This window comes from Amycolatopsis sp. lyj-108 (assembly GCF_046549005.1).
GTDB lineage: Bacteria > Actinomycetota > Actinomycetes > Mycobacteriales > Pseudonocardiaceae > Amycolatopsis.
The window spans coordinates 54,944-281,527 of sequence record NZ_JAJPWQ010000006.1 but is presented as its reverse complement, the minus strand read 5'-3'; the positions used below and the strand labels follow the sequence as shown (position 1 = coordinate 281,527).

General features: G+C 68.8%; 210 protein-coding genes, 1 tRNA gene and 2 pseudogenes (2 of these 213 only partly in view). 130 read left to right on the top strand and 83 right to left on the bottom strand.

Annotated elements, in window-relative coordinates; translation table 11 throughout:
* The 11 genes from eno to ACLJO0_RS23295 form a co-directional block, all read left to right on the top strand.
* Positions 1-1,087, top strand: partial view of a phosphopyruvate hydratase gene (eno, locus tag ACLJO0_RS23345; RefSeq protein ID WP_016337276.1) — the 3' portion only. The gene continues 200 nt to the left of window position 1, outside the view; the window shows 1,087 of its 1,287 coding nt (coding positions 201-1,287); its start codon lies off the left edge, out of view; it ends in the stop codon at positions 1,085-1,087.
* A gap of 192 nt (positions 1,088-1,279) precedes the next feature.
* Positions 1,280-1,642 carry an FtsB family cell division protein gene (locus tag ACLJO0_RS23340; RefSeq protein ID WP_125792864.1) on the top strand — a complete coding sequence of 121 codons (363 nt, stop codon included), beginning with the start codon at positions 1,280-1,282 and terminating at the stop codon, positions 1,640-1,642.
* An 89-nt stretch (positions 1,643-1,731) separates the two neighbouring features.
* Positions 1,732-2,247, top strand: coding sequence for a DUF501 domain-containing protein (locus ACLJO0_RS23335; protein ID WP_410580519.1), 516 nt, complete (start codon positions 1,732-1,734; stop codon positions 2,245-2,247).
* Positions 2,248-2,430: 183 nt separating this feature from the next.
* Positions 2,431-3,627, top strand: coding sequence for a lytic transglycosylase domain-containing protein (locus tag ACLJO0_RS23330; protein WP_410580518.1), 1,197 nt, complete (start codon positions 2,431-2,433; stop codon positions 3,625-3,627).
* Between the two features lie 22 nt (positions 3,628-3,649).
* Complete coding sequence (locus ACLJO0_RS23325; protein ID WP_410580517.1) at positions 3,650-4,603, top strand: exopolyphosphatase; 954 nt, start codon at positions 3,650-3,652, stop codon at positions 4,601-4,603.
* Positions 4,604-4,859: 256 nt separating this feature from the next.
* The gene (locus ACLJO0_RS23320) at positions 4,860-6,479 is read left to right on the top strand and encodes an ABC transporter substrate-binding protein (RefSeq protein ID WP_410580516.1); all 1,620 of its coding nucleotides are present in this window, start codon (positions 4,860-4,862) and stop codon (positions 6,477-6,479) included.
* 109 nt (positions 6,480-6,588) lie between these two features.
* Positions 6,589-7,515, top strand: a complete 927-nt coding sequence (locus ACLJO0_RS23315) for an ABC transporter permease (protein ID WP_125791805.1) — start codon at positions 6,589-6,591, stop codon at positions 7,513-7,515.
* Positions 7,508-8,461, top strand: coding sequence for an ABC transporter permease (locus tag ACLJO0_RS23310; protein ID WP_410580515.1), 954 nt, complete (start codon positions 7,508-7,510; stop codon positions 8,459-8,461). The genes ACLJO0_RS23315 and ACLJO0_RS23310 overlap by 8 nt, the downstream gene beginning before the upstream one ends.
* Before the next feature lie 6 nt (positions 8,462-8,467).
* Positions 8,468-9,460 (top strand): ABC transporter ATP-binding protein, encoded by a 993-nt coding sequence (locus ACLJO0_RS23305; protein ID WP_125791807.1) that lies wholly within the window; start codon positions 8,468-8,470, stop codon positions 9,458-9,460.
* Positions 9,453-10,451 carry an ABC transporter ATP-binding protein gene (locus ACLJO0_RS23300; protein ID WP_125782568.1) on the top strand — a complete coding sequence of 333 codons (999 nt, stop codon included), beginning with the start codon at positions 9,453-9,455 and terminating at the stop codon, positions 10,449-10,451. The genes ACLJO0_RS23305 and ACLJO0_RS23300 overlap by 8 nt, the downstream gene beginning before the upstream one ends.
* Positions 10,452-10,595: 144 nt before the next feature.
* Positions 10,596-12,254, top strand: coding sequence for a S8 family serine peptidase (locus ACLJO0_RS23295; RefSeq protein ID WP_410580719.1), 1,659 nt, complete (start codon positions 10,596-10,598; stop codon positions 12,252-12,254).
* 87 nt (positions 12,255-12,341) lie between these two features.
* On the opposite strand, the gene ACLJO0_RS23290 is transcribed toward ACLJO0_RS23295, so the two are convergent.
* Together ACLJO0_RS23290 and ACLJO0_RS23285 are read right to left on the bottom strand one after the other, a co-directional pair.
* A complete protein-coding gene (locus ACLJO0_RS23290) occupies positions 12,342-13,094 on the bottom strand; it encodes a hypothetical protein (RefSeq protein WP_410580514.1) in 753 nt (250 codons plus the stop codon).
* A gap of 343 nt (positions 13,095-13,437) precedes the next feature.
* Positions 13,438-14,934 carry a S10 family peptidase gene (locus ACLJO0_RS23285; protein WP_410580513.1) on the bottom strand — a complete coding sequence of 499 codons (1,497 nt, stop codon included), beginning with the start codon at positions 14,932-14,934 and terminating at the stop codon, positions 13,438-13,440.
* Positions 14,935-14,962: 28 nt separating this feature from the next.
* On the opposite strand from ACLJO0_RS23285, the gene nfi reads away from it, so the two are divergent.
* The 5 genes from nfi (at position 14,963) to ACLJO0_RS23260 (ending at position 18,602) form a co-directional block, all read left to right on the top strand.
* Positions 14,963-15,643: a deoxyribonuclease V gene (gene nfi, locus ACLJO0_RS23280; protein WP_410580512.1), complete on the top strand. Its 681-nt coding sequence runs from the start codon at positions 14,963-14,965 to the stop codon at positions 15,641-15,643.
* Complete coding sequence (locus ACLJO0_RS23275; protein ID WP_410580511.1) at positions 15,640-16,332, top strand: uracil-DNA glycosylase; 693 nt, start codon at positions 15,640-15,642, stop codon at positions 16,330-16,332. The genes nfi and ACLJO0_RS23275 overlap by 4 nt, the downstream gene beginning before the upstream one ends.
* An 84-nt stretch (positions 16,333-16,416) precedes the next feature.
* Complete coding sequence (locus ACLJO0_RS23270) at positions 16,417-17,745, top strand: NAD(P)/FAD-dependent oxidoreductase (protein ID WP_007028829.1); 1,329 nt, start codon at positions 16,417-16,419, stop codon at positions 17,743-17,745.
* A gap of 124 nt (positions 17,746-17,869) precedes the next feature.
* Positions 17,870-17,943 (top strand) — tRNA-Leu (locus tag ACLJO0_RS23265).
* A 251-nt stretch (positions 17,944-18,194) separates the two neighbouring features.
* Entirely contained in the window at positions 18,195-18,602 is a 408-nt protein-coding gene (locus tag ACLJO0_RS23260) for a RidA family protein (RefSeq protein ID WP_410580510.1), read from the top strand.
* Here the strand turns inward: ACLJO0_RS23260 and ACLJO0_RS23255 are convergent.
* Complete coding sequence (locus tag ACLJO0_RS23255) at positions 18,550-19,518, bottom strand: LysR family transcriptional regulator (protein WP_410580509.1); 969 nt, start codon at positions 19,516-19,518, stop codon at positions 18,550-18,552. The genes ACLJO0_RS23260 and ACLJO0_RS23255 overlap by 53 nt on opposite strands.
* A 268-nt stretch (positions 19,519-19,786) precedes the next feature.
* Here ACLJO0_RS23255 and ACLJO0_RS23250 point away from each other — a divergent pair, with 268 nt between their 5' ends.
* Entirely contained in the window at positions 19,787-20,743 is a 957-nt protein-coding gene (locus ACLJO0_RS23250) for a ParB N-terminal domain-containing protein (protein WP_410580508.1), read from the top strand.
* Positions 20,744-20,778: 35 nt separating this feature from the next.
* Here the strand turns inward: ACLJO0_RS23250 and ACLJO0_RS23245 are convergent, their stop codons facing one another.
* Positions 20,779-21,348 carry a GNAT family N-acetyltransferase gene (locus ACLJO0_RS23245; RefSeq protein WP_410580507.1) on the bottom strand — a complete coding sequence of 190 codons (570 nt, stop codon included), beginning with the start codon at positions 21,346-21,348 and terminating at the stop codon, positions 20,779-20,781.
* Positions 21,349-21,477: 129 nt separating this feature from the next.
* The gene (locus ACLJO0_RS23240; RefSeq protein ID WP_125791817.1) at positions 21,478-21,933 is read right to left on the bottom strand and encodes a cupin domain-containing protein; all 456 of its coding nucleotides are present in this window, start codon (positions 21,931-21,933) and stop codon (positions 21,478-21,480) included.
* Between the two features lie 292 nt (positions 21,934-22,225).
* Here ACLJO0_RS23240 and ACLJO0_RS23235 point away from each other — a divergent pair, with 292 nt between their 5' ends.
* From ACLJO0_RS23235 to ACLJO0_RS23150, 18 genes are all read left to right on the top strand, one after another.
* Entirely contained in the window at positions 22,226-23,977 is a 1,752-nt protein-coding gene (locus ACLJO0_RS23235) for a non-ribosomal peptide synthetase (RefSeq protein ID WP_410580506.1), read from the top strand.
* Positions 23,978-24,024: 47 nt separating this feature from the next.
* Positions 24,025-27,063 carry a condensation domain-containing protein gene (locus tag ACLJO0_RS23230; protein WP_410580505.1) on the top strand — a complete coding sequence of 1,013 codons (3,039 nt, stop codon included), beginning with the start codon at positions 24,025-24,027 and terminating at the stop codon, positions 27,061-27,063.
* A gap of 1 nt (position 27,064) precedes the next feature.
* The gene (locus ACLJO0_RS23225) at positions 27,065-27,403 is read left to right on the top strand and encodes an acyl carrier protein (protein ID WP_410580504.1); all 339 of its coding nucleotides are present in this window, start codon (positions 27,065-27,067) and stop codon (positions 27,401-27,403) included.
* Between the two features lie 3 nt (positions 27,404-27,406).
* Complete coding sequence (locus ACLJO0_RS23220; protein WP_410580503.1) at positions 27,407-30,859, top strand: thioester reductase domain-containing protein; 3,453 nt, start codon at positions 27,407-27,409, stop codon at positions 30,857-30,859.
* A complete protein-coding gene (locus ACLJO0_RS23215; protein ID WP_410580502.1) occupies positions 30,856-31,839 on the top strand; it encodes a 3-oxoacyl-[acyl-carrier-protein] synthase III C-terminal domain-containing protein in 984 nt (327 codons plus the stop codon). Before ACLJO0_RS23220 ends, ACLJO0_RS23215 begins: the two co-directional genes overlap by 4 nt.
* A complete protein-coding gene (locus tag ACLJO0_RS23210; protein WP_410580501.1) occupies positions 31,827-33,398 on the top strand; it encodes an amino acid adenylation domain-containing protein in 1,572 nt (523 codons plus the stop codon). Before ACLJO0_RS23215 ends, ACLJO0_RS23210 begins: the two co-directional genes overlap by 13 nt.
* 43 nt (positions 33,399-33,441) lie before the next feature.
* Entirely contained in the window at positions 33,442-34,683 is a 1,242-nt protein-coding gene (locus ACLJO0_RS23205; protein ID WP_410580500.1) for an MFS transporter, read from the top strand.
* A gap of 1 nt (position 34,684) precedes the next feature.
* Entirely contained in the window at positions 34,685-35,746 is a 1,062-nt protein-coding gene (locus tag ACLJO0_RS23200) for an LLM class flavin-dependent oxidoreductase (protein ID WP_410580499.1), read from the top strand.
* The gene (locus ACLJO0_RS23195; RefSeq protein ID WP_410580498.1) at positions 35,743-36,279 is read left to right on the top strand and encodes a flavin reductase family protein; all 537 of its coding nucleotides are present in this window, start codon (positions 35,743-35,745) and stop codon (positions 36,277-36,279) included. Before ACLJO0_RS23200 ends, ACLJO0_RS23195 begins: the two co-directional genes overlap by 4 nt.
* Positions 36,276-37,130 (top strand): hypothetical protein, encoded by an 855-nt coding sequence (locus ACLJO0_RS23190; RefSeq protein ID WP_410580497.1) that lies wholly within the window; start codon positions 36,276-36,278, stop codon positions 37,128-37,130. Before ACLJO0_RS23195 ends, ACLJO0_RS23190 begins: the two co-directional genes overlap by 4 nt.
* A gap of 78 nt (positions 37,131-37,208) precedes the next feature.
* Positions 37,209-38,366, top strand: a complete 1,158-nt coding sequence (locus tag ACLJO0_RS23185) for an acyl-CoA dehydrogenase family protein (RefSeq protein WP_410580496.1) — start codon at positions 37,209-37,211, stop codon at positions 38,364-38,366.
* 9 nt (positions 38,367-38,375) lie between these two features.
* The gene (locus ACLJO0_RS23180) at positions 38,376-39,593 is read left to right on the top strand and encodes a hypothetical protein (protein ID WP_410580495.1); all 1,218 of its coding nucleotides are present in this window, start codon (positions 38,376-38,378) and stop codon (positions 39,591-39,593) included.
* Entirely contained in the window at positions 39,590-40,489 is a 900-nt protein-coding gene (locus ACLJO0_RS23175) for a 3-hydroxyacyl-CoA dehydrogenase family protein (protein ID WP_125791830.1), read from the top strand. The genes ACLJO0_RS23180 and ACLJO0_RS23175 overlap by 4 nt, the downstream gene beginning before the upstream one ends.
* Positions 40,486-40,758: an acyl carrier protein gene (locus ACLJO0_RS23170; protein ID WP_125791831.1), complete on the top strand. Its 273-nt coding sequence runs from the start codon at positions 40,486-40,488 to the stop codon at positions 40,756-40,758. Before ACLJO0_RS23175 ends, ACLJO0_RS23170 begins: the two co-directional genes overlap by 4 nt.
* Entirely contained in the window at positions 40,755-41,585 is an 831-nt protein-coding gene (locus ACLJO0_RS23165) for a 4'-phosphopantetheinyl transferase family protein (protein ID WP_410580494.1), read from the top strand. Before ACLJO0_RS23170 ends, ACLJO0_RS23165 begins: the two co-directional genes overlap by 4 nt.
* Before the next feature lie 5 nt (positions 41,586-41,590).
* Positions 41,591-42,850 carry a sulfite oxidase gene (locus ACLJO0_RS23160; protein ID WP_410580493.1) on the top strand — a complete coding sequence of 420 codons (1,260 nt, stop codon included), beginning with the start codon at positions 41,591-41,593 and terminating at the stop codon, positions 42,848-42,850.
* Position 42,851: 1 nt separating this feature from the next.
* Positions 42,852-43,367 (top strand): winged helix-turn-helix domain-containing protein, encoded by a 516-nt coding sequence (locus tag ACLJO0_RS23155; RefSeq protein ID WP_410580492.1) that lies wholly within the window; start codon positions 42,852-42,854, stop codon positions 43,365-43,367.
* A 39-nt stretch (positions 43,368-43,406) separates the two neighbouring features.
* Positions 43,407-44,243, top strand: a complete 837-nt coding sequence (locus tag ACLJO0_RS23150; RefSeq protein ID WP_410580491.1) for an alpha/beta fold hydrolase — start codon at positions 43,407-43,409, stop codon at positions 44,241-44,243.
* 141 nt (positions 44,244-44,384) lie between these two features.
* Here ACLJO0_RS23150 and ACLJO0_RS23145 read toward each other — a convergent pair whose 3' ends face one another.
* Positions 44,385-45,032 carry a response regulator transcription factor gene (locus ACLJO0_RS23145; RefSeq protein ID WP_410580718.1) on the bottom strand — a complete coding sequence of 216 codons (648 nt, stop codon included), beginning with the start codon at positions 45,030-45,032 and terminating at the stop codon, positions 44,385-44,387.
* 30 nt (positions 45,033-45,062) lie between these two features.
* Positions 45,063-46,262, bottom strand: a complete 1,200-nt coding sequence (locus ACLJO0_RS23140) for a sensor histidine kinase (protein ID WP_410580490.1) — start codon at positions 46,260-46,262, stop codon at positions 45,063-45,065.
* Between the two features lie 223 nt (positions 46,263-46,485).
* On the opposite strand from ACLJO0_RS23140, the gene ACLJO0_RS23135 reads away from it, so the two are divergent.
* Together ACLJO0_RS23135 and ACLJO0_RS23130 are read left to right on the top strand one after the other, a co-directional pair.
* Positions 46,486-47,037 carry a DUF4190 domain-containing protein gene (locus ACLJO0_RS23135; RefSeq protein ID WP_125792868.1) on the top strand — a complete coding sequence of 184 codons (552 nt, stop codon included), beginning with the start codon at positions 46,486-46,488 and terminating at the stop codon, positions 47,035-47,037.
* A 77-nt stretch (positions 47,038-47,114) separates the two neighbouring features.
* Entirely contained in the window at positions 47,115-48,233 is a 1,119-nt protein-coding gene (locus ACLJO0_RS23130; protein WP_410580489.1) for an acyl-CoA dehydrogenase family protein, read from the top strand.
* Between the two features lie 109 nt (positions 48,234-48,342).
* On the opposite strand, the gene ACLJO0_RS23125 is transcribed toward ACLJO0_RS23130, so the two are convergent.
* Complete coding sequence (locus tag ACLJO0_RS23125; protein WP_410580488.1) at positions 48,343-48,789, bottom strand: MerR family transcriptional regulator; 447 nt, start codon at positions 48,787-48,789, stop codon at positions 48,343-48,345.
* A 129-nt stretch (positions 48,790-48,918) separates the two neighbouring features.
* Here ACLJO0_RS23125 and ACLJO0_RS23120 point away from each other — a divergent pair, with 129 nt between their 5' ends.
* Both ACLJO0_RS23120 and ACLJO0_RS23115 read left to right on the top strand, forming a co-directional pair.
* The gene (locus ACLJO0_RS23120; protein WP_410580487.1) at positions 48,919-49,716 is read left to right on the top strand and encodes a TIGR03084 family metal-binding protein; all 798 of its coding nucleotides are present in this window, start codon (positions 48,919-48,921) and stop codon (positions 49,714-49,716) included.
* Positions 49,717-49,813: 97 nt separating this feature from the next.
* Complete coding sequence (locus ACLJO0_RS23115) at positions 49,814-50,455, top strand: histidine phosphatase family protein (RefSeq protein WP_410580486.1); 642 nt, start codon at positions 49,814-49,816, stop codon at positions 50,453-50,455.
* Here the strand turns inward: ACLJO0_RS23115 and ACLJO0_RS23110 are convergent.
* The 4 genes from ACLJO0_RS23110 to ACLJO0_RS23095 form a co-directional block, all read right to left on the bottom strand.
* On the bottom strand, positions 50,452-51,657 hold the full coding sequence (locus ACLJO0_RS23110; RefSeq protein ID WP_410580485.1) for a cytochrome P450: 1,206 nt from the start codon (positions 51,655-51,657) through the stop codon (positions 50,452-50,454). The two genes, ACLJO0_RS23115 and ACLJO0_RS23110, sit on opposite strands and share 4 nt — an antisense overlap.
* 37 nt (positions 51,658-51,694) lie before the next feature.
* Positions 51,695-52,399: a TetR/AcrR family transcriptional regulator gene (locus tag ACLJO0_RS23105; RefSeq protein WP_410580484.1), complete on the bottom strand. Its 705-nt coding sequence runs from the start codon at positions 52,397-52,399 to the stop codon at positions 51,695-51,697.
* 108 nt (positions 52,400-52,507) lie between these two features.
* The gene (locus ACLJO0_RS23100; RefSeq protein ID WP_410580483.1) at positions 52,508-53,464 is read right to left on the bottom strand and encodes an alpha/beta hydrolase family esterase; all 957 of its coding nucleotides are present in this window, start codon (positions 53,462-53,464) and stop codon (positions 52,508-52,510) included.
* A gap of 138 nt (positions 53,465-53,602) precedes the next feature.
* Positions 53,603-54,844: a glycoside hydrolase family 3 N-terminal domain-containing protein gene (locus ACLJO0_RS23095; protein WP_410580482.1), complete on the bottom strand. Its 1,242-nt coding sequence runs from the start codon at positions 54,842-54,844 to the stop codon at positions 53,603-53,605.
* Between the two features lie 268 nt (positions 54,845-55,112).
* Here ACLJO0_RS23095 and ACLJO0_RS23090 point away from each other — a divergent pair, with 268 nt between their 5' ends.
* The 3 genes from ACLJO0_RS23090 to ACLJO0_RS23080 are packed head-to-tail and all read left to right on the top strand — an operon-like array spanning position 55,113 to position 56,559.
* Positions 55,113-55,463, top strand: a complete 351-nt coding sequence (locus ACLJO0_RS23090; RefSeq protein WP_125791844.1) for an ArsR/SmtB family transcription factor — start codon at positions 55,113-55,115, stop codon at positions 55,461-55,463.
* A 29-nt stretch (positions 55,464-55,492) separates the two neighbouring features.
* The gene (locus ACLJO0_RS23085; RefSeq protein ID WP_410580481.1) at positions 55,493-55,987 is read left to right on the top strand and encodes an SRPBCC family protein; all 495 of its coding nucleotides are present in this window, start codon (positions 55,493-55,495) and stop codon (positions 55,985-55,987) included.
* A complete protein-coding gene (locus ACLJO0_RS23080) occupies positions 55,984-56,559 on the top strand; it encodes a TIGR03086 family metal-binding protein (RefSeq protein ID WP_410580480.1) in 576 nt (191 codons plus the stop codon). The genes ACLJO0_RS23085 and ACLJO0_RS23080 overlap by 4 nt, the downstream gene beginning before the upstream one ends.
* Before the next feature lie 6 nt (positions 56,560-56,565).
* Here the strand turns inward: ACLJO0_RS23080 and ACLJO0_RS23075 are convergent, their stop codons facing one another.
* On the bottom strand, positions 56,566-57,048 hold the full coding sequence (locus ACLJO0_RS23075; protein WP_410580479.1) for a MerR family transcriptional regulator: 483 nt from the start codon (positions 57,046-57,048) through the stop codon (positions 56,566-56,568).
* Here ACLJO0_RS23075 and ACLJO0_RS23070 point away from each other — a divergent pair.
* Positions 57,047-58,141, top strand: a complete 1,095-nt coding sequence (locus tag ACLJO0_RS23070; RefSeq protein ID WP_410580478.1) for an alkene reductase — start codon at positions 57,047-57,049, stop codon at positions 58,139-58,141. The two genes, ACLJO0_RS23075 and ACLJO0_RS23070, sit on opposite strands and share 2 nt — an antisense overlap.
* A gap of 28 nt (positions 58,142-58,169) precedes the next feature.
* Entirely contained in the window at positions 58,170-59,495 is a 1,326-nt protein-coding gene (locus tag ACLJO0_RS23065; protein ID WP_410580477.1) for an amidase family protein, read from the top strand.
* Between the two features lie 85 nt (positions 59,496-59,580).
* Here the strand turns inward: ACLJO0_RS23065 and ACLJO0_RS23060 are convergent, their stop codons facing one another.
* From ACLJO0_RS23060 to ACLJO0_RS23045, 4 genes are all read right to left on the bottom strand, one after another.
* Positions 59,581-60,696 (bottom strand): cell division protein DivIVA, encoded by a 1,116-nt coding sequence (locus ACLJO0_RS23060; RefSeq protein ID WP_410580476.1) that lies wholly within the window; start codon positions 60,694-60,696, stop codon positions 59,581-59,583.
* A 118-nt stretch (positions 60,697-60,814) separates the two neighbouring features.
* Positions 60,815-62,806 carry an SDR family oxidoreductase gene (locus ACLJO0_RS23055; RefSeq protein ID WP_410580475.1) on the bottom strand — a complete coding sequence of 664 codons (1,992 nt, stop codon included), beginning with the start codon at positions 62,804-62,806 and terminating at the stop codon, positions 60,815-60,817.
* Positions 62,807-62,905: 99 nt separating this feature from the next.
* On the bottom strand, positions 62,906-63,598 hold the full coding sequence (locus ACLJO0_RS23050; RefSeq protein WP_410580474.1) for a class F sortase: 693 nt from the start codon (positions 63,596-63,598) through the stop codon (positions 62,906-62,908).
* Between the two features lie 10 nt (positions 63,599-63,608).
* A complete protein-coding gene (locus tag ACLJO0_RS23045; RefSeq protein ID WP_410580473.1) occupies positions 63,609-65,078 on the bottom strand; it encodes a SpaA isopeptide-forming pilin-related protein in 1,470 nt (489 codons plus the stop codon).
* Between the two features lie 315 nt (positions 65,079-65,393).
* Here ACLJO0_RS23045 and ACLJO0_RS23040 point away from each other — a divergent pair, with 315 nt between their 5' ends.
* The 5 genes from ACLJO0_RS23040 (at position 65,394) to ACLJO0_RS23020 (ending at position 70,752) form a co-directional block, all read left to right on the top strand.
* On the top strand, positions 65,394-66,233 hold the full coding sequence (locus tag ACLJO0_RS23040; RefSeq protein WP_410580472.1) for a Bax inhibitor-1/YccA family protein: 840 nt from the start codon (positions 65,394-65,396) through the stop codon (positions 66,231-66,233).
* A gap of 73 nt (positions 66,234-66,306) precedes the next feature.
* Entirely contained in the window at positions 66,307-66,819 is a 513-nt protein-coding gene (locus ACLJO0_RS23035) for a hypothetical protein (protein ID WP_410580471.1), read from the top strand.
* Positions 66,820-66,930: 111 nt separating this feature from the next.
* Positions 66,931-67,512, top strand: coding sequence for a hypothetical protein (locus ACLJO0_RS23030; protein ID WP_410580470.1), 582 nt, complete (start codon positions 66,931-66,933; stop codon positions 67,510-67,512).
* A gap of 212 nt (positions 67,513-67,724) precedes the next feature.
* Positions 67,725-68,993 carry a YeeE/YedE family protein gene (locus tag ACLJO0_RS23025; protein ID WP_410580469.1) on the top strand — a complete coding sequence of 423 codons (1,269 nt, stop codon included), beginning with the start codon at positions 67,725-67,727 and terminating at the stop codon, positions 68,991-68,993.
* 223 nt (positions 68,994-69,216) lie between these two features.
* Entirely contained in the window at positions 69,217-70,752 is a 1,536-nt protein-coding gene (locus ACLJO0_RS23020) for a DHA2 family efflux MFS transporter permease subunit (RefSeq protein WP_410580468.1), read from the top strand.
* A gap of 110 nt (positions 70,753-70,862) precedes the next feature.
* Here ACLJO0_RS23020 and ACLJO0_RS23015 read toward each other — a convergent pair whose 3' ends face one another.
* Positions 70,863-72,083: an acetyl-CoA C-acetyltransferase gene (locus tag ACLJO0_RS23015; protein ID WP_410580467.1), complete on the bottom strand. Its 1,221-nt coding sequence runs from the start codon at positions 72,081-72,083 to the stop codon at positions 70,863-70,865.
* Positions 72,084-72,262: 179 nt separating this feature from the next.
* Between ACLJO0_RS23015 and ACLJO0_RS23010 the strand changes: the two genes are divergently transcribed.
* The 5 genes from ACLJO0_RS23010 to ACLJO0_RS22990 all read left to right on the top strand — a co-directional run bounded on the left by ACLJO0_RS23010 (position 72,263) and on the right by ACLJO0_RS22990 (position 77,857).
* Complete coding sequence (locus tag ACLJO0_RS23010) at positions 72,263-73,633, top strand: cystathionine beta-synthase (protein ID WP_125782635.1); 1,371 nt, start codon at positions 72,263-72,265, stop codon at positions 73,631-73,633.
* 233 nt (positions 73,634-73,866) lie between these two features.
* Positions 73,867-75,288: a hypothetical protein gene (locus tag ACLJO0_RS23005; protein WP_410580466.1), complete on the top strand. Its 1,422-nt coding sequence runs from the start codon at positions 73,867-73,869 to the stop codon at positions 75,286-75,288.
* A gap of 143 nt (positions 75,289-75,431) precedes the next feature.
* Positions 75,432-75,992 carry a hypothetical protein gene (locus ACLJO0_RS23000; protein ID WP_410580465.1) on the top strand — a complete coding sequence of 187 codons (561 nt, stop codon included), beginning with the start codon at positions 75,432-75,434 and terminating at the stop codon, positions 75,990-75,992.
* Positions 75,993-76,039: 47 nt separating this feature from the next.
* A complete protein-coding gene (locus ACLJO0_RS22995; RefSeq protein ID WP_410580464.1) occupies positions 76,040-76,648 on the top strand; it encodes a hypothetical protein in 609 nt (202 codons plus the stop codon).
* Between the two features lie 51 nt (positions 76,649-76,699).
* Positions 76,700-77,857, top strand: a complete 1,158-nt coding sequence (locus ACLJO0_RS22990) for a cystathionine gamma-synthase (protein WP_396558141.1) — start codon at positions 76,700-76,702, stop codon at positions 77,855-77,857.
* A 484-nt stretch (positions 77,858-78,341) separates the two neighbouring features.
* Here ACLJO0_RS22990 and ACLJO0_RS22985 read toward each other — a convergent pair whose 3' ends face one another.
* The 8 genes from ACLJO0_RS22985 to hppD all read right to left on the bottom strand — a co-directional run bounded on the left by ACLJO0_RS22985 (position 78,342) and on the right by hppD (position 87,680).
* The gene (locus ACLJO0_RS22985) at positions 78,342-78,620 is read right to left on the bottom strand and encodes a hypothetical protein (RefSeq protein ID WP_125791865.1); all 279 of its coding nucleotides are present in this window, start codon (positions 78,618-78,620) and stop codon (positions 78,342-78,344) included.
* Positions 78,621-78,740: 120 nt separating this feature from the next.
* Entirely contained in the window at positions 78,741-79,607 is an 867-nt protein-coding gene (locus tag ACLJO0_RS22980) for a ferredoxin (protein ID WP_410580463.1), read from the bottom strand.
* Between the two features lie 20 nt (positions 79,608-79,627).
* Complete coding sequence (locus ACLJO0_RS22975; protein ID WP_125791867.1) at positions 79,628-80,071, bottom strand: hypothetical protein; 444 nt, start codon at positions 80,069-80,071, stop codon at positions 79,628-79,630.
* Positions 80,071-80,517, bottom strand: a complete 447-nt coding sequence (locus ACLJO0_RS22970; protein ID WP_125782651.1) for a hypothetical protein — start codon at positions 80,515-80,517, stop codon at positions 80,071-80,073. The genes ACLJO0_RS22975 and ACLJO0_RS22970 overlap by 1 nt, the downstream gene beginning before the upstream one ends.
* The gene (locus tag ACLJO0_RS22965; protein ID WP_410580462.1) at positions 80,501-85,363 is read right to left on the bottom strand and encodes a hypothetical protein; all 4,863 of its coding nucleotides are present in this window, start codon (positions 85,361-85,363) and stop codon (positions 80,501-80,503) included. Before ACLJO0_RS22965 ends, ACLJO0_RS22970 begins: the two co-directional genes overlap by 17 nt.
* A complete protein-coding gene (locus ACLJO0_RS22960) occupies positions 85,363-85,677 on the bottom strand; it encodes a type VII secretion target (RefSeq protein ID WP_125791870.1) in 315 nt (104 codons plus the stop codon). The genes ACLJO0_RS22965 and ACLJO0_RS22960 overlap by 1 nt, the downstream gene beginning before the upstream one ends.
* A 32-nt stretch (positions 85,678-85,709) precedes the next feature.
* Entirely contained in the window at positions 85,710-86,267 is a 558-nt protein-coding gene (locus ACLJO0_RS22955) for a YbaB/EbfC family nucleoid-associated protein (protein ID WP_410580461.1), read from the bottom strand.
* Positions 86,268-86,480: 213 nt separating this feature from the next.
* Positions 86,481-87,680, bottom strand: coding sequence for a 4-hydroxyphenylpyruvate dioxygenase (gene hppD, locus ACLJO0_RS22950; RefSeq protein ID WP_410580460.1), 1,200 nt, complete (start codon positions 87,678-87,680; stop codon positions 86,481-86,483).
* A 122-nt stretch (positions 87,681-87,802) separates the two neighbouring features.
* On the opposite strand from hppD, the gene ACLJO0_RS22945 reads away from it, so the two are divergent.
* On the top strand, positions 87,803-88,276 hold the full coding sequence (locus tag ACLJO0_RS22945) for an Lrp/AsnC family transcriptional regulator (protein ID WP_034305441.1): 474 nt from the start codon (positions 87,803-87,805) through the stop codon (positions 88,274-88,276).
* Here the strand turns inward: ACLJO0_RS22945 and ACLJO0_RS22940 are convergent.
* The 3 genes from ACLJO0_RS22940 to ACLJO0_RS22930 all read right to left on the bottom strand — a co-directional run bounded on the left by ACLJO0_RS22940 (position 88,273) and on the right by ACLJO0_RS22930 (position 90,427).
* The gene (locus ACLJO0_RS22940) at positions 88,273-89,076 is read right to left on the bottom strand and encodes an MBL fold metallo-hydrolase (RefSeq protein WP_410580459.1); all 804 of its coding nucleotides are present in this window, start codon (positions 89,074-89,076) and stop codon (positions 88,273-88,275) included. The genes ACLJO0_RS22945 and ACLJO0_RS22940 overlap by 4 nt on opposite strands.
* 196 nt (positions 89,077-89,272) lie before the next feature.
* Complete coding sequence (gene greA, locus ACLJO0_RS22935) at positions 89,273-89,773, bottom strand: transcription elongation factor GreA (protein ID WP_125789446.1); 501 nt, start codon at positions 89,771-89,773, stop codon at positions 89,273-89,275.
* 198 nt (positions 89,774-89,971) lie between these two features.
* Positions 89,972-90,427, bottom strand: coding sequence for a DUF4307 domain-containing protein (locus tag ACLJO0_RS22930; RefSeq protein WP_125791874.1), 456 nt, complete (start codon positions 90,425-90,427; stop codon positions 89,972-89,974).
* Between the two features lie 144 nt (positions 90,428-90,571).
* Here ACLJO0_RS22930 and mca point away from each other — a divergent pair, with 144 nt between their 5' ends.
* Positions 90,572-91,465 (top strand): mycothiol conjugate amidase Mca, encoded by an 894-nt coding sequence (mca, locus tag ACLJO0_RS22925; protein ID WP_410580458.1) that lies wholly within the window; start codon positions 90,572-90,574, stop codon positions 91,463-91,465.
* Positions 91,466-91,807: a hypothetical protein gene (locus ACLJO0_RS22920; RefSeq protein ID WP_410580457.1), complete on the top strand. Its 342-nt coding sequence runs from the start codon at positions 91,466-91,468 to the stop codon at positions 91,805-91,807.
* A 72-nt stretch (positions 91,808-91,879) separates the two neighbouring features.
* On the opposite strand, the gene ACLJO0_RS22915 is transcribed toward ACLJO0_RS22920, so the two are convergent.
* Both ACLJO0_RS22915 and ACLJO0_RS22910 read right to left on the bottom strand, forming a co-directional pair.
* Entirely contained in the window at positions 91,880-94,372 is a 2,493-nt protein-coding gene (locus ACLJO0_RS22915) for a polynucleotide kinase-phosphatase (protein WP_410580456.1), read from the bottom strand.
* A complete protein-coding gene (locus tag ACLJO0_RS22910; protein ID WP_410580455.1) occupies positions 94,369-95,736 on the bottom strand; it encodes a 3' terminal RNA ribose 2'-O-methyltransferase Hen1 in 1,368 nt (455 codons plus the stop codon). Before ACLJO0_RS22910 ends, ACLJO0_RS22915 begins: the two co-directional genes overlap by 4 nt.
* A gap of 63 nt (positions 95,737-95,799) precedes the next feature.
* On the opposite strand from ACLJO0_RS22910, the gene ACLJO0_RS22905 reads away from it, so the two are divergent.
* Positions 95,800-97,818, top strand: a complete 2,019-nt coding sequence (locus ACLJO0_RS22905; RefSeq protein ID WP_410580454.1) for a thioredoxin domain-containing protein — start codon at positions 95,800-95,802, stop codon at positions 97,816-97,818.
* Here ACLJO0_RS22905 and ACLJO0_RS22900 read toward each other — a convergent pair.
* A complete protein-coding gene (locus ACLJO0_RS22900; RefSeq protein WP_410580453.1) occupies positions 97,799-98,293 on the bottom strand; it encodes a hypothetical protein in 495 nt (164 codons plus the stop codon). The two genes, ACLJO0_RS22905 and ACLJO0_RS22900, sit on opposite strands and share 20 nt — an antisense overlap.
* A gap of 181 nt (positions 98,294-98,474) precedes the next feature.
* On the opposite strand from ACLJO0_RS22900, the gene ACLJO0_RS22895 reads away from it, so the two are divergent.
* Both ACLJO0_RS22895 and ACLJO0_RS22890 read left to right on the top strand, forming a co-directional pair.
* Positions 98,475-99,035, top strand: a complete 561-nt coding sequence (locus ACLJO0_RS22895) for a hypothetical protein (RefSeq protein ID WP_410580717.1) — start codon at positions 98,475-98,477, stop codon at positions 99,033-99,035.
* 73 nt (positions 99,036-99,108) lie between these two features.
* The gene (locus ACLJO0_RS22890; protein WP_410580452.1) at positions 99,109-101,004 is read left to right on the top strand and encodes an acyl-CoA dehydrogenase; all 1,896 of its coding nucleotides are present in this window, start codon (positions 99,109-99,111) and stop codon (positions 101,002-101,004) included.
* On the opposite strand, the gene ACLJO0_RS22885 is transcribed toward ACLJO0_RS22890, so the two are convergent.
* Positions 100,961-101,707 (bottom strand): potassium channel family protein, encoded by a 747-nt coding sequence (locus tag ACLJO0_RS22885; protein WP_410580451.1) that lies wholly within the window; start codon positions 101,705-101,707, stop codon positions 100,961-100,963. The two genes, ACLJO0_RS22890 and ACLJO0_RS22885, sit on opposite strands and share 44 nt — an antisense overlap.
* A 36-nt stretch (positions 101,708-101,743) precedes the next feature.
* Positions 101,744-102,193, bottom strand: a complete 450-nt coding sequence (locus ACLJO0_RS22880) for a pyridoxamine 5'-phosphate oxidase family protein (RefSeq protein WP_410580450.1) — start codon at positions 102,191-102,193, stop codon at positions 101,744-101,746.
* 168 nt (positions 102,194-102,361) lie between these two features.
* On the opposite strand from ACLJO0_RS22880, the gene ACLJO0_RS22875 reads away from it, so the two are divergent.
* Positions 102,362-102,778 carry a prevent-host-death protein gene (locus tag ACLJO0_RS22875; RefSeq protein ID WP_410580449.1) on the top strand — a complete coding sequence of 139 codons (417 nt, stop codon included), beginning with the start codon at positions 102,362-102,364 and terminating at the stop codon, positions 102,776-102,778.
* Positions 102,779-102,897: 119 nt separating this feature from the next.
* Entirely contained in the window at positions 102,898-103,200 is a 303-nt protein-coding gene (locus ACLJO0_RS22870; RefSeq protein WP_410580448.1) for a cytotoxic translational repressor of toxin-antitoxin stability system, read from the top strand.
* A 7-nt stretch (positions 103,201-103,207) separates the two neighbouring features.
* Here the strand turns inward: ACLJO0_RS22870 and trhA are convergent, their stop codons facing one another.
* The gene (gene trhA, locus ACLJO0_RS22865) at positions 103,208-103,849 is read right to left on the bottom strand and encodes a PAQR family membrane homeostasis protein TrhA (protein WP_410580716.1); all 642 of its coding nucleotides are present in this window, start codon (positions 103,847-103,849) and stop codon (positions 103,208-103,210) included.
* 132 nt (positions 103,850-103,981) lie between these two features.
* On the opposite strand from trhA, the gene ACLJO0_RS22860 reads away from it, so the two are divergent.
* Entirely contained in the window at positions 103,982-104,758 is a 777-nt protein-coding gene (locus tag ACLJO0_RS22860) for an isoprenyl transferase (protein ID WP_037306485.1), read from the top strand.
* A 60-nt stretch (positions 104,759-104,818) separates the two neighbouring features.
* On the opposite strand, the gene ACLJO0_RS22855 is transcribed toward ACLJO0_RS22860, so the two are convergent.
* Positions 104,819-105,067, bottom strand: a complete 249-nt coding sequence (locus tag ACLJO0_RS22855) for a hypothetical protein (protein ID WP_410580447.1) — start codon at positions 105,065-105,067, stop codon at positions 104,819-104,821.
* Between the two features lie 730 nt (positions 105,068-105,797).
* Here ACLJO0_RS22855 and ACLJO0_RS22850 point away from each other — a divergent pair.
* A complete protein-coding gene (locus tag ACLJO0_RS22850; protein WP_410580715.1) occupies positions 105,798-107,084 on the top strand; it encodes a PhoH family protein in 1,287 nt (428 codons plus the stop codon).
* A 61-nt stretch (positions 107,085-107,145) separates the two neighbouring features.
* Here the strand turns inward: ACLJO0_RS22850 and ACLJO0_RS22845 are convergent, their stop codons facing one another.
* The 3 genes from ACLJO0_RS22845 to ACLJO0_RS22835 are packed head-to-tail and all read right to left on the bottom strand — an operon-like array spanning position 107,146 to position 111,253.
* The gene (locus ACLJO0_RS22845) at positions 107,146-108,744 is read right to left on the bottom strand and encodes an alkaline phosphatase family protein (RefSeq protein WP_410580446.1); all 1,599 of its coding nucleotides are present in this window, start codon (positions 108,742-108,744) and stop codon (positions 107,146-107,148) included.
* Positions 108,741-109,781 (bottom strand): glycosyltransferase family 2 protein, encoded by a 1,041-nt coding sequence (locus ACLJO0_RS22840; RefSeq protein ID WP_410580445.1) that lies wholly within the window; start codon positions 109,779-109,781, stop codon positions 108,741-108,743. Before ACLJO0_RS22840 ends, ACLJO0_RS22845 begins: the two co-directional genes overlap by 4 nt.
* A gap of 32 nt (positions 109,782-109,813) precedes the next feature.
* Complete coding sequence (locus ACLJO0_RS22835; RefSeq protein WP_410580444.1) at positions 109,814-111,253, bottom strand: GuaB1 family IMP dehydrogenase-related protein; 1,440 nt, start codon at positions 111,251-111,253, stop codon at positions 109,814-109,816.
* Positions 111,254-111,288: 35 nt separating this feature from the next.
* Here ACLJO0_RS22835 and ACLJO0_RS22830 point away from each other — a divergent pair, with 35 nt between their 5' ends.
* On the top strand, positions 111,289-111,759 hold the full coding sequence (locus ACLJO0_RS22830; RefSeq protein WP_410580443.1) for a DUF309 domain-containing protein: 471 nt from the start codon (positions 111,289-111,291) through the stop codon (positions 111,757-111,759).
* On the opposite strand, the gene ACLJO0_RS22825 is transcribed toward ACLJO0_RS22830, so the two are convergent.
* Positions 111,745-112,149, bottom strand: a complete 405-nt coding sequence (locus ACLJO0_RS22825) for a winged helix-turn-helix transcriptional regulator (RefSeq protein ID WP_410580442.1) — start codon at positions 112,147-112,149, stop codon at positions 111,745-111,747. The two genes, ACLJO0_RS22830 and ACLJO0_RS22825, sit on opposite strands and share 15 nt — an antisense overlap.
* A 9-nt stretch (positions 112,150-112,158) precedes the next feature.
* On the opposite strand from ACLJO0_RS22825, the gene ACLJO0_RS22820 reads away from it, so the two are divergent.
* Together ACLJO0_RS22820 and ACLJO0_RS22815 are read left to right on the top strand one after the other, a co-directional pair.
* On the top strand, positions 112,159-112,515 hold the full coding sequence (locus tag ACLJO0_RS22820; protein ID WP_410580714.1) for a YybH family protein: 357 nt from the start codon (positions 112,159-112,161) through the stop codon (positions 112,513-112,515).
* Positions 112,516-112,588: 73 nt separating this feature from the next.
* Entirely contained in the window at positions 112,589-113,818 is a 1,230-nt protein-coding gene (locus ACLJO0_RS22815) for an NADH:flavin oxidoreductase/NADH oxidase family protein (protein ID WP_410580441.1), read from the top strand.
* Here the strand turns inward: ACLJO0_RS22815 and ACLJO0_RS22810 are convergent.
* A complete protein-coding gene (locus ACLJO0_RS22810) occupies positions 113,762-114,517 on the bottom strand; it encodes a Pr6Pr family membrane protein (RefSeq protein ID WP_410580440.1) in 756 nt (251 codons plus the stop codon). The genes ACLJO0_RS22815 and ACLJO0_RS22810 overlap by 57 nt on opposite strands.
* 118 nt (positions 114,518-114,635) lie before the next feature.
* On the opposite strand from ACLJO0_RS22810, the gene ACLJO0_RS22805 reads away from it, so the two are divergent.
* The 3 genes from ACLJO0_RS22805 to ACLJO0_RS22795 all read left to right on the top strand — a co-directional run bounded on the left by ACLJO0_RS22805 (position 114,636) and on the right by ACLJO0_RS22795 (position 116,347).
* On the top strand, positions 114,636-115,451 hold the full coding sequence (locus ACLJO0_RS22805; protein WP_410580439.1) for an NBR1-Ig-like domain-containing protein: 816 nt from the start codon (positions 114,636-114,638) through the stop codon (positions 115,449-115,451).
* A 180-nt stretch (positions 115,452-115,631) separates the two neighbouring features.
* The gene (locus ACLJO0_RS22800) at positions 115,632-115,973 is read left to right on the top strand and encodes a hypothetical protein (protein WP_125789456.1); all 342 of its coding nucleotides are present in this window, start codon (positions 115,632-115,634) and stop codon (positions 115,971-115,973) included.
* Complete coding sequence (locus ACLJO0_RS22795; RefSeq protein WP_125791894.1) at positions 115,970-116,347, top strand: hypothetical protein; 378 nt, start codon at positions 115,970-115,972, stop codon at positions 116,345-116,347. The genes ACLJO0_RS22800 and ACLJO0_RS22795 overlap by 4 nt, the downstream gene beginning before the upstream one ends.
* Positions 116,348-116,402: 55 nt before the next feature.
* On the opposite strand, the gene ACLJO0_RS22790 is transcribed toward ACLJO0_RS22795, so the two are convergent.
* Both ACLJO0_RS22790 and ACLJO0_RS22785 read right to left on the bottom strand, forming a co-directional pair.
* A complete protein-coding gene (locus ACLJO0_RS22790; RefSeq protein WP_410580438.1) occupies positions 116,403-117,920 on the bottom strand; it encodes an ATP-dependent DNA ligase in 1,518 nt (505 codons plus the stop codon).
* A gap of 46 nt (positions 117,921-117,966) precedes the next feature.
* The gene (locus tag ACLJO0_RS22785) at positions 117,967-118,809 is read right to left on the bottom strand and encodes a helix-turn-helix transcriptional regulator (RefSeq protein ID WP_410580437.1); all 843 of its coding nucleotides are present in this window, start codon (positions 118,807-118,809) and stop codon (positions 117,967-117,969) included.
* Between the two features lie 202 nt (positions 118,810-119,011).
* On the opposite strand from ACLJO0_RS22785, the pseudogene ACLJO0_RS22780 reads away from it, so the two are divergent.
* A pseudogene (locus tag ACLJO0_RS22780) lies at positions 119,012-119,908 on the top strand (DMT family transporter); the annotation flags it as partial.
* Here ACLJO0_RS22780 and ACLJO0_RS22775 read toward each other — a convergent pair.
* Positions 119,906-120,361: an SRPBCC family protein gene (locus ACLJO0_RS22775; protein ID WP_410580436.1), complete on the bottom strand. Its 456-nt coding sequence runs from the start codon at positions 120,359-120,361 to the stop codon at positions 119,906-119,908. The pseudogene ACLJO0_RS22780 and the gene ACLJO0_RS22775 overlap by 3 nt on opposite strands.
* A gap of 43 nt (positions 120,362-120,404) precedes the next feature.
* Between ACLJO0_RS22775 and ACLJO0_RS22770 the strand changes: the two genes are divergently transcribed.
* Positions 120,405-120,986: a TetR/AcrR family transcriptional regulator gene (locus ACLJO0_RS22770; RefSeq protein WP_360120008.1), complete on the top strand. Its 582-nt coding sequence runs from the start codon at positions 120,405-120,407 to the stop codon at positions 120,984-120,986.
* Here ACLJO0_RS22770 and ACLJO0_RS22765 read toward each other — a convergent pair.
* Positions 120,983-122,380 (bottom strand): class II fumarate hydratase, encoded by a 1,398-nt coding sequence (locus ACLJO0_RS22765; protein ID WP_410580435.1) that lies wholly within the window; start codon positions 122,378-122,380, stop codon positions 120,983-120,985. The genes ACLJO0_RS22770 and ACLJO0_RS22765 overlap by 4 nt on opposite strands.
* A 113-nt stretch (positions 122,381-122,493) precedes the next feature.
* Between ACLJO0_RS22765 and ACLJO0_RS22760 the strand changes: the two genes are divergently transcribed.
* Complete coding sequence (locus tag ACLJO0_RS22760) at positions 122,494-123,483, top strand: NAD(P)/FAD-dependent oxidoreductase (protein WP_410580434.1); 990 nt, start codon at positions 122,494-122,496, stop codon at positions 123,481-123,483.
* Between the two features lie 61 nt (positions 123,484-123,544).
* On the opposite strand, the gene ACLJO0_RS22755 is transcribed toward ACLJO0_RS22760, so the two are convergent.
* From ACLJO0_RS22755 to ACLJO0_RS22730, 6 genes are all read right to left on the bottom strand, one after another.
* Positions 123,545-124,324: a S1 family peptidase gene (locus ACLJO0_RS22755; protein ID WP_410580433.1), complete on the bottom strand. Its 780-nt coding sequence runs from the start codon at positions 124,322-124,324 to the stop codon at positions 123,545-123,547.
* Between the two features lie 9 nt (positions 124,325-124,333).
* Positions 124,334-125,404, bottom strand: coding sequence for a class II fructose-bisphosphatase (gene glpX, locus ACLJO0_RS22750; protein WP_199748822.1), 1,071 nt, complete (start codon positions 125,402-125,404; stop codon positions 124,334-124,336).
* 84 nt (positions 125,405-125,488) lie between these two features.
* The gene (locus ACLJO0_RS22745) at positions 125,489-125,710 is read right to left on the bottom strand and encodes an exodeoxyribonuclease VII small subunit (protein ID WP_125674025.1); all 222 of its coding nucleotides are present in this window, start codon (positions 125,708-125,710) and stop codon (positions 125,489-125,491) included.
* Positions 125,707-126,108, bottom strand: coding sequence for a hypothetical protein (locus ACLJO0_RS22740; protein ID WP_125791901.1), 402 nt, complete (start codon positions 126,106-126,108; stop codon positions 125,707-125,709). Before ACLJO0_RS22740 ends, ACLJO0_RS22745 begins: the two co-directional genes overlap by 4 nt.
* Positions 126,105-127,370, bottom strand: a complete 1,266-nt coding sequence (xseA, locus tag ACLJO0_RS22735) for an exodeoxyribonuclease VII large subunit (protein ID WP_125791902.1) — start codon at positions 127,368-127,370, stop codon at positions 126,105-126,107. Before xseA ends, ACLJO0_RS22740 begins: the two co-directional genes overlap by 4 nt.
* Positions 127,367-128,029, bottom strand: a complete 663-nt coding sequence (locus tag ACLJO0_RS22730) for a lipid droplet-associated protein (protein ID WP_410580432.1) — start codon at positions 128,027-128,029, stop codon at positions 127,367-127,369. The genes xseA and ACLJO0_RS22730 overlap by 4 nt, the downstream gene beginning before the upstream one ends.
* Before the next feature lie 151 nt (positions 128,030-128,180).
* Here ACLJO0_RS22730 and ACLJO0_RS22725 point away from each other — a divergent pair, with 151 nt between their 5' ends.
* Entirely contained in the window at positions 128,181-129,194 is a 1,014-nt protein-coding gene (locus ACLJO0_RS22725; protein ID WP_410580431.1) for a 4-hydroxy-3-methylbut-2-enyl diphosphate reductase, read from the top strand.
* A 90-nt stretch (positions 129,195-129,284) separates the two neighbouring features.
* On the opposite strand, the gene ACLJO0_RS22720 is transcribed toward ACLJO0_RS22725, so the two are convergent.
* Both ACLJO0_RS22720 and rmuC read right to left on the bottom strand, forming a co-directional pair.
* Positions 129,285-130,175, bottom strand: a complete 891-nt coding sequence (locus ACLJO0_RS22720; RefSeq protein WP_410580430.1) for a DUF6542 domain-containing protein — start codon at positions 130,173-130,175, stop codon at positions 129,285-129,287.
* A gap of 228 nt (positions 130,176-130,403) precedes the next feature.
* Complete coding sequence (rmuC, locus tag ACLJO0_RS22715; protein ID WP_125789413.1) at positions 130,404-131,318, bottom strand: DNA recombination protein RmuC; 915 nt, start codon at positions 131,316-131,318, stop codon at positions 130,404-130,406.
* Positions 131,319-131,496: 178 nt separating this feature from the next.
* Between rmuC and ACLJO0_RS22710 the strand changes: the two genes are divergently transcribed.
* Both ACLJO0_RS22710 and ACLJO0_RS22705 read left to right on the top strand, forming a co-directional pair.
* Positions 131,497-132,648: an exonuclease SbcCD subunit D gene (locus ACLJO0_RS22710; RefSeq protein ID WP_410580429.1), complete on the top strand. Its 1,152-nt coding sequence runs from the start codon at positions 131,497-131,499 to the stop codon at positions 132,646-132,648.
* Positions 132,645-135,596, top strand: a complete 2,952-nt coding sequence (locus ACLJO0_RS22705; RefSeq protein ID WP_410580428.1) for an AAA family ATPase — start codon at positions 132,645-132,647, stop codon at positions 135,594-135,596. The genes ACLJO0_RS22710 and ACLJO0_RS22705 overlap by 4 nt, the downstream gene beginning before the upstream one ends.
* 54 nt (positions 135,597-135,650) lie before the next feature.
* Here ACLJO0_RS22705 and ACLJO0_RS22700 read toward each other — a convergent pair whose 3' ends face one another.
* Positions 135,651-136,151, bottom strand: a complete 501-nt coding sequence (locus ACLJO0_RS22700; protein WP_410580427.1) for a methylated-DNA--[protein]-cysteine S-methyltransferase — start codon at positions 136,149-136,151, stop codon at positions 135,651-135,653.
* Positions 136,151-137,614 (bottom strand): DNA-3-methyladenine glycosylase 2 family protein, encoded by a 1,464-nt coding sequence (locus tag ACLJO0_RS22695; RefSeq protein WP_410580426.1) that lies wholly within the window; start codon positions 137,612-137,614, stop codon positions 136,151-136,153. The genes ACLJO0_RS22700 and ACLJO0_RS22695 overlap by 1 nt, the downstream gene beginning before the upstream one ends.
* A gap of 105 nt (positions 137,615-137,719) precedes the next feature.
* Here ACLJO0_RS22695 and ychF point away from each other — a divergent pair, with 105 nt between their 5' ends.
* The 3 genes from ychF to ACLJO0_RS22680 are packed head-to-tail and all read left to right on the top strand — an operon-like array spanning position 137,720 to position 139,422.
* On the top strand, positions 137,720-138,802 hold the full coding sequence (gene ychF, locus ACLJO0_RS22690) for a redox-regulated ATPase YchF (RefSeq protein ID WP_410580425.1): 1,083 nt from the start codon (positions 137,720-137,722) through the stop codon (positions 138,800-138,802).
* Between the two features lie 39 nt (positions 138,803-138,841).
* Positions 138,842-139,045, top strand: coding sequence for a ribbon-helix-helix protein, CopG family (locus ACLJO0_RS22685; protein ID WP_125791911.1), 204 nt, complete (start codon positions 138,842-138,844; stop codon positions 139,043-139,045).
* On the top strand, positions 139,042-139,422 hold the full coding sequence (locus tag ACLJO0_RS22680; RefSeq protein WP_410580424.1) for a type II toxin-antitoxin system death-on-curing family toxin: 381 nt from the start codon (positions 139,042-139,044) through the stop codon (positions 139,420-139,422). The genes ACLJO0_RS22685 and ACLJO0_RS22680 overlap by 4 nt, the downstream gene beginning before the upstream one ends.
* On the opposite strand, the gene ACLJO0_RS22675 is transcribed toward ACLJO0_RS22680, so the two are convergent.
* Entirely contained in the window at positions 139,423-139,791 is a 369-nt protein-coding gene (locus ACLJO0_RS22675; protein WP_410580423.1) for a hypothetical protein, read from the bottom strand. It abuts the gene before it with no gap.
* A 42-nt stretch (positions 139,792-139,833) separates the two neighbouring features.
* Between ACLJO0_RS22675 and ACLJO0_RS22670 the strand changes: the two genes are divergently transcribed.
* The 5 genes and pseudogenes from ACLJO0_RS22670 (at position 139,834) to ACLJO0_RS22650 (ending at position 143,606) form a co-directional block, all read left to right on the top strand.
* Positions 139,834-140,373 (top strand): hypothetical protein, encoded by a 540-nt coding sequence (locus ACLJO0_RS22670; RefSeq protein WP_410580422.1) that lies wholly within the window; start codon positions 139,834-139,836, stop codon positions 140,371-140,373.
* The gene (locus ACLJO0_RS22665; protein WP_410580421.1) at positions 140,361-140,618 is read left to right on the top strand and encodes a DUF6357 family protein; all 258 of its coding nucleotides are present in this window, start codon (positions 140,361-140,363) and stop codon (positions 140,616-140,618) included. Before ACLJO0_RS22670 ends, ACLJO0_RS22665 begins: the two co-directional genes overlap by 13 nt.
* Positions 140,615-141,953 (top strand): annotated as a pseudogene (locus ACLJO0_RS22660) (DUF6357 family protein). The gene ACLJO0_RS22665 and the pseudogene ACLJO0_RS22660 overlap by 4 nt, the downstream one beginning before the upstream one ends.
* On the top strand, positions 141,950-142,471 hold the full coding sequence (locus ACLJO0_RS22655) for a hypothetical protein (RefSeq protein WP_410580420.1): 522 nt from the start codon (positions 141,950-141,952) through the stop codon (positions 142,469-142,471). The pseudogene ACLJO0_RS22660 and the gene ACLJO0_RS22655 overlap by 4 nt, the downstream one beginning before the upstream one ends.
* A 64-nt stretch (positions 142,472-142,535) precedes the next feature.
* Positions 142,536-143,606 (top strand): ankyrin repeat domain-containing protein, encoded by a 1,071-nt coding sequence (locus ACLJO0_RS22650; protein ID WP_410580419.1) that lies wholly within the window; start codon positions 142,536-142,538, stop codon positions 143,604-143,606.
* 48 nt (positions 143,607-143,654) lie between these two features.
* On the opposite strand, the gene ACLJO0_RS22645 is transcribed toward ACLJO0_RS22650, so the two are convergent.
* Entirely contained in the window at positions 143,655-145,016 is a 1,362-nt protein-coding gene (locus ACLJO0_RS22645; protein ID WP_410580418.1) for a M20/M25/M40 family metallo-hydrolase, read from the bottom strand.
* 99 nt (positions 145,017-145,115) lie between these two features.
* On the bottom strand, positions 145,116-145,748 hold the full coding sequence (locus ACLJO0_RS22640; protein ID WP_410580417.1) for a TetR/AcrR family transcriptional regulator: 633 nt from the start codon (positions 145,746-145,748) through the stop codon (positions 145,116-145,118).
* A 122-nt stretch (positions 145,749-145,870) separates the two neighbouring features.
* Between ACLJO0_RS22640 and ACLJO0_RS22635 the strand changes: the two genes are divergently transcribed.
* Both ACLJO0_RS22635 and ACLJO0_RS22630 read left to right on the top strand, forming a co-directional pair.
* The gene (locus ACLJO0_RS22635) at positions 145,871-147,247 is read left to right on the top strand and encodes a DHA2 family efflux MFS transporter permease subunit (RefSeq protein WP_410580416.1); all 1,377 of its coding nucleotides are present in this window, start codon (positions 145,871-145,873) and stop codon (positions 147,245-147,247) included.
* Positions 147,244-148,068, top strand: coding sequence for an SDR family NAD(P)-dependent oxidoreductase (locus tag ACLJO0_RS22630; RefSeq protein WP_410580415.1), 825 nt, complete (start codon positions 147,244-147,246; stop codon positions 148,066-148,068). The genes ACLJO0_RS22635 and ACLJO0_RS22630 overlap by 4 nt, the downstream gene beginning before the upstream one ends.
* A gap of 83 nt (positions 148,069-148,151) precedes the next feature.
* Here the strand turns inward: ACLJO0_RS22630 and ACLJO0_RS22625 are convergent, their stop codons facing one another.
* A complete protein-coding gene (locus tag ACLJO0_RS22625) occupies positions 148,152-148,616 on the bottom strand; it encodes a DUF2716 domain-containing protein (protein ID WP_410580414.1) in 465 nt (154 codons plus the stop codon).
* Positions 148,617-148,685: 69 nt separating this feature from the next.
* Here ACLJO0_RS22625 and ACLJO0_RS22620 point away from each other — a divergent pair, with 69 nt between their 5' ends.
* Positions 148,686-149,027, top strand: coding sequence for a winged helix-turn-helix transcriptional regulator (locus ACLJO0_RS22620; protein WP_410580713.1), 342 nt, complete (start codon positions 148,686-148,688; stop codon positions 149,025-149,027).
* A 377-nt stretch (positions 149,028-149,404) separates the two neighbouring features.
* Here ACLJO0_RS22620 and ACLJO0_RS22615 read toward each other — a convergent pair whose 3' ends face one another.
* A complete protein-coding gene (locus tag ACLJO0_RS22615; protein ID WP_410580413.1) occupies positions 149,405-149,695 on the bottom strand; it encodes a 4a-hydroxytetrahydrobiopterin dehydratase in 291 nt (96 codons plus the stop codon).
* A 75-nt stretch (positions 149,696-149,770) separates the two neighbouring features.
* On the opposite strand from ACLJO0_RS22615, the gene ACLJO0_RS22610 reads away from it, so the two are divergent.
* From ACLJO0_RS22610 to ACLJO0_RS22600, 3 genes are read left to right on the top strand one after another with little or no spacing between them, the layout of a single operon-like run.
* The gene (locus ACLJO0_RS22610) at positions 149,771-150,823 is read left to right on the top strand and encodes a thiamine ABC transporter substrate binding subunit (protein WP_410580412.1); all 1,053 of its coding nucleotides are present in this window, start codon (positions 149,771-149,773) and stop codon (positions 150,821-150,823) included.
* Positions 150,799-152,448, top strand: a complete 1,650-nt coding sequence (locus ACLJO0_RS22605; RefSeq protein ID WP_410580411.1) for an ABC transporter permease — start codon at positions 150,799-150,801, stop codon at positions 152,446-152,448. Before ACLJO0_RS22610 ends, ACLJO0_RS22605 begins: the two co-directional genes overlap by 25 nt.
* Complete coding sequence (locus ACLJO0_RS22600; protein ID WP_410580410.1) at positions 152,448-153,464, top strand: ABC transporter ATP-binding protein; 1,017 nt, start codon at positions 152,448-152,450, stop codon at positions 153,462-153,464. Before ACLJO0_RS22605 ends, ACLJO0_RS22600 begins: the two co-directional genes overlap by 1 nt.
* 55 nt (positions 153,465-153,519) lie before the next feature.
* Here ACLJO0_RS22600 and ACLJO0_RS22595 read toward each other — a convergent pair whose 3' ends face one another.
* The 3 genes from ACLJO0_RS22595 to ACLJO0_RS22585 are packed head-to-tail and all read right to left on the bottom strand — an operon-like array spanning position 153,520 to position 156,469.
* Entirely contained in the window at positions 153,520-154,389 is an 870-nt protein-coding gene (locus ACLJO0_RS22595) for an ABC transporter permease (protein ID WP_410580409.1), read from the bottom strand.
* A complete protein-coding gene (locus tag ACLJO0_RS22590) occupies positions 154,386-155,381 on the bottom strand; it encodes an ABC transporter ATP-binding protein (protein ID WP_410580408.1) in 996 nt (331 codons plus the stop codon). The genes ACLJO0_RS22595 and ACLJO0_RS22590 overlap by 4 nt, the downstream gene beginning before the upstream one ends.
* Positions 155,378-156,469 (bottom strand): LolA family protein, encoded by a 1,092-nt coding sequence (locus ACLJO0_RS22585; RefSeq protein WP_410580407.1) that lies wholly within the window; start codon positions 156,467-156,469, stop codon positions 155,378-155,380. The genes ACLJO0_RS22590 and ACLJO0_RS22585 overlap by 4 nt, the downstream gene beginning before the upstream one ends.
* Positions 156,470-156,613: 144 nt before the next feature.
* On the opposite strand from ACLJO0_RS22585, the gene ACLJO0_RS22580 reads away from it, so the two are divergent.
* Genes ACLJO0_RS22580 through ACLJO0_RS22570 form a run of 3 tightly spaced genes read left to right on the top strand, consistent with a single transcriptional unit; the run spans position 156,614 to position 159,067 of the window.
* A complete protein-coding gene (locus tag ACLJO0_RS22580) occupies positions 156,614-157,342 on the top strand; it encodes a response regulator transcription factor (protein WP_125789390.1) in 729 nt (242 codons plus the stop codon).
* Positions 157,339-158,667 carry an ATP-binding protein gene (locus ACLJO0_RS22575; RefSeq protein WP_410580406.1) on the top strand — a complete coding sequence of 443 codons (1,329 nt, stop codon included), beginning with the start codon at positions 157,339-157,341 and terminating at the stop codon, positions 158,665-158,667. The genes ACLJO0_RS22580 and ACLJO0_RS22575 overlap by 4 nt, the downstream gene beginning before the upstream one ends.
* Before the next feature lie 10 nt (positions 158,668-158,677).
* Positions 158,678-159,067, top strand: coding sequence for a (deoxy)nucleoside triphosphate pyrophosphohydrolase (locus ACLJO0_RS22570; RefSeq protein ID WP_410580405.1), 390 nt, complete (start codon positions 158,678-158,680; stop codon positions 159,065-159,067).
* 276 nt (positions 159,068-159,343) lie between these two features.
* Here ACLJO0_RS22570 and trpS read toward each other — a convergent pair whose 3' ends face one another.
* Entirely contained in the window at positions 159,344-160,309 is a 966-nt protein-coding gene (gene trpS, locus ACLJO0_RS22565) for a tryptophan--tRNA ligase (RefSeq protein WP_410580404.1), read from the bottom strand.
* 312 nt (positions 160,310-160,621) lie between these two features.
* Here trpS and ACLJO0_RS22560 point away from each other — a divergent pair, with 312 nt between their 5' ends.
* A complete protein-coding gene (locus tag ACLJO0_RS22560) occupies positions 160,622-160,921 on the top strand; it encodes a YciI family protein (RefSeq protein ID WP_125791935.1) in 300 nt (99 codons plus the stop codon).
* A gap of 10 nt (positions 160,922-160,931) precedes the next feature.
* Here ACLJO0_RS22560 and ACLJO0_RS22555 read toward each other — a convergent pair whose 3' ends face one another.
* Positions 160,932-161,090 carry a hypothetical protein gene (locus ACLJO0_RS22555; protein WP_007028942.1) on the bottom strand — a complete coding sequence of 53 codons (159 nt, stop codon included), beginning with the start codon at positions 161,088-161,090 and terminating at the stop codon, positions 160,932-160,934.
* A gap of 233 nt (positions 161,091-161,323) precedes the next feature.
* On the opposite strand from ACLJO0_RS22555, the gene typA reads away from it, so the two are divergent.
* From typA to ACLJO0_RS22530, 5 genes are all read left to right on the top strand, one after another.
* Positions 161,324-163,246: a translational GTPase TypA gene (gene typA, locus ACLJO0_RS22550; RefSeq protein WP_125791936.1), complete on the top strand. Its 1,923-nt coding sequence runs from the start codon at positions 161,324-161,326 to the stop codon at positions 163,244-163,246.
* A gap of 665 nt (positions 163,247-163,911) precedes the next feature.
* The gene (locus tag ACLJO0_RS22545; protein ID WP_410580712.1) at positions 163,912-165,621 is read left to right on the top strand and encodes an ABC transporter family substrate-binding protein; all 1,710 of its coding nucleotides are present in this window, start codon (positions 163,912-163,914) and stop codon (positions 165,619-165,621) included.
* A 287-nt stretch (positions 165,622-165,908) separates the two neighbouring features.
* On the top strand, positions 165,909-167,714 hold the full coding sequence (locus tag ACLJO0_RS22540; RefSeq protein ID WP_410580403.1) for an ABC transporter family substrate-binding protein: 1,806 nt from the start codon (positions 165,909-165,911) through the stop codon (positions 167,712-167,714).
* A 182-nt stretch (positions 167,715-167,896) separates the two neighbouring features.
* The gene (locus ACLJO0_RS22535; protein WP_125792879.1) at positions 167,897-168,913 is read left to right on the top strand and encodes an ABC transporter permease; all 1,017 of its coding nucleotides are present in this window, start codon (positions 167,897-167,899) and stop codon (positions 168,911-168,913) included.
* Entirely contained in the window at positions 168,906-169,838 is a 933-nt protein-coding gene (locus ACLJO0_RS22530) for an ABC transporter permease (RefSeq protein WP_125791939.1), read from the top strand. Before ACLJO0_RS22535 ends, ACLJO0_RS22530 begins: the two co-directional genes overlap by 8 nt.
* 314 nt (positions 169,839-170,152) lie before the next feature.
* Here ACLJO0_RS22530 and ACLJO0_RS22525 read toward each other — a convergent pair whose 3' ends face one another.
* Positions 170,153-171,934 (bottom strand): ABC transporter ATP-binding protein, encoded by a 1,782-nt coding sequence (locus ACLJO0_RS22525; RefSeq protein WP_199748829.1) that lies wholly within the window; start codon positions 171,932-171,934, stop codon positions 170,153-170,155.
* A 158-nt stretch (positions 171,935-172,092) separates the two neighbouring features.
* Here ACLJO0_RS22525 and mshB point away from each other — a divergent pair, with 158 nt between their 5' ends.
* From mshB to ACLJO0_RS22510, 3 genes are read left to right on the top strand one after another with little or no spacing between them, the layout of a single operon-like run.
* Positions 172,093-172,926, top strand: a complete 834-nt coding sequence (gene mshB / locus ACLJO0_RS22520) for an N-acetyl-1-D-myo-inositol-2-amino-2-deoxy-alpha-D-glucopyranoside deacetylase (protein WP_410580402.1) — start codon at positions 172,093-172,095, stop codon at positions 172,924-172,926.
* A complete protein-coding gene (locus tag ACLJO0_RS22515) occupies positions 172,923-173,348 on the top strand; it encodes a hypothetical protein (RefSeq protein WP_410580401.1) in 426 nt (141 codons plus the stop codon). The genes mshB and ACLJO0_RS22515 overlap by 4 nt, the downstream gene beginning before the upstream one ends.
* Positions 173,341-174,132, top strand: coding sequence for a hypothetical protein (locus ACLJO0_RS22510; protein ID WP_410580400.1), 792 nt, complete (start codon positions 173,341-173,343; stop codon positions 174,130-174,132). The genes ACLJO0_RS22515 and ACLJO0_RS22510 overlap by 8 nt, the downstream gene beginning before the upstream one ends.
* Before the next feature lie 4 nt (positions 174,133-174,136).
* Here ACLJO0_RS22510 and ACLJO0_RS22505 read toward each other — a convergent pair whose 3' ends face one another.
* The gene (locus ACLJO0_RS22505) at positions 174,137-174,898 is read right to left on the bottom strand and encodes a site-2 protease family protein (RefSeq protein WP_410580711.1); all 762 of its coding nucleotides are present in this window, start codon (positions 174,896-174,898) and stop codon (positions 174,137-174,139) included.
* A gap of 171 nt (positions 174,899-175,069) precedes the next feature.
* Between ACLJO0_RS22505 and ACLJO0_RS22500 the strand changes: the two genes are divergently transcribed.
* Both ACLJO0_RS22500 and ACLJO0_RS22495 read left to right on the top strand, forming a co-directional pair.
* The gene (locus ACLJO0_RS22500) at positions 175,070-175,453 is read left to right on the top strand and encodes a WhiB family transcriptional regulator (protein WP_007028952.1); all 384 of its coding nucleotides are present in this window, start codon (positions 175,070-175,072) and stop codon (positions 175,451-175,453) included.
* Between the two features lie 132 nt (positions 175,454-175,585).
* A complete protein-coding gene (locus ACLJO0_RS22495; RefSeq protein WP_410580399.1) occupies positions 175,586-178,858 on the top strand; it encodes a glycosyltransferase in 3,273 nt (1,090 codons plus the stop codon).
* A gap of 322 nt (positions 178,859-179,180) precedes the next feature.
* Here the strand turns inward: ACLJO0_RS22495 and ACLJO0_RS22490 are convergent, their stop codons facing one another.
* Entirely contained in the window at positions 179,181-179,612 is a 432-nt protein-coding gene (locus ACLJO0_RS22490; RefSeq protein ID WP_125792884.1) for a metallopeptidase family protein, read from the bottom strand.
* 116 nt (positions 179,613-179,728) lie between these two features.
* On the opposite strand from ACLJO0_RS22490, the gene ACLJO0_RS22485 reads away from it, so the two are divergent.
* From ACLJO0_RS22485 to ACLJO0_RS22460, 6 genes are all read left to right on the top strand, one after another.
* Positions 179,729-180,082, top strand: coding sequence for a DUF3499 domain-containing protein (locus ACLJO0_RS22485; RefSeq protein ID WP_073848429.1), 354 nt, complete (start codon positions 179,729-179,731; stop codon positions 180,080-180,082).
* Positions 180,083-180,154: 72 nt separating this feature from the next.
* Positions 180,155-181,510: a phosphomannomutase/phosphoglucomutase gene (locus tag ACLJO0_RS22480; protein ID WP_410580398.1), complete on the top strand. Its 1,356-nt coding sequence runs from the start codon at positions 180,155-180,157 to the stop codon at positions 181,508-181,510.
* 52 nt (positions 181,511-181,562) lie between these two features.
* On the top strand, positions 181,563-181,784 hold the full coding sequence (locus tag ACLJO0_RS22475) for a Trm112 family protein (RefSeq protein ID WP_125673982.1): 222 nt from the start codon (positions 181,563-181,565) through the stop codon (positions 181,782-181,784).
* Positions 181,768-182,859, top strand: a complete 1,092-nt coding sequence (locus ACLJO0_RS22470; protein ID WP_410580397.1) for a hypothetical protein — start codon at positions 181,768-181,770, stop codon at positions 182,857-182,859. Before ACLJO0_RS22475 ends, ACLJO0_RS22470 begins: the two co-directional genes overlap by 17 nt.
* Positions 182,860-182,925: 66 nt before the next feature.
* Positions 182,926-184,170, top strand: coding sequence for a mannose-6-phosphate isomerase, class I (gene manA, locus ACLJO0_RS22465; RefSeq protein ID WP_410580710.1), 1,245 nt, complete (start codon positions 182,926-182,928; stop codon positions 184,168-184,170).
* 210 nt (positions 184,171-184,380) lie between these two features.
* Positions 184,381-184,890 carry a hypothetical protein gene (locus ACLJO0_RS22460; protein ID WP_410580396.1) on the top strand — a complete coding sequence of 170 codons (510 nt, stop codon included), beginning with the start codon at positions 184,381-184,383 and terminating at the stop codon, positions 184,888-184,890.
* A 74-nt stretch (positions 184,891-184,964) separates the two neighbouring features.
* On the opposite strand, the gene ACLJO0_RS22455 is transcribed toward ACLJO0_RS22460, so the two are convergent.
* Positions 184,965-187,964, bottom strand: a complete 3,000-nt coding sequence (locus tag ACLJO0_RS22455) for a BTAD domain-containing putative transcriptional regulator (protein ID WP_410580709.1) — start codon at positions 187,962-187,964, stop codon at positions 184,965-184,967.
* A 143-nt stretch (positions 187,965-188,107) separates the two neighbouring features.
* On the opposite strand from ACLJO0_RS22455, the gene ACLJO0_RS22450 reads away from it, so the two are divergent.
* The 3 genes from ACLJO0_RS22450 to ACLJO0_RS22440 all read left to right on the top strand — a co-directional run bounded on the left by ACLJO0_RS22450 (position 188,108) and on the right by ACLJO0_RS22440 (position 191,777).
* Positions 188,108-189,022 (top strand): cation diffusion facilitator family transporter, encoded by a 915-nt coding sequence (locus ACLJO0_RS22450; RefSeq protein ID WP_410580395.1) that lies wholly within the window; start codon positions 188,108-188,110, stop codon positions 189,020-189,022.
* A gap of 307 nt (positions 189,023-189,329) precedes the next feature.
* Positions 189,330-190,850: an amino acid permease gene (locus tag ACLJO0_RS22445; protein ID WP_410580394.1), complete on the top strand. Its 1,521-nt coding sequence runs from the start codon at positions 189,330-189,332 to the stop codon at positions 190,848-190,850.
* Positions 190,851-191,072: 222 nt separating this feature from the next.
* The gene (locus ACLJO0_RS22440; RefSeq protein ID WP_410580393.1) at positions 191,073-191,777 is read left to right on the top strand and encodes an LPXTG cell wall anchor domain-containing protein; all 705 of its coding nucleotides are present in this window, start codon (positions 191,073-191,075) and stop codon (positions 191,775-191,777) included.
* Between the two features lie 95 nt (positions 191,778-191,872).
* On the opposite strand, the gene ACLJO0_RS22435 is transcribed toward ACLJO0_RS22440, so the two are convergent.
* On the bottom strand, positions 191,873-194,167 hold the full coding sequence (locus ACLJO0_RS22435; RefSeq protein ID WP_410580392.1) for a hypothetical protein: 2,295 nt from the start codon (positions 194,165-194,167) through the stop codon (positions 191,873-191,875).
* Positions 194,168-194,258: 91 nt separating this feature from the next.
* Between ACLJO0_RS22435 and ahcY the strand changes: the two genes are divergently transcribed.
* Positions 194,259-195,740, top strand: a complete 1,482-nt coding sequence (gene ahcY, locus ACLJO0_RS22430) for an adenosylhomocysteinase (RefSeq protein WP_410580391.1) — start codon at positions 194,259-194,261, stop codon at positions 195,738-195,740.
* A gap of 172 nt (positions 195,741-195,912) precedes the next feature.
* Here ahcY and ACLJO0_RS22425 read toward each other — a convergent pair whose 3' ends face one another.
* Positions 195,913-196,950 (bottom strand): hypothetical protein, encoded by a 1,038-nt coding sequence (locus ACLJO0_RS22425; protein WP_125791949.1) that lies wholly within the window; start codon positions 196,948-196,950, stop codon positions 195,913-195,915.
* A 250-nt stretch (positions 196,951-197,200) separates the two neighbouring features.
* On the opposite strand from ACLJO0_RS22425, the gene ACLJO0_RS22420 reads away from it, so the two are divergent.
* From ACLJO0_RS22420 to ACLJO0_RS22410, 3 genes are all read left to right on the top strand, one after another.
* On the top strand, positions 197,201-197,770 hold the full coding sequence (locus tag ACLJO0_RS22420) for a papain-like cysteine protease family protein (RefSeq protein WP_410580708.1): 570 nt from the start codon (positions 197,201-197,203) through the stop codon (positions 197,768-197,770).
* Positions 197,767-198,534, top strand: coding sequence for a hypothetical protein (locus ACLJO0_RS22415; RefSeq protein WP_410580390.1), 768 nt, complete (start codon positions 197,767-197,769; stop codon positions 198,532-198,534). Before ACLJO0_RS22420 ends, ACLJO0_RS22415 begins: the two co-directional genes overlap by 4 nt.
* A gap of 84 nt (positions 198,535-198,618) precedes the next feature.
* A complete protein-coding gene (locus ACLJO0_RS22410) occupies positions 198,619-199,251 on the top strand; it encodes a dTMP kinase (protein WP_410580707.1) in 633 nt (210 codons plus the stop codon).
* 39 nt (positions 199,252-199,290) lie between these two features.
* On the opposite strand, the gene ACLJO0_RS22405 is transcribed toward ACLJO0_RS22410, so the two are convergent.
* From ACLJO0_RS22405 to ACLJO0_RS22390, 4 genes are all read right to left on the bottom strand, one after another.
* Complete coding sequence (locus ACLJO0_RS22405; protein WP_410580389.1) at positions 199,291-200,394, bottom strand: aromatic ring-hydroxylating oxygenase subunit alpha; 1,104 nt, start codon at positions 200,392-200,394, stop codon at positions 199,291-199,293.
* Complete coding sequence (gene solA, locus ACLJO0_RS22400; RefSeq protein ID WP_410580388.1) at positions 200,391-201,536, bottom strand: N-methyl-L-tryptophan oxidase; 1,146 nt, start codon at positions 201,534-201,536, stop codon at positions 200,391-200,393. Before solA ends, ACLJO0_RS22405 begins: the two co-directional genes overlap by 4 nt.
* Positions 201,533-203,971, bottom strand: a complete 2,439-nt coding sequence (locus tag ACLJO0_RS22395; RefSeq protein WP_410580387.1) for a GcvT family protein — start codon at positions 203,969-203,971, stop codon at positions 201,533-201,535. The genes solA and ACLJO0_RS22395 overlap by 4 nt, the downstream gene beginning before the upstream one ends.
* A gap of 234 nt (positions 203,972-204,205) precedes the next feature.
* Positions 204,206-204,991: an IclR family transcriptional regulator gene (locus ACLJO0_RS22390; RefSeq protein WP_125791955.1), complete on the bottom strand. Its 786-nt coding sequence runs from the start codon at positions 204,989-204,991 to the stop codon at positions 204,206-204,208.
* A gap of 152 nt (positions 204,992-205,143) precedes the next feature.
* On the opposite strand from ACLJO0_RS22390, the gene ACLJO0_RS22385 reads away from it, so the two are divergent.
* The 8 genes from ACLJO0_RS22385 to secA all read left to right on the top strand — a co-directional run bounded on the left by ACLJO0_RS22385 (position 205,144) and on the right by secA (position 216,195).
* Positions 205,144-205,461 carry a bifunctional 3-phenylpropionate/cinnamic acid dioxygenase ferredoxin subunit gene (locus ACLJO0_RS22385; protein ID WP_410580386.1) on the top strand — a complete coding sequence of 106 codons (318 nt, stop codon included), beginning with the start codon at positions 205,144-205,146 and terminating at the stop codon, positions 205,459-205,461.
* Positions 205,458-206,594: an NAD(P)/FAD-dependent oxidoreductase gene (locus tag ACLJO0_RS22380; protein WP_410580385.1), complete on the top strand. Its 1,137-nt coding sequence runs from the start codon at positions 205,458-205,460 to the stop codon at positions 206,592-206,594. The genes ACLJO0_RS22385 and ACLJO0_RS22380 overlap by 4 nt, the downstream gene beginning before the upstream one ends.
* Positions 206,595-206,705: 111 nt before the next feature.
* Complete coding sequence (mtrA, locus tag ACLJO0_RS22375) at positions 206,706-207,383, top strand: MtrAB system response regulator MtrA (protein ID WP_005150760.1); 678 nt, start codon at positions 206,706-206,708, stop codon at positions 207,381-207,383.
* A gap of 43 nt (positions 207,384-207,426) precedes the next feature.
* Positions 207,427-209,109, top strand: a complete 1,683-nt coding sequence (gene mtrB / locus ACLJO0_RS22370; RefSeq protein ID WP_410580706.1) for an MtrAB system histidine kinase MtrB — start codon at positions 207,427-207,429, stop codon at positions 209,107-209,109.
* A complete protein-coding gene (locus ACLJO0_RS22365) occupies positions 209,106-210,836 on the top strand; it encodes an LpqB family beta-propeller domain-containing protein (RefSeq protein ID WP_410580384.1) in 1,731 nt (576 codons plus the stop codon). Before mtrB ends, ACLJO0_RS22365 begins: the two co-directional genes overlap by 4 nt.
* Positions 210,837-211,256: 420 nt before the next feature.
* Complete coding sequence (locus ACLJO0_RS22360; RefSeq protein ID WP_410580383.1) at positions 211,257-211,895, top strand: ComF family protein; 639 nt, start codon at positions 211,257-211,259, stop codon at positions 211,893-211,895.
* A 543-nt stretch (positions 211,896-212,438) separates the two neighbouring features.
* Positions 212,439-213,128 carry a ribosome hibernation-promoting factor, HPF/YfiA family gene (hpf, locus tag ACLJO0_RS22355; RefSeq protein WP_125788376.1) on the top strand — a complete coding sequence of 230 codons (690 nt, stop codon included), beginning with the start codon at positions 212,439-212,441 and terminating at the stop codon, positions 213,126-213,128.
* A gap of 235 nt (positions 213,129-213,363) precedes the next feature.
* The gene (gene secA, locus ACLJO0_RS22350) at positions 213,364-216,195 is read left to right on the top strand and encodes a preprotein translocase subunit SecA (RefSeq protein WP_410580382.1); all 2,832 of its coding nucleotides are present in this window, start codon (positions 213,364-213,366) and stop codon (positions 216,193-216,195) included.
* 70 nt (positions 216,196-216,265) lie between these two features.
* On the opposite strand, the gene ACLJO0_RS22345 is transcribed toward secA, so the two are convergent.
* Positions 216,266-216,769, bottom strand: coding sequence for an Rv3235 family protein (locus ACLJO0_RS22345; protein ID WP_410580381.1), 504 nt, complete (start codon positions 216,767-216,769; stop codon positions 216,266-216,268).
* 111 nt (positions 216,770-216,880) lie between these two features.
* Here ACLJO0_RS22345 and ACLJO0_RS22340 point away from each other — a divergent pair, with 111 nt between their 5' ends.
* Positions 216,881-217,285 carry an HAD-IA family hydrolase gene (locus ACLJO0_RS22340; RefSeq protein WP_410580380.1) on the top strand — a complete coding sequence of 135 codons (405 nt, stop codon included), beginning with the start codon at positions 216,881-216,883 and terminating at the stop codon, positions 217,283-217,285.
* Here the strand turns inward: ACLJO0_RS22340 and ACLJO0_RS22335 are convergent.
* Positions 217,260-218,039: a TrmH family RNA methyltransferase gene (locus ACLJO0_RS22335; protein WP_410580379.1), complete on the bottom strand. Its 780-nt coding sequence runs from the start codon at positions 218,037-218,039 to the stop codon at positions 217,260-217,262. The two genes, ACLJO0_RS22340 and ACLJO0_RS22335, sit on opposite strands and share 26 nt — an antisense overlap.
* A gap of 34 nt (positions 218,040-218,073) precedes the next feature.
* Here ACLJO0_RS22335 and ACLJO0_RS22330 point away from each other — a divergent pair, with 34 nt between their 5' ends.
* Together ACLJO0_RS22330 and ACLJO0_RS22325 are read left to right on the top strand one after the other, a co-directional pair.
* Positions 218,074-219,480, top strand: coding sequence for a WS/DGAT/MGAT family O-acyltransferase (locus ACLJO0_RS22330; protein ID WP_125788381.1), 1,407 nt, complete (start codon positions 218,074-218,076; stop codon positions 219,478-219,480).
* Complete coding sequence (locus ACLJO0_RS22325; RefSeq protein WP_410580378.1) at positions 219,477-219,968, top strand: DUF6912 family protein; 492 nt, start codon at positions 219,477-219,479, stop codon at positions 219,966-219,968. Before ACLJO0_RS22330 ends, ACLJO0_RS22325 begins: the two co-directional genes overlap by 4 nt.
* 75 nt (positions 219,969-220,043) lie before the next feature.
* On the opposite strand, the gene ACLJO0_RS22320 is transcribed toward ACLJO0_RS22325, so the two are convergent.
* The 6 genes from ACLJO0_RS22320 to rsgA form a co-directional block, all read right to left on the bottom strand.
* Positions 220,044-220,928: an NAD-dependent epimerase/dehydratase family protein gene (locus ACLJO0_RS22320; RefSeq protein ID WP_410580377.1), complete on the bottom strand. Its 885-nt coding sequence runs from the start codon at positions 220,926-220,928 to the stop codon at positions 220,044-220,046.
* A gap of 60 nt (positions 220,929-220,988) precedes the next feature.
* Positions 220,989-221,783, bottom strand: coding sequence for a hypothetical protein (locus ACLJO0_RS22315; RefSeq protein ID WP_410580376.1), 795 nt, complete (start codon positions 221,781-221,783; stop codon positions 220,989-220,991).
* 73 nt (positions 221,784-221,856) lie between these two features.
* Complete coding sequence (locus tag ACLJO0_RS22310; protein WP_410580375.1) at positions 221,857-222,537, bottom strand: hypothetical protein; 681 nt, start codon at positions 222,535-222,537, stop codon at positions 221,857-221,859.
* Positions 222,538-222,680: 143 nt separating this feature from the next.
* Positions 222,681-223,529, bottom strand: a complete 849-nt coding sequence (locus ACLJO0_RS22305; RefSeq protein ID WP_410580374.1) for a hypothetical protein — start codon at positions 223,527-223,529, stop codon at positions 222,681-222,683.
* Positions 223,530-223,555: 26 nt separating this feature from the next.
* A complete protein-coding gene (locus tag ACLJO0_RS22300; RefSeq protein ID WP_125791971.1) occupies positions 223,556-224,452 on the bottom strand; it encodes a hypothetical protein in 897 nt (298 codons plus the stop codon).
* A gap of 60 nt (positions 224,453-224,512) precedes the next feature.
* Positions 224,513-225,523, bottom strand: a complete 1,011-nt coding sequence (rsgA, locus tag ACLJO0_RS22295; RefSeq protein ID WP_125788387.1) for a ribosome small subunit-dependent GTPase A — start codon at positions 225,521-225,523, stop codon at positions 224,513-224,515.
* Between the two features lie 101 nt (positions 225,524-225,624).
* On the opposite strand from rsgA, the gene ACLJO0_RS22290 reads away from it, so the two are divergent.
* Positions 225,625-226,383: an SOS response-associated peptidase gene (locus tag ACLJO0_RS22290; RefSeq protein WP_125791972.1), complete on the top strand. Its 759-nt coding sequence runs from the start codon at positions 225,625-225,627 to the stop codon at positions 226,381-226,383.
* Positions 226,380-226,584 carry the beginning of an alpha/beta family hydrolase gene (locus ACLJO0_RS22285; RefSeq protein WP_410580373.1) on the top strand. The gene runs 404 nt beyond the window's last position, so the window shows 205 of its 609 coding nt (coding positions 1-205); it begins with the start codon at positions 226,380-226,382; its stop codon lies beyond the right edge, outside the window. Before ACLJO0_RS22290 ends, ACLJO0_RS22285 begins: the two co-directional genes overlap by 4 nt.

Below are 226,584 nucleotides of genomic sequence, written 5' to 3'. Positions count from 1 at the left end.
GGTCGCGGCCGTCCTGGACGAGATCGGCCCGGACCTGGTCGGCACCGACGCCGTGGACCAGCGCATCGTCGACCAGAAGCTGGTCGACCTCGACGGCACGCCGGCGAAGTCCCGCCTCGGCGCGAACGCCATCCTCGGCGTTTCGCTCGCCGTCGCGAAGGCCGCCGCCGAGTCGGCCGAGCTGGAGCTGTTCCGCTACCTCGGCGGGCCGAACGCGCACGTGCTGCCGGTGCCGATGCTGAACATCCTCAACGGTGGCGCGCACGCCGACACCGATGTCGACATCCAGGAATTCATGATCGCGCCGATCGGCGCCGAGTCGTTCCGCGAGGCCCTGCGCTGGGGCACCGAGGTCTACCACTCGCTGAAGTCGGTCCTGAAGGGTCGCGGCCTGGCCACCGGCCTCGGCGACGAAGGCGGCTTCGCGCCCAGTCTGAAGAACAACCGCGAGGCGCTCGACCTGATCCTTCAGGCGATCGAGAAGGCCGGGTACGCCCCTGGCCGCGACGTCGCGCTCGCGCTCGATGTCGCCGCGACGGAGTTCTTCTCCGACGGCGCGTACACCTTCGAAGGCGCGAAGAAGAGCGCCGAGCAGATGTCCGCCTACTACGGCGAGCTCGTCCGCGACTACCCGCTCGTGTCCATCGAGGACCCGCTGAGCGAGGACGACTGGGACGGCTGGGTCCAGCTGACCACCGAGATCGGCGAGAAGGTCCAGCTGGTCGGCGACGACCTGTTCGTCACCAACCCGGACCGCCTCGAAGAAGGCATCACCCGCCGCGCCGCCAACGCGCTGCTGGTGAAGGTCAACCAGATCGGCACGCTGTCGGAGACCCTCGACGCGATCTCGCTGGCCACCTCGTACGGCTACAAGTCGATGATGAGCCACCGGTCCGGCGAGACCGAGGACACCTTCATCGCCGACCTGGCCGTCGCGACCGGTGTCGGCCAGATCAAGACCGGCGCCCCGGCGCGCGGCGAGCGGATCGCCAAGTACAACCAGCTGCTCCGCATCGAGGAGACCCTCGCCGACGCGGCCCGCTACGCCGGCGACCTCGCGTTCCCGCGGTTCAGCCCGGAGGGGTAATCAGCCATGGCGGACCGGGGGAGGGCGCGGACGACCCGTCGTAGCAGCGGGCGCGCGGGCGGCGGTGGCTCCAGCAGGGGCCGCCGTCCGGAGCGCGCCCGTCGCACGACGACGACGGAGGTCCGCGCCCGAACCCGGCTGCGCCGCAGCCTGGCGGCGAAACGGGCATCGGGTGCCGCGAAGGTGCTCGGAATGTCCACCACCCGCCGGGCCGCCGTGGTGGCGATCGTGGTGTGCGCGCTCGCGTTCACCATCGCCGTCCCGCTGCGCACGTACCTCAGCCAGAAGTCCGAGGTGAACGAGCAGCAGCAGTTGCAGTCCGAACTGCAGAGAAGCGTCACCCAGCTGGAAGGCCGCAAGGCCGAGCTGAGCGATCCCGCGCAGATCGAGGCGGAGGCGCGGAAGCGGTTCGGTTTCGTGAAGCCCGGCGAGACGCCGTACATCGTGCAGCTCCCCGAGGACAAGGCGCCCGCACCGGGACAGCCGCAAGGTCAGCAGCCGGTGCCCGCGGGCTCCTGGTACGAGAAGCTGTGGGATCAGGTCGCGGGCGGCTGAAGGGGACCTTCGCCGCATGAGATGCGGTGAAGGGAGCTTTCACCACGTCCTATGCGGGGAAAGCGTCCTTCAGCCGGGCGTTTAGCCTTATGGGCGTGAACAGCACGGAAAAGTCTTCCTTCGAGCCCGTGACCGACGCCGACCGCGAGATCATCGCGGAACAGCTCGGCCGGGCACCCCGTGCGCTGCGTGCCGTCGCCGCGCGCTGCCCGAGCGGCCACCCGTCGGTCGTGCAGACCAGCCCCCGCCTCGACGACGGCACCCCGTTCCCGACGCTCTATTACTTGACCTGCCCGAAGCTGACTTCGATGGTGGGCACGCTCGAGGCGTCCGGGCTGATGAAGGAGATGACCGACCGGCTCGCGGAGGACCCCGAGCTGGCGGCCGCCTACCAGCGGACCCACGAGAGCTACCTCGCCGAACGCGACGCCATCGACCCGCTCGGCCACGAGGTCAGCGCGGGCGGGATGCCCGGACGCGTCAAATGCCTGCACGTCCACCTGGCGCACACGCTCGCCGTCGGCCCCGGTGTGAATCCGTTCGGCGACGAAACCCTCGCGCTGCTCAAAGCCAACGGATGGCCGTCGGGCGACTGCCAGGGGTAACACCGACCCCTGGTGCACAGATAGTTCCTCCAGGTGGGTTAATTCACCCGATGTCGGCCAACTGGTCCTCCCCTATGGGGTGAAACCGGTCACCGTATGCGGCAGGCTGGGCACGGTCGGGGTTGACGGGGTTGGGCAAGTACCGGATCGCCGGATCGCGATCCGCCGGGAGGGTTCTGAGGTATGCGCGTGAGGCACGTGCCAGGCGCGGTGACCGGTGCGGTATCCATGGGCTCTCGCCTGAGACGCGTACCCCTAGCCGTCCGGAGACTCTGTCTCCGGCACCGCACGATCGCCGCGGTGACCGGAGGTGTCCTCGCCATCGTCCCGGCCTGTGCCGGGGTCATCGTCGCCGGCAGCTGGGCAGCGACGGCGAGCACGGTCCATTCCGACAACGTCGCCCTCGTCGGCGGCTATGACCCGAAGAACCCGCTCGTCCAGCAGATCGGTGTCGACGGCAGCCTGCCGAACGCCCCGACCCCGCTCCCGCTGCCCGCGGACGAACTCCCCAACGGACCGCTCGGCATCCCGGTCACCGCGCTCGCCGCGTACCGCAACGCCGCCGACATCCTCATCGCCGAACAGCCCACCTGTCACATCGACTGGGCTTTGATCGCGAGTGTCGGCCGCATCGAGTCCAACCACGCGCGCGGCGGCTACGTCGACGCGAAGGGCAACACCCTCGAACCGATCCTCGGCCCGCAGCTCAACGGTGCCGGACCGTTCGCGGCCATCCCGGACACCGACGGCGGCAAATTCGACGGTGACACGGTCTGGGACCGCGCTGTCGGCCCGACGCAGTTCATCCCGTCGACGTGGAAGGGCTACGCCTCCGACGGCAACGGAGACGGCGAGTCCAACCCGAACAACATCTTCGACGCGGCGCTGGGCACCGGGCGGTACCTGTGCTCCGGCGGGCTCGATCTGTCCAAACCGGACCAGTTGCGCGCGGCCGTCTTCCGCTACAACAACTCCGACACCTACGTGAACACCGTGTTGATCTGGGCCGAGGCCTACCGCACGGGTGTGCTGCCGACGCCGGACAGCAGGGTGCCCATCGGCGCCCCGAACGCCGGTGCCGCTCCGCCGCCCGCGTCGGTGCCGCCGCCTCCGGTGCCGTCGACGCCACCCGGTTCGGTGACGCCGCCGCCGTCGAGTTCGCTGCCGCCGACGAATTCGGGTTCTTCGCCGTCGAAATCGCCGTCAAGCTCGAAGCCACCGCAATGTCCGACGGTCACCGTGACGGAGACGGTACCGACCACGAGTACCAGCCCGACGACCACGACTCCGACTCCGCCGCAGACCTGTACTTCGCCGACGACGACCACAACGACCACGACAACGACGCCGACGGAAACCAGCGGTACCAAGTCCCCCTGATCGCATTGACTACTCTGGCGGCATGCCTCGTGTTGCCGCGATCGACTGTGGGACCAACTCCATCCGTCTGCTCGTCGCCGAGCTGACCCCCCGTCACGACGGGACGGTCGACCTGCGCGACCTGCACCGCGAGATGCGGATCGTCCGCCTCGGCCAGGGGGTGGACGCCACCGGCAGGCTGGCCCCCGAGGCGCTCGAGCGCACCCGCAAGGCGCTGGCCGACTACACGGTCGCCGCGCGCCGCAAGGGCGTCGAAAAGGTCCGCATGGTCGCGACGTCGGCGACTCGTGACGCGAGCAACCGCGACGAGTTCTTCGCGATGACGCGCGAGGTGCTCGGCACCGAGGCCGAAGTCATCAGCGGGGACGAAGAGGCGCGGCTGTCCTTCACCGGCGCCGTCGGCGAGCAGGATCCCGACGACGGCCCGTTCGTGGTGGTCGACGTGGGCGGCGGCTCGACCGAACTCGTGGTCGGGACCTGGGACGGCCGCCAGGCCGAGGTCATCGCGGCCAAGTCGGTCGACATCGGCTGTGTGCGGATCACCGAACGCGCGCTGAAGTCCGACCCGCCGACAGCGGCCGAGATCGCCGAAGCCCGCGAGCTGGCCGCCAAGGTCCTCACCGAGGCCTTCGACGTCGTGGACGTGTCCACCGCCAAGACCTGGATCGGTGTCGCCGGGACGGTCACGACCTTGACGGCCGTGGCGCAGGGCCTGTCGGAGTACGACTCCGAGCGCACCCACCTCTCGAAGCTCTCCCACGCGGACATCGACCGTGTCGCGCAGTCGCTTCTCACGGCCGACCACGCGACCCGCGCGGCGAACCCGGTGATCCACCCGGGCCGGGTCGACGTGATCGGCGGCGGTTCGGTGATCGTGCAGGTGCTGGCCGAGCAGTTCGCCACGCGCAGTGGTCCTGACGAATTGGTGATCTCCGAGCACGACATCCTCGACGGGATCGCGCTCTCGTTGGCCTGAGGGCCGGGTTTTCTCTTACGTGAAGCCATTTCTTTAGGTGATCAAGCGGTGACCTCCAGTCCGGATTAGACCATTCGGCGCAGCGCTGTTCCTACCAACGTTGTGCTCTGACCGGGTGGTCCGGAAGACCGTCACACATTTGCAACACCAACGCACTGTGATCGGCTTCACCTGTCCCATAGCGTCGTCTCACCTTCTGGGCGGTAGGGCGCGACCAGCGTCCGCCGACAATCCGACGACGAGAGTTGGAGGGGACATGCGGGCTTCACGCGGGTTCTGGGGAGCGACGGCGGTGGTGGCCACGGCGGCCCTGCTGCTGACGGCCTGTGGGGGTGGTGGGTCCGGTGAGAACAAGGGATCCAGTGCCGCTGATGCCAACGCGGCGGTTTCGGTCTACGGCACCGAGCCGGAGAACTCGCTGATTCCCGCCAACACCAACGAGCTCGGTGGGTCCAAGGCCCTCAAGCCGGTCTTCTCGGCGCTGGTCGGCTACAAATCCGACACCGCCGAGCCGTACAACCTGATGGCCGAATCGATCACCACGACCGATTCGAAGGTCTTCGACATCAAGATCAAAAAGGGCTGGAAGTTCCACGACGGGACCGAGGTCAAGGCCAAGAACTTCGTCGACGCCTGGAATTACAGCGCGAACGGCAAGAACGGCATGCAGAACGCGTCGTTCTTCGAGCAGATCCAGGGCTACGACGAGATCAGCGCCAAAGAGCCCGCCGTCAAGGAGATGTCCGGGCTCAAGGTCGTGAACGACTACGAGTTCCAGGCCACCCTCAAGGGCCCGTTCTCGGTGTTCGCCACCAAGATCGGCTACCTCGCCTTCGCGCCGTTGCCGGACAAGTTCTTCGCCGACCCGGAGGCGTTCGCGAAGGCCCCGATCGGCAACGGGCCGCTGAAGTTCGTTTCGCGCACGCCCAACCAGAACATGAAGCTCACGCGGTTCGACGAGTACCAGGGCGACGACAAGGTCAAGTTCAAGGACCTGGAAGTCCGCATCTACACCAGCCAGGAGACCGCGTACCAGGATCTGCTGAGCAACCGCCTCGACTTCATGGAGGCGCTCCCACCCGCTGCGAAGGCCGGTGGCAAGTACAAGACCGACCTCGGTGAGCGTCTGGTCGAAGGGAAGCTGCTCGGCGTCAGCGCGCTCGCGCTCCCGTACTACGTGCCCGGCTACAACAACCTCGACCTGCGCAAGGCGATCTCGCTGGCCATCGACCGCGAGCAGATCGTCAAGACCGTCATGAACGACACCTACGCGCCCGCCGACGGCTACGTGTCGCGCGGTATCGAGGGCTACCGGCCCGGTGTCTGCGGCGAGTTCTGCAAGTTCGATCCGGTGAAGGCCAAGGAGTTCTTCGCCAAATCCGGCTACACCGGCAAGCTGACCATCGCGTCGAACGCCGACGGTGGCCGTAAGGAACCGCTGGTCGCTGCGTGCAACAGCATCAAGAACGCGCTCGGCGTCGAATGCGACTTCGTGCCGGCGACCGACTTCGGGCAGTGGCGCAGCATCGTCAACAACCGCCAGCTGACCGGCATGGGCCGCTCCGACTGGTCCGCCGACTACCCGTCGATCGAGAACTACCTGAACCCGCGCTACAAGAGCACCGGTTCGTCGAACGACTCCACCTACAACAACCCGGCCGTCGACGCGCTGCTGACCCAGGCGGACCAGACCGCCGACAAGGCGGCCGCGATCAAGCTGTACCAGCAGGCCGAGGACCTGATCGCGAAGGATCTCCCGCAGATCCCCGTATGGGAAGAGAAGGGTGTCGGCGGCAAGTCGAACCGCCTCAAGACCGCGAAGCTCGACTTCGGTCGTCTCGCGGACTACGCGTCCATCGAGGTCGCGGCGAAGTAATCGCGTGGTCGTGCGGTCGTGAGCGGCGATTCGGGTTCTTACCCGAATCGCCACTCACGACCCGCCGGACCGACAGCTCCCACCACGCGATCCCCAGGACGGCACGCCCATGTCCCAGTACATCCTCCGACGCCTACTCCAACTCATCCCGGTCTTCTTCGGCACGACGTTCCTCATCTACGCCCTGGTGTGGGCGGTACCCGGCGACCCGTTCGCCGGCAAATGCGGTCAGGTCGCCTGCCCGCCCGCCTACATCGAGATGATGACCGCGAAGTTCAACCTCGACGATTCGATCTTCGTCCAGTACTTCAAATATCTCGGCAACCTGTTCACCGGCGACTGGGGCGAGACCTTCAACGGCGTCTCGGTCGGCGAACTGATCGGGAACGCCTATCCGGTGACCGTCCGGCTCGCCCTCATCGCGGTGGCCATCGAAGCGATCATCGGCCTGTCCGCCGGTATCCTGACCGGCCTGCGAGGCAAGGGTTTCCTCGACAACCTCGTGCTGATGTCCACCACGTTCCTGATCTCGATCCCGGTGTTCGTCACCGCGATCGTGCTCCAGATCGTCCTCGGTTCGGAATTGGGCATCATCGACGCGAGCGTCTCCGAGGACGCCACGATCGGCGAACTGATCGTGCCGGGAATCGCGCTCGGCAGCCTTTCCATGGCCTACATCGCCCGATTGACCAGAGCTAGCATCGCCGAAAACCGGCATGCCGACTACGTCCGCACGGCCATCGCGAAAGGACAGCCGCGCAGCCGCGTCGTCGGCGTGCACCTGCTCCGGAACTCGGTGATCCCGGTGCTGACCTTCATCGGCACCGACATCGGCGCGCTCATGGGCGGGGCCATCGTCACCGAAGGCGTGTTCAACATCAACGGCATCGGCGGGCTCATCTTCCGCGGTATCCAGAACCGGGAGGGCGCCACCGTCACCGGCGTCGTCGTCCTGCTGGTGATGGTGTACCTGCTGGTGAGTCTCACCGTCGACCTGCTCTACGCCGTTCTCGACCCGAGGATCCGTTATGACTGACCCCAATGTGGCGGGCGGCGTGTCCTCTGTGGACATCGCCGGCGCCGGAGTCGCCGACGATTCCGCGGTGGCGCACAAACCGCGCAGCCTCGGCGGCGACGCCTGGCGGATGCTGCGCAAACGGCCGTCGTTCATCATCTCCGCCGTCATCATCGTGCTCGTCGTGCTCATCGCGATCGCGCCCGACCTGTTCAGTTCCCGGCCCGCCGGCTTCAGCGATCTGCTCCACGCCAACGAAGGACCGTCGGCGGACGCCTGGTTCGGTTACGACAACCAGGGTTACGACGTCTACGCGCGGACCATCCACGGTGCGCGGGCGTCACTGCTGGTCGGCGTCTTCGCCACGGTGCTGACCATCCTGATCGGCTCGGTGGTCGGGATCGTCGCCGGGTACTACGGCCGCCTCGTCGACAGCCTGTTCTCGCGGGTGGGCGACATCTTCGCGGCACTGCCGTTCGTGCTCGGCGCGATCGTCATCCTGACCACCTTCAACACACCCGGCTCGAATCCCGGCGCGGTCACCATCATCGTGCAGGTGGTGGTCTCGATCGCCGCGCTGAGCTGGCCGGTGGCGATGCGCATCATGCGGTCGGCGACGCTGGTGGCCAAACAACTCGACTACGTCAAGGCCGCGCGGGGACTCGGCGCGAGCACGCCGCGCATCGTGTTCCGGCATCTGCTGCCGAACACGGTCGCGCCGGTGCTGGTCTACGGGACCATCGCGCTCGGCGCGTTCATCGGCGCGGAAGCGACGCTGGCGTACCTCGGTGTCGGCGTGCGACCGCCGGTCATCTCGTGGGGCGTGATGATCAGCGACGCGCGGGACTACTTCCGGGTGAACCCGCACATGCTGTTGTTCCCCGCCGGATTCGTCACCATCACCGTGCTCGCGTTCGTCATGCTCGGTGACGGGATCCGCGACGCGCTCGACCCGAAGGCCCGGTGAGCGGCTGTGACCGACGAATTGCTGCTAGAGGTGGAAGACCTTCACGTCGAGTTCCGCACGTCCGACGGTGTCGCGACCGTGCTCAACGGCGTCGACTACTCCGTGCACGCCGGAGAAACCCTTGCCGTGCTGGGAGAATCGGGTTCCGGCAAGAGCGTGACCGCGCAGACGGTGATGGGCATCCTCGACAGCCCGCCCGCCGTCGTCACCGGTGGCGCCGTCCGCTACCGCGGCGAGGACCTGCTCACGGCCACCGAAGAGCGGCGGCGTGAAGTCCGGGGCGGGGAGATCGCGATGATCTTCCAGGACGCGCTTTCGGCGCTGAACCCCGTCTTCACCGTGGGATTCCAGATCGAGGAACAGCTGCGGGTCCGGCTCGGTATGTCCAAAAAGGACGCACGCAAACGGGCGATCGAACTGCTCGACACCGTGCGCATCCCCGCCGCCGCCCGCCGGATCCGCGAGTACCCGCACCAGTTCTCGGGCGGGATGCGGCAACGCGCGATGATCGCCATGTCGCTCGCGCTCGATCCCGATCTGCTGATCGCGGACGAGCCGACGACCGCGCTCGACGTCACCGTGCAGGCCCAGATCATGGACCTGCTGGCGGAGATCCAGGCCGAGCGGCGGATGGGGCTGATCCTCATCACGCACGACCTCGCCGTGGTCGCCGAGGTCGCCGACCGGATCGCCGTGATGTACGCGGGCCGGATCGTCGAACAGGCCGACGTCGCCGAATTGTTCCGCTCGCCGGGGCATCCCTACACCGAGGCGCTGATGGCCTCGCTGCCGCGGCTCGACCTCAAAGGACAGACGCTGGAGACCATCAAGGGCCTGCCGCCGAGCCTGCTGAACGTGCCGCCCGGCTGCCCGTTCCATCCGCGGTGCCCGCGGGCGGAGAGCCGGTGCGAGACCGAACGGCCGGCTCTGCACAACCTCGGCTTCGGCCGGGTCAGCGCCTGTCACTTCGCCGACGAGGTGGTGAGCGGCCGTGTCTGAACCCATTCTGCGGGTCGAGAACCTGGTGAAGTACTTCCCGGTGCGAGCCGGGATCCTCTTCAAACGCACCATCGGGCAGGTGAAGGCCGTCGACGGGGTCTCCTTCGATCTCATGCCAGGGGAAACACTGGGCGTCGTCGGCGAATCCGGTTGCGGCAAGTCCACGCTGGCCCAGGTGCTGATGCGGCTGGAGGAACCCACGGGCGGCCTCGCGACCTTCGAGGGCCGCGACATCTTCGCGTTGCGGGGAGCCGAACTCCGGAAGTTGCGGCGTGAGATCCAGATCGTGCTGCAGGATCCGTACACGTCGTTGAATCCGAGGATGACGGTCGGCGACATCATCGGTGAACCCTTCGAGATCCACACCGAGGTGGCCCCGAAGGGCTCGCGGGCGGCGAAGGTGCGGGAGTTGCTCGACGTCGTCGGGCTGAACCCCGAGCACATCAACCGGTATCCGCACCAGTTCTCCGGTGGCCAGCGCCAGCGCATCGGGATCGCGCGGGCGCTGGCGTTGCGGCCGAAAGTGATCATCTGCGACGAGCCGGTTTCCGCGCTGGATGTTTCGATCCAGGCGCAGGTGATGAACCTGCTCGGTGAACTGCAGAAGGAATTCGGCCTTTCCTATGTGTTCATCGCACACGACCTGTCCGTTGTCCGTCACCTTTCCACGCGGGTCGCGGTGATGTATCTCGGCAAGATCGTGGAAATGGGGACCGAAGAGGAGATCTACGAGCATCCGTCGCATCCCTACACGCAGGCGTTGCTGTCCGCGGTGCCGGTCGCGGATCCGGCGTTGCGCGGGCAGCGACAGGTGATCCGCCTGGAAGGCGACGTGCCGAGCCCGCTGGATCCGCCGTCTGGCTGCCGGTTCCGCACGCGGTGCTGGAAGGCGCAGGACATTTGCGCTGATCAGGTACCCGAATTGATCACGCGGTCCGGCGGGCATTTGTCGGCCTGCCATTTCGCGGAGGAGAAAACGGTCGTCCCCTGACTTTCGTAGGGACTTCGTTGATAAGAAGAGATCACTCACGTAGCTTGCACGAATAGTTTCTTCAGGAGGCAGGAAGTGAAAAAGCCCAGATCTCTCGTCATCGCGCTGGCGGTACCGCTGTTCGGTGCAATCGTCGCCGCGCCGATGGCGTCCGCGCAACCACAGCTTTCCGGCGCCGCCACCGAATTCTCCGTTCTGGCCCGTGAAGGTCAAAGTGTGGCTTCGGTGGAGAAGGCGATCCGTGCCGCCGGGGGCACCGTCGTGGCGAGCAACGCCGCGGTCGGCCTGATCACCGCGACCGCGCCCGCCAACGGTTTCGCCGAACGCGTCTCCGCGGACCGCTCGGTCTTCGGTGCGGCCAAAGCGAAGCCGATCGGCACCGCGCCGAAGAACGGCAAGGCGAAGGTCAAGCCGAGCGTCGTCGAGAAGGAGGGCCGCGGCGCCGCGGCCCCGTCCGCCAAGAAGCCGGCGCAAGCGCAGGCCGTCGGCATGGACCCGCTCGACGATCAGCTTTGGGGACTCAAGTCGGTCCGGTCGGATCTTTCGCGGACCAAGCAGCCAGGTGACAAGCGCGTCAAGGTCGGCGTCATCGACACCGGTGTCGACGGGAACCACCCGGACATCGCGCCGAACTTCGACCGCGCGGCGTCGCGGAACTTCACGAAGGACATCGTCGCCGACGTCAACGGCGCCGTGGTCGACGGACCGTGTGAATACCGCAGCTGTGTCGACCCGGCCGACCACGACGACAACGGGCACGGCACGCACGTCGCCGGCACCATCGGCGCCGCCGCGAACGGCTTCGGTGTCTCGGGTGTCGCGCCGAACGTGACGCTGGTGAACATCCGCGCCGGGCAGGACTCGGGCTTCTTCTTCCTGCAGTCGACCGTGGACGCGATCACCTACGCGGGCGACGCCGGTGTGGACGTCGTCAACATGAGCTTCTTCACGGACCCGTGGTTGTACAACTGCGCCGCGAACCCCGCGGACACGCCCGCGCAGCAGGCGGAGCAGCGCACCATCATCGAGGCGACGACCCGTGCGCTGAACTACGCGCACCGCAAGGGCGTCACCCAGGTCGTCTCGCTGGGCAACCAGCACAGTGACCTCGCCGCCCCGCAGCCGGACGCTTCAAGCCCCGGCTACCCGTCGAACAGCACGCACCCGCGGCAGATCGACAACGCGAGCTGCCTCTCGCTGCCCATCGAAGGCCCGCACACGATCGGTGTCTCGTCCTTCGGTCCTTCGCAGGCGAAGGCGGACTACTCGAACTACGGCGTCGAGCAGATCTCGGTCTCCGCACCCGGCGGCTACTTCCGTGACGGCTTCGGCACCCCGTGGTTCCGCACGCTCGAGAACCAGATCCTCTCGACGTACCCGCGCAACGTCGGCGTCGCGGAAGGCACCATCGACGCGGCCGGGAACATCACCCCCGACGGTGTCACCGCCGGCATCAAGAAGGCGACCGCCGCCGACGGCAGCGTCGGCTACTACCAGTGGCTGCAGGGCACGTCGATGGCGTCCCCGCACGCCGCGGGTGTCGCGGCGCTCATCGTTTCGCAGTACGGCAAGGGCTCGCGCGACTTCGGCATGAACCCGGACGCCGTGCAGCGGGTGCTCGAGGGCACGGCTTCGGACGTCGCCTGCCCGGTGCCGCGCACCGTCGACTACCTGGACGAAGGCCGGGACGCGTCGTTCACCGCGACCTGCACCGGTGACGCTTCGTTCAACGGCTTCTACGGTCACGGAGCCGTGGACGCTTGGTCGGCCGTTACGCGGGGTTCGCAGTACGTGCGGGGCTGATCTCCTCGGTTCTTTAGTGCTATGAAAGGTCCTTTCCTTGCAAAATTTGCAAGGAAAGGACCTTTCATAGCGTCGCGGGGCGGTCTGTCAGGCGGCTCGATCGGTGCGGACCACGGTGATGGCCGGTCTCGGACGCTGTGTTGCTGCGTCGGCCGCACCACGGAGTTCGGCGATGACCTTGTCCGGTTCGTCGCGAATCCGGGACGGTAAGGTCTGCACGACGACGATCCCAGCGGCCGCGTACCGATTGTTGCGGTGAAGGGTTTTCCGATACGCATCCCTGCCGAAATGGTAGGCATACGAATCGATTTCCCATGCCATGGCGAGCTCATCACACCATGAGTCGGGCTTGCCGATGTAGTTGCCGAAGGCGTCGTAGATCTTGACGTTCCGCTCGGCAGGCGGCAGACCCGCCTTCTTCCAGATCGCCAGCGCCTCTGCTTCGGGGACCGACTTGATGTCGGCCGCGAGTTCTCTGAGTACGGCACGAGGAAGCGCCGTTCCTCGTCTGCTGCAGGACTCGAGTTCGGCACTCAGCTCGTCCACGGTACAAAGGCCCGCCTCGACGGCTTCGATGAGCAAGGCACGAACCGGCTCGAGTTCGCGGATGCGCCTAACGCCATCCAGGACCGCTCGCGCCGGCGCTGCCAGCGGTACCCCTTCGAGCACGCGACGTTCCGGCATGGCGATCGTTCTTTCGATGATCGCGAACTTGACGCTTCGTACTTTGCGCTCTTGGGGAATGAGCAAATGGACTGTCCCATGAGGGCCGGACTGTCGTAGGCCGTATCGTCGCGCGGCCTCGAAGCCGGTGACGATCCCCTGGGAGCCGGTGAGCATCAATGCGGCTTCGACTCGTTGCCGCGCGGTCGGTTGTTCCTTCGAAAGTAGGACGATGCCCGGCAGCAGGTGGGTCCACCTCCCGCCAGGCTGGCATCTTCGGTAGGACGTGCTTTGTGTGACTCCTAGTTTCTCCAGGGTCGCCACGCGGATGACGCCGTGCCGACTGTGTTGACGTAGGTATGAGTCCGTGAACGGAGCTCTTGATAGGTACATGCCGACATGGTGATCGGCAGGTCCGACAGGATCTGATCCCGGAGCGCCATGAAAGGTCCTTTCCTTGCAAAATTTGCAAGGAAAGGACCTTTCATGGCACCTGCAGGCAGGAGCGCGGCCGAGGGGGCTACTTGCCCGAGGCGGTCTTGATGAACTTCGCCAGGTCCTTCGCCTGCCGCACCCGCGACTCCTCGTGCACGTACATCATGTGCCCGGCCGGGTAGTACGCCGTGTCGATGTTCTCCCGCAGCTGCTCCGGGATCTGAAGGCGCGCCAGCACGTGCTCCGAAGCGAAGTAAGGCGTAGCGCCATCGTAGTGACCGAAGGCGACATGCACCCGCAGGTGCGGGTTCGCCCGCATCGCCGAAGCGAGCGAGTCCACAGAGGACACAGAGCGGCCCTCGAAGTCGGAGTACGACCAGGCCTTGAAAACGTCCGTCGACAGGACCTCGTACGGCAGGTCGTTCTCGTAGCCGAGTTCGGCGCGCACGTAGTGGTTGAGCCCGCCCGTGTAGGCGCCGATGATCCGCGAGATCGACGGGTCGTCGCTCATGTGCTCGCGGCCGCCGTCGGGTTCCCAGGTGGTGAACCGACCGTCCATCCTGCCGACGACGAGGCCCTTGTCCCGCAACAGCTCGGTGAAGTACCGGACGTGCTCGATCCGCAGGTTGACCCGGTCCACATAGGACTCGCTGAGCCCGGTCAGTGAAGCGAGCGTCGCCACGACCTCCGCACGGTCCTGTGTGGACAGACGGGCGCCGCGTGCGAGGGCCCAGGGGAGTTCCTTGGCCGCGAAGTCCTCGGCGTCGGCGAGGACGTCGTCGAGCGGGCGGTCGCCGTGGAGGCCGTGGTAGTGCGCGATCGCCGCGTACGTCGGCACGTAGAGCGAGTACGGCAGGTCGTTGCCCTCGGTGAACCGCAGGGTGCCCAGATCCAGCACGGACGAGATCAGCAGGAGCCCGTTGAGGTACATCCCGTGGCGTTCCTGCAGATGAGCCGCCAGCCCGGCCGCGCGCAGCGTGCCGTACGACTCGCCCGCCAGGAACTTCGGCGACAGCCAGCGCTGTTTACGCGAGACCCACAGCCGGATGACCTCGCCGATGGACTCGATGTCGGCGGTGTAGCCATGGTATTCCTTGGCCACCTCGCCGTCCACGGCCCGCGAGTAGCCGGTCGACACCGGGTCGATGAACACCAGGTCGCTGTGCGCCAGCAGGGTTTCCTGGTTGTCGGTCAACCCGTAGGGCGGCGTGACCGGGTCGTCGACGTCGCCAGAGAGTACGCGGCGCGGGCCGAGCAGGCCCATGTGCAGCCAGACGCTCGCCGAGCCTGGCCCGCCGTTGAACGCGAACGTGACAGGGCGCGAGCCGGGCTCCGCGTCGTCGAGCGTGTAGGAGGTCACGAACACTTCGGCCTTGGCCTTGTAGCCCTCGGACTTGCCGTCGGTGATGACCTCCTTCCGCAGCACGATCCGCCCGGTCTGGGCCGTGTAGGCGAGCTTCTTGCGCTTGAGCGTCAGCGTGTGCTTCGTGGTGACCAGGTCGTCGGTCGGCTCGACCTTGGTTTCCACCGACGGGGCGTCCTTCTCGTCGGCGGCGTTCGAATCGGGATTGGTGTCGGGCATACCCCCAACTTACTGGCAGTCTGTAGGAGTGGACATCGTCACGGCGCATGATCGCCCGAGCACCGCTGAACAGGCGATCGAGATCCAGGAAACCCTGCGTGGCCTGGTCGATCCCGAGGATCGTTGTCCACAAGAGATCGTCACGGTCACCGGACTCGACGTCGCCTACGACGAGGGCGGCGACCTCATCGCCGCCGCCGCGGTCACCCTCGAAACGCCCGGGTTCCGCGTCGTGGAAAAGCGCACCGTCGTTTCGCGGGTCTCGTTCCCGTACGAACCCGGGCTTTTCGCCTTCCGCGAGCTGCCGCCGCTGCTCGACGCCCTCCGCGCGCTCGACCACGTCCCGGACCTCCTGGTCTGCGACGGGCACGGCCTGGCACATCCGCGCCGGTTCGGGCTCGCGTGCCATGTCGGTGTCGTGACCGGCTTGCCGTCCATCGGGGTCGGCAAGACCCGGTTCGTCGGCGAACACGGCGAACCCGGCGCGGAACGCGGCTCGCGGGCACCCTTGTTGGACGACGGAGAGGTCGTCGGCGCGGTCCTGCGCACCCAGGACGGCGTGAAACCCGTTTATGTCTCCGTCGGCCACAAGATCTCGCTGGACAACGCGTGCCGCCAGGTGCTGCGGTTGTGCCCCTCGTTCCGTCAGCCCGAGACGACCCGGCACGCCGACCGTCTCGCCCGCGACGCGTTGAAGGGGGCGTTATGAGGTTCCACTCCCTCGCCGAACTCGACGCCGAGGTCATCGGCTGCCGCGCCTGCCCGCGGCTGGTCGCGTGGCGCGAGGAGATCGCCGTGGTCAAACGCGCGGCTTTCGCCGGTGAGACCTATTGGGCCCGGCCGGTGCCCGGCTTCGGCCCGCCGGACGCGTCGCTGGCGATCGTCGGCCTCGCTCCTTCGGCACACGGTGCGAACCGGACCGGCCGCCTGTTCACGGGTGACCCGTCCGGTGACGTTCTCTTCAAGGCGCTTCACCGGGTCGGGGTCGCGTCGCAGCCGACGTCGACCCATATAGGTGACGGCCTCGAGCTGCGAGGGACCCGGATGGTGTCCCCGGTGAGATGCGCGCCACCCGCAAACAAGCCCACACCTGAGGAACGGGAAACCTGCCGATCGTGGCTCGCGGCGGAGCTCGCGTTGCTGAAACCGACGCTGAAAGCCGTCGTGGTGCTCGGCGCGTTCGGCTGGCAGGCGCTGCTTCCGGTGCTCGCGGAGGCGGGCTGGCCGGTGCCCGCGCCACGCCCGAAGTTCGGCCACGGAGTCGAAGTGGACCTCGGCGACCTGCGCCTTTTCGGCTGTTATCACGTGTCGCAGCGCAATGTCCAGACCGGCCGTCTGACCCTTGACATGGTGTGCGACGTCCTGGCCTCCGCGACCTCGGTGGCCGGCCTGAACTGAATCGGTGCGGAAGCCGTGGCGACGCTGGTCACAGCCGGATGGGGTCTCCGAGCGATCTCAGCAGATGGGTGCGACTATAGGAATATGGCTGGTGTTAAGTCGGAACCGACACGGATCCTCGTCCTTGGTGGTGGATACGTCGGGCTCTACACGGCGTACGGGCTCCAGAAGATGCTCCGGGCCAACGAAGCGTCCGTGACGGTCGTTGACCCGCAGCCGCACATGACCTATGCCCCCTTCCTGCCCGAGGCGGCGGCCGGTGCGATCGAACCGCGGCACGTGGTCGTGCCGCTGAGGCGCGTGCTCAAACGCTGCCACGTGCTCACCGCGCGCGTGACGAAGATCGAGCACGAGCGCAAAGCCGTGACGGTCGAGGCCGCCGACGGGCACGTCGAGCAGCTGAACTATGACGTCCTCGTGGTCGCGCTCGGCGCCGTGGCGCGCATCCTGCCGATCCCGGGCCTGGTCGAGGAAGGTATCGCCTTCAAGACCATCGGTGAGGCGATCTACCTGCGCAACCACGTCATGACGAAGCTGGACGAGGCCGCCAGCACGCTCGATCCCGAGCAGCGCAAACGCCTGCTGACGTTCACCGTCGTCGGCGGCGGGTTCGCCGGTATCGAGGCGCTCGCCGAGCTCGAGGACATGACCCGCTTCGCGGTGGAGAACTACTACCCGAACCTCAAGGTCGAGGACATCCGCTGGGTGCTCGTCGAGGCGGCCGGGCGGATCCTCCCCGAGGTGCGCGAGACGCTCGGTGTGTACACCGTCGAGCAGCTCGAAAAGCGCGGCATCGAAGTCTATTTGTCGACGGCGGCGAAGTCGTTCGAAAACGGCCACGTCGTGCTCTCGGACGGCACCGAGTTCGACACCGACACGATCATCTGGACCGCCGGTGTGAAGGCGAACCCGGTGCTCGCCAGCTCGGACCTGCCGCTGGACAAGCGCGGCCGCGTCGAGGCCACCGCCGCGATGCAGGTCGTCGGGCACCCCGACGTCTGGACCGCCGGTGACAACGCCGCCGTGCCGGACCTGTCGCGCACCGAGCAGGACCCGACCGCGACCTGCCCGCCGAACGCGCAGCACGCCGTCCGCCAGGCGCGTCTGCTGGCGAAGAACATCATCAAGGTGATCCGCGGCGGCAAGCCGAAGGACTACTACCACAAGAACCTGGGTGCGGTGGCCAGCCTCGGCCTGCACAAGGGTGTCGCCGACGCGCTGAACCTGAAGATCAAGGGCTTCCCGGCCTGGCTCTTCCACCGCGCGTACCACCTCAAGGCGATGCCGACGTGGAACCGCAAGATCCGCATCCTGTTCGACTGGATGCTCGGTGGCCTGTTCCGGCGCGAGGTCATCTCGCTCGGCCAGATCAACAACCCGCGCGAGGAGTTCGACCGGCTGTCGAAGTCCTGAGTCCGGAGGTCCGTGAAGGCCTCCTTCCCTACGCTCAAGGTAGGGAAGGAGGCCTTCACTGCGTTCAGGATCAGGCCCCGGCCTCGGTGACCACCGGCCCGGGGCATCGCCTAGGCTGGTCTGTGCCCCGGTAGCCCAACTGGCAGAGGCAGTCGACTTAAAATCGACCCAGTGCGGGTTCGATCCCCGTCCGGGGCACAAACGGCAACTGTTGCCCGGCGTGCGTCGCCGGTCCGGTGAAGATTCACCCGAACCGATTCCCCGATGAGCCATGCCGATCTCGCATGATTGCCATGAGAAACGGTCGTTGGTCGCGTGCTGCCGACGACCATAAGGTGGTCGTGCGATGACCTGGACTCCTCGGCCGGAACGCATAGCGGCCGACGGCTTCCTGGTGGCCATGAAGGATTCCCGCCCGCGAGCCCGCGTCGATCGAAACGAGTCCGGCAATGCCTCGTATTGTGCACAGTGACCCGCCCGGCGTGCCCGCGCCGCCTCCGGGAGCCTTCTCCCACGCCGTTCGCGTGAACGGAGACTCCGGCGCCCTGCTGTACGTTTCCGGGCAGATCGCCATCGACGACCGGGGTGCGCTGGTGGGGAAGGACGACGTCGGCAAGCAATCGGAGCAGGTGTTCGACATACTCGGCAAGATCCTTGCCGCGCACGGTGCCGGTTTCGACGACGTCGTCAACATCCGGACCTTCTTGACCGACATGGACCAGTTGCCGGGCTACTTGGCCGTTCGCAAACAACATCTGACCGGGCCGCCGCCCTCCAGTACCACCGTCGAGGTGAGCAGGCTGTTCAATCCCGACGCGCTTTTGGAAGTCGACCTCGTCGTTTCGCTTCCGGCGTGAGGTCCGGGATCTTCGCCAGGTCGGCGGCCACGGAACGGAGATCCGCGAGGAACGCGGCCACCGCCGGATATCTGTGCGCGTGCGGGGGGACGGCCGCGTACACGGTCCGTCTCGGCGGATCGGGGGCGAGCGACCGCACGGCGATTTTCGCCGGGATGTGGGGAGTCATCATGCCGGGGATGAGCGCCACACCGAGGCCGCCTGCCACCAGTTCGAGTTTGACCATCCACTCGCCGGCGCGCAGGGGCGTGTTCGGGATGAAGCCGGCGGTGGCACAGGTGGCCCGCAGGGCGGACACGGCCTCGACCGTGTCCGCGACGATCCAGTGCTCGTCCGCCAGTTCGGCCATGGGGATCTCGTCCCGAGACGCCAGCCGATGTTCTTCCGACAGGGCGACGTGTATCCGGTCCTCGACGAGATGATCCAGGTGGATGCCGGTGAGATCGGGATTCTTGTGGGTGCTGACCACGGCGATGTCCAGGTCGCCCGCGCCCAGCAGGCCCAGTAGGCGCTCGGTGGTCCCTTCCCGTAGTGCCAACGAGATTCCCTCGTGCCGGGACTGGAAACGTTCCAGCGCGCCCGAAACCAGCGCCAGGTTCGCCGTGGGAAAGGCGCCGATCCGCAAGTGCCCGACGTCGAGCCGCCGGACGGCGTCCAGCGCGCGAATGGTGTCGGAGAATCGCTCGAGGAGTGCCTTCGCGTGGGGAAGCAGATGTTCTCCGGCCGGGGTGAGCCGGACCCCGCGAGCCCGCCGGGCGAACAGTTCCACCCCCCAGACATCTTCGAGCGAAGCCATCTGCCGCGAAACCGCGGACTGGGTGTATCCACCCGCGGAGGCCGCCGCGGTGAACGACCCGCGTTCGGCGACCGAAACGAACGTTCGCAGCAAAACCGGGTCCGGTAGCTCTGAAGGCACAGCGCTCGATCTTACGCCGTTCGTGCTCGCGGCGGCTCGACTTCGGCGGCCAAAGGGGCGGAGAAGGGGGCAGTCGCGCGAATTTTTCCAGCGTGGCAACCGATTCCCTTTTCCGTGCGTGAACGTTGGTCATGGGTCGGATGCCGTCTTGGGGGCGGTATCCGGATCGGACGTTTCCAACATGGGATTCGACGGGGGACAGGTCTTGGACGTGAATACCGGAGATGTTGTGGAATACGGGCATCTTGATGATCGTGGCCCGGTCGTCATGGCACCGATCGCCTCACTGCTGCCCTCCGATTCGCCGAGGATCGGTGGCGAAGACGGGGAGCATGTGCGTGAGCTGGCGGAGCTGGACGCGAGTTTGCCGCCGATCGTCGTGCATCGTGCGACGATGCGGGTGATCGACGGGATGCACCGGTTGCGGGCTGCCGTGCTCCGTGGGGAAGAGCTGATCGCGGTGCGTTATTTCGACGGTTCCGACCTGGACGCGTTCGTGCTGGCGGTAAGGCTCAATTCCACGCACGGGCTGCCGTTGTCCCCCATCGACCGCGCGTCGGCCGCGGCACGGATCATCCGCTCCCATCCGCACCTGTCGGACCGCGCGATCGCGGAAACCACGGGACTCGCGCACAAGACCGTGGCCGCCATCCGTTCTCGTTCGGCAGGCGAAGTGCCGCAACCGGACACCCGGGTCGGCCTGGACGGACGCGTCCGCCCGCTCAACGCCGCACAGGGTCGTCTCCGCGCACGCGACCTGATCGCCAGCGACCCGAAGGCTCCGTTGCGGCAGATCTCGCGGTCGGCGGGCGTCTCCGTGAGTACCGCGAGGGATGTGCGCGAACGGTTGCGGCGTGGTCAGGATCCGGTTCCGTTGCGGCAGCGTCGTGCCAAGAAGTTCCCGGCTTCGCCGCATCGCGATCCGGCGGCTCCCGAGGCGGGCGACAGGTATACGGCCGATTCACTCGCCGACGACGCCGTCGCGGCCTTGGAGACACTGCGCATGGATCCGTCGTTGCGGTTCACCGAAGCGGGGCGCACCGTGCTCCGGTTGCTCGATGTCCATGTACTCGGCGTGGAGGGCTGGGACAGGCTGGTGGACGGTATTCCCGAGCACTGCAGTGTCGCGGTGGCGGACATCGCCCGTAGCTGCGCCGAATCCTGGCGCGAGTTCGCCCGCCAGCTGGAGCTGCCTCGGACGGAGAGGCCGGCGGCCGCCGAGTGAGGGTGCGTCTGCCATGTCCAGTTGAGCGGCCTCGCTCAGCGGGACGTGGCGGGCGGGTTCGCCGCCGCCCGCCACTCGGCGGCGAGTATCGACCACACCTCGATGTCCTGGCCGACGCCGTCCATGGGGAACGCCTCGCGAAGCATGCCTTCACGCTTCATCCCGAGCCGTTGCGCCACCGCTATGCTCCGGGCGTTCGCCGGAAAGGTGCGCCATTCGACGCGGTTCATTCCTCGCTCGTGGACGGCCCAGTCGATCATCAGCCTCGCCGTTCGCTGGATCAGTCCGTGTCCTTGCGCTTCCCTCGCGAGCCAGACTCCGATCTCGCAGGTGGAAGTCCGGGGATCGAAGATCCGGAACAGCGTGCCACCGACGAGTTCGTCGTCCAGCCAGATCCCCTGGATCCGCCCGCCGTCGGCGGCCTGCTGATCGGCGTACCGCTGAAGGAACTGCCGGGCGGTCTCCTCGTCGACGATGGTCCGGGCCCACGGTAGCCACGGCGCCAAGTGCTCCCGTGCCCGGTGGACGTAGGCGGCGAACTCGGCCGCCAGCCAGGGTTCGAGCGCGCGGAGATCCGCGTTCGGGGTGAGGCGGTGACGCAGCAAGGTGATCCTCCGTTTGATCGGCCGGCTTCGTTTGGTCGGTTGGTTGGACGTTACCGCAGAAAAAGGCAGCGGAATCCGGGCTCGTTCGTGTTCGACTGGGGAGAATTCGCAGTCGAACACCGGCCGCCGCTATTCCAAGACGATCATGTCGTACTCGGCGGAGACGCGCCCGATCTCCGTCCGGTCGAGCGGCCGGTCGCCGCCGGCGAAGACCAGCGCGCGCAGGACCCGGTCCCAGCCACCCGGCGAGTTGATGTTGAGCATGCGCACCGGGGCGTCGGTGTCGTTGCGGTAGCAGTGTGCGACTCCTGGCGGAAAACACGCGTACGATCCCGCGCCCGCGGAAACGGTGTGCTCTCCGATACGGAGCGTCAATGTTCCTTCGAGCACGTAGAAGGAATCACACAGGCGCTCATGACGGTGCAAGGGCGGGCCGCCCGCGCCGGGCCGAAGACGGTGCTCGACAACGGAGAACGCTCCACCCGTCGCGTCTCCCGAAGCCAGCACCGAAGAGACATTGCCGTCACCGTAAGCGAGTACTTCACCTTCGTCCGAGGCGCGAAGAAAGATCGCGGGAAGTGTCATGCGGAAAAAGATATCCGTGATCCGCGTTGCGTGACCGCGTCGGGTGCGACGTGAACGAATCCTTGCCTCGATTGGCGTATTGATGGCATCGCCCGCATCACCTAGCTTGGCGATCGGGGCTGGGGTGCGGTCGATCCAAGCGGGCTTCTACTGCCTGGCAAGGTCTTGATCTGTTCAATCATGTTCTGGGGGATGTTGTTCCATGGGGTCTGCCGAACACGCGACAAGGACGAAACCTGCTCGGGGCAATTCTTTCTCGGCGCCTGCCTCCGGCAAGGGAATAGCGACCCTTGTGGAGGAATGGGTCGAGCGCGGGCCGGAAGCCTGCGCGGTGCGCGAACCGCTCACCGGCAGGTCGATGAATTACCGTGAGCTCTGGCTGCAAGCCGGGCGGCTCGCCGAGGTCCTCGCGGCCCAAGAGGTGCGCCCTGGCGATCTCGTCGCGGTCGATCTTCCCCGGTCCCTCGACCTGGTGGTGGCCTTCCTCGGCGTCGTCCGGGCTCGCGCCGCCTACCTGCCCTTGGACGTCCACGCTCCCGCGGAACGCATCGCCGGAATCGTCGGGGAATCTGGCTCGCGGGTGCTGATCTGCGCTCCATCGGCCGAAGCCGCGCGCCGGGCGCGGCTTCCTTCGGGCGTGCGAGTGCTTTCGGTGCCACAAGAGCGAGGCGAGCCCGATTCGACGGCGGCACCGGCTGAAGCCGCGGCCGGTGAAGACCCGATTTACGTCACCTATACCTCGGGTTCCACCGGACGGCCGAAAGGCGTCGTGATCCCGCATCGCGCGGTGAACCGGTTGGTGGTGGATCCGAATTACTGCACGATCGAGCCGGGCGACCGGGTCGCGAACACGTGCAATCCCGCTTTCGACGTGACCACTTGCGAGATCTGGAGCACGCTCACCTCCGGCGGGACCGTCGTGCCCTTTCCCTTGCTCACCGACGTGACCATGAACGCTTGGGCGGACTTGGTGCGCACCGAGGAAATCACCACGATGTTCCTCACCACGTCGCTGTTCCATACGGTGGCCTGGGAGCGTCCTGACGCTTTCGGCTCGATGAGGAACCTGGTCGTCGGCGGGGAACAGCTGGACCTCGCGGCGGTCCGGCGGGTGCTCGCCGCGCGGCCGCCGGACCGGCTGGTCAACGGCTACGGACCGACCGAGGCCACCGCTTTCGCCACCTTCTTCGAATGCACCGTCGAAAGCCTGGCCGGTGTCGAACGGATCCCCATCGGGCACGCTCTGCAGAAGACGACGGTCCACGTGCTGGACGAAGACCTGAACCCGGTACCCGCCGGAGAAACGGGAGAGCTGTGCCTCGGCGGGCCGGGGGTGGCCACCGGTTATCTGAACCGCCCCGAACTCACCGCGGAACGGTTCGTGATCGAGCCGTCGACCGGTGAGCGGGTGTACCGGACCGGGGACCTGGTGCGCGAGGTCGCCGGTGGTGCCTTGGAAATGCTCGGCAGGAAGGACCGGCAGATCAAGCTGCGCGGCTTCCGGATCGAACTGGAGGAAATCGAGCGGGTCGCGGTTTCCACCGGTCTCGTCGACGCCGCGTTCGTGGAAAAGGTGGGCGCGGGGGCGTCCGCCGAACTGGTCGCGTTCCTGTTGCCCGCCAAGGGAACGGGCGAAGACGTGGCAGGCGCGCTGGCCGCTGGGCTGGCGGGGAAACTGCCCGGCTACATGATTCCCGCCCATTGGCACGTGTTGTCCGAGCTGCCGGTCGGCGCGACCGGGAAAGCGGACCGTGCGCGGATGCTCGCGTTGTTCGCCGAAGCGGGCCGCGAAGACCCCGCCGAAACCGGATCCTTCGATGACCCGGTTCTCGCCCAGGTCAAGGGGATCTTGCGAGACGTGCTGGGCAGGTCGAACTTCTCCGCCGCCGACAACTTCCTCGACATCGGCGGGAACTCCGTCCTCGCCGTCCAGGTCGCTTCCCGGATCCAGCAACGGTACGCGGTTCCCCTGGAACCGGCCGACGTGCTGCTCGCCGAATCCTTCGACGCGCTGGCGGTGCACGTCCGCTCGGCGGTCTCGTAGCCGACGGCCACCCTCGTTCACGGAGCAACGATTCACCGGGGGAACTCTTGACCAATTCGACCTTGCCCGCGCTGACCCGATCGGGCGCTCGTGTCGCGCCGCTGTCGTTCGCACAGGAACGGCTGTGGTTCATCGACGCCACGACACCGGGTTCGGTGACCTACAACGTTCCGCTGCTCATGCGCTGGCGCGCCCCGGCGGACGCCGGGGCGCTGCGCGCCGCTTTGGCCGCCGTGGTGTCGAAACACGAGATACTGCGCACGACCTACCAGGTCCGAAATGGACAGCCGATACAGGTGATCGGTGATTCCGAGGCCGTCGAGGTCGAGGTGATCGAACTCGACGGCGCGGCGGACGCGGAGCAACGGATCCGTGCGGACGCCGGGGAAAGAGCCGCGAAACCCTTCGACTTGGCCGTGGGGCCGATCCTGCGCTGTACGTTGTGGCGCGGCGCTCCCGCCGGTGATGCGCTCCTGCTGGTGATCCACCACATCGCCGTCGACGGATGGTCGATCGCCGTGCTGCTGGAAGATCTCGGCAAGGCGTACCAGGCGGCGATCGAAGGCCGACCGGCTTCGTTGCCCGGGCTGGAGATCCAGTACGCCGATTTCGCGGCATGGGACCGGGCGGCGGGCGCCGATCCCGATCTGCGGCAACGGATCGCCGACCGCGCGACGGACTTGCTGACCTTGCCCGGCGGAGTGAACCTCACCGGGCGGCGGGCACGACCGGTCTCTCCGGAAGGTGCCCTTCCCGGGGCTCAGCACACCTTCACGGTGCCCGGACCAGTGGTCGCGAACCTGCGAGAGCTGGCGAAGGCTTTGCGCGCGACGCCGTATGTTCTGCTCTTCGCCGCGTTTCAGCTGGTGTTGCGGCAGTGGTCCGGGCGGCCGGAGTTCCTGGTGGGGACGCTCGCCGCCAATCGCCCGCATCCGGACTTGGAGAAGCTGGCCGGGTTCTTCGTCAACACCGTGCCGCTGAAATGCCGGTCGGAACCGGACTGGACGTTCGCCGAACTCTGTGCCCAGACCCGGCAAGAGGCCTTCCGTTCCCTTACCTACCAACGGATCCCTTTCAACCAGCTGACCGCCGAGGTCGCCGCGGTGAAGGGTGCCCGCGCCGGCCTGGTGGACGTGGGGTTCGCGCTTCAGAACGTGCCCGCGCCGAAGCCGCCCGCTCCGGAGCTGTGGACTTCGCCGGTCCAGCTCCCGACCGGTACGGCCAAGTTCGACCTCCTGTTGTTGCTGGAGGAGGGGCAGGACGAGATCACCGGCATGGTCGAGTTCGCGACCGATCGCCTTCCCGGCGGCATGGGCCGGTTCGTCGGCGACGATTTCCTGGCCGTCCTCGCGAAGGCGGTGGCCGACCCCGGCGTCACCGTGCGTGAACTGCTCGCCGGGATCGACGATGCCGACGACCGGACGGCAGGCTGGGAGCGAGACCCGGAGGACGCCGAGGAGGAGCCCGGGTGGCCTCCGGCCGAGGTCGGGCGGGGCGAGTTCACCGAGGAGCAACGGTGGGCCGCGGAGCTCTTCGTGGACGTGTTGCCCAAGGTGGCCAAGGCCGATCCGGTGCTCACCGTCGCGGACTTGGTTCCGGAGACGAACTTCTTCTCTCTCAGCGGGCATTCCCTGCTCGCGGTCCACATGCTTTCCGAGGCTCAGCGGCGCCACGGTATCTGGGTGCCCCCGGCCGGCTTCCTGGCCGAGCCCACGGTCGCCGGGCTGGGCCGGTTGCTCGCCGCGGGTGCCGAAGCGCCGGCCGAGAGGCCGGGCGGAACACCGGCTCCGGCGGACCGGTACCCGGCGACCTCGGTGCAGCAGCGATTCTGGTTCCTCGACCGGATCGCCGGGCTCCGGTCGGCATACGTGCTCCCCATGGTGATCGAACTGCGGGGTGCGATCGATCAGGACGCGCTCCGCCGGGCGCTTCAGCAGGTCCTCGGCCGCCATCCCGCGTTGCGCTCCCGATTCGAGCTCGACCGGAAGCTGCGAAGGCTCTTCTACCGCACGGACGCGCCGGCCCCCGAGATCATGGTGAGCGGGGGTGAACGGTGGGACGACGCCCGGCTCGAGGCCCGGCTGGCGAAGGTGAGCTGGGACGCGTTCGACCTGGCGACGGGCCCGCTCGCACGCGCCGAGGTCATCACGCGAAAGGACCGGACGCTGGTCGTGATCAGCGCGCACCACATCGTCAACGACGGATGGTCGCAGCAGATCCTGTCCGAACAGCTGGCCGAAGCCTATCGAGCCGAGCGGGAAGGCGGGCCCGCCGCCCTTCCGGCACCCGTCCATCCGTCCATAGTGGACGGATCAGACTCTCCGGCGGCCGCGTCGCGGGAAGAGCGGGCCGCCGCGAGAGTGTCCGAACTGGACGGTGCCCCGACCGATGTGCTGCTCCCGTACGACCGGCCGCGGGGGGCCACCCAGCCGACCCTCGGCGCGTCCCGCCAGGTGAATCTCGGGAAAGAACCGACGGCCCGGTTACGGGAGGTTTGCGGCGAACTCGGCTGTACCACCTTCATGGCGACCGCGGCGCTGCTCGCGAGCACCCTCGGCGACCGGAGCGGGCAGCGGGACTTCCTGTTCGCGATCCCCTGGGTCGGCCGGGACGCGCCGGAGTCCGCGAACGCGGTGGGCATGTTCGTCAACACCCTGGTGCTCCGGGTGGACGCGAGCGGCGAACCCACCTGGCGGGAGCTGCTCGGCCGGGTCCGTGAGGCGAGCGTTTCCTGCTACCGCGACGCGGATGTGCCGTTCGACGCGATCGCGTCGGGGGTGCATCCCGACCGCGGCCTCGACCGGCCGCCGGTGACGCCGGTGTACCTCGCTTCGGCCGACGGTGTGCCGTCGCCCGCCGAGCTGTCTCCCGGCGTCCAAGCCCGTTATCTCCCGCTGCGGCCGCTGCACGTCAAGTACGAGTTCGAGCTCACCGTCATCGAACACGGCGACGACCTGCTGCTGTCCGCTTCCTATTTGAGCGACCTGTTCGACGAAGACACCATCACCGATCTTCTCGCCGCGCTCGTGACGAAGGCGATGAACCTGACGGCTGATCCGGATGCGAAAACGGATAAGGGGAACTGAAGTGAACGAGACCGTGATCGCGGAGCCCGACATCGTCGGCAAGGTGCGAAGCGCTTGGGCGGACGCGCTCGACATCGCCGTCGAAACCGTGCCGATGGAGGTCAACTTCTTCGACGCCGGTGGCAACTCGCTGCTGTTGCTGCTGCTCTGGGAGCAGCTCAACGGGATGACCGAACGCGATCTCCGAGCGGCCGACCTCTTCGAGCACAGCACGGTGCGGGCACAGGCCGCGTTGCTCGGCAGCGAGGAGGCCGCCGGACCCGCGAAGCTCGGCGGCCGCGAACGCGGCCGGTTGCTCGGCATGGCACGCCGCACCCAGTCGACCGAATCGGGCGACTGACCCATGACGAACGAGACCGATATCGCGGTCGTGGGCGCCGGTTGCCGTTTCCCCGACGCCTGGACCCCGGAAAGCTTCTGGCGGAACCTCGACGCCGGCGTGGTTTCCATGCGGGAACAGGACGAGGAACGGCTCCGGGCGTCCGGTGTGTCCGAGGCGGACCTGAAGGCGCCCGACTTCGTCCGGGTGGCCGCGACCCTGCCGGGAGCGGAGGACTTCGCCGCCGAGTTCTTCGGAGTGTCGCCCACCGAGGCCGAGACGATCGACCCGCAGCACCGGCTGCTCCTGGAAAGCTGCTGGGAGGCGCTGGAGTCCGCGGGACATCCGCCGCGTGCGGACGGCCCGGTGATCGGCATCTTCGCGGGAGGCGCGCCGAGCCGGTACTCGGCCGCGTTGCTGGCGGCGAAGACCATGGAGTCCGGGCTGATCGAGGCGTTCGACGACCTCGGGCTGACGCTGGGCGGCCTCGGGGACCTGATGACGTCGAGGATCGGCTACAAGCTGGGGTTGCGCGGGCCGACCGTCGGTGTGCAAACGGCTTGTTCGTCCTCGCTGTACGCGGTGCATTACGCGACACTGAGCTTGCTTTCCGGAGAGTGCGACATCGCACTGGCCGGCGGTACGACGGTCGCCGAGCCGGTCACCGGATACCGGTACCAGCCGGGCGGCCTGACCTCCGAGGACGGCTACTGCCGCTCCTTCGACGCGACTTCGACCGGAACCGCGTTCAGCTCGGGGATCGGCGTGGTGGCCCTGCGCAGGCTTTCCGACGCGCTCGCCGACGGCGATCCCGTACTGGCGGTGGTCCGCGGCAGCGCCATCGGGAACGAGGGCTCGAACCGGCCCGGTTTCACCGCGCCGACCCCGTCCGGGGTCGCCGACGTGGTCGCGGCCGCGTTGCGGGTGGCCGACGTGCCGGCACGGCTGCTGAGGTACGTCGAGGCGCACGGGTCGGGCACCGCACTCGGCGATCACATCGAGCTGCTGGGGCTCACCGACGGCCTGCGGGCCACCACCTCCGACAGCGGATTCTGCGGACTCGGCTCGGTGAAGGCGAACATCGGGCACACCGGTGCCACCGCCGGTATCGCCGGTTTCCTGAAGGCGGTGCACATCGTCCGCACCGGAAACCTTCCCCCGCAGCCGATGTTCGACCGGCCGCGGGATCCCGGCATCCTCGCCGAAAGCCCGTTCTTCGTGCCGGCGAGCGCGAGTTCGAACCTCGACCGGGACCGGCACGTGCTGGTCAACTCGATGGGTGTCGGCGGCACGAACGCCGTCGCGGTGCTCGCCCCACCGCCCGCGCCCGTGCGGCCCCCCGCACCGGAGACGGACGTCGTCCGGCTGGTGCTGTCCGGGCGCACTCGCGCCGAACTGGACGCGTTGTCCGGGCGGCTCGCCGATGAGCTGGACGCCGGTGGGCAGGCCGTCGCGGACGTGGCGCACACACTGAGGGTCGGACGGCGGTCGTTCACCGAGCGCCGGGTGGTGACCGCCGCTCCCGGTGAGCTGGCCTCGGTGCTGCGCCTGCCCCGTCCGCCCGCCGCCCGCACGATCCGGACCACCGCCGTGCGGCGGGCGATCGTCGTCGCGCCGGAAGGCTTGGACGTGCCGGGCGCGTTGCTCGCCGCGTTGCCCGGCAAACCCGAGGTGATGCGGGACGAGCCCGCGCGACCGTCGGCGGACGAGTTCGTGCTGCTCGTGGGCGACGGCGAAGCGGGAGCGGGACGCCACGTCCTGGGGCTCGGGCAGGACACCGATCCCGAAGCGATCGCGGACCGGGTCGAGGAGGCGCTCACGGCGGCCTGGCTGCACGGCGTCGACGTCGCATGGGAGACGATCTCCGGTGGCCGGGGCCGCCGGGTCACGCTGCCGACGTATCCGTTCTCCCGGCGCCGGTATTGGGCTCTCGACAGGATGCCGCCGATCGCCGCGCCTTCGAGCTGGTCCCGCCCCGCCGCGACGACCGAATCCACTGTGGACACCGTCGGCACGGAGGAGCCAGGATCCATCGAGGCGGAGTTGCTCGAACTGTGGCGCGAACTGTTCGGCGTCTCCACGATCGGCGTGGACGACGAGTTCGGCCTGCTCGGCGGGACCTCCTTGCTGTACGTGCAGATGGCGCTGAAGGTCCAGCAGCGCCACCAGGTCCTCATCAACGTGCACCGCTCGGGTGGCAGCCGGACCACGGTGCGCAGGATCGCCCGAATCGTCCGGGGCAAACTCGGCGCGCAAGGCGACGAAGCCGTCTATCAGGTCGCGGACGGAGACGGCGAGCTGATGGACGCCGACCTGCAACTGCCGTTGGCCGATGTGTCCGAAACGGAAGCGCCGGGTACCGATGTGCTGCTGACCGGCGCGACCGGCTTCCTTGGCGCGTTCCTGCTGCACGAGTTGCTGGCCTCGACCGAGGGCAGGATCTACTGCCTGGTGCGGGCCGCGGACGAGGCCGAGGGCCGGGAGCGGCTGAGTAACGCGGCGAAGGCGTTGGGGCTGCCCGAAACGGACTCGGACCGCGTACACGTGGTGCCCGGCGACCTGCACGACATCGCCAGGGTCTGCCGCGAGTACCGGGACGGCGAACTCGCCACGCAGGTGGGCCGGGTGCTGCACTGCGCGGCCCGGGTGGTCTTCACCGAGCCGTACCGGGTCCTGCGCGAGAGCAACCTGCTGCCGATGGTCGACCTGCTGTCGTGGATGCGGGGCAACGGAATCCGGGACTTCTCCTTCGTCTCCACCGTCGCGGCGACCGGGATCGCGATGGGCACCGGCGGGAAGATCCTGGAGACCAGGGAACAGCCGCTGGATCCCGAGCAGGGTGGGTACGGCGTCAGCAAATGGGTCGGCGAACGGCTGCTGGAACGGGCCGAGCGGGACGGCATGCGGGTCAGGGTGTTCCGGCCGGGCGTCATCGTCTCCTCCCGGACGACGGGGGCCTGCAACGAAAAGGACCTCGTCTGGCATCTGCTGGCCAGCGGTCTCGCGGTGGGGGCGCATCCGCTCGACGAGCGTGCCTGGCCGGTGGCACCCGTCGACGTGGTGGCCAAGGCCATCGCGGAACTCTCGTTCGTCCCGGGTTCGGTCGGCCGCGCGTATCACCTGGTCCACGAGAAATTGATCAACCCGCGGCAGATGTTCGAGCTGCTGGCCGAAGCGGGCTTGCCGACCGAGGCCGTCGAGCCGGAGGAATGGAAGCGGCGGGTGGCCGAAAAGGCACTGGCGACGGGTGACGAGGTCCTGTCGAACATGACCCTCTACGAACTCGAGGGCGAAGAAAACCTCGGCGAGGACGACATGGAAGCCAAGGGCTGGCAGGACTGGCTGAGCCGTTCCGGACTGAGTTCGGAACCGACCGGAGAGCTGCTGCGCGGCGGGCTGGAGTACCTGGCCGAGGGCAAGGCGGCGGCGGGCGACCTGGTGGCGAATCTGGTGAGGACAAGGGGAACGCGCTCATGACCAGGGAAAACGACGCCGGCGTGATCGGTATCGGCGCGGTGCACTGCCTGCTGCCCGACGACCGGGTGGCGGTCACGGATCTGCCGGAATACGCCCAGCTCGGCCATGAAGAGCTCGCGTTCGTCGAGAAATGCGGTGTGCGGACCGTCGGGGTGTTCACCGAGACCTCGCAGGCGGCCCTCGCCGGGCAGGCCTGCCGGGAACTGCTGGCCGAGCATCCGGTCGACCCCGACATCCTGCTGATGGTCGGTCCGCGGTCACCGGACGTGCTGCTCGGCTCGGACGTGTGCCGCGTGCAGGCGGAGAACAAAATGGACTCGGCGTTCGCCTTCAGCGTGGACGGACTGGGCTGCACCGGTTCCAGCGCCGCCTGGGCGCTGGCGCGTGACCTGCTCGTCGCCGATCCCGGCCGCGAGAGCGTGCTGATCACGCACACCAGCCGTCCGACCGGAGCGGACCGGATCCGGTTCCCCGTCACCGTGGTCGGCGACGGGGCGTACGCGATGACGATGGTCCGGGGCGGCCGTCCTGTGCTGCGAGGGCATCGGCAGGAGACCGACGGCTCCTTCAACGACCTGTTCCGCGTGGACTACAAGCAGACGCCCTGGTACGAATGGCGCGAGGAATGCCTGGACCCGGCCAGGTACAGCTTCGAACTGGCGACGCACAGCCAATTCCGGCTCAGCCGCCTCGTCGACCGTGTCCTCGCCGAAGCCGGGATCGGCAAGGACGCCGTCGCCACCACCCTGATGCAGAACGTCGCGGCGAGCGCGTTCGGCTTCTACACCTCCCTGCTCGAACTGCCGATCCACGACGTGTGCCTGGCGCAGCTGACCGAGTACGGGCACCTCGGCGCGATGGACGTCGTGCTCAACCTCGACCGGTTGCTCGCCACCGGCGAGCTGGCCGAGGGCGATCTCGTGCTGGTGCTGAACAACAGTCCGGTGGCCGCCTGGGCGGTGACGTTGTGGGAAGTCTGAACGGCACACCGGAAACGCTGTACGACTGGTTCACCGCGTCGGTGGCAAGGTGGCCGGACGAGACCGCGGTCGAAGTGCGGGATGTCAGCCTGACCTACGCGCGGCTTCACGAATGCGCGCTGGCGCTCGCCTGCCGGATCGTCGCCGAGCACGGCCGTGCGCCGGAGCGGATCGCGTTGCTCGCTTCCCGCAGCGTGGTCGCGTACGCCGGCTATCTCGCGGGCCTGTACCTCGGCTCGGTCCTCACCCCGCTCAATCCGGAGTACCCCGCGGCCCGCAACCGCATGGTCTGCGAACTGGCGAAGGTGGACCTGGTGCTGGCCGACGAAGCGGGCTCCGCGCAGCTCGACGACGACGACCTCGCCGCCACCGTGCTCACTCCCGCCGACGCCGACGTGCTCGCGGCCCGGCCCACCGGCGAACCGCGGCCGCGCCGGACGAGCGGTGACGACGTCGCGTACGTCCTGTTCACGTCGGGCTCCACCGGCCGCCCCAAAGGCGTGCCGATCCGGCACCGCAATCTGTCGCCTTACCTGGCGCACAACATCGAGCGCTATCAGGTGAAGCCCGGTTGCCGGATGTCGCACGCCTTCGACCTGACCTTCGACCCGTCGGTTTTCGATCTCTTCGTCACCTGGGGTGGCGGCGCGACGCTGATCGTCCCACGGCGCACCGAACTGCTGACCCCGGTGGACTATCTGGTGGAGCACCGGATCACGCACTGGTTCTCGGTGCCGTCGGTGGTTTCGGTCAGCGCGGACCTCGGCAACCTCCCGGCGGGACGGGTGCGCGAGCTGCGCTACAGCCTGTTCATCGGCGAACAGCTCACGGTCCGGCAAGCGCGGGAGTGGCGGGCCGTCGCGCCGGACGCGGTACTGGAGAACGTCTACGGCCCGACCGAGCTGACCGTCGCCTGTACCGAATTCCGGCTGCCGGACGATCCGGAGCAGTGGCCGGCCACCACGAACGACACGGTGCCGATCGGGCCCGTGTACGACTTCCTCGACCACGTGATCCTGGACGAGGCCGGACTTCCCGCGGCGGAGGGCGAGCTCTGTGTCCGCGGCTCCCAGCGCTTCGACGGTTATTTGGATCCGCAGGACGACATCGGCCGGTTCCTCACCCACGACGACGCCGGGACGACGGTGTACGACGGAACGGGGCCGCTGACCGAGGCGCATTACTACCGCACGGGAGACCGGGTGCGGTGGGAGTCCGGCAACCTCGTCCATTTAGGACGATTGGACAACCAGGTCAAGGTCCGCGGCTATCGGATCGAACTCGGCGAGATCGAGGCGGCCATGCGACGGCACCCCGACATCCGGGACGCGGTCGTGCTCGCGATCAAGAACGAGGACGAAACCGAACTCTTCGGATGCTACACGGGCGCGCCGCAGGCGCCGTTGCGTTTCCTGCACTGGCTGTGCGACCAGGTGCCCATCCACATGGTTCCGCGGCGTTTCGAGCATTTCGATTCCTTGCCCCTCAACGCCAACGGCAAGATCGACCGGAACGGGCTGCGCGACCTGCTGCCCGGCGGCCGCGCGGTCAAGGCGTAGCGATGGACATCCGAAACCTTGCAGAGAAAGGAATCGCTCGCTGATGTCCTACCTCCGAGAGCTGATCCCCCCGCCGGGCCCGGTCCGCGTGCTGTGCCTGAGCAACCTGGCGAAGACCGTGGGCAACGGTGTGTTCATGGCGGTGAGCATCCTGTTCTTCACCCGCACCGCGGGGATCCCGGCCGGTGAGGTGGGGCTCGCGCTCACGATCGGCGGGGTCCTCGGGATGGCGGCGAGCGTGCCCGCCGGTCAGGCGGCCGACCTCCTCGGCCCGCGTAACACCACGATCGTGTTCATGTGCCTGCAAGGCGCGCTGATGTGCTGCTACGCCTTCGTCGGCGGGTTCGTCACCCTGCTGGTGGCGACCAGTCTGGTGCTGATCGCGGAATCCGCGACGGACGCGGCGCGGGGCGCGCTCATCGCCGGGATCACGCGGCCGGAAGAACGGGTGCGCGCCTGGTCCTATCTGCGTTCCATCAGCAATCTCGGGGTCTCCCTCGGCGCGGTGGCCGGCGGCGTCGGGCTGCATTTCGACACCCGCACGGCCTACATCTCGGTGCTGATCGGCGGCGGTCTGCTGGTCATCGGGGCGGGTTTGGCGTATTTCAGGCTGCCGAGCGTGCCCCCGGCACCCGCGCAGTCCGAGGGCGCGCGGCTCGTCGTGTTGCGCGACAAGCCGTACGCGACGATTTCCTTGCTCAATGCCGTGCTCACCATGAACACGGTCATCCTCACCGTCGCGCTGCCACTGTGGATCATCCAGCAGACGAAGGCACCCGCCTGGCTCTACTCGGCGTTGCTGTTGCTCAACACGGTCACCGTCGTACTTCTCCAGGTGCGGACCAGCAAAGGAAGCGACCTGCCCCCCGGCGGGGCCAAAGCCCTGCGCCGGTCGGGTTTCCTGCTGGCGGCCTGCTGCGCGCTGTTCGCGCTCGCGGCCGGGCAACCGACGTGGCTGGCGGTGCTCATCCTCGTCGCCGGCGCGCTGGCGCACGTCTTCGGCGAGATGCTGTGGAGCGCGGGTTCGTGGTCGCTGTCCTTCGGGCTCGCACCCGAACACGCGCAGGGCCAGTACCAAGGGTTCTTCGGCATGTCGACGCAGTTCGGCACGATGGTCACCCCCGTGCTGGTGACCGGATTGATCGTCGGCGTCGGCCAGCTCGGCTGGCTGATCTTCGGGGTGGCGATGATCGTCGCGGGCGTGTCCGCGCCGTCGGCGACCAGGTGGGCCCTGCGCACTCGACAGCCGTCCGCATCCACGACCGAATCCGTGACAGGGGCGTGACATGGACTTCAGCCTGTTCTACTTCGCCAACGACAGCAGCGAACGTGACCACAACCGCTATCAGCTTCTGCTGGACGGGGCGCGGTTCGCGGACGCCAACGGCTTCACGGCCGTATGGACGCCGGAGCGGCATTTCCATTCCTTCGGCGGTCTCTACCCCAATCCGGCGGTGACCGGCGCGGCGGTGGCCGCGATCACCGAGCGGGTGCAGATCCGCGCCGGCAGTGTGGTCGCGCCGCTGCACCATCCGGTCCGGATCGCCGAAGAGTGGTCGGTGGTCGACAATCTCTCCGGCGGACGTGTCGGTCTTTCCTTCGCGTCCGGCTGGCACGCCGTGGATTTCGCGCTGCGCCCGGAGAACTACCGGAACCGCAAGCAGATCCTGGTGGAGTACGTGGACCAGGTCCGCAGGCTGTGGCGTGGCGAGGCCATGTCCGTCGTCGACGGTGTCGGCACCGAGCAGCAGGTGCGCGTCTTCCCGCCGCCGGTCCAGCCGGAGCTGCCGGTCTGGGTCACCAGCGCGGGCAACGCCGAGACCTTCCGTGCCGCCGGGCGAGCAGGCGCGGGCCTGCTCACCCACCTGCTCGGTCAGGACCTCGACGAACTCGCCGAGAAGATCGCCGAGTACCGCCGCGCGGTCGCCGAACGCGAAGACGCCGACGGATGGCCGGGGAGGGTCGCGCTGATGGTGCACACCTGCCTCGGCGACGACGAGGACGAAGTGCGCGAACAGGTCCGTGAGCCACTGCACGACTACTTGCGCAGCTCGCTCGGTCTGCTGATGGGTTCCCAGCTCAACGGCGCGCGCAAGATCGATCCGGCCAAGCTGCACAAGGAGGACGTGGACTTCCTGGTGGGGCGCTCGTTCGACCGGTACTACGACGACGGCGCGCTCCTCGGCACGGTCGGCAAAGCACAGAAGATGGTGGAGCGATTCCGTGACGCCGGGGTCGACGAAGTCGCCTGTCTGATCGACTTCGGGGTACCCACCGACACCGTGCTGGCCGGTTTCGAACACCTCGACCAGGTGCGGGAGCTGTCGACCGCGCCGTCGGATTCGTGAACCCGCCGTCTCCCGGCCTGGACCGGACCGGGGAACGATTCCGCCGCACGGCGAGCCGGTTCCCGACCGGTGTCACGGTCCTGAGCACCGTGGTGGACGGGCAGCCGCACGGGATGACCGTGAACGCCTTCACCTCGGTTTCGGTCGACCCCTTGATGGTCCTGGTCTCGGTGAACCACGATTCGCGGACCTACCGGCACATCAGCTCCTCGGCGGTGTTCGCGGTGACCATGCTCAGCGCCGGCCAAGAGGGCGTCGCCCGCGCCTTCGCCGACCCGAGACGCCCGGCCGGTGCGAGCTCCTTTGTGGACATACCGTGGTGCGCGGCACCGTACACCGGATGCCCGATCCTGCCCGAAGGGGTCGGCTACTTCGACTGTGAGCTGGATCGGATCCATCCCGTCGGCGATCACGCCGTGCTGATCGGCGCGGTGCGCGCGTTCGACGTGCTGACCGGCCGCCCGCCGTTGCTGTTCCTGCACAGCGAGTTCACCGAACCCGGCCGACCCCGTCCGAAAGGGAAACAGCAATGAGTCCACAAAGGACTGACAGTGTCGAGTTCCGTGCCGCGGTCGAGCGGCTGCGGGTGCCCGGAATGGGCACGGAATCCGTCGGGCCGCTGCTGAAGTCGCTCGTTCACCTGGTCCGCCCGCGCCGGGTTCTCGAAGTGGGAATGGGCTACACCACGCCGTTCCTGGCCGGCGCGCTCGCCGAAGTCGAGGAACTGGTCCGCGCCGAGTCGGAGGCGCTGGCCGCCAAGTCCCGGCGCCACCTCGACGGAGAAGGCGAGCTGGACGAAACCTGGCTCAACGAAGAGCCTCCGCTGGCACGCCCCGACTACTACCTCGAGCCGTATCGGCCCACCCTCGTCGCGGTGGATGATCTGTCCATCGAGGAATCGTCCGCGGGCAGGGTGCGGACGGTACTGCGGGAGCTGGAGCTCGAAGACCGGGTGACGGTCGTGAACGCCGACCTGCGTGCGTGCGCGGACCTCCTGCCCGCGGAGCTCGTGCCGATCGACCTGGCGTGGGTCGACGCGTGGGAGTGCCTGTACTTCGTGGACAACTTCTGGGACCTGATCAACCCGGACGGCGGTCTGGTGCTCCTGCACTACCTGATGACCTATCCCGAGGGCGACGCGATTCTGCGCTATCTGGCGGGAATCCAGCGCTCGCGGCCCGGCGAGATGGAGATCGTGAACCTGCTCGAACCGCACAAGCTCGCGCAGAACAGCCTGACCGTACTGCGTCGCACCGGCGGCGCGGTGAAGCGGCGATACGCGCGCGCGGGCACCCAGGTCGTCGATTTCGGCGACGAACTGCGGGCGAGCGCGACCGAGCACGCGGCACAGGCCGCACAGGACAAGGCTTCACTGGCGAAGTGATGGCAACGCAAGGGATTCAGCTGGGAGGAAGCTTGTACCGACTGGGGATGGCCGGTATTCACTGGGGAGGGGAACAGGATGGACTTCGCGCCTACCGCGGAACAACAAGAACTTCGTGACCGGGTGATCCGGTTCGCCAAGACCGACATCGGTACGCGGGCGGCGGAACACGACCGGGAAGGCACGTTCGACGAGGACGGCTGGAAGCTGTGCGCGGACTTCGGCGTGCTCGGCTGGCCGATCGCGAGCGAGTACGGCGGTTCCGGCTACGATCCGCTCACCGCGATCATGGCCTACGAAGGTCTCGGCTACGGATGTGCCGACAACGGCCTGGTGTTCGCGATCAACAACCACGTGTTCGCCTGCGCGGTCTACATCGCCGATCACGGAACGGAAGAGCAGCGGCGTCGGTGGCTGCCGTCCCTGTGCGACGGCTCGATGGTCGGGGCGCACGCGTTGTCCGAACCGGAGACCGGGTCGGACATGCTTTCCCTGACCACCAAGGCCGTCCGGTCCGGGGACGGCTATGTCCTGACCGGCACCAAGAAATTCATCAGCAACGGTCCGCGCGCCGATCTGTTCATCGTGTTCGCGAGGACGAGTGAAACTGAAGCCCCGCAACGGTCGATCTCGGCCTTCGTGGTGGAGCGGGACACTCCCGGTCTCTCCACGGAACTGATCCCCAAGGCCGGGTTGCGGGGTACGCCGATGGGCGAGATCGTCTTCGACGGCTGCGTGCTGGGAGAGGATCAGCGGCTCGGCGCCGAAGGTGCCGGATATCAGCTGTTCACCTCCACCATGGAGTGGGAACGCGGGTTCATGTTCGCCAGCGGCGTCGGTGTGCTGGCGCGACTGCTCGACCGCTGTGTCGAATACGCGAGCACGCGGCAGCAGTTCGGCCGGGCGATCGGCGCTTTCCAGGCGGTGTCGCACAAGATCGCCGACATGCGGGTCCGGCTGGAGCTGGCACGGCTGTTGCTCTACAAGGTCGGCTGGCTGCGCGCGCGGGGCAGGCTCGCCCTGCACGAGGCGTCGATGTTGAAGCTGTATGTCAGCGAAAGCCTGAGCGTCAGCGCGCTGGACGCGATGCAGATCCACGGTGCCCGTGGCTACACCGAAGAACTGGGCATCGAACGGGAACTGCGGGATGTGCTGGCGGGCACGATCTACGGCGGTACCTCGGAAATCCAACGGTCCATCATCGCCGGCCTGCTCGGTGTTCCCACGTCGGTCTGAGGAGGACGAATGCACGACTATCGGCTCGATCTGGAAAAACCGCTGATCGACGCTCATCTCGACGAGTTGCGCCGCCGCGTCTATTTCGTGTCGGAGGACATCGTCGACTTCCAGCTGGTCTTCTCCGGCAACGAGGTGGTCGCCGTGGTGGTGACGACCGACGAGCCCGCGGACGCCGCTGAGCTCTCCAGGAAGCTGGAGTTCGTCGTCGAGAACGACGTGCGGACCCAGCTGCCGACACCGCCGAAGGTGGTGTGGCGTTCCGGCTCCACCCGGGTGCCGCTGTCCGACGTCTTCGAGGGGATGCTGGCCGATGGCGTGGTGCACGAGATCGGCCCGGGTCAGGTGGCGCTCGGCGAACCGGCGATCACCGCGCTGAACACGCTGGACGGATTGCTGCGCCACATCATCGACGACGAATTCGACGCGCGCGAATACCGGTATCCCACGCTGCTCCCGGTCACCGCGCTGCATCGCAGTGGCTACCTGTCGTCGTTTCCGCAGCACATGATGTTCGCCGCCCGCCTGGACGGCGACGTCGACACCTATCGCGCCTTCGCGAAGGAAGTCGGCGAGCGCGCCCAGATCGGTGAACACATCCTCGGGAAATGCGGTCCGGTGGACCGGTGCCTGCCGCCGACGATGTGCTACCACACCTTCGACCAGTTCTCCGGGTCCACATTGGACAGGGAGAACATGGTGGTGACGGCGAAGGGCGGTTCGTTCCGGCACGAGGCCCGTTACCACCGGACGCTGGAACGGCTGGCGGACTTCACCATCAGGGAGACGGTCTTCCTCGGCTCGGCCGAGTTCGTCCGGAGCGCCAGGGACCGGTTCCGGGACAGGGCGATCGAGCTGGTCGCCGAACTCGGGCTCGCCGGACGGTGCGAGGTCGCCAACGACCCGTTCTTCGCCAGTGTCGAAGGAGCGGCGCGAGCTTCTTCGCAACGGCTGCTCGAACTCAAACACGAGTTGCATCTGGATGTCGGCCCGCAGGGGCAGAGCATCGCGGTCGGCTCGTTCAACCTCCATGAACAACATTTCGGCGAAGCCTTCGGCATCAAGGGCCCGGACGGCGAGGTGGTGTATTCGGCCTGCGTCGGCTTCGGGTTGGAGCGCCTGACCTACGCGGTGCTGTGCCAATACGGATGGGACATGGCCGACTGGCCGGAACCGCTGCGGCAGCGGGCCGGAAGGCTTCTTCGAGCGACCAGGGGAGATCGATGACGGACACCACTACGGTCAGGCGCGTCGGCGTACTCGGCGCCGGCACGATGGGCATCGGCGGCGCGCACGCGTTCGCTGCGGGCGGATTGCCCGTGGTGCTGGTGGACATTTCCCGTGCCGCCCTCGACCGCGCGCGCGACGAGATCGCCAACAACGCCAGGCTTTACGGGATGCTCAACCGCGCGCTCGCGGGAAGTACGCCCGCGGAAGTGCTCTCGCGCATCACTTTCACCACCGAGGCGGACGAACTCGCCGATGTCGATTTCGTGGTGGAGAACGTCACCGAGAACTGGGAGGTGAAGCAGGCCCTGTACCGCGAGATCGACCGGATCTGCTCGCCGCGGTGCGTTTTCGGGGTGAACACCTCGGCCATTCCCATCACCAAGGTGGCGTCGGTGACCGAACGCCCCGACCGGGTCATCGGAACCCATCTGATGAACCCCGTACCGCTCAAACCGCTGGTCGAGGTCATCCGCGGTTTCCACACCTCGCCCGAGACCATCGACCTCACCCGTGAGGTCTTCCGCCGCATCGGCAAGGATTGCGTCGTGGTCGAGGATTCCTCGGGCTTCGTGACCAACCGTGTCGCGATGCTGTCGGTCAACGAGGCGATTCTCCTGCTCCAGGACAACATCGCCTCGGCAGGTGACATCGACCGGCTTTTCCGGCAGTGCCTCGGGCATCAGATGGGACCGCTGGAGACCGCGGACCTCATCGGGCTGGACACCGTTCTCTATTCCCTCGAAGTGCTGCTCGACAATTTCAACGATCCCAAGTTCCGGCCGGCTCCGCTGCTCCGCAAACTGGTCGCGGCCGGTCGGCTGGGTCGCAAGAGCGGCCATGGTTTCTACCCCTACGAGCCGGTCAACGCCGGGACTATGGCAGGTGCCGAATGACTGAGGACCGTATTTCGATCATCCGCGCTTTCATCGCGCAGAACGTCCGTGACACCGAACTCACCGACGATCACGACATCTTCGCCACCAGCAGCGTCAGCTCGATGTTCGCCGTCCAGCTGGTGATGTGGGTCGAGCGGACCTTCGGCGTCGCCGTGGTCCCCGCCGACCTCGACATCGCCAACTTCCGGACGGTCAACCACGTGGCCAAGTTCGTCGAGTCCAGGCTCGGCGCGGTCGCCGAGAAAGAAGGCGCGCCGGCGTCGTGACCGCGACATCCCCGGCCGGTGCCGCCTCCCCGGTGACAGCGCCCCTGCCCGGCGCGCTGCCACCGGGGGCCTGCCACGTGTGGTGGGCGAGTACCGAGCAGGCGTCCGATCGGCACCTGGCCCTGCTGGACCCGGTCGAACGGGCGCGCCGCGCGGGTATCGCGGGGCAGGCGGACCGGGACCGGTTCACCGTGGGCTGTGCGCTGCTTCGCCTGACGGCGGGCGGCTACACCGGCGTGGCGCCGGAACGGGTCCGGATCACCCGGTCCTGTCCGGACTGCGCCCTCCCGCATGGCAAGCCTGCCGTCCTCGACGGGGACATCGAGGTCTCGGTGTCGCATTCGGGCAGGCGGATCGCGGTCGCGGTGTCCAGTGCCGGCGCTGTCGGCGTCGACGTCGAAGAGATCCGCGCCGACGCCGACGTCCGGGGGATGGCCGCGTACGTGCTGTCCCCCGTGGAATCGGCCCGGCCCGCCACCCCCGGCGTCGACGAGTTCGCGGCTTTCTACACGTCCTGGACCAGGAAGGAAGCCATCGTGAAGGCGACGGGGGACGGGTTGCGAACGCCCTTGTCGAGCCTCACCCTTTCCCCGCCGGGAGAAGGGGTGAGGCTGCTGGCGGCGGAGGGACGGGACGGGCTGCGGGGCCAGGTCACGATCAAGGATCTCGCGGCGGGCCACGGGTACGCCGCGGCCGTCGCGGTGCTCGGGCCCCGGCTCCTCGAGGTTCGCGAACTGGACGGAAACGCGCTCTTGGCCTGTGAAGACCGCAACCGGGTCCGCACTGTGGACGTGCTGGTCGGCACGGACGGTCGTTGCCGACAATGACCCGCATGACCGGAACCGGCCTGACCGACGAAGCCACCTACGACCGCGTTCGGCTCGCCCAGTGGCGTTCGGGGGAGGCGCGGGGCGACGGGATATCGCGGCGTGGGCTGCTTCGGCTGGCGGCCGGTGGGTCACTCGCGCTGACGGCGTTCGGCACGGTGCCGGGAACGGCGTCGGCGGCCTCGCCGATCGTGAAGCCCTTGCCGCCGGAGATCTTCGAGGTCTACGGCACCAACGCGGAGACGCGCTGGGAGGCGTTGAGCGGGCAGGGCTATCTGACGCCGGTCGAGCGGTTCTTCGTGCGAAATCACACCGCCACCCCATCGATCGACGCGGGCACCTGGCGGCTGAAGCTGTTCGGAACCGGGTTGCGAGGCGCGCCGACGGCGGACAGGCCTGTCGAATTCACCTACCGTGACCTGCTCCGATCACCTTCGGAGACGATCACTTCCGCGATCGAATGCGCGGGCAACGGGCGGAGTTTCTTCACCGGCCAGCAAGGGCAGGCGGTGTCCGGCACGGCGTGGAAGCTCGGCGCGATCGGGGTCGCCCGCTGGCGCGGTGTCCGGCTTTCCACCGTGCTGGCCAAAGCGGGATTGACGCGGCACGCGGTGGACGTTCTGCCGGAAGGACTGGACGCCGACTACGTCACCGGCGGGGTCGATCTGGGGAAGGTGCGCCGCCCGCTGCCGGTCGCGAAAGCGTTGCAGGACGTTTTGCTGGCCTACGAGATGAACGGGCGTCCGCTCCCGCCGGACCACGGCCATCCGGTGCGGCTCGTCGTGCCGTCCTGGGCCGGGATCTCGTCCATCAAATGGCTGGGGCGTATCGAAGTCTCGGAAACGCCACTGGTGTCGCCGTGGAGCACGCAGTACTACCGGCTGCTCGGGCCGGACTATCCGGCCGACGGCACGGTCGTCACCCGGCAGGTGGTCAAGAGCGCGTTCGAACTGCCCTGGAACGCCGAGTTCGCGGCAGGCGGCAGGCAGGTGCTGCGCGGCCGGTCATGGTCGGGCAACGGCCGGATCCGCCGGGTGGAAGTCGACACCGGCGACGGCTGGCGGCAGGCGAAATTCGTGGGCGCGGCGGCGGATCGGGGCTGGCAACGCTGGGAATTCCCTTGGCGCCCCGCGGTTTCCGGTGCACATACCCTCCGGGCGCGGGCCACGGACATCACCGGCGTCACCCAGCCGGAAGTGACCCCGTTCAACACCCAGGGCTACCTGTTCGACGCCGTCGTCCGGCATCCGGTCCGGGTGGTGTGAGATGACACAGCCGCTCACGGTGAGCCAGGAACCGGCCGTCGAACTGACGCTGGCGTTACGGGTGAACACCGACTCCGAACACGCCGCCGCGATCGCCGCGCGCCTGCTTGAGTCCTTTGAGGACACTGTCGGCGTGACCCTGACGGCACGCACCGTCCCGGCGGATTCCGGCCAGGTCATCGAACTCGCCGGACGACGGCGACGATCCGGCGAATCCGCGCCACCACTGCGCATCGAACCCGATTCGCGGCGAGTGCTGCTGCATGGCGAGGTACTGGAGTTCACCAGACTGGAATTCGACCTCCTGCTGTTCCTGAGCCGGAACCCGGACCGCGTCTTCGACCGCCTCACGCTGATGGCGCAAGTGTGGGGGCTGTCCGGCGGCAACGGGCGGACCGTGGACGTCCACGTCCGCAAGATCCGCGGGAAACTCGAACCCGTGCTGACGCCGATCACGACGGTGCGCGGGGTCGGCTACCGGTTCGACGGGGCGGGCCAGGTGCTCATCGCGGACTGATCATCACCGGGGCGAAGCCGGGATGCCAGGATACGAGCCGTGACTCCGACCTACGTTTTCGTACACGGTTCCAGCAGCGCCTCGTTCACCTGGGGTCCGCTGCAACGCGAACTCGCCCTGCTCGGCCACCGCACGCTGGCCGTCGACCTTCCCGGACACGGGTTCGCCGCCGGTTTCCACGCCGCGTACCAGGCGCCGCAAGACCTCGAAGCGCTGGCAACGGCACCGTCGAACCAGGCGGGTGTCACGCTGGCCGATGCCGTCGAGCAGGTGGTGGACGTCGTGCGCGAGGTCGCCGAGTACGGGCCGGTCATCCTGGTCGGGCACAGCCGGGGTGGCGTCACGCTCACCGGGGTCGGCAACGCCGTCCCGGAACTGATCGACCGGATCGTCTACATCTCCGCGTGGTGCTGCGTCGACGCGACGGTGGGCGAGTACATGCAGGGGCCCGAGTACGCGAGCAGCGCGCTCAACGACGTCGGCGGTGTCGTCGTCGCCGATCCCGCCGTGCTCGGCGCGCTCCGGATGAACTGGCGCACCGCCGATCCCGCGCTGCTGGCCGCGTTGAAGACCGCGATGCTCGAAGACGGCACCGAGCAGGAATTCTTCGCCTACCTCAACACTCTTGAGCCGGACGAGAGCCTCGACGCCGGTACCGAACGCGCCGACGCGGCCACCTGGGGCCGGATCCCGCGCACCTATCTCAGGCTCACCGAGGACCGGTCGATGCCGCTCGCGCTGCAGGACCGCTTCATCAAGGAGGCGGACGCGCTCACCCCGGACAACCCGACCGACGTGCGCTCGCTCGTGAGCAGCCACGTCCGTTTCCTCATCCACCCGAAGGAGGCGGCCGCCGTCCTCGCCGGGCTCGCGTAGTCCCGCGGGTACCGTTCCGCCGGGGGAGGCGGAGACCCGAAAGCGATGACGGACAGTTCACCAAAGGTCGTCCGCCGGATCGACGCCGCTGGTCATCGTGGGTGTCGTCGTGGTGCTGGCCGCCTTGCTCGCGACGGACCGTCAGGGAGCGACAAGCCCGGCTTCGTAGGCGAAGATCGTCAGCTGGACCCGGTTGGTCGCGTCGAGTTTCGCGAAGATCCGGGTGATGTGGGTCTTCACGGTCGCTTCGCTCAGGTGCAGTTCCGCGCCGATTTCGGCGTTGGTCCCGCCCTGCGCGACGGCCGTGACGATGTCGCGCTCACGCTCGGTCAGGGTCTTCAGTCCCGCTCGCGCTCGATGGCGGCGAGGGCTCGTCCTGGTCGCGACGAAATGCCCGATGAGTTTCCGCGTCGTCCGAGGCGACAGCATCGCCTCGCCCGCCGCGACCACGCGCACCGCGTCGATGATCTCCTGCGGTGACCCCTCTTTCAGCAGGAATCCGCTGGCGCCCGCGCCGAGCGCGTCGAAGACGTACTCGTCGAGGTCGTACGTGGTCAGGACGAGGACCTTCGGCGGGTTGGGCAGCGCGGTGACGGCGGCGGTCGCGACGAGGCCGTTCATCCGCCGCATCCTGATGTCCATCAGCACGACGTCGGGAGCGTGCATCGTCACCTTCGGCACGGCCTCGTCCCCGTCGCCTGCTTCCGCGACGATCTGGATGTCTCCCGCGCTCGACAGGATCATCGACAAGCCGGTTCGCACGAGGGGGTCGTCGTCGACGAGCAGCACTCGCAGTGGGCGCTGGTTCACCCGGACAGGTTAGTGGTGTCCCCACGGTAGCCAAGCCCGGACGGCGAATGCGCGCTCTTCGGTGGGGCCGGTGCTGACGTTCCCGCCGATCAGCGTGACGCGTTCGCCGATCCCGGTCAGCCCGGAGCCCGCACCCGGCGCCTTGCCGGCGGGAGCCGTCGCGGGCAGCGGATTGACGACCTCGACGGTGAGCCCGTTCCCCGGCCCTCCGCGAACCGAAACCTCGGCCGTCGCGCCCGGAGCGTGTTTCAGGATGTTGGTCATCGACTCCTGGACGATCCGGTACGCGGTCGTGCCGAGCAACGCCGGCGCGCCGCCCGCGTCGTCCAGCAGGATCGTCACGTTGACCCCCAGCCCGGCCCGGCGGGCGTTGGCGACCAGTTCGGGGATGTCCGCCAGCGTCGGCTGCGGTGGTTCCGGATGGGTCCCGTTCTCCCCGTTTTCGCCGAATCCCTGGCCATCGCGCAGCACACCGATGACCTGCCTCAGATCTTCGAGCGACTGGCGCGCCGTCGTGCGGACTGTCTTCGCCGCTTCCGTCGTCGCGGGTCCTTTGCTGACCTCGAGCGCGCCGGCCTGCAGGGACAGCAGGGAAAGCCGGTGCCCGAGGACGTCGTGCATCTCGCGCGCGATCCGGGTGCGTTCCGCGCGGCGGGTCATTTCGGCGCGGAGTTCCTCTTCCTTGGCCTCGCGGATCGCGAGGGTGTCCTGCATCCCGCGCACGACCCCGACGGTGAGCGGCACGGCCGTCAGCACGACGGCGACCGTCAGCGTTCCCATCACCTGCACCGCGGAGAACTGCTCGCCGACGATCTGCCCCGCGACGGTCACGTCGGGATGGCGGTTGGCGTCGCCGAACAACGCCCACGCCGTGGCGAGGAAGACGAGCACGGACCCGAGCCAAAGGAAACGGTCGCGGCGGCGCGCGGCCAACGCGGCGAGGGCGACCAACGCGGCCAGCGCGTCGGAGCGGAAGCAAAGCGGCGGCACCAAGGCGATGGCGAGGACGAGTTCCGGCCATTTGTGCCGCCAGCAGAGCATGACGGCGGCGCCGATACCGGTGAAGAAGCCGAGCGCGGACCACCAAGTCGGTTCGAACTCTTTCGTCGCCGGAAGATAACCCTGGGCGCTGAAGACGAAAATGCTGCTGATCACGCACGCCGCGACCGCCACCACGGTGAGCACCACACCGAGCACACGCCTTGCCATGCGCTGAGCGTACGCAGGCGGGCCGGGCCACCCGCATCAGCGGAACCGATCCTTCGAAACGCGCGGATTACGACTTTCGTCGTAACGGGTCGGCGCGCCGAGGACGATGCGGCCGCCTCGGGATCACTGGTTGTATGCCGCCTCGTTCATCCCGTTGGAAAGGAAAACCCCCGTGACCCAGCAAACCCCCTACACGCCGGCCCCGCAAGCCCCCGCCAGCCCGATGCCGCCCCGCAACGGCATCGGCGTCACGGGCTTCGTCCTCGGCCTGGTGGGGCTGGTCTTCTCCCCGATCCCGTTCGTCGGCGTCATCGCGTGGCCGCTGGTGATCCTCGGCCTGATCTTCTCGATCATCGGGCTGATCCGCGTCAAGAACGGGAAGGCCTCCAACAAGGGGCTCTCCATCACCGGTATCGCCTTGTCCGCACTCGGCCTCGTGGTCTGCGTGGTGTGGATCTTCGTGTTCAACGCGGCGGTCAACGAAGTCAACAACGAGATCAACCGCACCGCGAAGGTGTCCTACGAGATCACCGGTGACGCCACGAACGTCGAGGTCATCTACGGCGAGGTGCTCAACCCCGTCACCGAAACGGTTCCGGCGCTGCCGTGGAACAAGGAAGTCGAGAACAAGGGCGTCTACAAGGGCGGGACGCTCACGGTGACCACCGGCGAGACCGGCGGCTCCGTCACCTGCAAGATCACCGTCGACGGCGCCGTGGTTTCGACCAAGACCGCTTCCGGCGAATTCGCGATGGCCGCCTGCACCGGAGTGTGACGGCCGGACCGTGAAAGGCCTCCTTCGCCATTCTCGGGGTGGCGGGGAGGCCTTCGCGATTCCGGCATGATGCGGTCATGAGCCATCCGTTCGCCCCGCCCGCCCACGAACGCCACTGGATCGAAACCGTCACCGAACTGGCGAGGGACTTCGCGGCGAGTGCCGCCGAGTTCGACGAAACGGCCGAGCTGCCCATCGCCAACCTCCGCGCGTTGCACGCGACCGGACTCGACAGGGCGACGTTGCCCGCGGAATTCGGCGGTGAAGACCTCAGCTACCGGACCTACGGCGAGATCGTCCGGATCCTCAGCGCCGCCTGTTCGTCGACCGCGTGCGTCTGGGTGATGCACATCGGCGCCGCGGTCGGGCTGGTCCAGCTGTCCGCTCCCGAAGTGGGCCGCTTCTACGCCGGGGAACTCATCGACGGCAAGCGGTTCGCCAACGCGCTGTCGGAACCCAGCAGCGGCAACATGTTCCTGATGCCGCAACAGATCGCCGAGCCTGTCGAGGGTGGGCACCGGCTCACCGGCGCCAAGCGGTTCGTTTCCGGTTGCGAGGTCGCCGACCACTTCCTGGTGAACGCGCTCGTCGACGGCGTGCCCACGTTCTTCGGCGTCTCGCCGGACGAAACGATGACCTTCGTGCCCATCTGGGACACGATGGGACTGCGCGCCAGCAGGAGCCAGCTCGTCTCCCTCGAAGGGACGGTCCTGCGAGAAGACCGCAGGTGTCCGCCCTCGGCCGAGCAACGCCCGAACCACATCGCGGCGGGCCTCGCCTTCTTGTCCTTGGGGATCGCCGACGCGGCGGAGGACGCTCTGATCGCGCACTCCCGAAGCCGAGTCATCCCGGTGACCGGACAGCCACTCGCCGAAATGCAATGGCTGCAGTTCGAAGTCGCGGACGTCCACACGCGCCTCGAAGCCGCGCGTATGTACTCCCGGAACATGGCGTGGCTTGCGGATCAGAACTCGCCGGAGTTCATGCCCGCGACCATGACCGCGAAGGTGCTTGCGAACGAGATCGCCCGCGACGTCGCCCAGCTGGCGCTGAAGGCGGGCGGCGGTTCGGGCTTCCTGCGCACTTCGCCGATCCAGCGACTGTTCCGGGACGCGCAGGCAGGCGGCCTGATGGCTTACTCGGCCGAAGTCTGCAAGGACCGGATAGGCAAGACGGTGCTCCTGCCGCAGGACTGACCTCGGATGGCCGGCCGGGTGACGTCAAGCCCGGCCGGTCCCGCCGAAGCGGGTCAGCAGCAGCCGGTGCCGCTGCAGTCGCAGTCGCAACAATCGTCGTTACGCATGGTCATCCACCTCCTCCCTCGGGTTCGCGGTCAGGCGGGCACCAGGCGCCGGGAAGCGGATCGGCGCATTTGGCGCCGGACATCCCGGACAGCATGGAAGTGAGTTCGGCGTGCAGTTCGCCGAGCCGCGTCATCTCCGCTTCGATCTCGGTGAGATGGCGTTCCAGCATGGTTTCGGCGGGTTCACACGGGCAGACCCCGGTGTCGCGCACGCTCAGCAGGTCACCGATCTCCGTCAGCGTCAGCCCGAGCCGCTGGGTGCCGCGGATGAACCGCAGCCTGTCGATGACGTTCTCGTCGTAGCGCCGATGCGCCCCGGTCGTCCGCGCCGGGGCGGGCAGGAGACCGATGCGCTCGTAGTAGCGCACCGTGTCCGGCCGCACCCCGGCACGGGCGGTCACCTGGGACATGGTCAACGCCGCTAGTGCCGTCGTCGCTTCGGTTCGCATGACATGAGGGTAGAACTTGGACCCGGCTCCAGAATCAAGCGCGAAATTCGACTGGGCTCACCAGAAGAAGACGACGGCCCCGCGCGTCCGCATCATTCGAAAGGGTGGAAACGGCGAGAGGACGGCACGGTGACTGACTTCCGGAACGTGATCAAGGACCTCACCACGGAGGGCGAACAGGTCGACGCCCTGGTGGCCGGCCTGGACGACGCGGGATGGGAGCTGCCGACACCCGCGGCGGGCTGGTCGGTCAAACACCAGATCGCCCATCTCTCCTTCATCTTCAAGATCGCCGGGTTGTCCGCGGGCGAGCCGCGGAAGTTCGCCGAAGTCATGAAGAGCTCGATGGTGCGCGGGTTCGACGCCGCCGTCAACGCGGCCCTCGACGACTACCTCGGCGACCCCAACGAGGTCCTGCTCGGCCGCTGGCGCGCCGAACGCGACGCCGGCATCAAGGCGCTCGCCGCGGTCCCGGCGGGCCAGGTCGTGCCGTGGCTGGTCAACCCGCTGCCGCCGGCGATCCTCGCCTGCGCCGGGATGATGGAACTGTTCGCCCACGGGCAGGACGTCGCGGACGCGCTGGGCGTGCGGCCGGAGCGGACGGACCGGCTCGCGTACCTCGTCGGCTTCGCCGTCCGGGTGCGGGACTTCGGCTACGAGGCGCGGGGCCTGACCCCGCCGGAGCAGGAGTTCCGGTTCGAGATCACCTCGCCGTCCGGCCGGTTGTGGACGTTCGGACCCGAGGACTCGCGGCAGCGGATCACCGGGAGCGCGGAGGACTTCTGTCTCCTCGTCACGCGGCGTCGTCATCGCGAGGACCTCGACATCCGTGCCGAAGGCGCGCTGGCCGACCACTGGCTGGACATCGCGCAGGCGTACCGCGGCCCCGCGGGCGAGGGACGGGCGCCGGGACAGTTCGACCGCTGAAAACCGCGCCACTTCGGTGGCGATACGGCATCCTCGAAGTCGCGATCAACTCCGCTCGGTGCGATCGTCGTTGGCACACGGGGTCTAGGAGGCGATCGTGGCAAGGGTGTGGCTGATCAGGCATGGGGAAAGCGAGTCCAACGCGGGTCTTCCCGGCGGGGAGCCAGGGGCTTCGGCGCTGACCGGACTCGGCCGACGGCAGGCCGTCGAAATCGCGGATTCGCTGGCCGAACCGCCTCGGTTGATCGTGACGTCGCCGTTCGTGCGGGCGCGGCAGACCGCCGAGCCGACGATCGAGCGGTTCCCCGGCGCGGAGCTCGAAGAGTGGCCTGTCCAGGAGTTCACCTTTCTCGGCGAACTCCATGGACAGGTCACCACCACGGCCACCCGTAAGCCGTACACCGAGGCGTACTGGGATCGGGCCGATCCCCACCACGCGGTGAACGGCGCGGAATCCTTCGCCGCCCTCTACGCCCGGACCCAGGACTTCCTGGCGCGATTGGGAGAACGGGAACCCGGCCCGATCGCCGTCTTCACGCACGGGCTCTTCATCCGAGCGGTCATGTGGTCGCTGCTGACCGGGATCACCACCCCGGACAGCGAGGCCATGCGCGGATTCCGGACGTTCGCCGACACCTATCAGGTGCCGAACGGCAACATCACCGAATTGCGGTACACCGCCGGAAAGCGGACTCCGCGAGTGGTGGTACCGCTCGCCTCACGGTTCGCCGACCGCTAGGGCTTCAGCAGCAGCTGGAGCTTGTTCACCCCGGTCATGTTCGGGCTGGGGATGAACGACGGCGGAACGGCCGGATCGGTACGCAGAGCCGGGAACCGGTCCAGCAGGATGTTGAGCGCCGTCTTGCCTTCCAGCCTGGCGAGCGGGGCGCCGATGCAGAAATGGATCCCGCGGCCGAAGGCCAGATGCGGGTTGTGCGACCTCGCCGGATCGAAGGTGCCGGGATCCTTGAACGTGCGCGGATCCCGGTTCGCCGCCGCGACCCAGATGGCGAGCATGCTGTCCGCGGGGACCGTCTTTCCGCCCAGTTCGACGTCGGTCGTCGTGGCACGGGCGACGAGGGCGAACGGGCTGAGGAAGCGCAGCGATTCCTCGATGGTGGCGGGCAGCAGTGCCCGGTCCTCGCGGACGCGGCGGTACTCGTCCGGATGGGAATCCAGGCACAGCACCGTGTTCCCGAGCAGCATCGTGGTGGTGATGTGCCCGGCGAGCAGCAGCACGTTCGCGAAGTTGACGACCTCGTTCTGCGTGAGTTTCGCGCCGTCCACCTCGGCTTCGACGAGTTTGGTCAGCAGGTCCTCGCGCGGGTTCCGCCGCCGGTCCTCGACGTGCTCGGCGAGGTAGTTCACCAGGTTCTTCAGCTGCTCCGCGGTTTCCTCGGAGGCCTTCTTGTCCTCCTCGGTCTGCTTGATCAGCGACCGCTGCTGGCTGTTCCGCAGCATCGTGTCGACCCATTCCTTGAACAGGTCGCGATCGCTCGCCGGGATGCCGAGCAGTTCGGCGATGACGATCACCGGCAACGGATAAGCCAGATGCGTCACCAGTTCCATCGAGTCCGCGCCGTCGACCTCGTCGAGGAGTTCGTTCGTCAACGCGGCGATCCGCGGTTCGAGATCCGCGACGACCTTCGGCGTGAAGGCGTGACTCACCAGCGTGCGCAGCTTCTTGTGGTCCGGCGGGTCCATCTGGAGCAGGTTGCCCTCGACGAACAGGTCCTTGTCCGGTGCGATCTCCTGGGGGATCAGCCGGGCGGTGTCGGACGAGAACACCTTGGGATCACTCAGGGTCTCCAACGCCTCGGCGTGGCCGTAGACGTTCCACATGCCCGTCTCGGCGTCGAAGTGGACCGGGTCGGCCGGGAATTCTCCTCGAAGCCAGAACTGGCCTTCGTGGACGCCCCAGGTTTCGGCGATCGTGGTCATGGCTTGCCCCCTTCTTCTCGTGGTGGAGGAGCTCGGATCAAGCGGGCTCCCCGGCACCGTCCTTCCGGTAGATCCAGGCGCGATAAGACGAGATCAGCTCACGGAACGCCTGGATCACTTCGGCCGCCGTGGCGGCCAGATCCGCCTTGGACGGTGGCTCCGGCGGCTCGAACGCCGTCCGGATGATGTGCGCGAGGGCGTCGGCCTTCTCTTCGGAGGTGAGGCCGGTGCCGTCGGTGGTGAAGCTGTCCATCAGGTAGAACCCCAGCGCCGCGGCGCGGAGGGAAAAGAGCAGGTTCGGGATGTCGTCGCGCAACAGGCCCCGGTCGGTCATCGTCTTCAGGTACCGATCGGTCACGACCGCGTCCTGATCCTGCAAGGGATGTTTCTTCAGCCTGCCCAGCATTTCGGTGTTACCGGTGATGAGTGCGCCGAGCAGCGGGTTTCGCTGGGTGTACAGGAAAATGGCCCGGTGGAACCGATGCGGGGCGACTTCCGCCGGATCCTCGTCCAGCCGATCGAGAATGGTCTCGGCTGCTCGAAGGGATTCACGCAGGAGCAACGCGTGGAACAGGGTTTCCTTGGTGGGCCAATGCAGGTAGATCGTGCCCTTCCCGATGCCCGCCTGGCTCGCGATGTCCTCGATGGTCACCTTGCGATAGCCCAGCCGCGACAGCAGGACGCCGGCCGCGTCGAGGATGCGATCGGCGCGGCCGGCGGTGCGGTCCGGACGTTCTGCCACGTGCGCTCCCAGTCTCTGACGTCGTGACCAGATTTGCTCATCTGGTCATCCGGTCAAGTTCGACGGTAGCGCCAGGCACGGGGATCCGGCAAGGAAATGGACGAGTTCTTAACGCAGCCGGTGGGCGAGCATGAAGTTCCAGATGACCGGCGTGGCGTCGATGACGGTCGGAGTGGCGGAGTCGTTGTTCGGCGCCGTGCTCGGCCAGACATGCCCGGCGCCTTCGACCCGGTAATGCTGGAGCGAGCAACCGAGCCAGCGCTGGACGGTGACGTCGGCCTGCGGCGAGTACTGGATCGGGCGCGGGAAGCAGCCGTTCCGGTCGGACCACGCGGCGAGCCAGTCCGGCAGTGTCGGCAGGCCCTTTGCGGGATTTCCGGTGTAAGGGATCGTCGCGTCGGCCGTTCCGTGGAAGTCGAGGATCGGAGCGGGACGCGACGGGTGGCATTCGCCGCCTTGCGGATAGAACGCGCCGGCGACCGGGGCGAACGCCGCGATCCGGCCCGGCATCCGGCAAGCGAGGACGCCGACGAACCCACCGCCGTTCGACTTGCCCGTCGCGTAGATCCGGCGGGAATCGACGCACAGTTCACGCTGGAGCGTGTTCAGCAGATCGCTGGTGAAGAGCACGTCGTCAGCGGCCGCGGAATACGGCGCACCGGTCCACGCCGACTCACCGTCAGTACCCGGAAGTCCTTGCGGGTAGACGGAAATCGCGTCATACGCGGAAAACCCGGACAGCTCCTCCTGATACTTCGACGTCCGTTTGTGGCCATGGAACGACAACACCAGCGGGTACGGGCGCGAAGGCCGGTATCGCGGCGGAACGTGCACCGTGTACTCGCGGACCAAGCCCCCCGACGTCACGGTCCGCAGTGTCGTCGCCCCGGCCGGCACCGGAGACGGACGGTGACAGCCGGTGGTCCGCACCGGATGATCGATCGGCGACGGCGCGGCCGACGTCACCGGTGCGGCCGACGCCACCGGCGCGGCGAGCAGGCTCAGTCCGGCAGCGGCGGCGGCCGTCAGAGCGAGACGGCGCAGGGACTTCGTGGGACCAGGCACGCGATCCTCCTTGATCGGGCGGCAGGGCGGTGATCAGGGTCACCCCTGACGCGGGCCTGGTCAGCATTGTGTTCATTGAGTTTTCGGACCGCTTTTCACGCCACCCGCCGGCTTGGTCACCTCGCGGGCTGGGGCCGGTCAGCCGCAGGCGTGTTTCGCCGCGAGCACGCGGGTCACTGCCTCGTCGACCCGGGCGGCCGGGAGGTCACCGGACGCAAGCGCTTGCTCCAGCGTGGCCAGCACCGTGCCGACGTTGCCGCCGGAAGACCACAACGCCTGATCCGCCCCGGCCTGCAAGGCCTTGAGCACAGCCGTCTGCAACGGGTACTGCGACGTGATCGCCTTCATCGCCCCGAGATCGTCCGTGATCACCGGGCCGTCGAACGCGTAGTCCTTCCGCAGCAGCCGGTACGCCGGCGCCGACAGGGTCGACGGTGTCCCGCCGGTCAGGTCGGGCACGTCCAGATGTCCGACCATGACGCCGATCTCGCCGTACTCGCCGATGTCGCGGTACGGCACCAGGTCGACCTTGCGCAGCGAGGCCAGCGGCGGCGTCCGCACCAGTCCCTTGTGGGAGTCCCCGGTGGCGTGTCCGTGCCCGGGGAAGTGCTTCAGCACCGGCTGCACCCCGGCGTCCCGCAGGCCCTGCGCGAACGCCAGGACGTACTTGCGCGCGACCTCCGGATCCGAGCCGAACGACCGGTCGCCGACGATGTCGCGGTCCGGCTGGTCGGTGATGTCGGCGTCGGGCGCGTAGTCGACGGTGACGCCACGAGCCCGCATCTGCCGTCCTCGCTCGGCGGCCTTCTTCCGCACCTGCGCCGGCGTCAGGGTCGAGGCCATCTTCCGGGCGCTGGGCATGTTGCCGTCGAGGGCGTCGATCCGTTGAACACGACCGCCTTCCTCGTCGATCGCCACCGATACCGGGATCTTCGCTGCGCGTTGGACCTCGTCCAGTGCACCGTTCTGCAACAGGGCCGTCTCGTTGCCGCCGAGGAAGATCCCGCCGACCTGCTGATCGCGCACCAGTTTCACCACTGCCTGCGGGTCGCCGGCGTTCACGCCGACCACCACCAGCTGAGCCAGTCGCTGCCGGGGGCTCATCCCGGCGACTACCGCTTCGCAGCCCGGAGCAGGCGCCTGCTCCGCCCTCGGTGACGGCGAGGGCGCGGGCTTGCCGGAGCTGGACGGGCTCGAAGCGACACTGCTGCTCGGCGGAGGTACCGTCCCCGCCGGCTGTGCCGAGCCTGCCTGGTCGTCCGCGGTGCCGCACTGCACGCTGGTGAGGAGAACGGTGGCGGCTCCCAGGATGACGGCCGTCCATCGCTTCGTCGTCTTCGGTCGCCCGGAGTTCATCGGCTCGTTTCGTTCGTCGTCCATGCCGGTATCGACGGTAACCCCAGTTGCCCTTTCGTACGCGCTCGCATGTCCTTTAGTGCGAGACCGGCTCGGTCCCACCTCCTTCCTCTTTCGTGTTCTCCCTCGTCAAGCCGGTGCTCGGCCTTGACAACTCGATCTGCTCCGCCGTAGATTACCACATGGTTATGAAACCGCAAGGTTATCCACCGTCCCGGTGCCGATGAGCACCGATCGTGAGAATGGAAGTCGTGAGAATCGCTCGAACTCAGGAAACGGAAGGCGGGCGACCGTGACGCAAGATCTGCTCGATGTCACCTTCGCGGCACTCGCCGACCCCACCCGCCGCGCGATCCTCGCGCGGCTCGCCCGCGGTGAGGCCACGGTGACGGAGCTGGCCGAGCCGTTCGCGATGAGCCAGCCCGCCATCTCCAAACATCTGAAAGTGCTGGAGCGGGCGGGGCTGGTGGCAAGGGGCCGCGATGCTCAGCGTCGCCCCTGCCGGCTGGTGGCCGATCCGCTGAAGAACGCGAACGAATGGCTCGGCGGCTACCGCCGCCACTGGGACGAGACCTTCTCTCAGCTGGACCTCGTCCTGGACGAAGAGATGAAGCACCCGGAGCGCCGGGACGAGACCGATTGACCACCGCACGAGCGGAAAGGAACAGCACGATGGGACGCGCTCTCAGCGTGACGAAATCCGGCGATCTCGAGATCGTCATGACGAGGTCCTTCGACGCGCCGAGGGCGTTGGTGTTCGACGCGTGGACCAAACCGGAACTGGTGCGCCGCTGGTTCGGCCCGCGCGACTGGGAGGTCGTCGAATGCGAGATCGACCTGCGGGTCGGCGGCGCATGGCGTTACCGGCTGCGCCAAGACGGCGGGACGGAGATGCTGCTGCAGGGTGTCTACCAGGAGATCGACCGTCCGGAAAGGCTCGTCTCCCTCGAGACGAACGAGGATTGCGATGCCTCGGAAGGTCAGGCCTTGGCGACGCTGACGCTGGTCGAACACGGCGGGGTCACCACGCTGACGCAGGTCGTGCGGTACGCCTCCAAGCGGATCCGGGACGCAGTACTCGAATCCGGGATGGAGCGGGGTGTCGGTGAGGGCTTCGACAAGCTGGCCGAGGTCGTCGCCACTCCGGAGAGGACGGGAACACGATGAACACCATCGCGGACCGTTACCGCGTCCGGGCCGACGTCTTCGAGAGCAAGGTCGCCGCCGTCGAAGCCGGGCAATGGGAGAACAGGTCGCCCTGTGAAGAGTGGACCGCCAGGGATGTCGTCGGGCACATCGTCGACATGCACGGCGCGATGCTGCGTCCCTTCGGACGTGATCTCGGGCCGGCGCCTTCGCTCTCGGATGATCCGCTCGGTGCCTTCCAGGCGGCTCGGGCCGATGTCGAGGCCATCCTCGCTGATCCCGTGCTCGCAGCCACCGAACACGAGACACCGGCGGGGAAGATGACCGCCGAACAGCACATCGACCAGGTCGTGAGCGCCGACATGGTGCTCCACGGCTGGGATCTGGCCCGTGCCACCGGTCAGGACGACACGATCGATCCGGAGGAGGTCGTCCGGATGTGGCCCGGCGCGCAGGCGATCCCCGAACAGATGAGGATCCCCGGCGCTTTCGGGCCCGGCATCGTCGTCTTCGGCCCTGAAGTGAAGGTGCCCGAAGACGCGCCCCTGCAGGACAGGCTGCTCGGGCTGCTGGGCCGCGACCCGAACGCCTGATCCGGGTCAGACATGGATTCCGCGGTGCCGCCGGACGGGCCGGGAAGGAACCGGTACCTCGGCGGTGTCGGTCCCCTTGGCCGCGGCCAGGACACGCTCCAGAACCGATAGAGAGGTGGTGAGCAAGGAGATCTGGTTCTGGATCCGAGTCTTGGCGATCTCCAGTTCGCCGGCCATTCCCGGCGAAGGCACCAAATGCGTGTGGTCCCCGGAAACACAGGGAAGGAGTTCCGCGATCTTGCCGCTGCACAACCCGGCCGAATAGAAGAGCTGGATCTGCAGCACCCTGGCGATGTCGTCTTCGGTGAAGGTCCGGTAGCCGTTGCCGCATCGATCGGGACGCAGCAGGCCTTCCGTTTCGTAGTACCGCAACGAGCGGACGCTCACCCCGGTCCGCTTCGCCAGTTCGCCGATCCGCATCAGTCCACAGTAGCCGCGGAAACCGAGGTTGACCGTGACGCCGGCGTCAGGGTTTAGCTTCGCGTTCATGAGGTTGCTCGAAGCATTCCGCGGCACGGCGATCCAGTTGCCGAATCGCATCGCGATGGCCCCGATGACCCGGGGGCGCGCCGACGATGTCACAGGCGTGCCGCATCCGCGGACGGCCGAGTACTACGCGCAGCGCGCGAGCGCCGGGTTGATCGTGAGCGAAGGCATCTGGGTCGACCGGACCGGCAAGAGTGGTCCGGGCATTCCAGGACTCGCGACGGAACGGCAGGCCGAGGCCTGGCGCGCGGTGACGGAAGCCGTGCACAGGGAAGGCGGCCGGATTTTCGGGCAGCTTTGGCACTCGGGCCGGGTCAGTCATCCCGGTGTGATGGGCCGGGCGCCGGTGGCGCCGTCGGCGGTCCGGCAGGCCGGGCGGATCTTCTCGGCCGACGGCTGGACGGACACGGTCGAACCGCGTGCGCTCGGCGAAGAAGAGATAGGCGAGGTCGTCCAGGACTTCGCCGCGGCGGCACGCCGGGCCGTCGAGGCGGGATTCGACGGCGTGGAACTCCACGGTGCCAACGGTTACCTCATCCAGGAGTTCCTCGCTCGCAACACCAATCTCCGGGAGGACCGTTACGGCGGTTCGGTCGCCGCCCGGCTCCGCTTCCCGCTCGAAGTGGTGGCGGCCGTGACCGAGCGGATCGGCGCGGCCAGGGTCGCTCTGCGGATTTCGCCGGGCAACCCGGAGAACGACATCCTGGAAGACGACTGGAAGGAGGTGTACTCACGACTGCTCGAGGAACTACGCCGGTACGAGCTCGCGTACCTGCACGTTATCGACACTCCCGACACTGAGGCGTTGTCCCACCTGCGGCCGCTGTGGCCGGGGACGCTCGTCGCGAACCTGCGGTCGGGGGAACCGACTTCCCGGGACGAGGGTGAGTCCTTGATCGAAGCCGGTCTCGCCGATGTGGTCGCCTTCGGACGGCTGTTCATCGCGAACCCGGACCTGCCCGCCCGGTTCGCTCTGGGCGCCCCGCTCGCTCAGGCCGACCACGACGTCTACTACGGCGCCCGGCTCGACGGCTACACCGACTTCCCGGCGCACGAACCGGACTCGGCCAAGTTCGCCTGTTCGGCGCGCAGCTGATCTTCTCCGGCGGCTCTACAGTGCGGGGATGGTCAAGACGGCAGTGGAAATCGCGGCGGCTGTGCGTGCCAAGGAGCTCGACCCGGTCGAGGTGACGCGAGAGGCGTTGGCCCGGATCGCGGCGGCGGACGGGGTGGTCGGCGCGTTCCGCCGGGTCAGGCATGAGGAGGCATTGGCCGAGGCAGCCGCCGTCGCCGAACGCGCGGACCTGGCCGACCTGCCGTTGGCCGGTGTGCCGATCGCGGTCAAGGACGTCGCGCCGGTCGAGGGCGAATACGCCTCGTGGGGGTCGCGTGCGGGCTCGTCCGCGCTGTCCACAGAGGACGGTGAGATAGCGCGGCGGCTGCGGGCCGCCGGTGCGGTGATCGTCGGCCTGACCCGGGTGCCGGAGCTGTGTGTCTGGCCGTCGAGCGACGGTCCGGACGGAGTGGCGCGCAATCCGCGCAACCCGGCCTACGCCGCGGGCGGTTCGTCGGGCGGGAGTGCGGCGGCCGTCGCGGCCGGGCTGGTGCCCATCGCGCACGGCACCGATGGTCTGGGCTCGATCCGGCTGCCGTCCGCCATGTGCGGGCTCGTCGGTCTCAAACCGGGTAAGGACGTGGTCCGCGTACCGGGGGAGAGTGGCTGGTTCGGTCTGTCCACGCACGGTCCGATGACGACCACCGTGGCCGACGCGGCCGTGCTGATGTCGGTCCTCGCCGAAGAGCCCGGCCTGGCGGACCTCGCCGAACCGAAGCGGTCCCGCATCGCTCTGTCGACTCAGGTCCCGTTGACGAGGGCGCCGTTGCCGCGTGCGTTCGGCCGAGCCGTCACGAGGGCCGGAGAGTTGTTTCGCGAGGCCGGGCACACCGTCGCGCCCGGCGCGCCTCGATACAGCGCCGGAGCCGTCGGTGGTCTCTTCGCGCGCTGGGTCGCGGGCCCTACCGAGCAGGCCGAGGGCTTCGATCTCGGTGCGCTCCAGCCTCGGACGCGTACACACGTCCGGCTCGGGCGGCTGCTGGCCAAGCGTGTCCAGGACAGCACCCGCGAGCGCTGGCTGGAGCGTGCCGAAGAGTTCTTCGCCGACCATGACGTCCTGGTGACGCCCATGCTGGCGACCCTTCCGCTCAAGGCTCGCAGGTGGCATGAAGCCCGGTGGATCGCCAACGTCCTGCCGTCCGTACGCGTGGCGGGCTTCGCGGGCTTCTGGAATCTCGCGGGCTACCCGGCGATGTCGGTTCCGGTCGGCGTACATCCGTCGGGCATCCCGGCCTGCGTCCAGCTCGTCGCCGCACCCGGCGGGGAAGCGCTCCTCCTCGGCCTAGCCGCCCAGCTCGAAGCGGCCAATCCGTGGCCTCGCACCACCGCTTCCTGACAGCCTCCGAAAAGAGAGCAAGGGACCTTTGCTGTCGCTCTCCAAAAGAGAGTGACAGCAAAGGTCCCTTGCTACTTCGCGCAGGTCAGGAGCCGGTTTTGGCCGGTGACGGCTTCTGGCCGTTCGCCTTCGGGCCGCCCTGCTCGTTCTGTCCGTTCTTCGGCGCGGCGGCGGCAGGCGCCGAAGAAGCGGGCTTGGCGGGAGCGGGTTTGGCGGGAGCCGGGGCCTTCGACGCGGGCGGCTCGGCGGGCTTGCCGGCAGGCTTCGTCTCCGCGGCCTTGCTGTCGCCGCCGACGAGCTTCGAAGCGTGCGGGATCACCGACTCCTCGGGCAGCGCCGCGAGCATCGCCTCGCTGCCCTTCAGGACCTCGTCGGCCTGCATCAGGCTCTTGCGGGCCTGCTCGCGGATCTCCGCCAGCCGCTCGACCTTCCGCTGGGCGGCGGTCGTGCGCTGGGCGGCTGTCGTCGTGGCTTCGTCGAGACGGCGCTTGGCCTCGGCCGTGGCCTCGTCGATGCGGCGCTTGGCCTCCGCGGTGGCCTCCGCGATCCGGCGTTCGGCCTGGTTCTTGCTGGCCGTCTGCTGGTCGGTGATGTGCTTCTCGTGCGAGGCGCGCTGAGCCGCGATGGTCTGCTCGAACTCGCGCTCGATCTTCCGGCGCTTGCGCTCGGCCTCGTTGTCCAGCAGTTCCCGGCGCTGGGCGGCCTCGACGGTCAGCCGGTGGACCTCGGCCCGCGTTTCGGCGAGCGCGGATTCGTGTTCGGAGTGCAGCGCGTCCGCCTGCTTGTCCAGCTCGGCGACGAGCCGCGTGTACCGCTCGCGGAGCTTCTTCGAAGCCTCGCTCGAGGACGCCCAGTGCTTCTCGGCCGCGACCTCGGCACGCTTCGTGATCTCGTCCGCGCGCGCCTGAGCGAGCGTGACGGTGCGCTGCATCCGCTCGTCGAGGTCTTCGAGCCGCTCCGGCGGTTTCTTCAGCTCCTCGATCCTGGCGTTCAGCTTCGCCACCTCGTGGCGGACGGTTTCGAGTTCGCGGGTGGCCGAGGTCGCCTGCGCGATCGCGGCGTCGCGGTCGGTGATCACGCGATGCAGCTGGGTTTCGAGATGATCCAGATACTGGCGCACTTCGTTCCGGTCGAAGCCGTGCCAGGCCTGGGTGTACTCGCGCCGCAGGGGCAACAGGCCGTTGTCTCGCTCGGGAACCATGGTCACGACGGTACCTGCGTACCCGGCGTCGCCGTTGTCAGGCTTCGTGATTCACCGACGTGTGTCGGCTCTCAGCTGCGATCCCTCACCTGAACGGCCGCCACCCGTGTGCGCAGTGTCACCAATGGAAGCCGCGGCTGAGCCGGGCGAGCGCCATCGCCGCACGGGACAGATGCTGCTCGCCCTTCCCGATTTTGAGACCGCCCTCGCCGCCAGCGGCCGCGGAGTCCGGGAACACGCGGAATCCTTGGTAGGCCACGGCATCCGTCAGCCCCGGCGTGAGCGTGTACGCGAGCCCGATCGCTTGCCCGGCAGGCGTGCCGATGTGCTTCGGGCGTTCCTTCAGCGCCTTCATCACCATGTCCGCGGCCTGATCCGGGGATTTGGTCGGAAACGCGTCATAGATCTTCGTCGGCCGGATCATCGGCGTGCGCACGAGTGGCATGTGGATGGTCGTGAAGGTGATTCCGTCACCGTGGGTCTCGGTCGCGGCGATCCGCGAGAAATAGTCCAAAGCGGCCTTCGAAGCCGCATATGCCGAAAAGCGCGGCGCGATTCCCTGCACGCCGATCGACGACACGTTGACGATATGCCCGAATTTCCGCTCGGACATATGCGGCAGTACCGCGAGGATCAGCCGGACCGCGCCGAAGTAGTTGATCGCCATCGCGCGTTCGTAGTCGTGGAACCGGTCGTACGAGAGTTTGATCGATCGCCGGATCGACCGGCCGGCGTTGTTCACGAGCATGTCGACCCGGCCGTGCTCGGCGAGCATCGCGTCGACGGCCTTGTGCACGGAGTCCTCGTCGGTCAGGTCGGCCGGGTACACCGACGCCGTGCCGCCCGCGGCGATGATCTCGTCCCGCACTTCTTCGAGCTCGTGACGGCGCCGCGCCACGAGCAACGGCACCCCGCCCGCGGCCGCGACCTTGATCGCGGTCGCCCGGCCGATGCCGGAGGACGCGCCGGTGATGATCACGCGGCGGCCGTCCAGTTCACCGCGCGGGCCGTGCTTGCGGGCGCGGAACGGGTCGAGGTGCTCACGCCAGTAGCGCCACAGCGTGGGCGCGTAGTTCTCGATCCGGGGCACCTCGACGCCCGAGCCGATGAGCGCCTTGCGCGTCGACGCCGACGAGAACACTGACGGGAACGCCATGGTCTCCAGCAGTACCGGCGGGATGCCGAGCCGTTCCAGCACGGCGTCGCGCGCGATCGTGAAGCCGGGGATGTGCTCGCTCAGTTTCACCAGGTTGACGATGCCCTTGGACAAACGGTCGTTGAGCTGCACGGAGATCGTCGGCGCGCCCGCCGCCTTCGCGAAGGCGTTGTAGACCGAGACGACCGGCTGGGGCTCCGGGTTGACGAGGTGGAACGCGCGCCCGTCGAGCCCCTTCGTGGTGACCAGGGCGTTCAGCGATTCGGCGACGTAGTCGACCGGGACGACGTTGGTGTCGCCGAGGTCGGGGCCGACGATCGGCACGTCAGGCAGCCCGGCGAGCCTGCTGATCGCGGGGAACAGGTAGTACGGGCCGTCGATCTTGTCCATCTCGCCGGTCTCGGAGTCCCCGACGACGACCGCGGGCCGGTACACCCGCCACGGCACGTCCTGCTGTTCGCGCACGAGGCGCTCCGCCTCGAACTTCGTGCGGTGGTACGGCGTGAGGAGCCGCTGGCCGACGTCGAACATCTCCTCGGTGAACATGCCCTCGTGGTCACCGGCGACGGCGACCGAGGACACGTGGTGCAGGCAGCCCGCGTTCAGTCCGGCGGCGAGCGCGATCACCTGCGCGGTGCCTTCGACGTTGGCCTTGATGCTGGCTTCGTCGTCGGCGGTGAGGTCGTAAAGGGCGGCGAGGTGGACGACGTGATCGACGCCGCGAAGCATCTCTCGGTCGTCTTCGCCGACGCCGAGTAGTGGCTCGCCGAGGTCACCGGTGACGAGGGTGACGCGTTCGGGATGCGGCCAGGCGTTCACGAGTTTCGCGAGTTTGTCCCGGGAGGACGCGCGGACGACGAGCGCGACCTTCTCGACGTCGTCCCTGGTGAGCAGCAGCCGGGTGAAGTGGCGCCCGATCAATCCGGTCGCCCCGGTCACCAGAAAAGTCGCCATTCGCTTCACCCTTCACCGTGCTCGCCCGCGTCCACCGGCATTGTGCTGCATGACGACGGCGAGGACCACCATGGCGCCGGTGAAGTTACTCACGGGTAACTATGCCGGGTCGGCGATGACGACCCGGTTCTCGGCGTAGCCGGTCTCCCCGCCGACCCAGCGGCCGCCGCAGGTCACGAGGACTATCCGATGTGGACCGGACTGGCCGAACAGCTCGTCCGCCCGCTGCGGCAGTTCGTTCTTCTTCAGCGTGATCAGCTGGGAAACCTTGTACCGCCAAGACTTCCCGGCCTTGTCGACCACGGTGACGGCGCCGCCGATCCGTTCGGTCCACAGCTCCGCGAACGGGCCCGTCGCGCCCTTCCAGTTCACGTGCCCGGCGAACACGCTCGCGCCGGTGGCCGCGCTCAGTTCGGCGCCCCACCAGGTCACCTCGCCGAGGTTCTCCGGCACCGGAAGCTCCGCGCCCGGTCCGAGTTCCTTGCGCACGAGTTTCGCCGCGCCACCGGCGGGCAGCTGGATCGTCCCCGGACCCTGGGGTTTCGGGGCCTCCGGTTGTTTCGAAGACGACGGCGGGGGAGGAGCGGCCGTCGGCGTGGTGGGAACGATGTCCGGTGGAGGTGGCACCTCCTGCTGCGCGGGCGCGGCCGGGGCGCCGCCCGCGACGGAGACGGAGACGGGCTGAGCCGTCCCCGCCACCACGGTCGTCGGCGGCCAGATGATCAAGGCCGCGACGAGGTCCGCGCACAGGACCGTGACGGCTCCCAGCGCGAACCCACGTCGTACTGACATTCCCGAATCCTTAGCGTCGCGAAGACCGCCGCGCGGCCGCGCCCACCATCAGTGAACCGAGCAGCGCGAGCGCGCCGACGCCGAGGATCCCGGCGGTCGACGCCGAGTTCTCGACGGTGCCCTGCATCATCGCCACCGGCCGGTCGCCGGCGGGAATGGTGCGCGGTACCTCGTTGGGCGTGTTGGCGACCTTGAGCGCCAGCGTCTCACCCGGCTTGACCTCACCGCAGGCGGACGGCGGGTTCTTCGGGTCGAACGCGTTGGTGTAGCCCGGCGGCGCGCTGACCTCGACCACGCAGATCTCCTGCGGGGTCCGCAGGTTCTCCACGGTGACCGTGCCGGTTTCGCCCTCGGTGGTGACGACGGCGGGTTTGCCGTCGGCGCCGTTGAGCGGTTTGCCGTCGTGGCCGACCGCGGCCGTCGTCTTGTCCTTCGCGGTGATCCGCAGCACAGCGCCCGCAACGCCCTTGCCGGTCTTCGCGTCGACCTTGGTCACCTGGACCTTGCCCGGCTTCGAGACGACCGCGACACCCTGGGCCTTCAGCTCCTTCTCGCCGCCGGTCGACACGACCTTCTGCACGCCGGTCTCGACGGGGAACTGCACGTACGGCCGGTCCGCGGGGGCGGACAACGAGCTCGACAGCTTCGGCTGGTCGCCGGTCGGCGTCACCTTGACCGTGACGGTGCCGTCCTCGCCCGTCTTCACCGTGGTGGCCTTCTCGGCCTTCGCCTTCGAAGTCGACGCGGGCTTCGTGCTCTCGCCGCTTTCGACGGTCGCGTTCGACGGCGTGAGCTGCACCGGCACGCCGGAGACACCCTTGCCCTTGGCGTTCTTGACGCTGATCGTCCACTCGCCCGCGGTGCCGATGTGCTGGTCTTCCTTCGGCGGCGCGATCGCGGTGGTCCACGGGCCGCGGTTCGCTTCGGCGTCCTTGGTCAGCTTCTCGACGGCCGCGGCGGCGTCGGAGTGCTGCGCCTTCAGCTTGGCGAGCTGGCCCTGGACGTCGTAGCCGATCTCCTCCGGGGGACGGGTCGGCTCGAGGTCGTCGGCGGAACGCGGCTTCGACGTCCACGAGTGCAGCAGGTGCGCGAGTGCGGCGGCCTCGGCGTTGTCCTTGGTACCGCCGTAGCGGAGCAGCAGGTAGGAGATGTTGGCGGCGGTGTCCTCGGGGAGCTTCGCGCCCCACTTGTCGAGGAGTTCGTCGCCGGGCTTGTACTTCTCGTTCGTGTCCGGCGCCTTCAGCTGGAAGGAGACGCAGAACACGTGCTTCCCGTTGACGACGTAGGAACCGAGCCAGTCGCGGTCTCTGGGCTGGCCGTTGACCGTCTGGCCGGGCGTGACCCGATAGCCGACGCCTTCGTTTTCGACGGCCGAGGCCGGTGTCGCCGCGACGGTGGCGGACAAAGCGCCGAGCAGGCACGTCGCGATCAGGCTGGTCAAGGCGCGCGAACGCACGCTCGGGCGTGTGGTCCACCCCATGGTGTGTTGACTCCTTTGGCCGTGCTCTGCCTTCGACGCCTTTACGTCGACGCAGGTCACACGATCGATAGGTTCCCCGACACGCCTTCGGTGTTTATCCGAACACGCACCGTGCAGAATCGCGTGTGATCAGCGGTTTTGGCAAGAGGTCATCAGGTGGGGTATCGGTGAACGGTCGGTGATCTCCGCCGCATACGGTGTGGGGGATGGGCGTCGCGCCGATTGTGAGTAAAGTCGTCTTTACTTCGACGGGAACCGGGCGGCCCACGCGGTCGTTGAACCCGATGCAGGTGCCAGTAGATCCAGGAGGATCAGGTGCGATCCAGTAGCAACCCGGCGTTCCGGAACCTGCCGCGTGGCGCGGCGGAGTACGGACCCAACGTAGGTTTCAACCAACCCCAGGGCGGCGTGCCCGGCTACGGTCCTCCGCAGACCTCCGCCGGCGCCGGCGACCGTCCGATGACCGTCGACGACGTCGTCATCAAGACTGCGCTGAGCCTCGGCACCGCGCTGGTGACCGGTGTGCTCACCGCGATCTGGGCGATCAGCCAGATCCCGCTGTCGGGGTCCGGCAAGATCCTGGGCATTCCCAGTTCCGTGATCGGCGTGCTCGTCGGCTCGATGATCGTCGGCCTCGTGATTTCGCTGGTGATCATCTTCAAGAAGATGCCGAGCGGCCCGCTCACGCTGGCGTACTCGGCCGTCGAGGGTGTCTTCCTCGGTGCGATCAGCGGTCTGTTCGAAGCGCTGTACCCCGGTATCGCGCTGCAGGCGATCGTCGGTACCGCCGGTGTCTTCATCGCGATGCTGGTCGTCTACAAGACGGGTGCCGTCAAGGTCACCCCGAAGTTGACGAAGTGGATCATCGGCGCCGTGGTCGGCGTGGCGATCATGATGCTGGTCAACCTCGTCACCAGCCTCTTCTTCGGTTTCAACCCGCTGCGTGACGGCGGTCCGATCGCGATCATCTTCAGCCTCGTGGTGATCGGTGTCGCGGCGTTCAGCTTCCTGCTCGACTTCGACCAGGCCGACCGGATGATCCGCGAAGGCACGCCCTCGAAGTGGTCCTGGTACGTCGCCTTCGGCCTGATGACCACGCTGGTCTGGCTGTACCTCGAGATCCTGCGGTTGCTGTCGTACTTCCAAAACGACTGACCGAGTCTCTCCGCGAAAGGGCGCCCCGAGCGATCGGGGCGCCCTTTTCCGTGGTGGCGAATACCCTGCTGGCATGACCGAACACAGGCGTTCCAAATGGTTCTGGGTTGGCATCCTGGTGCCGGTCGCGATCGTGGTGCTCAGCGCGTCTTCGTGGATCATCGGCCATCTCTCCAACACGGATGACGTCCAGGCTGGCGACTGTTACGCGGTCACCACGTTCGGCGATGTCGACGACGACCCGGCCAAGGCGGACTGCGGCTCGGCCGAGGCCAACGCGAAGGCGGCGGCGAAGACCGACGCCGGCGGCGCGTGCCCGGCGGGCGAGTACGACCAGCTGACCGTCGACAAGACGTTCGCCTCGTACAAGCTCTGCATGATGCTCAACGCGAAGCAGGGCGACTGCCTCGAGAACTTCCTCGCCGACAGCGTGGCGTATCAGAAGGTCCCCTGCTCGGACCCCGCGCGGGACGCGGAGGTCCTGAAAGTGGTCGACGGTGTCGCGACCTGTGACGACACGGAAGCGACGCATCTCAAGAGCTACTCGACCCCGCCTTCGACGGTCTGTGTGAAAAGCACCAAATAGCGGCCTCGGCCAGCGGTTTTCACTCGTTCGGGGGGCCGCTTCACGGGGTTGATCACGATAAGTGTTGGATACCGAGGTTCTCATTCCTCTTCACAACTGTGAGGTTTCTCGGTGACCACTTCCCAGCCGGCCCCTGGGGGCCAAATGCCGGTGGGACAGCCCGACGCTTTCGGCCAGCCGGAAGCGCCCAAAAAATCCAAGCTCGGCTGGCTGCGTTTCGCCATCCCGGTGCTCGTCGTCGTGATCGGCGGCGGTCTCTTCCTGGTCAACCACTTCACCGGGACGGGCAACGCCCAGGCCGGTGAATGCCTCAGCGTGACCGAGTTCTCCCAGACGGCCGACGAGCCGAAGAAGGCCGATTGCGGCGCGCAGGAGGCGAACGTCAAGATCGCCGCCCGCGTGGGCGGCGACGAGGCCTGCCCGGAGGGCGACTACGACAGCATCTCGATGTCCGGCCGGATCTCGTACAAGCTGTGCCTGATGGCCAACGCCAAGCAGGGCGACTGCCTCAAGGGCTACATGTCGAAGACGGCCGGCTATCAGAAGGTGGCCTGCACCGATCCCGCCAAGGACGCGGAATTGGTGAAGATCGCCAACGTCGCTGATCAGGCGTCCTGTGAGGGCACCGAAGCGACGCGAGTGGCGGTGTACTCGACGCCGCCGACCACGGTCTGCATCAAGACGGCGCCGTAACCACAAGCACGTGAAGGCCCCTTTCCCTCGGCTCAGCTGAGGGAAAGGGGCCTTCGTGCGTGCCGGGGGAGCAAGGGACCTTTGGTACCGCCGCCGCCATCCGGCCCCGCGCGCGCCGCCATTCGTCGCACAGTGTGGGACGGGCTGCGACCGGGCGGTCACCGGTCCTAACGTTGCTCGTCCCCCACCCCGCCGATCGACCTGGAGTCCTGGTGGCGACGACAGAAACCCAAGCCGGTGAGAAGAAGCTTCTCGACTTCCCGACCTCCTGCGCCGCCCCGGTCCCGCAGCCGGAGGAGCCGGTCAAGATCGTGCCGCTGGCGGTCGCGGGTGCCCTCGCGATCGGACTGACCTGGTACGTCTGGGCGGCGCACGGGGCGAAGTTCGGTGTCCTGCTCATCCTCGGTCTCTTGCTCGGGCTCGCGCTGTTCCACTCCCGGTTCGGTTTCACCTCGGCCTGGCGGCAGCTGATCGCGGTCGGGAACGGCCAGGGGCTGCGGGCGCACACGCTGCTGCTCGGAACGGCCGCGACGTTGATCGCGCTGATCGTGGGCACCGGTTCCGGCCTCTTCGGCAGCACGCCGAACCCGACCGCGGGCGGGCTGGGACTCGCGTTGTTCGTCGGCGCGACGATCTTCGCCATCGGCATGCAGCTGGGTGGCGCCTGCGCGTCGGGAACGTTGTTCGCGGTCGGTTCCGGCCAGTCGACGATCGTCCTGACCCTCGGCGGCTTCATCACCGGTTCCGTCCTCTACACGTGGGCGTATCCGCTGCTGTCGGGCTGGCCCGAGTTCAAGGGTGTCCTGCTCGCCGACCACGTCGGCTGGTTCGGTTCGTGGGCGATCACCGTCGCCGTCCTCGCCGCGATCGTGCTGGGGACCCGGTTCGTGCAGAAGCGCCGCAACCCACCGCCGGTCGACGTCGTCCCGACCGCGCGCGGTCTCACCCGGATCTACCGCGGTTCCTGGCCGATTCTCGTCGGCGCCGTCGTCCTCGGGGTGCTGGCGGGCGCCGTCTTCCTGGTTTCCGGCGGGATCTGGGGTGTCACGAGCGCGTTCAGCCTGTGGGGCGCCAAGATCCTGCAGGTGTTCGGCCTGCACCCGGAGACCTGGGAATTCTGGCGGCTCAAGGCGAACGCGGCTTCGCTGGCCGGGCCGATCTGGAAGGACAAGAACAGCCTCACCGACATCGGCATCATGATCGGCGCGGGGGTCGCGGCCGCGGCTGCGGGCGCGTGGAAGATCCACAGCTCGATCCCGTGGCGGACCGCCGTCGCTGCGGTGCTCGGCGGGATTCTGATGGGCGTCGGCGCGCGGATGGCGGGCGGCTGCAACATCGGCGCCTACCTCGGCGGTATCTCGGTCGGAAGCCTGCACGGCTGGCTGTGGGGTGTTTTCGCGCTCGGCGGCACCTGGATCGGGCTCAAACTGCGACCGCTGTTCGGACTCGGCAACCCGGCTCCGACGGACAGCGTCTGCTGATCACTCTTCGTGACAACCCGTATGCTGGCCTGCCCTTTCGGCCCGCATACGGGGAAAAGTTGGCAGGTAAAACCCGTGTTCGGCTACGCTCGGCTACATGTCCGAGCTTGCGCATTAAGGCACAAGCTCGGCTGGGGAAGGCTCGGCCAGGTGCCGGGCGTCGATTCCGTAGTCGCGACCACGGGGGTCGTCGCGTCCACTCAGTAACAGGGACGGACTTTTCATGTCAACGCAAAGCCCGGCCGCACCGGGCGGCGACAAACTCGACGCCGGCGTGCTCAAGGTCGCCGGCGTCGTCATCCTCGGCGCGATCATGGCGATCCTCGACACGACGGTCGTCAACGTCGCACTCCAGAAACTGACCATCGAGTTCCAGACCTCGTTCGACACCATCCAGTGGATCGCGACCGGCTACATGCTGGCGCTGGCGACGGTCATCCCGGTCACCGGCTGGGCCTCGGACCGGTTCGGCACCAAACGGCTCTACATGACCGCGATCGGGCTGTTCCTGATCGGCTCGATGCTCGCCGGCATGGCCTGGGACGTCGAATCGCTGATCATCTTCCGGGTCCTGCAGGGCTTCGGCGGCGGCATGCTGATGCCCGCCGGCATGACGATCCTGACCAGGGCCGCGGGACCGCACCGGATCGGGCGCGTGATGGGCGTGCTCGGCGTGCCGATGCTGCTCGGCCCGATCGGTGGCCCGATCCTCGGCGGCTGGCTGGTCGACGCGGTGAGCTGGCGCTGGATCTTCTACATCAACGTGCCGATCGGCCTCATCACCATGGTGCTGGCCTGGCGCGTGCTGCCGAAGGACCGGCCGGAGCCCAGCGAGCGCTTCGACTTCCTCGGCATGCTGATGGTGTCGCCGGGGCTGGCGGCGCTGATCTTCGGTGTTTCGAACATCCCGTCGGCAGGCGGGATCGGCGCGGTGGAAGTCTGGCTGCCCGCGCTGGCCGGGGTCGCGCTGCTGGTGGCCTTCGTGTTCCGGGCGAACCGGGTCACGAACCCGCTGCTCGATCTGAAGCTGTTCAAGAACCGGTCGTTCTCCGTCGCCATGGTGACGATGACCTTCTTCTGTGTCGCGTTCTTCGGCGCGATGCTGTTGCTGCCCACGTATTTCGTGCTGGCGCGCGGTGAATCGGCGATGAACGCCGGTCTGCTGCTCGCCCCGCAGGGGGTCGGCGCGATGCTGACCATGCCGATCGCGGGCAGGCTCGCGGACAAGATCGGCGCGCGGAAGATCGTGCTGCCCGGTCTCGTGCTGATGCTCGCCGGGCTGATCGCCTTCACCCAGGTCACCGCGGCGACCCCGTACTGGCTGCTGCTTTCGGCGCTGTTCGTGATGGGGCTCGGCATGGGCGCGACGATGATGCCGATCACCTCGGCCGCGTTGCAGACGCTCAAGACGCAGGACATGGCGAAGGCGTCGACGGCGACGAACATCCTGCAGCAGACCGCGGGCGCGATCGGGGCGGCGGTGCTGTCGATCATCCTGGCGGCGTTGCTCGCCGGGAAGTTCGGCGTGCCGACCGCGCAGGGACAGCTGGCCGCGACGGCCGCGGTGATGAACCCGGCGACGCACGAAGCGGCTTCGGGGCTGACCGCGGACGCGTTCTCGACGACGTTCCTGTGGTCGTTGATCCTGCTCGCGCTCTGCCTGATCCCGGCGGCGTTCCTGCCGAAGACCAAGCCCACCCTGCCGGAGGGCGCGGCCGATGGCGAGGTCCCTGCGGTGCGGGCGATCGTGACCCACTGATCACGATCCGCTAGGCCCGAAAGGGAGCAAGGGACCTTTGCTATCGCTTCTCTCGACGTCGAGACAAGCGGTAGCAAAGGTCCCTTGCTCCCTTTTCGCAGGTCAGAGGGTCAGGAGAGGCGCTCCAGGACCATCGCCATGCCCTGGCCGCCGCCGACGCACATGGTTTCGAGGCCGAACTGCTTGTCGTGGTGGCGCAGCGAGTTGATGAGCGTGGAGGTGATCCGCGCGCCGGTCATGCCGAACGGGTGGCCGACGGCGATCGCGCCGCCGTTGACGTTCAGCTTGTCGAGGTCGATCCCGAGGTCCTTGTAGGACGGGATGACCTGCGCGGCGAACGCCTCGTTGATCTCGACGAGGTCGATGTCGTCGATGGACATCCCGGCGCGGGCGAGCGCGCGCTTCGACGCCTCGACGGGGCCGTAGCCCATGATCTCCGGCGACAGCCCGGAAACACCGGTGGAGACGACGCGGGCCAGCGGGGTCAGACCCAGTTCCTTCGCCTTGGTGTCGGACATGATGATCACGGCGGCGGCGCCGTCGTTGAGCGCGCAGCAGTTGCCCGCGGTGATCCGGCCGTCGGGGCGGAAGACCGGCTTGAGGCCGGAGACGCCTTCGAGGGTGACGCCGGCGCGCGGGCCGTCGTCCTTCGAGACCACGGTGCCGTCCGGCAGGGTGACCGGGGTGATGTCGTTGGCCCAGAAGCCGTCCGCGATGGCCTTCTCGGCGAGGTTCTGCGAGCGGACGCCGAACTCGTCCATCTCTTCACGCGACACGTTCTTCAGGCGCGCCAGGTTTTCGGCGGTCTGGCCCATCGCGATGTAGACGTCGGGCAGGGTGCCGTTCTCGCGCGGGTCGGTCCAGCTGTCGGCGCCTTCGGCCGCGACCTGTGCGGTGCGGGCCTCAGCGTCGGCGAAGAGCGGGTTGTGCGTGTTCGGCCACGAGTCCGAGCTGCCGTTGGCGAAGCGCGACACGGTCTCGACGCCGGCGGAGATGAACACGTCACCTTCGCCCGCCTTGATCGCGTGCAGTGCCATGCGGGTGGTCTGGAGGCTGGAGGAGCAGTACCGGGTGATCGTGCAGCCGGGAAGGTGGTCGTAGCCGAGTTCGACGGCGACCGCGCGGCCCATGTTGAAGCCCTGCTCGCCGCCGGGGAGACCACAGCCGAGCATGAGGTCTTCGATCTGCGTCGGGTCGAGTTCGGGGACCTTGTCGAGCGCGGCGCGGACCATCTGCGCGGTGAGGTCGTCCGGGCGGATGCTCACCAGCGATCCCTTGCCGGCGCGGCCGATCGGGGATCGGGCGGTGGAGACGATGACGGCTTCGGGCATGGAACGACACTCCCTTGTTTTCGATCCAGACGCGCTAAGCGGTTGCTCACCTCGCATCCTCCACCGGAGGGAGGTGCGGGTCAAAGGCGAACGCGATCCACGCCACTCTTTTAGCCTGCGGTCCTCACCCCGCCCGGTTGAGTGGACACAGCACGACCTGCGGCGTTTAGGCTGTCGGAGTGGAATACGTCGAGCACATCGTGGACCTCGTGGGCAACACCCCTCTGGTCAAGCTGAACGCACTGGCCGAGGGGCTGCAACCGCTCATCCTGGCCAAGGTCGAGTACGTCAACCCCGGCGGCAGTGTCAAGGACCGCATCGCGCTGCGGATGATCGAAGCCGCGGAGCGTTCGGGCGCGCTGAAGCCCGGCGGCACCATCGTCGAGCCGACCTCCGGCAACACCGGCGTCGGGCTGGCCATGGTGGCGCAGCGCAAGGGGTACAAGTGCGTGTTCGTCTGCCCGGACAAGGTCAGCGAGGACAAGCGCAACGTGCTCAAGGCCTACGGCGCCCGCGTCGTCGTCTGCCCGACCGCTGTGGCGCCGGAGCACCCGGACTCCTACTACAACGTTTCCGATCGCCTCGTCCGCGAGATCGAGGGCGCCTGGAAGCCGAACCAGTACGCCAACCCGGAGAACCCCGCCAGCCACTACCACTCGACCGGCCCGGAGCTCTGGCGCCAGACCGAAGGCAAGATCACGCACTTCGTCGCGGGCGTCGGCACGGGCGGCACGATCTCGGGCACCGGCAAGTACCTCAAGGAGGTCAGCGACGGCCGCGTCCAGGTCATCGGCGCGGACCCCGAAGGCTCGGTGTACTCCGGCGGGACCGGGCGGCCGTACCTCGTCGAGGGCGTCGGTGAGGACTTCTGGCCGGACACCTACGACCGGGACATCGCCGACCGGATCATCGCGGTGTCGGACGCGAACTCCTTCGACATCACGCGCCGCCTCGCGCTCGAAGAGGGACTGCTCGTCGGCGGCTCGTGCGGGATGGCCGTCGCCGCCGCGCTCAAGCTCGCCGAGGGCCTCGGCCCGGACGACGTCGTCGTCGTGCTCCTGCCCGACGGCGGCCGCGGCTACCTCACCAAGGTGTTCAACGACGACTGGATGTCCTCCTACGGCTTCCTGCCGCCGGACTCCAGCGGCGCCACCGTCGGCGACGTCCTGATGAAGAAGAGCGGCTCGCTGCCCAGCCTCGTGCACAGTCACCCGAACGAGACCGTCGCCGAAGCGGTGGCGATCCTGTCCGAGTTCGGCGTCAGCCAGATGCCCGTGGTCAGCGCGGAACCCCCGGTCATGGCGGCCGAGGTCGTCGGCGCGGTCAACGAACGCGACCTGCTCGAAGCGCTCTTCACCGGCAAGGCCCAGCTGGCCGACCGGCTCGAGCAGCACATGTCGCCGCCGCTGCCGACCATCGGCGCCGGTGAACAGGTCAGTGTGGCGATGAACGCGCTCTCGGGCGCGGACGGCGCGCTGGTGCTGGTCGACGGCAAGCCGGCGGGGGTCGTCACCCGCCACGACCTGCTCGCTTTTCTCGCAGGACGGTAAAGAGGCATTTCATCGGATGGTCGGGCCGGGGCGTTACGAGCGGCCCACCCGGCTATCCGATAGCGTGTCGGGTGAGTTGAACTTCTATGTCCTCGTCAAGGGGGTTCAAGACCCAAATGAGTGCTCCGCAGCCACCGAATCAGCCTTGGGGTGGCGCCCAGCCACCGCAGGGACCCCCGAGTGGCCCCCAGCCGCAGCAAGACAACCCGTTCGGTTCCCCGGAACCGACTCAGGTGGTCCAGCCCGGCCAGCCGCCCCAGCCCGACTACGGGCAACAGCAGTACGGGCAGCAGCCCTCCTATGAACAGCCCCAGGGTGGCGGGTTCGGCGACACGCCGGAGCCCACACAGGTCGTGCAGCCGGTCCAGCCCGGTTCCGGCGACGCGAACGCGACCCAGGTCGTGCAGCCGGTGAGCGGCGGCGGGGAATCCCCCACCGCCGAGTCCACCCAGCTCGTGCCGCCGGGTTCGCAGCCGCCCGCCATCCCGTACGCCCCGCCGCCGAGCGCGGCCGACAACCCGGCCGCCGGTGCCTACGGCGCCCAGGGTGGCGGTTTCGGTCAGCAGCAGGGCTTCGGCGGGCCCCAGCAGGGCGGGTTCGACCCGTCGCAGGGCCAGCAGCCTGGTTACGGCCAGCCGCAGCAGGGCTTCGGTGGACCGCCGCAGGGCGGCTTCGGCCAGCAGCCCGGTTTCGGCGGACCGCCGCAGGGCTACAGCCCCGCAGCCGGTGGTGGTGCCGGCGGGAACCCGCTGTTCGGGTTCATCGCCGGTGGCCTCGTCGGCCTTCTCGGTCTTCTCGCGCTCGTCTTCAGCTTCGTCTACTTCGGTGACGCGAGCGACTTCTCCAAGGGTGTCGACGCCCAGGCCTCCAGGATGAGCGAAGAGGCCATCAACAAGGCTCTCGACCAGTTCGGCCTGGCTTCGCCCGGCACCGTCTGGCTCTACGTGATCCTGCTGCTGGTCGCTTCGATCGTCGCGACCGCGGCCGGTGCCGGCCTCGCGCTGGCAGGCAAGCTCCCGGCCTCGCTCAAGAAGATCGTGCCGATCGCGGTCACCGCGGGCGGCGCGCTGCTGCTCCTCTTCGGCATCCTGCTCCTCGGCGCCACGACCGCGTCGGGCGACGGTGTCCCGAGCGGGGTCAGCATCGGGATCGGCCTGCCGCACCTGATCTTCGGCATCCTGATCCTGATCGTGGGTGTGCTGGGTCTGATCCCGGCGACCGCGCAGTTCGTCGGTCTCGGTGGCGGCGGTTCGGTGCTCGGTGCCCCGCAGAGCGGTCAGCCCGGCGGATTCGGCGGACCGCCGCAGGGCGGCTTCGGCCAGCCGGGGCAGCCCGGCCAGTACGGCCAGCAGCAGCCGGGTCAGTACGGTCAGCAGCAGCCCGGTCAGTACGGTCAGCCCGGCCAGGCCGGTCCGCCTTCGGGTGGTTTCCCGCAGCAGGGGCAGCCTGGTGGTTTCGGGCAGCAGCCGGGCCAGCAGGGCCCGTCCAGCGGCGGGTTCGGTCAGCCGGGTCAGTCGCCGCAGGGCGGCTTCGGCCAGCCGCAGCAGCAACAGCAGCCCGGCGGTTTCGGGCAGCAGCCCGGTCAGCAGGGCCCGCCCAGCGGCGGGTTCGGACAGCCGGGCCAGCAGCCCGGTCAGCCGCCGCAGCAGTGGTGATCCACCACCGCTGAACGGTTTCGCTCAGGACGCCCCCGGCCCATCGGCCGGGGGCGTCCCGCGTTTCCGGATTCGCCTGCCGCGGCCAGGTCCGCGGGGCTAGGGTGAGCGCCGTTGACTCACCCCTTGCCGACGGGAGCGACGTGACCGGTCCGTACGGATATCCCGCACACCAGCCCGGACCGGCAGGTTTCGGCTATCCCGCGCAGCAGGCCCGGCCCTCCGGCGCGACGGCGATCATCGCCGCGGCGCTCGGGCTCCTCGGGGCCCTCGCGTCCGGTTTCATCCCGATCCGCTACTTCATCGGACTCCCGTCGGGCTTCAGCCTCTCGAACCTGCCCGCCTTCGCGCTCGTCGAACTGGTGCTCTACCTGCTCGCCGCGTTGTTCCTGCTGATCGGCGCGTTGACGACGTTCTTCCGTTCGGTGATCGGCGCCGTCCTGCTGATCCTCGGCTCACTGCTCGCCATCGTGGCCGTCGTGCTGGAGCCGATCGCGTTCCGCGTGCCGTATCGGATCCACCTCGACATCCTGCTCCGGTTCGCCACCCTCGATGGCGTTATCCGCTTGGCCATGATCGTGCTCGGCCTGCTGGCGCTGCTGCTGGCGATCCTTCCGCCGACGTGGAAGTACCTGCGCCGACGGCCTGCCCCGGCCCAGCCCTATCAGCCGCAGAATCAGTTTCCCCAGCAAGGCGGTTGGTGAGCCGTCCGGCTGGCAGGATGAGGCGAGAGTTTTCGACAGGGGGAGAAATGACTTATCAGCAGTACCCGCCGCAGGGCGGATATCCGCCACCGGGCGCCTACCCGCAGCAGGGAATGGCACGGCAGCCGAGCGGTGCCACCGGGATGATCGCCGGGATCCTCGCGATCCTCGGCGGGCTCTGGTTTCTCGCCGGGCTCGCGTTCCACGTCATCGAACTCGTCGATTTCACGGTTTCGTTCCTCGTGATCGGCGCGGTGCTCGACTTCCTCTCCGCGGCCTTGCTCTTGAGCGGCGGGATCCTGCTGCTCCTGCGCAAGAAAGCCGGGCGAGTGCTCACCGTGATCGGGGCCGGCGCCACGATCCTTCTCGTGGCGTCGATCTTCCTGATGGAGGCGATCGGCTCCCATTTCTTCTTCTCGTACAGCGGAGTGACCTCGCACTTCGGCGTCGGCTTGCTACTCATCGTGGTGCCGATCCCGGCGATCGCGACCCTCGTGCTGGCGCTGATCCCGCCGACGGCGCGCTGGCTGGCGGCCAAGAAGCAGCCCGCCCTCGCCGGGCCGCCGCCGAACTTCGGCTACCCGCCCCCGCAGCCCGGCTATCCACCCGCCCCTGGTGGGCCGCAGCAGGGTGGACCACCACCCGGGCAGTGGTGAATTCGGTCCCAGACCATGGGATCTCGAGCGGGTGGTCGTACCCTGGACCGTATGGCCGACGACTACTCTCTGCTGGGCTTCGAGACGCGCGCGATCCACGCCGGGCAGACCCCTGATCCCCGGACCGGCGCGGTCATCGTGCCGATCTATCAGACCTCGACTTACGCGCAGGACGGCGTCGGCGGCACGCGCGAAGGCGACTACGAGTACTCCCGCACCGCGAACCCCACGCGCACCGCGCTGGAGGTCGCGCTCGCGGCGCTCGAAGGCGCCCGGCACGGTCTGGCCTACGCGTCGGGGATGGCGGCCAGTGACGTCCTGCTGCGGGCGACCCTGCGGCCCGGTGACCACCTCGTGCTCGGCAACGACGCGTACGGCGGCACGTTCCGGCTGATCGACAAGGTGCTCAGCCTGTGGGGCGTCGAGCACACGGTCGCCGATCTCGGCAACATCGCCGAGGTCCGCGCCGCGATCCGGCCGGAGACGAAGCTGATCTGGTGCGAGTCGCCGACGAACCCGATGCTGGGGATCGCCGACATCGCCGCGCTGGCCGAGGCCGCGCACGGCGCCGGCGCCCGCCTGGTCGTCGACAACACCTTCGCCACCCCGTACCTGCAGAACCCGCTTTCGCTGGGCGCCGACGTCGTCCTGCACTCGACGACCAAGTACCTCGGCGGGCACTCCGACGTCGTCGGCGGCGCGATCCTGACGAACGAGGACGAACTGCGCGAGCAGCTGTTCTACCTGCGCAACGCGGCGGGTGCGGTGCCCGGTCCGTTCGACGCGTGGCTGACCCTGCGCGGGATCAAGACCCTCGCGCTGCGGATGGAGCGGCACAGCGACAACGCCGAACTGATCGCCCGGATGCTGCTGAAGCACCCGAAGGTCGAGCGTGTCTACTACCCGGGCCTGCCGGAGCACCCCGGCCACGAGGTCGCTTCGAAGCAGATGCGGCGCTTCGGCGGGATGATCTCGTTCACCCACATCGACGGCGAGCAGGCCGCGCTCGACGTCGCGGCGAAGACGAAGCTGTTCATCCTCGCCGAGTCGCTGGGCGGGATCGAATCGCTCATCGAGCACCCGGGCAAGATGACGCACGCGAGCACCGCCGGATCCACCCTGGAGGTGCCGGACAACCTGGTGCGCCTCTCCGTCGGCATCGAGGACGGCAGCGACCTGGTCGCCGATCTGGCCAAGGCCCTGGGCTGACCGCCGCCGAGCCCAGGCGATAGCAAGGGACCCTTGCTATCGTTAGCGTACCCACGCTAACTATTGAGCCGAAGGTCAAACGTGGCGTGGGGCCGGTGTCGCTCCTGGGTAGGCGTTCTCCTGGTAGTGAGGGCCTCCTTGCCTACTTTGACGGTAGTGAAGGAGGCTTTCGCTACTTTCAGATGTGGTCCTTGGTGACAGTGGGGCGGCTGTGACCTCGGTGGCTGGTCGTGAAGTACATGAAGGCCCCCTTCCTTGCGTCTAGCGCAAGGAAGGGGGCCTTCATGTACTTCGGTAGGGCGTGACTCGTGTGCCTGGATGCCGCACTCCGGAGCGCGGAGTCTGAGCACGCGAGTGAGGTATCGCGTCACCCACCGTCTCACCCCGGACACGACACGTTTGCCTTACCTCTCAATAAGTGACAGCAAAGGTCCCTTGCTCCGTTCGCGCTGGTCAGCGCGGTGTGATGGGAGGAAGCGCCCGGTTACGGGCGGAAGTTGCTGGGTGCGATGCCGCTCTTCGCGTCCGCCTCGTGCGAAGTGCCCTTAGGCGCGGCAGGCAGCTCAGAACCGTCGATGCAGCCGCCGACGAGTTCGATGTGGTTGTCGTGCCGGATGTACTGGCCCGGATCCACGCAACCGGCGCGGTCGACCGTGTAGACGGCGGCGCCGGTCAGCAGTGCGGCCGAAGTGAGGGCCAGCACGACCGGGAGCATCCCGGCGGAACGGGTCGCCCGGACCCTGCCGATGTTCCCCCGTGCCATGCGCGCTCCCTGGTCGCCTTCGCCGCCATCGTCAAGAGTACCCGGACGGTGAACTTGTCACGTGACGTATCCGTCAGGTGGCATCATCCGGCCGTCCGGGTGCCCGCGAAACCCGTAGTCCTAAGTGGACGGTCGACCGGTGATGGCGGCGACCGCGAGTTCGCGTTCGGGCTCGCCGACCTCGGGCAGGGTGAACCGCGACGCCCGGATGTGGCCGAGCAGTTCGGGGTCGGGCGCCACGTCGTGCTCGCGCAGGTAGTAGGCGACCGCGCCCGGCCAGTACCAGCGGCCGTCCGTGCGGAAGTTCAACGGCACCAACGGTTCCCTGTCGGGGTCGAAGGCATCGGCTTCGTAAGTCCGCGACGCCAGTACGACCGGGGCGCCGTCGAGGTACTCCAGCACGCGATCCCGTTCGGCGGGGGGCAGCGGCTCGCGGTTCACCACCGGACGCCCGGACTCGTCGAGGCCGTCGTAGACCCGCGGCGACTTCAAGTCTTCCGGCGCTTCCGCGGGCGGAGTGGCCACCGGCGCCTCGGCCCGCGGCGCGGCGTCGAGCCCCGCTCGCTGCCGCAGCCACGGCGGGATGTTCTGTTCGGCACGCGGGAAGAAGCGCAGCTCGTCCTGGAAGCCGATCGATGGCGGCGCCTGCCGCCACGGCGGCTCCACATCGGTGAGGAAGTCCGTACTGAGCACGGTCGCCGAACCGTAGACCAGGATCGCGCTCAGCCAGGCCCCTCGGCCGGGCTGGTACATCCCCGACCGCAGGCTCCCGAGCAGTCGCACGGCCTCCGGGTTCGGCGGCACCGGGCGCGGCAGACCGTCCTGACCGGTGACGAGCAGGTCGACCTCGACATGCCTGCCCGCCGCCCGGTACTCGACGCGCATCTGCTGCCAGCCGGGCGGCAGCGGCGTCGCGAGGGCATGGCCGATCTGCCAAACGAGCTGCTGTTGCTGCTGCTGGTTCACCGGTTGTTGTGGTCGGCTCATCTGCCCTCGCTCACCGATCGTCAGTCCGCCTGGCCGGCGGCACGTCGCTGAAGCCATTCCGCGCGTTCACCGGTCCGCGGGTAGCGCTCCAGCTCCTGCGCGAAGAACTCGGCGGGCGGGACGTGATCCCAAACGGGTTCGTTGTCCCAGTTGTACTCGGCCGAGTACCCGCCAGGATGCACGAGGTGATAGCGGACCGAACTCCACGCGCCTTCGCCCGGCTTCGCCATGCTGTCGCGCAGTTCCACGAAGAAGTCCGCGACGCCCTCCGGCGGTGTCCACGGGGTACCGGTGCCCATCACGGTCAGGACCTGGGCGGAGATTTCGTAGTAGTCACCGACGGAACGGAAGATGATGAACAGCTGCTCCCAGTCCGCGGGTACGGAGTGCACCATCCAAGTGGTGAAGTCCTTGAACAGCTCGTTCGCCTGTGCCGCGCTCGTGGGCACAACGGGCATCGGCATCAGTTCTGCTCCTTCTCTTCCGCCGCCGCGAGCTTCGCGTCGAGCCAGCCCGGGATGTGCTCAGGGTCCCTGGGGAACTTCTTCAGGTCTTCGACGTAGTGTCCCGGTTCCATCGGCGGCGTGAGGACCGGTTCGTAGTCGTTGTTGTAGTTGAAGAAGATCTGCCCCGGCGGGTTCAGCGAAATCCGTGCCGAGAACCAGGTTCCGCGGCCGGGCTCGTACAGCAGCGTGCGCAGCTTCGCGAGGATCACGTTGAGCTCGGTGGGCGGCGCGATCTCCGGACGGGAGCCGTCGTCCATGATCACGGTCAGGCCGAGATCCTGTACGGGCACGGTCATCGAGCTGACCAGGTCGATGCGCCGCCAGCCTTCTTCGGGAACGAGGTTCAGCAGCGCGATGCCGATCTGCTGGATCAGGTCCTCGTGACTCTCACCCCCGGAAGTCATCGGGCCAGAGTGGGTTGTTGTGGTCATTGGGGAAACTCCTGACGATTACCGAGATCCGGCCTTCGGCGTCCGGGCCGTAAGCCCGGTATTGGCGGGTGTGCGCGTCGTCGATACCGGCATCCCGAAGTTCGAACGTGTCCTCGTTCTCCAACCTACCCGCGAGGCCGCTGTCGTCCCGATCCCGCTCCATCCGGTACCAGCTGTCGTCCGCGTCGTAGGTCTCCTTGAGCTCCTTGGCGCCCGCGTTGCTGTTGTCCACACGGCCTTGCGAGCCCTGGTTGAGCGCTTCGCCGGAGCCGCCGACGGACGTCCCGCGGTGGTGGCCGCCGTCGTCGATGTTCTTCCCGGACGCGTCCTTGCCGCCCATCCCGCCGACCTGGCTCTGCGCCGAGCCGTCACGCCGGATGTTGCTGGCACCACCCGGGTCCGGAGGAGCCGACGTCACCACGGTGTTGCCTCGCGCGTCCGTCCGGTGGATCTCGCCGGGTGACTGCCTGCCCAGCGGGTTGCCGTCGGCGTCGTGCATTTCCAGGCCGTGGTCGACCCGGACCACCGCGTTCGGCGGCGGGTTGTTCATATCCGCGTTGAACGGCTGCCCGGTGTGCATGTGGGTGATCTTGCCGTCCGGCCCGGTCTGGAACGACCCGTACGGCAGGCCGTCCTTGTCCACCACGTGGATCCGGGTGTTGGGCGGCAGATTGTCCCGGCCCGCGATCGGATCCTTGTGCGCGAGCTTGTCGCTGATCGCCTTTTGCTGGGCGTCGGACATCGAGCTCGGATCACCGTCGGTGAACCCGCGCGGGTCCTTGTTCTGGTGGGCGACCGCGTTCTCGCTCTTGGGCGGAACCTGGTGCGAGTAGGTGACTTCGCGGTCGGGTGCGGGCCACGAATCCTGGACGTTCTTGGCGTTCCTGGTTCCGTAGTGACCGTCCTGGGTGATCCTCGCGCCGTCCGGTGCGGCCCCGACCTCCGGGTTGGTCCTGGCTCGCTGGCCGCTGGTGGTGTCGACGTGGCTGATGTGCCCGGTCCCGTCGGTGTGGAACTCACCCCGCGGGTGGCCGAACTCGTCGGTCGGGCGGTGCACACTGTTCGGCGCCAGCGTCGGCCTGTCGTTCGCGTCGAGCCTGGGGTTCCCGTTCTCGTCGGTGTGCTGGCGGTTGAAAGCCTCGTCCTGCTTGACCGCGTTCGGGTGATCGACCGGGGTCCCCGTCGGCTGCGGCGGGTGGTAGCCCTGACCGTGCTCCGGCCTGCCATCAGGACCGACGTGGTACTCCTGGTGGAGCGGGCCGCGGTCGACCCGGTAGTTGCTGTCGGGCAGCGGATCCCGCAGCTCCGGGTTGTCCGCTCCCTCGTGGGTGTCGACCCACTTGACCCTGCGGTGCTCGTCGGTCTGGAAACTGCCGCGAGGGTTCCCGTCCGCGTCCGTGACGTGGTAGCGGGTGTTCGCGTCCAGATCGGTCCGGCGGCTGAACGCGTCGTTCGCACCCGGTGCCCGCGGGTCGTCCGCCTCGATCCTCACCTCGTCACGGGGCTTCGGCGGGGACTCGATGTCACCGATCCGCGTGACGTCCCGGGTGCCTTGCGTGGTCTTCACATCGGTGTGCGTCACCGTCCGGACGTTGCCGTCCGCGTCGGTCGGGAACGTGTCGTGCCGATGACCGACCTGCACGCGGTAGTCGGAGTTCGGCGCAGGGCGCATGATCTCCGGGTTACCGGGGCCGTGCAGCCTGTTCGGCGCGACGGCGTCGACATGCGTCACGTTGCGGTTCGCGTCGGTGTAGACCCGGCTGCGCACGTTGCCGTCCGCGTCGGTGACGTCGTACCGCGTGTCCGGGTCGAGCCTGCGCGGAGGCGTCGTCGGGTCGAAGAACGACTGATCGCCGCGTAGCTGGACGGGACGGGCGGGCGGCGTGAAATCGGGCTCGTCCCAGCGTCCTTCGATCTGGTGCTGGGGGTTGAGGTCGTCGCCCTGGCCGCGGTCGCGGGCGCTGTCGGCGTCCACGTCGTGCTTGTCCGCGTGCGAGGTGTCCGGGGTGAAACCGTCGTCGCTCGCCCGGCGGGCGGTGCCGTCGGGGCTGTGGACGTCCCATTCACCGTTCGGCGGGATCCGGGGCCGGGTGCGGCCGTCGGGGCTGATCTCGTAGTCGGACGAGAAGACGCGCCCGTTCGAGTCGGTCCACGCCGGTTTGCTCGGCGCCATCACCTCGGTGTCGAGTTCACGCGACAGACGGCGCGCGAAGTCGTTCGAGCCGGCGTCGCAGCCGATCAGCCGGATCGGGCGGCCGTCGTAATCCCCGTTGCGCCGCAGGATGTCCGCGAACTCTTCCGGGGTGTAGGTGCGGTTGCCGATCCGGGCGTGCCCGTCCGGGGTGACGTGGACGTCGACCGTGTAGCGGCCGTCCGGATCCGGCTGGACCCGGTGCGGCAGGTCGCCCATGTCCGGATCCCCGCGGTGGTAGGAGCTACCCGCGGGGGTGCCTTCGGAATGGCGCCGGTTGACCTCGTCGGGCGTCAGCGGACGATCCGGCTCGGCGTCGGGGCCGCGGTCGTGCGGTGAACCGTCGGGGTGGCCGTTCGGGTCCTGGCGCGGGCCGTGCCCGTCGGGGCCGTGACCGTCCGGCGAATGCGGCGGCCCGCCGGGGCCGCGGCCGCCCGGTCCGGTGTTGCCGGGACCGGTGCCGCCGGGCCGGTTGCCGGGGCCGTGCGTTCCGGGCGTGCCGGTGTGCGGCTGGGCGCCGGGGCCGAAGTCGTTGCCACGGGCGACGGGCTGCGGCTGGTCCGGCCGTCCGCCGGGGCCGGTCTGGCCGGGACCGCGGCCGGGGCCGGTGTGGGTGTCGGGAGTACGCGGGGCGTGCGTGTCCGGGGTGCGCGGCGAACCGGGTGTGCCCGTCCAGCCGCCGCCCTGCGGCCTGCCGCCGGGCGAACCCGGGGTGCCGCCGGGAGTACCACCCGGCGCGCCTTGGGGCGGCATGCCGCCGGCCATCGGCTGACCCTGCGGCGGGACGCCGGGCGAACCGTCGCCGCCGGTACCGCCACGCTGCGAAGGCACGTGTGACGGGCCTGCGTCGCCGAGACGTGGTGCCGTGGGCGCGGTACCGCTGGTCGTCGTGCCGCTGTCGGTCGGCCGGGTGGGGCTGCCGCCGTCACCGGCGTTACCGCCGCCGTGCTGGCCGGGTGACGGATCGGAACGAGGCGTGGGTGAACCGCCGCCGTCGCCGCCGTGCGTCCGGGGCGAGCCGCCGCCGTCGCCGGTGTGGCTGGGGGAGCCGCCGGTGTCGGCGCGGGTGTTCGGGGCGTCGGGTGTGTTGTTGGGTGAGCCGCCGCTGTCCGCGCGCGTGTGGGGCGCGGGGGAGCCGCCATCGGGCGTGTTGCTCGGTGAGCCGCCACTGTCGGCGCGAGTGTTCGGCGCGTCGGGTGTGTTGCTGGGTGAGCCGCCGGTGTCCGTGCGTGTGTGGGGCGCGGGGGAGCCTCCACTGTCGGTACGGGTGTGAGGGGCGGCGTCGGGTGTGTTGCTCGGCGAACCGCCGGTGTCCCCGCGGTTCGGGCTCGGCGAGCCGTTGTCGGGCGTGCGGTTCGGGGTGCCGGAATCGCCGGGAGACCCGTTGTCGGAGCGGGCGGCGTTGGGGGAGCCCCCGTCCGGCGCGCCGCCGGAGTTACCGTCCGAAGTGGACGGTCCATCGCCATCGCCCGCGCGGTTGGGAGAGCTGCCGTCCGAGCGAGAGGAACCGCCTCCGTCCCTTGTGGACGGTGAACCGCCGCCGTCGCCGGCTCGCGTGGTGTTCGACGGGTTGTCGCCGCCGGAATCACCCGAGCGACCGGAGTCGCCGGAAGAACCCGAGTCGCCGTCGGAGCCGTTCGAACCGTTGGAGCCGTCGCCCGAACCGTTGGATCCGTCGCCGGAGCCGCTGCCGGATCCATCGCCGTCCGGGCCGTCACCGGAGCCCGTGCCGCCGCCGGATCCGCCGGACCCACCGCCGCTGCCGCCGCGCTGGACGAAGCCGCCCGGCTTGATGTTCCTGGTGTTGATCACGTCCAGGCCGGTGACCTTGCCCGCGATCTTGCCGAAGATCTTGATGATCTTCTCGAAGACGTCGGCCAGTTTGCCCAGCAGCGGCGAGACCCGCCGCATCGCGTCGCAGAGTTCCTTGAGCTTGTCGGCGATCTTCGCGGCCCACTTGGCGATCGCGGTGACGGCCTGCGCGACCACGATCGGCGTGCCGAAACCGAGGGAGAACACCGTCTCCATGACCCACGCGATGAGCTTGCCGACGGCGTCCGCGATCAGCTGGCGGATGAACTCACGGACGAACGCGACGATCTCACCGAAGATCATCACGACGGTGCTGATCCCGCCCGCGACCGTCGCCGCCGCGCTGATCGCCTCTGCCTGCTCCGCGGCCTGCTTGCGGTACTGGTCGGCGGCCTCGCCGGTCCAGCCGGAAGTGCCGTTCTTGACCTTGTTCGCCAGGTCGACCTGGGTGTCTTCCAGCTTCTTGGCGACGTTGCCCCAGGTCTCCGAGTACGACTGGATGACCGGCGGATCGCCTGCCACGGCGTCCAGCATGTCCTTCAGCGGCTGCATGTGTTCCATCAGGAACGACGCCACCGACGACATCAGATAGCCGAACGGGTCGATCGCGGCACTGGCGATCTCGCCCGCGAGGCTCAGGACGCCGAGCCCGCCGCCGATCCAGTCGCCGTTCGAGATGCCGTTGAAAGCGTCCATGGCGGACTCGGCGACACCGATGCCCGCCGCGTAGCCGTACTCGCTGTTCCCGGCCGTCAGCGGTCCGGGGCCGTCGCCATCCGTCGGCGCCTTCGCGACGAGCGGGTTCCCCTCGGGCATCAGTCAGGCACCTGCGCGTTCTTGAACTCGGCGGCGAAGTTTTCGTCCTGCGTCCGGTAGGCGTTGGAAGCGGACCGCACGTTGTTCGCCACCGTCGTCGCGGCCTCGACGGCCTTGTTCAGCGCGTCGATGCCGAACTGCTCGACCGGGTCGAGCATCATCCGGAACGGCTGGCAGATGATCCCGTACGCGTCCGTCGGCATGCTCACCTGTTGCGCGGCGTCGACCGCCGTGCGCAGCCCGTCGGCGATGCCGTCGATCTGCTTCGAGTGCGCGTCGAGGTCGGCGCCGAGCTCATAACCCTTGCCTGCCATGGTTTCTCCCCTCTACCAGGCCGGATGAACGTCTACGAAAGGATGCTGCCGCCGAATTCGTCGTCATCGTCGTCCTGCGTGCGGCGGCGGCGCGGGATCGGCTTCGGCTGTGGTGGATTCTGGGGCGGATTCGCCTGCGCGGGCGGCGGCGGGGGCTCTTCCTCTTCCGGGCCGAAGCGGAGGTGCCGCTCGGGCTCGGGCGGGGCGATGTCGTCCTCCGGAGGAGCCTCCGGGAAGGTGCTCTGCGCTTCCGCGATCACCCGGCTCGCGGTCTCGTCGGTGGTGCCGACGGTCTCGGCCATCGCCTGCTGCAGCAGTTCCGGGATGCGGGACTGCGCGAGCTGGACGAGGCGCATGACCTGCGACGAGACCTCGGCCATCCGTTTGCCGCTCGCGGCTTCGGCGATGACGAGGTTCGTGAGCAGGCCCTTCGAGTCGATCGTGACCTCGATGGTGTTGTCCTTCGACCGCTCCGTCACGGTCTGGCCCTGCATGCGGGCGGCCATCGCCTGATAGCGCGCGGCGGTCTCCTGGATCTGCTTCGTCCAGTTGTCCACCATTCGTTCGCTGGCGTCGACGTTGTCCGGCATCGGGACCCTTCCAAAAGCTGCGTGCTGACGTCTTCACACTGACGGTCCGAAGACGCCACCGGTTCCGGTGTGCGCAAAGTTTCGTCGAACAGCCTAGTGCTCATCCGGTGTACCACTCGGGGACGACAAAGTCGGCCCCGTCACGCAGTGAAAGGGCTCTTCACCGCACAAAGTGCGATGAAGAGCCCTTTCACGCCTTGCGAACTGCCGGGGTCAGAGGTTGCCGCGACGCTCCTGTTCACGCTCGATGGCCTCGAACAGGGCCTTGAAGTTGCCCTTGCCGAAACCGAGCGAACCGTGCCGCTCGATGAGCTCGTAGAACACCGTCGGGCGGTCGCCGATCGGCTTGGTGAAGATCTGCAGCAGGTAGCCGTCCTCGTCGCGGTCGACCAGGATGCGGTGCTCCTTGAGCTTCTCGATCGGCACCCGGACCTCGCCGATCCGGGCGCGCAGCTCCGGGTCGTCGTAGTAGGAGTCCGGGGTGTCGAGGAACTCGACGCCCGCCGCGCGCATCGCCTTCACCGTCGCGACGATGTCGTTGGTGGCCAACGCGATGTGCTGGCAGCCCGCGCCGCCGTAGAACTCGAGGTACTCGTCGATCTGCGACTTCTTCTTCGCGATCGCCGGCTCGTTGAGCGGGAACTTGACGCGGTGGTTGCCGTTGGAGACCACCTTGCTCATCAGCGCCGAGTACTCGGTCGCGATGTCGTCGCCGACGAACTCCGCCATGTTCACGAAGCCCATGACGCGGCGGTACCAGTCAACCCAGTAGTCCATCTTGCCGAGTTCGACGTTGCCGACGCAGTGGTCGACGGCCTGGAACAGCCGCTTCGGCGCGCCTTCGGGGCGGACGACGCTGCTCTCACGCGGCTCGTAACCGGGCAGGTACACGCCGGTGTACTTCGACCGGTCGACCAGCGTGTGGCGGGTCTCGCCATAGGTCGCGATCGCGGCGATGCGCACGGTGCCGTGCTCGTCGGAGACGTCGTGCGGCTCCTCGAGGACGGTGGCGCCCTGCGAGCGGGCGTGCTCGATGCACCGGTCGACGTCGGCGACCTCGAGCGCGAGGTCGATCACGCCGTCGCCGTGGCGGCGGTGGTGGTCGAGCAGCGGGGAGTCGGGCTTGACGCCGCCGGTGATCACGAAGCGCGCCGAGCCGGACTTCAGCACGAACGACTTGCGCTCGAAGTTCCCGGTCTCGGGGCCGGAGTACGCGACGAGCCGCATGCCGAACGCGACCTGGTAGAACCACGCGGTCTGCGTGGCGTTGCCCGCGATGAACACCACCGCGTCCATCGACTTCACCGGGAAGGGGTCGGTCGAAGAGTCGTGGTCGACGAGGCCGACGAGCTGACGCAGCTGGTCGTAGCTCACGTCGTCAAGAGCACCCTGGGGTTCCACTGTGTGCGTCATGCCATGAAGGATCCGAGCGCGTGACAAAATGCGCAATGGTCAAAGATTTTGCTGTGCACTATGACCAGTGGTGGCTGCGGGAGCGCGGTCAAAGTGGACAACCTGTGTAGGAAGTAGGCCCGATGTCGGAAGCACTCGACGCGCTGGACGCGCGGCTGCTGCTGTTGCTCACCGATTCGCCCCGGCTCGGGGTGCTCGAATGCGCCCGCCGTCTCGGCGTCGCGCGGGGCACGGTGCAGGCCCGGCTGGACCGGCTGACCGAACGCGGGATCCTCGGCGGGTTCCCGCCCGAACTCGACCTCGCGGCGATGGGATACGGCCTCACCGCGTTCGCCGTCCTGGAGATCGCGCAGGGCCGCCGGGCCGAGGTCGCGGAGGCGCTGTCCGCGATCGACGAGGTGTGCGAGGTCTACGCGACGACCGGCCAGGGCGACCTCTTCGTGCGGATGGTGGCGCGCAACAACGACGACCTGCAGCGGGTGGTGGACGAGGTGGTCGGCGCGCCGTACGTGCGGCGGACGTCGACGTCGATCGCGTTGTCGACGCCGGTTCCGCCGCGCGTACGGCCGCTGCTGGAACGGCTGGCGCGGAGCTAGCCGACCTGGCCGAGGTACCGCTTCGCCGACCGCTGGACCGCTTCGTGCCCGTCGGTGCGGATGATCGCGTCCCACCAGGCGCCGTAGATCGCCTCGAACTCGTACGGTTCGAGCATTTCGGCGGCGCGGCGGACGACCTCCGGGCGTTCCGGGATCAGATTCGGGTAGCTGTACATCATGCCGACGAAGCGCCGGTCCGGGATGACCTGCAGGATGTCGCCCGAGAGCAGTGCTCCGCGGCCGTTCTCCCCGGCGGGCCAGTGCAGCACGGTGCCGCCGTCGAAATGCACGCCGAGGTTGATCAGCCGCAGGTCGGGGGCGACATCGAGGGTCGCGCCACTCCACAGCTTGATCGCCGGATCCGGCCTGCCGATCCACTGCCGGTCGCCTTCGTGCAGGTACACGGGCACGTCGAAGGCGTGGGCCCATTCGACCATGGTGGTGTAGTAGTGCGGATGGCTGATCGCGATGCCGGTGAGCCCGCCGAGTTCGCGGACCTCGGCGACCAGCTCGTCGTCGAGATAGCCCGCGCAGTCCCACAGGAAGTTGCCGGATTCGGCCTTGACCAGCAGCGCGCGCTCGCCGATGGCGAAGTTCGGGGTGGACCCGACTCCGATGAGGCCGGGGCCCTGCTCCTCGATACGCGCTCGGTACGTCCCGCTCGTGCGGACGGTGTTCAGATCGGTCCACCGCTGTCCGGCCTGCGGGACGTACTGACGTTCGTCGTCGCAGATCGGGCAGTCGGACCGGGGTTCCGCGTACTGCATGCCGCAGGCGACGCAGATCGGTAGCTCGCTCATCGTTTCCCTCCAGATTCCTCCGGAAGTCACGCTAACGGCTCATATGCGCGCCCGGCCATATCGGGCGGTGTTCATTGCCGCGCGCTGACGAAAACTCGCCGAAGAGGCGCCGGTTCGCAGGCAACTCGCGCTGCGTGCGGAGGGCGCCCCTTCATCGGTTTCCGGGGCCTTCGGCCGCAAAGCGGCGCGCGGGGGCTTACTTGGCGGTGTACGGCACGGCCTTGACGAGCGTCACCTTCTGGATGCTGCCGTTGGGCAGCTCGTACTCGCGGGTCTCGCCCTCTTTGGCGCCGAGCAGCGCCTTGCCGAGGGGGGACTCCGGCGAGTAGACGTCCAGGCCACCCTCGGTGCCCTCTTCGCGAGTCGCCAAGAGGAAGTTCTCGTCCTGGTCGTCACCGTCGTAACGCACGGTGAGGACCTTGCCCGGTCCCGCGCTGCCGTCATTGGCGGGCGGCTCGCCCACCTTGGCCGAACGGAGGAGCTCCTGGAGGTGGCGGATGCGGGCCTCGTGCTGGCCCTGCTCTTCGCGGGCGGCGTGGTAACCGCCGTTCTCCTTGAGGTCGCCCTCTTCCCGGCTGTCGTTGATCTTCGCAGCGATGACCGGGCGGAGCTCGATGTAGTGGTCGAGTTCCTGCTTGAGCCTGTCGTAGGCATCCTGGGTCAGCCAGGTCACCTTTGTGTCGCTCACGGTCACCATCTCCTAGTAGGGCCTGCCAGGCTTGGGTGTACAAGCCGGCCACCGGCCGGCATGGCGCGCCGGCCTGGCTGAGATAAAGGAAAAACACGGCCCGTCTTGGGCCGTGCCGGTAGATCAGAGTAACACGGCGCGAGGCATCGCCGCCGGTCGAATTCGGTCGCGCCTCGGCGTTGGGCGCCCGTTTCACCCCGTTGGCCGCTATGGCCTTGACAGGTACCGTGGTACGTCGTATGAGCATCCGAAGATATCAGCCGTGACCGGCTTTCCGATGCTCTTGATGGTGGTAGTCACCCTGCTGTTCTTCGAACCAGGCTGAATCAGGACCTCTTTACGCCCGCTCTCGGCCCCGGCCTTGTCACGGACGCGGACGACGCACACCCCTGGACGGTTCACGTCGTCCCTGGTCACGTTGATGGTGATCTCCATCGCGTCGCCCGGCTTCTCCTCGAACAAGACGCGTTCGCCCTCGATGGGCGCGCTGCCGAAGTTCGCGTACGCGGCATAGGCGATACCGCCGCTGACCAGCAGTGCGATCACCACGAACACCAGGCGCCGCCAGCGGGCGGGCTTCGCGGCACGGGGCTTGCCGTACCGGCCTTCCGGCACGTCCATCCGGGTGCTTTCCGCGGAGGGAGCGTCCTGTCCCGTGCTCAACCCGGGCCTCCCGGTCGGTGTCGTCGTGCTCGCAGGGACAATGGGGTCGTATGCGAGTGGTCCCCTCGAGTATCCGCGCCCGGCAGGGCGGGCCGTCAGGCAGGGTCGCAGGGGAATAGGGAACGAGAAGGGGACGTTCGGAGCATGGTGCTAGCCAATGAACCGCCGAAGTCACGCCTCCGCCTGATGGCGGTGCACGCGCACCCCGACGACGAGTCGAGCAAGGGCGCGGCCACCATGGCCAGGTACGCCGCCGAAGGGCACGAGGTCATGGTCGTGACCTGCACCGGCGGTGAAGCGGGCAGTGTGCTGAACCCGGCCATGGACCGTCCCGAAGTAGTGGCCAACATGACCGAGGTCCGCCGCGAGGAGATGGCCCGCGCGGCCAAGATCCTCGGGGTGAGCCACGCCTGGCTCGGTTTCATCGACTCGGGCCTGCCCGAGGGCGACCCGCTGCCCCCGGTCCCGGAGGGCTCGTTCGCGGTCATCCCGCTCGAGGAGTCCACCGGCGCCCTGGTGAAGGTCATCCGCGAGTTCCGTCCGCACGTGATCGTCACCTACGACGAGAACGGCGGGTACCCGCATCCCGACCACATCCGCACGCACGAGATCTCGGTCGCGGCCTTCGACGCGGCGGGCGAGGCCGGGCGCTACCCGGACGCGGGCGAGCCGTGGCAGCCGATGAAGCTGTACTACGTGCACGGGTTCTCACGCGCCAGGATGACCGTGTTCCACGAGGCCCTGCTCGCCCGCGGCCTGGAGTCGCCGTACGAGGAGTGGCTCAAGTCGTGGGACCCGGAGAAGGCCGACGTCATGGAGCGGGTGACCACCCGCGTCGAATGCGGCGACTACTTCGAGCAGCGTGACGACGCGCTGAAGGCGCACGCCACCCAGATCGACCCGAACAGCCGCTGGTTCGCCGTCCCGCGCGATCTGCAGCGCGAGGTCTGGCCGACCGAGGAGTACGAGCTGGTCCGCTCACTGGTGGACAGCACCCTGCCGGAGGACGATCTGTTCGCCGGTTTGAAGGAGGGCTAGATGAGTTTCGTGGTGCCGGCGTTCGCCGTCGTTCCGGTGACGGCGATGTCGCAGTTCCTGGCACAGCAGCCCGGCAACGGCGACAACGGCGGCCAAGGTGAGGACTTCGGCAAGTCGTCGCCGGTGGGGTTCCTGATCCTGATCCTGTTCTTGGTCGCCGTGGCGTTGCTGGTGCGGTCGATGACCAAGCACTTGAAGCGGCTTCCGGAGAGCTTCGACGAGCCGGCCGCCTCTTCTTCGGAGGCGCCTGCCGAGGAGGCTCCCGACGCTTCGAAGGCTGACGCGGAGAAGGCGGCCGAGCCCGTCGCCAAGACGGAGAAACCGACCGCCAAGTCCGACTGAGCGCTGCTATGAAAGGTCCTTTCCTTGCAAATTTTGCAAGGAAAGGACCTTTCATAGCATTCCGGAAGCGCGTCAAAGGCGAGGGTCGACCGGATCCGACTCCAGCGCCAGCACCGCGAACACGCACTCGTGCACCCGCCACAGCGGCTCCGCGCGGGCCAGCCGCTCCAGCGCCTCCAGCCCCAGCGCGTACTCGCGCAACGCCAGCGCCCGCTTCCGGTTCAGCCCGCGTTTGCGGAGCCGCGTGAGGTTCTCCGGCAGCGTGTAGTCGGGCCCGTAGATGATCCGCAGGTACTCCCGCCCGCGCACCTTCACTCCCGGTTGCACGAGGCCGCGCGCGCCGCGGGTCAGGTTCGCCGCCGGTTTGACGACCATGCCCTCGCCGCCCGCGCCGGTCAGGTCCAGCCACCACTCGACGCCGCGTGCCACCGACGCCGGGTCGGTGGTGTCGACGGCGAGGGTCCGTGTGCGGGTGAACAGGTCGCCGGTGAGCCGGTCCAGCAGCGAAAGGTGCCAGGCGTGCGGCCGGTCGTGGTACGCGTGCCCTTCCGAAGCCAGCACCTGGAACGGCGCCAGCCGGACGCCGTCGAGGCCGTCGGTCGGCCAGCAGTAACGCCGGTACGCCTGCCGGTACGCGTCCACAGTGGACTCGCGGACCCGGGTCCGCTTCAGCAGTTCCGTCACGTCGACCCCGCGAGTCGCGGCGGCGTCCAGTGAAGCGACGGCGGCGGGCAGCACGGCCTTGGCCGCCGCGCCCACGGCCGCGTACTGTCCCGAGATCAGCGAGCCCGCTTTCGCGCTCCACGGCAGCAGTTCCGTGTCGAGCAGCAACCAGCCGGTGTCCAGCTCCTCGAACAGTTCCGACGACGCTTCCCGCACACCGGAGAGCAGCCGCGCGTTCTGTTCCGGGGTGAAGAACGGCCGCCCGGTGCGGGTGTACACCGCGCCCGGACCGTGGATCCCGAACCGCGCGGGAGCCACGCCGTCGTCGCGGCACACGAGCACGACGGCACGCGAGCCCATGTGCTTCTCTTCGCACACGACGTGATCGACACCCGCAGCGCGGAACTCGGCGAAGGCCTCCTCGGGGTGTTCGAGGTAGTCGTCCGTGGCGGACGTCGAACACGGCGCCATCGTCGGCGGCAGGTACGGCAGCCAGCGCGGGTCGACGGCGAAGCGGCTCATCACTTCGAGCGCCGCCGCCGACTGCTCGGCGGAGACGCCGACCCGGCCGTGGTGCCGTGTCTCGACGATCCGCTTCCCGGTGACGTCGCCCAGTTCCAGGACCGCGGGCTCACGTCCGCCCAGCGGCCGCGCGGGTTCGAGCGGACGTGACGGCTCGTACCAGACCTTCTTCGCCTTCACCGAGACGACTTCCCGCTCCGGGTAACGCAAAGCGGTCAGCTTGCCGCCGAAGACGCAGCCCGTGTCGAGACACATGGTCCCGTTGACCCATTCCGGCTCCAGCGTCGGCGTGTGTCCATAGAGGACCATCGCCTTGCCGCGGTAGTCACGCGCCCACGGCAGCCGCACCGGCAGGCCGTACTCGTCGGTCTCGCCGGTGGTGTCGCCGTAGAGCGCGGTGCTCCGCACCCGGCCGGACGCGCGCCCGTGGAACTTCTCGGGCAGGCCCGCGTGCGCGACGACGAGCTTGCCGCCGTCGAGGACGTAGTGCGCGATGAGTCCTTCGCAGAACGCGTGCGCCTTCGCGCGGAACTCCTCATCCTGCGCAGAAAGCTGTTCAAGCGACTCCGCGAGGCCGTGCGCCGTCCTGACTTTGCGCCCGTCGAGCGCTCGGACCAGTTTCTGTTCGTGGTTCCCGCAGACGACCAGCGCGTTGCCGGTCTCGGCCATCGCCATCACGCGGCGCAGCACGCCGGGCGTGTCGGGCCCGCGGTCGACGAGGTCGCCGACGAAGACCGCGGTGCGGCCTTCGGGATGCACGCCGTCGGCGTAACCCAGTTCGGTGAGCAGTTCCTCCAGTTCCTCGCGACAGCCGTGGACGTCGCCGATGACGTCGAACGGTCCGGTCAGCTCACGCCGGTCGTTGCGCAACGGCTCGACGACGATCTCCGCTTCGGCGACCTCGGCCTCGCTCCGCAGCACGTGCACGCGCCGGAAACCCTCGCGTTCCAACGACTTCAGCGAGCGGTGCAGCTCACCGCGCTGACGCCGGACGACGTGCTCGCCGAAGTCACGATCGGGCTGGGATTCGTTGCGTTCCTGGCAGACCTTCACCGGCAGGTCGAGCACGATCGCCGTCGGCAGGACGTCGTACTCCTTGGCCAGCTTCAAAAGACCGGCCCGGGAAGCACGCTGGACGTTCGTCGCGTCGATCACCGTGATCAGGCCCGCTTCGAGCCGTTTCGCCGCGACGTAGTGGAGCACGTCGAAAGCGGCGGCCGACGCGCTCTGGTCGTTCTCGTCGTCGGCCACCAGGCCGCGGAAGTAGTCGCTGGACAGCACCTGTGTCGGCGCGAAATGCGTCCGCGCGAAGGTCGACTTGCCGGAGCCGGAGGCCCCGACGAGCACGACGAGGGACATGTCGGGAATGGTCAGTTTCATGCCACGGCCTCCTTCCGAGACGTGAAGACCGCCATTTGGGTCGGCGGTCCTGATTCTTGGGACTCGGGTCCCACTGGCAGGTGGCGGACGTCGTAGCCGCGCCGGGAGGCGACGCCGTCGGCCCACGAGCGGAACTGCTCGCGTGTCCATTCGAAACGGTGGTCGGCGTGCCGGAACCGGCCTTCCCCGAGGAACTCGAAGTGCCGGTTGTACTCGGCGTTCGGCGTCGTGACGAGCACGGTCCGCGGCGCGGCGACACCGAACACGGCGTGTTCCAGCGCGGGCAGGCGCTCCTCGTCGACGTGCTCGATCACCTCCATCAGCACGGCCGCGTCGTATCCGGCCAGCGACGGATCGGCGTAAGTCAGCGCGGACTGCTTCAGGGTGATCCGCGTCTTGTCTTTCAGCCGCTTGTCGGCGATGTCGAGCGCGCTCGCGGACACGTCGACGCCGACGATCTCGGTGAACGACGGCTCCTTCTGGAGCACGCGCAGCAGCGCACCACCGCCGCAGCCGAGGTCGAGCACCCGCCGCGCACCCGCCGCCCGGAGAGCCGCGAGCACGCTCCCGTGCCGTTGGACGGCGAGCGGCTCGGGCCGGTCCGGTAGTTCGGTGACCCGCGCTTCGGCCTCGGCGGGCACGTCGTCCGCTTCCGCCAGCCGGGTGAGCGCGTACGAAACGATCGGACGCCGGCGTTCGAGGTACCGGTTGGTGATCAGCTCCCGTTCCGGATGTCCCGCGAGCCACCCTTCGCCGACGCGCAGCAACTTGTCGGCCTCGTCCTGGCCGATCCAGTAGTGCTTGTCGCCGTCGAGAGCGGGCAGCAGGACGTACAGGTGCCGCAACGCGTCGACGACGCGCTGGGTCCCGGTCAGCCGGAGGTCGACGTAGCGGGAATCGCCCCACCGCGGGAACTCGGGATCGAGCGGGATGGCCTTGGCCTCGACCTGCCAGCCGAGGGGTTCGAACAGCTTGTGGACGACCTCCGCGCCGCCGCGCGCGGTCAGCGACGGCACGCGGATCTCCAGCGGGAACGCCTCGTCGACCAGTTCCGGCCGGTTCGCGCACCGCCCGGCCAGCGCCGTGGTGAAGACCGCGCGCAGCGCCACCGCCAGATACGAGCCGCCCGCGTACGGCCGGTCGTTGACGTACTGGGTCAACGACGTCCCGCCGCCGCGCACGAGGTCGACCGGGTCGATCTCGACCAGCAGCGCCACCGTGCAGCGCTCCTCGGCCGCCTCGGGGTAGAAGACGTGCGCCTTCCCTGCCGAGAGCGTGAACGTCTGTGCCTTCTCCGGATGCTTGTGCAGGAGAAAGCCCAGGTCAGTGGCGGGGTTCCGGGTGGTCGTCATGGTCAGGAGCACCGGATGAGTGTCGCGCAGACGGCCGTTCCGCGCGCCCGCTTTTCCGCGTGCGACCCTGGTGACATGTCGAATCGCCTGAAGGCCGCGACCAGTCCGTACCTGCTGCAGCACGCCGAGAACCCGGTGGACTGGTGGCCCTGGGGTGAAGAGGCGCTGGTCGAGGCGAAACGGCGGAACGTGCCGATCCTGCTGTCGGTCGGCTACGCGGCCTGTCACTGGTGCCATGTCATGGCGCACGAGTCCTTCGAGGACGAAGCCACCGCGACGCTGATGAACGCGAACTTCGTCAACATCAAGGTGGACCGTGAGGAGCGGCCGGACATCGACTCGGTGTACATGGCGGCCACCCAGGCGATGACCGGTCAGGGCGGCTGGCCGATGACGTGTTTCCTGACCCCGGAGGGTGAGCCCTTCCATTGCGGCACCTACTACCCGCCGTCGCCGCGGCCGGGGATGCCGTCGTTCCCGCAGCTGCTCGTCGCGGTGGCCGAAGCCTGGGGTGAGCGCCCGGACGAACTGCGTTCCGGCGCCCGGCAGATCATCGCCCATCTCACGGAGAAGAGCGGGCCGCTGCCGGAGTCCGTTGTGGACGGTGCGGCGCTGGAATCCGCGGTCGCTTCACTGCGCAAGGAATACGACGCCGCGAGCGGCGGATTCGGCGGAGCCCCCAAGTTCCCGCCGACGATGGCGTTGAACTTCCTGCTCCGGCACCACGAACGCACCGGTTCCGATCTCTCACCGGTCGAGCACACGGCGGAGGCGATGGCGCTCGGCGGGCTCAACGATCAGCTGGCCGGCGGGTTCGCGCGTTACTCCGTCGACCCGCGCTGGGAAGTGCCACACTTCGAGAAGATGCTGTACGACAACGGTTTGCTCCTGCGTTTCTACGCGCAGTTCCACGGCGTGACCGGCCTCGAGTACGCGCGGCGGACGGTCGAAGAGACCGCGGAGTTCCTGTTGCGCGACCTCGGAACGGCTGAGGGAGGCTTCGCCGCTTCGCTCGACGCGGACACCGACGGCGTCGAGGGCCTCACGTATGTCTGGACTCCCGCGCAACTCGCCGAAGTGCTCGGCGAGGAGGACGGCGCTTGGGCCGCCGAACTGTTCCAGGTGACCGAACGGGGCAACTTCGAGCACGGCGCGTCGACGCTGCGGCTGCGTGAGCCGCATCCCGCGGACGCGGAACGGTACGAGCGGGTGCGGCGCACGCTCCTGAGCGCGCGGAACGAGCGTCCTCAGCCAGCCCGCGACGACAAGGTCATCGCCGCGTGGAACGGGCTCGCGATCGGCGCGCTCGCCAAAGCCGGCTCGCGGCTGAATCGTCCACAGTGGATCGACGCGGCGGCTCGTGCCGCGGCTTTCCTGATGGACGACCATTTCGTGGACGGACGGCTGCGCCGGACCTCGCGCGACGGCGTCGTCGGCACGACGGCGGGCGTGCTGGAGGACTACGCGTGCCTCGCCGAGGGGCTGCTCGAACTCCACCAGGTGACCGGCGAGCCGCGCTGGCTGGCCGACGCGGTCACCTTGCTGGACCTCGCCTTGGCTCATTTCGGCGTCCCGGACTCGACGGGTGCCTACTACGACACGGCCGACGACGCGGAAGTGCTGGTGCAGCGGCCCTCCGACCCGACCGACAACGCGAGCCCGGCGGGGGCTTCGGCGCTGGCGAACGCGTTGCTGACCGCGTCCGTACTGGCGGGGCACGATCAGGTGGGCCGCTACCGCGAGGCGGCCGAGCAGGCGCTGGCGCGCGCTGGACGGCTCGCCGCCCACGCGCCGCGGTTCGCCGGGCATTGGCTCACGGTCGCCGAAGCCGCGGCCGCCGGTCCGGTGCAGGTGGCCGTCGTCGGGACGGATGCCGCTTCACGCAAGGACTTGCTGGCCGCGGCCGTCGCGTCGGCACCGGACGGCGCCGTCGTCGTGAGTGGTGTCCCGGACGCCGAGGGAGTGCCGTTGCTCGCCGACCGGCCGCTGGTGGAGGGTGCCGCCGCCGCGTACGTATGCCGCGGCTATGTCTGCGAACGCCCGGTCATCGCCGCCGAGGATCTGCGCGCCCAGCTCACCAATCCCACGCCATAGGGCCGAAGGCGCCGCCGCCCGTCTGCGGAGCCCCCGCCGGCTTCACCGCGACCTGCGGCGCCTTCGGTTTCGTCGTGGTGGACTTCGGCGGCTTCGTGGAGGTCGGCGGCTTGGTAGTGGTGGTCGGCGGAATACCGGTCACTGTGAACGCCCGGGTCGACTTCCGGCCGTCGGAGCAGGTGAGGGTCGCGACGTACTTGCCGGGAGTCTTCACCACCCGCCCGTAACCGCCGTATTTCCCGAAGTTCCCGCCGATGGTCCACGTGATCGGCTCGGCGAGCCCCGGCGAGGTCACCGGTCCCTTCGGGGTACAGCCGCCGGCTCCGGCTCTGGTCTCCGCGTAGATCTGCTTCCCGGGCCCGACTTCACTCGGGCCGAGGTACCAGCTGGGATCGGTGGTCGCCGCGGCGGGCGCGATCACCGCCAGTTGGGCCGCTCCGAGCATGAGAGCGCCGATCATGGCCTTTTTCAGCATGAGGTTCCCCTTTCCGTCAACTGCTGGTGGGAACACGTCGGCGCAGGTCATCAGGTTGCCTCGGGTTTCGCCGGGGGAGAACACGAGTGAATCTCGGCCGTGGCGAGCGTAGCGTCGGTAGCGTTGTAATCATGTAATCGCGGAGGCGAGCATGCACACCTACTTCAGGGCGGCGAGGCACATGGGACGAAGTGGCTGGAAGGGCCGGGGCGGCTGGCAGCAGGCGGACATCCCCTCGGCGGACGACGCGGGCGCGTGGTTCGGCGGACGGCTCCCGGAGGGCTGGTTCACCGGAGATCCCGAGGTCACGGTGGATCGCGAAGAGATCGTCATCGTCGGCGAACTCCAGCCGCTCACCGGTGAGTACGCCGACGACGCCGCCCGCGCGGCGGCCGAGGACGGCCGGATCAGCCGGTTCCGCGAGGAGACCCGCGACGAGCGGATCGAGATCGCGCGCCAGGCCGAGCACCGGTATCAGCGCAAGGTCGCCTGGGGCGCGAGCCTCGGCGGCACGAGGCACCTGTTCACCACGCATTCGGCGCCGGTGATGACCAGGCTGCGGCAGCCGGAACGCCTGGTCCTCGACACCCTCGTCGACGCGGGCGTCGCACGGTCGCGGTCGGAGGCGCTGGCGTGGGCCGTCCGGCTGGTCGGGGAACACGCGGACGCCTGGCTCGCCGAGCTCCGGGAGGCGATGACCAAGGTGGACGATCTCCGCTCGCAGGGACCGGACCTTTCCTGAGGCCGGGATTCGTGCTGCGTCCCCGGATGCGGTGCGGCAGGCTGAACGCAGACCGCACCGCATCGGAGGAATCGTGGACACACCAGGACTTCCCGCGAAGATCGACCCGGACGCGCTGACCACCGTCCTCGATGGACGGTGGGCCGGGCTCCGGCGCGCGGTGCGCGCGCAGATGGCCGCGGAAGACTTCAAGGACCCAGTGGACCTCGATATCGAAGCGCACCGCGCCCAGGTGCTCGAATGGCTGCGGCTGCTCGCCCGCACCGACCGGCCGGGGCTCGGTTTCGACCCGGCGCACGGCGGTGGCGGCGACGTCGGCGGCTCGGTGATGTCGTTCGAGATGCTGGGTTTCGGTGACCTCTCGCTGATGGTCAAGGCCGGTGTCCAATGGGGTCTGTTCGGCGGCGCGGTGCAACTGCTCGGCACCGAACGCCACCACGAGCGCTACCTGCGGAAGATCAAGGATCTTGAGCTGCTGGGCTGCTTCGCGATGACCGAGCACGGCCACGGCTCGGACGTCCAGCATCTGCGCACCACCGCGACCTACGATCCGGCCACCTGTGAATTCGTCGTGCACACGCCGGACCGGGGCGCGATGAAGGAGTACATCGGCAACGCCGCCCGCGACGGCGAACTCGCGGTGGTGTTCGCACAGCTGATCACGGGCGGCGAATCGCGCGGGGTGCACGCGTTCCTGGTGCCGATCCGCGGCGAGAACGTGAGCGGCGTCGAAATCGAGGACTGCGGCCGCAAGGCGGGCCTCAACGGCGTCGACAACGGACGGCTCACTTTCACCCAGGTGAGGGTTCCGCGCGAGGCACTCCTCAACCGGTTCGGTGACGTCGCCGAGGACGGCACATACAGCAGCCCGATCGAAAGCGACGGCCGCCGGTTCTTCACGATGCTCGGCACCCTCATCCGCGGCCGGGTCAGCGTCGCGGGCAGCGCCGGCAGCGCGACGAAGCGCGCGCTCGCGCTGGCCGTCCGGTACGGCGAGCAGCGGCGGCAGTTCGCGCGGCCCGACGGCGAGGAGGTCGTGATCCTCGACTACCGCGCCCACCAACGGAAACTGCTGCCCGCGCTGGCGACGTCGTATGCCCTGCACTTCGCGCAGGAAGCACTCGTTTCGAAGCTGAACGACATCGCCGAGGACGCGCCGGAGGAAGAGCAGCGAGAGCTGGAATCGCGCGCGGCCGGGATCAAGGCCGTCTCGACCTGGCACGCGACGGCGACCATCCAGGCCGCCCGTGAGGCGTGCGGTGGTTCGGGCTACCTCTCGGAGAACCTGCTTCCCGGGTTGAAGGCCGACACGGACGTCTTCACCACCTTCGAGGGTGACAACACCGTGCTGCTGCAGCTGGTCGCGAAGGGCCTTCTGACCAGCTACAAGGACCAATTCGAGGACCTCAGCCCGCTCGCGACCGCGCGTTTCGTGGCGGAGCAGCTCGTCGAAGCCGTGATCGAACGGACGTCCGCGCGCAAGGTCGTCGAACGGCTAACCGAGGCCGACGACGGCGACGTGCTGTACTCCCGCGAGTGGCACCTGAAGCTGTTCGAAGACCGCGAAGAACACGTACTCGGCGGCGTCGCGCAGCGCCTGCGTAAAGGCAGCTCGGACCCCTCCGGCGTCTTCGGTGTCTTCAACGACGCGCAGGATCACGTGCTCCGCGCCGGACGCGCGCACGTCGACCGGGTGGTGCTGGAAGCGTTCGTCGGCGCCATCGAGCGCTGCGCCGACGCCGAGGCCCGCGAACTGCTGGAGCGGGTGTGCGACCTCTACGCGCTCGCGAACATCGAAGCGGATCGTGGCTGGTTCCTCGAACACGGACGCCTGACGTCCGGGCGCTCGAAGGCCGTCACCGCCGCGGTGAACGCCCTGTGCGCCGACCTGCGCCCGCACGCGCGGACACTCGTGGACGCCTTCGCTATCCCCGAGCAGTACCTAGCGGCTCCGATGCTGCGGGACTGACCCCGGCGCGCTGCTCGGCGAGCTCGGTCCGCAACGCCTTGACTTCGCGGGTCAGCTCGTCGAGGTGCTCGCGTGTCACGGCCTGCGCGTTTTCGTCGGCCTCGGTCACCCGGCGGATCAGCCACGACGCCAGCGTCGCGGTGACCACACCGAGCAGCGCGATCCCGGCCACCATCAGCCCGACCGCGACGATCCGGCCGGTGCCGCTGATGGGATAGCGGTCGCCGTAACCGACCGTGGTGATCGTCGTGATCGACCACCACACCGCGTCCGGGAAGTCGGTGATCGGCGGGTCCGTCTGAGTGCGTTCGGCGTCGAGTACGGCGAGCGCCGAACAGAACACGACGAGCGCCGTCGCGCCCACCGTGTAGACCACGACACGGCCGCGCAACGACAGGCCGGCGTTGCGGTTGAGGACGTTGAGCACCGTGACCAGCCGGAGCAGCCGCAGCTGCCGGATGAGCGGGAGCACGATGATCAGCAGATCGAAGAGGTTCTTCTTGAGGAAGTCCCGCTTGTCCTTGGCATGCTTGAGGCGGACGCCGTAGTCCAGAGCGAAGACCGCCCACGCGACCCACGTGACGACCTCGCACCAGACCCGGCCGGTGTGGCCTAGCGAGGGCTGGAGGATCGGCCACGCGTAGGCCGCGAGGAACAGTACGGCGGCGGCGTTGAGCGGCCATTCCATCCGCTTTTCCCACATCGGGCGTCTCCTCACCTGGCCTTTTCCAGGTGCACGTTAAGCGATGTCCAGGGCCGTTCCATAGAGTTTGTCGGTTTTGAGGGTGATGTAGAGCCTTCGCTCGGCCGCGATGGTCTCGAGGAACTCGGCCTCGTCCTCCGGCTTTTGGCTCTGGGCGGCGAGGTATTCGAGCCCGGCCGTGTCACCGGGTGTCCGGGTGACCTCGGAGAGTTCCGCTTTCCCTTCCACGACCGCGAATTTCCAGTGGTCGGCGCTGGAGACGTAGAGCGAGGCGGTGGGGTTGTTGCGGAGCTGCTTGACCTTGAGGCGGTCTTCGGTCGTGCTGATCCGGACCGTGCGCGCCTCGGGGTCCCACGTGTAGACGACCGTGGAGAGGTGAGGGCGGCCGTCGCGCTTGAGGGTCGCGAGGGCGCCGAAGGCGTGCTCGGCGAGGAAGTCGCTGAGAGCCGCGTCGTCGAGAGGGCGGGGCGGTGCGTTCTTGGCCATGGTGGCGATCATGGCTCGCGCGGTGAGGGCGCGGAAGAAGGCACTTTCTTGTGCCAGAGGGAACACGCGTGTGTCCGTCCTGGTCACGTGGGTCGCGTGAACACCATACGTACTTGACGTACGTGACGTACTTAGGCAGACTGAGGGACGACTTATCGGGAGGCCCCTGTGTCAGCTCTCCACTACGACAGCTACACCGAAGCTCGCGCGCATCTGAAAGATCTGCTGGATGCCGCCGAAAAGGGCCGCGTCGCAACGGTTCGGCGTGATTCGGTTCAGGCCGCCGTGGTCGATGTCGAGCGTCTTCGACACTTTCTCGCGTCGCTCCTGCCTGCCTCGGCGCAGGTCGTCGCAGAGGGAGGTGGCTGGTCCGTGTTCATCCCGGGCTTGCCGGTCGCGGCGGACGGCGCCACTTTCGACGAGGCGTTGACCGAGATGGTCGACGCTCTGCGGGAGTACGCGGAAGACTGGCAGTCGCGGTTGCTGGACGCTCCGAACCACCGTGACAACTGGGGTCTGGTCCAGCTGATCAGCCTGAGCGATGACGATCAGCTGCGCGATTGGCTGGCGGGTACCGCGCGGTGAATTGGCCACTGCCCACTCGCAAGGACCATGAGTCGTTCTGTCAGGTCGAAGAGTGGCGGAGAGTCCGTGACGCTCGTGGTCGGACGGGCACGCACCACGTCACCTACGAACTCGGCCTCATGGACGGCCGCATCCTGCGAACCCGGATCTCGCATCCGGTGGATCGGACCGGATACGGCAAGAGCATCTGGAAACACATCCTCCGCGATCAGCTCGACGTCGACGAGCCGTGTTTCTGGTCGTGTGTGCAGGACGGCGTCAAACCTGACCGCGGAGTGCCAGCGCCGCAGGCTGAAGCTCTGCCGGCTGACCTGGTGCACATGCTGCTCTCGCGGGTCGGTCTTCCTGAAACCGAGGTCGCGGCCATGACCAAAGCCGAGGCCATCGCGAGGCTGCAGCAATTCTGGACCGAGAACAGCTGACCTGCGGCTAGGCGTACATCGCCAGCCAGATCGCCACGTAGTGCGACGTCGCCGCAAGAACCGTGCAGGCGTGGAAGAACTCGTGGTACCCGAAGGTCTCCGGGAAGTGGTTCGGCCACTTGACCGCGTAGAACACCGCGCCCAGCGTGTAGAACAGCCCGCCGACGCAGAGCAGGACGAGTGCCGCGACACCGGCGTGGGCGCCCAGCTCGGGCAGGACGAAGACGGCGACCCAGCCCAGTGCGATGTAGATCGGCACGCCCAGCCAGCGGGGCGCGTTCGGCCACAGCATCTTCAGGGTGACGCCGCCGATCGCGCCGCCCCAGACGATCGCCAGCACGATGTACCCGGTCGGCTGAGACATCGCCAGAAGGGTGAATGGCGTGTAGGTGCCGGCGATGAACAGGAAGATCATCGAATGGTCGGCGCGCTTCATCCATTCGTATGCTCGTGGGCTCCACAAGCGACGGTGATAGAGCGCGCTGACGCCGAAAAGGCCGAGCACGGTCAGCCCATAGACCGAAGTGGACAAAGCGGCTATAGGCGACACAGTGGACGCGGCTAGGCTGATGAGGGTCACGGCTCCGGCGACTGCGACGAAGAAGGACCAGAAGTGGATGTGCCCACGCAACCGAGGACGTGTGTCCACCAAGGGCGCGGGGCCGGACGGCTGCTGTTCGGACTCTACGCTCACTCTTCCCAGGTTACGGCACCGTAGGTTTTTCGCCAGTGTCCGTGGCGCGTCCCACTGGGGCCCGCGGGGTGACTACTCTCCAGTGGCGTGAGTCTTCGGTCCTTCTTGTCAGACGTCGTGTACAGCGCCTACGGCAGGCGCCTGATCCAGCAGGCCAAGGGGCGCCATCCACGCCACATCGCCATCATGCTGGACGGCAACCGCCGCTGGGCGCGCGAAGCGGGCTTCACCGACGTCGCCGACGGGCACCGCGCGGGCGCCAAGAAGATCGCCGACTTCCTGAGCTGGTGCAACGAGGCCGACGTCGAGGTCGTCACCATGTGGCTGCTCTCGACCGACAACCTCGGCCGCGCGGCCGAGGAGCTGAGCCCGCTGCTGAAGATCATCACCGACGTCACCGACGAACTCGCCGCACCGCACACGCCCTGGCGGCTCCGCATCGTGGGAGCCCTCGACCTGCTGCCCCCGGAGGTCGCGAAGGCCCTCAGCGCGGCCGCGGAGCGCACCGAAGGGCGCTCCGGGATGGAGGTCAACGTCGCGGTCGGTTACGGAGGGCGTCAGGAGATCGCCGACGCGGTCCGCAAGCTGCTGCTCCAGCACGCCGACGAGGGCACGTCGATCCGCGAGCTAGCGAAGATCCTGGACGTCGACCACATTTCCGAACACATGTACACCTCCGGCCAGCCGGATCCGGATCTGATTATCCGCACCTCGGGTGAGCAGCGGCTTTCCGGATTTCTGCTCTGGCAATCGGCGCATTCGGAATTCTGGTTCACCGAAGCTTATTGGCCCGCGTTCCGCCGCGTCGATTTCCTGCGCGCCATGCGCGATTACGCGTGGCGGCACCGGCGCTTCGGTTCCTGACCCGTGACATGACGAAGGCCCCGGCGTGCACTCCGGGGCCTTCGACGTCCACACTGAAGATCAGTGGTGGTGGTGCTCCAGCGAGTGGAGGATCAGAGCCGGGGTGGTGGCGATGCCCGTGTAGGCACCGGCGACCAGCGAAGCGGCACCGTAACCCAGCGCGCCGCCACCCTCGATGAAGGTGTTGTAGGCGTCGCCGAACGTCGGGTCCGGGGTGCCGGTGGTGTCACCGGTCGCGGCGAACGCGGTTCCGCCGACCATCATGATGCCCGCGGCGACGGCGGAAACGAAACCAGCCTTCTTCAGCACTTCGCACACTCCTTGGTAGAGATATTCAGGGATCGGGGGCACCGAAATCCGGTGGGGGTGTCCCGCTAGTGAGAAAATTACTCGCTATTCAGGAGTTGTGACCGTCTCGTAAGCCCATTGTGTGAGGCGAAAAAGGCCCGTTTCACTCGGTCCGGTTCTCTGTCTCGGGCACAAAATGCGGGCCGCTACCAAGCGTGGTAGAACCCTCGATCCCATCAGGTGAACGCCCTCTGTGGCGTTAATCCATCCGGGTCGCATCGACGAGCGTCCCTGAATGGAGATCATCACTACACATCGTGACGGTGACGAGGCGTTGATGTCACGCGACCGACAGTGAGATGACGGTTTGGCGAATCACCGTGGTGGCTGCCTGCGCGATCGGCCGGACGCAGGTACCTTCCGGAAGTGAGGGTTCGCGTCCCATGCGGACTCTCACGGGAGGCCCTGGTCGTGGCGGTAGTCGACAGGGCGGCACAGCCGCCCAGTGGATGCACGAGGGGGCCGGCACCCGGCCCTCGTGGCCGTGCCGACTGACGCGGTGAGCGTCGGAAGGAACGGTTAGCCAGGGAAGTGCCCGGCCCAGCGAGTGCGGGCGTGGTGCCACGCCCACGAGGGAGATGCCGTCGTGACTGCGCAGCGTTCACCCCGCAAGGCCTCTGGCCGTTCTTCGACCGGTGCCCCTGGCCCGGAGAAAGCCTCGATCTCGCCCGAATCCCAGCGGTCCACTTACGTGCTCGACACGTCGGTCCTGCTCTCTGACCCCTGGTCGGTGACTCGTTTCGCCGAACACGCGGTCGTGCTTCCGCTGGTCGTCATCAGTGAACTGGAGGCGAAACGTCACCATCCCGAACTGGGGTGGTTCGCGCGCGAAGCGCTTCGCATGCTCGACGACCTGCGTCGTCAGCACGGCAGGCTCGACGCGCCGCTCCCGATCGGTGAGCACGGCGGCACCCTGCAGGTGGAGTTGAACCACTCCGATCCCACGGTGCTCCCGGTCGGCTTCCGCACCGACTCCAACGACCACCGCATCCTCGCCTGTGCGCTCAACCTGGCGGCGGAACGCGCGTCGGTCACGCTGGTGACCAAGGACATCCCCCTGCGTGTCAAGGCGGGCGCCGTCGGTCTCGAAGCCGACGAGTACCGCGCGCAGGAGGTGACGCCCTCGGGCTGGACGGGGATGGCGGACGTGGACGTCCCGCAGACCCTGATCGACACGCTGTTCGGCGCGTCGTCCGCGGATCCGGCGGAATTCGGGATGCCCGAAGTCGGTGAACTGCCCTGTCACACCGGTTTGAGGCTGCTCGCGGGCAGTTCGAGCGCGCTGGGCCGGGTCACCGCGGACAAGCGGATCCGGCTCGTGCGGGGTGACAAGGAGGCGTTCGGCCTGCACGGCCGCTCCGCCGAGCAGCGGGTGGCGCTGGATCTCCTGCTGGACTCCGATGTCGGCATCGTCTCGCTGGGCGGACGCGCCGGCACCGGCAAGTCGGCGCTCGCGCTCTGCGCGGGCCTGGAATCGGTGATGGAACGTCGCCAGCACCGCAAGGTCGTGGTGTTCCGGCCGGTGTACGCGGTCGGCGGCCAGGAGCTGGGCTACCTGCCCGGTTCCGAGTCGGAGAAGATGCAGCCGTGGGCGCAGGCGGTGTTCGACACCCTCGGTGGCCTGGTCAGCCAGGACGTCCTCGACGAGGTCTTCGACCGCGGCATGCTCGAGGTGCTCCCGCTGACCCACATCCGCGGGCGGTCGCTGCACGACACGTTCGTCATCGTCGACGAGGCGCAGTCCTTGGAGCGCAACGTGCTCCTGACCGTGCTTTCGCGGCTCGGCACGGCCTCGCGGGTCGTGCTCACGCATGACGTCGCGCAGCGCGACAACCTGCGGGTCGGGCGGCACGACGGCGTTTCGGCGGTGATCGAGAAGCTCAAGGGTCACCCGCTGTTCGCGCATGTCACGTTGACCCGGTCCGAGCGGTCGCCGATCGCGGCGCTCGTCACCGAAATGCTGGAGGATCACGGCTAGACACGTGCCATGAAAGGTCCTTTCCTTGCAAATTTTGCAAGGAAAGGACCTTTCATGGCGGCTAGGTGACCGGGTTCGCCCAGGGGAGCGGCCGTCCGTCCACGTCGTCGGTGAGTTCGACGCCGAGCATGGCCGAAAGCGTCGCGCCCAGGTCGACGACGTCCAGGTCCGGCAGTTTCGCGCCCGGTTCGAAACCGGGCCCGCTGGCGAGGAGGAGCCCGTCCGGCCGGTGGTCTCCCGTGCGCCAATGCTCGTCCGGGCCGTAGACGACGCCGGTTTTGGGCGACCAGACCGTCTCGATCGGACCGGTGCGGGCCCAGTCGATGAGCAGATCCGGCAGGGTGTCGTCGGCTTCGCGGTCGTAGTGGTCGCTCGTGCGGGAAACCTCGCGCACGACCGGCTTCCCGGTCGCGACGTTCACCAGTGAGAGCAGGTCTTCGGTCAGCTGCTCGCAGACGGCCTCGTACTCCGCGCCGGGCTGGACGACGCCGTGCGGTTCGCGGCCCGCCAGGTTGATCCGTACCCCGCCGAAGACGAAGTTGTTGGGAGACAGGTAGAACCGCTGCTTCGATCGCTGTTCGGCGGTCGCCCAGTTCGGCACCGCGGGCAGCGGGGCCGCCGCGAGCCGCTTGCGCAGCACCGGCATCGCGGTCGACGCCAGTTTCGTCCGCAAAGGACCGGGGAGCGCGGAGTAGGCGCGTTTGGCCAGCGTCATCGCGCCGCCGCCGCGCAGCCCTTCGGTCTCCACCGTGTCGAGAAGCCGCAGGATTTCGTGCAGCAGATGGCTTCCCTCGTACCGTGGTCCCATGCCGTGGCTCAGCAGCACGAAGACCGTCGTGTCCGGTCCGGCCAGTGCGAGATGTCCGCCGATCGCGTCGTCGAGGCTCCGGTAGACCGAGCGGATCGGGTCCAGTTCGGTCGCGAGCGTGAAGTCGTGGTCGCGGTGCGCGGGATCGTGCAGATGCCATTGCTGATGGCCGATGCTGTGGGATTCCCCGTACACCGAAAGGAAAAGATCCCAGTCACCTTCGGCGAGCAGTTTCGTCGACACCTGCGTCTTCTGCCCGATCCCGGCGACGAGGCCGTGGGTCAGCGCGCGCTCCTCGTCAGGTGTCCGATGTGGACCTTCGCGGTGAAGGTAGTCGTCCGGTGCCCAGTCGCGGACCAGATCGGGCTCGGCGGTGAGGATGGGCGTGAGTCCGATGTCGGCTTCGATCTCCTTCGCCAGCTCCGGCGGTGAAGTGTGGAAGCCGAAATGCCGGTCGTGGCAGGCGTACTCGCTCACCATGACCCCGTTGAGCGGTTTGTCCGCACGGGAATGCGGGACGTCGAGTACGGCGACGCGTTTCCCGGCTTCGGAAAGCGTCTCCCAGAACGGCGTGCCCCGGATTTCCAGCGGGCTGGTCAGCCGCCGTTCGTAGGTCTTGGTGTCGACCTCTTCCCAGCAGTGGAATCCGGTCCGCGCGGCGGTGCGCGCGGTGAAGAAACTGCTCCACAGCGAGCCGACGAACAAGCCGTAGGGGTTGTGCGTGGTCGCCGAAGCGCTGGTTTCGAGCAGCCGCGCCAACGTCGGCACCTCGCCCGCCGCGGCGAGATCGCGGATCGTGCCGGGGTCGCAGGCGTCGAGCGCGACCACGAGGATCTTGGCGGGTTCGGTCATGATCGGTGCTCCGGTCCTGAATGCTTGCGGCGGATGGCGGCGAAGTCGTCGTCGTAGGTCGGCCCGTGGGAGAGCCGGTCCCCGGAAGTCGTCGTGTAGTAGCAGGAGATCGCCGGGACGACCAAGGGTTCGCGCTCCGCGGTCAGCGCCAGGAGCAGATCCCAGTCGCCCATCTCGACCAGCGACTCGTCGAACCGGGCCTCGGGAAGACCCGCCCGGTGCGCGACGGCGCCGATGTCGGCGAGGTTCTCCCGCAGCAGCGTTTCCCGGTCGTAGCGCCGCAAGAACAGCTCCGGCAGGCCGCCGATGTCGTCGATGACGAAGCCGCCGTAGGCCGCCGTGATCTCCGGATGCTCGCCGAACGCCCAGCCCAAGGCCTTGAGCCACAACGGATGCAGGGTGTTGTCGTCGTCGAGGTAGGCGACCACGTCCCCGGTGACCTCGGCGAGCCCGGCGTTGCGGGCGGCGCAGACGCCGCCGTGTTCGACCCGGATCGACCGGATCCGTGGGTCTTCGAAACCGGCGATCACCTTGGGCGTGGCATCCGAACTGGCGTCGTCGACGATCACCAGTTCCCAGTGCGGATAGCGTTGCGCCCGCACCGAAGCGACGGCGCGGGGCAGCAGCGCGGCCCGGTCGTGCGTCGGCAGGACGATCGAAATCTTCGGTGTGGCCCGGAGTTCGTGCTGATCGAGCCAATGCGTGAACGTGCGGACGTCGCGAGCGGCTTCGAGACTTCCGGCCCGGAGATGCAGGCCTTCGAAGGCGGTGTCATGGCTTTTCAGCCAGCCGTCGAGGGCTTCCTGCCGCGTGTCGAGAGCGGCTTGCCTGGCTTCGACGGTGGTGGTGCGCGCGTCGCCGTCGCGCAAGGCCCCGCCGTGATCCTCGAGCCAGGCGTTGTGGTGTTCCAGCACCGCGCGCAGCCGCTGGATTTCGGCGGCCTGGTCCGCGATCGCGGACCGTAGTGCGGCGATTTCCCCGTTTTCCGCGTGGCGGCGATCCAGCGCCGCCGCCACGATCCGTCTCAGGCGTCTCACCCGGTGCACCCTAGTGCTTCAGGTGCTTCGGATCACCAGCCCGACGGCAGCGGCCGTCCTTCCGCGAAGCCCGCGGCGGACTGGATCCCGAGCAGCGCGCGCTCGTGGAATTCCTCCAGCGTTCGCGCGCCCGCGTACGTGCAAGCCGACCGGACACCGGAGCCGATGGAGTCGAGCAGGTCTTCGACGCCGGGGCGGGCCGGGTCCAGCGCCATCCGCGAGGCCGAGATGCCCTCTTCGAACAGGCCCTTCTTGGCGCGTTCGAAGACGTTGTCCGTGCGCGTGCGGGCGCCGACGGCGCGCTTCGACGCCATGCCGAACGATTCCTTGTACGGCTTGCCCCGCTCGTCGTAGCGCAGGTCGCCGGGGGATTCGTGGGTGCCGGCGAACCACGAGCCGACCATGGCCGCGGAAGCGCCGGCGGCCAGCGCGAGCGCGACGTCGCGCGGATGCCGCACGCCGCCGTCCGCCCAGACGTGTTTACCCAGTTCACGGGCCGCGGCCGCGCATTCGGCGACGGCGGAGAACTGCGGGCGGCCGACGCCGGTCATCATCCGGGTGGTGCACATGGCGCCGGGGCCGACGCCGACCTTGACGACGTCCGCGCCCGCGTGGATCAGGTCGCGGGTGCCCTCCGCGGTGACCACGTTCCCGGCGACCACCGGGACCCGCGGGTTCACCGAACGGACGGCCTTGAGCGCGGAGATCATCTTCTCCTGGTGGCCGTGCGCGGTGTCGACGACCAGCACGTCGACGCCTGCCGCGAGGACGGCCTCGGCCTTCGCCGCGACGTCGCCGTTCACGCCGATCGCGGCGGCGACGCGCAGGCTGCCGTTGTCGTCGACGGCCGGGGTGTAGATCTCCGCGCGCAGCGCCGCGATCTCGGTCAGGACGCCGGCGAGCCTGCCGTTCTCGTCGATGCCGAGCGCGAGACGGCCGCCGTGATCGTGCAGACGCTCGAACACCTCACGCGGCGGAGTGTTCAGGGGCACCGTGACGACCGCGGGCTCCGCGACGTCGGCCAGCCGCGCGAAGCGGTCGACACCGGCGCAGGCCGCTTCGTCGACGACGCCGACGGGCTTGCCGTCCTCGTCCACCACGACGACGGCGCCGTGGGCGCGTTTGCCGACCAGGTTCAGCGCGTCGGCCACCGCGTCCCCGCCGGTCAGCACGAGCGGGGTGTCCCACACGGTGTGACGGCCCTTGACCCAGGTGACGATGTCGGCGACCGCGGCCACGTCGACGTCCTGCGGCAGAACCACGAGCCCGCCGCGCCGGGCGACCGTTTCGGCCATCCGGCGACCGGCGACGGCGGTCATATTGGCCACCACGATCGGGATCGTCGCGCCGGTGCCGTCCACAGTGGACAAGTCGACGTCGAAGCGGGACTCCACGTCCGACCGGTTCGGCAAGAGGAACACGTCGTCGTAGGTCAGGTCGTGAGCGGGCCGATGCCCGTCGAGAAAGCGCACGAGGCCCCAGGATACCCGCGTGGGACAATGTCGGCATGACCGACCGGGACCGTGACGAAACCGGACGAGCCCGTAACGCGCGCCCGCGAGACGGCCTCGGCAGGCCGCTCCCGTACGGCGCCGACGGTGTCGAGCGCCAGCCCGAGGGCATCGAACGGAGCCCCGAGGACACCATCTCCGAGGCCCAGCGCCTGCTCGACGCGGGCCGCCCGTTCCACGCGCACGAGGTGTTCGAGGACGCGTGGAAGACCACCGACGGGCCGGAACGGGAGCTGTGGCGCGGCCTCGCGCAGCTCGCCGTGGGCCTGACCCACGTGGCCAGGGGGAACGGGAACGGCGCGGTCTCGCTGCTGGAGCGTGGCGCGGACAACATCGAGCCGTTCCGCGAGGCCCGGACGCACGGGATCGACATCCCCGGCCTGCAGGTTTGGGCGCGGGAGATGGCCGAAGCGGTGAAGGCGCGTGCCCAGGTGGAGCCGGTCGCGCCGCGCTTACTCGGCCAGTAGCGCCGAGCCCGAGCGATACAGCTCGATCAGCAGCGGCCGCAGGGCCAATCCCGCCGGCGTGAGCCGGTAGCTGGTCCGGCTCGGGAAGCCCGGCAGCTCCTCGCGGACGGCGAGGCGTCGCGCGGTCAGATCGCCGAGACGTTCAGTCAGCACCTTCGCGGACAGGTCGGGCAACGCCGCGCGAAGGTCGCTGAAGGACCGCGCCCCGCCCATGAGTTCCCGCAGCACGAGCGTCGTCCACCGGCCCGAAATCGCGGCGAGCGCGACCTCGACGGGACAGTCCGGCTCGGGCCGACTGGTGCGGCCGCGGGCGTCCGGGACGAGTTCGCCGTCGAAGGTTTCCGTTTGGTGACCTGCTTCGCGGTCGGTTTCGCTGTCCGCATGACGCATTCCTCCAGTGTGCCTTTGACCGCTGACGTGGCCGAACATCCCTTCGTCTTCCAGGCCGCCTTCAACACCGGCTCCGCCGAAATCCTCGACACGGTCTACGAGCCGGACGCCGTGTTCGTCCGCCGGGACGGGGTGCGGGTGACCGGCGCGGAACGCCGCTCCGCGAACGGCGGGATCCTCGCGCTCGGGCAGCCCATCAAGGTCACTCCGCGCCAGGTGCACGTGGCGGGTGACCTGGCCTTGCTGATCGTCGACTGGGTCATCGAAGGGCATCTCGCGGCGACGGCCACCGACGTCGCTCGACGTGGCGAGGACGGGTTCTGGCGCTACGTGATCGACAATCCCTTCGGAGTCGGCGCACCTTGAGCACTCGACATACCGCGAGTATGTTACTTCGAGTAGGGATACTGCTCAGTAGGTAACGGCGGGAGAAAGCGCGATGAGCGAGCCCAAGGAACTGCTGGCCGAGCCGCTGAAACTGCGGTGCGGCGCGATCCTGCCGAACCGGCTGGCCAAGGCCGCGTTGAGCGAACAGCTCGGCGACCGCCGCAACCGGCCCACCGCCGAACTGGCCGAGCTGTACCGGACGTGGTCGCGCGGCGGCGCCGGCACGCTGATCACCGGCAACGTCCAGGTCGATCCGACCGCGCTCGGCGAACCGCGCAACGTCGCGGTGCCCCGGGAACCGGCCGCCACCGAATTCAAGCCGTGGGCACGGTCGGCGGACGGGACCGAGGCCCGGTTGTGGGTCCAGCTCAACCATCCCGGCAGGCAGAGCCCGCGTTTCCTGTCCCGTCAGCCGGTCGCGCCGTCGGCGGTGCCGTTCGGCGACCGCGGCATCCGCTCGGTGTTCGCGACGCCGCGGGCACTGACCGGTGACGAGATCGAGGCCATCGTCGACCGGTTCGGCGTGGCCGCGCGGACCGTCGTCGACGCCGGATTCGCCGGTGTCCAGATCCACGGCGCGCACGGCTACCTCGTCTCGCAGTTCCTCTCACCGCTGACCAACCGGCGCACCGACGGCTGGGGTGGCGACGCCCTCCGGCGGAGGCGGTTCCTGCTGGAAGTCGTCGCCCGTGTGCGTGCCGAGGTCGGCGACGCCGTGCCGATCGCGGTCAAACTCAACAGCGCGGACTTCCAGCGCGGCGGGTTCAGCGAGGAGGAATCGCTCGAAGTCGTCCGCGAACTGGGTGAAGCCGGTATCGACCTGCTGGAAGTCTCTGGCGGCACCTACGAGAAGGCCGCGATGATGGGGCCGGCCAAGTCGAGCACCGCAAGCCGCGAGGCTTACTTCCTCGACTACGCCGCGAAAGCGCGCCAGATCACCGACGTCGCGTTGATGGTCACCGGCGGCTTCACCAGCCCGGCGGGAATGGCGGACGCGCTGCGCTCCGGCTCGCTGGACGTCATCGGGCTCGGCAGGCCGTTGATCGTCGACCCGGCACTGCCCGGCCGCCTGCTGGGCGGCGAGGACGTCCGCGCCCAGCGCACGGCCCCGAAGACCGGCATCCGGCTGGCCGACAGCCTGCTCGAAATCCAGTGGCACACCCAGCAGATGCACCGGGTGGCCGCCGGGAAACCGGTGGACCGGCGGCTCGGCGCGGTCCGGACGCTAGTACGTGCCGGCGTCGCGGATCCGCTCAACGCCTTCCGGCGGGTCCGGGGCTAATCCATCCATGCCCCCGCCGCCGCCCTCAACGGAGGAGCTGCGCTCCCAGTCCCAATTCTCGTCGACTTCCTCCTTGCGGCTGAACGTGCGGTCGAAGCCGACCGCGGCCGCCGCGAGGCCGATGAACAGCACACCGATCAGCACGCAGTTGAACGCGACACCGCCGTAGCTGTTGATTCCGGGGTCGACGAACGGGTACGGGTAGAACCCGATGATCGCGCCGCGCACCAGCGTGACCGCGAGCCAGCCCAGCGGGTACAGCAGCGACCACGACAGCACCCGCCACGACAACTGGCCGCGCGGGCCGAACAGCAGCCAGCCCGCGACGCACATCAGCGGCGACACCTTGTGCAGCATCGTGTCGGCGAAGACGGCCCAGCCGTGCAGTTCGTAGAGATCGGCGAGCGCGACCTGGAAGACGACCCCGGTCACGGTGATGCCGACGAGGCCGGTGAGCCGCAGCACGCCGAACAGGGTCGACCGGCCCGCGACGCCGAGCGCGAGCAGCAGGCTGCCGACGCCGACCAGGATGTTCGAGTCGATGGTGAAGAAGGCCAGCAGGTTGGCCACCCGCCCGGCCGGGGTGTGGAAGGTGCCGCCGGTGGTGCCCGCGGACACCGGGATCTGGGCGGCGAGACCGGCGAACACCACCAGCGCCGTCGCGCCGAACCAGGCACGCGCGATCTTGGAAGCCTGCATTCCACCTACCTTATGGGTGATCGGGTGGAGACGTCCCGTCACCACCGCACGCCGCCACTCGATCGGGGGCGGAACGCCGCCGGGACTTCCCGGCCGGTGGGTCATATCGTGGAAACCGATGGACGTCGAGCGGAGGCCCGGACGCCGCGGACGGGTCGCGCGGGGTCCGGCGGAGGACAGCGGACCCGTCGCCGAGTTCGCGCGGCGGCTGTGGGAGCTGAAACGGGCTGCCGGTGACCCTTCCTACGATCGGATGCGCGACGAGTACGGCGCACTCGCTTCGAAGTCGGCGCTTTCGGCCGCCGCCCGCGGAGAACGTCTGCCCAGCTGGGAAACGTCGTGGGAGTTCGTCCGTGTGCTGGCCGCCGGGGTGCTCGGCCGTGACGAGGACGAGGTCCGCCACGAGTGGCGCGGCGAATGGGAACGCGCGCGGGACGCGCTGACCGCCGGACCCGGACCCGCCCCCGCTCCGGAGCGTTCGCGCCGGACGGCGTTCGTCCTCGCCGGAGCCGTGGCACTCGTCCTCGTCGCGGCGCTCGTGTTCGTCTTCGCCGCCCCGTTCGGTGCCGAGCCCGCCGCTCCGGCAGGCGACGCGTCGGAGTTCGTCGCCGACGTGACCGTGCCCGACGGCAGCGAGGTCGCGGCCGGGTCGACCTTCGTGAAGACCTGGGAATTCCGCAACGCGGGAACGGTCGGATGGGTCGGCCGCTATCTGGTCCGCGCCGGCTCCTTCGGGAACCCCGGCGAATGCGGCACGCCCGAACGCGTACCCGTCCCGCAGACCGCGCCCGGCGAGCGTGTCCGTGTCTCCGTCGAGGTGCGCGCGCCCGACAAGCCCGGGCACTGTCAGGTGTACTGGAAGATGGCCGACGAACAGGGCCATATCCTGCTGCCGAACACCCGCGCCGTGTTCTTCTCTGTTCGCGTCATTTGACCTTCCGGCCCGGTGGCCAATGCGCTGACCTGCGTGGACATCGATTCCCCGGCTATGGCCATTTCGCGGCCGTGAATCGCTTCCCGGGCGGCTTCGGGCGCCTTTAACGTCATCGGCGTCCGGGAATTCCGGATGGGGGTTTTCCGAAACACTCTCACATTATTTGCGGAAAGGGAATCCATGCGTCCGTACGTCAAGGTCGCCGCACTGGCCGGGGCCGCGCTCACCGTGGCGCTCCTGCCGGCCACCGCCGCACAGGCGGCTCCGGCGCCCGCTTCGGGCAGTGATCCGATCATTACCTGCGAATCCGGCTACCACGGCTGGATGCGCCGGGCCGGAAAGGACGCGATCTGCCTGAAACCGGGCACGCGCACCTGGGACGTCAAGGTCTTCGAATGCGCAGGGGATCTGACGGTGCATTTCAAGAACGGCGAGAAGGCCTATTGCGGCGGGAACATGAAATTCGGCCTCGACCTGGCCGTCCAGTCCAATGTCGTCAAGACCGTTGTGGGGAACCGATGAAGAAGAAGCTGTTCGCCGTCGTCCCGGTCGCGCTGGCCGGCACCCTGTTGATGGCACCGTCCGCCTCGGCGGCGTCGAAGGTCTGCGAGGGCGGACCGCTGATGGGCGGGAAGACGAAGGTCGTCGAGGTGAGCGCGGGGCAGAGCATCGACATCACCGTGCACAACCACGACTACCGGGGAATGCTCGTCCAGATCATCGACGACGTCTTCGACAAGGGCCTCTGGAGCGGGGCCATCGCGCCCGGCAAGGAGCGCACGGTCAAACACGGCGTGCTCGGGGAGCCGCCGGTGTATCACAAGATCCGGTTCGAGGTGACCTCCAACCTCTCGAACAACTACACCTACCGGATCTCTTCGGACCGCTGCTACTGACGCAATTCGTCACCTGCTTGCGGTCGGTGCACACGCAAGGATCGCAAGTAGGTGACTAATTGCCGGGTTTGAGGAGGCCGCGGACGGTGTCGATGGTGTCGGCGTCGGCGGCCTCCTTGTCCGGCCGGTAGCGCACGACGCGCGCGAAGCGCAGCGCCAGCCCGCCCGGATACCGCGTGCTCACCTGAGCCCCGTCGAGTTCGATTTCGACGACGAGCTCCGGCCGTACGTGCACCACCCAGTCCGTGCGGTGGGTCTCGATCTCCTGGAACGTCTTCGTCTGCCAGGCCAGCAGCTCGTCGGTCATGCCCTTGAACGTCTTGCCGACCATGATCGGCGGCCCGCCGTCGGGGTCGCGGGCGCCGAGATGCAGGTTCGACAGCGTGCCGGTGCGCCTGCCGTGCCCCCATTCCGCGGCGAGCACGACGAGGTCGATCGTGTGCACCGGTTTCACCTTGAGCCAAGCGCGCCCGCGGCGGCCCGCCGCGTACGGCGACGCGAGGTCCTTGACCATCACGCCCTCGTGCCCGGCGGCCATCGCCGCGTCGAGCACGCTCTCGGCCGAGGCGGGCGCGATCTCGCCGGGGATGACGTGCTCGCCCGCGACCTGCCGCAGGGCGACGTTCCGTTCGGACAGGGGCGCGTCCAGCAGATCGACGCCGTCGAGGTGCAGGCAGTCGAAGAAGTACGGCCGCAGCAGCAGCGCCTTGACCTGCTCCTCGCGGCTGCTGCCGAACCGGCTCATCGTCTCCTGGAACGGCCTCGGCCTGCCGTCGTCGGTCAGGGCCAGCGTCTCGCCGTCGAGCACCACCGACGTGCAGGGCAGGGAGCGCACGAGATCCACCAGCTCGCCGACGCTGCCGGTGATCTCCCGCAGCGTCCGCGTGTAGATGTGCACCTCGTCGCCGTCGCGGTGGACCTGGATCCGCGCACCGTCCATTTTGTACTCGACGATCGCCTCGGCGTGTTCGGTGATCGCCTCGTCCAGAGACTCCGCCGGGGAAGCCAGCATCGGCCGGATCGGCCTGCCCAAGGCCAGTTTGAACTCCGCCAGCCGCTCCTGGCCGCCTGCCATGGCCGCCAGGCCCGTCACCGGCAGCTGCCCGGACAGCATGAACGCCCGCCGGACGTCCTCGGCCGGGATCTCGGCCGCCGCCGCGATGGCGTCCACCATGATCCCTTCGAGCGCGCCCTGCCGCAGCTCGCCGGTGAGCAGCCGGATCAGGAAGTCCTGCTCGTCCTTGGTCATCTTGCCGAACAACGTCCGCAACGTCTCCGCGCGCAGCTTCACCGACCCCGAACCCGACGCCGCCCCCACCGTGCCGAGCGCCGTGTCGACCTCGGCCACGGTCAACGACGGCTCGGCCGCCGGGGCCGTCTTCAGCTCGGCCAGCGTCCGCCAGCCGGCGCCGATGCGGCCCTGCGTCGGCTGCCCGGTGAGGAACGCGATGACCGCGGGCAGTTCCAGCTCGCCCGCGGCACGCAGTACCGCGGCCAGGGTGGCGATCTTCGCCTTCCTGGACCTCGTGGCGGCCAGTTCGGCCGACGCGGCCACCACCGCCGTGAGCAACATGAGTCCATCATGACCCCGGGCACCGACAGTTTCGAGGCGAGCGGGCTCAGGTATGCGCGGGATCGGCGACCCAGCTGGCGAGCAGGCGGAGCGCGCGTTCGCTGTCGGAGCCGGGCTCGGCGGTGTAGATCACCAGGGCCTGGCCCGGATCGTCGGGCAGCCGCAGCGTCTCGTAGCGCAGCCGGAGTTCACCCACGACCGGGTTGATCACGACCTTCCACGCGTGCGCCTTCTCGCGCACGGTTTGCGTCGCCCACAGCTTCCGGAACGCCTCGCTGCCGAGGGAGAGTTCGCCGACCAGCTGGGCGAAGTACGGATCGTCCGGATACTTCCCGGCCTCGGAGCGCAGGTTCGCCACGATCTCCTTCGCCACGGTTCCCCACTCCGGGTGCAGCTCGCGGGCGCGTTCGTCGAGGAAGAACATCTTCGGGATGTTGCGCTCGCCCGCCGGGAGCGCGGCGAAGTCGAACGAAAGCGCGGTCCCGAGCGAATTCCAGGCCAGCACGTCTCCGTAGCGGTCGAACATGAGCGCCGGGGACTGGATCGCGTTCAGCATCAGCTGGAGCTCCGGCCGGATCCGCCGCGCCTTCGGCCGCGCGACGCGTTTGCGTTTCGGGGCGGCCAGATTGCGCAGGTAGGTCTCCTCGTCGCGGTGCAGCCGCAACGCCCGGCTCAGCGATTCGAGGACGGAATCGGACACGTTGCGCGCCCGCCCCTGCTCCAGCCGCGTGTAGTAGTCGACGCTGATCCCGGCCAGCTGCGCCAGCTCCTCACGCCGCAGCCCGGCGACCCGCCGCTGGTTGAACCCCGTCGGCAGGCCGAGATCCGCCGGGTCCAGCGCGGCCCTGCGTGCCTTGAGGAAATCGCCCAGTTCGGCCGTCTCGGTCATGCCGTCGAGTATCCCGGATCGGGCGGGGTGCGTGCCTGGTCCTGGCAGACCCAGGCTGGTCGTGGCCGCAAGTCACGGAAGGTCGAGTTTTCTCGGCTGAGCCGAGGGAAGGGGCCTTCACGCGCAATCGCTGTGATTGCCGGTGTGTCTGAGGTGAACGTGGCGACGGACTTGCGCCCCAGCCCACCCCCTCGGCCGACTTATGGTTCTGCCAAGCCAGGGTGATTTGGCTCTTCGGTTTGGGCCAAAGAGTGGGCATCGTCAGGGGATGGACAACGAACGAAGAGGCGTGACGATCGGCGTACTGGGGGTGCTGATCGTCGGCGCGTCCGTGCCGGTGACGGGGATGCTCGACGGCTACCCGGTGATCGCCGGACAGGCGCTGCGGTACGCGCTGGCAGGACTCCTCCTGCTGGCGTGGGCGCGGCTGAGCGGACGTCCGCTGCCGTTGCCGGGGGCGCGCGACGTGCCGTCGCTGATCGCCCTGGCGGCGACCGGGATGATCGGGTTCCAGGCGTGCCTGCTGTACGCGCAGCGTTACGCCGAACCGGGCTTGGTGGCGGCGTTCCTCGGCGGCACGCCGCTCGTGCTCGCGCTCGCCGGACCGCTGGCCAAGGGGAAACGGCCGTCGTGGGCGCCGGTGACCGGGGCGGTGCTCGCCGGGCTCGGGATCGCCGTGCTGTCCGGCGGGGGCGCGGCGCGCTGGCAAGGACTGGTGCTCGCGGCGCTCGCGATGGTGTGCGAAGCGCTGTTCACGCTGCTGGCCGTTGGCGTGCTCGAAAGGCTCGGGCCGTTGGCGACCGCGACTTGGGGGTGTTTCGCCGCGGGGGCCGGCGGCGCCGTCGTCGGCACGATCGCCGACCCGTCCGGCGCCTGGGCGTGGCCGGACGGGCGTGAACTGATCGCGCTCGGCTATCTGACGGTCGTCGTCACGGCGATCGCGTTTCTTCTTTGGTACTCGGCGGTTTCGATGCTGGGCGCGGACAGGGCCGGGGTGCTGGTGGGGCTGATGCCGGTCTCCGGGCTCGCCGTCTCGCTCCTGCTCGGCATGCAGGAGTTCCGCTTCTCCCAAGTGATCGGGGTCGCCCTGGTGTCTTCAGGCGTCGTGATCGGCCTGCGCCGCCGCGAGCTCGATGAGCCTGGCGCATTTGACGTCGAAGTGCTTCACGACGTCGCCGCCGATGATCGCGACCATGACCGCGCGCAGCGGCCCGCCGAAGGTGACCTTCTGGACGAACTCAGTCCCGCCGTCGACCTCGGTCAGGCTCAGCACGAGATCCATGGCACCGAGCGGAATGGGCTGGCGGAAGGCGATCTCGCGGTGCTCGGTCAGGGACGTGATCGTGAAGGGCTCGGCGACCCGTGAGTGCACGCGGCCGCGGAAGCCGTTCGGTACGAGGAAACCGGTCGATCCCACGTCGGCCGGACCGTGCAGTTCGACGCTGACGAGGTCGGGATCCCACTCGGGCCACCGGGCGAAATCGGCCAGTGGCGCCCAGAGCGCGGACGGCGGGCAGGGCAGGATTTCGCGGGAGGTTCTGGTCCAGGTCATACCCGGACGATATACGGAACTGCCAGTCTCGTAAACTGTGGGCATGGCGAGAGGCAGGCCGAGGGAAGAGGGCATCGACGACGCGGTCCGCGAGGCCGTGCGGGCGCTGCTGACCGAAACCGGTTACCAGCGCTGCACGATCGACGCGGTCGCGGCGCGGGCGGGGGTCGGCAAGGCGGCGGTGTACCGGCGATGGCGGTCGAAGGCGGAACTCGTGTTCGCCGCGGTGATCCATCCCGTCGAGCTCGAACCGCCGTCGGACACCGGTTCGCTGCGGGGCGACGTGGCGGCGGTCCTCGAAGTGATCCAGTCCTCTTTGGACGGTGTGGAACTGCGGCAGGCGCTGCCTTCGCTGCTCGCCGACGTCCGGGCGGATCCGGTGCTGGAAGCGCGGTTCGGCGAGGTGTTCCTCGGCCGCGAACGCGGATATCTGGTCCAGATGCTGGACCGGGCCGTCGCGAGAGGGGAACTCTCGCGACGGCCCGATCCGGCCCTCGTGCACGCGATCCTGCTCGGCCCGGTGCTGACGTGGCTGCACCTGTTCACCGAGACACCGCCTTCGGGTGGGCTGGCGGCTTCGCTCGCCTCACCGCTCCACGCGGCTGTGGTCGCTCTCGGCGCTTAGCGACCTCCGCGCGCCATGCGGAGCACGTCGAGGGCTTCGTCCAGCTGGGCTTCGGTGAGCTTGCCGTTCGCGACGTGACCGCGTTCGATCACGACCTCGCGGATCGTCTTCAGCTCCTTGAGGGCCTGCTTCGCGATGGCCGCGGCCTCTTCGTAGCCGATGTACTTGTTCAGCGGCGTCACGATCGACGGCGAACCCTCGGCGTACTCGCGCGAGCGGCCGGCGTTCACCGTCACGCCCGCGAACACCTTGTCCGCCAGCAGACGCGAGACCGCCGCGAGCAGCCGCGCCGATTCGAGCACGTTGCGCGCGATCACCGGCAGGTTCACGTTGAGCTGGAAGTTGCCCGCCGCGCCCGCGAACGCGACTGCCGCGTCGTTGCCGATCACCTGGGCGACCACCTGCAGCGTCGCCTCCGGGATCACCGGATTCACCTTGCCCGGCATGATCGACGAACCCGGCTGGAGATCCGGCAGCGCGAGTTCGGCGAGCCCGGTGCGCGGACCGGAGCCCAGCCAGCGCAGGTCGTTCGCGATCTTGTTCAGCGACACCGCGACCGTGCGCAGATGCCCGGACGTCTCGACGACGCTGTCCTGCGTCGCCTGCGCCTCGAAGTGGTCGCGCGCTTCGGTCAGCGGAAGACCGGTCACCGAAGCCAGTTCCCGCGAGACCGCCGCGCCGAAACCCTCGGGCGCGTTCAGCCCGGAACCGACCGCGGTCCCGCCGATCGGCAGTTCACCGAGCCGCGGCAGACCCGATTTCAGCCGCTCGACACCGAACCGGACCTGCGACGCCCACGCGCCCGCTTCCTGGCCGAAGGTGATCGGGACGGCGTCCATCAGATGCGTACGGCCGGACTTCACGATGTCCGCCCACTCGGCCGCCCGCGTCTCGATGGCGGCGGCCAGGTACTCCAGCGCCGGGATCACGTCGGACAGCACGGCCTCCGTCGCGGCGACGTGGATCGTCGTCGGGAAGGTGTCGTTGGAGGATTGCGAAGCGTTGACGTGGTCGTTCGGGTGCACGTCGCGGCCCAGCGCCTTCGACGCGAGCGTGGCGATGACCTCGTTGGCGTTCATGTTCGACGAGGTCCCGGAACCCGTCTGGAACACGTCGATCGGGAAATGCGCGTCGTGCTTCCCCTCGGCGACCTCGTCGGCTGCCTTCGCGATGGCCTCGGCGACCTCGGCGTCCAGCACGCCGAGCCGCGCGTTGACCCGCGCCGCCGCGGCCTTGAGCAGGCCGAGCGCGCGGATCTGGGCGCGTTCCAGGCCCCGGCCGGAGATCGGGAAGTTCTCGACGGCGCGCTGCGTCTGCGCGCGGTAGAGGGCGTCGACGGGGACGCGCACCTCGCCCATGGTGTCGTGTTCGATCCGGTATTCCTGTTCAGCCATGCCTCAAGTTTCGCGCAGGGACCTCCGGCGCGCTCCGTGTCTTTCGGCACGCGAGGGCTAGGATCGAATGTGTTCTCGATCACGCCGCCCACCACCGGCCGGGAGAGTGCCGAATGAGCGAGTCCGCTGGGGAAACGTCGTACGACCTCGTCATCATCGGGGCCGGTCCGACGGGTCTGTTCGCCGCCTACTACGCGGGATTCCGCGGCCTTTCGATGGCCGTCGTGGATTCACTGCCGGAGGCCGGTGGCCAGGTCACCGCGATGTACCCCGAAAAGATGATCTACGACGTCGGCGGGTTCGCCGAGGTCCGTGGCCGCGATCTGGTGCGGGGCCTGCTCGAGCAGGCGGCGCCGTTCAAACCCGCGTATCTGCTCGGACGCAAGGCCGAAAAACTCGAAAGCGTCGAAGGCGGCGTCACCATCGCGCTCGACGGCGGGCAGATCCTGCGCGCCGGCGCGGTGCTGATCACCGCCGGGATCGGCGAGTTCACCCCGCGGCCGCTGCCCGCCGGTGACGGCTGGCTCGGGCGCGGCATGGTCCATTTCGTGCCCTCGCTGAAGGCGCACGAAGGGCAGCACGTGGTCGTCGTCGGCGGTGGGGACTCGGCGTTCGACTGGGTGCTCGCGCTGCACCCGGTCGCCGCGAACGTCACCCTCGTGCACCGGCGCGCGAAATTCCGCGCGGCCGAGTCGATCGTGCGGCAGGCACGGGAACTCGGCGTGCGGATCATCACCGACGCCGAAGTCACCCGGTTCCTCGACCGCGACGGAGCGCTGGCGGAGGTCGAGGTCCAGGTCAAGGGTTCGGAGCCCGAGGTGCTGCGCGCCGACACGGTCGTCGCGGCGCTCGGTTTCACCGCGGACCTCGGGCCGATCGAAAGCTGGGGACTCCAGATCGACCACCGCGCGATCGCCGTCGACTCGACCATGGCGACCCCGCGGGAGCGCGTCTACGCTGCGGGCGACGTCGCGGCGTATCCGGGGAAGGTGAAGCTGATCGCGACCGGGTTCGGGGAAGCGGCGACGGCGGTGAACAACATCGCGGTCATGCTGGACCCGGACGCGCATCTGTTCCCTGGGCACTCCAGTAACGCGGAGTAGCGCGCGCTAGGAAAGGCTCTTTCCTTGCAAATTTTGCAAGGAAAGGACCTTTCATTGCACTTCAGACAGGCGGAGCGGGCGTAGGCGGAGTGATCTTCTCCGCGATCCATTGCGCGTAGGCCACCACCGAAGTCGCGATCGACGGCGAGGTCGCGCACACCGGGTCGGCGTTCCCCGGACGGCTGATCGTGCCCAGCAGGACCCACTTTTCGTCGACCTTGGCGATCTCCGGCCCGCCGGAATCCCCGTAGCACGAGCCCGAATTCCCGCCGGGGTTGTCGGTGCACAGCTCGACGGCGCCGTCGAACTTCGCGGTGCAGCGCACACCTTCGACGATCTTCGTGTCCAGCTGCTGCAGTTTCGCCGGTCCCTTGCCGCAACCCGAAGCCGGGCACGTCTGACCCCAGCCGAGCAGCCGCGTCGGCGTCCCCGGCGCCACGACTGCGCCGATCGTGATCGGCGCAGTCTTCACCGGGGCGGCCAGCCGCACCAGGGCGAGATCGCCGCCCGCGTGCTCGGGCGCGGGGTTGTAGGACGGGTTCACGACGATCTCGGCGGGCTTCGCGATTTCGCCGCCCTGGGTGTTGTCGTTGCTGCCGATCCGCGCGCTCAGGTTCGCCGGGTTCTTGCCCTCGATGCAGTGCCCGGCCGTCACCAGCCAGTCCGCCGCGATCAGCGTCCCGGCGCAGAAGATCTTGCCGGAGGCCGAATGCAGGGAAGCGATGAACGGATACGGCTCGTCGGCCTCTCTGCCGCCGACGAGGTCGCCCGCGCCCGTGGCCTGTCCGACCGGCGTGAGGACCATCGCCGCCAGAAGGACCACGAGCACGCGCTTCAGCACGGATTCTCCTTAGGGGAGCGGGGGAACGACGTCCTCGTCGAGAAAGTCGTCGAGGTGACCGTCGAAGTTGACGGAGGAGTACGAACGCAGCTTGGTCAGCCGGTGGTAGCCGTCGATCATCCGGACCGTGCCGGACTTCGAGCGCATCACGATCGACTGGGTGGTCGCGCCGCCCGCGCGGTAGTGCACGCCGCGCAGCAGGTCGCCGTCGGTGACGCCGGTGGCGCAGAAGAACACGTTGTCGCCGCGGACGAGGTCGTCGTTGCCGAGCACGCGGTCGAGGTCGTGGCCCGCGGCCAGCGCCTTCTCGCGCTCCGCGTCGTCCTTCGGCCACAGGCGGCCCTGCAGTTCGCCGCCGAGGCACTTCATCGCGCAGGCCGCGATGATGCCTTCGGGGGTGCCGCCGATGCCGAGCAGCATGTCGACGCCGGTGCTCGGCCGGGCCGCGGCGATCGCGCCGGCGACGTCGCCGTCGGAGATGAAGCGGATCCGGGCGCCCGCCTCGCGGACCTCTTGGATCAGCTTTTCGTGACGCGGCCGGTCGAGGATGCACACGGTGACGTCGGAGACGCTGGAGTTCTTGGCCTTCGCGACCCGGCGGATGTTCTCCGCGACCGGGGCGGCCAGATCGACCTTGCCCGCGGCGTCGGGGCCGACGGCGAGCTTTTCCATGTAGAACACCGCGGACGGGTCGAACATCGCGCCGCGTTCGGCGACCGCGAGCACGGCCAGCGCGTTCGGCATGCCCTTGGCCATCAGGGTCGTCCCGTCGACCGGGTCGACCGCGACGTCGCAGTCGGGCCCGTCGCCGTTGCCGACCTCTTCCCCGTTGAACAGCATCGGGGCTTCGTCCTTCTCGCCCTCGCCGATGACGACGACACCGCGCATCGACACGGTCGAGACCAGCTGGCGCATCGCGTCCACGGCGGCACCGTCCCCGCCGATCTTGTCCCCGCGTCCCACCCAGCGGCCCGCGGCCATCGCGGCGGCTTCGGTCACTCGGACCAGTTCCATCGCGAGGTTGCGGTCGGGCGCTTCAGGGCGTCGAGAAGAGCTGGCGGACGAGGTGGGGGTGGGCATGAGGCCTCCCGGGTCAGGAACTCGGCGGGGTCACAGTCTCTCAGATACCCACGGCGGTTCGGTGGCGCAGGAGCATGGTGAACGTCACTGACCGTTGCCGGTCTCGTCCTCGACGGAGGACAGCGCCGCCTCGATCCGCTCACGCGCGCCCTCGAGGTGGTGCTCGCAGACCTTCGCCAGCTGCTCGCCCTTCTCCCACAGGGCGAGCGACTGTTCCAGGGACAGCCCGCCCGCTTCGAGCTCGCGGACGACCTCCACCAGCCTGTCGCGGGCCTGTTCGTAGCCGAGTTCGGCGGTCTCGCTCACGCTGTGCTTCCTTCTACCGGACGTCGGTGCTTGCCGATACCCGCGCACACTACCGCGCCGGCCATGGCGTTGTCGTAACCCACGAAGGCGAGAGCGAACTCCTGGCCGTCACCCTCCGCGATCGCCGAGACGAGGTTCTCCTGAGCCCGCGCCACCCGTTTGCGATGCATGGTGCCGTCCGCGAACCACCATCGGGTGCCGACGTGCTCGGCCGTCGCTTCGGAGAGTTTGCGCAGCTGGGCGTCGAGACCGCGTTTGGTCGAGAACTCGCACCCCGCGAGCAGCACCGTCCAGCACTCGGCGGCGGCCCGGTCGGTCAGCCACGCGTTGCGTAGTACCTCCGGCGCGTCCGCGCGCTTCGCGGCGTCGATGGTCAAAGGCAGGAAACTCGCCGTCAACGCTCCTCCTCCGGCACGCCCGAGACGACGGCGCCGAGCGCGCCGTCGACCACACGGACGCGCAGTTTCGCGCCGTCCGCGACTTCGGAGACGGACCGGAGTACCTGGAGGTTGCCTTGCTCGTCGGTGTACTGCACCACGGCGTAGCCGCGTTCGAGGGTCGCCGCCGGGCCGAGCGCGGTCAGCCGCGCGCGGGCGCTGGCGATTTCGGCCTGGTCCTTGGCGAGCAGGGTGAGCATCGCGCGGCGGCCGCGTTCGCGGTGGATCTCGACGTCGTCCGAGCGCCGCTGGATCGGGCCGAGCGGATCGGCGAGCACGGGACGGCTTCGCATCTGGGTCAGCAGCCTGACCTGGGTGTCCACCCAGCCGTGCAGGGCGCGGCGGCCGCGATCACGCATCTGGTGGACGCGCTGGGTCTCCTCGCGGACGTCGGGCACGATCCGCTTGCTGGCGTCGGTCGGCGTCGAGCAGCGGAGATCGGCGACGTGGTCGAGCAGCGGGGTGTCGGGTTCGTGCCCGATGGCGCTGACCACCGGGGTCCCGGCGGCGGACACGGCGCGGCACAGCGCCTCGTCGGAGAACGGCAGCAGGTCTTCCACGCTGCCACCGCCGCGTGCGATCACGATGACGTCGATGTCCGGGTCACGGTCCAGTTTGGACAGTGCCTGGAGGATCTGCGGGACCGCGAGCGAACCCTGGACGGCGGTGTTGATCACCTTGAACGCGACATGCGGCCAGCGGGACTGCGCGTTCACCAGCACGTCGCGTTCGGCGGCGGACGCGCGGCCGGTGATCAGGCCGATTCCCTTGGGCAGGAACGGGATCTTGCGTTTGCGCTCCGGCGCGAACAGGCCTTCGGCGGCCAGCAGCCGCCGCAGCCGCTCGATCCGCGCGAGCAGCTCGCCGATGCCGACCGCGCGGATCTCGTTGGCGCGCAGGCTCAGCGAACCGCGGTTCATGAAGAACGTCGGCTTCGCGTGCACCACGACGCTCGCGCCCTCGCGCAACGGCGGTTCGATCGTGCGCAGCAGGCCCATCGGGCAGGTCACCGACATCGAGACGTCCGCCGAGGGATCGCGCAGCGTCAGGAACGCGGTGTTGGTGCCCTGGCGGGCCGAGATCTGCGTGACCTGACCCTCCACCCAGACCGCGCCGAGCCGGTTGATCCACTCGCCGACCTTGCGGGCGACCGTGCGGACCGGCCACGGGTTCTCGGCGGTGGTGGACGGACCGGCCTGAGCGGCGGCGGGCTCGGCGCTCACTGGCCTTCCGCGCTGTCGCCGTCGCTCTCGGTCTTCTTCACGTTCCCGATACGGCGCGCGAGCATGCCGACGAACGACGGCCTGTCGGCGTTCGCGCGTTCGTAGGTCAGGAGTTCCTCCAGCTGCGCGAGGTCGAACCGGCGCAGGCGGGCGCGCAGCTGCGGCAGGGTGAGCGTGTCGTAGTCGTCCAGCCCGGCGGGATTCGCGTCGACGAGCGCCGCGGCACTGTCGAACTCGCCATCGGCGTGGTCCTCCGCGAGCGCGCGCTCCTCCTCGGCCCACGGATCCTCCGTGAGCGCTTCGAGGTCGGGGAGATGGCCGTTGGTCTCGGCACGCGGCCGGGGAACCTCGGCGTCTTCCCGCAGCGGGATGACGCACGAGTCGCGTTCGTAGCGGCGTTCGCCGACGTCGGGCGGGAGATCCTCGTCGAAGGTGGCCCAGCTGGGCGTGTCCTCGACCGGGCGGAGGACGGACAACGCGTCGTCGCCCTTGATCGCGAGTTCGGTGACGTGCTGCTGCACGCGCATGGAGAACTGGAGCACCTGGCTGACCACCGTGACGGGGAGTCCGGTGAGCTGCTTGGGGAGTTCGCGAACCCGCTCGGCGGTGGTGACGGCGAGGCCCGCGGCGACCCGGAGGGGGAGCGGGAGAGGCTTCATGTGTCCAGCCTGCCGTATTCGGGCCATCCTGCCCAACCGAACGGGTGGGTCGGCTCACCCGACGTGACTCCACGCACATCCTTTCGAGGGGTTCCCTGGTCACCTGAACGTGAGTGCGAGGAGCCCCCGGGGCAGCCCGTACCCTGGGGGCATGAGTTCTGCGAGTCCCGGAATCACGCCAGCCGGCAGTCCGACGATCACCGAGTCCGGTGTGCCGGCAGGTGGCAAACGTGTCCTGCTCGCCAAGCCCCGCGGTTACTGCGCGGGGGTCGACCGCGCGGTCATCGCCGTCGAGAAGGCACTCGAGCTCTACGGCGCACCGGTGTACGTGCGCAAGGAGATCGTGCACAACCGGCACGTCGTGGACACCCTGCGCGAACGCGGCGTGATCTTCGTCGACGAGACCTCCGAGGTGCCGGAAGGCGCGTTGGTGGTGTTCTCCGCGCACGGCGTCTCGCCCGCGGTGCACGCCGAGGCGGCCGAGCGCAACCTGCGGACCATCGACGCGACCTGCCCGCTGGTGACGAAGGTGCACAAGGAAGTCAACCGGTTCGCGAAGGACGACTACGACATCCTGCTGATCGGCCACGAAGGCCACGAAGAGGTCGAAGGCACCGCCGGCGAGGCTCCCGACAAGGTGCAGCTCGTCGACACCGCCGAAGACGTCGACAAGGTCGAGGTCCGCGATCCGTCGAAGGTCATCTGGCTGTCGCAGACCACCCTTTCGGTGGACGAGACCATGGAGCGCGTCGATCAGCTGCGGGACAGGTTCCCCGGCTTGGCCGACCCGCCCAGTGACGACATCTGCTACGCCACCACGAACCGTCAGGTCGCGGTCAAGGCCATGGCCGCCGAGTGCGACCTGGTGCTGGTGGTCGGCTCGACGAACTCGTCCAACTCGAAGCGGCTGGTCGAGGTCGCGCTGAAGGCGGGGGCGCGCGCGTCGCACCTGGTCGACTTCGCGCACGAAGTCGACGAAGCGTGGCTCGAAGGCGTCGAGACCGTCGGCGTCACCAGCGGTGCTTCGGTGCCGGAGGTGCTGGTCATGGATCTGCTGGCGTGGCTGGCCGAGCGCGGCTGGGGCGACGTCGACGAGGTCACCACGGCCAACGAGAAGATCGCGTTCGCGTTGCCGCACGAGTTGCGCAAGGCCGCCAAGGCCTGACGCCCGCTACGAAAAAGGGCCGCCCGAGGAGTTCCTCGGGCGGCCCTTTTTGCTGGTCAGAAGCTCAAGCGAGAGCAAAGGTCCCTTGCTTCACCGCTCGTCGTCCCAGGGGCGGCGGCGGGGAGGCTGCCCTCCGCGGCGCGGGTCGTCCGCGCGCGGCGGACGGCGGCGCGGGGCACCGGGGGCGCTTTCGCCACGCGGGTCGCGGCGGCGGGGTTCGCCCTCTTCGGGCGGCCGCGGCCGCCGAGGCTGACGTCCCGGGGGCGGCGGTTTGCGGGCGCCGGGTTCGGCGTCGCGGCGGGGGCGTCGCTCGTCGTCGACAGGACGTCGGCGGGGCGGCGCACCCTCGCGCGGGGCGCCGTCTCGCGGAGCGCCACGGCGGGAAGGCGGGGGCGGCGTCTGTCCGGTCCGGGACGCGGGGCGGCCACGGCCCGGCGCGGCGGCCGCGGCGGGACGGGCGGCGGGCTTGCCCTCGTCGCGACGTTCCGGTTTGGTACCCGGCTTCACCTTCACCGGGGCGTCGGGATCGCGTTCCCGGTAGATCCGGAAGACGCCGATCGCCAAGGTGACGCCGGTGGTGATGGCCATCGTCGGGAAGCCGTTGATCAGCGGCGTTCCGACGTCGAAGGCTCTCGAGAGCAGGTCCGTGCCCTTGCTGCCGTCCGAGGTCAGGAGGATCACTCCCGGGACGGTCACGGCGAGGACCAGGGGCGGCTGCACCATCGGGCCGAACAACCCGCGGCGCTGGACGGCCACCACGGCGGCCACCGCGCCGAGCGCGTAGCAGGCTTTGAACAGCAGGCCCAGGTCCTTCTGCATCATCATGTCGACGAAGGCGCCAAGGATGGCGAGCCCGAAGCCGACCAGGACGGCAGCCCACCAGGGCAGCCCGCGCCTGGCGCCGACGAGCGGACGCTCGTCCCAGGCAACGGGAACGTCGTCGGCATCAGGATCGCTCTGGCGATCGCGAATCGCGGTCACAGGCCCCACCGTATATCCAAGCTGCGGGCATACCGCCAACAGGCGGTGTGTCTATCGCCTGGTAGTGGTCATTACGGACCACCCGGACGGGCTGTCCGGGTGCTTACGGGAGGTACTACGAGTAAGTGGCCGACAAGGTTGTCAGGCCGGGCGAAATGGAGCCTCCGATTCCGGAAGTCGCAGGTCGACGCCGCAAGTAGGTGACGAATTGCGTGCCGGGGCGGGCACTCACGAGGCCGGGAGTTCGTCCGCCTTCCTGATCAGCGGGACCGCCGCCGGGCTGCCCGCGGCGTCCGTCAGCGGGGAGACCGTGCTCCGGAAGCTCTCGAGCGCCTCCAGCTCCCGCCGCCGGGCCGAGATGAAGCGCTGCAGGTGGGTGCTCGACAGGTTCAGCGCGTCGACCGCGTTGCCCGCGGCCCGGTGCGCGGCCGCGGCACCCGCCCGGACCTGCTCGACGTCCTCGACCAGTGCCCGTTCGGTCGCGGCGAACAGCGCGGCGGAAGCCAGTACGGCGAATCCGGTCGGCCCGCAGACGAAGACCCGTCGGTCCAGCATCCAGCGCAGCAGTTCCGGGTCGGTGTCCAGCGCGGCCACCACGGCCGCGTCGGACGGGACGAACATGATCGTCCCGTAGATCGCGTCGGCCCAGCGCTGGTAGCCCTTGCCCGCCAGCTCGGCCGCCCGCGACCGGAGCTGCCGGACGTGGACGCGCAGCGCGTCCAGCCGTTCCTCCGGATCGTTCGTTTCGACGGCCTCGGCCCAGCAGGCCATGCTGGCCTTCGCGTCGACCGGTACGGTCCGGCCGCCGCCGACCCGCAGCACCATGTCCGGTTTCGCGGCGCCGCCGCCAGCCAGATCCGTTTGCAGGGTGAAGTGCAGTTCCTCGCGGAGCCCGAGCGCGCGTGCGGTCTCCAGGAGTACCTGTTCGCCCAGTTCGCCGCGGCCGCTGATCGAGGCGAACGCCACCTCGTACCGGCGCAGCGCGAGCTGCTGCTGATCCGCCTTCGACCGTTCGGCGGCGACCAGTTTCGCCGCCGCGTCCGCCCGCCGCATGCCGTCGTTGTACAGCCGCCACAGCAGCGCGACGGCCACGAGCAGCAGCAACGCGAGCACGACGGCCGCGGTGGTGATCACCGTCGCCACCGGTACCTCCCCTCCGGATCCGAGTCGGGGACATCATGGCGGAACCCACCGACAAAAACGCGGCGGCGCGGTCGCGCTCCGTATCTGACCTGCGCCGTCCCCGGCGTGTCGGAAAGCGCGGTGCCGCCAAGGGCGCGCCTCCCCTCTCCGGCCGGTGCGCGGCCCTACCTTGGGCTGCGTGAAGCTCCTGCACACGTCCGACTGGCATATCGGCCGCACCTTCCACGGCGCCGATCTGCTCGCCGAACAGGAAGCCGTGCTCGGCCACGTCGCCGATCTCGTGATCGCCGAGTCGGTCGACGTCGTGCTCGTTTCCGGGGACATCTACGACCGCGCGGTGCCCTCGGCGGAAGCCGTCCGGGTGGCCACGACCGCGCTGGGCAGGATCCGGCAGGCCGGGGCGAAACTGGTGATGACCCCCGGCAACCACGACTCCGCGCCGCGGCTGGGCGCGTTCGCCGAATTCGCCGCGGCGGGCGGTCTGTACCTGCGCGCCACGATCGACGGTCTCGCCGAACCGGTGCTGCTGCCCGACGAACACGGTGACGTCGCGCTCTACGGAATCCCGTACCTCGAACCGGAGCCCGCGCGTCACGCCCTCGGCGTGCCCGAGGCTCGCGGTCACACCGGCGTGCTCACCGAGGCGATGCGGCGGGTCCGGGAGGATCTCGCCACCCGGCCGTCCGGGACGCGGTCGGTGGTGCTCGCGCACGCTTTCGTCACCGGCGGCGAGCCGACCGAATCCGAGCGGACCATCGCGGTCGGCGGCGTCGAACAGGTGCCGGGTTCGGTGTTCGACGGCGTCGATTACGTCGCGCTCGGCCACCTGCACGGTCCGCAGACCCTCGCCGAGCACCTGCGCTATTCGGGCAGTCCGCTGGCGTACTCGTTTTCCGAGACACGCCAACGGAAATCCGTCTGGCTGGTGGACCTCGACGCCGACGGGCTCGCCGAGGTCCGGCGGCATGAACTGCCGGTGCCGCGCCATCTCGCGATGTTGCGCGGCGAGCTGGCGGACCTCCTGTCGGATCCGGAGCACGACGGCCTCACCGAACACTTCCTCTCCTTCACCGTGACCGACCGGGTCCGCCCGATCGACGCCATGCGCCAGCTGCGTGAGCGGTTCCCGTACGCCGTGCACATGGACTGGCAGCCGGAGGGCGGGCACGACGGAGCCGCGCTGAAGTACGCCGAAGCCGTCCGCGGGCGGTCCGACGTCGAGATCACGCGCAGTTTCCTCGAGGACTGCCGCGGATCCGCGCCGTCGGACAGCGAGGAGCGGCTGGTGCTGGCGGCATTGGGTGCCGCGGGCCGGGAGCGCGAAGTATGAGGTTGCACCGGTTGGAGGTCGCCGCTTTCGGGCCGTACGCGGGCCGCGAGGTGGTGGACTTCGACGTGCTCGGCGCCGACGGGTTGTTCCTGCTGCACGGTGACACCGGGGCGGGGAAGACGACCCTGCTCGACGCCATCGCGTTCGCGTTGTTCGGCACGGTTCCCGGCGCTCGTGGTGAGGTCAAACGGCTGCGCTGCGATCTCGCCGAGCCCGACCAGGTCACCGAGGTCGTCCTCGAACTGACCGTGCAGGGCCAGCGGATGCGGATCGCGCGCAACCCCGAGTACCAGCGGCCCAAGCGCCGCGGCGAGGGAATGACCCTCCAGCAGGCGAAAGCGGTGCTGAGCTGGGTCGGCACGGTGCCCGCCGGACACGTCGCCGAAGGCATCACCCGCATCGACGAGGTGGCGCGCACGGTCGAACGGCTCATCGGCATGACGCACGAGCAGTTCTTCCAGGTGGTCTTGCTGCCGCAGGGCGAATTCGCGCGGTTCCTGCGGGCGAACACGGCCGAACGCGAGGAGTTGCTGGAGCGGCTGTTCGGCACCGAGCGGTTCGCGTGCGTCGAGAACTGGTTCGCGAATCTGCGCGCCGAACGTGGCCGCGAGTTGTCGGCACGGCAGCAGTCGTTGCGGGAGTGGGTCGCGCGGTTCGCGCAGGTCGCACAGGAGGAAGCGCCGGAAGAGGGCCAGGCCGAGTGGGTCGACGCGGTGCTCACCGAGTCGGCCGAGCGGGTCGCCAAGGCGCAGGAGCGGGACGCGAAAGCCCGCGCGGCGGCGAAAACGGCCGAGAGGGTCTGGCAGGAGAACCGGTCGGCCGCCGAACGTATCCGCCGGGTGCGCACCGCGTACACACGCCTTTCGGCGATCGCCGAGCAGGCGGACCAGCGCGCGGAGTGGGCGGAAGAGGTCGAGGCGGCACATCGGGCGGCCGCGGTGGCCGCCGACGCCGATCTCCTCGAACGCAGGCTGGATCAGCTCGCGGAGGCCGAGTCCGCGGAAGCTCTCCGTGCTCAGGAAGTGCCCGACGCCGCGGACAGTTCCGCCGCCGAACTTCGCGCTCGCGCCGGCAGTCTGCGTGAAGAGGCGGGTGCTCTCGCCGAACTCGTGGCGGAAAGCGAGCAGCAGCAACGGGATCTGGCTCGTCTGGCGCAGCTGGACGCCGCCGCGGAGAAGGCGCGGAAGCAGGCCGAAGACTTCGCCGCCGAACTGGGCACCGTGCCGGAGAAGCTCGGGGCCTTGCGGGTCGAAGAGGCCGCTGCCGCCGAGGCCAACGCGAAGCTCGACGGTGCTCGCACCCGTGCCGACGAACTGACCTCGCTGGTGCGCGACGCCGACGAAGTGCCTCGGGCGCGGCAGGCCGTCACGCAGGCGCGCGAAGTGGTCGGCGAAGCCGTGGACGGTCATCAGAACGCCCGTCAGCACCGGCTGGACCTGCGGGAGCGGCGCCTCGAAGGGATGGCGGCCGAACTCGCCGCCGGTCTGCACGACGGCGAGGACTGCCCGGTCTGCGGGGCGACCGAGCATCCGTCGCCGGCGACGCACACCGGCGGTCTGGTCGATCCCGAGGACGAACGCCGCGCCGAAGTCGCGGAGCAGCAGGCGCACGTGCGGCGTGAGAAGGCGAAAGCCGCGTTGCAGGAAGCCGAAAACGGCCTGACGGTCCTGGTTGAGCGGCTGGGCGAGCACACGGCCGAGACACTGCGGGCCGGACTCGGCGAGGCACGCGACCTGGTCGCCACGCTGTCCGAGTCGGCTCGTCGGAAGCCCGCTCTCGAGGCACAGGTCGGTGCGCTGGAACGGAAGATCGAGCAGCTGACCGAACGTCGCCGCACCGCCGAGCGGACCGCCGTCGAGGTCGAGACCGAGGCCCGAGGCCTCGTCGAACGGCTGGCCGAACGCGAAGAACGGTTGGACTCCGCACGCGGCGAGTTCGCCGACGTCGGGGCGAAGCGTCGGCACCTGCTCGGCTTCGCGACCCGTCTCGACGCGCTGGCCGAAGCACGGCTCGCCGTCGCCGGCGCCCGCGAACGCCGCGACGAGCAGGCGAAACTGGTCAAGGAAGCGTTGCGGGCCAAGGGTTTCGCGGATCTCGACGAAATGCGTGCCGCGTCGCGGCCGGACGAGCAGATCACGAAACTGGAGAACAGTCTCGCCGACGCCAACGTGATGGAACGGGCCGCCAGCGAGGAACTCGCGCAGCCCGAGTTGTTCGGCATCTCGCCGGAGGACGAGATCGACGTCGCCGCTTCGGCGGATGCGGCGCAGGGCACGCGAGCCGAGGCCGAGCAGGCCTTCGCGGCACTGCGGGCGGCCAAGACCCGGCATACGGACCTGACCGGGCTGGCCGAGCGGATGACGTCCTTCATGGCGGAACTGGCGCCGGTCGAAGAGCGGTATCGCGAACTGAAGGCGCTGGCCGAAGTGGTCAACGGACGCGGGCAGAACGCGCGCAAGATGTCGCTGCGCTCGTACGTCCTGGCCGCGCGGCTGGAGGAGGTCGCGGTCGCGGCGACCGCTCGCCTGCGGACGATGAGCCAGGGCCGCTACTCCTTCGTGCACTCCGACGCCGCCGGTGCCCGAGGCACCCGCGGCGGGCTCGGCCTCGACGTGCTCGACGACTACTCCGGCACCGTCCGGCCCGCGAAGACACTCTCCGGCGGCGAGTCGTTCCTCGCGTCGCTCTCGCTGGCACTGGGCCTTGCCGACGTCGTCGCCGCCGAGACCGGCGGAGCGCTGCTGGACACGCTGTTCATCGACGAGGGCTTCGGCACGCTGGACGCCGAGACGCTCGACATCGTCATGAACATCCTCGACGAGCTTCGCGCCGGCGGCCGCGTGGTCGGACTGGTGTCGCACGTGGAGGAACTGCGGCAGCGGATCCCGACGCGGCTGCGGATCCGGAAGTCGCGTACGGGCTCTTCGGTGGAGATCCACGCCGCCTGACCCGCTCCTCGCGCGCCAGGAAAGGACCTTTCCTGGCATTCGGAGGGGGCGGAATCAGACCGCTTCGTGGGTCAGCAGCCACTGCTTCGCCGGGACACCCCATCGGAAGTTCCCCACACCACCGCCGGTCCGCACCACCCGGTGGCACGGCACGAACAACGCGGCCGCGTTCTTCGCACATGCCGACGCGGCCGCCCGCACCGCGGCCGGATTCCCCGCCAGCGCCGCGTATTCCGCGTAGCTCACCGGCTCGCCGGCAGGCACCTTCCGCAGCATTTCCCAAGCGTGCTCCCGGAAAGCGCCGGACCGTTGCCGCACCTCGATGTCGGCGACCGCGTCCAGGTCGCCGTCGTGGTACCGGCGGATCGCGGTGCTCACCGGTCCGAGATCGCGCCGCTCCTTCACCTCGCCGGGGGCCAGCGACGGCGAGATCAGCGGCGTCAGTTCGGCGACGTCGCCTGTCCAGCCCGAGGCGAGCACGGCCCCGTCACCCGCCACCACGGCGGTGAACGGGCCGATCTTCGTGTCCATCGTGGACCAATACGCGATGCTCATCATTCTCCCTTTTCGGCGCGCCACAGGTACATGCCGGCGTACGAGGACCAGGGCTGCCAAGCCCGCCCGCGTTCGGCCAGCGTCGTTTCGTCGTCGGCGATCCCCAGTGCGGCCGCGCCTCGGCGCACCGCCGGATCACCGGTCAGCAGGATGTCCGGCGCGCCCAGTACGCGCATCAGGACGTAGTCCGCGGTCCACGGCCCGATCCCCGGGATCGCCAGCAGCTCCGCGCGCAACTCCGCGGGATCGCGGCCGACGTGGACCGAAATCCCGTCCGCCAGCGCGCGGGCCACGGCGGCCACCCGTTCCGGACCGTGTTCGGCGACCTGGGCCGCCGTCGGGAACAGCGTGGTCAACCCTTCCAGCGACTCGTCGCAGCTGGGCAGGCGTTCGCCGACGGTGTCGGCGAGCGACGCCGCCTCGGCGGGGGACAGCAGTGCGCGCAGCACGAGTTCGTCGCCGTCGACGGTGCCGGGCACCCGGATGCCGGGGATCGCCTCGACCAGCGGCGCGAGTGCCGGGTCCGCCCCCAGGACCCGCGCGACCGCCTCCGGGTCGGCGTCGAGGTCGAGCAGCCGCCGCACCCTGGCCACCGCGCTGCTCAGGTCGCGCAGGTCGGTGAGCCGCAGGTCGCTGCGGACGTGGTCGTCCTTCGCCGTCAGCCACACCACACCGGAGCCGTGCGCGAGCCGCAGCGTGCGCCCGTAGCCGGTCACCCCGGACTCGTCGCGCGTCACATGCTCGACGCCGGGGACGGCCCGGTCGGCCAGGAAGGTCAGCACCCCGGCCGCGTCGAACGGTTTCCGGAACGGCAGCCGCAGGCTCAGTCTGGTCCCGGTCGGCAACTCTTCGGCTTTGCGACGCCCGCGACGCAGGCTCGTCGCGCGAAGCTGCGAAGGCGTCGTCGCGAACACCTCCCGGATGGTCTCGTTGAACTGGCGGACGCTGGAGAAACCCGCCGCGAACGCGACGTCGGTCAGCGGGAGGCCGGACATCTCGATCAACAGGCGCGCCGAGTGCGCCCGGTGCGCCCTGGCCAGCGCCAGCGGCCCGGCACCGAGTTCCGCGGTGAGGACGCGCCCGAGCTGGCGTTCGGAATAGCCGAGCCGCCGTGCGAGCCCCGGAACGCCGTCGCGTTCGACGGCCCCGTCCGAGATGAGCCGCATCGCCCGTGCGGCGAGGTCGGCCCGGATGTCCCAGTCGGGGGAGCCGGGGACGGCGTCGGGGAGGCAGCGGCGGCAGGCGCGGAAGCCGTTGGCCTGCGCCGCCGCCGACGTCGGGTAGAAACGGACGTTCTGCTGCTTCGGCGTCGACGCGGGACAGGACGGACGGCAGTAGATCCCGGTGGTGGCCACGGCCATGATGAACTGGCCGTCGAATCGGGAATCACGGGCGGCGACGGCGCGGTAACACCGTTCGGTGTCGCGCCACACGGCCCGTTCGGCCAAGGTCTGCTCGGTCATGACCTCGATCGTGCCACCAGGTCGAGGGCGCGGCTGGCGGAAATCCGACACGGCGATCAAGGCCTCGGCGGATGGGGCGGGCGACGGCACGTAGACTTCTGGCCCGTGAGTCTCACCCTCGGCATCGTCGGCCTGCCCAACGTCGGCAAGTCCACCCTGTTCAACGCGCTGACCCGCAACGACGTGCTCGCCGCGAACTACCCGTTCGCGACGATCGAGCCCAACGTCGGTGTCGTCCCGCTGCCGGATCCGCGGCTGGATCAGCTCGCCGAGGTCTTCGGCTCCGAGCGGACCGTGCCCGCCGTCGTGTCCTTTGTGGACATCGCGGGCATCGTGAAGGGTGCCTCCGAGGGCGCCGGCCTCGGCAACAAGTTCCTCGCGAACATCCGCGAGGCGAACGCGATCTGCCAGGTCGTGCGGGTGTTCGACGACCCGGACGTGATCCACGTCGACGACCGGATCGACCCGGCGAGCGACATCGAGACGATCAACACCGAGCTGATCCTCGCCGACCTGCAGACCCTGGACAAGGCGCTGCACCGGCTCGAGAAGGAGGCGCGGACCAAGAAGGAAGCCAAGCCCGCCCTCGACAACGCGATCAAGGCCAAGGAGATCCTCGACGGCGGCCGGACCCTGTTCCAGGCGCAGAACGAGGTCGACTTCGAGGCACTGCGCGAGCTGAGTCTGCTCACCACGAAGCCGTTCCTCTACGTCTTCAACGCCGACGAAGGCATCCTCACCGACGAGTCCCGTCGCGAAGAGCTGGCCAAGATGGTCGCCCCCGCCGACGCGGTGTTCCTCGACGCGAAGGTCGAATTCGAGCTGCTGGAGCTGGACGACGAGGACTCCGTGCGCGAGCTGCTGGAGTCCGTCGGCCAGCACGAGCCGGGTCTCTACTCGCTGGCCCGCGCCGGTTTCCACACCCTCGGCCTGCAGACCTACCTCACCGCCGGCCCCAAGGAGTCCCGCGCCTGGACGATCCCGCAGGGCGCGACCGCCCCGCAGGCGGCAGGCGTGATCCACACCGACTTCGAGCGCGGCTTCATCAAGGCCGAGGTCGTGTCCTTCGCCGATCTGATGGAGCACGGCTCCATGGCCGCCGCCCGGTCCGCGGGCAAGGTGCGCATGGAAGGCAAGGACTACGTCATGGCCGACGGGGACGTCGTGGAGTTCCGCTTCAACGTCTGAGTGGATTTGATCATGATACCGAAGTGGTATCATGGGCTCATGGCGATGACGTTGAGGCTGAACGACGAGCAGGAGCGCGCTTTGGCCTTGCTCGCCGAGGTCAACGGGGTTAGCAAACACGAAGCGATCGTGCGGGCGATTACCGACGCCGCGGCCCGGTCTGTCCGTGACGATCGAGTGCGTGCCCTGTCGCGCGACGGGCGGGCGCGCTACGCGTCGTTGCTCGATCGCCTGGCGCAGTGAAGATCGAGTACCTGACCCTGGACGACCTGCTCACTCTCGCGACCGACCTTGGTGTTTCCCGGGTTCGGGACGTGGGCTTGCTCGACGCGGCGGCGCATCGGCCACAGTCGTCGCTGATGGGGCAGGACGCTTACCCGGGTCTGCATGAAAAAGCGGCGGTTCTGCTGGAATCGCTCGTCCGCAACCACCCGCTCGTCGACGGCAACAAGCGGCTGGGCTGGATGGCGGTGTTCGTTTATTACGGCCTCAACGGTGTCGACCTGGAAGCGCCGGAGGACGACGCGTACGAGCTGGTGATCGCGGCAGCGACCGGGGCCGCCGGCTACGAGGAAGCGGCCCAGCGCCTTGCGGAGTGGGCTCGCCCCGAAGTCGCCTGATCACACGCCGTAGCGTTCCTGGGACATCGTCGCGGGTGCCTTGCCGTGCCGCGCCGTGTAGGCCGCCACGATCTCGTCCGTCGTGTCCTCCCCGGCCTGGAGTCGGACCAGGTACGGCACTACCCAGTGCAGGTCCGCCTCGTCGAACTCTTCCGCCCACGATGGGCTGAGTCCGGTCCGGGACTCGTCGAGCACCTGCGAGAGGGCGACCTGCCCACCCGCGTTCACGGGATGCGGGCCCACCGAGATCGAGACGCGGGAAGCGGCGCCGGCCGGGTGCAGAGCCACCTCCATGGGGTGCGGGTGGCGGCCGGGTGCCGTGCGCGCGATCACGAGGAACCGCAGAGGTCCGCGTTTCGTCTTCTTCATGCGGCCATTCGAGCACGCCGCCACGGACCGAGGATGAACCGCATGACGAGCCCCGCCCTCTTGCCGCTCGCCCATGCCCTGGCGCGCACGGACTTCGCGGAGAACTGGTACCGCTGGTGCGACGCCAAACGTGACTGGGCGGCCGAGGCGACGGGTGCCTACGAGGAAGACGCCCTGCTCACCGCGAGCGGCGCGTTCGCCGCGCTCCCCGCGAGCGAGTTCATGCGGGCGTATCGCGCGGCAGGCGCCGAGGTCTCGCGAGGATCGAGGGTCCCGGACGCGCGCCATCGGTCGTTCACGGTGGAGGTCGCCGCGGGACCGGCCGTGTGCAGCCTGGCGGTCCAGCTCGGACGGGGGCTCAACTCCCAGGAATGCGGTCTGGTGGTACTCGCGGACGGCGAGCAGCAGGGGCAGCCCGAGATGCTGCACGCGATCGCGCTGGCCATCCGCCGCTCCCGGGGCGAGCCCGATCCGAATCCGCCCTACCCTCGGCCGATCATCGGCAGCCGCAGCCAGCTGGAGGTCGTGTCGCGCGGCATCGTCGACGTCCTCGGCCAGGTCGCTCGCGGATGGTCGTCATGACCGAGGTCCTCTTCGCCCACGCGAGCCCCTGGATGCCGCGAGTGATCCGCGCGGCCGGTGAACTCAGGCTCGAACTCGCCGCGGGAGCCAACGCGAACCACGACCCGGTATCTGCTGCTGTGGAGCGCGATCCTGCCGCTGTGCGTGGCGGCCGGGGTCCGGGGGCCGCTACCCGTACGGCGGGAAGGCGGTCCGGGATCCGGGCGCCGTCGATCCCTGCCTGCTTCCCGAGGTCACGCGGGTGATCACCACCGTGGAACAGGCGTGCGCCGGGATACGGATCCAGTTCGCCGCGTCTTCCCGGACCTCACCGACGACGCGGTGCGCACGGTGAGCTTCCTGATGTGCTCCGAAGCCGCCGACCAGGCCAGAAAGCAAGGATGACGATGCGACCACTGACCTTCCGCGACGCCAAGGACAATGAGCAGAAGTGGGCTCCGGGAGGTGCTCAGTCCGCGCCCGACGCGTTCCAGGAGTTCGTCGACCGGCACCGTGCCGACGACAACGCGTCGTTCCGCGTCGAGGACGAGGAGAGCGAAGAGGCGCTGTCGCTCATGTTCGACGCCGGCACCATCTGCCGGGCCAAGGGGACGCAGGACTCGCGGATCGAGTACCGCCTCGTCACCAACCGCGGCGACTACCGGACCCAGGTGGCCAACTTCGTCCGTGGCGGTTTCAGCGCCCTCGACCACCACGGTCTCTGGTGGCCCGACGTCGCCGCCTTCGAGCGTGCCCGGCTTCGCTCCCGGTTCGACGAGTCGATGCTCCGGCGGACCCATCCCCGCGAGCTGCGCCGCCGGCTGGAGGTTCTGACCCGCATCGACGGGCACGAGCCGTCGACGGTCGACGGGGTCACGCACTTCGGTTTCGGCAACGGCGGAGGGGACACGGTCAACGCCTGGTTCACCGCGGAGGGCCGCGGTCTCGTGGTGACGTTCGACCACACCGGCGACCTCAATTTCTACGAAGATCCGCAGGCGCAGGCGGCGCTCTACGACGGCGTACCGGCAGACCTTCTCGCTCTGGTGAAGGACGTGCCGGAGACGGACACCACGCTCAACGTCCCGCACCCTGACGGCGGCACCCTCGTGGCCGCCACCGGCGTCTTCACCTTCTCCGGTCCCTGCGCCATGGCGGACGGGCTGGTGTCCCGTTTGCATGAAGAAGACCTGGGCGTCGAGGACACCGGAGCCGGTTGGTTGCTGGAGGGCTTCCTCTCGCCGGAGGACTTCACCCCGGCCGCGGTCGCCGAAGCCGTGGCCTGGTGGGGTTCCGAAGACATCGCGAGGGGTTTCACCGCGGCGGGCGAGCCGGAGCAGGTCGTACCGTTCGACAGGGAGACGGTGGACCGCTTCTGCAGGATCTGGGCCGACTCCGGGTACAACGATCGCTGGGACGTGCACTACGTCCTGTTCGACAGCTACTCCCTCGAGGACGTGGGCGAGGATCGGGACGAGCTTCTGGGGTTGGTCCGGACGCTCGGACTCGAGCGCGTGGACCCTCCGCCGGGAGCCGCCGACGGCGAGGTGTGGGTCCGCACGGATCCGCGTATCGACGCCGAGCTCGGGCGCTGGTCATGAGTACCTCGGAAGGTCGTTCCGGGTACCACTATTTCGAACCCGAGGTCGCCGGCGGCTTGGGCCCGGGTATCGACTACGACCCGCGGCGTGGGGCCGAACCACTCGTCGGCCCGCTGCATTATCAGTTCGCCGGCTGGCTCGGCGACGACATCGTCACGACGAGCGGGTACTGGATCGTCACCGGCAGGCTCGCCGGCGCGCTGAGGGAATCGCCGCTCACCGGCTATGAGCTCGGCGAGGTGGTGGTGACCACCGAGGAACAGTTCGACATGTTCTACAGCCACCTCGGCCTTCCTCGTGACTGGGAGCGTCTCATCCCCACCGGCACGGTGGAGGGCGGTGAGGACTTCGTGCTCGAAACCGTTGTCGACCTGCTCGTCAGCGACGCCGCACTCGAACTGTTGCGGCGGTTCAACATCGACGACGCCGACATCTCGCCCGCGGACGAGGGCCCGGTGGTCTCCGAAGTCATGCAGAAGTACCTCGAACTGCAGTGCGCGAAGGGCAACGAGGTCTAGATGCGCGTATCGAGGACACCGATGCGCGAACAACCGCGCCCGGATTTCGGCTGAGGAGAGCACGTTGGCACGAAAGCGGAAGACCCTTCCCAAAGACTTCGCGGAGATGCTGACCTCGGCCTCGGTGGAGGAGCTCAAAGCCGTCTTCGGCAAATGCGAGATCGACGCGCGGGGCGGCTATGCCAAAGGGACCGCCATCGGCTTCCCGGAGTGCCCGGACGAGCTCATCGTCTGGCTGGCCGGGCAGGGCCTCGCCGTCGACACCCCGGACAGCTACGGCAGGACACCGCTTCATGCGCGGGCTTCACGCGCTGCTCCGAAGCCGATCGCGCAGATTCCTTTGTTGCTCTCTCTCGGCGCGGACATCGAGGTGACCGACACCTCCGGGAAGACGCCGCTTCAGGCGGCGGTGGGCAGGCTGAGGGCCGAGTCGGCGCGAGTCCTGATCGAGCACGGGGCTTCCACCGAGGTTCTCGACAGGAACGGCGGCTCGTTGCTGAGGAGCGCCCTGATCGCGACGCAAAACATCGACCTCCCCGAATGTGTCGAGATCTCGAAGCTGCTGCTCGAACGTGGCGCGAGCGTCACGGCCGAGACGCGCCGTCATGTCGAACGGATCGGTCGTGATTTCGAGTTCCACCGCGGGAACTTCAACTCCGACCTCTTCCGAAAGACCGACGCCGCGCTCAGTGAGCTGTACCGGATCTTCGGGGTCGAGCCGGTCGCCCGGCGGTCGACGCACGACGGGGTATCGCCGATCGTCGTGCCCGACGGACCCTGGCGGGAGCGGCACAAAGCGCTTTGGGAGCTTCTCGTGCCGTCGGCAGGCGCGGGCGCGACAGTGCAGTGCGAGGCCATCCGCGTCACCGGCCGGATCTCCGACGAGATGTTCCGGAACGGCGGAGCGAACTGGGACCGTGACTATCGTGCGATGGCCGACGCGTTCCCGGGTTTCCTGGCGCGGGGCGAGCCTCTCGGCGAAGAAGAACTCCAAGAAGCCAAGGAGATCGCGAAGCAGGTCAGGTCGGGCCGCGGCGCGGACGGCCACCTCGATCGCTTGAGGGAGCTCGCCGTCGTCTGGGTCGCGAAGAATCCGGGCCCGATCGCCTTGGGGCCGGTGGACTACACACGTTGAGGGCGGGCCGCGTGTCCCCGACAAGGCATCGGGGACACGCGGCGAGACTCACTTCCGCAGCAGGCTGTACGCCGCCGAGCCGATCAGCTCCAGCGAAACCTGAAGCCGTTCAAGGGAAACGTTGTCCTTGATGGTGTCTTCCGGCGTGTGGTACGTCGGTTCCAGCAACGCCGGGCCGGATTCGCCGCGCCAGCTGAAGTTGCCGGAAGCGATCCCGCGCTCGAAGAACGGCACGTGGTCGCTCGAACCACGCGCGACCGGGCCCTTGACGCGCGGGTCGTAGCCGAGCCGTTCGGCGGCGGCGTTGACGGCCGCGGTCGTGGCGTTGTCGGCACCGTCGACCGAGAGCAGCCAGTAGGTGATCGCCGGGTCCCAGCTGGTGGCGACCATGTCGTTCTGGAAGCAGCCGGTGATCCGCTGCGCCTCGGCGTCGGACAGGTTCTTGACGTAGTGCCGCGAACCGATCAGCCCGTACTCCTCCGAACCCCACAGCGCGAACCGCAGCGTCTTGTTCGTCGGCAGGTGGCGCAGGACGCGGGCGAGTTCGAGGCACAGCACGGTGCCGCTGCCGTCGTCGTTGGCGCCGGGGGAGCCGGGGACGCTGTCGTAGTGCGCCGTCACCATGACGACGCCGTTGTCCTTGCCGGGGAACGTGGCGGGCCGTTCGGCGATGACGTTGTACGACGTCAGGTTCTTGTGGTGGGTGGCCGTCGCCTTCACCGTGACCGAACCCTTGGCGAGCCGTTCGCGCAGGCGCTCCACCTGCACCTGGGCCAGGCCGAGCACCGGGATCGTGACCGGGGTGGCGAGCGTCGGCGAGAACGCGGACAGCTTGCGTGCCGGGTCGGCGCCGATCCGGCCGAGCAGCACGGCGTCCGCTCCGCGCTGCGCGGCCGTCAGGTACGCGTCGGCCTTGTTCGTCACCGCGGCGATCAGCACGATCTTGCCGGTCAGGTCTTCGGGCAGGGCGCTGCCGTCACCGGCGTCGACGACCACGGCCTCGCGGGTGATGTCCTGCGCGCCCTGCGGCGAGGAGCCGGTCTGCCAGCTGTCGCGTCCGATCGACAGGTTGCCCAGGAACTTGTCGGCGATCGGGAACGGCTGCAGCGTGACCTGGTAGCGCAGGTCCCGAAGCACCTTCGCGATGTAGTCCCTGGCCCGCAGTTCGCCTTCGGTACCGGCGATGCGGGGGCCGATCCTGTCGCTGAGCACCCGCAGGTGCTCCAGCGCCCGCCGCGAACGGACCCGCGCGACCACGGGGTAGTCGCCGAACTCCAGCGACGGCGGGAACTGCGCGCCCGGACGTTGCTGCGTGGCCGCTGCGGCGGTGCCGGGGTTCAGCCCGATCGTCGCCGCGCCCGCCAGTACCACCGCGCCCGCGAGCACCTCACGTCTGCGCAGACCTGCCATGGAACACCCCTCACTTCTCGAAGAAACTCGTTCGAGTAGCTAAGAGACGCGGGGCTCGGAGGGCAACCTCCGTTCGTCCCCTTTTTCCGTAACGTTCCCTCAGCCTTTGGCGCCGAAGGCCTTCAGGAAGGTATCGACGCCGGCCGCGGCGATGGCGCGAAGTTCGGTGTCGGGAGTGCTGCGCGTGCCGAGCCTCGCCCGCTTGTCGGCCGGACCGGACAGCAGCGCGAAGAACTGATCCGCGGCCAGGAGCGGGTCCGCGGTGTGAAGGTGCCCGGAGACGGTGAGGCGGGCGAGCCGGTCGGCCAGCGCCTCGGCGACGCGGTCCGCCGCGCGGGTGTGGATGACGTCGAGCAGGTCGGGGAACTGACCGGCCTCGGCCGCGAGCAGCCGTCGCAGCGCCCATGAGCGGTCGGCGCAGTAGCACTTGAGCAGTTTCAGGCCGACCGTTTCCAGGGTGGCCCGGAGATCGTCGCCCGCGCCGGTGAGCCGCTCGACCACGGCCAGGTTCTCGGCCAGTGCCTGATCCGCCGACGCGGAGACGGTCTCGCGGAAGAGGTTCTCCTTGTCGCCGTAGTGGCTGTACACGGTGGCTTTGGCGACGCCGGCTTCGGCCGCGATCACGTCCACGCCCGCCTGCGCGTATCCCTCTCGCGCGAACACGGTGAAAGCCGCGTCGAGGATCGCTTGCCGTTTGTCGATCCGGCCTCGGGCCGTACCAGTCCCACTCATGCTGTCAGCGTACCCGGACGGCCGGACAATCAGACTCGTCAGTCTACTGAAGCAGACCTGCTAGTCTCGAACTCGCTGGTCTGAAAAACCAGACTGACGAGTCTGATTCGAAAGGAAGAACATTGACGACCATCCGGGACGATCGGCTGGGCTCCTCGCTGCGGTCGCTGATCGGCGTGATCCTGCTCGGCGGCGCACTCGGCATCCTGAACAGCACCATGGTCGCGGTCGGGATCCGCGACCTCGCCGAGGACTTCGAAGCCTCGCTGGGCACCGTGGGCTGGGTTTCGACCGGCTTCCTGCTCGCGGTCACCGTCACCATCCCCGTGACCGGCTGGGCGGGCGAGGCCTTCGGCGGCAAGCGGATGTGGCTCGCCGGGCTCGGCGTGTTCCTCGCCGGCTCACTGGGGTGCGGGCTGGCATGGGATATCGAAAGCCTGATCGCCTTCCGTGTACTGCAGGGGATCGGCGCGGGCATCCTCGATCCACTCGTGCTCACCCTGCTCGCCCGCGCCGCCGGGCCGCGGCGCGCCGGCCGCGTGATGGGACTGATGGCCGCCGTGCTCTCGCTCGGTCCCGTGCTCGGCCCGGTACTCGGCGGCGTGGTGCTGCAAGGTCTCGGCTGGCGGTGGATGTTCCTGCTCTGCGTGCCCCTCGGCGCGCTGGCGGTGCTGCTCGCGGTGCGCGTCATGCCCGCGGATCCGCCTGTCGAGCGACGGACACGGCTAGACGTCCTCGGCGTCGCCCTGCTCGGGCCGGGTTTCGCGGGACTGCTCCTGGTGCTTTCCCAGGCGTCCGACGGAGCGGACTTCGGCTCTTCTCCCGTGCTCGTCCCGCTGGTGGCGGGTGCCGCGTTGCTGATCGGTTACGTGATTCACGCGGTGCGCGATGAGGCACCGCTGGTCGACATCCGCCTGTTCGCCCGTGGCGGGTTCGCCGCGAGCGTCACCGTCATGGCGCTGACCGGGTTGGCGATGTTCGCGAGCCTGATCGTCCTCCCGCTGTACTTCCAGCAGGTCAAGGGACACGGCGCGCTCGCGGCCGGGTTGCTCGTCGCGCCGCTGGGCGTCGGAGCCGCGGTCGCCGCCCCGCTGGCGGGACGCCTCAGTGACCGGATCGGTTCACGCAACCTCGCGCTGGCAGGTGGTCTCGTGGCCACCTTGAGTGCTGTCTTCTTCACGAGGGTCGGCACCGGGACGGGTGACGTGGCCATCGCTCTCGCCGGGCTCGCCCTCGGCGCCGGACTCGGTTTCGTGGGCCCGCCCGCGATGGGGGCGGTGTACCGGACGCTGCCGGGGCCACTGGTACCGCAGGGAAGTTCGGTGCTCTACATGCTCAACCAGCTCGGCGGTTCGATCGGGGTCGCCGTGGTCGCGTTGCTCCTCGGCACCGCGACCGGTCCGGTCGCGGGCCTGCACGGGGTGTACTGGTTCGTGGCGGGCACCCTGCTCGTCCTGCTCGCCGCCGCCACGCGGCTGCCGGGAAGGGGCGACCGGTGAAGACGATCGTGATCTCCGGCGGCACCGACGGAATGGGCAAAGCCCTCGCGATGGAGTACCTCGGCCGCGGTGACAACGTCGTCGTCCTCGGCCGTGATCCGGCCAAAGGCGCGGTATTCGCCGAAGCCGGCCGCGCGACGTTCATCCAGGCGGACCTCGGCCTAGTCGCGCGCAACCGGGAGGTCGTCGGACTGATCGCCGAGCGCTTCCCCGTCGTGGACGCGCTGGTGCTGTGCGCCCGCCACTTCCGCTCGGCCAGAGTCGAGACGGCCGAAGGCATCGAGAGCACTTTCGCGTTGGAGTACCTGAGCCGTCACCTGCTCGGCCACGGTCTCGCCGCGGCCTTGGGCAGGGCCGAGCGGCCGGTCATCGTCAACGTGTCCGGCCCGGGAACGGCCAAACCCGAGATCCGCTGGCACGACGTTTCCCTGACGCGGGGCTATCACGGGGTCGCCGCGCAACTACAGGCCGGGCGGGCCAACGACCTGCTCGGTGTCGCCTTCGCCGCCGAGCACGCCGGGAGCGGGATCTCTTACGTACTGCTCAACCCCGGCGGTGTCGCGACGAGCTTTTCCGGTGACTACGACGCGGCGACCGCCGCTCACGTCGAAGCCTTGAAGAGGTACGGCAAACCGGTCGAGGAGGGCATCGTGCCGATCATCGCCAGGATCGACGACCCGCCCGCGGAGCCGCTCAGCGCGTTCGTCGAAGGACGGCGGATCGCGCCGACCGGACCCGGTTTCGAACCCGGGGCGGCGAAACGGCTGGCCGAGGTCACCCGGAGGCTGCTGGCCGAACACCGGCCCGGGAGGCCTTCGTGAGGGTAACTTCGGACGGGTGAAGCCGTTGAGTCCCGACATGTTCGCGGACGCGGAGGGCGTCGGCCCGGAAGCGGCAATCGGGCCTACGCGGATCTGCGTAGCGGCTTGCCGAGGATCAGCGTGAGTTCCGCCGAAATCGCGGTCACCAGTTCTTCGCCGAACACGCAGATCGTGTACTCCCAAGGGTGCCCGAACGTGCCGAGCCGGAAGTCCGGAGTCAGGTAGATGTGGTAGTCGCCGTCCGGGAACGGGCTGAGCGGCCAGTCCTTCGCGGTGGTCGCGAGCCGGTACGACTCGTGGTGCCAGTCGAGGGCGTACAACTCGTCGGCGCACGAGGTCAGGCCTTCCCGGATCACGGAAACCATCCAGTCCAGCAACTGGTACTCCGGATGCTTGTCGAGGGCTGCCAGGCGCCAGGTCACCGACCCCGGGGGCTCCGCGATCCCGGGCCAAAGGAGCGGGTCGTTGCCGGCTCGGAAGGAGAAGTCCGCGAAGAAGCGATTCCATACCCGGGTGTATTCGGGGCCTGGCAGCGGCTCGACGCTCACCGGCGGAGAATACGCGCCCGAGACGCGGGCGAGGGTAACTTCGGACGGGTGAAGCCGTTGAGTCCCGACATGTTCGCCCCGGGTTGCCCGTCGAACCTGACCCCGTTCCGGATCGGCGACAAATGGGCGGGCCTGGTCGTGCAGTGCCTCGAAGAAGGTCCGCGCCGGTTCTCCGAATTGCGGGTGCCACTGAGGGGCGTCACGCCGAAGGTCCTCACGGAGACCCTGAGGGCTCTGGAGCGCGACGGCATGATCACGCGCACGGCGTACGACGAGACGCCGCCGCGCGTGGAATACGAGCTCACCTCGCTCGGCCGGACGTTGTTCGAACCGATGGAGGCATGCCGAGAGTGGGCGGCGAAGCACCTTCCGGAGCTTGTCGCCGCCCGCGAGGCATACTCGGCCGGTTAGCCGAGGAGGCCGAGCACGACGATCGTCAGCAGCGTGATGGCCGCGGCGAAGGCGGTCACCCAGGCGCGCTGGGCGGCGGTGATCGAGGCGTTGTTCACGGCGGTTCCCCCGGGGGAGAGAAGCGACAGGTCCGCCGTGAACAGCGCGTTGATCAGGCTCCGCGTTACCTGCGGAACGCCGGTGTGATCAAGATCACTGGTCGTGCTGGTGATGCCGGTCGCGCGCCGTGTACCAGAGCACTCCGGCAGCGGCAGCCACCATCGCGCCGAATGCGGAGAACCCCACCACGATCGCCTGTGTCATCACTCGTCCTTTTCTCGTCGGTCGTACTCGCTAGACGTCCGAGACGCGGGTTCGTGGCGCGATCGTCGCGGACGTCACATGCCGCCGAGTACCTCGTCGATCTGCGACGCAAGCGTGAAGTCCTTCTCCGTCAGTCCTCCGGCGGAGTGTGTGCTGAGCCGGAACGTCACCGTCCGCCAGCGGATGTCGATGTCGGGATGGTGGTCGGCCGCCTCCGCCAGTTCGGCCACCTTGTCCACGGCTTCGATGGCTTTCGGGAAGCTCGGCAGCTTCGCCGTCCGCTCGATCGTGACGCCGTCACGAGTCCAGCCGGAGAGCTTGGTCACGGCTTCGTCGGCTTGCTGGTCGTTCAAGATTTCCGCCATGACTCCATGGTGGTACGCCGTCGGCTACGCTGCACTTTTGCCACGGGTCCCCCCTTGAAAATCGCAGGAGGCTAGATGAAACGCGCCCTCCGCACGGTCGTTGCGGCTGGCACGGTGGCCGCCCTCGTCGCGGGCTGCTCGCTCTCCGGGAACACGGGGAACGACCCGCAGGCGCCGGCGACGGTCACGCTCGTGACACACGACTCGTGGCTGGCCCCGCAGGAGGTCCTCGACGCGTTCGAGCGGCAGTCCGGGATCAAGATCTCCGTGCTCAAACAGGGTGACGCGGGCGCGCTGACCAACAAACTGGTGCTGACCAAGGCGAACCCGATCGGCGACGTCGCGTACGGCATCGACTCGACGTTCGCCTCCCGCGCGCTCACCGAGGGCGTTTTCGAGCAGTACACCAGCCCGGAGGCCGATCGCGGCCCGCAGCGCTACTCCGTCGACCCCGGGCACCGCCTCTCCGCGGTCGACCTCGGCGACGTCTGCGTCAACATCGACACCCGGTACTTCGCGGACAAGGGGATCCCGGAGCCGAAGTCGTTCGCGGATCTGGCCGACGCCAAGTACAAGGACCTGATGGTCGCCGAGAGCCCCGCGACGTCGTCGCCGGGGCTGGCGTTCCTGCTCGGCACCGTCGCCCAGTTCGGCGAGCAGGGCTGGCAGCCGTACTGGACGCAGCTGAAGGCCAACGGGCTCAAGACGGTCAGCGGCTGGGAAGAGGCCTACACCAAGGAATTCTCGGGTTCCTCCGGCAAGGGCCCGCGTCCGATCGTCGTCTCCTACGCCTCGTCGCCCGCCGCCGAGATCGGCGATGACGGCAAGCCGCGGACGAAGGCGCTGCTGGACACCTGCTACCGCCAGGTCGAGTACGCGGGCGTGCTGGCTGGTGGCAAGCAGGTCGAGAAGGCCCGCAAGGTCGTGGACTTCCTGCTCTCCCAGCAGTTCCAGGTGACCGTGGCGGGCAACATGTACGTGTACCCGGCCCGCCAGGGTGTCGAGCTCCCGCAGGGCTGGGCGCAGGCCGCGCCGCTGCCGCAGCAGCCGAAGACGCTCGAACCGGCCAAGATCCAGGCCGGGCGCGAGCAGTGGATCGCGCAGTGGCGCACACTTCTCGAAGGCTGAGCGCGCCCAAGCCGACGTTCCGAGGAGCCGGGCTGGCCGCACTCGCCGTGCTGCCGCTCGGTTTCCTCGTGGTGTTCTTCGCCTGGCCGGTCGCGGCGATCGTCGGCCGGGGCTTCGGTTCCGGCGGGGTCGGCACGGCCATCGGCGACCCGCTGACCTGGAAGCTCGCGGGGTTCACCGTGGCGAGCGCGGGGGTTTCGACGATCGTCGCGGTGCTCGCCGGTCTGCCGGTGGCGTTCCTGCTCGCGCGGGTGCGGCTGCCGGGGGTGTCGCTGGTCCGGACGCTCGTGCTGGTGCCGTTCGTGCTGCCGACCGTCGTGGTCGGCCTGGCGTTCCGCGCGCTCTGGCCCGACGGCGGGCTGCTGCCGCTGGTGCTGGCCAACGCCTTCTTCAACGTCGCCGTCGTCGCGCGCACGGTATCCGGGCTGTGGAGTCACCTCGACCCGCGCACCGTGGACGCGGCGCGGGCACTCGGCGCGTCGCCGTGGCGTGCCTTCCGCTCGGTGACGCTGCCCGCGCTCGCGCCTGCCATCGCGTCGGCGGCGGCGGTGGTGTTCCTGTTCTGCGCCACCAGCTTCGGGGTCGTGCTCATTCTCGGCGGGGCGAAGTACCGCACCCTGGAGACCGAGATCTACCTGCGCACGGTCGAGCTGCTCGACCTCTCCGGCGCGGCCGCGCTGTCGCTGGTGCAGTTCGCCGCCGTCGTCGCGGCGCTCGTCGTCGGTGCGCTGGCGAGACGGCGCCGGGAGAACGCGGCGCGGCTGCGTTCGCGGAGCGAGACCGCGCGGCGGCCAAGAGGCGGCGAGTGGTGGGCGGTCTCCGCGGGCCTCGTGGTGATCGCGCTCCTGATGACGCCGATCGTGGCGCTGCTCGTCGAATCCGTGTCCACTTCGGACGGTTTCAGCCTTGCCGGGTACGCGGCGCTCGCCGGACAGGGAGCCCATGGCGCCCTTCAGGTTTCAGGCTGGGACGCGGCGTCGATGTCACTGCGGACGGCGTTCGACGCGACGACGCTCGCGATGATCGTCGGCGTGCTGGCCTCGGTCGTGCTGGTGGCGTTGCGCCGCACGCCGGGCAGGCTGGCACGGGGTATGGGCGAGACGATGGACGCCGCGCTGATGCTGCCGCTGGGCGTGTCCGCGGTGACCGTCGGTTTCGGGTACCTCGTCACGCTCGACGCGTTGCCGGGCGATCTGCGGACGTCGCCGCTGCTGGTGCCGCTCGCGCAGGCCTTGGTGATCATCCCGCTGATCGTGCGGATGGTCCTGCCGGTGCTGCGCTCGGTCGACGTCCGGCTGCGACAGGCCGCGTCCACGCTCGGCGCGAGCCCCGGCCGGGTGTGGCGGGAGATCGATCTCCCGCTGACCGCGCGTTCGCTGGTCGCGGCGGCCGGTTTCGGTTACGTGGTCGCGCTCGGCGAGTTCGGCGCGACGAGCTTCCTTGCCAGGCCGGACGCGCCGACGCTGCCGGTCGCCGTCGCGACGTTGATCTCGCGGCCGGGGGAGCTGAACAACCAGATGGCCTACGCGGCCTGCGCGCTGCTCATGATCGTGACCGTGGTGGCGGTGGTGCTGATCGACCGGTTCGGCGCGGTCCGCGGGCAGAATTCGGTAGGGGAGTTCTAGTGTCGCTGTCGGTACGGGATCTGACCGTCCACTATGGATCGTTCGCCGCGGTGAAGGACGCCCGGCTGGACATCGCCGACGGCGAGGTGCTGGCGCTGCTCGGCCCGTCCGGTTCCGGGAAGTCGACCCTGCTGCGCGCGATCACCGGGCTGGAGCCCCTGACGTCGGGGACCGTGCGGTGGGACGGCGAGGACCTCGCCGGTGTCCCGGTGCACCGGCGCGAGTTCGGGCTGGTGTTCCAGGACGGGCAGCTGTTCCCGCACAAGGACGTCGCCGCGAACATCGCGTTCGGCCTCCGGATGCACGACATCCCGCGCGCGGAGCACGCCGAGCGGGTCCGTGCGCTGCTCGATCTGGTCGGGCTGGCCGGCTACGAACGACGGAGGGTCACCGAGCTTTCCGGCGGGCAGGCGCAGCGGGTGGCCTTGGCCCGCGCGCTGGCGCCGGAGCCGCGGTTGCTGCTGCTGGACGAACCACTGTCCGGGTTGGACGCCGGACTGCGGGAACAGCTGGCGATCGACCTCGCGGCCCTGCTGCGGCGCAGCAAGATCACCGCGCTGCTGGTCACGCACGACCAGGAAGAGGCGTTCACGCTCGCCGACCGCGTCGCCGTGCTCGACGACGGCGAGATCCGGCAGGAGGGCGCGGTGCGCCGCGTCTGGCGGCAGCCGGTGGACGAGGACGTGGCGCGGTTCCTCGGCGTGACCACGTTCGTCGACGGCGAGGCGACGGGCGGGACGGTGCGGACGGTGCTCGGGGACGTCACGCTGCCCGACGTCGAGGACGGCGCGGTGAGGCTGGGGCTGCGGCCGCACGGTCTGCGGGTCTCCCCGGACGGCGTCGAGGGCGAGGTCACCGCCGTGGTGCACCGGAGGGAACACGTACGGCTCGTGGTCGCGCCCGGCGGCGATCTGTCCACTGTGGACGCCGTCGCGCCGGTCACGGCCGACCTGCGCCCCGGCGACCGCGTCCGGCTCGCCCTGGACCCCGACGGCGTCGCCCAACTTCGCAATTAGTCACCTGCTTGCGACGGTTCGTCGTCGCAAGCAGGTGACTAATTGCGTGGCGGGGTCAGCCGTCCCGAGTCGTCAGGCGCGCGTAGGCGATCGAGAGCCCGATGGCGATGTAGCAGGCGGCGCGCAGTGCGCCTTCACCGAGCATCGCGGTGTCCACCGGGTCCATCAGCACCGAAGCCGGTGCCTGTGCCCAGTTCTCGTTGAGCAGGAACGGATGCAGCCACGAGACCGCGTCCAGGAACCCGAGGATGGTGAACACGATCGTCCCGGCCAGCACCGAGGCGACGACCAGCATCGGATGTTCGGTGAACGCCGAGATCGCGAGCGCGACCGCACCGACCGCCCACAGCTGCAGGATCACCCACGCGGCCACGAGCAGGATGCGGCCCAGCGCGTCCCACACGCTCAGTGTCGAGCCGGTGAGGGTGAACATCGAGTCGGCGCCGCTGAGGATCAGTCCGGTGACGAAGCCGGTGAACGTCATGGCCAGTACGGCGATCGTCGAAACCGTCGCGACGCCGAACGCCTTGATCGCGAGCAGCCTGCCCCGGCCGACCGGCGCGATCAGCCAGCCGCGCAGCGTCCCGTGGGCCGCCTCGCCGGCGATCGCGTCCGCCCCGGCCATCGCCGATGCGAGGGGGAGCAGCAGCCCCAGCGTCATGGTCAGTGCCGCGACCGGCAGGATGAAACCGTTGTTGACCGCGGAGGCCAGCAGCGCGCCGTCCTGCCCGCCGCTCGTTTCCGAAGCGTCGACGAGGGTCAGCGCGAGCCCGATGATCACCGGGATCAACGCGAGCAGGCCCAGCACGGCCAGCGTGCGCGGGCGCCGGAAGATCCAGCGGAGTTCGGCACGGTACAGCCGGAGCAGGCCGACGCTGTCGTGGCCGGTCCGCGCCACGGGTGCCGCGGCAAGAGCGTTGGTCACGATTCCCCCTCACCGTCTACAGTGGACTCCGGCTGGGTCAGCCTGGCGAACAGGTCCTCGAGCCCGGTGCGCGCTCTCGCCGCCTCGTGCACGGCCACCCCGGCCGTCACCAGGTGTCGCAGCACGTCGGGAGCTTCGGTCGCGGTGAGATCGACACGGACGCCGTCCGGTGTGAGCCGGGCGCCGATCCTGTTCTCGCGCAACGTTTCCACCGCGAGTTCGGCGTCGGGCGTCCGCACCAGCAGCGCCGCGTTCCCCGACTCCAGCAGTTCCGAGAGCTCGCCCTGGGCGATCACGTTCCCCGACTGGAGCACCGCGACGTGCGTGCAGGTCGCTTCGACCTCGGCCAGCAGATGTGACGACACCAGCACGGTGACGCCGTCGGCGTGCAGTTCGCCGATGATCCGGCGGATCTCCCTGGTGCCCGCCGGGTCGAGGCCGTTGGTCGGCTCGTCGAGCACGACCATCCGCCTCGGCACGAGCAGCGCGCTCGCCAGCCCCATCCGCTGCTTCATCCCCAGCGAATACCCCTTGTAGCGCCGGGTCGCGGCGTCGGTCAGCCCGACGCGCTCAAGCGCCGCGTCGACCGCGCCGGGGATCCCGGCCGAGGCCAGCCTCGGTTCCGCCGCGGCCACGCGCAGCAGATTCTCCCGCCCGGAAAGAAAAGGGTGGAAACCCGGACCTTCGACCAGCGCGCCGACGTCGGGCAGCGCGTGCGCCGCCTCGTCGGGCATCCGCTTGCCGAACAGTTCGACCTCGCCCTCGGTGGGCCGCACGAGACCGAGCAGCATCCGGATGGTCGTCGTCTTACCCGATCCGTTGGGGCCGAGCATCCCCAGCACGGCGCCTTCGGGAACGTCGAGATCGACGTGGTCCACGGCCACCGTGCGGCCGTAGACCTTGCGCAGGCCCCTGGTGCGGGCCGCCATGGGTACCGCCGGAGCGGACGCCTCCTGAGAGGCGTCCGTCCCGGCTTCGAACGTGGTGGTCACTTCGCGGCCAAGGCCTCGAAGAGGACCTGCTCCGGCACCGCGCCGACGGCGTAGCGGCCGTCCTCGGTCAGCACGCCGCTGCCGACCTTGGTGGTCAGCAGCCAGCCGCTGCCCCAGGCACCGCTGACCGGCTTGGCGAACCGCGAAAGCAGCGCCTTCGGGTCGACCTGACGGCCTTGCTCGTCCTTCGCGTCGCCGGCCTTCGCCAGCGCGTCGGCCGGGATCTTGCCGGTGATCGCGGTGTCCCAGCCGTCGCCGACGACCTTGACCTCGGACTTCGCCTGCTCGGCGAGCTCACGGTTCTTCGGGTCGACCTCGGCGGCCTTCTCGGTCACCTTCGCGCCCTTCGGCGGGGTGAACTCGAAGTTCGACGCGGGCTGGTTCGCGAAGTTGATCTCGCTGAACGAAGCCTCGAACGCGGGCGAGGACGTGCCGTTGGCCAGCACCGTCAGGCGCAGCGGCATCCGGGTCTGCTCGTCGATCGCGACGCGGATCTCACGCAGGAGCGTCCGCTCGGTCGGCTTCGGGGTCAGCACCAGCTCGTACGCGGAACGGCCGGCCACCGACGACGTCCCGTCGACGGCGATCGTGCTGCTCTCGCGCACCTTGCCGAGCAGTTCCGAGGCGACCGTCGCCGGGTCGACGGCCTTGCCGTCGACCTTGTTCTGGTGCTCCTTGGCCAGGTCGGCCGGGATGGTGATCTTGGTGGCGGAGTTGTCCTTGGAGTTGTACTCCCAGACGGCCTCACCGTTCTTGACGATGGTCTGCTGGCTCGAGCCCTCGGTGAGCGACACCTTGCTCTTGCCCGCGCCGTCCGTCGACACCTGCGCCGAGTCGATGCTGAGCGCCGACGCGCCGGGCAGCGTGCTGCCGACCTGCGGCAGGCCGAGGTCGTTGTTGACCTTGACCTTGCCATCGAACGCCAACGGCTTCGCGTTCAGCGTCGACTGCACCAGCTCTTCGGCACTGATCTGCGGCAAGACGGGCGCGTCGCCCGCGGTGGCAGGCATCGCGACGACGGCGAGCCCGCCGACGCCGAGCGCCGTGCCCACCACCGCCGCGGTGATGGCCTTCCTCTTCGGATCCATGCTGTCTCTCCCTGTTTCCCCGAACCCCAGTGTGCTCGGGTCTTGGCGACAACGCTTCCCCGGAAACGCTGAGATACCACTCAGACTCCGCCGTCGGAGCTGAGATGGCGCTGAGAGCCCGCGCGTGAGCTGGTGAAAGCGTGAATGATGAGGGACGTGAAACCTCGAGTACTGGTGGTCGACGACGAGCCCGGCGTGCGCAAGGCGTTGCAGCGGGGACTGCGCGCCGAGGACATGGACGTGGTCACCGCGGCCGACGGGCCCAGCGGCCTGCGCCTGGCGCAGACGGGCTCCTTCGACGTCGTCCTGCTCGACATCATGCTCCCCGGTCTTTCCGGCTACCGCGTGCTCGAACGGCTGCGGGCGCTCGGCGTCACCACCCCGGTGCTGATGATTTCCGCGAAGGACGGCGAGGTCGACCAAGCGGACGGCCTCGACCTCGGCGCCGACGGTTATCTCGTGAAGCCGTTCTCGTTCGTCGTCCTGGTCGCGCAGGTGCGCGCGGTGCTGCGGCGGGCGACGCCGGACGCGATCCGCGGGCCGTTGCGGATCGGCGCCCTCGAAGTCGACCGGAGCCTGCGGCAGGTCCGCTACGACGGCATCGAAGTGGCGTTCAGCCCGCGCGAGTTCGCGCTGCTGGAGGTGCTGGCCGGCCGGGCGGGGACGGTGGTCACGAAGGACGAGCTGCTGCGCGCCGTCTGGGGTGACGAACAGGCCGCGACCCGCAACGTCGTCGAGGTCTACGTCGGATACGTGCGCCGCAAACTCGACGCGGTCGGCGCGGGCGCCCTGGTCCGGACCGTGCGCGGGCACGGCTACCTGGCTTCGGACGCGCAGCTCGACGAAGTGATCGCCCCGGCGGGACAGGGGTGATCGGCTCGCCGTCTTGGTGGCGCCGCCGTTCGCTCCAGGTCCGGATCACCCTCCTCGCGGCCGCCGTCACGCTCGGCTTCCTGCTCGGGCTGGCTGCGGTCGCCGGGGACAACCTCCAACCGCTGCTCATCGGCTCGGTCGACGAGGAACTGAGCGCCCAGCTGAACACCGCGAAGACCGACGTCGCCGCAGGGCGGACGCCATCGGGATCGGCGGTCACCGTCCGGGTCCTCGACACCGGAGGCGGCCCGGTGGACGGCCTGCCGCCCGCGAACCTCGGCCCCTCGGAGGTCCGCGCGCTGAAGGCGGGCGAACCGGTCACGACCGGCGGCGAGCACAGCTGGCGCTGGGCGGGCACCGTGGTCACCGCGCCCGACGGACAGCAACGCCTTGTCGTCGCGGGCGCGGGTCTGGTCGGCTTCGCGACCGCGGTGCACTCAGGCGGGCTGTGGCTGTTCGTGGTCGCATCCGTCGGCGCGGTGGGCGCCGGGATCGCGACGTGGCTGCTGGTGCGGTTCGCGCTGCGGCCGGTGGCCAGGATGCGCGGCTCGGTGCGGGCACTCCCGCCGGGCGCGCGGCTGCCGCTCCCGGATTCGCACGACGAACTCCGCGCGCTCGCCGAGGAGTTCAACGCCCTGCTGGCCAGGCAGGAGGAGGGCGCCGAACGGCTGCGGCGGTTCACCGGGGACGCCGCGCACGAGCTCCGTTCGCCGGTCGCGTCGATCCGCGTGCAGGCCGAGGTCGCCGTCACCAATCCCGATCCCGAACTCGCCCAGGAGACGCTGTCCGACGTCCTCGAAGAGGCCGAACGGCTTTCCGCGCTGCTCGACGGGCTGCTGGCGCTGGCGAGGTCGGATGCGGGGGAGGTCCCGCCCGCGGAACCGGTCGAGCTGGTGAGCGAGGTACGCGCGGCGGTCGCGCGGATGCCCGCCGACGCGCCCGAAATCCGGGTGAGCGGCACGGTCGGGAGCGCTTGGGCGTTGGCCACGCACGCCGAGGTCGAACTGGTGCTGAGCAACCTGCTGCGCAACGCCTGCCGCTACGCGCGCGGGCAGATCGTGGTGTCGGTGCTCGCGGCGCGCTCCACCGTGCGGGTGGTGGTCGACGACGACGGGCCGGGTATCGCGCCGGAACATCGGGAGCGGGTCTTCGACCGGTTCTACCGCGTCTCCGATTCGCGGGCGCGGTCCTCCGGCGGCACCGGGCTCGGGCTGGCGATGGTCGCGGAGGCCGTCCGGCGGCGTGGGGGCCGGGTGCGCGTCGGCGAATCACCCGATGGCGGGGCGCGGTTCCAGATCGTCTGGCAGGCGGCACGGCCTCATTAGGGTGTGCCGTGTGGTGATCGTGGGTGCCGCCCTCGTGCGGAACGGACAGGTGCTGGCGCAGCAGCGGGCTTGGCCCGCCGACCACGCCGGGCAATGGGAACTGCCGGGCGGCCGGGTCGAGGACGGCGAAAGCGACGAAGCCGCCTTGGCGCGGGAATGCCTGGAGGAGCTCGACGTCGCCGTGACGGTCGCGGGCCGGGTCGGCGACGACGTTCCGCTACCGAACGGGAAGCTGCTGCGGATCTACGCGGCTTCGCTGGTCTCGGCGGAGGACGAGCCGCGGGCGGTGGAGCACAAAGACGTCCGGTGGGTGTCCTCGGCGGAGCTTTCCGGTCTCGACTGGCTGCCCGCCGACCGCGTCCTCCTGCCGGCCCTGCACGCCCTTCTTTCAAGTCCGTGAAGGCCTCCTTGGCTGCTCACGAGACGCGAGGATGAGCGGGCGGCTGCTTCAATGCTTCCGATGGGGCCGCCGTCGAGCCCATCCCCACGACCGCGAAACTCACGTGAGCGCCTGGCTGGAGGCCTTCAGGTACTCGGGGATGGCCTCCTTCGCACGTAGCCGTTGTGACTGCTGGTGTCTGGGGGCGAGCGTGGCCTTCACGGACCGGCCCGCGAGTGAGCCGAACCGCCGACCCCCTGCCCCTTCGGGTAGTCGACGATGTCCAGGTCGGACCCTTCAGCCTGCGCCGATGAGCCGCAGCGCGGACTGCAACCGGTGCTCACCCCGCTCCGCGGCCCGGACGGCGCCCGCCTTGCGCACCCGCTCCAGTTCGCCGGGGTCGGCCAGCAGCGCCAGTGCGCGTTCCCGGACCGGCCGCAGCTCCTCGATGAGCGCCTCGGCGACGGCCTCCTTGACCTGGCCGTAGGAGTCGAACCGGTCCGCGAGGACCTCGGGTTTCTCCTTGACGCACGCCGCGAGGATGTCCAACAGGTTCGCCATCCCCGGCCGGGTTTCCGGCGCGTAGGCCGGTTTCGACCCGCCATCGGTCTTCGCGCGTTTGACCTTCCGCCTGACGTGGTCGGCCTCGTCGAGCACGAAGATCACCCCGGCCTCCTCCCGCGTCGACTTCGACATCTTCCGCGTCGGCTCGGCGAGGTCCATGACCCGCGCCCCGGCAGGCGGCAGCACCGCCTTCGGCATGGTGAACACGTCGCCGTAGGTGGAGTTGAACCGCTTCGCGAGCGTTCGCGCCAGCTCGACGTGCTGCCGCTGGTCTTCGCCGACCGGGACCTCGTCCGCGCCCTGCAGCAGGATGTCCGCCGCCATCAGCACCGGATAGGTCAGCAGGGACAGCCGGACCCCGGCCTGTCCCTTCGACTTCTCCTTGAACTGGATCATCCTGGCGGCCTCGCCGTAGTTGCAGGTGCACTCGAGGACCCAGTTGAGGGCGCCCAGCTCGCGGGCTATGTCGGACTGGACGAACACGCGGTCCGGCTCGATCCCGGCCGCGATCAGCACGGCCAGCTGCTCGGAGGCCATCGAGCGCAGTTTCGCCGGATTGTGCGAGTTCGTCATCGCGTGCAGGTCGGAGACGAAGTACAGGTCGTCCGGCCCGCCCTCGTCCGCCCAGCGCCGAATGGCCCCCAGGTGGTTCCCGACGTGGACGTGGCCGGACGGGGTGATCCCGGACAACCTGATCATCTGCCTTCTTCCTCTCGGATTCGGGCCGCCCCAGGGTCCGGGCACGAAAAAGGCCGCCCGGTGGGGCGGCCTGGTGGTGCGCTCGTCTGGTTCAGCGCAGGACTTCGGGGCCGCCGGAGGGCGGCCACCACTGGGCGTTCTGCGTGCGCATGCCGACGATCCTACCCACCCCGCGCAAGCCGTCGTCCAAAGGACTACATGCGGAGTGAAAAGAAGGGAAGAGTCACTCATTACGGGCACGTAGCGTCAACACTTCATATCGGCCGGCGCAGTACGCCCGTCACATTGGGGATCCGGGTCTACCGTCTTCTCATGTTCGTCGTGTTGCTGACCTACACCGCCCCTATCGAAGAAATCGACTACGTGCTCCCGGATCACGCCGAGTGGCTGACCAAACAGTACGAGCACGGCAATTTCCTCGCCTCCGGCAGGCGCAACCCGCGCATCGGCGGCGTCATCATCACCAGGCCCATGGCCAGGGGAAAGCTGGACGCGCTCCTCGCGACCGACCCCTTCTCGATCAAGCACATGGCCGCCTACGAGGTGATCGAGTTCTCGCCGACCCGCACCGCTCCGGAACTGCGGGCGATCAACGAGGCGGTGGTGCACTGAGGACGATCCGTTAAGCCGCTTTCGCGATCTTCGTCTTCGCCTTTTTCAAGGCGAGGACGGGGCATTTGCCGCACCGCGACTTCGACCTGCAGCATTTCTTCTTGACCTTGCCGGACTTCATCCACTTGCGCACGAGTTTGTGCGGATCGTCGGGTAGCTTCTTGCCCACTCGCACTCCTCGTCGGACGGCGTCGGCGACACACCCACGTTAGGTGAGGCTAACCGATCTTGGGGCGTGGGGGTGCTCACAGTTCGGCTACAGGTACCCTGGTGTGGTCCGCGTATGGCCAAAGTCGGCCGACGTTACCCGATCGCGTCAATGAGCAACTCGATCGAGCCACTCGTGAGCACTCGGGGCGGCGCGGGCACCACACCCGAACTTGAAACCTTTGGAGCCTTCGCGTGCCCGCAGCCAGCGCCACCGCAGTCGATGCCGGCCGCTCGTCCGGCAAGACCCGGCCCGACCTGCGCAACGTCGCCATCGTCGCACACGTCGACCACGGCAAGACGACCCTCGTCGACGCGATGCTCCGGCAGTCCGGGGCCTTCGAGGAACGCGCCGAACTCGTCGATCGCGTGATGGACTCCGGGGAGCTCGAACGCGAAAAGGGCATCACGATCCTCGCGAAGAACACCTCCATCCACCGCGAGACCGAGAACGGCCCGGTGACGATCAACGTCATCGACACCCCCGGCCACGCGGACTTCGGTGGCGAGGTCGAACGCGGCCTCGCCATGGTCGACGGCGTCGTCCTGCTGGTGGACGCCAGCGAGGGGCCGCTGCCGCAGACCCGGTTCGTGCTGCGCAAGACCCTCGAGGCCGGTCTGCCGGTGATCCTCGTGGTCAACAAGACCGACCGCCCCGACGCCCGGATCTCCGAGGTCGTCGAGGAGACCCACGACCTCCTGCTCGACCTGGCCGGTGACATCGAGGACGCCGACCTCGACGCGATCCTCGACCTCCCGGTCGTCTTCGCCTCCGCCCGTGCGGGCAAGGCGAGCCTCGAACAGCCCGCCGACGGCGCGGTGCCCGGGAGCGAGAACCTCGACCCGCTGTTCGAGACCCTGATGCGCCACGTGCCGCCGCCCTTCGCCGACCGCGAAGGCCCGCTGCGCGCGCTGGTCACCAACCTCGACGCCTCGAACTTCCTCGGCCGGATCGCGCTCATCCGCATCCACTCCGGCAACCTGCGCAAGGGCCAGACCGTGGCCTGGATGCGCGAGGACGGCACCATCCAGAACGTCCGCATCTCCGAACTGCTGGTCACCGAGGCGCTCACCCGCGTCCCGGCGACCGAGGCCAGCGCGGGCGAACTGGTCGCCATCGCAGGCATCCCCGAGATCACCATCGGCGACACCCTGGCCGACGTCGAGAACCCCGAGGCGCTGCCCCGGATCGCCGTCGACGAGCCCGCCATCTCGATGACCATCGGTGTCAACACCTCGCCGCTGGCAGGCCGCAGCGGCGGCGACAAGGTCACCGCCCGACTGGTCAAGGCCCGGCTGGACCAGGAGCTGATCGGTAACGTCAGCATCAAGGTGCTGCCGACCGAGCGCCCCGACACCTGGGAGGTCCAGGGCCGTGGCGAGCTGGCGCTGGCGATCCTCGTCGAGCAGATGCGCCGCGAGGGCTTCGAGCTGACCGTCGGCAAGCCGCAGGTGGTCACCAAGATGATCGACGGCAAGCTGCACGAGCCGTTCGAGCGCCTGTCGATCGACTCCCCGGAGGAGCACCTCGGCGGCATCACGCAGCTGCTGGCCGCCCGCAAGGGCCGCATGGAGCACATGGGCGGGCACGGCTCCGGCCGCATCAAGCTCGACTACGTCCTCCCGGCACGCGGCCTGATCGGCTTCCGCACCGACTTCCTCACCGAGACCCGCGGCACCGGTATCGCGAACCACGTGTTCGAGGGGTACTTCCCGTGGGCGGGCGAGATCCGCACCCGTCACTCCGGTTCGCTGGTCGCCGACCGCTCGGGCCCCATCACCGCGTACGCGATGATCCAGCTCGCCGACCGCGGCACCTTCTTCGTGGAGCCGGGCGCCGAGGTGTACGAGGGCATGGTCGTCGGCGAGAACCCGCGCGCCGAGGACCTCGACATCAACATCACCAAGGAGAAGAAGCTGACCAACATGCGTCAGTCCTCCGCCGACGTGATGGAGACGCTGGCCCGCCCGCGCAAGATGGGCCTGGAAGAGGCGCTGGAGTTCTGCTCCGTCGACGAGTGCGTCGAGGTCGCCCCCGACGTCGTCCGGATCCGCAAGGTCACGCTGGACGTCAACCAGCGCGCCAAGGAGCGCAACCGCAACAAGAACCGCGGCTGACCAGAGGCCAAGGTGGGTCGTGTCCGGCCCACGCGCGTCCTTTGTGGACAGTCGCTGCCGAGTTCTGCCGCCTTGGGCTCCACGTCTGCGCCGGAGGGCGTCTGCTCACTCACCGTGAGTAGGCGCCCTCCGGCTTTTTCGGCTCCGAACGCGGTCACACACCGTATTCGATCGGGCGTTCCCGGTTAAGGAAAGGTCCTTTCCCGACAATTTCGCCGGAAAGCCGAGCTCCTTTTCGGACGGTGTTCACATCACCGGAACGGGCCGGTGCACCGGTGACGTGAACCCGGCCGAGAACGCGGATCCGGACCGGCGCGAAACAAAAGAACCCGAATGCGTCCGGATAGGACTCGAGTTCGCGATCGTTTCGGTCATCAATCGTCCGGTGGTGAACATTCCGGCGAGGCGTTCCGGAATGTTCCGGGTTTGCGGAACCCATTGCCGGAGGAACGCGATCCGGCGCCGGCGAAATGCTTCGGCCCGGACAGGAACCTTCGGGGCCTCCCGGACGTCCACCGGAGGAGGCGGCGGCCGGTCGGGCGACGGCCGGGCCGATATGGGAATCTCGCTGCCGAGGCCATGCCCGGCGTGATAGCTCTATGGCGACGGGGCGAGGGACAAACCAGGAGGATCCAGGCGTGCGGGTAGTGAACACAGCGGCACCCATGCTGGCGTGCGCGGCCGTGCTCCTCGCCGCCTGCAGCAACACCCCGCCGCCGCCGGTGGTCAGCTCCTCGGCCTCCCCGGTGAGCACGTCGACCACGAAGACGCCTTCGCAGGTCGTGGTGGGTGTGGACGACGTCCTCGGCGGCTACAACCCGCACAACCTCGCCGACGCGTCCCAGGTGACGTCGGCGCTCTCGCAACTGCTGCTCCCGTCGGTGTTCCGCCCCAAGGACGACGGCAGTTTCGAGCTGGACAAGAACCTCATGAAGTCCGCCGAGGTCGTGTCACAGCAGCCGTTCACGGTCGCGTACACGATCCGCCCGGACGCCTCCTGGTCCGACAGCGCGCCGATCGCCGCCGAGGACTTCGCGTACCTCCGCGAGGCCATGCGCGACCAGCCGGGCGTCATCGGCGCCGCGGGCTACCGGCTGATCTCGGACATCCAGTCGCGTGAAGGCGGCAAGCGGGTCGAGGTCACCTTCGCCAAGCCGTACCCGGGCTGGCAGACGCTCTTCAACAACCTCCTGCCCGCCCATCTGCTCAAGGACGCCCCGAACGGGTGGCAGGGCGCGCTGGCGACGACCTTCCCGGCCGTCGCCGGGCCGTACTCGATCAAGGGCCTCGACACCGCGCGCGGAGAGGTCACTCTGGAGCGCAACGAGCGCTATTGGGAGAAACCCTCCGCACTCGACCGGATCGTGCTCCGTGCGGCCGATCAGGACGGCACACTGGCCGCCCTGCGCAGCGGCAACGACCAGTTCGCGATGACCAGGACCGACGGCACCGGCCTCAAACGCCTCGGCGAACTCGGCTCCGCCGTCCAGCTGCACACGGTCGCCCGCCCCACGGTCGCGCAGATCCTCCTGCGGCCGGTGAGTTCGACGCTGTCGGATCCGAAGGTGCGCGAAGGCGTCACCGCGCTGATCGACCGCGGCAAGCTGATCGCCGAGGCGACCGACGGCGGCCCGTCGGACAAGCTCCGCGCCGACGCCCAGGTCCGCGTCCCCTCGGCCCCCGGCTTCCAGCCGACGATCCCGGCACCGGGACCGCCGTCGGCGGCCGATCCGGCCAAGGGCGAGGAACTGCTCAAATCCGCCGGATACACCAAGGAAGCCGGAACCTGGCGCAAGAACGGGAAGAACCTTTCGCTGGTCGTCGCCTCGCCCGCCAAACAGGAGCCGTACGCGACGATCGCCAAGGAGCTGACGGCGCAACTGGTGGCCGCCGGGATCGAGGTCAACGCGATCGCGCCGCAGCCGAGGGAGCTGTTCTCGACGCTGCTGGCCATGCCGGTACTCAACGGGATCCAGCAGACGACCCCGGAGGGCGCGGGCAACGTCGGTATCGACATCGCGGTGATCGGCCAGGTCAAGGGGGGTGCGGACGTCGCTTCGGCGCTGGCGTCCACCTTCGGCTGCCGTCCCGATCAGCTCACCGACAAGACCAAGGCCGTCGTCCCCGGCAACCCGCTGGGCTTCTGCGACCCGGCCCTGCAGCCGTCGATCGACGCCGCGCTGACCGGCGCCACCCCGGTCGCCGACGCGCTTTCGGCCCTCGAACCGGAATTGTGGCGTCGGAATGTTGCCATTCCGTTGTTCCAGCTGGCCGATACCCTCGCCATCGGCTCCGGTATTTCCGGGGTAACCGCAGGTCCTCCTATGGTGGGCCCTTTCGGGTCCGCGGTGAACTGGACGCGGGGTCCGAAGTAGCCGTTTCGAGTCCGAGTCCGACCCTGGAGGGTGACCTTTCCCGGCACGTTCGAGTGGCGGACTGATTCCTCAAGGTAACCACTGTATTTCTCGAAGTCAGCCGCAAGTTACCCTTTGGTCACGATCCCCCCGTAACTGGTGACTGTTCGTGCATTTCCTTTCTAGCGTGCACCCGCAGTGCGCCAAATGAGTGTTGCTTGGCGTGTCATAGGCTCCGGGCCATCTCACCGGAGCGGTGTGGGGTCCTGTTCCGATCTCAGGAACCCAGTGCTAGGAGGGCACACTTCATGAGGAAGTCCAAGGCAGTCTCCGCCTGGTCGCTGGTCGCGGCCTCCGCGCTTGTGCTGAGCGCATGCAGCGGTGGCGACAGCGGCAGTTCCGACCAGAACGGGTCGTCGACCGACATCAAGAGCATGGCGGTCGGCAAGGCGCAGAACGGCGAAAACTTCAAGCTCGCGGACACCCCGGGGTACGAAGGCACCGTCACGGTGGGCATCGACGACGGGTACTCGGGCTACAACAACGACACGCCTGACACCAACACGTCGTACAACACCTACATCCTGACCTCCGTGCTCGCCGGTGCCGATGTGCTCGACGGCAACAACAAGGTGCTGCTGAACAACGACGTGTTCGACTCCTGGGAGGTCACTTCCAAGGAGCCGCAGACCGTCGTCTACAAGATCAAGCCGAACGTGAAGTGGTCGGACAACGAGGCGTTCGACTGCGACGACATGTACCTGTCGTGGCTGGCGCACTCCGGTGCCGCCAAGACCTCGGACGGCAAGCAGGCCTTCCTCGCCGCTTCGACGACCGGCTACCAGCTGATCAACTCGGCGGTCTGCAAGGACGACCTGACCTTCGAGACCAAGTACACCGAGCCGTACCTGGACTACAAGGGTCTGTTCAACTCGACCGCGATCATGCCCGCGCACATCGTCGAGAAGAACTCGGGCGTCGCCGACATCACCAAGCTGACGCCGACCAGCGACGCGGCCCAGCTGGCGAAGGCCGGTGACTTCTGGACCAACGGCTTCAAGGGCTTCAAGGCCGAGAACATGCCGGCTTCGGGTCCGTACAAGATCACCGCGTTCGACGCCAACCAGAAGGCCGTCACGCTCGAGAAGAACCCGAACTGGATCGGTGGCAAGGGTGGCCCCTCCAAGATCGTCGTGAAGGCGATGGAGGACACCAAGGCCATGGCGACCGCGCTGCAGAACGGTGAGATCGACATCGCCGCTTCGACCCAGCCCGACGCCACCGCCGCCGGCACCCTGAAGGGTCTTTCCGCACAGGGCGTCACCTACGGTTCGGCCTCGCAGCTGACCTTCGAGCACATCGACCTCAACTACAAGCGCATGTTCAAGGACAAGAACCTGCGCAAGGCGTTCTTCGAGGTCGTGAACCGCCAGGAGATCACCGACAAGCTGCTCAAGGAGGTCCAGGCCGACGCGACCCCGCTGAACAGCATCGTGTTCATGCCGGGCGAGCAGGGCTTCAAGGACCTGTACAGCAGCAAGGCCGGTCTTGGCGCCGAGGCCGCGGCCAAGACGCTGACCGACGCCGGCTGGGTCAAGGGTGGCGACGGTATCTTCGCCAAGGACGGCCAGCGCGCGTCGTTCAAGATCTCGCACAACCAGAACGCCCGCCGTCAGCAGACCGTCGAGATCATCATCTCGCAGGCCAAGGCCGCCGGTATCGAGATCACGGACGACCAGGACGCGAACTTCCTGAAGGGTGGCCGTCTCGCGGCCAGCGACTACGACGCCGCGCTCTTCGGCTGGTCCGCCGCTCCGTTCAAGGCCGAGCAGAAGTCGATCTACATCACCCGTGTCGACGACAGCAGCCAGAACTACCAGGGTCTGTCGAACCCGACGATCGACTCCGCCTTCGAGGCGGCCGTGAAGGCCACCGACGAGAAGGTGCAGCTGGAGAGCTACCAGAAGGCCGACCAGGCGATCGCGGACGAGTACGCGACGCTGCCGCTGTTCCAGACCCCGTCCATGTGGGCGTTCAAGGGCATCGACCGCACTTACATGCAGTCGTACAACGGTGTCCTGTGGAACGCCGGTGAGTGGGAGCAGAAGAAGTAGGGCTTGCGCCCCGCTTTTTCACCACTCGCTTACGCGATCCTGGTGGTGCGGGGGCCCGGCCACAAGCCGGGCCCCCGCACCCGCCGGAAGTAGCTGTTGACCGTAGGGTTACCGCCACTACGGTGGACAACCGGGCAGCGGTCCAGCACTTCGGCGACCAGGCCCGGATGAGGAGCAGTTCGTTGAACCTGGTGATCTACATTCTTCGCCGTCTGGCGATATCGATTCCCGTCCTGTTGGTCGGGACTTTCCTGTGTTTCATCATGGTCGCCGGCACCGGCGACCCGCTCGCCGAGATGAAGAGCAACCCGGCCATGAGCAAGGAAGCCATCGCGCAGATGGCCTCGCAGCTCGGGCTGGACCAGAGCATCGTGCCCCGGTACTTCACTTGGCTCGGCAACTTCGTCACTGGCGAATGGGGCGTTTCCATCGCCCAGGGCAACGCGCAGGCCCCGGTGTTCCCGAAGGTCATGGCCGCGTTCGAGGTCACCCTGAAGCTCGTCGTCGGAGCCGAGATCCTCGCGCTCGTCCTCGGCGTCCTCGTCGGTGTGGTCGCGGCGGTCAAGCAGTACTCGATCCTCGACTACATCGCCACCACGCTGGCCTTCCTGCTGTTCTCGATGCCGATCTTCTGTGTCGCCATCGTGCTGAAGGGCTACGCGATCCAGTTCAACGGCTGGGTCCGGGATCTGGGACTGTCCGATGTGCTCGGTAACCCGTGGATCCGCACCACGAGCCCGGAATCGCTCAATTTCGACGGTCCAGGCGGTTTCCTGGCCAGTTACGTCGGCGCGTATCTGCTGCCGACACTGTCCATCATGGCGATCAGCTTCGCCGCGTACAGCCGGTTCCAGCGCGCTTCGATGCTGGAGACGCTGAACGCGGACTACGTGCGGACGGCACGCGCGAAGGGACTCGCCAACGGCCGGGTCATCTTCCGCCACGCCTTCCGGAACGCGCTCATCCCGGTGACCACCCTGTTCTCCGTCAACTTCGGTGCCGTGCTCTCGGGCGCGATCATCACCGAGACGGTGTTCAACTGGAATGGCATGGGCAAGCTGCTCGTCGAAGCCGTGACCAAGAGCGATACCCAGGTGATGATGGGGTGGCTGGTGCTCATCGCCAGCAGCATCATCGTCGCCAACCTGATCGCCGACCTGATGTACGGCATCCTGGACCCGAGGATTCGCGTTGGCTGACTTGAACTCCCTTATCGCGGCGGAAGACTCCAAGTCCGCCGATGGCAAGCTTCCGGACGAGGCACTGCCCGAGCCCCGGAGCCAGGGCAAGCTGGTCCTGCGCAAGTTCCTCCGGCACAAGCTGGCGATGATCTGCACGGGCATCCTGCTGCTGCTCGTGCTGACCGTCATCATCATGCCGATCTTCTGGCCGTACAGCTACGAGGACAGCTCCTTCCCGTCCTTCGCCAAGCCCAGTGGGGACTACCCGCTCGGCACGACGCAGGTCGGCAAGGAAATGGTGTCGCAGATCCTGCGCGGCACCCAGTACTCGCTGCTGATCGCGCTCATCGTGTCGATCGTCGCCACCACCATCGGCACCGTCTTCGGCGCCATGGCCGGCTACCTGCGCGGCTTCACCGATTCGGCCATCTCGCGCGTGACGGACCTGTTCCTGATCGTCCCGCAGATCGCCGCGGCCGCCATCCTGGCGAAGGTGTTCGGCGGTGGTAGCTGGTACATCGTCGCGATGGTGCTGGCGGCCTTCGGCTGGATGCCGATCGCCCGTATCGCCAGGGCCGAGTCGATGTCGCTGTCCCAGCGCGAGTTCGTGGACGCCGCCCGCGCGTCCGGCGCCGGGACGTTCCACATCGTGTTCAAGCACCTGGTGCCGAACATGGTCGGCCTCATCACGGTCAACGCGACCCTCGCGATCGCGCAGGCCGTGCTGATCGAGGCGGCGCTGTCCTTCATCGGACTGGGGGTGCAGCTGCCGGACACCTCGCTCGGCCGCGTCATCCTCGAGAACTACTCGCAGCTGCAGAACCGGCCGGCGCTGTTCTTCGGCCCGTTCGTCGTGCTGGTGCTGATCTCGCTGACGATCAACTTCATCGGTGACGGTCTGCGGGACGCTTTCGACCCGCGCCAGCGCCGCATGAAGGCTTGATCTTCTCCGCGCGCTGAAGGCCCCCTTCCCTCGGCTCAGCCGAGGGAAGGGGGCCTTCACGCGCTTCACGACCGGGCTCCAGACCGTAACTCGCGTGTTTGAAGCCGTATCTCGCGTGTCTGGAGCCGTAACTCACGTGATTGAGGGCCGAACCGGTACATCCGGCTGGAAACACGCGAGTTACGGCTCCAATCACGCGAGTTACGGCTTCAATCACGTGTGATCCGGCTCCGGACACACGGTGCCGTAGCTACGCGAAGGCCCCCTTCACCGCGTCGGACGCGGTGAAGGGGGCCTTCGCGTACTGCCAGAGGTCAGTCGGCCACGGGGGCGAGCTTGCCCGCCTGCCAGGCCGCACGCCGTTCGGCCTGCAGCACCGGGTCCGCGACCGGAGCGGCCGACAGCAGACGACGGGTGTAGTCCTCGCGCGGCGAGTGCAGCACCTGGTCACGCGTGCCGACCTCGACCAGCTTGCCGTACTGCATCACCGCGACGCGGTCGGCCAGCAGGTCGACGACGGCGAGGTCGTGGCTGATGAACAGGCAGGCGAACTGCAGCGAGCGCTGCAGGTCGAGGAACAGGTCCAGCACGCGGGCCTGCACCGACACGTCCAGCGCCGAGGTCGGCTCGTCCGCGATCAGCAGCGCCGGGTCGAGCGAGAGCGCCCGGGCGATGGCGACGCGCTGGCGCTGGCCGCCGGACAGCTCGTGCGGGTACCGGTTGCGGTAGTGGCCGCCGAGCTCGACCTTGTCCAAAAGGGACGCCACGCGCTCGTTCAGGGCCTTGCCCTGCAGGAACTTGTGCAGCACCATCGGCTCGGCGATCGATTCGCCGATGGTCATCTTCGGGTCCAGTGTGGACGCCGGGTCCTGGAACACGATCGAGAAGTAGCGGCGCAGCGGGCGCAGCTCCTTGTTCGACATGTTCGTGATGTCCTTGCCCGCGATCGATACGGTGCCCGAGGTCGGGGTCAGCAGGCGGATCGCGCAGCGGCCGACCGTCGATTTGCCGGAACCGGATTCGCCGACCAGGCCGACGATCTCGCCCTTGGCGATGCTCAGCGAGACGTCGTCCACCGCGCGGTTCTTCGCCTGGCCGCGGCGGCCCGGGTACTCCAGCACGAGGTTCTTGATCTCGAGCGCCGGGGCATCCGCCTCGATCACGGCCTCCAGCTCGGCGTCGGCGAGCCGGATCTCCTCGGCGATCTTCGAGGCCTCGTCGCTGTCGGCGTCGATGCCGGAGTCGTCGAGCAGGCGGCGTCCTTCGGGGCGCTGGCCGAGCACGGGAACGGCGGCGAGCAGCTTGCGGGTGTATTCCACCTGCGGCGACGCGAACAGGTCGCGCACCGGCGCCTGCTCGACGATGTTGCCCTGGTACATCACGACCACGCGGTCGGCGAGGTCGGCCACGACGCCCATGTCGTGCGTGATCAGCACGATCGCGGTGTTGAGGGTGTCACGCAGCTTGCGCAGCAGGCCGAGGATCTCCGCCTGCACGGTGACGTCGAGGGCCGTGGTGGGCTCGTCGGCGATGATCACCTTCGGGTCGCACGAGATCGCCATCGCGATGACGACACGCTGCCGCAGACCGCCGGAGAGCTGGTGCGGGTACTGCTTGAAGCGCAGCGGCGGGTTCGGGATGCCGACCATCTCGAGCAGCTCGATGGCGCGCTTGTCGGCGGCTTCCTTCGAGATGTCCTGGTGCGAGCGGAGCGCCTCGCGCAGCTGCCAGCCGACGGTGTAGACCGGGTTCAGCGCGGTCATCGGCTCCTGGAAGATCATCGCGACCTGGTTGCCGCGGATCTTCTGGAGGTCCTTCTCCTTGAGATCGGCCAGGTTGCGGTCGCCGAGGCGAAGCTCGCCGGCGATCCGGCTCGTCTTCGGGAGCAGCCCGAGCACCGACATCGAGGTCACCGACTTGCCGGAACCGGACTCACCGACCACCGCGACGATCTCGCCCGGCTTGACGTCGAATCCGATGCCCTTGACGGCGTCGACCACGCCGTCGTCGGTCGGGAACGAGACGCTCAGGTCGGAGATGGACAGAACCGAACCCGACACGCCGCCGAGGTCCGACGATGCTGCTTCAGTGCTCACCAAGATGCCCTTCGTGGGGGTACATATGGTCACGGCGCATCGGCCATGACTCGCGCGAGGATAACCGAGAGTCGCCCGACTAAGGTCGGTGCTCTCCGGCTTCCGTTCCCGACACCCTATAAAGGAAAGCGCGCCGTGTTCGAATTAGTCTTCAAGCCGTGATCTCCGACCGGCCCAAATTGCTCCTCGTACACGCCCATCCGGACGACGAGAGCATCACCACCGGCGGCACCATCGCGCGCTACGCGGCAGAAGGCGCCGAAGTGACCGTCGTCACGTGCACTCTCGGTGAGGAAGGCGAGATCATCCCGCCGTCCCTCGGCGGGCTCGGTTCGTGGGCTTCCGATCAGCTCGGCGGCTACCGCGCGGGCGAGCTGGCGTCGGCCTGCGCGGCGCTGGGCGTCTCCCGGCACCGGTATCTCGGCGGCATCGGCCGCTGGCGTGACTCGGGGATGGCCGGGACGCCGTCCGCGGCCCATCCACGCGCGTTCACCGGTGGTGACCTCGACGAGCAGGCGGTTCAGCTCGCGGAGATCCTGGACGAGGTCCGGCCCCAGGTCGTCGTCACGTATGACGCTTTCGGGGGTTACGGGCATCCCGACCACATCCGCGCGCACGAGGTCACCATGGCCGCGGCGCCGAAGGCCGAATCGGTCGAACGGGTCTTCCACACTGTTTCTTCTCGCGAGGCGGTCGCGGCCGGGCTCGCCGCGCTGCGCGGACGCTCGTCGTTCCGGGTCCCGGAAGACGGCGAACTGCCGGTGACGCCGGACGAGACCATCACGACCGTCCTCGACGTCGGCGCGCACCTCCCGGCGAAGGCCGCCGCGCTGCGGGCGCACGAGACCCAGGTCAGCGTGCCCGCCCTCGCCGACCACTTCGCGCTGAGCAACGACGTCGCGCAGCCGATCACCCCGAACGAGTACTTCGTGCTCGCGTACGGACCGGCCGAAGGTGCCGCGGCCGATCTGTTCGGGGGACTCGCCAAGTGACCGTGCCGTCACCGCCGCTCACTTCGCGACAGCGGCTGCTGCTCGCCTTGCTGACCTTCGACGCCTTCTTGCTCGGGTTGCTCGAACTGTTCTTCCTGCCGCTCCGGCTCGACGGGATCGTGCTGCCGAAGCTCGGTGACTTCCCGATGCCGGTGACCGTGGTGCTCGCGGTGATCACCACCCCGGTGCTGGTGCGGACGACCGCGAAAGTGGTGCGGCCCTCCTTTTCGGTGATTCCGCTGCTCGTCTGGGTACTAGTCGTACTCGGAATGGGCGTGACCGGTCCCGGTGGTGATCTGGTGCTGATACAGGACTGGCGCGCACTGCTGCTGATCGGCGGCGGGGCGCTGCCGGGAGCGCTGGCGCTGGGTGGCGGTCTGGGCAGTGCGGCGAAGGTCGCGAAGGGAGTCAGCAGTGGGTGAAGCGATTTCGGACCGCCAGGTCGTGGCGGTGCTGCGGCCGTTCGTCCGCGCCTGCGGGCCGATGGTCGACGCGCTGCGTGACGCGGATCCGTTCGGTTTGCAGGCCCGGGGGCGTCGCCACGAGGATCTGGACGGCGTCGAACCGGGGCTGAAGGACAAGCTGCTCAACGGGATCACCTCGGTCAAGGTGCCCGGCACCGCGGCGTGGGCCGAGATGTCGAACTACCAGCGGACCGACTGGTGGGTGAACCGGGTCGGCCGGTTCACCGCGCTGATCACCGCGATCCCCGGCCTCGGCGGCGCGCTCGCCGACCGGCTGCCGGTGCAGGACGCGCTCGGCTCGGCGGCACAAGGAGTGCTGCTGTGCGCGATCGCGGGGGAGTACGGCGTGACCGACGTCGGCGCCCGGGTCCGGCTGATCGCGTGGGTGCTCTTCGAACGCGACATCGACCCCGTGATCGCGGCGGGCAAACACGCCGAACACGACAAGGTCGCCGAAGACGACGAAGCGGCGAAGCTCACCGAAGAACTCGACGACGCGAAGAAGAAGCACGGCAAGATCACTCTGAAGGCTGCCGCGAGCACGCTGTGGCGGCTCGGCAGGGGACTGCTGGGCATCGTCGACGAACTCGAGAAGCGGCCTCGTGGCCGCCTTTTCCACCGTGCGCTCGGGAAGCTGCCGGTGGTCGGCATGGCGGGCGACTACCTCGGCGAGCGCTCCGGCCTCAAACGCGTCTGGAAGCGGGCGCACGAATGGTTCACCGAGCACCCCGAAGGCGAGTGACCGCTCACTTCCAGAACATGAACGCGTTGTATCCGTATTGGGCGGCGAGCGTGAACCCACCGACGGAGTCGAAGACGGCATAGGACCCCTGCCACAGCAACGAGCTGGCTCCGGGTAGGAGGAACAGCACGGCGAACAGCGCGATCGGCGCCCACATCCGGGCCTTCGCGCCGAATTCGCGCGCGCCGGGCGGAAGGTACGGCTCGATCGCGCCCCAGCCGTCGAGACCGGGGATCGGCAGGATGTTCAGGATGAACGTGACGATCTGAAGCAGCGCCAGGAACGAGATCCCGATCACGAGACCGGACGACATCGGCACCAGCGCGACGAGAAGCGTCAGCACCACGCCGACGCCGAGGTTGCTCAGCGGCCCGGCGAGCGACACCCACGACTGGACAGTTCGCGACCGCAGCCGCCCGTGTTCGATCCAGACCGCGCCACCCGGCAGCGGGATGCCGCCGATGAAGAGGAATACCAACGGCAGGATGATGGACAGTGCCGGATCCGTGTATTTCCGGACGTCCATGGACAGGTAACCCTTGTGGGCGACGCTGCTGTCACCACCGCGGAACGCCACGACCGCGTGGCCGAACTCGTGGAGCGTCAGTGACGCGACCCAGCCGCCCGCGACGAGCAGGACGACGCCGATGATGATGAGCGGGTCGTACTTCTGGCTGGAAATAGTGGTCGTGTCACCGAAAGCCGCCAGTACACCGCCCAGGACGGTGACCGCGAGGATGCCGAGGAAGATCGGGCTTGGCCGCACTGCTGATCTCTGCACCCCTCCAGTCTTCCGTATGCCCGATGTGAAGTTCTCGGCGTGTCCCCTTGCGCGATGGGGCGCGGGTATCCCCCGAACTCGCTACTCCGCTTGACCTGACCGCACTACACGGGTGTAATCACAGTGATGTCATTCGTCGCTGGAAGGGGGCGGCGGATGGTGTTTCAACACCGCCAGCCTGGGGAGTGCGTGGACAGCGAGGAGGCGGACGTGCGGTTGGAAGCAGATGGCAGGGAATGGGGGCAAGTCGTGGGTTGGGGTGAGGTCCCGGAGCAGCAACTGGGCGATCTCACCGAGCTTTTCGACGATGCCTCCGCGGAAGAGCAGGACTGGCAGGAACGGGCCCTCTGTGCGCAGACGGACCCGGAGGCGTTCTTCCCGGAGAAGGGCGGCTCCACCCGCGAAGCCAAGCGGATCTGCCTCGGTTGCGAGGTCAAGGACGAGTGCCTCGAGTACGCCCTCGCGCATGACGAGCGGTTCGGTATTTGGGGCGGGCTCTCCGAACGTGAGCGTAGGAAACTGAAAAAGCGAGCTGTGTGACGGCGATCTCCGGTGGCCCCGTGCGCCGGAGATCGCTTCTGCCCGCTTCCACATAGTGGGGCCACCAACGGGTGACAGGGTCGCGTCGTAGGGTGGCGGCACTCGACTTCGCCGCCACATCTGGAGTGCCCGTTGTCTCGCACTGCCGCGTCACCTGCGCTGCGCACGGTCCCCGTACTGGCCATTGTGGTCTGTCACAACGGCGAGAACTGGTTGCCACTGGCGCTTTCCGCGCTGCGGCGCAGCGGCGTCCGGCCGCGGCACATCCTGGCGGTCGACACCGGTTCCACTGACCGGACCGCGCAAATCCTCGCCGACGCGGCGTCTGTCGGCGAAGCGCCGGTCTTGGACGGAATTCTCACACTTTCCAGTGAAGTCGGCTTCGGCGCCGCCGTCGGCGAGGCCGTCGAGCACGCCGTCGAACGCTGGGGTGATCCCGGCGGCTGGCTCTGGCTGCTGCACGACGACTGCGCGCCGGAACCCGACTGTCTCGAAAATCTGTTGGCAGCGGCCGAAAACGAGCCCGAGGCGACGGTGCTCGGTCCGCTCGCGGTTGACTGGAGCGATCCGCGGCTCATCGTCGAAGCCGGGCTGTCGACCGACGCCATCGGCCACCGGCAACAGATCTCACCCGACGAGACCGACACCGCGGTGCTCGCCGTGCCGAGCGCGGGATCGCTGGTGCGGCGCGAAGTCTGGCATGACCTCGGCGGCTACGACCCCGGATTTCCCTTGCTGCGCGAGGATCTCGACTTCGGCTGGCGTGCCAACGCCGCGGGCGGCCGCGTGCTTTCGGTGCCGGCGGCCCGGCTTCGGCACGCTCGCGCGCTCAGCACCGGACAACGCGAACCGGACGCCCTCGGCCTCCCCCTCGCGACGGCGAACCGCGCGCACGGGCTCCGGGTGTTCCTCGTCAATTGCTCCCCACTGTCCTTTTGGTTCGGCCTTTTTCGAATTCCGGTCTTCGCGGTGTTGCGGGCGCTGGCGTTCCTGCTGTTGCGGCGCACCGGCGAGGCGGGCGCCGAACTCGCGGCCACCTGGTACCTGCTGCGCGGTCGCGGCGGGCTGCGCGCGGCCCGCGCCGGACGCCGGAAGACCGGCGGTGTCCGCGGTCTGTTCACCGGGCGGATGACGCGGCTGCGCAACGCCGTCCGCGCCGGTGTCGTCGGTCTCGTCCGGCGTGGGGTGGAACGGGATTTCGCGCTCGGGACGGTGCCTGAAAGCGCGGATCAGGAAGGGGCCTGGATCCCGCCGGAGGCGGTGAAGGCCGGGCAGGATCGTCCCGTCGGGCCCGGCGCGCTGCCCGCGGGCGCGATGCGCGGGGTCGGCTCGCGGGGGACGGGTCTGCGGCGACCCAGCGCGGTCGTCGCTGTCGCGGTTCCCGAGAAATCCACTTCGGAGGGTCCGAAACCGTCCCCGGTGCCGCGTGACGGCGGCCGGCGGACGGAACCGGAACTCGTGTTCGTCGAGGTCGACCGGAAACGCGTGCTCGGCGCCACCGTGTTCGCGCCGCCGGTGATCGTGCTCGTGGCGCTGACGGCGCTCGCGTTGGTGGTCAACGGTTCCCGGCTCGGGCTGGATCTGTTCGGCGGGAAGCTGCTGCCGGTCGGCGGGCTCGGCGAGATCTGGTCGTCGTATCTCGCGCCGTGGCACGCGGTCGCCGGCGGGACGGCGAGTCCCGCGCCCGCGACGCTGCCGGTGCTGGGCACCCTCGGCGCGATCTTCACGCCGATCGGTGGACCCGCGGCGCTGGTCGCGATCCTGCTGATCGGCGACATCCCGCTCGCCGCCCTGAGCGCGTACGCCGCCACTCGGCACCTTCGCGTGCGTCGCTGGGTTCGGGCCGTCGTCGCTGCGGCGTACGGCGTGCTACCCGCGGCGACGGCTTCGGTCGCACAGGGACGGCTCGACGTCGTCGTCGTGCATCTGCTGCTGCCACTGGTGATCGCGGGCATCGTCGGGCTGCTGGTCCGCGCGGACTCGCGATGGCTGCATGTTTCCGCGCTGAGCGCGATCGGGCTGGCGCTGATCGGCGCCTTCTCACCGCTGGCGCACGCACTGGCCGTGGTCGGGTTGGTGATCGGGTTCGTGGTGCTGCCTTCGCCGACCGGGCTCGCGCGGCGGATCGCGTCGGTCGGCATCGTGGTCTTCCTGCCGCTGGCGTTGCTGCTGCCGTGGCCGAGTGTGCTGCTGCGGCATCCGGAACTGCTGCTGCACGGTCTCGGCGGTGGTGCCACGGCCGCGTCCGGGGCCGACCTCGCCGGACTGGACCCTGGCGGTCCCGGCGCGTGGCCGATCGGGGTGGCGCTGGTCGCGGCCGCGATCGTCGCGCTGGTCGTCCGGCCCTCGAAGGGCGCGGGCGGCGGTGTCGCGGTCGTCGTGCTGGGGGTGCTCGGCCTGGTGGCGGTGCGGTTCGTGGCGGTGACGCCGATGTCGGGCGGCGCGCACGCGACCGGATACGCCGGGGTGCCGCTGCTGGTGATCAGCGCGGGATTGCTGTGGACGGTGCTGGCGACCTGGCAGCGGGGCGGGTCCGGTGTCGACCCGGCGCCGTGGCTGGCGAAGGTCACGGCCGTGGCCGGGGTGCTGGTGCTGCTCGCGCTGGCGACCGGTGCGGTCGTCGCCGGACGGGAAGGACCTTTGCGTTCGGGTGAGCGTCCTTCGCTCGCTTCGGAGATTTCCGCGGAGCTGGCCGCGAGCGGGCGTTCGGTGCTGGTGGTGGGTTCCCTGGCCGAGCCGGTGCGGCAGACCGGTGGGCGGTCGCCGTTCTACGGCGACGACGAACTCGCGCCGACACCCGGCAGCGCCGATCGGCTGGCGTCGTGGCGCCGGGATCTGCTCCAAGGCTCGCCGGACGCGGTCGAACAGGCGTTCGCGGCGGCTTTGGCCTCGGGGGTCTCGTATGTCGTTCTGCCGAGCGGTGCCGACGGCGGTGCTTTCGTCGAACTCGCGCGTGACCTGGTCGCCCCGGCGGCGCCGACTTCGGACGGGCGGCCGGTGCTTCGCCTGGTGCCGGCCGGTGGGCAGGTGGCGTTGATCTCCCCGGAACTGGCGCAGGCCGCCGTGACCGGGAAGGGCGCGCCCGGCGCGTCGCCCGGGGTGGCTCCGGTGCAGGCCGGGCTGCCGGACGTGCGGGTGCGCGTCTCGGAGGGGCCGACCGGGCGGCTGCTCGTGCTGGCCGCGGAGTTCGAGGCCGGTTGGCAGGCGAGCGTCGACGGCAAAGCCGTGCCGATCGTGCGGGCTTGGGGCCACCAGGTGGCGGTCTCGGTGCCGGCTACGCCTTCGGAGGTGGTGGTGGAGCACCAGGGCACCACGCGGAACCTGCTGCTGCTGGCGCAGGTGGCGGCGGTGCTGTTCACGCTGCTGACCGCCGTGCCTACGCGGAGGCGACCCACGGTTTCTTGAGGCTTTCGGCTTCGCTGTCCTGAAGGTGCCCTTTGAGACGTTGAGCGTCTCAAAGGTGCCCTTCAGGACGTTCGGGGCGCGGCCGTGGTCTCGGGCCCGCGCTTCGGCGTTCCCAATGTCGCATTCGAGACGCTGAGCGACCCAAATGCGACATCCGGAACCCTCTAGAGCGGCCTGTCCCCGAGTTGTCCACAGCCCGTTCCCCTTGTGGGCAACTTCGCCCTCCGGTCCCGTTTCCGCAGGTCCCGTCGCTGCCCTGCGATACGCTGGGCTGGGGACGCCCCCCGGGGAAGGGCGGGGGCTGGGGTACGGAGGGTGAGGATTATTCGCCTTCGATGACGTCGGGTTCGACGCCCAGGTAGCCCGCCACTTGTTCGACGAGGACGTCGTGGACGAGTTCCGCGAGTTCGGCGGGGTCTTTCGCGCGCGCTTCGAGGGGGCGGCGGTAGAGGACGATGCGGGCGCGCGTCGGGAGGCCGGCGCGGTCGACGCCGGCGGGCACGAGCCGCGACAGCGGGACGGCGCCGTCGTGCAACACGCCGTCCACTCCGGTCGGTGCGCCATCCGAGCGAACTTCGGGGACGTCGTCGACGGCGACGTCGAGCTTCGTCAGCTCGTGCCGCCACCGCGCTTCGATCGGTTCGAGCGCGTCCAAAACCAGCGCGTCGAACCTTTCCGCCCTGCTAGCGGCGGCGGGAAGGGTCGACGGATACAGCGCTCCGCGCAGGCCCCGGCCGTGCCGGTCCCGGCGCATCCGCCGTCGCTGTCGGGAATCACGAGCCGTCGCCACGAACCGAAGGGTACGCGCTCGGCGAATCAAAGCGCGTGTCGCCGGTACGCCCGGCCCGCGACGCGCTATCGTTCTCGATCGTGCGGAGCGTACGAAAGTGTTCGCGAACGGGTTGTCTCGAACCCGCTGTCGCCACGCTCACGTATGCCTACAGCGATTCGACAGCCGTCGTGGGGCCACTGGCCACCGCGAGCGAACCGCACTCCTATGACCTCTGCGAAGCCCACGCGCTCCGGTTGACCGTGCCCAAGGGCTGGGAAGTCGTCCGGCACGAAGGGGCCTTCGCCGCTCCAGACCCGTCCGCCGACGAGCTGACCGCGCTGGCCGAGGCCGTGCGTGAAGCGGGCCGTTCCGACAAGCCCGCGCCCGAGCCCGAACCCGAGGGCCCCTCCGGCAGGCGCGGCCACCTGCGCGTCCTGCCCGGCCGAGCCTGACGCGGGGGACCGCCGGTAGGCTTTCGAGCGCGCCAGAGGGCGTTGTAACGAGACTATTGGCGGGGAGCAGGCGTGCCAGACCTTTCGGGCATCGTGAAGGCCTACGACATTCGCGGCGTGGTCGGTGAGCAGCTGGACGCGGCACTCGTCCGCGACCTCGGATCGGCCTTCGCCCTGTTGATCAAGCCGGAGTCCGACTCCGTGGTGATCGGCCACGACATGCGCGACTCCTCGCCCGAGCTGTCCGCCGCCTTCTCCGACGGTGTGACGTCGCAGGGCCTCGACGTCGTGTCGATCGGCCTCGCCAGCACCGACCAGCTCTACTTCGCGTCCGGATCGCTCAACCTGCCGGGCGCCATGTTCACCGCCAGCCACAACCCCGCGAAGTACAACGGCATCAAGCTGTGCCGCTCCGGCGCCGCCCCGGTCGGGCAGGACTCCGGTCTCGCGGAGATCCGCGACACCGTCGAGCAGGGCGTACCCGCCTTCGTGGGCCAGCGCGGTTCGGTGACCGAAAAGGACGTCCTCGCGGATTACGCGGCGTACCTGCGCAATCTCGTCGACCTGTCCGGCAGCCGCCCGCTGAAGGTCGTCGTCGACGCAGGCAACGGCATGGGCGGCCACACCGTCCCGACGGTCTTCGCGGGCCTGCCCATCGAGGTCGTGCCGATGTACTTCGAGCTCGACGGCAACTTCCCGAACCACGAGGCCAACCCGCTCGACCCGAAGAACATCGTCGACCTCCAGGCGAAGGTGCGCGAAGAAGGCGCCGACGCGGGTCTCGCCTTCGACGGCGACGCGGACCGTTGCTTCGTCGTCGACGAGCGCGGCGAGCCGGTGTCGCCGAGCGCCATCACCGCGCTGGTCGCGATCCGGGAGCTGGAGAAGGAGCCGGGCGGCACCATCATCCACAACCTGATCACGTCGAAGGGTGTCCCGGAGATCGTCGCCGAGCACGGCGGCAAGCCGGTGCGCACCAGGGTCGGGCACTCGTTCATCAAGGCCGAGATGGCCAAGACCGGCGCGATCTTCGGCGGCGAGCACTCCGCCCACTACTACTTCCGCGACTTCTGGCGCGCCGACACCGGCATGCTGGCCGCGCTGCACGTCCTCGCCGCCCTCGGCGAGCAGACGGGCCCGCTGTCCGAGCTGACCGCGGAGTACTCGCGCTACGCGGCCTCCGGTGAGATCAACTCGACGGTCGACGACCAGGTCGCGCGCATGATGGCGGTCAAGGACGCGTTCGGTGCCCGTGACGGGGTCGAAATCGACGAACTGGACGGGCTCACCGTGCAGCTTCCCGGCGGCGGCTGGTTCAACCTTCGGCCGTCCAACACCGAGCCGCTGCTCCGCCTGAACGTCGAGGCCGCCGACGCCGAGGCCGTCCGGGCGCTGACCGAAGACGTATTGGCGATCGTCCGTGGGTAACGAATGTGTCCTGAAAACACACATCGAGACGTCCCACAGGTAGGGAGTAACCATGGCCGTCACGTTCGACGCACAGTTGCTGGAGATCCTGGCCTGCCCGTCCCCTGATCACGCGCCGCTGCGGCCGGGGACGACGGCCGACCCGGAGGCCGACGCGCTGACCTGCACCGAGTGCGGTCGGGTGTATCCGGTCCGTGATGGAATCCCGGTACTGTTGCTGGACGAAGCCACCGAGCCGACGACCCCGGATGGCGATCATGCCGACGGTCCCTGACGATTCCCTGCTCGACGATCCCGCGAGGCTGGCCGAGGCCGACACCGCGGGGCTTCTCCGTGCCGCCGCGATGGCAGGCGCCCAGGTCCGGGCGACAGCCGAAGCCGCGGCCGAACTCGAGCTGAGCGACCGGCTGGACGTCGGCCGCCCGCGCTCGTTCGTGCTGATCGACCGGCCGGGCGTCAGCCGGACGCTGACCCGGATGATCGCCGCGCTCCTCGCCCCGTCGTGCCCGGTGCCGGTGGTCGTCGCCGAGGTGGTGCCGAACTGGATCGGCGCGCTCGACGTCGTCTTCGCGCACACCGACGACGCCGGTGACCGCGAGCTGGCCGCGTCACTGGAACGTGCCGCCCGGTTCGGGGCGACGGTCGTGCTGTCAGCGCCTGCGGAAGGCCCGGTGGCCGCCGCCGTCGCGGGCAAGGGGTTGCTGCTCGCGCCGAGGATCCCGGTTCCGCCGGAGATGGCCTTCCCGCGCGGTCTCGCGGCCGCCCTGCTCACCGCGAACGCGCTCGGCCTGCTCGTGGCCGACCTGGAACAGCTCGCCGACCACCTCGACGCGGAAGCCGAAAAGGACTACCTGTCCAGGGATTCGTTCGCGAACCCGGCCAAGGCGATGGCGCTGAAGATGGCCGATAGGCAGCCGCTGCTGTGGGGGCTGGACCCGGTCGCCGTCGCCGTCGGCGAGTACGCGGCCCACGCGTTCGCCGCGCACGCCGCCGTCGTCTGTGACGCGGAGGACTACCGCCAGGCGCTGGCCAGGCCCGCCTTGCGACGGGCGGCGTTGTCCGGCGGCCGGGATCGCGATATCTTCGCGGACCCGGAGGAGGGGAACGGTTCGGCGCCGAGGGTGTTGCTCCTCTCGGTTCGGACGGGACCGGCCGCGGACGCGGCCCGTTATGAGGCGGAAGACCTGCTGCCCGGTGCGGATGTGATCGCCCCGGCCGAAGAGATCGAAACGGACGAGATCGTGCGTGCGGCCGTTCTCGCGCTGCGTTTCGAGCTGGCCGCGGTCTATCTGGGGCTGGCCGTCGGCAGCATCGGCGGCGCCGGGAGGTACACGCCCGCAACGGCGTGAGTCCCGAGCGCGACGTAAGCAATGAGGGCCGGCACCACCCGTGCCCGGCGAGGAGTTGAGGTGACAGTGGAGCTGCTGCGCAATGCCGTGCGGCCCTACGCGTGGGGATCGAGAACGACGATCCCCGAGCTGCTGGGGCGTCCGGTGCCGGCGCCGCATCCGGAGGCGGAGCTGTGGATGGGCGCCCACCCCGGTGACCCGTCCCACGTCATCGGCCCGGACGGCACCGAGCGGAGCCTGCTGGAACTCGTCGAAGCCGATCCGGTCGGCCAGCTCGGCACGAGCTGCGCCAACCGCTGGGGCGGCAGGCTGCCGTTCCTGCTGAAGATCCTCGCCGCGGAAGAGCCGCTTTCGATGCAGGCGCACCCGTCGGCCGCGCAGGCGGCGGAGGGGTACGCGCGCGAGGAGTCAGCGGGGATTCCGCGCGACGCCTCGAACCGCAACTACCCGGATCCGACGGCGAAACCGGAACTCGTCTGCGCGCTGACCGAATTCCACGCGCTGGCGGGCTTCCGTGATCCGGAACGCACGATGTCGCTGCTGAAGGCGATCGAAACGCCCGGGCTGGCGAAGTACGCGGTGCTGCTGGAGGCCCAGCCGGATCCGGCCGGGCTGCGCGCGCTGTTCACCACCTGGATCACGCTGCCGCAGGCCGCGCTCGACGAACTGCTGCCCGAGGTCCTCGATTCGTGTGTGAAACACGTCCAGGGACGCGGCGAGTTCGACGTCGAATGCCGGACCATCCTCGAACTCGGCGAAGCGCATCCGCGGGACGCGGGCGTGCTCGCGGCGCTGCTGCTCAACCGGCTCACCCTCAGCGCGGGCGAGGCGATCTACCTGCCCGCCGGCAATCTGCACCTGTACCTCCATGGCACCGCGGTCGAGATCCTGGCGAACTCGGACAACATCCTGCGCTGCGGACTGACCCCCAAGCACGTCGACGTGCCGGAGCTGCTCCGCGTCGTCGACTTCGCGTGCGGCGAGATGCCGGTTCAGAGCGGCGAGCGCGGCAGTGCCGATGGGCTCTCGGACCGGCGCCTGTCGGTGTACCGCACCGACGCGCCCGAGTTCGAGCTGTCGCGGATCGAATGGGAGGCCGGGGACGGCGGCGAGGTCGCCGTCCACGACGTCGGCCCGCAGATCCTGCTGTGCACCGCCGGTGGCCTGCAGGTCACGGCCGACGACGGCGAACAGGTCGAGCTCCGTCGCGGCCAGTCGGTCTGGCTCCCGGCCGCCGACCCCGCCGTCCGCGTGCGGCCGCTTTCCGCTGAGCGCACCCAGGTGTTCCGCGCCACCGCCGGTACCTGCTAGCCCCTCGACCCCCGCAATTCGGCACCTGGTTGCGGTCCTTGCACGCGCAAGGACCGCAACCAGGTGCCGAATTGCGGTCTCTTGGTTGCGGAGTCGCTTGGTCAAACTGTGTGCGTTCCGTGTGGCGGCTTCCGCGACTATCGCCCGAAGGGGTGACCCGGCGCTTGGCGTCGGCTCGTCCCGGATGTCGATAGCCAAGGAGCAGCAGTAGTGACTTCCCATCCCGACGCGGCGAGCGGACGCGCTTACCGGGTGCCGGTCTCCGCGCGCCCCACCGCTCTGCTCGCCGCGCTCGGACTCGCCGTCGTGACCGCGCTCGTCCCGGTCGTCGACCTGGTGCTTCCCTTGCCGAGCGGCCAGGACCTGGCCGGTTCGGCGCAGGCGCTGGCGGGATTCGCCGGCGACACGATCGAGTCGATCAAAGCCGCGGGCTCCGGCCTGCACGGCCTCGCCGCCGGCGCGGAGAGCAGGCTGAACCTCCCGCTGGTCGTGCTCGTCTCGCTCGGCGCGCAGGTCCTGCTCACCGCCGCGCTGGTGGTGACGGGCACCCAGCCCGTCCGCGTGATGCTGACCGTCGCCGGACTGATCAACGTGTTCGCGGTCGCGCGACTCGGGCCCGCCTCGGCGCCGGTGTGGGACGCCGCGGCCAACGGGGTGCTGGTGATCGCGCTGGCCTGGTTCTCCGCCGGACGGCGTGAACCACGGCTCGCCGCTCTGTGAATCCGAACTGATGGTGAGCTGGACTGATGGTGATTTCCGGGTGGTGCCCGTCTGAGGGGTCGGGCACCGCTCGGTCAGGCCGGGGCGGGTTCGGTGAGCGACAACAGCAACCGGACGAGGGTCGAAGCGTTGGCGTCGTGGGGGACTTCCAATCGCTTCGCCTCTTCGCCCGCCGCCTCGGCCGCTTTTGTTTCCCCGACGGCCTCGTACGCCCTGCGCAGCACGTGCAGGGTGAGGCCGGTCGCGGGTTTCCCGCCCATGGCACGGAATTCGTCGAGACAGCGGCGCAGCACGGGGATCGCGCGATCGGCCCGGCCGTCGCCGATCCAGCTCGCGGCGATCGCCCGCGTGCAGGAAAGCTCCCTCGGCCGTTCTTCGAGCGCTCCGGCCAGCCGCCGCGCGTTCTCGTAGGCCTTCACCGCGCCGTCACGCCGTCCGGCGCCCGCGAGGATCGCGCCCTGGGTGCGCAACGACTTCGCCAGTGCCGATTTCGCCGTCGTCCGCCGCAGGACCCGGACCGATTCCTCGATCGTCTCCAAGGCCTCCTCCGGGCGCCCGTCGAGCATCAGCGACCACGAAAGTCCTTGCAGGGCAACACCGAGCTGGCGCTCGTCACCGCTTTCGCGTGCCTGGGAGAGAATCCGGCGATCGATCTCCAACGCCTCGGAGATCTTGCCCAGTCTGTGCAGCGCGGCGGATTCCGCCCGCCTCGCGTGGGTTCCGGAATCCTCCACAGTGGACAGTTCGCGGGCCTGGGTCGCGGCGTGCAGCGATTCCCCGGCGCGGCCGAGCCCGACCAGGCTGTGCGCCAGATTGGTCTCCACCCACGCCTGCGTGGCCAGATCGCCCAGCTCCGCCAATTCCTTCGAACATTCGCGGTAACCCTCGACGGCGCGTTCGTACTCGCCGCGAACATGGAGCAACACCGCCAAATTCGCCTCGGCGATGACCACGATGTGCCGGTCGTCCGCCTCGCGGGCGGCGTCGCGCAACGTCTCGTACGCCGTCCGCATATCGGTGTAGTGGCTGTGCAAGTACAGGTACGCGCTCAGTCTTTCCAGTATTCGCAACGCTTTTCGCCGCCAGCCGACGGCGCACAGCGACGAGACGGCGGCGACCAGGTTGGCCCGCTCCACCGAGAACCAGGTGCCGGGATCACGCAGGAGCCGCTCGACCAGTTCGCCCGCCAGGGGTTGCACGGGGACGTCGTGATCCGACAACGGCATCGGCACCGTCCTCGGCAGGCGGCGGGCCGCCGTGTCAGCGAGGCACAACGCCGCGTCCGACACCTTCGCGACGGTGGCCACCCGCTCGGCGCGGGTCGCCAGTTCCCTGCCGAGTTCCGTGGCGAACACCCGCACCAGGTCGTGCACGCGGAACCGCTGCTCACCCGTCGGATCGAGACCGGTGGCTTCGAGCAGGCTGGCCTCGACGAGTTCGTCGATGGCCTCGTCCGAGCCTTCATCATCGATCAGGGCCGACACCGCCCACGCGGGCAGGTCGAGGGTGCGGCAGCGGCCGATCAACCGGAACGCGCGGCGCGCCGCCGGGCTCAGCGCCTGATAGCTCAACGCGATGCTGCCGCGCACCTGGAGGTCGCTGACCTGGAGCTCGTCGAGGCGCGAGACCTCGTCCTCCAGCTTCCCGGCGAGCTTCCCGAGCGGCAGCCCCGGCCGCATCGCGAGCCTGCTGCCGGCGATCCGCAGCGCCAGCGGGAGATTGCCGCAGGCCTTGGCGATGCGCTCCGCGTCCGCGGCTTCGGCGCCCACGCGGTCCGGCCCGGCCAGCCGTGCCAGCAGGGCCATCGCCTCGGCGCCGGACAGCGGTGCGAGGTGGAGGCGATCCGCCCCGGCGAGCCCGGAAAGCCGCCGCCTGCTGGTGATCAGGACGGCGCTGCCCGGCGTTCCCGGCAGCAGTGCGCGGACCTGATCGGGACTCGCGGCGTCGTCGAGCACCACGAGGACCCGCCGATCGGCGAGGCGGCCGCGGTACACCGCCGCCCTGGCGTCGACGTCGTCCGGGATGGCCGGGCCGGTGACGCCCAGCGCGCGCAACAGGTCGCCGAGGACGGTGGCCAGGTCGCGAGGGCTGGAGGCGCCGGCCAGCGGGACGAACAGCTGCCCGTCCGGGAAGGACCGGCGGAGCCTGTGCGCGGTGCTGACCGCGAGGGTGGACTTGCCCGCGCCGGGCTGGCCGGTGATCACCGCGACGGGGACCCCCGCGCCGTCGCCGAGCAGCCCGGAAAGTTTCGCGATCTCGTCCTCGCGGCCAGCCAGGTCCGCGATGTCCGGCGGCAGCTGGCAGATCGGGAAGACCGGCGCCGGCTTGGCCGAGGGCACCGGATCCTCACCGCGCAACACGGCGGCGTGCACGCGGCGGACCTCGGCGCCGGGCTCCACGCCGAGCTCCTCGACGAGGGTGGCACGCAGATCGCGGTGGACGGCCAGTGAATCGGCCTGCCGCCCGGCACGGTGCAACGCGATCATCAGCTGCGCGGCCAGCCGCTCGCGCAGGGGATGTTCGGTGATCATCGCCTGGAGTTCGCCGGTGAGCTCGCCGTGCCTGCCGTCGGACAGTTCGGCGTCGACACAGTCTTCGAAGGCGGCGAGCCGCTCCGACTCGAGCCGGGCGACGTCCGCGTCGAGCCGGGGGATGTGCAGCCCGGACAGGACCGGCCCGCGCCATTCCGCCAGCGCCCGGCGGTAGTGCCCGGCGGCCGTCGCCGGATCGCCCGCCCGCGCCGCCGCCTTCCCGGCTGCGGCGGCTTCGCGGAAGGACAGCAGATCGAGGTCGCCGGGCTCGACCACCAGCCGGTAGCCGTGTGGATCCCGCTCGATCTCCAGCCCCTCGAAACGGGCCCGCAGACGGGAGATGTACGTGTGCAGATTCGAGGAGTACGACTTCGGCGGCGTCTCCGGCCAGAGGGTCTCGACCAGGGCGTCGACCGGGACGGGCGAGTTCGCGTTCAGCAGCAGGACGGCCAGCAGGGCACGCTGATGATCGCCGCGCGGCGTCGTCCGCCGCCCGGATGGGCTCTCGATCGTCAACGGTCCGAGCACGCCGAAACGCGGCACGGGCACCTCCCAGGTCATGAGAGGGGCGACACTAGCGAGGGGGCCCGACAATTCTGTGACCTGTCCCGCCCGGCGCGTACGGGCTCATCTGCACTGCTAGCCTTCGAACCCGGCATATCGGGACACCATCCGGGGAGTTGCACGTGTCTGCAGGTGGCGGAACCAAGGCGATCATCGCCGCGCTAGTGGCGAACGCCGGAATCGCGATCGCGAAATTCACCGGCTTCCTCATCACGGGATCGTCCTCGATGCTCGCCGAGTCCGTGCACTCGCTCGCGGACACCTCGAACCAGGGCCTCCTGCTGCTGGGACAGAAGACCTCACAGCGCAAGGCGACGCGCACCCACCCGTTCGGCTTCGGGCGGGACCGGTACTTCTACTCGTTCATCGTCGCGCTGATGCTCTTCAGCCTCGGCTCGGTGTTCGCGCTGTACGAGGGCATCCACAAGATCTCGCACCCCGAAGGGCTGACCTCGCCGCTGGTGGCCGTCGGCATCCTCGTGGTGGCGATCGGGCTGGAGTGCTACTCCTTCTACACCGCGATCCAGGAGTCCAAGAAGATCAAGGGCGACGCGGGCTGGTGGGCGTTCATCCGCCAGGCCAAGACGCCCGAGCTGCCGGTGGTCCTGCTGGAGGACGCGGGCGCGCTGTTCGGCCTGGTGTTCGCGCTCGCCGGTGTCGGCCTCTCGGTCGTCACCGGGAACCCGGTGTGGGACGGCATCGGCACCGTCACGATCGGCGTGCTGCTCGGGATCATCGCGATCATCCTGATCATCGAGATGAAGAGCCTGCTGATCGGCGAAGGCGCCTCCGAGACCGACCTCGACGCGATCGTCGACGAACTCGCCGCCGGCAAGGTCGAGCGGGTCATCCACATCCGCACGCTGTACATCGGCCCGGACGAGATGCTGGTGGCCGCGAAGCTCGCGCTGGTACCCGGGCTGGACACCGCCGACATCGCGCAGGCCATCGACGACGCCGAAGCGCGTGTTCGCGCGAAGGTGCCGACGGCGAAGCTGATCTACCTGGAGCCGGACTTGGATCGCGCGCTGGCCTGAGGCTCGCACTGTCGCTTTCGCGCGCTTCGCGTGCCATGAAAGGTCCTTTCCTTGCAAAATTTGCTAGGAAAGGACCTTTCCTAGCATCGGGAGACGGAACTCGCGTGACTGGGAGACGGAACTCGCGTGATTGGAGACGGAACTCGCGTGATCCGGCTCCAGCCACGCGTGTGCCGTCCTGAGCAACTGTCCGTACACCGCCGATTACCGCCGCGACCTCCGGGTACTTCGTTGCTCTCCCACCGCGCTGCCGTCACCGCCGGGCGATAGGGTCCCTTGAACCGCAGTCAGGTGTAGGAGGTCAAGGGTGCCCGGAAACGGTCTGTGGCGTACGAAAACCATCGAGCAGTCCATCGCGGACACCGACGAGCCGGGGACGAAGCTCCGGCGGAACCTGAGCGCGTGGGATCTCACCGTCTTCGGTGTCGCCGTCGTCATCGGTGCCGGGATCTTCACCCTCACCGCGCGCACGGCCGGTGACTTCGCGGGGCCGTCGGTCTCGCTCGCGTTCGTGTTCGCGGCCATCGCCTGCGCGCTGGCCGCCCTCTGTTACGCGGAATTCGCGTCGACCGTCCCGGTGGCCGGGAGCGCGTACACGTTCTCCTACGCCACGTTCGGCGAGTTCATGGCGTGGATCATCGGCTGGGACCTCATCCTGGAGCTCGCCGTCGGCGCGGCCGCGGTGTCGAAGGGCTGGTCCGCCTACCTCGAAACCGTGCTCTCCTACATCTTCGGCAAGGGCACGAAGACGACGTTCGAGCTCGGCCCGATCCCGGTCGACTGGGGCGCCCTGCTCGTGGTGCTCGTACTGGCCACGCTGCTCGCCGTCGGCACGAAGCTGTCTTCGCGCTTCTCCATGGTGATCACCGCGATCAAGGTCGCGGTGGTGCTGTTCGTGATCGTGCTCGGCATCTTCTACATCAAGGGTTCGAACTACACCCCGTTCATCCCGGAGGCCCAGTCCGCCGCGGAGTCGGCGTCCACCGGGGTCGACCAGTCGCTGTTCTCGCTGTTCGCCGGTGGCGGCAGCAGTTCGTTCGGCGTCTTCGGCCTGCTGGCCGCGGCGTCGCTGGTGTTCTTCGCGTTCATCGGGTTCGACATCGTCGCGACCACCGCCGAGGAGACCCGAAACCCGCAGAAGGCCGTGCCCCGCGGCATTTTCGGCTCGCTCGCCATCGTCACGGTGCTGTACGTCGCCGTGTCGCTCGTGGTCGTCGGCATGGTGAACTACAAGGAACTCGCCACCTCGGCGGGTGACGGCGGCAAGAAGACGCTCGCGTCCGCGTTCGCGGTCAACGGCGTCGACTGGGCGGCCAACATCATCTCCGTCGGCGCCCTCGCCGGTCTGACGACCGTCGTCATGGTGCTGATGCTCGGCCAGATCCGGATCATCTTCGCGATGTCGCGTGACGGCCTGATGCCGCGCAGCCTCGCGAAGACCGGGGAGAACGGCACGCCGAAGCGGGCGACCATCGTCGTCGGCGGGCTGGTCGCGGTCGCGGCGACGTTCTTCCCGGCGGACAAACTCGAGGAAATGGTCAACGTCGGGACGCTGTTCGCTTTCGTTCTGGTCTCCGCGGGCGTGCTGGTGCTGCGCAAGACCCGGCCCGATCTGCCCCGCGCCTTCCGGGTGCCGTTGGTTCCGCTGATCCCGATCCTGGCGATCGTCGCCTGTCTCTGGCTGATGCTGAACCTGACCGTGCTCACGTGGCTGCGGTTCCTGGCCTGGATGGCGCTGGGCGTCGTCATCTACTTCGCCTACAGCCGTCGCAACTCGCTGCTCGGCAAGCAGAACAAGGACGAGGTCCCGACGTCCGTTCCGGACTGATCTTTCTCGTTTCGACGGCCCACCATTCCTTTGTGGATGGTGGGCCGTTTTGTCGGGGGCCCCGGTTTCGGTGTGAAATCGGTGTGCGATAGCGTCCGGTCTCTGCTTCCCCCTGACGGGTGAACGGGACTCGTGCAGACCTACCGCGAGTCGACCTTCATCCCTCCAAAGAGGCGCCACGCTTTGCTCGTTTGTCCCCCGATCGGTACAGGAGAGCTCTGAATGCAGATCAAGTCCAGACGGCGCGTCCGCTCCGCCGTCACCGTCGTCGCCTTCGCCACCGCAGCCCTGCTGGGCACCGCGGGCACCGCCCTCGCGACCCGCAGCGACGACCGCGCCACCCAGGTCGTGGCTGAGAACGCCACCACCTGCGAGGGTGCCAAGCTGCCCGGCAAGGTCCTGCCCACTTCGGACCTGACCTTCACCGGCGGCACGCAGAAGGACATCCACCTCAACATCACCGAGGTCGCCAAGGGTGTCACCGTCACGGCGATCGTGGTCAAGGGCGGCCACGGCTACAACGTCTACGTTCCCGGGGAGAAGGGGCTGCCCGAGAACCCGCCGTGGACGCAGCTGCGTTCGCCGCTGAACAAGGGCGACCAGCAGGCGCAGATCAGCCACTGGTTCGTCTGCGGCGAGAAGAAGACGCCGCCGACCGAGCAGCCGAAGCCGACCGAGCCGACGAAGACCTCGACGGCCAAGCCGCCGACTTCGGCGCCGACCACCACGGACAAGCCGACCCAGACGTCCGAAGCCCCGACCAGCACCACCGCTCCGGCCCCCGCGGTCGACGGCAACGGCGGCAACGGTGGCGGCCTCGCGGACACCGGTTTCGACAACGCCTGGCTGCTGTGGGCCGGTGGCCTGCTGGTGCTGGCCGGTGCCGGCGTCCTGGTTCTGCTGCGCGTGCGTCGCAAGGCCGACTGAAACTAGCTAGCTGAAGGGCCCCTTCACCGCATGCGATGCGGTGAAGGGGCCCTTCGATGCGTCTGATGCGGGGAAAGTCCCCTTCAGCTCCCGCGTCAGCGCATTTGCGGGAAGTCCCCGAACAGCGATCCCTGCTCGCCCCAAGGGTTCGTGGGGCGGGGGCGGCCGAGACCGGCGGCCATCGCGACGGCGTTGTCCCATTCGGCGTCGACGACGTAATCCGTGTGCTTGAGGACGCCGGGCGCCCAGCGATGCCGTCCGGTCGGCCCGCGCATCGGGTCGGGCAGCCAGTGGTCGCCGCCGAGCACCAGGACGCCCTGCTCGTCGGCCTCGGCGGCCAGTGGCCCCGTCCCGCCGCCAGGCAGGTAGCCGTCGCCCAGCAGTTTCCCGGACACCACGCGATGCCGCCACGTCGTGACGCCGCCGCCGAAGATGTCGGTGCCGCGGCACAGTGCCCGCCAGCGGCCGTCGAGATCCTCGTACAACCCGGCGAGCTGCTCCTGTGGCAGCATCGCGGGGAAAGCGCGCTGATAACCCCATTGCAGGGGTGAGCCCGCGGTCAGCAGTCCGACGCGGTCGCGGTCCTCCGGCGGCAGATCGGCGATCACCCGCGCCGCGGCGAGCACGGTCAGCAGGCTGCCGAGGTTGTATCCGGACAGCACGACACGCGTGCCCGGCTCGGCCAGATGCTCCTTGACCCGGTCCGCGAGTTCCGGGACGACTCTGAGCGCGTAACTCGGCGGCACGGTCGGATGGGCGGCACGCGGCCAGAAGCACACGAGATCCGCCAGCGCGCCGAGGTGACGGCTGCGCTTGGGGGTGGTCGCGGCGGCGAACACGACGCGCAACAGCCCGGCCGCCATCGCGCCCAGCGCGAACACGCCGATCGCCGAAATCGGCTTGAACCAGTCGGGCAGCGGGCCGAAACCGAAGCGCAGCACCAGGAGCGCGCCGCCGCCCGCCGCCATCGCCAGCGCGACGGTGAGCGCGAGATGGTGCAGATGCTTGCGTTCCCACGAAGCGCGGGCCCACGCCGTCGCGGCTTCCTCTTCCTGCGCCTTGTCGATCTCCATCAGCGCGACGATCTTCGGGATGCCGCGGCGTAGCCGGCGCAGCGGGACGGCCACCGCGAAGCCCAGCACGCCGAGCACGACGGCGAGCGCGAGCCCGGCGCCCCACAGCACCGTCACCAGGGAGTAGGTGTCGGGCAGCCGGAGATCGGTCGCGCCGACCAGTTGCCGCAGCGCGACCGCGAGCCCGGCGCCGAAACCGCCGCCGAGCAGGCCTGCCAGCGCGACCACCGGCGCCGCCGCCCAGCCACCGAGCCAAGGCCGCAGCCGGTGCGGCAGATGTTTCCAGGCCGACCGGCCGAGCAGCGCCGCCGGGGCGAGCACCAGCGCGAACAGCAAGGTCACCGCGACCATGGCCGCGCCAAGCGCCTCGACCGTCCCGTCCGCTCCGCCGAGCCCGCCGCCCGGCAGACCCGCGGGCAACGGCGTCCGGCGTACGACGGCGATCCCGACCAGGACGACGGCGACCGCGATCACCCCGCCCCGGATCACCGGTCCGGCGGAGAACCCGACCGTCGAGGCCACCAGCGCGGCGAGGACGAGCGCCAGCGCGCAGATCCAGACGATCAGGTCGAACGTCACCGTCGGCAGCCGGAACGGCCCGCCGAGCAACGGAAGCGCGACACAGGTCAAGGCGGCGACGGTGTGCAGCGTGCGCAGGCCCGGCGTCCGCGGCAGGTCCTGCGGTTGCAGCGGACTCGAACTGTGGGCGCGATGCCGCTTGTTCCGTGACCGCCAGTCCGACGACGGGATCCGGTCGAGCACGAAGATCAGCACCAGCAGCGGGACCACCCCGATCGCGGTCCGCAGCGGCGCGAAGTCCCGCAGGAACGACGGCGCCCCTTCGAGGCAGGACGAACCCGGGGCGAGGCATTGCGCGGCGAACAGGTCGAGCGAGACCACCGCGAGCTGGCTGATCAGCAACATCGTCAGCAGCAGCGAAGCCACCCGCAACAGTCCTCGGCAAACCGCGCCGAGCAGTGCCGCGGACCGCTTGCCCTCCGGGACCGGCGGCAGCATCCAATGCGCGACGTTCGCCAGCGAGAACGGGAACAGCAGCGCCCACGTCGCCTTCGCCGCGCCGCCAGAGGTCATCCCGCTCCACAGGTAGCCTTCGAGGATGCGCGGGATCGAACGGCCGAGCGCGGGCAGCACCGGCCCGGGAGCGGGACGGCGCAGCCGGTCCGACGGCCGGATCAGCCTGCCGATGCCGTCGCCCGCGACGTCGACGACAGACGTCGAATCCAGCAGGCTTTCACCGCTCGTGCCCACTAGCCCGGGTACGCGTATTTCGACGACGCGGGTATCGGGACCCGGCATGACCACGGTGAAGGCCTCCAAACCGTTCAGTGGGGACTGAGCCGACAACGGTACTGTTCCGATGTCATCCAACCTTGGAGGAAGCGCGCATATGACCCCCGAAAGCGTTGCCAAGCGGCACGACACCCGCAACGGCATCGAGTTCGCCGTCGCCGATCTCGAGGCCGCCGAGTTCGGCCGCAAGGAGATCCGCCTCGCCGAACACGAGATGCCGGGCCTGATGGCGTTGCGCCGCGAATACGCCGAGGTGTATCCCTTGCGGGGAGCCCGGGTTTCGGGCTCGCTGCACATGACGGTACAGACCGCGGTCCTGATCGAAACCCTCGTCGCGCTGGGTGCCGAGGTGCGCTGGGCCTCCTGCAACATCTTCTCGACCCAGGACCACGCGGCCGCGGCGATCGTCGTCGGCCCGCACGGCACGCCCGAGGAGCCCAAGGGCGTTCCGGTGTTCGCCTGGAAGGGCGAGTCGCTGGAGGAGTACTGGTGGTGCACCGAGCGGATGCTCACCTGGGACGACAGCGGTGAGATCGGCCCGAACATGATCCTCGACGACGGCGGCGACGCCACCATGCTGGTGCACAAGGGAACCGAGTTCGAGAAGGCAGGCGTCGTCCCCGCGCCGGACGAGAACACCTCGGACGAGTTCCGCGTGTTCCTGCAGCTGCTGAGTGCTTCGGTCGCCGCCGACACCGGCAAGTGGACCAAGATCGGCGAAGGCATCCGCGGCGTCACCGAGGAGACCACCACCGGTGTGCTGCGGCTCTACCAGCTCGCCGCGGCCGGTGAACTGCTGTTCCCGGCGATCAACGTGAACGACGCGGTGACCAAGTCGAAGTTCGACAACCGCTACGGCATCCGGCATTCGCTGATCGACGGCATCAACCGCGGCACCGACGTCCTCATCGGCGGCAAGGTCGCGGTCGTCTGCGGTTACGGCGACGTCGGCAAGGGCGCCGCGGAATCGCTGCGCGGCCAGGGCGCGCGGGTGATCATCACCGAGATCGACCCGATCTGCGCGCTGCAGGCGGCGATGGACGGCTACCAGGTCAAGAAGCTGGAGAACGTCCTCGGCGAGGCCGACATCATCATCACGACCACCGGCAACAAGGACGTCGTGCTCGTCGAGCACATGGCGCGGATGAAGCACCAGGCGATCCTGGGCAACATCGGCCACTTCGACAACGAGCTCGACATGGCGGGCCTCCAGCGCTACCCGGGCATCCGGCGGATCAACATCAAGCCGCAGGTCGACGAGTGGGTCTTCCCTGATGGCAAGAGCATCCTGGTGCTGTCCGAGGGTCGCCTGCTGAACCTGGGCAACGCGACCGGGCACCCGTCGTTCGTGATGTCGAACAGCTTCTCCAACCAGGTGATCGCGCAGATCGAGCTGTTCACCAAGTACGAGGAGTACGACAAGGAGGTCTTCCGCCTCCCCAAGAAGCTCGACGAGAAGGTCGCGAAGATCCACCTCGACGCGCTCGGCGGTGAGCTCACGAAGCTGACCAAGGAGCAGGCGGAGTACATCGACGTGGACGTCGAAGGCCCGTTCAAGACCGACCACTACCGGTACTGACGGCCGCGGGTCCGTGAAGGGAGCTTTCCCCGCATCGTGCGCGCGGAAAGTCCCCTTCGCGTCGTGCGGCGCAGGCGACCGGCTCGCTCACGACCACTACCGGTACCGAGCGCTGCAATGAAAGGTCCTTTCCTTGCAAAATTTGCAAGGAAAGGACCTTTCATGGCACGCGCTAGCGCCACTCGACCTCGATGCCGGCCAGCCCCGGCCCGGCGTCGCTGAAGAAACCACTGGTCACACCGCCCATGTCGAGCGGCAGCTCTTCGGACTCGACGGGCACGGCGTCGTCGCGGGTCCGGAACTGCCGCGTGCAGCGGGCGGGCAGCGCGCCGAGCGCGAACTTGAGCTGCACCAGATAGCTCGAGCACTGGTCCCGCAGCATCCGGAAGTAGCCGGGCGACGCGGTGCCGGAATCGTCGCGGACCTCGAAGCAGAACACGTGGATCTCGCCCTCGGCGAGCTTCCGGTCGAAGAGCAGTTCGGTGGCCATCGTCTCGGCCTCGGCGTTGCGCCGGATCCGGCCGACGCGGCAGCCCTCGGCGGTGATCAGCTCGACGTCGCCGATGTTGCAGCCGGGGTCGCCGTTGTAGACGGTGACGTACCGGTCAGGGCCGTGCCGCCGTGCCCGGCACACCAGCCGCGTCTGGAGGCCGACCTGCCGGTGCGCGGCGTCGAAGGTGATCGTGTCGTGCACCGCGAGCATCTCGAGGTCGGCGTTGTAGCGGTTGGACGACGGGTACGCGCCCAGTTCGGCCAGCAGCTGGTCGACGATCGAGCCCATGTCGCCGGACCGGATGTCGTGGAAGGACGCGGCCATCTGATGCCCGCGTGCCCGCGTGGTCCGTGGCCCGATCAATACGACGAGCGCGTCCGGGGGTAGTTGCAGCACCGATTCCAGCGCACGCACGGCCGGGAGCGCCTTGGGTACCTCCGGCTGGCGCAATCCGCGCTGCCAGTAGCTCAACGTCGACTGTCCGATTTGGACACCGCGGAGCCCGAGGTGGGCCCGGAGCCGGGCGAGGGACAGCCCCCGGTAGGCGATCGCCTGCCGCAGGGCGTGGTGGAACTCGCCGCTGCGGAGGGCCTCGACGAGCTCCTTGGGCAGGGCTTCGAGCGATTGACGGCGCGTGCCGTCGATGATCGTCGGGGTGTCGGCCCTGGTCGAGGCATGCTCTCCCGCCGAGAACGCATCGACACCGTCTCGTGTCACCGCTCGTCCCTTCACCAGACCAGTGTGTGCGCTGAGCGTGAACACCGCGGAACGTTCACGTTAGCAGCGCACTGTGAACACTACGTCCCCCGTTCGGGGTGGTTGACCCCGGAAGAGTGACCGTTCCGGGGTGTGGAAACGCCCCGGAACGGTCCGTTCCGCCGAGTGCCCATCTTGCTCTGCGTGAACCTTCTGTTCACCGTTGTGACCACATTGGTTCGCCATGGTGACCAGGAGGCCCGTCGTGCCTGTGTTCTCGAGCAGGGTTTGCGCCGCCGGCGCCGCGAGTCTGGCGGCGTGGCTGGCGATCCAGACCCCGGCGAGCGCGCTGCCCTCGCCGGCTGCCGGCCGGCACCCCATCGCCATGCAGGTGCAGGAGAAGTCCCAGTGGTGCTGGGTGGCTTCCGGCAACACCATCGCGGCACACCACGGTGTGGCCCTCACCCAGAACGAATTCTGCCGGATCGCCCACGACGAGCGACGCCGGGAGTGCGCCGACAAGCCGGGAACGCTGGGCGACGTCCGGCGCGCCTTCGGCAAGCTCGGCTTCTCCGCCCCGGGGAACTACGTCAAGGGCCGCGTCCCCTTCGCCGCCGTCCATGCGCAGACCGGCGCGGGCAAGCCGGTACAGACGCGGGTCGGCTGGGCCGCGGGCGGCGGTCACATGCACGTGCTCTACGGCGCCGACGCCGGCCGGAAGTGGGTCTCGTGGGGGGATCCACTGCCCACCGGGAGCCGCCACAACCGGTCGACCTACGACTTCTACGCCGGTAACAAGTCCTTCACCTGGACCCACACGCTCTCCGGGATCCGGCGATGAGCGCGCGGCGTTTCCTCGGGCTCGCCGGGCTGGTCGCGGTCGCGTTGCTGATCTCGGCGCCCGGAGCGCGCGCGGATCACCTGTCCAGTGAAGATCTCGCGGCCGCGAAGGCGGCTGCGGACGACCCCACGCTGCGTGCCGAAATCGGTCGCTTCCTCACCCAGACGAGTGGTTCGAGTCAAACGCCGTCAGTCAGCGTCTCCGACGATTCTTTCCCGGTTTACGAGCTTTCGAGGGACTTCGTCGCCGGAGACGGCGCGGTCGCCGGACGGCTCGCCTACGTCGCGGTCCCGGTGACGGCGTCCGACGGGCAGACCGCGACCCTCTGGTCGGTCCGCGGCGACGACGGCGCCTGGCGCGTCGGCAACATCGCTTCGGGTGACCGGGAAAGCGCGCTGGCCCGGCGGCTGCCCCCCGGCGCGGCACTGCTCCACGAACCCCAGGTCGACGCCTGGTACGCGCTGCGCGACGGCCACGTGACGCTGCTCGACTCGGGCGCCAGCGGTTCCGCGGCCGGTGCTTCGGTCACCCTCGCGGAGTACCAGAAGACGGTCTCCGGCCGCTACGGCGCCCTGCTCGCGAACTCGCCGTACGCCCAGGAGGGCAAGGCCGGCGGTTACAACGCCCAAGTGATGCCCCGCGGCGACGGCGGCCCCGCGCCCGACGCGCAGGACACCGGCTTCGTGCCGCTGCTGATCTTCGGCGGCTTGCTCCTCATCGGCGTCGCCGGCTTCTTCCTGCACTCGAAGAAGCGCGTCCCCTAGCGGACCGGTGGGCCGGACGTGTGCTGACCCCGTCTGGCCCGCCGGTCGACCAAGGCGCCTTAAGGTAGGTCCGTGGGACGACTCGTGGTGATCGAAGGTCTGGACGGCGCGGGCAAGCGCACCCTCGCCGACGCGCTGACCGGTGCGCTGAACGCGGCCGGGGCGAGCGTCACGTCCATCGCGTTCCCCCGTTACGGCGAAAGCGTGCACGCCGACCTCGTGAAGGAAGCACTGCACCGCGGCCACGGCGACCTCGCCGACTCCGTCTACGGCATGGCGATGCTCTACGCGCTCGATCGGCGGGGCGCGGCCGGCGAGATCCGCTCTCGGCTCGGCGACCACGACGTCGTACTGCTCGACAGGTACGTCGCGTCGAACGCGGCGTACGGTGCCGCCCGGCTCCATCAGGGTGCGGACGGCGAGTTCGTGCGCTGGCTCAAGGAACTGGAGATCGACCGGTTCGGCCTGCCGGTGCCCGTCGCGCATCTGCTGCTCCGGGTCACCGCGGACGTCGCCGCCGATCGCGCGCAGCGCCGCGCGGAGAGCGACGCCGACCGTGCGCGGGATTCCTTCGAGACCGACGACGCGCTCCAGAAGCGGTGCTCGGTGGTTTACGACGAACTCGCCGCGACGGGCTGGCTCGCGCCCTGGCACGTTCTCGACGGCGTCGCCGGTGTCGACACCGCCGCGCTGGCCACCTCCCTCCTCCGCGATTAGTCACCTACTTGCGATGTTTCGCATGGGCAAGGATCGCGATCAGGTGCCGAGTTGCGTGAGTAGCCAGGAGTGGAACTCGCCGATGTGGTGCTCGGACGGCATCAGCACCCCGCCGCCGCGGTAGGCGCGGGACGCCATCGCGGGCTGGCAGCGTTCGCAGGCGCCGAAGTCCTGCTCGTTGACGCGGTGGAACAGCTCCACCGAGCGTGACACGTCCCGGCCCGACGCCACGACCTCCTCGGAATAGAGCCAGTCGCATTCGACGACCGTCCGGTCCGGCGCGAGCGGGTACATCCGGTGGAAGATCACGTGGTCCGGCACCAGGTTCACGAACACCTGCGGCCGGATGGTGATCGCGTAGTACCGCCTGTCCTGCTCGGTCGCGACACCGCCGAGCCGGTCGAACCCCGAACCGCCGTCGATGGTGAACCCGTCGACGTCCTCGCCGAACTCGGCGCCGTGCCCGACGTAGTACTGCGCCGCGTAGCCGTCGGCGAATTCCGGCAGCACCTCGGTCAGCTCCGGATGGATGGTCGCGCAGTGGTAGCACTCCATGAAGTTCTCGACGATCAGTTTCCAGTTCGCCTCGACGTCGTAGGTGATCCGGCGCCCGACCGAGAGCCGGTCGAGGCCGTAGCGCTCGATCGATGCCAGATCGCCCAGCCGTTCCCGCACCGCGCCCTCGACGCCGTCCTCGAACGACGGCGGGTCCGCGGCGAGGCAGACCCACGCGTAGCCCAGCCATTCCCGCAGCCGCACGGCGTGCAGCCCGTACTCGGCGCGGTCGATGTCGGGGAGGTTCGCCAGGTTCGGCGCCGCGATCAGCTTCCCGTCGAGCCCGTACGTCCACGCGTGGTACGGACACTGGAACGCGCGTTTCACCGTGCCCGACTCCTCGGTGCACAGCCGGGCGCCGCGATGGCGGCAGACGTTGAGGAAGGCCCGCAGGCCGCCGTCCCGCCCGCGGCTGACGATCACGCTCTCCCGTCCGATCTGGACAGTCCGGAAGTCGCCGGCGGACGGCAGATCCGCCGCCCGCACCGCGCAGAACCACTGGCGTTCGAAGATCTTCTCCTGCTCGGCCGCGAAGATCGCGGGATCGGTGTAGTAGCCGCCGCCGAGTGTCGGGATGAGACTCGTCATCTTGGGACTCCTGCGAACCGGGCCGGATCGAACAGGGCGACCGGATGCCCGGTCGTGCCGTCCACGACCAGGTCGGCGAGGATCTCACCGACCACCGGGACGAACTTGAAGCCGTGCCCGGAGAACCCGCAGGCGACCACCACGCGTTCGTGCGCCGGATGGCGGGAGATGACGAAATGCTCGTCGGGGGTGTTCGTGTACATGCAGGTCGCCGCGCGGAGGAACGCGCCGGGCAGCGACGGCATCTTCCGCCCGACGAAACCCGAGATCTCGTCGACCTCCTCGGGGTGCACCGTCCGGTCGATGGTCGCCGGCGTGCACGTCTCGCCGCCGCGGAAGAACGCGACCTTCACGCTCCCGGCGTCGTCGTGTGCGGGGAAACCGTAGAACTGGCGGCCGTTCTCGCCTTCCCAGACGTAGATCGGATGCCGTCCGGCGCGGAACGGCTCCGCCCCGCCCGACGGCGCGAACCAGTACTGGACCTGGCGTTCGATGGTGAAGTCGATCCCGAGTTCGGCGAGCAGCTCCGGTGCCCAGGCGCCGGGGCAGATCACCAGCTGTTCCGCCGTGTAGAAGTTCTGTGACGTGCCGACCCGGACACCGGTGGAAGTCTGCCGCCACGAGAGGACCTGTTCCTCGTGGTGCAGGTCGGCTCCGGCCCGGGCGGCGAGCTGGAGATGCGCCGCCACACTGCCTTCCGGCACCACGAACCCGGCGTTCTCCTCGTACAACGCGATTTCGTGGTCCGCCGGGCGCATCGTCGGGAACCGGCGCCGGATCTCCGCCGCGTCCAGCAGTTCATGCGGCAGCCCCCATTTCCGGGCGCTGGCCAGGCTTCCCGCCACCGTCCGCGAATCGGGGCCGCCGAGCATGATGCCGCCGCAGCGGGTGAAGATCTTCCGGCCGGAGTCGCGTTCGACGCCGTCCCACAGTTCGTGCGCCCGCAGCAGGAGCGGGACGTACGCGGGATCCTCGAAGTACGCCTGCCGGGTGATCCGCGAGCCGCCGTGGCTGGACCCGAGGTTGTGCACCGGCGCGAACCGGTCGATGCCCAGCACGCGCTGTCCTCGCCGGGCGAGCCGGTACGCGGCCGCGCTGCCCATCCCGCCGAGGCCGATGACGATGACGTCGTACTGGTTCATGCGGCGCTCCTGATCCGGGTCATGCCGGGGTCGAACAGCGGTTCACGCGCCACGACGGCGGGGATCCGCTCGCCGAAGTACTCGATCTCCAGCGGCCTGCCCGGCTGGGCGAACTCCACCGGAAGCCAGGCGTACGCGATGTTCTTGCCGACGGTGTAGCCGTATGCGGCGCTGGTGACATACCCGGCCGGACGGCCGTCGGCGTACACCGGTTCCTTGCCGAGCACGACGGAGTACGGATCGTCGATGGTGAGGCAGGTCAGCTTCCTGGTGACCGTGTCCTCCGAGCGGCCCGCCAGCGCGTCGCGTCCGATGAAGTACCCCTTGTCCATCCGCACGGCGAAACCGAGCCCGGCCTCGTACGGATCGTGTTCGGCGGTGACGTCCGTGCCCCACAGCCGGTATCCCTTCTCCAGGCGCATGCTGGAGAAGGCGTCCCGTCCGGCGGCGATGATCCCGTATGCCTGCCCGGCTTCCCAGAGCGTGTCCCACAGCCGGCGGCCGAGGTCCGCGCTCGTGTACAGCTCCCAGCCGAGTTCGCCCACATAGGACAGTCGCATCGCGGTCACCGGCACCTGGCCGACGTACGCCTGCCTCGTCTTGAAGTAGCCCATGGCCTTGTGTGAGAAGTCCGTTGTGGACAGTGGTTGCAGTACCGCTCTGGCGAGCGGGCCCCAGAGCCCGATGCAGCAGGTGCCCGGAGTCGTCTCGTGGATCTGCGCGGCGCCGTCGCCGGGGAGGTGCCTTCGCAGCCAGTCGATGTCGATGGGGCTGTTGAGGCCGACCTGGAACCGCTCGGCACCGAGCCGGGCGACGGTCAGGTCGCTGCGCACGCCCCCGTCCTCGTCGAGCAACAGCGTGTACGTGACCGAGCCGGGCTTCTTGTCGAGCTGGTTCGTGGTCATCGTCTGCAGGAACGGCAACGCGCCAGGACCCGTGACCTCCAAGCGTTTCAGCGACGTCATGTCGAACATCGCCACCCGCTGCCGCGCGACCAGCGCTTCGGCGCCGCCGATCGGCGACCAGTACCGCGCGGCCCAGTCGTTGCGCTCCGGGACGAGGTCGACCTCCGGGAGATCCGCGTTCGCCTCGTACCAGTGCGGCCGTTCCCAGCCGCTCGCTTCGAGGAAGAACGCGCCGAGCTCCGCCTGCCTCCCATGGAAGGGACTCGTTCGTAGCGGCCGTGGTTCTTCCATGGGCTGCAAGGGATGAACGACGTCGTAGACCTCGACGAAACTCTGGCAGCTACGCGCCATGACGTAATCCGGGGCCAGCTGCACCCGCTCGAACCGGGCGAGGTCGCAGCCGTGCAGATCCGCGTCGGGCCGTCCGTCGACCAGCCATTGCGCCATGGCCCGCGCGACCCCGGCCGAATGCGTGATCCAGACGGCTTCGGCGACCCAGAAGCCGTCGAGGTCCGGATGCTCGCCCAGCAGCGGCATGCCGTCCGGGGTGAAGGAGAACAGGCCGTTGATGCCTTCCTCGACCTTGGTCTCGCCCAGCGACGGCAGCAGGTCGACGGCGGCGGCCCAGGACGGCTCGAAGTCCTCGGGGGTGAACGCCAGTTCCGACGGCATGCCCTCGCCAGCCCCGATCTCCCCGGCGGGCAACGGCATCGGCCGGTGCCCGTACGCGCCGATGCCGATCCGGTCGACGTGTTCGCGGAAGTAGAGGTCGGCGTCCTGATGCCGCAGGATCGGCCGGGTGGCCTCCTCGGTCACCCCGGCGAGTGAAGGCAGCGGGCTGGTGCGCGCGTACTGATGCGCCATCGGGACCAGCGGGATCGTGAGGTCCACCAGTTCGCCGAGCAACGGCCCCCACATCCCGGCGCACGAGAGCACGATGTCCGCGCGGAAGCTCCCGGTCTCGGTGGTGACGCCGGTGACCCGGCCGCCCGACCGTTCGATCCCGACGACCTTCTGGCGCGAGAGGAACCTCGCGCCGCGCCTGATCGCCCGGCGGGCCTGCGCCTCGGCCGCCCGCAGCGGTTTGGCCAGCCCGTCGGAGGGGATGTGGAACCCGCCGAGCACTTTGGCCGGATCGAGCAGCGGATGCAGCGCGGCGCATTCGGCCGGTTCGATCAGCCTGCTTTCGACGCCCGACGCGGCCGCCCAGCCGTGACGGCGCTTGAGGTCGGAGAGCCGTTCCGGCGTCGTGGCCACCTCCAGCCCGCCGACGGGGCGGAAACACGGCTTCCCGTCGAGGTCGAGCGCGCCGTATTTGGCGACGGTGTACTGGGCGAACGACGTCATCGTGCGGCAGGCGTTGGTCTGGAAGACCAGCCCTGGCGCGTGCGAACTCGACCCGCCGGTGGTGAACAGGTCGCCCTGGTCCAGCACGGTGAGGTCGGTCCAGCCACGTTCGGTGAGCTCGTCGGCGAGCGCGCAGCCGACGATGCCGGCGCCGATCACGACGACGCGGGGTCCTGGGGGCATGGTGCGGGTACCTCCTGCCTGCCCTGGAGTCCACAAAGGACACACGGGCATCGGGGTGACAGGCGCTGTTGCGGATGAGGCACGTTGTTCCGTCTTCAGCAACAAAGTGCGGCACGTGCGGGCACGCTGTCAAGAGCCCCGCAATTAGTCACCTACTTGCGACGGTCGAGGGGGAGTGCAGCGCGAGATGAGGTGTCGCAAGTAGGTGACTAATTGCGGAGGGGGCAGGTCGCGTCAATCCGCGAAGTGACCCAGCTGCGCCGAAAGATCCGCCGCCGCCTCCGCGAGCGGCCGCACGATCTGCCGCACCCGCTGTTTCGAAAGCCGGTACGACGGACCCGAAGCGCTCATCGCCGCGATGACCTCGCCACCGGGGCCGTACACCGGCACCGCGATCGCGTGCATTCCCAGCTCCAGCTCCTCGAAGCAGGCCGCGTACCCGTCCTCGGCGACCCTTTCGAGTTCCGCGGTCAGCTGTTCCGGATCGGTCATCGTCCGGGGCGTGAACTGTTCGAGTTTCCGCCGGAGCAAACGTTTGCGTTCGGCGTCGCCAAGGTGCGCGAGCAGCACCTTCCCGCTGGATGTCGCGTGCAGTGGCGTGCGCTGGCCGGTCCAGTTCTGCGTGGAGATCGCGGCGGAGCCGCGGGCCTGGCTGATGTTGATCGCGACCCCGTCGTCGGCGATCGCGATGTTGACCGTTTCGCCGAGCGTCTCCGCCAGGCTCAGGCAGGTCTGCCTGCCGATCTTCGCCAGGTCCATCCGGCCGGCGGCGGCGCCGGCGAGCCGGACGATGCCGAAGCCGATCGCGTATTTGCCGCGTTCGCCGAGCTGCTCGACGAGGCCGCGGTTCTCCAGGACGCTCAGCAGGCGGGACGCCGTCGACTTGTGCACGCCGAGCTCGCCCGCGATCTCGGTGATCCCGGTTTCCCCGTTGCGCGCCAGCAGTTCCAGCACGCTGATCGCGCGGTCGACGGACTGTACCTGGCTGGGCGTTGCGTTCCCCGCGTCCTGGTTCCGCATGACGCAACAGTAGCCGTTTCGCCCGCATTCGCTCGGCTGAGTGGGCGAATCCCTTGACTCGTCGGCCCCTCAGGGGTGATTGTTGCGCAGAGCACGTCCCGTCTCGTAATACGCAACATCAACAACCGTCGGTCCTTTCCCCGGAGGCCCCGATGATCCGTGCCTGCTCCGTTTCCGACCTGCCCGAAGGCGAAGCCGTCCGCTTGGACGGCCCTGTGCCCGTTTCGGTCTTCCACACAGAGGGCGGCTACTACGCCCTCGACGACACCTGCAGCCACCAGGACGCGTCGCTCGCCGACGGCTGGATCGAGGGTTGCTTCGTCGAATGCCCGCTGCACGCCGCACGGTTCGATCTGCGGACCGGTGCCCCGGACTGTCTTCCCGCCAAGAACGCCGTGCGCACCTATCCGGTCGTGGTCGCCGACGGCGTGATCTACGTGGACACCGAGGCGCGCCGGGAGGTGGCTTGAGATCGGTCGCCGTCGTCGGCACCTCGCTGGCGGGACTTCGTTCGGCACAGGAGTTGCGCGGCCAGGGTTTCGACGGACGGCTGGTGATGATCGGCGCCGAACCGCCGTACGACCGGCCGCCGTTGTCGAAGGAGTTCTTGCTGGGCAAGGCGTCCGCCGCAGACCTCGCGCTCGCCGGACAGGACGACCTCGACGCGCTGGCCGCCGAATGGCATCTCGGCGTCCGTGCCGAAAAGTTCGGCCGCGAAGGCGTGACGCTCGGCGACGGCACCACGATCGCCGCCGACGGCTACGTCATCGCGACCGGTGCGGCGGCCAGAACCCTTGGCGCGGCAAGGAATCTGACCGGCGTCCACACCTTGCGGACGCTCGGCGACGCAGCCGCGCTGAAACGGGATCTCGTGGCGGGGCCTTCTTCGGTGGCCGTCATCGGCGCGGGATTCATCGGCGCGGAGGTCGCTTCCGCTTGCAGCCTGCTCGGCCACGAGGTCACCGTGATCGAAGCGCTGCCCGTGCCGCTCGCCGCCGTCCTCGGCGCGCGGATGGGCGCGGTCTGCGGGGAACTGCACGCCGAGAACGACGTCCGGCTGATCACGGGCGTTCCCGTCGACGGCTTCACCGGGACCGGTCGCGTCACCGGTGTGCGGCTCGCCGACGGCAGGGAGATCCGCGCCGATCTCGTCGTCGCCGGCGTGGGGGCGCGGCCCGCCACCGATTGGCTGACCGGTTCCGGGATCGCCGTCGACGACGGGGTGCTGGCCGATTCCGGCTGTGTCACAGCGAATCCCCGAGTGATCGCGGTGGGTGACGTCGCCAGGTACCACTGCCGTCTGCGCGATAGGAGGGTCCGCGCCGAACATTGGACGGCGGCGGGCGAACAGCCGCGCGTCGCGGTCGCGAACCTGCTCGCCGGTTCGACCGTCACGCATTTCGCACGACACGGTTACTTTTGGTCCGATCAGTACGGAAGGCGGCTCCAATTCGCCGGAGTGGCCACGGAAGACGTGCGGATCGCCGAAGGTGACGTCGCCTCGAAGCGCTTCGTCGCGACCTATCACCGCGACGACGTCCTGACCGGCGTCTTCGCGATCGACTCCCCAAGGCCGTTCACCAGGCTCCGGCGTGCTCTCTAGAGCCCGAAGACCCTACTCGGATGGAGCAATTTGCCCGATTCGATGATCTTTCTGGTGGTCACATCGCCGGGTCGCGCGCCTGCGCGGGGAAACTAGTGCGAACATAGGTTTATGAAGGCACGCGTTCTGGTCGTCGACGACGACCCTGCTCTCGCGGAGATGCTCACCATCGTGCTGCGTGGGGAGGGGTTCGACACAGCCGTCGTCGCCGACGGCTCACGTGCGCTGCCCGCGCTCCGTGAGCTGAAACCCGACCTGGTCCTCCTCGACCTCATGCTGCCCGGGATGAACGGCATCGACGTCTGCAAGGCGATCCGCGCCGAGTCCGGGGTGCCGATCGTGATGCTCACCGCCAAGAGCGACACCGTGGACATCGTCCTCGGGCTCGAGTCGGGGGCCGACGACTATGTGGTCAAGCCCTTCAAGCCGAAGGAACTCGTGGCCCGCGTCCGTGCCAGGATGCGCCGCACCGAGGCCGAGCCCGCCGAGTCGCTGACGATCGGCGACCTCGCGATCGACGTCCCCGGCCACGAGGTGACGCGGGAGGGCAAGGCCATCCCGCTGACCCCGCTGGAGTTCGACCTCCTGGTCGCGCTCGCCCGCAAGCCGCGTCAGGTGTTCACCCGCGAGGTGCTCCTCGAGCAGGTGTGGGGTTACCGCCACGCCGCCGACACCCGTCTGGTGAACGTGCACGTCCAGCGGCTGCGCTCGAAGGTGGAGAAGGACCCGGAACACCCCGAGGTGGTGTTGACCGTTCGCGGTGTCGGGTACAAGGCCGGCCCGCCGTGATCACCCCATGAGCGGACGCTTGCGAAGGCTTGCCCAAACCACGATGCGCCACCTCCGGCGCATCGTGGTTTTCGTGCGCCGCAAGGTCGTCTCGTTCAACGAACTGTGGCGGCATTCGCTGCAGTTCCGGGTCACCGTGTCCACGCTGGCGCTCTCGTCGGCCGTGGTGTTCGTACTGGGCATGGTGCTGCAGAACCAGATCACCGAACGGCTGCTCGAGACGAAGCAGAACGCGGCGATCGCGCAGACGAGGGCGGTCGTCGAGATCGCGGCCAGTGAGCTGGTCGGCGTCGGCACCGAATCCTCGGACGCGATGACGGCGCGGCTGAACAACGCGCTGAAGAAGATCACCAGCACCACGACGGCGAAGGACGGCGCCGGATCGGCGGCGGGGACCTTCGATCCGGTGCTGGCCGCGGGCGGCCGCGACCAGTCGAGCAGGCCCGCCGCGGCGGGCCCGTACGACAAGGTGCCGGTGCGGCTGCGCCAGTTCGTGGAGACCGAGCAGGTCAGCTACCTGATGCACACGGTCACCGAGGCCGACGGCGGCAAGACGACGTACCTGATCGTCGGCGCGCCGGTGACCACGATGATCAACCCGCTCCAGCTCTACCTGCTGTACCCGCTGACCAGCGAGCAGAACACCGTCTCGACCGTGCAGAACACGCTGCTCGTCGGTGGTCTCGTGCTGCTGCTCCTGCTGGCCGGGATCACGAACCTGGTCACCAGACAGGTGGTCCGGCCGGTCCGGCAGGCCGCCGCGGCGGCCGAACAGTTCGCGGGCGGCGAGCTCGACCAGCGGCTCGCCGTGCTCGGCGAGGACGATCTCGCCAAACTCGCCGTGTCCTACAACGAGATGGCCGCGAGCATCCAGCGGCAGATCCGCCAGCTGGAGGAGTTCGGCGGGTTGCAGCGCCGGTTCACCTCCGACGTCTCGCACGAACTGCGCACCCCGTTGACCACCGTCCGGATGGCCGCCGACGTGCTCCACGCGTCGCGCGAGCAGTTCCCGGCCGGGCTCGCCCGCTCCACCGAACTGCTGGTCGACGAACTCGACCGGTTCGAGGCGCTGCTCGGCGACCTGCTGGAGATCAGCAGGCTCGACGCCGGGGTCGAGGAGCTTTCGGCCGAGCTGATCGACGTCCGGCCGATCGCGACCAGGGCCGTCGAACAGGTCCGGGTGATCGCGGGCAACGCGGGCAGTTCGGTCGAGCTGATCCTGCCGGACGAGGAGGCGCCCGCCGAGGTCGACGCGCGCCGCGTCGAGCGGATCCTGCGCAACCTGCTGGCCAACGCGGTCGACCACAGCGAAGGGAACCCGGTGGTGCTGACACTGGCGGTCAACGAGACCGCGGTCGCCATCACGGTGCGGGACCACGGTGTCGGGCTCCAGCCCGGCGAGGCGGAACTGGTGTTCAACCGCTTCTGGCGGGCCGACCCGTCCCGCAACCGCCGGACCGGCGGCACCGGGCTCGGCCTCGCGATCAGCCAGGAGGACGCCCGGTTGCACGGCGGCCTGCTCGACGCGTGGGGCGAGACCGGCCACGGCGCCTGCTTCCGGCTCGTGCTGCCTCGGCAGCAGGACACGCCAATGGGGGAGAGCCCGCTGGTCCTGCCACCGCCCGATCACCAGGGGACCGATCCGCACGGGTCGTCGTCCGGACTGCTCGAGGTCCGGCCCGCTCCCGACGCGATCCTCGCCGAGCCAGAGGAGGTGGGCCGGTGAAGCGGCTGCTGCCCCTGCTCGCGGCGTTCCTGCTGGTCGCGGGCTGCGCGAACATCCCGCTCGAATCCCAGCCTGTCGCCGTCCCCGGGGAAAAACCGGGGCAGGCACCGGCGGACGTCGCCGAACCGGTGGCCGGGATCGACCCGCTGACCGTCACCCGCCAGTTCATCCGCAACTCCGCGACGCCGGGTACGGGGAACGCCGACGCGCGGGTCTACCTCGACGAAGAGGCCCGCCGCAACTGGAAGCCGTCGCCAGGGCTGACGATCATCGACAACACCTTCGGCACCGTTTACGACACTTCGTCGCCCTCGGCGAACCCGGACGAGCAGACGGTGAACGTCCGCGGGTTCAAACTCGGCAACCTGAGCCCCGACAGCGCGTTCATCCCGGTGAAGGCCGAGTACTCGCAGCAGTTCAAGCTGCGGAAGCAGCCGAACGGCCAATGGCGGATCGTGGACCCGCCGCAGGAACTCGCCGTCATCGACGAGGATTTCGCGACCAACTACTTCCGGGTGCCGATCAGCTTCTACTCGCAGGATTCCGGCGCCTTCGTCCCCGACCTCCGGTACGTCGCGGCGAAACCGCAGGCCGGATTGCCCGGCCGGGTGATGGACCTGGTGCTGCAGGGACCGTCGGAAGGGTTGAAGGGCGCGGTCAAGGACCTCCTCGGCGACCAGGTCACCACCGAGTCCAACGTCCGCAGCACGGACGACGGGACCCTGGACATCAACCTGACCGGCGTCGGCGGGGCCAGCCTCGCGGACCGGAGCCTGATCGCCGCGCAGATCGTCCTCTCGTTGCAGACGGTGACGCTGAGCCGGATCCGGCTGCTCGCCGACGGCACCGCGCTGGTGCCCGAACACGAATACTGGCGCTCCAGCGAACTGCCCAACTACAACGTGGACATCGCGCCCAACTCGGAGCTGCTGGGACTGATGACCGTGAACGGGCGGGTCCGGTCGCTCGGCGACGGGGCGCCGGTCGGCGGACCCGCGGGCAACGGCGGGTACAAGGTCGTCAGCGCCGCGCAGTCCGTCGACGGCAAACGGCTCGCGGTGGTCGAAGAACGCGAAGGCAGGCAGTGGCTGCGGGTCGGCGAACTGGGGCACGACCTCGGTTCGGTGGACCTGTTCGGCGGCAGCCTGAGCCGCCCCACCTGGCGGCCGGTCGCCCGCGGTGGCGGCGGGGTTTCGGGCGAGGTCTGGACGGTCGTCGACCACAACACCGTCGCCAGGGTCACCCTGGCCGCCGACGGCCGCTGGGTGAAGGCCGGCGTCGACGCGACCATGCTCACCAGCCTCGGCCAGATCACCGAACTGCGTCTTTCGCGCGACGGCTCACGGCTGGCCGCGGTCGTCAACGGGCAGCTGGTGGTCGCCTCGATCGTGCGGACGGCGGATTCGGTGGCGCTGCGGGCGCCGCGGAAACTGCAGGAACGCGACCTCAAGGACGTCGTCGACGTCGACTGGGCGACCCAGGACCACCTGATCGCCGCGACCTCGTCGAGCACCCTGCCGGTGGTCAAGGTGCCGCTGGACGGGCAGCGGATGGACACGTTCAGCGGCTCGAACCTGACCCCGCCGGTGCACGGCGTCACCGCGGCCCCGAGCAGGCAGAACCTGGTCGCGGACGCGGGTGGGCTGTGGGTCGCGTCCGAACTGGGCGAGGTGTGGCGGCCGCAGGCGCACACCGTCACCGACGCGGACCCCTTCTACCCGGGCTGAGCGCTCTTCGAAGTACATGAAGGCCCCCTTCCTTGCGCCAGGCGCAAGGAAGGGGGCCTTCATGTACTTGGCGCCGTCTTCGCGGCGGCGCTGCTGGGGGAGCAAGGGACCTTTAGTATCGCTAGCTTTCCTAGCAGAGCTAGCGAAATCTGGGCTTTGGAAGTCCGTGAGGGCCTCCTTCGCTACCTTGAGGGTAGGGAAGGAGGCCCTCACGGACCGCGAGCCCCAGCGGCCTGGCGACGCGAAGGTGCGTAGCGCGCGAAGGCGTCAGAAGCGGCGAAGGAGCGGCTCCGCAACAGCCGCGGCCTTCTCCGGAACTGCTGTCATGACTGGCCCCTTCAGGCCGGAAAGTGTCCAAACAGGACCTGTCACGACATGACGGGCCCCGGAACTGTCGGAGCCCCGGCCGACACTCGCCCCATGTCCAAAATCCTCGATCTGCTCATCCCCGCCCGCTGTGCGTCCTGCGGAGTGCCGGGCGCGCCCTGTTGTGCGACCTGTCAGTCCGTCTGGGGTTCGCTCAGCGAGATCACCCGAGGCCCGACGGCCGGTCTCGTCCCCGTCTACGCCCTGGCCCGGTACGCCGACGAAGCCCGTCGCCTGATCCTCGCCTACAAGGAACACGGCCGCCGCGACCTCGCGCCGTCCCTCGGGCGGGCGGTCGCCGATGCCCTGGAGCAGCTGCCAGGCGAGCCGCGAGGCCCTTGTCTCGTCCCTGTCCCGTCGAGACGGCACGCCTCGCGTGTCCGGGGTGGACCGCACGTCCAGCGTGTCGCCGAAGAATGCGCGAAAGTGCATGTGAGCAACGGAAAACCGGCGACGGTGGCGCCGGTCCTCAAGCTCGGTGCCGGGGTCCGCGACGCCGTCGGGCTCACCCGTGCCGAGCGGGCGGCGAACCTCGACGGTCGCATTCGCCTCGTCCGTGGGGACTGTCCAAAGAGAGTCGTACTTCTTGACGACGTGATCACAACCGGAGCGACCGTCGCCGCTTGTGCACGCCTTTTGGGTGTAAACGGAATTCACGTTTCCGCGGTGATCGCACTGGCCGCCACCGGGTGATCGGGGCGTCACCTACAAGAGTGATGAATGATCGGGAACGCGAATGGGTACATGGGCGTTGACGAGATATGAGGGATCTTCCGGGGAACACTCCAACGGCCCGCCACTCCACCGGGGTGGCGGCGGTTTCCCCCGGGAGCGTCACCCTCGGCTTTTTCCTGTCCGAAGGCTTGCGCCGTCCGCGTGAAAACAAATCACGGGGACGACGCCCGACAGGCCGGATTGTCCCGCTGGTCGCACCCTTGTCGTCGCATGCGGTGACGAGGTCTCACGTCCTGATATCCCCCGGCTCGGGGGCTGTTGCTCGCGGCGTGTTAGAGCTAACGTGCAGCGCTATCAGCAATCCCGGCAGGCAGGGAGGTGACCAGCCCATGTCCCTGGCGCCGGAGCCGCGCTGAGTCCGCGCTCGGACATCCGACACGAGACGTCGTGACCGTATGCCGAGTTCCCTCATCGCCCGCGATCCGGGCTTCGTCCCCGCTTTACCGGCGCCCTAGTGAACACATCTACAGCTCGCAGTCATTTCAGCGAGGGAGGTCGTGTATGGACATCGTCGTTAAGGGCCGCAACGTGGAGGTGCCCGACCACTATCGGGCACTTGTCAGCGAAAAGCTGGCCCGGCTAGAGCGCTACGACAAGAAGGTCATCCGTTACGACGTGGAGCTCTTCCATGAGCCCAATCGCCGGCAGTCGAAGAACTGCCAGCGCGTCGAAATCACCGGGAAGGGCCGAGGCCCCGCCGTACGCGCCGAAGCGTGTGCCGGCGACTTCTACGCAGCGCTGGATTCCGCACTGAACAAGCTCGAAAACAGGTTGCGGAAGACACACGACCGCCGGCGCGTGCACTACGGCCGCAGCCGCCCGGAATCCGTCGCCGAGGCGACCTCGATGGCGGCCGCCGGTGGTATGACCACCGACACCCGGCATCTTGCGGGAACCGCTGTACTCGAAGCGCCCGAGGCCGAACCCCTGGCCAACGGTTTCGCTGTCGAGAGCGGTGAAGAGTTCGAGATGCCCCAGCAGCGCTGGGATGACGGGGTGACCGAACACCAGCCCGGTCGCATCGTCCGCGAGAAGAAACACGACGCGGAGCCCATGACGGTCGACCAGGCTCTCTATGAGATGGAACTGGTCGGTCACGACTTCTATCTGTTCAACGACTCCGACGCCGGGTGCCCGAGCGTCGTCTATCGGAGGCGAGGCTTCGACTACGGCGTCATCCGGCTGAGTTAGCCGGCCCCTACGTCCATGACGGCGGCCCGCACGCGTCCCGTGCGGGCCGCCGTCGTGTCCGGATCAGGCGGGATACGCCCCCGCTCGGTCAGGTACCGACCGACGGTGCGTGCGCGAACACCGGGGTGTTCCCTACGATGGGGTCGGACGGTGGTGCGTTACCCGGCACCACCGCGTACGAGATTGCCCGGGACCGGCTCGGGTGCGATCACAATCAGCTAGTGAGGTCGACCGGATGGTGCTGAACCGCCTGCTCCGCGCGGGCGAGGGCAAAATGGTGAAGCGGCTGCGACACATCGCCGATCACATCAACACCCTCGAAGACGACGTCAAGGAACTTTCGGACACCGCGTTGCGGGCCAAGACCGACGAGTTCCGTAAACGGCACGCGGACGGCGAGTCCCTCGACGACCTCCTGCCGGAGGCCTTCGCGGTGGCGAGGGAGGCGGCCTGGCGCGTGCTCGGCCAGCGGCCCTACGACGTCCAGCTGATGGGCGGCGCCGCGCTGCACCTCGGCCAGGTGTCCGAGATGAAGACCGGTGAGGGCAAGACCCTGACCCAGGTGCTTCCCGCGTACCTGAACGGGCTGTCCGGCAAAGGCGTGCACGTCATCACGGTGAACGACTACCTCGCCAAACGTGACGCCGAGTGGATGGGCCGTATCCACCGCTTCCTCGGCCTCGAGGTCGGGATCATCCTGGCCGACCAGACGCCCGCGGTCCGCCGCGAGCAGTACGCCGCCGACATCACGCACGGTACGAACAACGAGTTCGGCTTCGACTACCTCCGCGACAACATGGCGTGGAGCCTCGAAGACTGCGTGCAGCGCGGCCACAACTTCGCGATCGTCGACGAGGTGGACTCCATCCTCATCGACGAGGCCAGGACGCCGCTGATCATCTCCGGCCCGGCCGACCAGTCGTCGCGCTGGTACGTCGAGTTCGCCAGGATGACCCCGCTGATGAAGGCGGACATCCACTACGAGGTGGACATCCGCAAGCGCACCGTCGGTGTCACCGAGAAGGGTGTCGCGTTCGTCGAGGACCAGCTCGGCATCGAAAACCTCTACGAGGCCGCGAACACGCCGCTGGTCGGTTACCTGAACAACGCGCTGAAGGTCAAGGAGCTCTACAAGCGCGACAAGGACTACATCGTCCGTGACGGCGAAGTCCTCATCGTCGACGAGTTCACCGGCCGCATCCTGCACGGCCGCCGCTACAACGAGGGCATGCACCAGGCGATCGAGGCCAAGGAAGGCGTCGAGATCAAGGCCGAGAACCAGACGCTCGCCACGATCACGCTGCAGAACTACTTCCGGCTCTACGACAAGCTGTCGGGCATGACCGGTACCGCCGAGACCGAGGCGGCCGAGTTCCACCAGACCTACAAGCTGGGTGTGGTGCCGATCCCGACCAACAAGCCGATGGTCCGCGCCGACCAGGCCGACCTGATCTACAAGACCGAGCAGTCGAAGTTCGAGGCCGTCGCCGAGGACATCGCCGAGCGGCACGAGAAGGGCCAGCCGGTACTGGTCGGCACCACGAGTGTCGAGAAGTCCGAGCACCTGTCGAAGCTGCTGCTCAAGCTGGGTGTCCCGCACGAGGTCCTCAACGCCAAGCACCACGACCGGGAGGCGCTGATCGTCGCCCGGGCGGGGCGCAAGGGCGCGGTCACCGTCGCCACCAACATGGCGGGCCGCGGTACCGACATCGTGCTCGGCGGCAACCCGGACATCATCGCCGACGAGGTGCTGCGCGCCCGCGGTCTCGACCCGGTGGAGCACTCCGAGGAGTACGAGGCCGCCTGGCCGAAGGTGCTCGAAGACATCCAGGCGGAGACCAAGGCCGAGGCCGAGGAGGTCCGCGAGGCAGGCGGCCTGTACGTGCTCGGCACCGAGCGGCACGAGTCCCGCCGCATCGACAACCAGCTCCGCGGTCGTTCCGGCCGTCAGGGCGACCCTGGCGAGTCCCGGTTCTATCTGTCGCTCGGTGACGAGCTCATGCGCCGCTTCAACGCGACGATGGTCGAGCGGGTCATGACCACCATGCGGCTGCCGGACGACGTGCCGATCGAGCACAAGATGGTCTCCAAGGCGATCAAGAGCGCTCAGACGCAGGTCGAGCAGCAGAACATGGAGATCCGCAAGAACGTCCTCAAGTACGACGAGGTCATGAACGAGCAGCGCAAGGTGATCTACGCCGAGCGCCTGCGCGTCCTCGAGGGCGAGGATCTTCGCGAGCAGATCGAGCACATGCTGGTCGACGTCATCAACGCGTACGTCACCGAAGAGACCTCTTCGGGCTACGCCGAGGACTGGGACCACGAGAAGCTGTGGACGGCGCTCAAGACGCTGTACCCGGTCAAGGTCACTTGGGAAGAGCTCACCGAGGACGACGACCTCGACGCCGACAGTCTGCGTCAGGCGCTGCTCGAAGACGCCCACCGCGCGTACGACGAGCGTGAGGCCGAGATCGACGCCAAGGTCGGCGAAGGCGCGATGCGCAGCCTGGAGCGTCAGGTGATGCTCACCGTGCTCGACCGCAAGTGGCGTGAGCACCTCTACGAGATGGACTATCTCAAGGAGGGCATCGGCATGCGGGCCCTTGCCCAGCGCGACCCGGTCATCGAGTACCAGCGCGAGGGCTACGACATGTTCCGCGCGATGCTGGAGTCGCTGAAGGAGGAGGCCGTCGGCTTCCTGTTCAACCTCCAGGTCGAGCAGGCCGAACCCGCCACGCCGTCGCCGGAGTCCGCGTCCGCGCTGCCCGCCGGTGTCGGCTCCGGGAACGGCCAGGCCGCCAACGGCGACGGACGGCACGCCCGTCCGACGCCGCCGCAGGGGCCGGCGACCGACACCGAATCCGTGCCGTCCGCCTTGCGGGGCAAGGGACTCGGCGGCGGTTCGCAGTCCGGGCTGACCATGTCGGGCCCGTCCGAGGACGGCGGCGTCGAGTCGCATTCGGACGGTGGCGCGAGCGACGGCGGTGACCAGAGCGGAACCCGCCGGGAGCGTCGTGCCGCGCAGCGCGCCTCCCAGAAAAAGGGCAAGAAGGGCCCGCGCCGCTAAAGCACCCCAAAGCGCGTGAAGGCCCCCTTCCCTCGGCTGCTCAGCCGAGGGAAGGGGGCCTTCACGCGCATCAGGCCGCGAGCGCGGAGACCCGGCGCGGCGGCTTCAGCAGGTGGAAGCGGGTGCACACCCAGCCCGACGGAGTCCGCTCGAAGCGGGCGGCCAAGGCGAGGCAGCGGTCGTTCTGTTCGACGGTCGCGCAGGCCTCGATGACGCCGTCCGCGGGATGGCACAGGTGGATCGATTTCGGCCGGTAGCCGCCAGGCGGACGGCGTCGGCCCCGGTCGAGCAGCGCGCTGTGGAGCGCCGGGTCGAGGATCGGCCGCACTTGGACCGCCGGACGGCGTCCGTCGCAGGCTTCGAGGATGGTGGTCAGCAGCCTGCCGACCTGCCGCCCGTCCGGGGTGTCGGGCCGTGGCTCCGGGACCTCCACGATCTTTTCGCCGGACAGCGGCAGATCGAGCACGAGCTGGTTGTCCGGCGCCGCCACCCGGTGCACCGCCCTGCCCGGTCTGCCGGCGAGCCGGTACGGCGGTTCGAACGGCTCAAGCCGTCTCAGTACGTACGAACCCATCAGACAGTCCCCCTCCGCGGCCCCTCGGCCACGCCCAGCAAGTAAGGGACCGGTGGCGGGCCGACCGGAGACAGGGACCGCCCGAGAGGATGAACCGTGCGGTGATCGCTTGTGTACGGTGGGCCGGTGCTGAAAGGGCTGGTCATCGACTACGTCGGGGTGCTCACGGACGACGGCGCGGACGAGCTGTACGCCTATCTGCGGGCGGCCAGGGGGCGCGGTATCAAAACGGCCTTGCTGTCGAACGCTCCCGGCGCGTCGGACGAGGCCAAGCGGTCGCTCGCCCCGTTCTTCGACGCGCTCGTCTTCTCCGGCGAGGTCGGCGTGGCCAAACCCGAACGCGAGGTCTACCTGCTCACCGCGGGGTTGCTCGACCTGACGGCAGACCGGTGCGTGTTCGTCGACGACGCGGCGCACAACGTCCGCGCCGCGGTGTCGGCCGGGATGGCGGGAGTGCACCACACGTCGGTCGAGGAGACGTTGACCGAGCTCAGCGCTTTGTTCCCGAAGCCTTAGCCCGGCGCACCAGCTCGAAGGACAGCACCGCGGCGGCTGCCGAGACGTTGAGCGACTCGACCTCGCCGGGCATCGGGATCGACACCCATTCGGTCACCAGTTCGCCGACCTCGGCGCCGACCCCGTTCGTCTCCCCGCCCAGTACGAAGGCCGCGCGCTGCGGCAGCTCGACGTCGAACACCGAACTGTGTGCCGAAGCGCCCAGCGCGTAGATGCCGTACCCGGCTTCGGTGAGCATTTCGGCCGCTTCGCGCGCGCTGCCGCACCGCAGCACCGGCGCGCGGAACGCGACCCCGGCCGAAGCCTTGACCACCATCGGGTCGAGGGCGGCGACCCCGCGACGCGGCACCACGACACCCTCCAGCCCGGCGGCGGTCGCCGTGCGCAGGATCATCCCGACGTTCGCCGGGGTGGTGATGCCGTCGAGCAGCAGCACCCGCGAAGGCGGCCTGCCGTCGGAAAGGGCCGCGTGCAGCGACCGCATTCGCGGGGCGACGACGTCGGCCAGCACCCCTTGGTCCTGTTTGCCGTTGCCGGCCAGCACCTTCACGCGGTGCGCGCTCGCCCGCTGCACCGGCACTCCGGCGGCCTTGGCGGCACGCTCGATCTCGGCGGCGTTCGGCCCGCGCACGGTGTCGGCGAGAATCACCTTGTCCACCTCGAGCGTCGCGTCGTCCAGCGCCTCGAGCACCGGTTTGCGCCCGTACACCGTCAGGAACCGGTCCTTCGGCGAGATCACCGACTCATCACCCACACCGGCGAGTGTCCCACTATGTAAGGATCGGCCCATGCCCGACCGCCTCTCCGCGCTCGACGCCTCGTTCCTGTACGTGGAAGACCACTCGACCCCCATGCACGTCGGCGGCGTGGCGGTCTTCGAGCGACCGCGCGACGGCTTCACCCACGAGCAGCTGCTGGACCTCATCGGGCAGCGGCTGGCGTTCCTGCCGCGCTACCGGCAGCGGGTGCTGGAGGTGCCGGGGCATCTCGCGCGGCCGGTGTGGGTCGACGACGTCGACTTCGACCTGAACTACCACGTCCGCCGGTCCGCGCTGCCGCAGCCGGGCTCCGACGGCCAGCTGTTCGATCTCGTGGCCCGGCTGATGTCGAGGCGGCTCGACCCGGGAAGGCCGCTCTGGGAGGCGTACTTCGTCGAGGGGCTCGCGGGGGATCGCGTCGCCCTGGTGACCAAGACGCACCAGTCGGTCGTGGACGGGCTCGGCACCATCGAGCTCGGCCAGCTGATCCTCGACGCCACCCCGCAGGAGCCCGAACCGTTCGACGACAACTGGCATCCACGCCGGGAACCGAGCCGCACGCAGCTGATCCTCGACGCGGTGGCCGAGACCGTGCAGCGGCCGACGGAGCTGGTGGAGAACGTCCGGTCCATCGCCCACGACGCCACCGCGATGGCGGGCAAGGTCACCGAAACGGTCGGTGACGTCGCGTCGGCGCTGAAGACGATGGTGCATCCGGCGCCGTCCGGGCCGCTCAACGTCCGCACCTCCGGCGGCCGCATGTTCGCCGTGGTCCGCACGCGGCTGGAGGATTTCCGCAAGGTCCGCGCGGACCACGGAGGCACGGTCAACGACGTCGTGCTCGCGGCGATCACCGGCGCACTGCGGGAATGGCTGCTCTCCCGCGGTTCGAACCTGACCGCGACGACCACCGTGCGCGCGCTGGTGCCGATGGCCGTCCGCGACGCCGAGACGGCCGAATACTCGACGCCCGCCCTGGTCGGGAACCAGGTCGACGCCTATCTGGTGGATCTCCCGGTCGGCGAGCCGAACGCGGTCCTGCGGTTGCAGCACATCGGCCACGCGATGGCGGACCACCTCGACTCCGGCCGTTCGGTCGCCGCGCGCGGGCTGCTGACGGTCGGCGGCTTCGCGCCGGCGACGCTGCATTCGCTGGGCGCGCGGGCGGCCGGGTCGATGTCGGGGCGCATCTTCAACGTGCTGATCACGAACTCGCCGGGCCCGCAGGTGCCGCTCTACGCGGGACAGGCGAAGATGGTGGAGATGTTCCCGGTCATGCCGCTGGTGCGCAATCAGGCGCTGGCGATCGGGGTCACCTCGTATCACGGGGGTGTCTACTTCGGACTGAACGGCGACCGCAAGGCCGTGTCCGATGTGGACCTGCTCGCCGGGATGATCGAGGAATCGTTGGAAGAGCTGAAGGGTGCGCACTGGTGAGGGTCTATCTACCGGCGACGATCGCGATGCTCCGTGAGCTCGAAACCTCGGGGGAGTTCCGGGCGCGCAGCGGCACGGGATTCGCGCTGACCCCGGCGCTGCGGGAGTCCTACGCCAGCGGATCCGACGAAGAACTCGAGTACGCCGCGCTGCTCGACGCCGCCAGGGCGTCGCTCCGGCTGATCGAGGCCGAGGAGAAGCCCGAGCCGCGGCGGGTGGTGATCTCGGCCGACATCGAGGACGTCACGCTGCGCCCGGACCTCGACGCCGCCGTCGTCCGGCTGTCCGGGCCGGTGAAGATCGCCGACGTCGCCGCGATCCACGTCGACGCCGCGGAGGCCGCGGAGTCGGTGCAGGCCGCCGCCGCGGTGATCGACCAGGCCGACCTCGGCGACCCGGACGCGGAGTTCACCCTCGGCGACGCCGAAGACCACGAACTCGCCTGGTACGCGCCCCAAGAGCTCCCGTTCCTGCTGGAACTCCTGTAGCCACCCGCGATTCGGCACCTGCTTGCGATCGTTGCGCGCGCAACGATCGCAAGCAGGTGCCGAATCGCGGGGGTTTCAGAACCAGGACGGGCCGGGCACGGGGCGTTCGGGCCGCCAGCCGGTCGCTTCGGTGAGCCGGCCCGAGACGACCCGCTGCGAACGCGCCAGCACCGACATCAGGCCCAGCCGGTTCGCCAGCCACTTCGGCACCGCGCGCGGCCGCCGGACACCGGCCGCGACGGCCATCGCCTCGCCGAGTTCCTGCTTCCGCACCGGATCCGCGGCCAGGTTGTAGACGCCGCTCGGCGCCCGCAGCGCCGCGATCGCGCCCGCCGCCGCGTCGTCCGGGTGGATCGGCGCGGTCCAGTCGGTCCGGCGGCCGATGATCAGCGGCGAGCCGCGCCGCGCGGCCGCCAGCATCGTCGTGGTCATCGCGTCGTCTCCGACCAGGAGCCCGATCCGCAGCCGGATCGCGGTGCGACCCTCGTCCGCCAGTTCCGCGATGTTCGCGTGCGCCACCGTCGAAGACGCGATGTTGCCGCTCAGCGCGAGAGGCGCGTCCTCATCGAGTTCCTCGTCGCCGCCGTCGGCGTAGACGAACGAAATCCCTTCCTGCACCACGATTCCCAGCTCGTCGACCCGGCGGGCGGCGTCGGCGAGGGTCCGGCTGCCCTCGATCCGCACTCGGTCGTTCTCGGCCCAGCCGGACAACGTCATCGCGTGGCGCGCGTCCGGGATCCGCGTCGCGACGTTCACCACCGCGTCGTGCCCGTTCAGCGCGCCTGCCAGCGAATCGACGTCGAACAGCGAGCCCTGCACCGGTTTCGCCCCGGTCTCCCGCACCGCGGCGACGCGGTCCTCACCGCGGGCCAGCCCGCTCACCTCGTGGCCTTCGGCCAGCAGCCGACGCACAAGCGGACGTCCCAGCACCCCGGTCGCCCCGATCACCATCACGCGCATGTTCGTTCCTCCTGTCGCCTTCACAAGAGGGACGAGACGGGTCCGGGGAACGTGACAGGGTCAGCCCGCCGGGATCTCCCCGATCTCCTCCGGCGGCGGCGCCTGGATGTCGGCCTGCGTGCCCCATTCGCGGTAACGCGTGACGATCCGGGCCATCGCGCTGTCCGGGACGCCGGAAGCGGCGAGGACGGGGGCGAGGTCGAGCACGATCTGCAGCGGCTGGTGCGCGTCGTCGAGCCAGACCTCCATCGGGATCTTCCCGAGCTTGCCTTGCAGCTCGCCGACGGCTTCCGCCGACAACCCGGCGGGCAGGTCACCGCCCAGCGCGGCCATGTCGACGTCGAGCCGGTAGCGCTCGGCGGACACGCCGTCGAGTTCGACGTGCCCCGATTCGGTGAGCGTGCCCGCCCGCCGCACCTGGTCGAGCGCGCGGGCCGGATCGTTCTGCTTGGCCAGCTGGTCGATGCTGCCGCCGGCGACCTGCGAGAACGGGTCCGCGCCGTCGGGGGACACCTTGACCCAGGGCTTCCCGCCGGGAACGTCCTCACGGGCGGCCTCGGGAACCTTCGCGAAGACGGTCTTGTCGACCAGCCGTAGTTCGAGCGCCTCGCCGAGGAAGTCCGTGGTCATGGCCAGTGCGGTGCCCGTCCCCGCGACCCGCGCCTGCCCCTGGCTCTTCGATCGCATCGTGCCCGCCGTGACGTCCGTGGCGAACTTCGCGGCCTTGCCGTTCATGGCGGACATGGCCCCGTCGGCGAGCGCGCGGGCGTCGGTGAACGAGACGGTCTCGCCGTCGCACGCGCCGAGCAGCGCGCCGAGTACGAGCACAACGGTAGACAGGGCCGTTCTTCGCATGAGGACCTGCTTTCACAGTGCGGGCACCCAAGCGAAACACAGCCGCGGACCTCACCCCGATCGGGGGAACGGCTCAGCGGCTGTCGCCGACCGCCTCGGGCGGCGGCGCGATGATCACCACGTCCGAAGCCCAGCTTTCGTACTTCACCGTGGCCTTGTCCACGCTGACCTGCACCGGACGCTGCTCGGCGTCCAGCCACACCTCGGCGGGGGCGCCGCCGAGATCGAGGACGTAATGCGTGGCGGCCGTGCCGTTCACGTCGGCCTGTTCGGACTTGGTGACCTTGCCCGATTTCGCGATCCGGTCGATCGTGCGGGTGGGATCCATCGTCTCGACGACCTTCGTCATCAGCGCGCCGTTGGCCGCGGAGAGCGCGTCCTTGCCGTCGGCGGTGATCTTGACCCATTCCTTGCCGGTCTTGTTCTCCTGGAGCTGGGCGTCCGACAGGTGGTAGTAGAGGACGCCGTCGGCGAAGATCAGGTCCCGTTTCTCACCGGCGACCTCGGCGACCATGGAGAACTTGCTGTTCGGACCCTCGTAGAGCCCGGAACTGGTGACGACGACCTTGCGGCCGTCCTCCGCGGTGGTCTCGAGCGCGACCTTGGAAGAACGGGCCTTCTGGGTGCCCGCGGCGGCGGCCGAAGCCAGCTGCGCCGCGTCCTGCGCGGGTGGCGCCGCCGGTTCCTCTCCGCCGGAACAGCCGCCCAGCAGCAGGAGAGCGGTACAGACGACGGCGAATCCGGTGGCACGCATAGGACTCCCTCGGGTGAATGGTCTGTACCACCACCGTAGTGCCTGTCGCGTGAATTTCCACCGTCCGAATGTCGGGGTACGCGTGAAGGCCCCCTTCCCTCGGCTGAACCGAGGGAAGGGGGCCTTCAGGTGCGAGCAGAAGGCTAGCCGCCCGCCTGCTTCATCATCTCGGCGTAGTCGCCCACCTCGGCGGCGGGCGGCGGCGCGATGTCCACCGGCGTGCCCCAGTCGCTGTAGGTGTACGTCGACTTGGCCTCACCGGCCGGTGAATCTCCGATCGACTTCAGGAACGAGGTCAGGTCCGTGGTCATCTTCAGCGGAACCTGCTCGGCGTTGAGCCAGAGTTCGGCCGGGACCCGCAGGTCCTTGCCCGCGAGCCGCTTCTCGACCTCCGCCCGCTGATCGGCGGAGAGGTCGTCGCCGAGGAACAGTTCGATCTGCTTCTTGGCGTCGAACTCGACGAAGTAGTGGTTCACCGGGACGTTGTCCAGCTGGGTCTGCTCCGACCTGACGATGCGGCCGGTCTTTTCGACCAGCTCCAGCTGCTTCGCCGGGTCGCTCATGTCGATCGACTTCAGCAGGGCCTTCCCCGCGGCCTTCGTCTGGGGATCCTCGCTGTTCAGCGGAATCTTCCCCCAGACCTTGTCCGTCTTGAGCCGAGCCTTCTCCGCCGCGGGGAACTTGACGAACAGCGTCTGGTCCACCAGACGCAACGTGCCCGTTTCACCGTCGAAGGTCATGTTCGCCTCGATCTTCGAGGCCGCGCCGTCGTAGAACGCCACCATGGTGCCCGTGACCTTGGAAGTCCCCATCACCCCGTCGACGGTCGTCTTGGAGGATTTCGCTTTCCGAGTGCCTTGCTTCGCCGCCTCGACGAGGCCGAGCGCGTCGGCGAACGGGGTGGCCAGCGCGAGCTCGCCACCCTTGTTCTCGGCCGTCGCGGCCGGGCGGGTGCCGCAGCCCGTGACCACGAGGGTCAGGGCCGCGGCCACCGCTGCCACCTTGAAAGTGCGACGCACTACCGGCCGCCGGCCTTCTTCATGATCTCCGCCAGGTCGCCGACCTGGTCGGCGGGCGGGGCGGTGACGGTGATCGGCGTGCCCCAGTCGGTGTACTTGATGGTGGCCTTCGCCGAGCCCTCACCGGGAGCTCCCAGCGCCTTCATGAACGCGGTCTGGTCCATGGTGACCTGCAGTGGCAGGTTGTCGGCGTTGAGCCACAGCTCGGTGGGGATGGTGACGTTCTTGCCCTTGAGCTTCGCGTCGATCTGCTTCTGCGCCTCGGGCGGGAGCGGCACACCGGCCTCGCCCACGACGAGCGCGATCGCCTTCTCGACCTCGATGTCGATGACGTAGTGGTTGGTCAGCTCACCGTTCAGCTGGACCTGGTCCGACTTCGTGATCTTCCCGGCCTTCGCGACCTGCTCCAGGGTGCGGGACGGGTCGCTGTCCTTGACGGCCTTCGACATCATCTTGCCGAGCAGCTGCGACATCGGGTCCTGGCCGTCGGCCGAGACCTTCACGTACTCCTTGTCGGTCTTCATCTCCGCCTTGTCGGCGGCGTCGAGCTTGAAGTACAGCGCCTTGTCGACGAACAGGATGTCCATCTTCTTGCCGTCGCTGTCCATCGACATCGAGAACTTGCTGTTCTCGCCGTCGTACAGGCCCTGACCGGTCACGGTCATGGTCTGGCCGCCGGAAGAGGCCTCCATGGAGACCTTCGACGACTTGGCCTTCGTCGTGCTCTCCTTGGTGAGAGCGGCCAGCTGGACCGCGTCGCCCAGCGGCGACGAAAGCATGCTCTTCGCTTCGGAAGGAGCGGGGGCAGCCGCGCCGGGCTGCTTCTCGCCACCGCAGGCGGACAGCGCCAGGACGGCGGCCGTGGTGATGGCGGCGAGCGTGATTACGCGCTTCAAGTGGACCCCTCAGAAAAGTTGATCTAATCCGAACGGGTTATCGCTCCAGGCCGAAATTAGTTACCGATCGTCGTCATGCCCAGCTCGGGACCCCAAAAGCCGGCGCAATGAGCCCAGTCGCTCCGGGCTGGCGTGACCGTCGGTGACAACGTCGTCGAGCGCGCAGTCCGGGTCCGAAGGCGGCCCGAGGTGGCCGCAGCCGGAAGGGCACTCTTCGGCGGCCTCGGCGAACTCCTCGAAGGCGAGCACGATGTCGTCGGCGGTCACGTGCGCGAGCCCGAAGGAGCGGATGCCGGGCGTGTCGACCACCCAGCCGCCGCCGGGAAGGGGCAGCGCGACCGCCGCGACGGACGTGTGCCTGCCCTTGCCGACCGCGCTGACCACTCCGGTCGCCAGTCCGGCGTCCGGCACCAGCCGGTTGACCAAAGTGGACTTCCCGACACCCGAATGCCCGACCAGCGCGGTGACCCGGTCCTTGAGCCGCCCGGTGAGTTCCTCCGGATGTTCGTCGTGCCGGGTGACCACGGCCGGGATGTCGAGGCCCGCGTAGCCGGCGAGGAGTTCGTCCGGGCTCGCGAGGTCGGCCTTCGTCAGGCACAGGACAGGTTCGAGGCCGCCCGCGTAGCAGGCGACGAGGCAGCGGTCGATGAACCCGGTGCGCGGCGGGGGGTCGGCCAGCGCGGTCACGATCAGCAACTGCTCGGCGTTGGCGACGACCACCCGTTCGAAGGGATCTGTGTCGTCCGCCGTCCGGCGCAGCACACTGGAACGTTCGTCCACCCGGATGATGCGGGCGAGCGTGTCCGGCTTGCCGCTCACGTCACCGACGATGCCGACGGTGTCGCCGACGACGACCGAGACCCGGCCCATCTCGCGGGCCCGCATCGCGGTGACGACGCGCTCCGGATCCGAGTCGATCGCGCAGGTCCAGCGCCCGCGGTCCTTGCCGATGACCATCGCCGTGGAGGCGTCGGCATGCTCGGGGCGGCGTTTGCTGCGCGGCCTGGTGCCCTTGCCGGGACGGATCCGCACGTCGGTTTCGTCCAGCCTGCGCCAGTCCTTGCCAGCCAAACCGCCTCCTGCTCTTCGAACACCGCGGAACAATGATCCCATGCTGCTCGCCATCGTCCGGCCGGCGTGTAACGATGACGGTCGATCAGGGAGGTTTTCGCATGTGCGGGCGCTATGCCGCCACCAAGGATCCCGCGGCGCTGATCGACGAGTTCGCCGCGGTGGATCTGACCGAGGGCCGGATCCGGACCGATCACAACGTGGCGCCGACCAAGGACGTCCCCACCGTGGTGCAGCGGCATCCGCGGGACGCAGACGGCGCGGTGCTCGAGGACGAGCCCGCCGTCCGGTCGCTGCGGATGATGCGCTGGGGACTGGTCCCGTTCTGGGCGAAGGACCCCGGAGTCGGCTCGAAGATGATCAACACGCGTGCCGAGACGGCCAAGGAGAAGCCGTCGTTCAAGAAGGCGGTCTCCGCGCGGCGTTGCCTCGTCCCCGCCGACGGCTGGTACGAGTGGCGGCGTGACGGTAAGGAGAAGCAGCCCTTCTTCATGACCGGGCCGGATGACGGTTCGCTCGCGTTCGCCGGTATCTGGGAGACCTGGCGGCCGAAGGACGACAAGGAAGCCGACCCGCTGATCACCTTCTCCGTGATCACCACGGACTCGGTCGGCAGGCTCACCGACATCCACCACCGCATGCCGCTGCTGATGCCGCGCGAGAAGTGGGACACCTGGCTCGACCCCGACCGGTCCGACGTCACCGACCTGCTCGTCCCGCCCGCCGAGGACCTGGTCGACACGATCGAGCTGCGGCCGGTGTCCAGCCTGGTCAACAACGTCCGCAACAACGGCCCGCAGCTGCTGGACCGCGTCGAACCAGCCGCCGAAAGCGCGCTCTTCGACGTGCCGAAGTCATGACGAAACTGGAGATCGACACCGCCTACGGCCCCGCGCGGGCCGAGCTGCACTGCGCCGAGGAGGGCATCGCGGTGCTGATGCTCGGCCACGGCGCCGGCGGCGGGATCGGCGCGAAGGACCTGGTCGCGGTCACCCGGGCGGCGCGGGCGGCCGGTGTCCACGTCGCGCTCGTCGAACAGCCGTACCGGGTGGCGGGCCGCC

What these genes read in the sequence shown, in the direction of transcription:
- ACLJO0_RS23340 (WP_125792864.1), top strand. Translation starts at nt 1,280, where the DNA reads ATGTCCACCACCCGCCGGGCCGCCGTGGTGGCGATCGTGGTGTGCGCG.
- ACLJO0_RS23335 (WP_410580519.1), top strand. Translation starts at nt 1,732, where the DNA reads ATGGGCGTGAACAGCACGGAAAAGTCTTCCTTCGAGCCCGTGACCGAC.
- ACLJO0_RS23330 (WP_410580518.1), top strand. Translation starts at nt 2,431, where the DNA reads ATGCGCGTGAGGCACGTGCCAGGCGCGGTGACCGGTGCGGTATCCATG.
- ACLJO0_RS23325 (WP_410580517.1), top strand. Translation starts at nt 3,650, where the DNA reads ATGCCTCGTGTTGCCGCGATCGACTGTGGGACCAACTCCATCCGTCTG.
- ACLJO0_RS23320 (WP_410580516.1), top strand. Translation starts at nt 4,860, where the DNA reads ATGCGGGCTTCACGCGGGTTCTGGGGAGCGACGGCGGTGGTGGCCACG.
- ACLJO0_RS23315 (WP_125791805.1), top strand. Translation starts at nt 6,589, where the DNA reads ATGTCCCAGTACATCCTCCGACGCCTACTCCAACTCATCCCGGTCTTC.
- ACLJO0_RS23310 (WP_410580515.1), top strand. Translation starts at nt 7,508, where the DNA reads ATGACTGACCCCAATGTGGCGGGCGGCGTGTCCTCTGTGGACATCGCC.
- ACLJO0_RS23295 (WP_410580719.1), top strand. Translation starts at nt 10,596, where the DNA reads ATGGCGTCCGCGCAACCACAGCTTTCCGGCGCCGCCACCGAATTCTCC.
- ACLJO0_RS23290 (WP_410580514.1), bottom strand. Translation starts at nt 13,094, where the DNA reads ATGCTCACCGGCTCCCAGGGGATCGTCACCGGCTTCGAGGCCGCGCGA.
- ACLJO0_RS23285 (WP_410580513.1), bottom strand. Translation starts at nt 14,934, where the DNA reads ATGCCCGACACCAATCCCGATTCGAACGCCGCCGACGAGAAGGACGCC.
- ACLJO0_RS23275 (WP_410580511.1), top strand. Translation starts at nt 15,640, where the DNA reads ATGAGGTTCCACTCCCTCGCCGAACTCGACGCCGAGGTCATCGGCTGC.
- ACLJO0_RS23270 (WP_007028829.1), top strand. Translation starts at nt 16,417, where the DNA reads ATGGCTGGTGTTAAGTCGGAACCGACACGGATCCTCGTCCTTGGTGGT.
- ACLJO0_RS23260 (WP_410580510.1), top strand. Translation starts at nt 18,195, where the DNA reads ATGCCTCGTATTGTGCACAGTGACCCGCCCGGCGTGCCCGCGCCGCCT.
- ACLJO0_RS23250 (WP_410580508.1), top strand. Translation starts at nt 19,787, where the DNA reads ATGGCACCGATCGCCTCACTGCTGCCCTCCGATTCGCCGAGGATCGGT.
- ACLJO0_RS23240 (WP_125791817.1), bottom strand. Translation starts at nt 21,933, where the DNA reads ATGACACTTCCCGCGATCTTTCTTCGCGCCTCGGACGAAGGTGAAGTA.
- ACLJO0_RS23220 (WP_410580503.1), top strand. Translation starts at nt 27,407, where the DNA reads ATGACGAACGAGACCGATATCGCGGTCGTGGGCGCCGGTTGCCGTTTC.
- ACLJO0_RS23215 (WP_410580502.1), top strand. Translation starts at nt 30,856, where the DNA reads ATGACCAGGGAAAACGACGCCGGCGTGATCGGTATCGGCGCGGTGCAC.
- ACLJO0_RS23205 (WP_410580500.1), top strand. Translation starts at nt 33,442, where the DNA reads ATGTCCTACCTCCGAGAGCTGATCCCCCCGCCGGGCCCGGTCCGCGTG.
- ACLJO0_RS23200 (WP_410580499.1), top strand. Translation starts at nt 34,685, where the DNA reads ATGGACTTCAGCCTGTTCTACTTCGCCAACGACAGCAGCGAACGTGAC.
- ACLJO0_RS23190 (WP_410580497.1), top strand. Translation starts at nt 36,276, where the DNA reads ATGAGTCCACAAAGGACTGACAGTGTCGAGTTCCGTGCCGCGGTCGAG.
- ACLJO0_RS23185 (WP_410580496.1), top strand. Translation starts at nt 37,209, where the DNA reads ATGGACTTCGCGCCTACCGCGGAACAACAAGAACTTCGTGACCGGGTG.
- ACLJO0_RS23180 (WP_410580495.1), top strand. Translation starts at nt 38,376, where the DNA reads ATGCACGACTATCGGCTCGATCTGGAAAAACCGCTGATCGACGCTCAT.
- ACLJO0_RS23175 (WP_125791830.1), top strand. Translation starts at nt 39,590, where the DNA reads ATGACGGACACCACTACGGTCAGGCGCGTCGGCGTACTCGGCGCCGGC.
- ACLJO0_RS23170 (WP_125791831.1), top strand. Translation starts at nt 40,486, where the DNA reads ATGACTGAGGACCGTATTTCGATCATCCGCGCTTTCATCGCGCAGAAC.
- ACLJO0_RS23160 (WP_410580493.1), top strand. Translation starts at nt 41,591, where the DNA reads ATGACCGGAACCGGCCTGACCGACGAAGCCACCTACGACCGCGTTCGG.
- ACLJO0_RS23155 (WP_410580492.1), top strand. Translation starts at nt 42,852, where the DNA reads ATGACACAGCCGCTCACGGTGAGCCAGGAACCGGCCGTCGAACTGACG.
- ACLJO0_RS23140 (WP_410580490.1), bottom strand. Translation starts at nt 46,262, where the DNA reads ATGGCAAGGCGTGTGCTCGGTGTGGTGCTCACCGTGGTGGCGGTCGCG.
- ACLJO0_RS23135 (WP_125792868.1), top strand. Translation starts at nt 46,486, where the DNA reads ATGCCGCCCCGCAACGGCATCGGCGTCACGGGCTTCGTCCTCGGCCTG.
- ACLJO0_RS23130 (WP_410580489.1), top strand. Translation starts at nt 47,115, where the DNA reads ATGAGCCATCCGTTCGCCCCGCCCGCCCACGAACGCCACTGGATCGAA.
- ACLJO0_RS23125 (WP_410580488.1), bottom strand. Translation starts at nt 48,789, where the DNA reads ATGCGAACCGAAGCGACGACGGCACTAGCGGCGTTGACCATGTCCCAG.
- ACLJO0_RS23110 (WP_410580485.1), bottom strand. Translation starts at nt 51,657, where the DNA reads ATGACCACGATCGCCGAAACCTGGGGCGTCCACGAAGGCCAGTTCTGG.
- ACLJO0_RS23095 (WP_410580482.1), bottom strand. Translation starts at nt 54,844, where the DNA reads ATGGACGACGAACGAAACGAGCCGATGAACTCCGGGCGACCGAAGACG.
- ACLJO0_RS23085 (WP_410580481.1), top strand. Translation starts at nt 55,493, where the DNA reads ATGGGACGCGCTCTCAGCGTGACGAAATCCGGCGATCTCGAGATCGTC.
- ACLJO0_RS23080 (WP_410580480.1), top strand. Translation starts at nt 55,984, where the DNA reads ATGAACACCATCGCGGACCGTTACCGCGTCCGGGCCGACGTCTTCGAG.
- ACLJO0_RS23070 (WP_410580478.1), top strand. Translation starts at nt 57,047, where the DNA reads ATGAGGTTGCTCGAAGCATTCCGCGGCACGGCGATCCAGTTGCCGAAT.
- ACLJO0_RS23075 (WP_410580479.1), bottom strand. Translation starts at nt 57,048, where the DNA reads ATGAACGCGAAGCTAAACCCTGACGCCGGCGTCACGGTCAACCTCGGT.
- ACLJO0_RS23065 (WP_410580477.1), top strand. Translation starts at nt 58,170, where the DNA reads ATGGTCAAGACGGCAGTGGAAATCGCGGCGGCTGTGCGTGCCAAGGAG.
- ACLJO0_RS23060 (WP_410580476.1), bottom strand. Translation starts at nt 60,696, where the DNA reads ATGGTTCCCGAGCGAGACAACGGCCTGTTGCCCCTGCGGCGCGAGTAC.
- ACLJO0_RS23055 (WP_410580475.1), bottom strand. Translation starts at nt 62,806, where the DNA reads ATGGCGACTTTTCTGGTGACCGGGGCGACCGGATTGATCGGGCGCCAC.
- ACLJO0_RS23050 (WP_410580474.1), bottom strand. Translation starts at nt 63,598, where the DNA reads ATGTCAGTACGACGTGGGTTCGCGCTGGGAGCCGTCACGGTCCTGTGC.
- ACLJO0_RS23045 (WP_410580473.1), bottom strand. Translation starts at nt 65,078, where the DNA reads ATGGGGTGGACCACACGCCCGAGCGTGCGTTCGCGCGCCTTGACCAGC.
- ACLJO0_RS23035 (WP_410580471.1), top strand. Translation starts at nt 66,307, where the DNA reads ATGACCGAACACAGGCGTTCCAAATGGTTCTGGGTTGGCATCCTGGTG.
- ACLJO0_RS23020 (WP_410580468.1), top strand. Translation starts at nt 69,217, where the DNA reads ATGTCAACGCAAAGCCCGGCCGCACCGGGCGGCGACAAACTCGACGCC.
- ACLJO0_RS23015 (WP_410580467.1), bottom strand. Translation starts at nt 72,083, where the DNA reads ATGCCCGAAGCCGTCATCGTCTCCACCGCCCGATCCCCGATCGGCCGC.
- ACLJO0_RS22995 (WP_410580464.1), top strand. Translation starts at nt 76,040, where the DNA reads ATGACTTATCAGCAGTACCCGCCGCAGGGCGGATATCCGCCACCGGGC.
- ACLJO0_RS22990 (WP_396558141.1), top strand. Translation starts at nt 76,700, where the DNA reads ATGGCCGACGACTACTCTCTGCTGGGCTTCGAGACGCGCGCGATCCAC.
- ACLJO0_RS22985 (WP_125791865.1), bottom strand. Translation starts at nt 78,620, where the DNA reads ATGGCACGGGGGAACATCGGCAGGGTCCGGGCGACCCGTTCCGCCGGG.
- ACLJO0_RS22980 (WP_410580463.1), bottom strand. Translation starts at nt 79,607, where the DNA reads ATGAGCCGACCACAACAACCGGTGAACCAGCAGCAGCAACAGCAGCTC.
- ACLJO0_RS22975 (WP_125791867.1), bottom strand. Translation starts at nt 80,071, where the DNA reads ATGCCGATGCCCGTTGTGCCCACGAGCGCGGCACAGGCGAACGAGCTG.
- ACLJO0_RS22970 (WP_125782651.1), bottom strand. Translation starts at nt 80,517, where the DNA reads ATGACTTCCGGGGGTGAGAGTCACGAGGACCTGATCCAGCAGATCGGC.
- ACLJO0_RS22965 (WP_410580462.1), bottom strand. Translation starts at nt 85,363, where the DNA reads ATGCCCGAGGGGAACCCGCTCGTCGCGAAGGCGCCGACGGATGGCGAC.
- ACLJO0_RS22960 (WP_125791870.1), bottom strand. Translation starts at nt 85,677, where the DNA reads ATGGCAGGCAAGGGTTATGAGCTCGGCGCCGACCTCGACGCGCACTCG.
- ACLJO0_RS22955 (WP_410580461.1), bottom strand. Translation starts at nt 86,267, where the DNA reads ATGCCGGACAACGTCGACGCCAGCGAACGAATGGTGGACAACTGGACG.
- hppD (WP_410580460.1), bottom strand. Translation starts at nt 87,680, where the DNA reads ATGACGCACACAGTGGAACCCCAGGGTGCTCTTGACGACGTGAGCTAC.
- ACLJO0_RS22945 (WP_034305441.1), top strand. Translation starts at nt 87,803, where the DNA reads ATGTCGGAAGCACTCGACGCGCTGGACGCGCGGCTGCTGCTGTTGCTC.
- ACLJO0_RS22940 (WP_410580459.1), bottom strand. Translation starts at nt 89,076, where the DNA reads ATGAGCGAGCTACCGATCTGCGTCGCCTGCGGCATGCAGTACGCGGAA.
- greA (WP_125789446.1), bottom strand. Translation starts at nt 89,773, where the DNA reads ATGGTGACCGTGAGCGACACAAAGGTGACCTGGCTGACCCAGGATGCC.
- mca (WP_410580458.1), top strand. Translation starts at nt 90,572, where the DNA reads ATGGTGCTAGCCAATGAACCGCCGAAGTCACGCCTCCGCCTGATGGCG.
- ACLJO0_RS22920 (WP_410580457.1), top strand. Translation starts at nt 91,466, where the DNA reads ATGAGTTTCGTGGTGCCGGCGTTCGCCGTCGTTCCGGTGACGGCGATG.
- ACLJO0_RS22915 (WP_410580456.1), bottom strand. Translation starts at nt 94,372, where the DNA reads ATGAAACTGACCATTCCCGACATGTCCCTCGTCGTGCTCGTCGGGGCC.
- ACLJO0_RS22905 (WP_410580454.1), top strand. Translation starts at nt 95,800, where the DNA reads ATGTCGAATCGCCTGAAGGCCGCGACCAGTCCGTACCTGCTGCAGCAC.
- ACLJO0_RS22900 (WP_410580453.1), bottom strand. Translation starts at nt 98,293, where the DNA reads ATGCTGAAAAAGGCCATGATCGGCGCTCTCATGCTCGGAGCGGCCCAA.
- ACLJO0_RS22895 (WP_410580717.1), top strand. Translation starts at nt 98,475, where the DNA reads ATGGGACGAAGTGGCTGGAAGGGCCGGGGCGGCTGGCAGCAGGCGGAC.
- ACLJO0_RS22885 (WP_410580451.1), bottom strand. Translation starts at nt 101,707, where the DNA reads ATGTGGGAAAAGCGGATGGAATGGCCGCTCAACGCCGCCGCCGTACTG.
- ACLJO0_RS22880 (WP_410580450.1), bottom strand. Translation starts at nt 102,193, where the DNA reads ATGGCCAAGAACGCACCGCCCCGCCCTCTCGACGACGCGGCTCTCAGC.
- ACLJO0_RS22870 (WP_410580448.1), top strand. Translation starts at nt 102,898, where the DNA reads ATGGACGGCCGCATCCTGCGAACCCGGATCTCGCATCCGGTGGATCGG.
- ACLJO0_RS22845 (WP_410580446.1), bottom strand. Translation starts at nt 108,744, where the DNA reads ATGACCGAACCCGCCAAGATCCTCGTGGTCGCGCTCGACGCCTGCGAC.
- ACLJO0_RS22830 (WP_410580443.1), top strand. Translation starts at nt 111,289, where the DNA reads ATGACCGACCGGGACCGTGACGAAACCGGACGAGCCCGTAACGCGCGC.
- ACLJO0_RS22825 (WP_410580442.1), bottom strand. Translation starts at nt 112,149, where the DNA reads ATGCGTCATGCGGACAGCGAAACCGACCGCGAAGCAGGTCACCAAACG.
- ACLJO0_RS22815 (WP_410580441.1), top strand. Translation starts at nt 112,589, where the DNA reads ATGAGCGAGCCCAAGGAACTGCTGGCCGAGCCGCTGAAACTGCGGTGC.
- ACLJO0_RS22810 (WP_410580440.1), bottom strand. Translation starts at nt 114,517, where the DNA reads ATGCAGGCTTCCAAGATCGCGCGTGCCTGGTTCGGCGCGACGGCGCTG.
- ACLJO0_RS22805 (WP_410580439.1), top strand. Translation starts at nt 114,636, where the DNA reads ATGGACGTCGAGCGGAGGCCCGGACGCCGCGGACGGGTCGCGCGGGGT.
- ACLJO0_RS22800 (WP_125789456.1), top strand. Translation starts at nt 115,632, where the DNA reads ATGCGTCCGTACGTCAAGGTCGCCGCACTGGCCGGGGCCGCGCTCACC.
- ACLJO0_RS22795 (WP_125791894.1), top strand. Translation starts at nt 115,970, where the DNA reads ATGAAGAAGAAGCTGTTCGCCGTCGTCCCGGTCGCGCTGGCCGGCACC.
- ACLJO0_RS22790 (WP_410580438.1), bottom strand. Translation starts at nt 117,920, where the DNA reads ATGTTGCTCACGGCGGTGGTGGCCGCGTCGGCCGAACTGGCCGCCACG.
- ACLJO0_RS22785 (WP_410580437.1), bottom strand. Translation starts at nt 118,809, where the DNA reads ATGACCGAGACGGCCGAACTGGGCGATTTCCTCAAGGCACGCAGGGCC.
- ACLJO0_RS22775 (WP_410580436.1), bottom strand. Translation starts at nt 120,361, where the DNA reads ATGACCTGGACCAGAACCTCCCGCGAAATCCTGCCCTGCCCGCCGTCC.
- ACLJO0_RS22770 (WP_360120008.1), top strand. Translation starts at nt 120,405, where the DNA reads ATGGCGAGAGGCAGGCCGAGGGAAGAGGGCATCGACGACGCGGTCCGC.
- ACLJO0_RS22765 (WP_410580435.1), bottom strand. Translation starts at nt 122,380, where the DNA reads ATGGCTGAACAGGAATACCGGATCGAACACGACACCATGGGCGAGGTG.
- ACLJO0_RS22760 (WP_410580434.1), top strand. Translation starts at nt 122,494, where the DNA reads ATGAGCGAGTCCGCTGGGGAAACGTCGTACGACCTCGTCATCATCGGG.
- glpX (WP_199748822.1), bottom strand. Translation starts at nt 125,404, where the DNA reads ATGCCCACCCCCACCTCGTCCGCCAGCTCTTCTCGACGCCCTGAAGCG.
- ACLJO0_RS22730 (WP_410580432.1), bottom strand. Translation starts at nt 128,029, where the DNA reads ATGAAGCCTCTCCCGCTCCCCCTCCGGGTCGCCGCGGGCCTCGCCGTC.
- ACLJO0_RS22725 (WP_410580431.1), top strand. Translation starts at nt 128,181, where the DNA reads ATGAGTTCTGCGAGTCCCGGAATCACGCCAGCCGGCAGTCCGACGATC.
- ACLJO0_RS22705 (WP_410580428.1), top strand. Translation starts at nt 132,645, where the DNA reads ATGAGGTTGCACCGGTTGGAGGTCGCCGCTTTCGGGCCGTACGCGGGC.
- ACLJO0_RS22700 (WP_410580427.1), bottom strand. Translation starts at nt 136,151, where the DNA reads ATGAGCATCGCGTATTGGTCCACGATGGACACGAAGATCGGCCCGTTC.
- ACLJO0_RS22695 (WP_410580426.1), bottom strand. Translation starts at nt 137,614, where the DNA reads ATGACCGAGCAGACCTTGGCCGAACGGGCCGTGTGGCGCGACACCGAA.
- ACLJO0_RS22685 (WP_125791911.1), top strand. Translation starts at nt 138,842, where the DNA reads ATGGCGATGACGTTGAGGCTGAACGACGAGCAGGAGCGCGCTTTGGCC.
- ACLJO0_RS22675 (WP_410580423.1), bottom strand. Translation starts at nt 139,791, where the DNA reads ATGAAGAAGACGAAACGCGGACCTCTGCGGTTCCTCGTGATCGCGCGC.
- ACLJO0_RS22670 (WP_410580422.1), top strand. Translation starts at nt 139,834, where the DNA reads ATGACGAGCCCCGCCCTCTTGCCGCTCGCCCATGCCCTGGCGCGCACG.
- ACLJO0_RS22665 (WP_410580421.1), top strand. Translation starts at nt 140,361, where the DNA reads ATGGTCGTCATGACCGAGGTCCTCTTCGCCCACGCGAGCCCCTGGATG.
- ACLJO0_RS22655 (WP_410580420.1), top strand. Translation starts at nt 141,950, where the DNA reads ATGAGTACCTCGGAAGGTCGTTCCGGGTACCACTATTTCGAACCCGAG.
- ACLJO0_RS22645 (WP_410580418.1), bottom strand. Translation starts at nt 145,016, where the DNA reads ATGGCAGGTCTGCGCAGACGTGAGGTGCTCGCGGGCGCGGTGGTACTG.
- ACLJO0_RS22640 (WP_410580417.1), bottom strand. Translation starts at nt 145,748, where the DNA reads ATGAGTGGGACTGGTACGGCCCGAGGCCGGATCGACAAACGGCAAGCG.
- ACLJO0_RS22620 (WP_410580713.1), top strand. Translation starts at nt 148,686, where the DNA reads ATGTTCGCCCCGGGTTGCCCGTCGAACCTGACCCCGTTCCGGATCGGC.
- ACLJO0_RS22615 (WP_410580413.1), bottom strand. Translation starts at nt 149,695, where the DNA reads ATGGCGGAAATCTTGAACGACCAGCAAGCCGACGAAGCCGTGACCAAG.
- ACLJO0_RS22610 (WP_410580412.1), top strand. Translation starts at nt 149,771, where the DNA reads ATGAAACGCGCCCTCCGCACGGTCGTTGCGGCTGGCACGGTGGCCGCC.
- ACLJO0_RS22585 (WP_410580407.1), bottom strand. Translation starts at nt 156,469, where the DNA reads ATGGATCCGAAGAGGAAGGCCATCACCGCGGCGGTGGTGGGCACGGCG.
- ACLJO0_RS22580 (WP_125789390.1), top strand. Translation starts at nt 156,614, where the DNA reads ATGATGAGGGACGTGAAACCTCGAGTACTGGTGGTCGACGACGAGCCC.
- trpS (WP_410580404.1), bottom strand. Translation starts at nt 160,309, where the DNA reads ATGATCAGGTTGTCCGGGATCACCCCGTCCGGCCACGTCCACGTCGGG.
- ACLJO0_RS22560 (WP_125791935.1), top strand. Translation starts at nt 160,622, where the DNA reads ATGTTCGTCGTGTTGCTGACCTACACCGCCCCTATCGAAGAAATCGAC.
- ACLJO0_RS22545 (WP_410580712.1), top strand. Translation starts at nt 163,912, where the DNA reads ATGCTGGCGTGCGCGGCCGTGCTCCTCGCCGCCTGCAGCAACACCCCG.
- ACLJO0_RS22540 (WP_410580403.1), top strand. Translation starts at nt 165,909, where the DNA reads ATGAGGAAGTCCAAGGCAGTCTCCGCCTGGTCGCTGGTCGCGGCCTCC.
- ACLJO0_RS22500 (WP_007028952.1), top strand. Translation starts at nt 175,070, where the DNA reads ATGGTGTTTCAACACCGCCAGCCTGGGGAGTGCGTGGACAGCGAGGAG.
- ACLJO0_RS22490 (WP_125792884.1), bottom strand. Translation starts at nt 179,612, where the DNA reads ATGCGCCGGGACCGGCACGGCCGGGGCCTGCGCGGAGCGCTGTATCCG.
- ACLJO0_RS22475 (WP_125673982.1), top strand. Translation starts at nt 181,563, where the DNA reads ATGGCCGTCACGTTCGACGCACAGTTGCTGGAGATCCTGGCCTGCCCG.
- ACLJO0_RS22470 (WP_410580397.1), top strand. Translation starts at nt 181,768, where the DNA reads ATGCCGACGGTCCCTGACGATTCCCTGCTCGACGATCCCGCGAGGCTG.
- ACLJO0_RS22440 (WP_410580393.1), top strand. Translation starts at nt 191,073, where the DNA reads ATGCAGATCAAGTCCAGACGGCGCGTCCGCTCCGCCGTCACCGTCGTC.
- ACLJO0_RS22435 (WP_410580392.1), bottom strand. Translation starts at nt 194,167, where the DNA reads ATGCCGGGTCCCGATACCCGCGTCGTCGAAATACGCGTACCCGGGCTA.
- ahcY (WP_410580391.1), top strand. Translation starts at nt 194,259, where the DNA reads ATGACCCCCGAAAGCGTTGCCAAGCGGCACGACACCCGCAACGGCATC.
- ACLJO0_RS22415 (WP_410580390.1), top strand. Translation starts at nt 197,767, where the DNA reads ATGAGCGCGCGGCGTTTCCTCGGGCTCGCCGGGCTGGTCGCGGTCGCG.
- ACLJO0_RS22405 (WP_410580389.1), bottom strand. Translation starts at nt 200,394, where the DNA reads ATGACGAGTCTCATCCCGACACTCGGCGGCGGCTACTACACCGATCCC.
- solA (WP_410580388.1), bottom strand. Translation starts at nt 201,536, where the DNA reads ATGAACCAGTACGACGTCATCGTCATCGGCCTCGGCGGGATGGGCAGC.
- ACLJO0_RS22395 (WP_410580387.1), bottom strand. Translation starts at nt 203,971, where the DNA reads ATGCCCCCAGGACCCCGCGTCGTCGTGATCGGCGCCGGCATCGTCGGC.
- ACLJO0_RS22390 (WP_125791955.1), bottom strand. Translation starts at nt 204,991, where the DNA reads ATGCGGAACCAGGACGCGGGGAACGCAACGCCCAGCCAGGTACAGTCC.
- ACLJO0_RS22385 (WP_410580386.1), top strand. Translation starts at nt 205,144, where the DNA reads ATGATCCGTGCCTGCTCCGTTTCCGACCTGCCCGAAGGCGAAGCCGTC.
- mtrA (WP_005150760.1), top strand. Translation starts at nt 206,706, where the DNA reads ATGAAGGCACGCGTTCTGGTCGTCGACGACGACCCTGCTCTCGCGGAG.
- mtrB (WP_410580706.1), top strand. Translation starts at nt 207,427, where the DNA reads ATGCGCCACCTCCGGCGCATCGTGGTTTTCGTGCGCCGCAAGGTCGTC.
- ACLJO0_RS22360 (WP_410580383.1), top strand. Translation starts at nt 211,257, where the DNA reads ATGTCCAAAATCCTCGATCTGCTCATCCCCGCCCGCTGTGCGTCCTGC.
- hpf (WP_125788376.1), top strand. Translation starts at nt 212,439, where the DNA reads ATGGACATCGTCGTTAAGGGCCGCAACGTGGAGGTGCCCGACCACTAT.
- secA (WP_410580382.1), top strand. Translation starts at nt 213,364, where the DNA reads ATGGTGCTGAACCGCCTGCTCCGCGCGGGCGAGGGCAAAATGGTGAAG.
- ACLJO0_RS22345 (WP_410580381.1), bottom strand. Translation starts at nt 216,769, where the DNA reads ATGGGTTCGTACGTACTGAGACGGCTTGAGCCGTTCGAACCGCCGTAC.
- ACLJO0_RS22330 (WP_125788381.1), top strand. Translation starts at nt 218,074, where the DNA reads ATGCCCGACCGCCTCTCCGCGCTCGACGCCTCGTTCCTGTACGTGGAA.
- ACLJO0_RS22320 (WP_410580377.1), bottom strand. Translation starts at nt 220,928, where the DNA reads ATGCGCGTGATGGTGATCGGGGCGACCGGGGTGCTGGGACGTCCGCTT.
- ACLJO0_RS22315 (WP_410580376.1), bottom strand. Translation starts at nt 221,783, where the DNA reads ATGCGAAGAACGGCCCTGTCTACCGTTGTGCTCGTACTCGGCGCGCTG.
- ACLJO0_RS22310 (WP_410580375.1), bottom strand. Translation starts at nt 222,537, where the DNA reads ATGCGTGCCACCGGATTCGCCGTCGTCTGTACCGCTCTCCTGCTGCTG.
- ACLJO0_RS22290 (WP_125791972.1), top strand. Translation starts at nt 225,625, where the DNA reads ATGTGCGGGCGCTATGCCGCCACCAAGGATCCCGCGGCGCTGATCGAC.